The 226,243-nt window shown below is 60.5% G+C and carries 218 protein-coding genes, 2 tRNA genes and 2 pseudogenes (2 of these 222 only partly in view); 93 read left to right on the plus strand and 129 right to left on the minus strand.

Going from position 1 to position 226,243, the window contains the following annotated elements:
* The 4 genes from EV130_RS08390 to EV130_RS08405 all read right to left on the minus strand — a co-directional run.
* Positions 1-647, minus strand: the 5' portion of a protein-coding gene (locus EV130_RS08390; protein WP_132659977.1) for a Fic family protein. It extends 490 nt beyond the left edge of the window; the window shows 647 of its 1,137 coding nt (coding positions 1-647); its start codon is at positions 645-647; its stop codon lies off the left edge, out of view.
* Entirely contained in the window at positions 571-1,230 is a 660-nt protein-coding gene (locus EV130_RS08395) for a hypothetical protein (RefSeq protein WP_132659979.1), read from the minus strand. The genes EV130_RS08390 and EV130_RS08395 overlap by 77 nt, the downstream gene beginning before the upstream one ends.
* A 433-nt stretch (positions 1,231-1,663) precedes the next feature.
* Positions 1,664-1,858 carry a hypothetical protein gene (locus tag EV130_RS08400; RefSeq protein WP_132552787.1) on the minus strand — a complete coding sequence of 65 codons (195 nt, stop codon included), beginning with the start codon at positions 1,856-1,858 and terminating at the stop codon, positions 1,664-1,666.
* 355 nt (positions 1,859-2,213) lie between these two features.
* A tRNA-Gln gene (locus tag EV130_RS08405) sits at positions 2,214-2,288 on the minus strand.
* Positions 2,289-2,451: 163 nt separating this feature from the next.
* Between EV130_RS08405 and EV130_RS08410 the strand changes: the two genes are divergently transcribed.
* Genes EV130_RS08410 through EV130_RS08425 form a run of 4 tightly spaced genes read left to right on the plus strand, consistent with a single transcriptional unit; the run spans position 2,452 to position 5,815 of the window.
* Complete coding sequence (locus EV130_RS08410; RefSeq protein ID WP_132552788.1) at positions 2,452-2,748, plus strand: cupin domain-containing protein; 297 nt, start codon at positions 2,452-2,454, stop codon at positions 2,746-2,748.
* 3 nt (positions 2,749-2,751) lie between these two features.
* Entirely contained in the window at positions 2,752-3,675 is a 924-nt protein-coding gene (locus EV130_RS08415; protein ID WP_132659981.1) for an MBL fold metallo-hydrolase, read from the plus strand.
* On the plus strand, positions 3,672-4,124 hold the full coding sequence (locus EV130_RS08420) for a thiol-disulfide oxidoreductase DCC family protein (protein ID WP_132552790.1): 453 nt from the start codon (positions 3,672-3,674) through the stop codon (positions 4,122-4,124). The genes EV130_RS08415 and EV130_RS08420 overlap by 4 nt, the downstream gene beginning before the upstream one ends.
* Positions 4,121-5,815: a saccharopine dehydrogenase family protein gene (locus tag EV130_RS08425; protein WP_132659983.1), complete on the plus strand. Its 1,695-nt coding sequence runs from the start codon at positions 4,121-4,123 to the stop codon at positions 5,813-5,815. The genes EV130_RS08420 and EV130_RS08425 overlap by 4 nt, the downstream gene beginning before the upstream one ends.
* A gap of 9 nt (positions 5,816-5,824) precedes the next feature.
* On the opposite strand, the gene EV130_RS08430 is transcribed toward EV130_RS08425, so the two are convergent.
* On the minus strand, positions 5,825-6,730 hold the full coding sequence (locus EV130_RS08430; protein ID WP_074060496.1) for a DUF1499 domain-containing protein: 906 nt from the start codon (positions 6,728-6,730) through the stop codon (positions 5,825-5,827).
* Between the two features lie 228 nt (positions 6,731-6,958).
* On the opposite strand from EV130_RS08430, the gene EV130_RS08435 reads away from it, so the two are divergent.
* Together EV130_RS08435 and EV130_RS08440 are read left to right on the plus strand one after the other, a co-directional pair.
* Positions 6,959-7,348, plus strand: a complete 390-nt coding sequence (locus EV130_RS08435) for a hypothetical protein (protein ID WP_132552792.1) — start codon at positions 6,959-6,961, stop codon at positions 7,346-7,348.
* Between the two features lie 86 nt (positions 7,349-7,434).
* On the plus strand, positions 7,435-7,704 hold the full coding sequence (locus EV130_RS08440; RefSeq protein ID WP_074060494.1) for a hypothetical protein: 270 nt from the start codon (positions 7,435-7,437) through the stop codon (positions 7,702-7,704).
* Here EV130_RS08440 and ppdK read toward each other — a convergent pair.
* The 4 genes from ppdK to EV130_RS08460 all read right to left on the minus strand — a co-directional run bounded on the left by ppdK (position 7,692) and on the right by EV130_RS08460 (position 15,767).
* Positions 7,692-10,364, minus strand: a complete 2,673-nt coding sequence (ppdK, locus tag EV130_RS08445) for a pyruvate, phosphate dikinase (protein WP_132659985.1) — start codon at positions 10,362-10,364, stop codon at positions 7,692-7,694. The genes EV130_RS08440 and ppdK overlap by 13 nt on opposite strands.
* A gap of 402 nt (positions 10,365-10,766) precedes the next feature.
* Positions 10,767-14,228, minus strand: a complete 3,462-nt coding sequence (locus tag EV130_RS08450) for a chromosome segregation SMC family protein (RefSeq protein WP_132659987.1) — start codon at positions 14,226-14,228, stop codon at positions 10,767-10,769.
* A 78-nt stretch (positions 14,229-14,306) separates the two neighbouring features.
* Positions 14,307-14,999 (minus strand): DsbA family protein, encoded by a 693-nt coding sequence (locus tag EV130_RS08455; RefSeq protein ID WP_074060491.1) that lies wholly within the window; start codon positions 14,997-14,999, stop codon positions 14,307-14,309.
* 279 nt (positions 15,000-15,278) lie between these two features.
* Positions 15,279-15,767, minus strand: coding sequence for a DUF721 domain-containing protein (locus EV130_RS08460; RefSeq protein ID WP_132552795.1), 489 nt, complete (start codon positions 15,765-15,767; stop codon positions 15,279-15,281).
* Positions 15,768-15,864: 97 nt separating this feature from the next.
* On the opposite strand from EV130_RS08460, the gene mutY reads away from it, so the two are divergent.
* Together mutY and EV130_RS08470 are read left to right on the plus strand one after the other, a co-directional pair.
* Complete coding sequence (gene mutY, locus EV130_RS08465; RefSeq protein WP_132659989.1) at positions 15,865-16,956, plus strand: A/G-specific adenine glycosylase; 1,092 nt, start codon at positions 15,865-15,867, stop codon at positions 16,954-16,956.
* Positions 16,957-16,959: 3 nt separating this feature from the next.
* A complete protein-coding gene (locus EV130_RS08470; protein ID WP_074060490.1) occupies positions 16,960-17,577 on the plus strand; it encodes an HAD family hydrolase in 618 nt (205 codons plus the stop codon).
* Positions 17,578-17,697: 120 nt separating this feature from the next.
* Here EV130_RS08470 and EV130_RS08475 read toward each other — a convergent pair whose 3' ends face one another.
* From EV130_RS08475 to EV130_RS08485, 3 genes are all read right to left on the minus strand, one after another.
* The gene (locus EV130_RS08475; RefSeq protein ID WP_074060489.1) at positions 17,698-18,828 is read right to left on the minus strand and encodes a site-specific DNA-methyltransferase; all 1,131 of its coding nucleotides are present in this window, start codon (positions 18,826-18,828) and stop codon (positions 17,698-17,700) included.
* A gap of 145 nt (positions 18,829-18,973) precedes the next feature.
* Positions 18,974-19,321 (minus strand): antibiotic biosynthesis monooxygenase family protein, encoded by a 348-nt coding sequence (locus tag EV130_RS08480; protein ID WP_074060488.1) that lies wholly within the window; start codon positions 19,319-19,321, stop codon positions 18,974-18,976.
* The gene (locus EV130_RS08485; protein ID WP_074060487.1) at positions 19,318-19,647 is read right to left on the minus strand and encodes an NIPSNAP family protein; all 330 of its coding nucleotides are present in this window, start codon (positions 19,645-19,647) and stop codon (positions 19,318-19,320) included. Before EV130_RS08485 ends, EV130_RS08480 begins: the two co-directional genes overlap by 4 nt.
* A gap of 72 nt (positions 19,648-19,719) precedes the next feature.
* Between EV130_RS08485 and EV130_RS08490 the strand changes: the two genes are divergently transcribed.
* Together EV130_RS08490 and EV130_RS08495 are read left to right on the plus strand one after the other, a co-directional pair.
* A complete protein-coding gene (locus EV130_RS08490; RefSeq protein ID WP_074060486.1) occupies positions 19,720-20,406 on the plus strand; it encodes an ArsR/SmtB family transcription factor in 687 nt (228 codons plus the stop codon).
* A 121-nt stretch (positions 20,407-20,527) separates the two neighbouring features.
* Complete coding sequence (locus tag EV130_RS08495; protein ID WP_132659991.1) at positions 20,528-21,217, plus strand: HAD family hydrolase; 690 nt, start codon at positions 20,528-20,530, stop codon at positions 21,215-21,217.
* Positions 21,218-21,239: 22 nt separating this feature from the next.
* Here the strand turns inward: EV130_RS08495 and EV130_RS08500 are convergent, their stop codons facing one another.
* Entirely contained in the window at positions 21,240-21,890 is a 651-nt protein-coding gene (locus EV130_RS08500; protein WP_196776325.1) for a hypothetical protein, read from the minus strand.
* A gap of 205 nt (positions 21,891-22,095) precedes the next feature.
* Between EV130_RS08500 and thrC the strand changes: the two genes are divergently transcribed.
* Genes thrC through EV130_RS08520 form a run of 4 tightly spaced genes read left to right on the plus strand, consistent with a single transcriptional unit; the run spans position 22,096 to position 28,364 of the window.
* Positions 22,096-23,487 carry a threonine synthase gene (gene thrC / locus EV130_RS08505; RefSeq protein ID WP_420493367.1) on the plus strand — a complete coding sequence of 464 codons (1,392 nt, stop codon included), beginning with the start codon at positions 22,096-22,098 and terminating at the stop codon, positions 23,485-23,487.
* A 25-nt stretch (positions 23,488-23,512) separates the two neighbouring features.
* Complete coding sequence (locus EV130_RS08510; RefSeq protein WP_074060482.1) at positions 23,513-24,811, plus strand: M16 family metallopeptidase; 1,299 nt, start codon at positions 23,513-23,515, stop codon at positions 24,809-24,811.
* A gap of 29 nt (positions 24,812-24,840) precedes the next feature.
* Complete coding sequence (locus EV130_RS08515) at positions 24,841-25,455, plus strand: GNAT family N-acetyltransferase (protein ID WP_074060481.1); 615 nt, start codon at positions 24,841-24,843, stop codon at positions 25,453-25,455.
* A complete protein-coding gene (locus tag EV130_RS08520) occupies positions 25,452-28,364 on the plus strand; it encodes a sensor domain-containing phosphodiesterase (RefSeq protein ID WP_074060480.1) in 2,913 nt (970 codons plus the stop codon). The genes EV130_RS08515 and EV130_RS08520 overlap by 4 nt, the downstream gene beginning before the upstream one ends.
* 157 nt (positions 28,365-28,521) lie before the next feature.
* Here EV130_RS08520 and EV130_RS08525 read toward each other — a convergent pair whose 3' ends face one another.
* Positions 28,522-29,607, minus strand: coding sequence for a zinc-binding metallopeptidase family protein (locus tag EV130_RS08525; RefSeq protein ID WP_132659993.1), 1,086 nt, complete (start codon positions 29,605-29,607; stop codon positions 28,522-28,524).
* A 134-nt stretch (positions 29,608-29,741) separates the two neighbouring features.
* Positions 29,742-30,347, minus strand: coding sequence for a YqgE/AlgH family protein (locus tag EV130_RS08530; protein ID WP_074060478.1), 606 nt, complete (start codon positions 30,345-30,347; stop codon positions 29,742-29,744).
* Positions 30,348-30,488: 141 nt separating this feature from the next.
* Between EV130_RS08530 and EV130_RS08535 the strand changes: the two genes are divergently transcribed.
* The 3 genes from EV130_RS08535 (at position 30,489) to EV130_RS08545 (ending at position 32,607) form a co-directional block, all read left to right on the plus strand.
* Entirely contained in the window at positions 30,489-31,331 is an 843-nt protein-coding gene (locus EV130_RS08535; protein ID WP_207900869.1) for a protein-disulfide reductase DsbD domain-containing protein, read from the plus strand.
* A gap of 69 nt (positions 31,332-31,400) precedes the next feature.
* On the plus strand, positions 31,401-31,886 hold the full coding sequence (locus EV130_RS08540; protein ID WP_132552054.1) for a peroxiredoxin: 486 nt from the start codon (positions 31,401-31,403) through the stop codon (positions 31,884-31,886).
* Between the two features lie 283 nt (positions 31,887-32,169).
* Complete coding sequence (locus EV130_RS08545; protein ID WP_074060476.1) at positions 32,170-32,607, plus strand: winged helix-turn-helix transcriptional regulator; 438 nt, start codon at positions 32,170-32,172, stop codon at positions 32,605-32,607.
* Positions 32,608-32,737: 130 nt separating this feature from the next.
* Here EV130_RS08545 and EV130_RS33850 read toward each other — a convergent pair whose 3' ends face one another.
* A complete protein-coding gene (locus EV130_RS33850) occupies positions 32,738-32,869 on the minus strand; it encodes a hypothetical protein (protein WP_281031870.1) in 132 nt (43 codons plus the stop codon).
* 444 nt (positions 32,870-33,313) lie between these two features.
* Positions 33,314-33,796, minus strand: coding sequence for a cupin domain-containing protein (locus EV130_RS08550; RefSeq protein WP_207900870.1), 483 nt, complete (start codon positions 33,794-33,796; stop codon positions 33,314-33,316).
* 475 nt (positions 33,797-34,271) lie between these two features.
* On the opposite strand from EV130_RS08550, the gene EV130_RS08555 reads away from it, so the two are divergent.
* The 3 genes from EV130_RS08555 to EV130_RS08565 are packed head-to-tail and all read left to right on the plus strand — an operon-like array spanning position 34,272 to position 36,797.
* Complete coding sequence (locus tag EV130_RS08555; RefSeq protein WP_132659995.1) at positions 34,272-35,012, plus strand: metal ABC transporter ATP-binding protein; 741 nt, start codon at positions 34,272-34,274, stop codon at positions 35,010-35,012.
* Entirely contained in the window at positions 35,009-35,881 is an 873-nt protein-coding gene (locus tag EV130_RS08560) for a metal ABC transporter permease (RefSeq protein WP_074060474.1), read from the plus strand. Before EV130_RS08555 ends, EV130_RS08560 begins: the two co-directional genes overlap by 4 nt.
* Before the next feature lie 16 nt (positions 35,882-35,897).
* The gene (locus tag EV130_RS08565; protein WP_132659997.1) at positions 35,898-36,797 is read left to right on the plus strand and encodes a metal ABC transporter substrate-binding protein; all 900 of its coding nucleotides are present in this window, start codon (positions 35,898-35,900) and stop codon (positions 36,795-36,797) included.
* 18 nt (positions 36,798-36,815) lie between these two features.
* Here the strand turns inward: EV130_RS08565 and EV130_RS08570 are convergent, their stop codons facing one another.
* Positions 36,816-37,124: a Dabb family protein gene (locus EV130_RS08570; protein WP_074060472.1), complete on the minus strand. Its 309-nt coding sequence runs from the start codon at positions 37,122-37,124 to the stop codon at positions 36,816-36,818.
* 276 nt (positions 37,125-37,400) lie between these two features.
* Here EV130_RS08570 and EV130_RS08575 point away from each other — a divergent pair, with 276 nt between their 5' ends.
* Positions 37,401-38,600 carry an NAD-dependent formate dehydrogenase gene (locus EV130_RS08575; RefSeq protein WP_074060471.1) on the plus strand — a complete coding sequence of 400 codons (1,200 nt, stop codon included), beginning with the start codon at positions 37,401-37,403 and terminating at the stop codon, positions 38,598-38,600.
* An 86-nt stretch (positions 38,601-38,686) separates the two neighbouring features.
* Here EV130_RS08575 and EV130_RS08580 read toward each other — a convergent pair whose 3' ends face one another.
* Entirely contained in the window at positions 38,687-39,373 is a 687-nt protein-coding gene (locus EV130_RS08580) for a GntR family transcriptional regulator (RefSeq protein ID WP_132659999.1), read from the minus strand.
* Between the two features lie 256 nt (positions 39,374-39,629).
* On the opposite strand from EV130_RS08580, the gene EV130_RS08585 reads away from it, so the two are divergent.
* Positions 39,630-40,409 carry an alpha/beta fold hydrolase gene (locus EV130_RS08585; RefSeq protein WP_132552048.1) on the plus strand — a complete coding sequence of 260 codons (780 nt, stop codon included), beginning with the start codon at positions 39,630-39,632 and terminating at the stop codon, positions 40,407-40,409.
* A gap of 16 nt (positions 40,410-40,425) precedes the next feature.
* On the opposite strand, the gene EV130_RS08590 is transcribed toward EV130_RS08585, so the two are convergent.
* The 11 genes from EV130_RS08590 to EV130_RS08640 form a co-directional block, all read right to left on the minus strand.
* Positions 40,426-41,151, minus strand: coding sequence for an amino acid ABC transporter ATP-binding protein (locus EV130_RS08590; RefSeq protein ID WP_074060468.1), 726 nt, complete (start codon positions 41,149-41,151; stop codon positions 40,426-40,428).
* Positions 41,129-41,788, minus strand: coding sequence for an amino acid ABC transporter permease (locus tag EV130_RS08595; protein WP_132660001.1), 660 nt, complete (start codon positions 41,786-41,788; stop codon positions 41,129-41,131). Before EV130_RS08595 ends, EV130_RS08590 begins: the two co-directional genes overlap by 23 nt.
* A complete protein-coding gene (locus EV130_RS08600) occupies positions 41,788-42,456 on the minus strand; it encodes an amino acid ABC transporter permease (RefSeq protein WP_074060466.1) in 669 nt (222 codons plus the stop codon). The genes EV130_RS08595 and EV130_RS08600 overlap by 1 nt, the downstream gene beginning before the upstream one ends.
* Positions 42,457-42,533: 77 nt before the next feature.
* Positions 42,534-43,319: a transporter substrate-binding domain-containing protein gene (locus EV130_RS08605; protein ID WP_132552046.1), complete on the minus strand. Its 786-nt coding sequence runs from the start codon at positions 43,317-43,319 to the stop codon at positions 42,534-42,536.
* A gap of 4 nt (positions 43,320-43,323) precedes the next feature.
* Positions 43,324-44,070 carry a GntR family transcriptional regulator gene (locus EV130_RS08610; RefSeq protein ID WP_081377031.1) on the minus strand — a complete coding sequence of 249 codons (747 nt, stop codon included), beginning with the start codon at positions 44,068-44,070 and terminating at the stop codon, positions 43,324-43,326.
* Positions 44,071-44,232: 162 nt separating this feature from the next.
* The gene (locus EV130_RS08615; RefSeq protein ID WP_132660003.1) at positions 44,233-45,036 is read right to left on the minus strand and encodes an endonuclease/exonuclease/phosphatase family protein; all 804 of its coding nucleotides are present in this window, start codon (positions 45,034-45,036) and stop codon (positions 44,233-44,235) included.
* A gap of 25 nt (positions 45,037-45,061) precedes the next feature.
* Positions 45,062-45,502 (minus strand): ribonuclease HI, encoded by a 441-nt coding sequence (gene rnhA, locus EV130_RS08620; protein ID WP_132660005.1) that lies wholly within the window; start codon positions 45,500-45,502, stop codon positions 45,062-45,064.
* A complete protein-coding gene (locus EV130_RS08625; RefSeq protein ID WP_074060462.1) occupies positions 45,499-46,464 on the minus strand; it encodes a homoserine kinase in 966 nt (321 codons plus the stop codon). The genes rnhA and EV130_RS08625 overlap by 4 nt, the downstream gene beginning before the upstream one ends.
* 174 nt (positions 46,465-46,638) lie before the next feature.
* A complete protein-coding gene (gene ispH / locus EV130_RS08630) occupies positions 46,639-47,643 on the minus strand; it encodes a 4-hydroxy-3-methylbut-2-enyl diphosphate reductase (protein ID WP_074060461.1) in 1,005 nt (334 codons plus the stop codon).
* Between the two features lie 61 nt (positions 47,644-47,704).
* A complete protein-coding gene (locus tag EV130_RS08635) occupies positions 47,705-48,460 on the minus strand; it encodes an SURF1 family protein (RefSeq protein ID WP_132660007.1) in 756 nt (251 codons plus the stop codon).
* Positions 48,453-48,836 carry a DUF983 domain-containing protein gene (locus EV130_RS08640; RefSeq protein WP_132660009.1) on the minus strand — a complete coding sequence of 128 codons (384 nt, stop codon included), beginning with the start codon at positions 48,834-48,836 and terminating at the stop codon, positions 48,453-48,455. Before EV130_RS08640 ends, EV130_RS08635 begins: the two co-directional genes overlap by 8 nt.
* A 127-nt stretch (positions 48,837-48,963) precedes the next feature.
* Between EV130_RS08640 and EV130_RS08645 the strand changes: the two genes are divergently transcribed.
* Positions 48,964-49,605: a chloramphenicol phosphotransferase CPT family protein gene (locus tag EV130_RS08645; RefSeq protein ID WP_132660011.1), complete on the plus strand. Its 642-nt coding sequence runs from the start codon at positions 48,964-48,966 to the stop codon at positions 49,603-49,605.
* Between the two features lie 55 nt (positions 49,606-49,660).
* Here EV130_RS08645 and EV130_RS08650 read toward each other — a convergent pair whose 3' ends face one another.
* From EV130_RS08650 to coxB, 6 genes are all read right to left on the minus strand, one after another.
* The gene (locus EV130_RS08650; protein ID WP_074063074.1) at positions 49,661-50,539 is read right to left on the minus strand and encodes a cytochrome c oxidase subunit 3; all 879 of its coding nucleotides are present in this window, start codon (positions 50,537-50,539) and stop codon (positions 49,661-49,663) included.
* 60 nt (positions 50,540-50,599) lie between these two features.
* Positions 50,600-51,208, minus strand: a complete 609-nt coding sequence (locus tag EV130_RS08655; RefSeq protein ID WP_132552042.1) for a cytochrome c oxidase assembly protein — start codon at positions 51,206-51,208, stop codon at positions 50,600-50,602.
* A gap of 4 nt (positions 51,209-51,212) precedes the next feature.
* A complete protein-coding gene (locus EV130_RS32510; protein ID WP_165918512.1) occupies positions 51,213-51,350 on the minus strand; it encodes a hypothetical protein in 138 nt (45 codons plus the stop codon).
* A complete protein-coding gene (locus EV130_RS08660; RefSeq protein ID WP_132552041.1) occupies positions 51,350-52,306 on the minus strand; it encodes a heme o synthase in 957 nt (318 codons plus the stop codon). Before EV130_RS08660 ends, EV130_RS32510 begins: the two co-directional genes overlap by 1 nt.
* A gap of 67 nt (positions 52,307-52,373) precedes the next feature.
* Positions 52,374-54,071 (minus strand): cytochrome c oxidase subunit I, encoded by a 1,698-nt coding sequence (ctaD, locus tag EV130_RS08665; protein ID WP_132552040.1) that lies wholly within the window; start codon positions 54,069-54,071, stop codon positions 52,374-52,376.
* Between the two features lie 18 nt (positions 54,072-54,089).
* Positions 54,090-54,980 (minus strand): cytochrome c oxidase subunit II, encoded by an 891-nt coding sequence (gene coxB / locus EV130_RS08670; RefSeq protein WP_074060456.1) that lies wholly within the window; start codon positions 54,978-54,980, stop codon positions 54,090-54,092.
* 340 nt (positions 54,981-55,320) lie between these two features.
* On the opposite strand from coxB, the gene EV130_RS08675 reads away from it, so the two are divergent.
* From EV130_RS08675 to EV130_RS08685, 3 genes are all read left to right on the plus strand, one after another.
* Positions 55,321-55,941 (plus strand): invasion associated locus B family protein, encoded by a 621-nt coding sequence (locus tag EV130_RS08675; RefSeq protein WP_074060455.1) that lies wholly within the window; start codon positions 55,321-55,323, stop codon positions 55,939-55,941.
* A gap of 75 nt (positions 55,942-56,016) precedes the next feature.
* Positions 56,017-57,432: a metalloprotease TldD gene (gene tldD / locus EV130_RS08680; RefSeq protein ID WP_132552039.1), complete on the plus strand. Its 1,416-nt coding sequence runs from the start codon at positions 56,017-56,019 to the stop codon at positions 57,430-57,432.
* A 17-nt stretch (positions 57,433-57,449) separates the two neighbouring features.
* Positions 57,450-57,938, plus strand: coding sequence for a GNAT family N-acetyltransferase (locus EV130_RS08685; protein ID WP_074060453.1), 489 nt, complete (start codon positions 57,450-57,452; stop codon positions 57,936-57,938).
* A gap of 204 nt (positions 57,939-58,142) precedes the next feature.
* On the opposite strand, the pseudogene EV130_RS08690 reads toward EV130_RS08685, so the two are convergent.
* Both EV130_RS08690 and EV130_RS08695 read right to left on the minus strand, forming a co-directional pair.
* Positions 58,143-58,441 (minus strand): annotated as a pseudogene (locus EV130_RS08690) (pyrophosphohydrolase domain-containing protein).
* Positions 58,442-58,514: 73 nt separating this feature from the next.
* Positions 58,515-59,780 (minus strand): D-alanyl-D-alanine carboxypeptidase family protein, encoded by a 1,266-nt coding sequence (locus EV130_RS08695; protein WP_074060451.1) that lies wholly within the window; start codon positions 59,778-59,780, stop codon positions 58,515-58,517.
* 220 nt (positions 59,781-60,000) lie between these two features.
* Here EV130_RS08695 and EV130_RS08700 point away from each other — a divergent pair, with 220 nt between their 5' ends.
* The gene (locus tag EV130_RS08700; RefSeq protein WP_132660013.1) at positions 60,001-61,047 is read left to right on the plus strand and encodes a polysaccharide deacetylase family protein; all 1,047 of its coding nucleotides are present in this window, start codon (positions 60,001-60,003) and stop codon (positions 61,045-61,047) included.
* Between the two features lie 4 nt (positions 61,048-61,051).
* Here EV130_RS08700 and pdxH read toward each other — a convergent pair whose 3' ends face one another.
* Positions 61,052-61,672, minus strand: a complete 621-nt coding sequence (gene pdxH / locus EV130_RS08705) for a pyridoxamine 5'-phosphate oxidase (RefSeq protein WP_132660015.1) — start codon at positions 61,670-61,672, stop codon at positions 61,052-61,054.
* 66 nt (positions 61,673-61,738) lie between these two features.
* Here pdxH and EV130_RS08710 point away from each other — a divergent pair, with 66 nt between their 5' ends.
* From EV130_RS08710 to EV130_RS08725, 4 genes are all read left to right on the plus strand, one after another.
* Positions 61,739-62,197 carry an RT0821/Lpp0805 family surface protein gene (locus EV130_RS08710; protein ID WP_132552035.1) on the plus strand — a complete coding sequence of 153 codons (459 nt, stop codon included), beginning with the start codon at positions 61,739-61,741 and terminating at the stop codon, positions 62,195-62,197.
* 251 nt (positions 62,198-62,448) lie between these two features.
* The gene (locus EV130_RS08715) at positions 62,449-63,600 is read left to right on the plus strand and encodes a DnaJ C-terminal domain-containing protein (RefSeq protein WP_132660017.1); all 1,152 of its coding nucleotides are present in this window, start codon (positions 62,449-62,451) and stop codon (positions 63,598-63,600) included.
* A gap of 122 nt (positions 63,601-63,722) precedes the next feature.
* Complete coding sequence (gene fabI, locus EV130_RS08720; RefSeq protein ID WP_074060446.1) at positions 63,723-64,541, plus strand: enoyl-ACP reductase FabI; 819 nt, start codon at positions 63,723-63,725, stop codon at positions 64,539-64,541.
* A 28-nt stretch (positions 64,542-64,569) separates the two neighbouring features.
* Complete coding sequence (locus tag EV130_RS08725; RefSeq protein ID WP_132552033.1) at positions 64,570-65,160, plus strand: histidine phosphatase family protein; 591 nt, start codon at positions 64,570-64,572, stop codon at positions 65,158-65,160.
* Between the two features lie 7 nt (positions 65,161-65,167).
* Here the strand turns inward: EV130_RS08725 and EV130_RS08730 are convergent, their stop codons facing one another.
* Positions 65,168-65,428, minus strand: coding sequence for a DUF1344 domain-containing protein (locus EV130_RS08730; RefSeq protein WP_022716492.1), 261 nt, complete (start codon positions 65,426-65,428; stop codon positions 65,168-65,170).
* 245 nt (positions 65,429-65,673) lie between these two features.
* On the opposite strand from EV130_RS08730, the gene EV130_RS08735 reads away from it, so the two are divergent.
* The gene (locus EV130_RS08735) at positions 65,674-68,853 is read left to right on the plus strand and encodes a bifunctional diguanylate cyclase/phosphodiesterase (RefSeq protein WP_132660019.1); all 3,180 of its coding nucleotides are present in this window, start codon (positions 65,674-65,676) and stop codon (positions 68,851-68,853) included.
* Between the two features lie 6 nt (positions 68,854-68,859).
* Here EV130_RS08735 and EV130_RS08740 read toward each other — a convergent pair whose 3' ends face one another.
* Complete coding sequence (locus EV130_RS08740) at positions 68,860-69,111, minus strand: hypothetical protein (protein ID WP_132660021.1); 252 nt, start codon at positions 69,109-69,111, stop codon at positions 68,860-68,862.
* Positions 69,112-69,199: 88 nt separating this feature from the next.
* Between EV130_RS08740 and aroC the strand changes: the two genes are divergently transcribed.
* The gene (gene aroC, locus EV130_RS08745; protein WP_074060443.1) at positions 69,200-70,297 is read left to right on the plus strand and encodes a chorismate synthase; all 1,098 of its coding nucleotides are present in this window, start codon (positions 69,200-69,202) and stop codon (positions 70,295-70,297) included.
* Positions 70,298-70,307: 10 nt separating this feature from the next.
* Entirely contained in the window at positions 70,308-71,411 is a 1,104-nt protein-coding gene (gene ribB, locus EV130_RS08750) for a 3,4-dihydroxy-2-butanone-4-phosphate synthase (protein ID WP_132552030.1), read from the plus strand.
* A gap of 92 nt (positions 71,412-71,503) precedes the next feature.
* Here the strand turns inward: ribB and EV130_RS08755 are convergent, their stop codons facing one another.
* Complete coding sequence (locus EV130_RS08755) at positions 71,504-72,694, minus strand: winged helix-turn-helix domain-containing protein (protein ID WP_132660023.1); 1,191 nt, start codon at positions 72,692-72,694, stop codon at positions 71,504-71,506.
* A 98-nt stretch (positions 72,695-72,792) separates the two neighbouring features.
* Between EV130_RS08755 and EV130_RS08760 the strand changes: the two genes are divergently transcribed.
* From EV130_RS08760 to EV130_RS08770, 3 genes are read left to right on the plus strand one after another with little or no spacing between them, the layout of a single operon-like run.
* The gene (locus EV130_RS08760; RefSeq protein ID WP_132552028.1) at positions 72,793-73,467 is read left to right on the plus strand and encodes an energy-coupling factor ABC transporter ATP-binding protein; all 675 of its coding nucleotides are present in this window, start codon (positions 72,793-72,795) and stop codon (positions 73,465-73,467) included.
* Positions 73,467-74,075 carry a CbiQ family ECF transporter T component gene (locus EV130_RS08765; protein ID WP_132660025.1) on the plus strand — a complete coding sequence of 203 codons (609 nt, stop codon included), beginning with the start codon at positions 73,467-73,469 and terminating at the stop codon, positions 74,073-74,075. The genes EV130_RS08760 and EV130_RS08765 overlap by 1 nt, the downstream gene beginning before the upstream one ends.
* A 24-nt stretch (positions 74,076-74,099) precedes the next feature.
* Entirely contained in the window at positions 74,100-74,663 is a 564-nt protein-coding gene (locus EV130_RS08770) for a biotin transporter BioY (protein WP_074060438.1), read from the plus strand.
* A 9-nt stretch (positions 74,664-74,672) separates the two neighbouring features.
* On the opposite strand, the gene EV130_RS08775 is transcribed toward EV130_RS08770, so the two are convergent.
* Positions 74,673-75,074 (minus strand): acyl-CoA thioesterase, encoded by a 402-nt coding sequence (locus EV130_RS08775; RefSeq protein WP_074060437.1) that lies wholly within the window; start codon positions 75,072-75,074, stop codon positions 74,673-74,675.
* A gap of 161 nt (positions 75,075-75,235) precedes the next feature.
* Between EV130_RS08775 and EV130_RS08780 the strand changes: the two genes are divergently transcribed.
* The 5 genes from EV130_RS08780 to dxs all read left to right on the plus strand — a co-directional run bounded on the left by EV130_RS08780 (position 75,236) and on the right by dxs (position 80,282).
* On the plus strand, positions 75,236-76,171 hold the full coding sequence (locus EV130_RS08780; RefSeq protein WP_074063073.1) for a histone deacetylase family protein: 936 nt from the start codon (positions 75,236-75,238) through the stop codon (positions 76,169-76,171).
* A 2-nt stretch (positions 76,172-76,173) separates the two neighbouring features.
* On the plus strand, positions 76,174-76,425 hold the full coding sequence (locus tag EV130_RS08785) for an exodeoxyribonuclease VII small subunit (RefSeq protein WP_022716503.1): 252 nt from the start codon (positions 76,174-76,176) through the stop codon (positions 76,423-76,425).
* 75 nt (positions 76,426-76,500) lie between these two features.
* On the plus strand, positions 76,501-77,268 hold the full coding sequence (locus EV130_RS08790) for an SDR family NAD(P)-dependent oxidoreductase (protein ID WP_132660027.1): 768 nt from the start codon (positions 76,501-76,503) through the stop codon (positions 77,266-77,268).
* Between the two features lie 72 nt (positions 77,269-77,340).
* Positions 77,341-78,264, plus strand: coding sequence for a pirin family protein (locus EV130_RS08795; protein ID WP_074060435.1), 924 nt, complete (start codon positions 77,341-77,343; stop codon positions 78,262-78,264).
* Positions 78,265-78,365: 101 nt separating this feature from the next.
* Complete coding sequence (dxs, locus tag EV130_RS08800) at positions 78,366-80,282, plus strand: 1-deoxy-D-xylulose-5-phosphate synthase (protein WP_074060434.1); 1,917 nt, start codon at positions 78,366-78,368, stop codon at positions 80,280-80,282.
* Positions 80,283-80,609: 327 nt separating this feature from the next.
* Here dxs and EV130_RS08805 read toward each other — a convergent pair whose 3' ends face one another.
* On the minus strand, positions 80,610-82,535 hold the full coding sequence (locus tag EV130_RS08805) for a methyl-accepting chemotaxis protein (protein ID WP_132552070.1): 1,926 nt from the start codon (positions 82,533-82,535) through the stop codon (positions 80,610-80,612).
* A 317-nt stretch (positions 82,536-82,852) separates the two neighbouring features.
* On the opposite strand from EV130_RS08805, the gene EV130_RS08810 reads away from it, so the two are divergent.
* Positions 82,853-83,599 (plus strand): TlyA family RNA methyltransferase, encoded by a 747-nt coding sequence (locus tag EV130_RS08810; RefSeq protein WP_132660029.1) that lies wholly within the window; start codon positions 82,853-82,855, stop codon positions 83,597-83,599.
* Positions 83,596-84,846, plus strand: coding sequence for a class I SAM-dependent RNA methyltransferase (locus EV130_RS08815; RefSeq protein ID WP_132660031.1), 1,251 nt, complete (start codon positions 83,596-83,598; stop codon positions 84,844-84,846). The genes EV130_RS08810 and EV130_RS08815 overlap by 4 nt, the downstream gene beginning before the upstream one ends.
* Before the next feature lie 346 nt (positions 84,847-85,192).
* Here EV130_RS08815 and EV130_RS08820 read toward each other — a convergent pair whose 3' ends face one another.
* Together EV130_RS08820 and EV130_RS08825 are read right to left on the minus strand one after the other, a co-directional pair.
* The gene (locus tag EV130_RS08820; RefSeq protein ID WP_132660033.1) at positions 85,193-85,945 is read right to left on the minus strand and encodes a crotonase/enoyl-CoA hydratase family protein; all 753 of its coding nucleotides are present in this window, start codon (positions 85,943-85,945) and stop codon (positions 85,193-85,195) included.
* Positions 85,946-85,953: 8 nt separating this feature from the next.
* Positions 85,954-87,732, minus strand: coding sequence for an acyl-CoA dehydrogenase family protein (locus EV130_RS08825; RefSeq protein ID WP_132660035.1), 1,779 nt, complete (start codon positions 87,730-87,732; stop codon positions 85,954-85,956).
* 200 nt (positions 87,733-87,932) lie between these two features.
* Here EV130_RS08825 and EV130_RS08830 point away from each other — a divergent pair, with 200 nt between their 5' ends.
* Positions 87,933-88,928: a transporter gene (locus tag EV130_RS08830; protein ID WP_074060427.1), complete on the plus strand. Its 996-nt coding sequence runs from the start codon at positions 87,933-87,935 to the stop codon at positions 88,926-88,928.
* 204 nt (positions 88,929-89,132) lie between these two features.
* On the opposite strand, the gene EV130_RS08835 is transcribed toward EV130_RS08830, so the two are convergent.
* A complete protein-coding gene (locus EV130_RS08835) occupies positions 89,133-89,612 on the minus strand; it encodes a BA14K family protein (protein ID WP_132552022.1) in 480 nt (159 codons plus the stop codon).
* Between the two features lie 154 nt (positions 89,613-89,766).
* On the minus strand, positions 89,767-91,011 hold the full coding sequence (locus EV130_RS08840; RefSeq protein ID WP_074063071.1) for an aromatic ring-hydroxylating oxygenase subunit alpha: 1,245 nt from the start codon (positions 91,009-91,011) through the stop codon (positions 89,767-89,769).
* A gap of 381 nt (positions 91,012-91,392) precedes the next feature.
* Here EV130_RS08840 and EV130_RS08845 point away from each other — a divergent pair, with 381 nt between their 5' ends.
* Genes EV130_RS08845 through EV130_RS08855 form a run of 3 tightly spaced genes read left to right on the plus strand, consistent with a single transcriptional unit; the run spans position 91,393 to position 94,481 of the window.
* Positions 91,393-92,001: a DUF6656 family protein gene (locus EV130_RS08845; RefSeq protein WP_074060425.1), complete on the plus strand. Its 609-nt coding sequence runs from the start codon at positions 91,393-91,395 to the stop codon at positions 91,999-92,001.
* Positions 92,002-92,056: 55 nt separating this feature from the next.
* Complete coding sequence (locus EV130_RS08850; RefSeq protein WP_132660037.1) at positions 92,057-93,031, plus strand: L-threonylcarbamoyladenylate synthase; 975 nt, start codon at positions 92,057-92,059, stop codon at positions 93,029-93,031.
* Between the two features lie 19 nt (positions 93,032-93,050).
* Complete coding sequence (locus EV130_RS08855; protein ID WP_074063069.1) at positions 93,051-94,481, plus strand: FAD-binding oxidoreductase; 1,431 nt, start codon at positions 93,051-93,053, stop codon at positions 94,479-94,481.
* Between the two features lie 12 nt (positions 94,482-94,493).
* Here EV130_RS08855 and EV130_RS08860 read toward each other — a convergent pair whose 3' ends face one another.
* Positions 94,494-96,707 (minus strand): DUF1217 domain-containing protein, encoded by a 2,214-nt coding sequence (locus EV130_RS08860; RefSeq protein ID WP_132552020.1) that lies wholly within the window; start codon positions 96,705-96,707, stop codon positions 94,494-94,496.
* A gap of 311 nt (positions 96,708-97,018) precedes the next feature.
* Here EV130_RS08860 and EV130_RS08865 point away from each other — a divergent pair, with 311 nt between their 5' ends.
* Positions 97,019-97,585, plus strand: coding sequence for a DUF6101 family protein (locus EV130_RS08865; protein ID WP_074063068.1), 567 nt, complete (start codon positions 97,019-97,021; stop codon positions 97,583-97,585).
* Between the two features lie 58 nt (positions 97,586-97,643).
* On the opposite strand, the gene ubiA is transcribed toward EV130_RS08865, so the two are convergent.
* From ubiA to EV130_RS08890, 5 genes are all read right to left on the minus strand, one after another.
* Entirely contained in the window at positions 97,644-98,600 is a 957-nt protein-coding gene (ubiA, locus tag EV130_RS08870) for a 4-hydroxybenzoate octaprenyltransferase (RefSeq protein WP_074060423.1), read from the minus strand.
* A 51-nt stretch (positions 98,601-98,651) separates the two neighbouring features.
* The gene (locus EV130_RS08875) at positions 98,652-99,137 is read right to left on the minus strand and encodes a class I SAM-dependent methyltransferase (RefSeq protein WP_074060422.1); all 486 of its coding nucleotides are present in this window, start codon (positions 99,135-99,137) and stop codon (positions 98,652-98,654) included.
* Between the two features lie 73 nt (positions 99,138-99,210).
* On the minus strand, positions 99,211-99,792 hold the full coding sequence (locus EV130_RS08880; RefSeq protein ID WP_132660039.1) for a histidine phosphatase family protein: 582 nt from the start codon (positions 99,790-99,792) through the stop codon (positions 99,211-99,213).
* A gap of 50 nt (positions 99,793-99,842) precedes the next feature.
* Positions 99,843-101,102, minus strand: coding sequence for a cyclopropane fatty acid synthase (locus EV130_RS08885; RefSeq protein ID WP_132660041.1), 1,260 nt, complete (start codon positions 101,100-101,102; stop codon positions 99,843-99,845).
* Between the two features lie 136 nt (positions 101,103-101,238).
* On the minus strand, positions 101,239-103,548 hold the full coding sequence (locus EV130_RS08890) for a Tex family protein (protein ID WP_074060419.1): 2,310 nt from the start codon (positions 103,546-103,548) through the stop codon (positions 101,239-101,241).
* 336 nt (positions 103,549-103,884) lie between these two features.
* Between EV130_RS08890 and glyS the strand changes: the two genes are divergently transcribed.
* Positions 103,885-106,197: a glycine--tRNA ligase subunit beta gene (gene glyS / locus EV130_RS08895; RefSeq protein WP_074060418.1), complete on the plus strand. Its 2,313-nt coding sequence runs from the start codon at positions 103,885-103,887 to the stop codon at positions 106,195-106,197.
* Positions 106,198-106,401: 204 nt separating this feature from the next.
* Entirely contained in the window at positions 106,402-106,896 is a 495-nt protein-coding gene (locus EV130_RS08900) for a 2-thiouracil desulfurase family protein (protein WP_132660043.1), read from the plus strand.
* Positions 106,897-107,242: 346 nt separating this feature from the next.
* On the opposite strand, the gene EV130_RS08905 is transcribed toward EV130_RS08900, so the two are convergent.
* The 8 genes from EV130_RS08905 to EV130_RS08940 all read right to left on the minus strand — a co-directional run bounded on the left by EV130_RS08905 (position 107,243) and on the right by EV130_RS08940 (position 115,624).
* Positions 107,243-107,704, minus strand: coding sequence for a plant virulence effector HPE1-like domain-containing protein (locus EV130_RS08905; RefSeq protein WP_074060416.1), 462 nt, complete (start codon positions 107,702-107,704; stop codon positions 107,243-107,245).
* Positions 107,705-107,809: 105 nt separating this feature from the next.
* Positions 107,810-109,081, minus strand: coding sequence for a phosphoribosylamine--glycine ligase (gene purD, locus EV130_RS08910; RefSeq protein WP_074060415.1), 1,272 nt, complete (start codon positions 109,079-109,081; stop codon positions 107,810-107,812).
* A gap of 66 nt (positions 109,082-109,147) precedes the next feature.
* The gene (locus EV130_RS08915) at positions 109,148-111,082 is read right to left on the minus strand and encodes a DUF2207 domain-containing protein (RefSeq protein WP_132660045.1); all 1,935 of its coding nucleotides are present in this window, start codon (positions 111,080-111,082) and stop codon (positions 109,148-109,150) included.
* Positions 111,083-111,124: 42 nt separating this feature from the next.
* Positions 111,125-112,387 carry a 3-phosphoshikimate 1-carboxyvinyltransferase gene (gene aroA, locus EV130_RS08920; RefSeq protein WP_132552012.1) on the minus strand — a complete coding sequence of 421 codons (1,263 nt, stop codon included), beginning with the start codon at positions 112,385-112,387 and terminating at the stop codon, positions 111,125-111,127.
* Positions 112,388-112,480: 93 nt separating this feature from the next.
* Positions 112,481-113,032 carry a LemA family protein gene (locus EV130_RS08925; RefSeq protein WP_074060412.1) on the minus strand — a complete coding sequence of 184 codons (552 nt, stop codon included), beginning with the start codon at positions 113,030-113,032 and terminating at the stop codon, positions 112,481-112,483.
* Positions 113,033-113,358: 326 nt separating this feature from the next.
* Positions 113,359-114,318 (minus strand): glycine--tRNA ligase subunit alpha, encoded by a 960-nt coding sequence (locus EV130_RS08930; protein WP_074060411.1) that lies wholly within the window; start codon positions 114,316-114,318, stop codon positions 113,359-113,361.
* A 234-nt stretch (positions 114,319-114,552) separates the two neighbouring features.
* Positions 114,553-114,744 (minus strand): membrane protein, encoded by a 192-nt coding sequence (locus tag EV130_RS08935; protein WP_027507774.1) that lies wholly within the window; start codon positions 114,742-114,744, stop codon positions 114,553-114,555.
* Positions 114,745-114,763: 19 nt separating this feature from the next.
* A complete protein-coding gene (locus EV130_RS08940; RefSeq protein ID WP_132660047.1) occupies positions 114,764-115,624 on the minus strand; it encodes a S49 family peptidase in 861 nt (286 codons plus the stop codon).
* Between the two features lie 164 nt (positions 115,625-115,788).
* Here EV130_RS08940 and EV130_RS08945 point away from each other — a divergent pair, with 164 nt between their 5' ends.
* Positions 115,789-117,129, plus strand: a complete 1,341-nt coding sequence (locus EV130_RS08945) for an Nramp family divalent metal transporter (protein ID WP_074063067.1) — start codon at positions 115,789-115,791, stop codon at positions 117,127-117,129.
* On the opposite strand, the gene EV130_RS08950 is transcribed toward EV130_RS08945, so the two are convergent.
* The gene (locus tag EV130_RS08950; protein WP_132660049.1) at positions 117,107-117,898 is read right to left on the minus strand and encodes a tRNA1(Val) (adenine(37)-N6)-methyltransferase; all 792 of its coding nucleotides are present in this window, start codon (positions 117,896-117,898) and stop codon (positions 117,107-117,109) included. The two genes, EV130_RS08945 and EV130_RS08950, sit on opposite strands and share 23 nt — an antisense overlap.
* A gap of 7 nt (positions 117,899-117,905) precedes the next feature.
* A complete protein-coding gene (locus tag EV130_RS08955; protein ID WP_028739850.1) occupies positions 117,906-118,133 on the minus strand; it encodes a putative signal transducing protein in 228 nt (75 codons plus the stop codon).
* 108 nt (positions 118,134-118,241) lie between these two features.
* Here EV130_RS08955 and EV130_RS08960 point away from each other — a divergent pair, with 108 nt between their 5' ends.
* The 4 genes from EV130_RS08960 (at position 118,242) to moaB (ending at position 122,668) form a co-directional block, all read left to right on the plus strand.
* Positions 118,242-119,258 carry a polyprenyl synthetase family protein gene (locus tag EV130_RS08960; RefSeq protein ID WP_074060408.1) on the plus strand — a complete coding sequence of 339 codons (1,017 nt, stop codon included), beginning with the start codon at positions 118,242-118,244 and terminating at the stop codon, positions 119,256-119,258.
* 132 nt (positions 119,259-119,390) lie between these two features.
* Positions 119,391-121,223: a tetratricopeptide repeat protein gene (locus EV130_RS08965; protein ID WP_074060407.1), complete on the plus strand. Its 1,833-nt coding sequence runs from the start codon at positions 119,391-119,393 to the stop codon at positions 121,221-121,223.
* A 6-nt stretch (positions 121,224-121,229) separates the two neighbouring features.
* A complete protein-coding gene (locus tag EV130_RS08970; RefSeq protein WP_074060406.1) occupies positions 121,230-122,117 on the plus strand; it encodes a 4-(cytidine 5'-diphospho)-2-C-methyl-D-erythritol kinase in 888 nt (295 codons plus the stop codon).
* On the plus strand, positions 122,117-122,668 hold the full coding sequence (gene moaB, locus EV130_RS08975; protein WP_074060405.1) for a molybdenum cofactor biosynthesis protein B: 552 nt from the start codon (positions 122,117-122,119) through the stop codon (positions 122,666-122,668). The genes EV130_RS08970 and moaB overlap by 1 nt, the downstream gene beginning before the upstream one ends.
* Before the next feature lie 42 nt (positions 122,669-122,710).
* Here the strand turns inward: moaB and EV130_RS08980 are convergent, their stop codons facing one another.
* Together EV130_RS08980 and EV130_RS08985 are read right to left on the minus strand one after the other, a co-directional pair.
* On the minus strand, positions 122,711-123,025 hold the full coding sequence (locus tag EV130_RS08980; protein WP_132552007.1) for a hypothetical protein: 315 nt from the start codon (positions 123,023-123,025) through the stop codon (positions 122,711-122,713).
* A gap of 183 nt (positions 123,026-123,208) precedes the next feature.
* Positions 123,209-123,727 (minus strand): glycosyltransferase family 2 protein, encoded by a 519-nt coding sequence (locus tag EV130_RS08985; protein WP_074060403.1) that lies wholly within the window; start codon positions 123,725-123,727, stop codon positions 123,209-123,211.
* A 136-nt stretch (positions 123,728-123,863) separates the two neighbouring features.
* Here EV130_RS08985 and EV130_RS08990 point away from each other — a divergent pair, with 136 nt between their 5' ends.
* Both EV130_RS08990 and EV130_RS08995 read left to right on the plus strand, forming a co-directional pair.
* Entirely contained in the window at positions 123,864-125,021 is a 1,158-nt protein-coding gene (locus tag EV130_RS08990) for a PA0069 family radical SAM protein (protein WP_074060402.1), read from the plus strand.
* A 186-nt stretch (positions 125,022-125,207) separates the two neighbouring features.
* Positions 125,208-125,927, plus strand: a complete 720-nt coding sequence (locus tag EV130_RS08995) for a ribonuclease HII (RefSeq protein ID WP_074060401.1) — start codon at positions 125,208-125,210, stop codon at positions 125,925-125,927.
* Between the two features lie 103 nt (positions 125,928-126,030).
* Here EV130_RS08995 and EV130_RS09000 read toward each other — a convergent pair whose 3' ends face one another.
* From EV130_RS09000 to apbC, 12 genes are all read right to left on the minus strand, one after another.
* On the minus strand, positions 126,031-126,477 hold the full coding sequence (locus EV130_RS09000) for a DUF4168 domain-containing protein (RefSeq protein WP_165918513.1): 447 nt from the start codon (positions 126,475-126,477) through the stop codon (positions 126,031-126,033).
* The gene (locus tag EV130_RS33250) at positions 126,474-126,917 is read right to left on the minus strand and encodes a hypothetical protein (protein ID WP_074060400.1); all 444 of its coding nucleotides are present in this window, start codon (positions 126,915-126,917) and stop codon (positions 126,474-126,476) included. Before EV130_RS33250 ends, EV130_RS09000 begins: the two co-directional genes overlap by 4 nt.
* Positions 126,918-127,019: 102 nt before the next feature.
* Entirely contained in the window at positions 127,020-127,328 is a 309-nt protein-coding gene (locus EV130_RS33260; protein WP_245520040.1) for a hypothetical protein, read from the minus strand.
* 161 nt (positions 127,329-127,489) lie between these two features.
* A complete protein-coding gene (locus EV130_RS09010; RefSeq protein ID WP_132660051.1) occupies positions 127,490-127,975 on the minus strand; it encodes a F0F1 ATP synthase subunit B in 486 nt (161 codons plus the stop codon).
* A 3-nt stretch (positions 127,976-127,978) separates the two neighbouring features.
* Complete coding sequence (locus tag EV130_RS09015; protein ID WP_132660053.1) at positions 127,979-128,620, minus strand: F0F1 ATP synthase subunit B; 642 nt, start codon at positions 128,618-128,620, stop codon at positions 127,979-127,981.
* A gap of 78 nt (positions 128,621-128,698) precedes the next feature.
* On the minus strand, positions 128,699-128,926 hold the full coding sequence (locus tag EV130_RS09020) for a F0F1 ATP synthase subunit C (RefSeq protein ID WP_027507791.1): 228 nt from the start codon (positions 128,924-128,926) through the stop codon (positions 128,699-128,701).
* Between the two features lie 68 nt (positions 128,927-128,994).
* Positions 128,995-129,747: a F0F1 ATP synthase subunit A gene (locus tag EV130_RS09025; protein ID WP_074060397.1), complete on the minus strand. Its 753-nt coding sequence runs from the start codon at positions 129,745-129,747 to the stop codon at positions 128,995-128,997.
* 70 nt (positions 129,748-129,817) lie between these two features.
* The gene (locus EV130_RS09030; RefSeq protein ID WP_074060396.1) at positions 129,818-130,162 is read right to left on the minus strand and encodes an AtpZ/AtpI family protein; all 345 of its coding nucleotides are present in this window, start codon (positions 130,160-130,162) and stop codon (positions 129,818-129,820) included.
* A gap of 283 nt (positions 130,163-130,445) precedes the next feature.
* The gene (locus EV130_RS09035; protein ID WP_074060395.1) at positions 130,446-131,624 is read right to left on the minus strand and encodes a cell wall hydrolase; all 1,179 of its coding nucleotides are present in this window, start codon (positions 131,622-131,624) and stop codon (positions 130,446-130,448) included.
* Between the two features lie 147 nt (positions 131,625-131,771).
* Positions 131,772-133,670, minus strand: coding sequence for a potassium transporter Kup (locus EV130_RS09040; RefSeq protein ID WP_074060394.1), 1,899 nt, complete (start codon positions 133,668-133,670; stop codon positions 131,772-131,774).
* An 18-nt stretch (positions 133,671-133,688) separates the two neighbouring features.
* Positions 133,689-134,666: a magnesium transporter CorA family protein gene (locus tag EV130_RS09045; protein ID WP_074060393.1), complete on the minus strand. Its 978-nt coding sequence runs from the start codon at positions 134,664-134,666 to the stop codon at positions 133,689-133,691.
* Positions 134,667-135,074: 408 nt separating this feature from the next.
* A complete protein-coding gene (gene apbC / locus EV130_RS09055; protein WP_132552002.1) occupies positions 135,075-136,229 on the minus strand; it encodes an iron-sulfur cluster carrier protein ApbC in 1,155 nt (384 codons plus the stop codon).
* 501 nt (positions 136,230-136,730) lie between these two features.
* Here apbC and EV130_RS09065 point away from each other — a divergent pair.
* Positions 136,731-137,705: a small ribosomal subunit Rsm22 family protein gene (locus EV130_RS09065; protein WP_074060390.1), complete on the plus strand. Its 975-nt coding sequence runs from the start codon at positions 136,731-136,733 to the stop codon at positions 137,703-137,705.
* A gap of 63 nt (positions 137,706-137,768) precedes the next feature.
* Here EV130_RS09065 and EV130_RS09070 read toward each other — a convergent pair whose 3' ends face one another.
* Positions 137,769-138,500, minus strand: a complete 732-nt coding sequence (locus EV130_RS09070) for a helix-turn-helix transcriptional regulator (RefSeq protein ID WP_074060389.1) — start codon at positions 138,498-138,500, stop codon at positions 137,769-137,771.
* A gap of 234 nt (positions 138,501-138,734) precedes the next feature.
* On the minus strand, positions 138,735-139,529 hold the full coding sequence (locus EV130_RS09075; protein ID WP_074060388.1) for an IclR family transcriptional regulator: 795 nt from the start codon (positions 139,527-139,529) through the stop codon (positions 138,735-138,737).
* Positions 139,530-139,606: 77 nt separating this feature from the next.
* Here EV130_RS09075 and EV130_RS09080 point away from each other — a divergent pair, with 77 nt between their 5' ends.
* The 5 genes from EV130_RS09080 (at position 139,607) to EV130_RS09100 (ending at position 144,031) form a co-directional block, all read left to right on the plus strand.
* Positions 139,607-140,398 carry an SDR family NAD(P)-dependent oxidoreductase gene (locus EV130_RS09080; RefSeq protein WP_420493366.1) on the plus strand — a complete coding sequence of 264 codons (792 nt, stop codon included), beginning with the start codon at positions 139,607-139,609 and terminating at the stop codon, positions 140,396-140,398.
* Positions 140,398-141,315, plus strand: a complete 918-nt coding sequence (locus tag EV130_RS09085; protein WP_074060387.1) for a 2-dehydro-3-deoxygalactonokinase — start codon at positions 140,398-140,400, stop codon at positions 141,313-141,315. Before EV130_RS09080 ends, EV130_RS09085 begins: the two co-directional genes overlap by 1 nt.
* A gap of 13 nt (positions 141,316-141,328) precedes the next feature.
* Positions 141,329-141,961 carry a 2-dehydro-3-deoxy-6-phosphogalactonate aldolase gene (locus EV130_RS09090; RefSeq protein WP_074063065.1) on the plus strand — a complete coding sequence of 211 codons (633 nt, stop codon included), beginning with the start codon at positions 141,329-141,331 and terminating at the stop codon, positions 141,959-141,961.
* 4 nt (positions 141,962-141,965) lie between these two features.
* Positions 141,966-142,853 carry an SMP-30/gluconolactonase/LRE family protein gene (locus EV130_RS09095; protein ID WP_132660059.1) on the plus strand — a complete coding sequence of 296 codons (888 nt, stop codon included), beginning with the start codon at positions 141,966-141,968 and terminating at the stop codon, positions 142,851-142,853.
* Between the two features lie 578 nt (positions 142,854-143,431).
* Complete coding sequence (locus EV130_RS09100) at positions 143,432-144,031, plus strand: PRC-barrel domain-containing protein (RefSeq protein WP_074060385.1); 600 nt, start codon at positions 143,432-143,434, stop codon at positions 144,029-144,031.
* 200 nt (positions 144,032-144,231) lie between these two features.
* Here EV130_RS09100 and EV130_RS09105 read toward each other — a convergent pair whose 3' ends face one another.
* Positions 144,232-145,596 (minus strand): putative bifunctional diguanylate cyclase/phosphodiesterase, encoded by a 1,365-nt coding sequence (locus tag EV130_RS09105; protein WP_074060384.1) that lies wholly within the window; start codon positions 145,594-145,596, stop codon positions 144,232-144,234.
* A 114-nt stretch (positions 145,597-145,710) separates the two neighbouring features.
* Positions 145,711-147,432 (minus strand): response regulator, encoded by a 1,722-nt coding sequence (locus EV130_RS09110; RefSeq protein ID WP_074060383.1) that lies wholly within the window; start codon positions 147,430-147,432, stop codon positions 145,711-145,713.
* Positions 147,433-147,616: 184 nt separating this feature from the next.
* Here EV130_RS09110 and mutL point away from each other — a divergent pair, with 184 nt between their 5' ends.
* Entirely contained in the window at positions 147,617-149,431 is a 1,815-nt protein-coding gene (mutL, locus tag EV130_RS09115; protein WP_132660061.1) for a DNA mismatch repair endonuclease MutL, read from the plus strand.
* A gap of 64 nt (positions 149,432-149,495) precedes the next feature.
* Positions 149,496-149,726 carry a DUF2093 domain-containing protein gene (locus tag EV130_RS09120; protein ID WP_132660063.1) on the plus strand — a complete coding sequence of 77 codons (231 nt, stop codon included), beginning with the start codon at positions 149,496-149,498 and terminating at the stop codon, positions 149,724-149,726.
* Positions 149,727-150,065: 339 nt separating this feature from the next.
* Here the strand turns inward: EV130_RS09120 and lpxK are convergent, their stop codons facing one another.
* From lpxK to EV130_RS09150, 6 genes are all read right to left on the minus strand, one after another.
* Positions 150,066-151,109, minus strand: coding sequence for a tetraacyldisaccharide 4'-kinase (gene lpxK, locus EV130_RS09125; RefSeq protein WP_074063064.1), 1,044 nt, complete (start codon positions 151,107-151,109; stop codon positions 150,066-150,068).
* Between the two features lie 273 nt (positions 151,110-151,382).
* A complete protein-coding gene (locus EV130_RS09130; RefSeq protein WP_074060381.1) occupies positions 151,383-152,111 on the minus strand; it encodes an HAD family hydrolase in 729 nt (242 codons plus the stop codon).
* Entirely contained in the window at positions 152,111-153,430 is a 1,320-nt protein-coding gene (gene waaA / locus EV130_RS09135) for a lipid IV(A) 3-deoxy-D-manno-octulosonic acid transferase (RefSeq protein ID WP_132551998.1), read from the minus strand. Before waaA ends, EV130_RS09130 begins: the two co-directional genes overlap by 1 nt.
* A 177-nt stretch (positions 153,431-153,607) precedes the next feature.
* A complete protein-coding gene (locus EV130_RS09140; protein ID WP_074060379.1) occupies positions 153,608-153,856 on the minus strand; it encodes a DUF4170 domain-containing protein in 249 nt (82 codons plus the stop codon).
* A 61-nt stretch (positions 153,857-153,917) separates the two neighbouring features.
* Positions 153,918-154,727, minus strand: a complete 810-nt coding sequence (locus EV130_RS09145) for a 3'(2'),5'-bisphosphate nucleotidase CysQ (RefSeq protein WP_074060378.1) — start codon at positions 154,725-154,727, stop codon at positions 153,918-153,920.
* A 33-nt stretch (positions 154,728-154,760) separates the two neighbouring features.
* Complete coding sequence (locus EV130_RS09150; RefSeq protein ID WP_132660065.1) at positions 154,761-156,107, minus strand: TldD/PmbA family protein; 1,347 nt, start codon at positions 156,105-156,107, stop codon at positions 154,761-154,763.
* A 119-nt stretch (positions 156,108-156,226) separates the two neighbouring features.
* On the opposite strand from EV130_RS09150, the gene EV130_RS09155 reads away from it, so the two are divergent.
* Positions 156,227-158,035 (plus strand): monovalent cation:proton antiporter-2 (CPA2) family protein, encoded by a 1,809-nt coding sequence (locus tag EV130_RS09155; protein WP_132660067.1) that lies wholly within the window; start codon positions 156,227-156,229, stop codon positions 158,033-158,035.
* Here EV130_RS09155 and EV130_RS09160 read toward each other — a convergent pair.
* Genes EV130_RS09160 through EV130_RS09170 form a run of 3 tightly spaced genes read right to left on the minus strand, consistent with a single transcriptional unit; the run spans position 158,032 to position 161,383 of the window.
* Entirely contained in the window at positions 158,032-158,883 is an 852-nt protein-coding gene (locus tag EV130_RS09160; RefSeq protein ID WP_420493379.1) for a patatin-like phospholipase family protein, read from the minus strand. The genes EV130_RS09155 and EV130_RS09160 overlap by 4 nt on opposite strands.
* Before the next feature lie 57 nt (positions 158,884-158,940).
* Entirely contained in the window at positions 158,941-159,501 is a 561-nt protein-coding gene (gene rsmD, locus EV130_RS09165; protein WP_074060374.1) for a 16S rRNA (guanine(966)-N(2))-methyltransferase RsmD, read from the minus strand.
* The gene (locus EV130_RS09170; RefSeq protein ID WP_132660069.1) at positions 159,482-161,383 is read right to left on the minus strand and encodes a pseudouridine synthase; all 1,902 of its coding nucleotides are present in this window, start codon (positions 161,381-161,383) and stop codon (positions 159,482-159,484) included. The genes rsmD and EV130_RS09170 overlap by 20 nt, the downstream gene beginning before the upstream one ends.
* A 91-nt stretch (positions 161,384-161,474) precedes the next feature.
* On the opposite strand from EV130_RS09170, the gene EV130_RS09175 reads away from it, so the two are divergent.
* A complete protein-coding gene (locus EV130_RS09175; RefSeq protein ID WP_074060372.1) occupies positions 161,475-161,912 on the plus strand; it encodes a nucleoside deaminase in 438 nt (145 codons plus the stop codon).
* Between the two features lie 309 nt (positions 161,913-162,221).
* Here EV130_RS09175 and EV130_RS09180 read toward each other — a convergent pair whose 3' ends face one another.
* The 4 genes from EV130_RS09180 to EV130_RS09195 form a co-directional block, all read right to left on the minus strand.
* Complete coding sequence (locus EV130_RS09180) at positions 162,222-162,845, minus strand: hypothetical protein (protein WP_074060371.1); 624 nt, start codon at positions 162,843-162,845, stop codon at positions 162,222-162,224.
* 138 nt (positions 162,846-162,983) lie between these two features.
* A complete protein-coding gene (ileS, locus tag EV130_RS09185; protein ID WP_074060370.1) occupies positions 162,984-165,884 on the minus strand; it encodes an isoleucine--tRNA ligase in 2,901 nt (966 codons plus the stop codon).
* 244 nt (positions 165,885-166,128) lie between these two features.
* Positions 166,129-167,112: a bifunctional riboflavin kinase/FAD synthetase gene (locus EV130_RS09190; protein WP_074060369.1), complete on the minus strand. Its 984-nt coding sequence runs from the start codon at positions 167,110-167,112 to the stop codon at positions 166,129-166,131.
* A 14-nt stretch (positions 167,113-167,126) separates the two neighbouring features.
* A complete protein-coding gene (locus EV130_RS09195) occupies positions 167,127-167,975 on the minus strand; it encodes a TIGR01459 family HAD-type hydrolase (RefSeq protein WP_132551995.1) in 849 nt (282 codons plus the stop codon).
* A 356-nt stretch (positions 167,976-168,331) separates the two neighbouring features.
* Here EV130_RS09195 and groES point away from each other — a divergent pair, with 356 nt between their 5' ends.
* From groES to EV130_RS09210, 3 genes are all read left to right on the plus strand, one after another.
* Positions 168,332-168,628: a co-chaperone GroES gene (gene groES, locus EV130_RS09200; protein ID WP_074060367.1), complete on the plus strand. Its 297-nt coding sequence runs from the start codon at positions 168,332-168,334 to the stop codon at positions 168,626-168,628.
* A 57-nt stretch (positions 168,629-168,685) separates the two neighbouring features.
* Positions 168,686-170,326 (plus strand): chaperonin GroEL, encoded by a 1,641-nt coding sequence (gene groL / locus EV130_RS09205; protein WP_074060366.1) that lies wholly within the window; start codon positions 168,686-168,688, stop codon positions 170,324-170,326.
* A 630-nt stretch (positions 170,327-170,956) separates the two neighbouring features.
* Entirely contained in the window at positions 170,957-171,418 is a 462-nt protein-coding gene (locus EV130_RS09210; RefSeq protein WP_132551994.1) for a hypothetical protein, read from the plus strand.
* Positions 171,419-171,777: 359 nt separating this feature from the next.
* On the opposite strand, the gene EV130_RS09215 is transcribed toward EV130_RS09210, so the two are convergent.
* A complete protein-coding gene (locus tag EV130_RS09215) occupies positions 171,778-172,488 on the minus strand; it encodes a glutathione binding-like protein (RefSeq protein WP_132660071.1) in 711 nt (236 codons plus the stop codon).
* A gap of 218 nt (positions 172,489-172,706) precedes the next feature.
* Between EV130_RS09215 and EV130_RS09220 the strand changes: the two genes are divergently transcribed.
* The gene (locus tag EV130_RS09220; RefSeq protein ID WP_132551993.1) at positions 172,707-173,153 is read left to right on the plus strand and encodes a DoxX family protein; all 447 of its coding nucleotides are present in this window, start codon (positions 172,707-172,709) and stop codon (positions 173,151-173,153) included.
* Positions 173,154-173,225: 72 nt separating this feature from the next.
* Here EV130_RS09220 and hisG read toward each other — a convergent pair whose 3' ends face one another.
* The 4 genes from hisG to EV130_RS09240 form a co-directional block, all read right to left on the minus strand.
* Positions 173,226-173,921 (minus strand): ATP phosphoribosyltransferase, encoded by a 696-nt coding sequence (gene hisG / locus EV130_RS09225; RefSeq protein ID WP_074060363.1) that lies wholly within the window; start codon positions 173,919-173,921, stop codon positions 173,226-173,228.
* Positions 173,918-175,039: an ATP phosphoribosyltransferase regulatory subunit gene (locus EV130_RS09230; protein WP_074060362.1), complete on the minus strand. Its 1,122-nt coding sequence runs from the start codon at positions 175,037-175,039 to the stop codon at positions 173,918-173,920. The genes hisG and EV130_RS09230 overlap by 4 nt, the downstream gene beginning before the upstream one ends.
* Before the next feature lie 168 nt (positions 175,040-175,207).
* The gene (hisS, locus tag EV130_RS09235) at positions 175,208-176,800 is read right to left on the minus strand and encodes a histidine--tRNA ligase (RefSeq protein ID WP_074060361.1); all 1,593 of its coding nucleotides are present in this window, start codon (positions 176,798-176,800) and stop codon (positions 175,208-175,210) included.
* Between the two features lie 389 nt (positions 176,801-177,189).
* Positions 177,190-178,239 (minus strand): aldo/keto reductase, encoded by a 1,050-nt coding sequence (locus tag EV130_RS09240; RefSeq protein WP_132551991.1) that lies wholly within the window; start codon positions 178,237-178,239, stop codon positions 177,190-177,192.
* A 238-nt stretch (positions 178,240-178,477) separates the two neighbouring features.
* Between EV130_RS09240 and EV130_RS09245 the strand changes: the two genes are divergently transcribed.
* Positions 178,478-179,182 (plus strand): HAD family hydrolase, encoded by a 705-nt coding sequence (locus tag EV130_RS09245; RefSeq protein ID WP_074060358.1) that lies wholly within the window; start codon positions 178,478-178,480, stop codon positions 179,180-179,182.
* 1 nt (position 179,183) lies between these two features.
* Here EV130_RS09245 and EV130_RS09250 read toward each other — a convergent pair whose 3' ends face one another.
* Together EV130_RS09250 and EV130_RS09255 are read right to left on the minus strand one after the other, a co-directional pair.
* Positions 179,184-179,651, minus strand: coding sequence for a PPC domain-containing protein (locus tag EV130_RS09250; protein WP_132660073.1), 468 nt, complete (start codon positions 179,649-179,651; stop codon positions 179,184-179,186).
* 32 nt (positions 179,652-179,683) lie between these two features.
* Entirely contained in the window at positions 179,684-180,313 is a 630-nt protein-coding gene (locus EV130_RS09255) for a DNA-3-methyladenine glycosylase I (RefSeq protein ID WP_074060356.1), read from the minus strand.
* Positions 180,314-180,523: 210 nt separating this feature from the next.
* Between EV130_RS09255 and EV130_RS09260 the strand changes: the two genes are divergently transcribed.
* A complete protein-coding gene (locus EV130_RS09260; RefSeq protein ID WP_074060355.1) occupies positions 180,524-181,261 on the plus strand; it encodes a L,D-transpeptidase in 738 nt (245 codons plus the stop codon).
* Between the two features lie 115 nt (positions 181,262-181,376).
* On the plus strand, positions 181,377-182,048 hold the full coding sequence (locus EV130_RS09265; RefSeq protein WP_132551990.1) for a L,D-transpeptidase: 672 nt from the start codon (positions 181,377-181,379) through the stop codon (positions 182,046-182,048).
* Positions 182,049-182,133: 85 nt separating this feature from the next.
* Here EV130_RS09265 and EV130_RS09270 read toward each other — a convergent pair whose 3' ends face one another.
* From EV130_RS09270 to EV130_RS09285, 4 genes are all read right to left on the minus strand, one after another.
* The gene (locus tag EV130_RS09270) at positions 182,134-182,565 is read right to left on the minus strand and encodes a hypothetical protein (protein ID WP_074060353.1); all 432 of its coding nucleotides are present in this window, start codon (positions 182,563-182,565) and stop codon (positions 182,134-182,136) included.
* Between the two features lie 38 nt (positions 182,566-182,603).
* A complete protein-coding gene (gene glcF, locus EV130_RS09275) occupies positions 182,604-183,914 on the minus strand; it encodes a glycolate oxidase subunit GlcF (RefSeq protein WP_074060352.1) in 1,311 nt (436 codons plus the stop codon).
* Positions 183,915-184,124: 210 nt separating this feature from the next.
* On the minus strand, positions 184,125-185,324 hold the full coding sequence (gene glcE / locus EV130_RS09280; protein ID WP_132660075.1) for a glycolate oxidase subunit GlcE: 1,200 nt from the start codon (positions 185,322-185,324) through the stop codon (positions 184,125-184,127).
* Complete coding sequence (locus EV130_RS09285; RefSeq protein WP_132660077.1) at positions 185,321-186,760, minus strand: FAD-linked oxidase C-terminal domain-containing protein; 1,440 nt, start codon at positions 186,758-186,760, stop codon at positions 185,321-185,323. Before EV130_RS09285 ends, glcE begins: the two co-directional genes overlap by 4 nt.
* 136 nt (positions 186,761-186,896) lie before the next feature.
* Between EV130_RS09285 and EV130_RS09290 the strand changes: the two genes are divergently transcribed.
* The 6 genes from EV130_RS09290 (at position 186,897) to EV130_RS09315 (ending at position 193,377) form a co-directional block, all read left to right on the plus strand.
* On the plus strand, positions 186,897-187,793 hold the full coding sequence (locus tag EV130_RS09290) for a LysR family transcriptional regulator (RefSeq protein ID WP_074060348.1): 897 nt from the start codon (positions 186,897-186,899) through the stop codon (positions 187,791-187,793).
* A 291-nt stretch (positions 187,794-188,084) separates the two neighbouring features.
* Positions 188,085-188,597: an NUDIX hydrolase gene (locus EV130_RS09295; RefSeq protein ID WP_074060347.1), complete on the plus strand. Its 513-nt coding sequence runs from the start codon at positions 188,085-188,087 to the stop codon at positions 188,595-188,597.
* 64 nt (positions 188,598-188,661) lie between these two features.
* Positions 188,662-190,158, plus strand: a complete 1,497-nt coding sequence (locus EV130_RS09300; protein ID WP_074060346.1) for an inorganic phosphate transporter — start codon at positions 188,662-188,664, stop codon at positions 190,156-190,158.
* 15 nt (positions 190,159-190,173) lie between these two features.
* Positions 190,174-190,911, plus strand: coding sequence for a 16S rRNA (uracil(1498)-N(3))-methyltransferase (locus EV130_RS09305; protein ID WP_132660079.1), 738 nt, complete (start codon positions 190,174-190,176; stop codon positions 190,909-190,911).
* 148 nt (positions 190,912-191,059) lie between these two features.
* Complete coding sequence (locus EV130_RS09310; RefSeq protein ID WP_132660081.1) at positions 191,060-192,433, plus strand: glutamate--cysteine ligase; 1,374 nt, start codon at positions 191,060-191,062, stop codon at positions 192,431-192,433.
* 83 nt (positions 192,434-192,516) lie between these two features.
* Positions 192,517-193,377, plus strand: coding sequence for a DUF937 domain-containing protein (locus tag EV130_RS09315; protein WP_074060343.1), 861 nt, complete (start codon positions 192,517-192,519; stop codon positions 193,375-193,377).
* 88 nt (positions 193,378-193,465) lie between these two features.
* Here EV130_RS09315 and EV130_RS09320 read toward each other — a convergent pair whose 3' ends face one another.
* Positions 193,466-193,765: a DUF1127 domain-containing protein gene (locus EV130_RS09320; RefSeq protein ID WP_074060342.1), complete on the minus strand. Its 300-nt coding sequence runs from the start codon at positions 193,763-193,765 to the stop codon at positions 193,466-193,468.
* A gap of 198 nt (positions 193,766-193,963) precedes the next feature.
* Here EV130_RS09320 and EV130_RS09325 point away from each other — a divergent pair, with 198 nt between their 5' ends.
* Positions 193,964-194,920 (plus strand): LysR substrate-binding domain-containing protein, encoded by a 957-nt coding sequence (locus EV130_RS09325; protein ID WP_022717281.1) that lies wholly within the window; start codon positions 193,964-193,966, stop codon positions 194,918-194,920.
* A gap of 3 nt (positions 194,921-194,923) precedes the next feature.
* On the opposite strand, the gene EV130_RS09330 is transcribed toward EV130_RS09325, so the two are convergent.
* The 5 genes from EV130_RS09330 to guaB all read right to left on the minus strand — a co-directional run bounded on the left by EV130_RS09330 (position 194,924) and on the right by guaB (position 199,313).
* Positions 194,924-195,553, minus strand: a complete 630-nt coding sequence (locus EV130_RS09330; RefSeq protein WP_132660083.1) for a TetR/AcrR family transcriptional regulator — start codon at positions 195,551-195,553, stop codon at positions 194,924-194,926.
* Positions 195,554-195,823: 270 nt separating this feature from the next.
* Positions 195,824-196,696 carry a dienelactone hydrolase family protein gene (locus tag EV130_RS09335; RefSeq protein ID WP_132551985.1) on the minus strand — a complete coding sequence of 291 codons (873 nt, stop codon included), beginning with the start codon at positions 196,694-196,696 and terminating at the stop codon, positions 195,824-195,826.
* A gap of 82 nt (positions 196,697-196,778) precedes the next feature.
* Entirely contained in the window at positions 196,779-197,198 is a 420-nt protein-coding gene (locus EV130_RS09340) for an MAPEG family protein (protein WP_074060339.1), read from the minus strand.
* A 67-nt stretch (positions 197,199-197,265) separates the two neighbouring features.
* Positions 197,266-197,826, minus strand: coding sequence for a hypothetical protein (locus EV130_RS09345; RefSeq protein WP_074060338.1), 561 nt, complete (start codon positions 197,824-197,826; stop codon positions 197,266-197,268).
* A 2-nt stretch (positions 197,827-197,828) separates the two neighbouring features.
* Positions 197,829-199,313, minus strand: coding sequence for an IMP dehydrogenase (gene guaB, locus EV130_RS09350; RefSeq protein WP_132660085.1), 1,485 nt, complete (start codon positions 199,311-199,313; stop codon positions 197,829-197,831).
* A gap of 453 nt (positions 199,314-199,766) precedes the next feature.
* Between guaB and EV130_RS09355 the strand changes: the two genes are divergently transcribed.
* Positions 199,767-201,263, plus strand: coding sequence for a DHA2 family efflux MFS transporter permease subunit (locus EV130_RS09355; protein ID WP_132551984.1), 1,497 nt, complete (start codon positions 199,767-199,769; stop codon positions 201,261-201,263).
* Positions 201,264-201,269: 6 nt separating this feature from the next.
* Here EV130_RS09355 and EV130_RS09360 read toward each other — a convergent pair whose 3' ends face one another.
* From EV130_RS09360 to EV130_RS09370, 3 genes are read right to left on the minus strand one after another with little or no spacing between them, the layout of a single operon-like run.
* Positions 201,270-201,653, minus strand: coding sequence for a VOC family protein (locus tag EV130_RS09360; RefSeq protein WP_132660087.1), 384 nt, complete (start codon positions 201,651-201,653; stop codon positions 201,270-201,272).
* Positions 201,654-201,711: 58 nt separating this feature from the next.
* Positions 201,712-202,431, minus strand: coding sequence for an RlmE family RNA methyltransferase (locus EV130_RS09365; RefSeq protein ID WP_074060334.1), 720 nt, complete (start codon positions 202,429-202,431; stop codon positions 201,712-201,714).
* Positions 202,432-202,438: 7 nt separating this feature from the next.
* Positions 202,439-204,007, minus strand: coding sequence for a Ppx/GppA phosphatase family protein (locus tag EV130_RS09370; protein WP_074060333.1), 1,569 nt, complete (start codon positions 204,005-204,007; stop codon positions 202,439-202,441).
* A gap of 244 nt (positions 204,008-204,251) precedes the next feature.
* Between EV130_RS09370 and EV130_RS09375 the strand changes: the two genes are divergently transcribed.
* Positions 204,252-204,325: transfer RNA gene (locus EV130_RS09375), tRNA-Gln, on the plus strand.
* Between the two features lie 60 nt (positions 204,326-204,385).
* Here EV130_RS09375 and EV130_RS09380 read toward each other — a convergent pair.
* A complete protein-coding gene (locus EV130_RS09380) occupies positions 204,386-204,940 on the minus strand; it encodes an SDR family NAD(P)-dependent oxidoreductase (RefSeq protein WP_081377029.1) in 555 nt (184 codons plus the stop codon).
* Here EV130_RS09380 and EV130_RS09385 point away from each other — a divergent pair.
* The 3 genes and pseudogenes from EV130_RS09385 to EV130_RS09395 all read left to right on the plus strand — a co-directional run.
* Positions 204,846-205,218, plus strand: a pseudogene (locus EV130_RS09385) (EamA/RhaT family transporter); the annotation flags it as partial. The gene EV130_RS09380 and the pseudogene EV130_RS09385 sit on opposite strands and share 95 nt — an antisense overlap.
* A 248-nt stretch (positions 205,219-205,466) precedes the next feature.
* Positions 205,467-206,138: a DUF938 domain-containing protein gene (locus EV130_RS09390; protein ID WP_132660089.1), complete on the plus strand. Its 672-nt coding sequence runs from the start codon at positions 205,467-205,469 to the stop codon at positions 206,136-206,138.
* Positions 206,139-206,320: 182 nt separating this feature from the next.
* On the plus strand, positions 206,321-207,430 hold the full coding sequence (locus tag EV130_RS09395) for a sulfite oxidase (protein ID WP_257788691.1): 1,110 nt from the start codon (positions 206,321-206,323) through the stop codon (positions 207,428-207,430).
* Between the two features lie 832 nt (positions 207,431-208,262).
* Here the strand turns inward: EV130_RS09395 and EV130_RS09400 are convergent.
* The 10 genes from EV130_RS09400 to EV130_RS09445 are packed head-to-tail and all read right to left on the minus strand — an operon-like array spanning position 208,263 to position 215,632.
* On the minus strand, positions 208,263-209,300 hold the full coding sequence (locus EV130_RS09400; protein ID WP_074063062.1) for a Gfo/Idh/MocA family protein: 1,038 nt from the start codon (positions 209,298-209,300) through the stop codon (positions 208,263-208,265).
* A gap of 7 nt (positions 209,301-209,307) precedes the next feature.
* Complete coding sequence (gene aroQ, locus EV130_RS09405; protein ID WP_074060330.1) at positions 209,308-209,757, minus strand: type II 3-dehydroquinate dehydratase; 450 nt, start codon at positions 209,755-209,757, stop codon at positions 209,308-209,310.
* Positions 209,758-209,790: 33 nt separating this feature from the next.
* Positions 209,791-210,159, minus strand: a complete 369-nt coding sequence (locus tag EV130_RS09410) for a 5-carboxymethyl-2-hydroxymuconate Delta-isomerase (protein WP_015886723.1) — start codon at positions 210,157-210,159, stop codon at positions 209,791-209,793.
* Between the two features lie 14 nt (positions 210,160-210,173).
* Positions 210,174-211,034 (minus strand): shikimate dehydrogenase, encoded by an 861-nt coding sequence (locus EV130_RS09415; protein ID WP_165918514.1) that lies wholly within the window; start codon positions 211,032-211,034, stop codon positions 210,174-210,176.
* Between the two features lie 18 nt (positions 211,035-211,052).
* Positions 211,053-211,826, minus strand: coding sequence for an amino acid ABC transporter ATP-binding protein (locus tag EV130_RS09420; protein WP_074060328.1), 774 nt, complete (start codon positions 211,824-211,826; stop codon positions 211,053-211,055).
* 6 nt (positions 211,827-211,832) lie between these two features.
* A complete protein-coding gene (locus EV130_RS09425; protein ID WP_074060327.1) occupies positions 211,833-212,657 on the minus strand; it encodes a transporter substrate-binding domain-containing protein in 825 nt (274 codons plus the stop codon).
* Between the two features lie 41 nt (positions 212,658-212,698).
* Entirely contained in the window at positions 212,699-213,349 is a 651-nt protein-coding gene (locus EV130_RS09430; protein ID WP_074060326.1) for an amino acid ABC transporter permease, read from the minus strand.
* Between the two features lie 9 nt (positions 213,350-213,358).
* Positions 213,359-214,027 (minus strand): amino acid ABC transporter permease, encoded by a 669-nt coding sequence (locus EV130_RS09435; RefSeq protein WP_074060325.1) that lies wholly within the window; start codon positions 214,025-214,027, stop codon positions 213,359-213,361.
* 46 nt (positions 214,028-214,073) lie between these two features.
* Positions 214,074-214,895 carry a sugar phosphate isomerase/epimerase family protein gene (locus tag EV130_RS09440; RefSeq protein WP_132551979.1) on the minus strand — a complete coding sequence of 274 codons (822 nt, stop codon included), beginning with the start codon at positions 214,893-214,895 and terminating at the stop codon, positions 214,074-214,076.
* A complete protein-coding gene (locus EV130_RS09445; RefSeq protein WP_132552068.1) occupies positions 214,895-215,632 on the minus strand; it encodes a GntR family transcriptional regulator in 738 nt (245 codons plus the stop codon). Before EV130_RS09445 ends, EV130_RS09440 begins: the two co-directional genes overlap by 1 nt.
* Positions 215,633-215,884: 252 nt before the next feature.
* Between EV130_RS09445 and EV130_RS09450 the strand changes: the two genes are divergently transcribed.
* The 4 genes from EV130_RS09450 to EV130_RS09465 are packed head-to-tail and all read left to right on the plus strand — an operon-like array spanning position 215,885 to position 219,055.
* A complete protein-coding gene (locus EV130_RS09450) occupies positions 215,885-216,778 on the plus strand; it encodes an intradiol ring-cleavage dioxygenase (protein WP_074060322.1) in 894 nt (297 codons plus the stop codon).
* 24 nt (positions 216,779-216,802) lie between these two features.
* Positions 216,803-217,585: a fumarylacetoacetate hydrolase family protein gene (locus EV130_RS09455; RefSeq protein ID WP_074060321.1), complete on the plus strand. Its 783-nt coding sequence runs from the start codon at positions 216,803-216,805 to the stop codon at positions 217,583-217,585.
* 8 nt (positions 217,586-217,593) lie between these two features.
* The gene (gene hpaI / locus EV130_RS09460) at positions 217,594-218,385 is read left to right on the plus strand and encodes a 4-hydroxy-2-oxoheptanedioate aldolase (RefSeq protein ID WP_074060320.1); all 792 of its coding nucleotides are present in this window, start codon (positions 217,594-217,596) and stop codon (positions 218,383-218,385) included.
* Positions 218,372-219,055, plus strand: a complete 684-nt coding sequence (locus tag EV130_RS09465; protein WP_074060319.1) for a transporter substrate-binding domain-containing protein — start codon at positions 218,372-218,374, stop codon at positions 219,053-219,055. Before hpaI ends, EV130_RS09465 begins: the two co-directional genes overlap by 14 nt.
* 278 nt (positions 219,056-219,333) lie before the next feature.
* Here the strand turns inward: EV130_RS09465 and EV130_RS33855 are convergent, their stop codons facing one another.
* The gene (locus EV130_RS33855; protein WP_342635835.1) at positions 219,334-219,507 is read right to left on the minus strand and encodes a type II toxin-antitoxin system VapB family antitoxin; all 174 of its coding nucleotides are present in this window, start codon (positions 219,505-219,507) and stop codon (positions 219,334-219,336) included.
* A gap of 210 nt (positions 219,508-219,717) precedes the next feature.
* On the opposite strand from EV130_RS33855, the gene EV130_RS09475 reads away from it, so the two are divergent.
* Positions 219,718-221,490: an adenylate/guanylate cyclase domain-containing protein gene (locus tag EV130_RS09475; RefSeq protein WP_074060318.1), complete on the plus strand. Its 1,773-nt coding sequence runs from the start codon at positions 219,718-219,720 to the stop codon at positions 221,488-221,490.
* Positions 221,491-222,526: 1,036 nt separating this feature from the next.
* Positions 222,527-224,284, plus strand: a complete 1,758-nt coding sequence (locus EV130_RS09480; RefSeq protein ID WP_281031893.1) for an adenylate/guanylate cyclase domain-containing protein — start codon at positions 222,527-222,529, stop codon at positions 224,282-224,284.
* A 651-nt stretch (positions 224,285-224,935) separates the two neighbouring features.
* On the opposite strand, the gene EV130_RS09490 is transcribed toward EV130_RS09480, so the two are convergent.
* On the minus strand, positions 224,936-226,006 hold the full coding sequence (locus tag EV130_RS09490) for an adenylate/guanylate cyclase domain-containing protein (protein ID WP_074060317.1): 1,071 nt from the start codon (positions 226,004-226,006) through the stop codon (positions 224,936-224,938).
* Between the two features lie 3 nt (positions 226,007-226,009).
* Positions 226,010-226,243, minus strand: the 3' portion of a protein-coding gene (locus tag EV130_RS09495; protein WP_237358528.1) for a Rab family GTPase. The gene runs 258 nt beyond the window's last position; 234 of the gene's 492 nt are visible here — the last part of the coding sequence; the start codon falls outside the window, past its right edge — the gene reads right to left on this strand; it ends in the stop codon at positions 226,010-226,012.

The following is a 226,243-nucleotide window of genomic DNA, read 5'->3' on the forward strand; positions in this document are numbered from 1 at the left end:
GCGATGATTTCTTCCACCGCTTGCACGAGGCGTTCAGGACCGGAAACCTGGGAAGCAGCTATGGCGACCGCGCCGCTGTCACCCCCACCCATCAACCCCGACCAGAGCGATGTCCCCAATCGCCGTAGCTGACCTGCGAAGCCAACTCCCTGTTTCACCTGATCCATGGATTCAACGCCCTGCCGCTCGCTGGAGGAAGCGCTCTTCTTAGACGATGCCCGCGCACCTCGTTGCGTACGGCTGACGCCACCAGAAGCTCCGCCGCCGGAGCCGTCGCCGCCATCGTTTTCATCATTGTCCGGAGCAAAATCGGCTGCCCTCGGCAAACGCAGACGGATACCGTCGCGGTCTCCCTCTTCGGGACGCATGAAAGCATTGGTTTTCTTAAGGACATCGAGCGACTGATCAAAGTTGGACCAATCGAAGCTGTGAACATATCGCTGACCGAATTCCAACGTTTTAATGAGCGTGTCCGGATTTCCATGATTGGACATCAGGCTCAGGCCTTCCAGGTAGTTCGAGCGATATTTGGTCGGGATAATAATTCGCGACTCGTTCGCTGCCGCAAGCTCAGCATTCATCATGATACGCGCGGATCGGCCATTTCCGTCTGAGAAGGGATGAACCTCCGCAACCATGAACATCATGAGCTCGATCAAATGGGACGTCGAGGCGGCTGTAGATTTCAAACCCCTTATCGAAGGTGCCGAGAACCTCGTCAGGTCTGACAAACGTGGTCCCGCCAGCGCGGTTCGACTTCGACTTGAACTGACCAGGCATCGTTTCTGGCCTGCCACCCATCATCAATGCATGCCTGTGCTTCAAGAGTTCGATAAATTCATCGACAGTCTTCGGCGTCTTTACCATTTCCTCAGGGCTGGAAACGATATCGAAGGTTCCACGTATATCGTGCGCATCCGCAGGTCGGTCATTGGGAATGCGACCCCCGAAGATGATGTCCTCCGCTTCGGCAACCTCGAATTTCAGTGCCTTCGATAAAGTTGGAGAAATATGCTTCGAAGAATGCCGCGTGAAGCAATCCTTGATCTTTCTCCTTCGTGAGACGAGGCGCGGCGGGTGCACGCTCACGTAAAACGTCATGGAGGGCATTAAAGAGATCAACACGCTTACTGTCATATGGCGTTCCAAGTTTATGCGACGTTGCCAGTGGTGACGCCAGCTCAACATCTTTCGTGCCGAGCAATGTTCCAACCATTCCGTCAAGCTCATTTGCGTTGGCTTCCAAACCTAAAGCTTTGCCGACTTCCTTGATCCGGTCCCGAAGGATACCCAAACCGTCCAGACAGTTTCCCTGTCGTTGCGTAGCCGTTGAACGAGAAACCCTTCCACCTCCTGACGTGAAACCGTTCGAGCCACGCCACTCCTCGCCCTGGAAGGCACCATATTCTCCACGAGCATTCGAGCCTGTGATGAGATATAGAGACCAGTCCGCATCGGCTGGTCATCTTCTGGCAAGGGTGTGCCTTTACGCACTTTCAACGTGACGCCTGGTAGTTCTATAGCCGACGGATTTGACAACTTTTGCCACTTAAGAGGACTGAATTGTCAAGATTTGCTGTTTAAGCTCAGAATCCGGCCGTCCCAAGAGCGTCTGATGTAATTTTCCCGACGCGGCATCAGCCCGCTCATCCAGATGGGCATCCTAGATAAGCCGTGAAAGCGTCTCGCGCGTGACGTTCGATGAAACCATATAGCGCTTGGCCTTTGCCTCGCCTGCTTCCGAAAGCTTGAAGGCGGTCCCGATACCGTTGTCGCGCTGCTTGCCATTGTCGGCGGCTGCCATTTGCATGATCGCCGTGAAGACGCGGTCTACATCGTCCAGATTGCCGTGATACACGCCGGTATCGCCCGGGAGAGCGGACCCTTCGAAACGGACGGCCCGAAGCTGTGGTTAACAGACCGGCACGCATGAAGAGGGGCATCTCAGTGGCCCTCTGGCCGGACAGACCGATTCGCGAATCGATAACATTGGAAGCGGTCTGTGAGGAACTCTCCAAAACAGGTAGAAACGCCTCCGGCATTAACCCTCACATTAATGAGCTGTTTACTGCAAAGAGCCTTCTTGGTTAGATCGTCATCAGCCACCAACGACGCGAGTCTTGCGCAAAAACGTCTGCCGAGCAGCCTTTAACGGCCATTTTGCTCAAAGCGAGTGGCGAAAGTTCAAACGTATGTGGCGAGCTGCACATACGTGGCTGGGGCGCCAGGATTCGAACCTGGGAATGCCGGTACCAAAAACCGGTGCCTTACCGCTTGGCGACGCCCCACCAGAGCTTGAAAGCGGAAGCCCGCTTTGCCGGAAGCGAGGCCTGATTAGCAAAGGTCCGGCTGCCTCACAATCACTAACTTGCGTTGCCGGCGTATTTCTGTGTGCTTTTTCCTGTGTCGTGCTACGTCTTGGTTCGCCCGATCAAAGTCTCAGGAGAGATCATGAGCAACTACCGTGCCCGCCCGCCTGCCCTTGCGACGCTTCTTCTCGATGATGCCGCCGTGCGCATCACGCGCTGGGACTTCGAGCCGGGTGCAGATACCGGCGTGCATACTCACGGACTCGGCTATGTCGTCGTGCCGATGACTGATTGCAAATTCCTGCTCGAGGACCGGGACGGCAGTCGGCGCGTCGACGTGGCCATGGGTGCTGCCTACCGGCGCGAGGCGGGAGCGGAGCACAATGTCGTCAATGCCGGAAGCGAGCCGATGTCCTTTATCGAGATAGAATACAAATAAACGATGCCCAGCCCGACATTCGACCTTGCCTTCGACCCTCACTATGGACGCGCGGTGAACGTTGCGCCGGGGGTCCAGCGCATCACGGCCAACAATCCGAGCCCTTTCACCTTCCACGGCACCAACAGCTACATCGTCGGTACCTCGGCCGTCGCAGTCATCGATCCGGGACCTGAGAACGAGGCGCATTTTGAGGCACTGATCAAGGCCTTGATGGGCCGGACTGTCACGCATATCGTCATCACCCATACGCATCGCGACCACTCACCGCTTGCCGAGAAGTTGCAGAAAGAGACAGGCGCCGTTACCGTCGGCGAAGGTAGTCACCGGGTAGCAAGGCCGCTTTACGATGGCGAGGTCAATCCCTTTGCCGAAAGCGCCGATACGCATTTCGTGCCGGATATCGCGCTTGGCGACGGCGAGACCATCAAGGGGTACGGATGGGCGCTGACGGCGGTGCTGACCCCGGGACACGCCGCAAACCACGCGGCTTTCGCGCTTGAAGGAACCGGCATCCTTTTTTCCGGCGACCATGTCATGGCCTGGTCGACCTCCATCGTAGCGCCGCCGGATGGCTCGATGGCCGACTACATGGCCTCGCTCGACAAGCTGATCGCGCGCCGCGATCACCTGCTTTTCCCCGGCCATGGCGGACCGGTGAAACGTCCCGCCTCCTTCGTGCGGGCGCTAAAGACGCACCGGCGCATGCGTGAGCGCGCCATCGTGGAGCGGATCAAGGCGGGCGACCAACTGATCCCCGACATGGTGAAGGTGATCTACCGCGACACAGACCCCAGGCTGCACGGTGCCGCCGCACTCTCCGTCTTCGCGCATATCGAGGATTTGGTGGAACGCGGGATCGTGCAGGCCAATGGACCACCTTCGCTCTTCGGGGCCTATCGACTGTCAGCTGGAGCGGGGCGATGAGACGCAATGACTATAGCTATCGTAGCGATGCTGCTGTTCCGGCCTTTCCAGATGACAAGCCGGTCATCATCTTCGACGGCGAATGCGTCTTCTGCTCCGGCTGGGTGAAATTCGCGCTGAGGCACGACAAGGCCGGGCGGTACCGCTTCCTTGCCGCGCAATCGCCGCTCGGCGCGGCACTCTACCGGCACTACGGCCTGGATGAGCGGGACTACGAGACGAATATCCTGATCGAAGACGGCCGTGCGCATTTCAAATCCGAGGGTTCGATCCGCATGATTGCGCGGCTCGGCTTTCCCTGGTCGCTCGTCAGTATCTTTTATATCCTGCCGCGCCCGCTTGCCGACCGGCTCTATGAGTTCGTCGCCAGGAACCGCCTGAAAATCGCCGGGCGCCGGACAACCTGCTACGTGCCTTCGCCCGAGGAGCGGAGCCGCTTCCTGGCATGAGCGATGCAGCACTTCGCATTCTCATCATAGGCGGCTATGGCACGTTCGGCGCCAGGCTGGCGCAGCTTCTTTGCGACGACGAGCGTTTCTGCCTTCTGATCGCAGGACGTTCGCTTGCCAAGGCGGTTGCTTTCGTGACCAGTCTGGGCGGCAGAGCCGGCAAGGAGCCAGTGGAGTTCGACCGCAACGGCGATGTTTACAAGCAGCTGTCTGCGCTCCGGCCCGCCGTGACCGTAGACGCTTCCGGACCGTTCCAGACGATGGGCGATAGCTTTCGCGTGCCGAGGGCCTGCATATCGCTCGGCATCGATTACGCCGATCTGGCAGACAGCCGCGAATTCGTCCACAAGATCGCAGCGCTTGATGCGGAAGCGCGGGCGGCGCGCGTATTCGTGCTGTCGGGGCTGAGCAGCTTTCGTGCTCTCTCCTTTGCCGCGCTCGACCGTCTGGCACAGGATTTTTCGCGGATCGACCACGTTTCATCGGGTATTGCGCCCTCGCCGCATGCCGACGTCGGTCCCAACGTCGTCCAGGCGATTGCGAGCTATGCAGGAAAGCCCGTGCCGATCCTGCGCAACGGCCGTTCAGCGACTGGCCATGGGCTGATCGACTGGCATCGAGTGACGGTCGCACCGCCCGGATGCATCCCGCTCAAAAGCAGATGTTTCAGACTGGTTGACGCGCCGGATCTCGATCTCTTGCCTCAACGGTTCGAAGGCCTTTGCTCTGTATTCACCGGTGCGGCAACAACTCCACAGATCCTGCAACGGCTGCTGGCCGCAACGGCGCAACTGGTGCGGCTCAAGCTTCTTTCCTCGCTGCTGACGATTGCCCCGTTGATGCATCGGGCAAGCAAGCTCCTCGCCACCGGCGAACACCGGGGCGGCATGTTCGTCCACGTCTCGGGAGCGGATCGGGGCGGCAAGCCGCTTGAAGCGAGCTGGCATCTGGTCGCGGAAGGCGATGACGGGCCGTTCATTCCTGTCGCCGGGCTGGAGGCCCTGATCCGAAAGCTTGCGAATGGCAATCGACCGGCCGATGGTGCGCGTTCGGCGGACGGCGAGTTTCCTCTCCAGGCGTTCGAAAGATGTTTCAAGCGTTTCGCCATCCAAAGCGGCACACGCCAGGTTGGGCCGGCAGATGTGGACCTGCCCCTCTATCGGCGCCTGCTCGGCTCGGCCTGGGAACGGCTACCCCGTGCGATTGCCGCGACGCATGACACAAGCGAAGGCGGACACAAGCTCTCGGGCCGTGCACGCGTGGAGCGTGGTACCGGTTTGCTTGCCTCGATCATCGCTGCCGCCGTGGGCTTTCCGAAAGCGCAGGATGATGTTGCGGTCAGCGTATGTTTCACCACCAAAGGCAGAACAGAGCTGTGGACACGCGATTTCGGCGGTGCTGGGTTTGGCAGCGTGCAACTGGAGGGAAATGGGCGCGATGCGCATCTGCTCGCTGAAGATTTCGGGCCTTTCCGGATTCTGATGGCTGTGGTGCCGGATGGCGCAAAGCTACGTTTCATCGTTCGCGGCTGGCGATTTTTCGGGATCCCCCTGCCTTTGGTGCTGGCGCCTCGCGGGGATACCTACGAGGAGGAGCGCGAAGGCCGGTTCCATTTCCATGTGGAGGTGGGCGGTCCTCTGACCGGGCTGATCGTGAGCTATGCCGGATGGCTGGAAAAAGACGGCGTTTGAGCTTTCTTCTTACCCCGCAATGCCCAGAAGTTCCATGTCGAGGGCTTCGAGATAATGGTCGGCGATTTCGGCGCTGAGGCCGAGGTCGTGCTGGCCGTAGCGGGAGGCGACGCGGAGGTCGACGAAAGTGGTTTCGGCTTCTTCCCGCAGCCGGATGACGACGTCGAAGTGCAGGCCGATGATGAGCGTGCGCGTTTCGCCCTGAAGCGTCACGCCGTTTGCGTCGCGAATGAGCTTTGCGACATCGTCCTCATAGGGCCTCGGCGTGGGAACGGGAACCTGATCGGGCGCTTCGGCGACGGCATCGCCATCCGGCTGCGGCCTTGCCGGCGCATCCTCGAGATCGCGGACCGGTTCGCCTTCGCCAGCACTTGCGGTGATCGTGATGCCATCCAGCTTCGCCACTTTCCTGACCGCTTCGAGGACGCGGTCGATCGCGCCTTCATAACGCCGACCGGTCAGTTCCGGATAGGCGAGGAGCTGCTGGTCGCGCGCCTGCGGCGACCCGTCGGGATTGCGTTTCATCCAGATCTGATCTGCATGTGGCGGCGAAAGCCAGTCTGGCGCTGAAACGACATCCGTCGACACGTCGTAGATGGCCGGCAGCGTGAAATAGCGCTCTGCGATGAATCCGCCGAAACCCAGGGGAAGGATCGCAAAGATCAGCGCTTTCAACGCATCGAGGCCGCCTTCGGCTCCGGACACCCAGAGGCTTCTAAGACCGATGGCCGCAAGCAAGGCGGCAAGCAGCGCAAAGCCGATGGAGACAAGCAAGAGCAGCACGAGATAGGGCGTGGCAAGCCCGCCGAAGCGATGCGCGACCAGCACCGCGACCCAGAGGACCAGTGCAAACGCCCCGAAGCGCCGCGCGAAGCGGGCCGAACTGGAAACGGGGCGGTCAAAGCGGATGGCCATCAAACTTACCGGTTATTCGCAGGCGCAAACCGCCTGCGAAGGCGCAAGAAGCACCCACACTTGTTTATGGCAAGATTCGCCTAAATTGAAACTGTTGTCTCCGCGCAAGGGCTGCAATCCACCAAAAGGCGACGGTGGCTTTAATAAGCAACATCTGATATGTGACATGTGACTTAGAAACACAGCTCCGGCGGATTGCCGCCAACGGGAAGGATCAGGAGAAAATCGATGCTTTCATCGGAAACAACAGAAAGACCACAGGTATCATCGCTTGGGGCAAGCGATCCATCCGAGTCCTTCCTGCCGATGGAGCTTCTCGAGCTCGAGCTTTCGCTCGAAGGCTATAACGGCGGCGAAGAGGGCTTTTGCGAGGCCGTGCGCGCAGCTGCCGCCAATGCAGACGGCGAATTCCTGTTCGATCTTCCGGCAGCCGGGCTGATCGAGGATTGCCGGCGCATCGCCGTTCTGCGCATCCCGTCGGCGAGCACCAAAATGCGCGTCGTGCTTGCCGTTCTCGATAGCAATGGCTCGGAAATCCGCGTGCAGGCGCCGGATGAGGAAACCGCACATCTCGTGCAGTTCGCCGATGCCTTCATCGAGGTGCTGGAACGAATCTGATCTCAGCCGCGTTTTCCGATGTTTGTTGACGTGAGCCGGCAAATCGCCTCTTGTCTGGCGACCGGTTCATGCATCGGAGAATGTGAATGCGTATTTCCGCTCTTTCCCTGTCCCTCGCCGCCATCGCGATCAGCCTGTCGGCCTGCCAGACTCTCACGCCGGAAGAACGGCGGGCTGCCGACGAGCGGCGATGCCTCGGCTACGGCTTCAGGCGCGGCACCGACGCTTTTGCCACCTGCCTGCAGCGCATCGATCTCGACAGGCGCGCTGACGCGCGCGCATTTCGCGCCCAGGCAGACGAAAACTTCGACGACTTCACCCGCCCGATCTACTATCCTCGCTATTACCGCCGCTGACCGTTACTGATGACGGCCTGAGCCGCCGCGAGCCGCGCAATCGGCACGCGGAACGGCGAACAGGAGACGTAATCGAGGCCGATCGTCTCACAGAAATGGATCGAGGCAGGATCGCCGCCGTGCTCGCCGCAAATGCCGAGCTTCATGTCATTGCGTGTGCGCCTGCCGCGTTCTGCAGCGATGCTGATCAGCTCGCCGACACCGTCGAAATCCAGGGAGATGAAAGGATCGTGCTCGATGATCCCCTTGCGCTGGTAAGTCGGGATAAAGGCGGAGGCATCGTCACGCGAAATGCCGAAGGTCGTCTGCGTCAGGTCATTGGTGCCGAAGGAGAAGAACTCGGCTGCCTCGGCGATCTTGTGTGCGCGCAGGGCTGCCCGCGGCAACTCGATCATGGTTCCGACGAGATAGTCGATCTTCATGCCAGCCTCGGCCATCACCTCCCCGGCAACCGCGTCGATCCGTTCCTTCACGTAATCCAACTCTGAACGCAGGCCGACGAGCGGCACCATGATTTCCGGGACGACGGCCGACCCCGTTTCCTGCGCGGCGGCAACGGCCGCCTCGAAAATGGCGCGCGCCTGCATTTCGACGATTTCGGGATAGGAAATGGCAAGCCGGCAGCCGCGGTGGCCGAGCATCGGGTTGAATTCGTGCAGCGCCTCCACACGCTGGCGGAGTGCGGCCGCCTCCATGCCCATGGCAGCGGCGACATCCACGATCTCTTCCTCAATCTTCGGCAGGAATTCGTGGAGCGGCGGATCGAGCAAGCGGATCGTCACCGGCAGGCCGTGCATGACGGTGAAGAGGCCCGTGAAATCCAACCGCTGCATTGGCAGCAGCTTGTCGAGCGCAGCACGTCTGCCCTTCTCGTCTTCGGCGAGGATCATCTCACGCATGACATGGATGCGCTCGCCTTCGAAGAACATATGTTCGGTGCGGCAAAGGCCGATGCCTTCCGCGCCGAAGGCACGCGCAGCGCGCGCGTCGGCGGGCGTATCGGCATTGGTGCGCACCGTCATGCGGCGGAGCCTGTCGGCCCAGCCCATGATGCGGCCGAAATCCCCGGAAAGCTCTGGCTGGATCATCGGAACCTCGCCCTTCAATACCTGCCCGGCCGAGCCGTCGATGGTGATGATGTCGCCCTTTTTCAGCGTCACGCCAACACCAATAAGGCGCTCGTTGCGGAGATCGATGCGCATCGTTCCCGCACCGACCACGCAGGGAACGCCCATGCCGCGGGCAACCACCGCTGCGTGGCTGGTCATACCGCCGCGCGTGGTGAGGATACCTTCTGCGGCATGCATGCCGTGGATGTCCTCCGGGCTCGTTTCGACGCGAAGCAGGATGACCTTGCGGCCCTCCTCTTCCGCCGCGACCGCCTCTTCCGCGGTGAAGACGATCGCACCGGTCGCAGCCCCCGGCGAAGCCGGCAATCCGGTACCGATCACCTGGCGGTCCACGCGAGGATCGATCGTCGGGTGCAGAAGCTGGTCGAGCGTTGACGGCTCGATGCGCAGCACCGCCTGCTCTTCGGTTATAAGCTTCTCATCCACCATATCGACGGCGATCTTCATCGCTGCCTTTGTCGAGCGCTTGCCGGAGCGCGTCTGCAGCATCCATAGCTTGCCGCGCTCGATCGTGAATTCGATGTCCTGCATGTCGCGGTAGTGCGCTTCGAGCTCGGCGCAGATACCGCTGAGTACCTCGAAAGCCTCCGGCATCAGCTTTTCCAGCGACGGGCGGTCGGAACCGGAGTTGATGCGGCCCTCCTCCGTAATGCTTTGGGGCGTGCGGATGCCGGCGACGACGTCTTCGCCTTGCGCATTCACAAGGAATTCGCCGTAGAGCGACCTTTCGCCGGTCGAGGGATTGCGCGTGAAGGCGACACCGGTTGCCGACGCATTGCCGAGATTGCCGAAGACCATGGCCTGGACGTTGACGGCCGTGCCCCAGCCTCCCGGAATGTTGTGGAGCTGGCGATAGGTGACGGCGCGCGCGCTCATCCAGCTTGCGAATACGGCACCGATGGCACCCCACAGTTGCTCTTCGGGATCCTGCGGGAATTCCTCGCCGAGTTCCTCCTCGATCAGCTCCTTATAAAGGGAAACGACATGCTGCCAATCGCCGGCTGTCAACTCGGTTTCGAGCTCATGGCCGAGACGCGCCTTCTGGTCTTCCAGGATCTCCTCAAAAATTTCGTGATCGAGGCCCATGACGACATCAGCATACATCTGGATGAAGCGGCGGTAGCTATCCCAGGCAAAACGGGCGTCGCCCGCATCATGTCCCAACGCCTGCACGGTTTCGTCGTTGAGGCCGAGATTGAGAACCGTGTCCATCATGCCCGGCATGGAAATGCGGGCGCCTGAGCGGACGGACAAGAGCAGCGGCCGATCCTTTGCGCCGAACTGCCGACCAGTCGCCCTCTCGATCGTCTCCAGTCCCCGGCGGACTTCATTTTTCAGGCCCGCATCGATCCGTCTGCCGAGCGTGTAATAAGCGCTGCAGGCATCGGCGACAATGGTAAAGCCTGGCGGCACCGGCAGGCCAAGGCTGCACATCTCGGCCAGATTGGCGCCCTTACCGCCGAGAACGTCATGGTCGCGCGCGCGACCTTCCGCCTGACCGCTGCCGAACGTATAGACCAGTTTGGTCATCTTCCCCCCGATCAAAATCAGGACCAGCTTATTCCCTTGGTCCTGAAATGAAAATCGACAAATACGGCGAAATGTTGCACCGCACAACGGATGCTCGCCGTTTCGAACCGATTGATTGGAATGGGGAAGAAAAAAGCTTTGCGGGACTGCAACAACCTTCCCGCAAAGCCTTGTTTCCGTCCAGCCAGGAAACTGGACGGGGGGTACACTAAACCGGATAAATCCGACTGCCCTTAGTCGGTATGCCACCCGGTCGATCCAACATGCGCATAGACCCGCATCTCAGGTCCGCCATTTAGAAACAACTTCTAATTCAATTCTAAAAAAAGAGCATCACCCAATTGGGTTAAGGGGTCCTTTCAGACGTGACCTTTTTTGGGTATTTATAAAAACGCTTGTTTTTCAGGCCGTTTCGCGAAGGCGTTCAGCGGTTTGCAAGTCGACGGAAACAAGCTGCGATACACCTTGCTCGGCCATCGTTACACCAAAGAGTCGATTCATGCGCGCCATGGTGATCGGATTGTGAGTAATGATCACGAATCGAGTCTCCGTCGAGGCAGCCATTTCGTCCATCAGATTGCAATAGCGCTCGACGTTGTGATCGTCCAGCGGCGCATCCACCTCGTCCAGCACGCAGATCGGCGCAGGATTTGTGAGGAAGACCGCAAAAATCAGGGCCATGGCCGTAAGCGCCTGCTCGCCGCCCGAAAGCAGTGTCATCGTCTGCGGCTTCTTGCCGGGCGGGCGGGCGAGGATTTCCAGGCCCGCCTCCAGAGGATCATCGGATTCGATCAGCTGAAGCTCCGCCGTGCCGCCACCGAAAAGATGGGTGAAGAGGCGCTGGAACTGACCGTTGACGACATCGAAGGCAGCGATCAGACGTTCGCGGCCCTCGCGGTTGAGGCTCTGGATCGCGCCGCGGAGCTTGCGAATGGCGTCGATGACGTCGTCACGCTCCTTGATCAGCGCCTCGAGCTTCTCGGTGAGCTCCTTCTGCTCCTCCTCGGCGCGAAGATTCACGGCACCGAGGCGCTCGCGCTCCATCTTCAGCCGCTCCAGCTCGCGCTCGACATCGCGCAAGTCGGGGACGGACTGCATGGCCTGCAGGCCTGTCAGGCGGTAGGCTTCATGCGGCGCAACATTGAGCATTTCCCGAATTCGGCTTTCGCTCTCCTGCCGCTTCTCGCGCGCAGAGACGAGGCGTTCTTCGGCGCGGGCGCGGCGCTCGCGGCTTTCGGCAAGCTCGGAAAGCGCGGTGGCGGCCTTATGATCGGCTTCGCGCTGCACGAGTTCGGCCGCAGCGAGAAGATCGGCGGCCCCACGGCGGGCGGCTTCTGCTCTTTGCAGTTCGTTCAGCAGCGCCTGGCGCTTGTCTTCGAACTCATCCGGCGCCATTTCGAGTTCGGCCGCTTCCTCGCGGGCCTCCTCCTCGCGATCGCGCAGGGTCGCGATGTGATCCTCGGCGCTTGCGGCGCGCTGGCGCCAGGTCTCGCGCTCCTGGCCGATCGCAATGATGCGGCGCTTTCGGGCTTCGTTCTCGCGGTTCAGGCTTTCGTGGCGGGCGCGCGCTTCGGCCGCAAGACCGCGATCAGTCGCGACTTCTGCCTGTTGAATGCGCAGCCTGCCGTCGAGTGTGGTGAGATCCGGCGCGTCCTCGAGCTCGATGCGCGCGGTCTCTTCCTGAACGGCGAGGTCTTCCTGCTGCGACTGGAGCTGGCTGACGGCTTCTGCAACCACGTCGCGACGGCGGATGAGATCGCCGGAGGCTCGTTCGGCGGCAGCCAGTGCGTCGCGCGCTTCAGCAAGGTGACGGACCGATAGGCGGTTCATGTCACGCGCTTCGCCAAGCCTGCGTTCCTCGCCGCGAATGGCTTCGCCCGCCATGGCAAGCCGTTCCTCCGATTGAGCCAAAACATCGCGTGCAAGCGACACTTCTCTTTCCAGCTCGCCGAGGCGGTTCTTCTGGGCGAGGCGCAAAGCGGCGCCACTCGGGGCATCGGCACCGGTCACATGGCCATCCCAGCGGAAGACGGCGCCATCTTTGGTCACCAGGCGCTGGCCGGGCTTCAAGTCGTTCATCAACCGCATCGCGTCGCCGTCGGCGACCAGGCCAATCTGCTTCAAGCGGCGCGTCAATGCAGCCGGCGCGCCGACATGGTTCAGCAAGGGCACGGCCCCGCTCGGCAGTGCGGGATCGGAAGTGCCATCACCATTTCCCGACCAGTGGGCGGGCGCCTTCGGATCAAGTGGCGATTCCAGATCGTCGCCGAGGGCAGCGCCCAAGGCCGTTTCGAAGCCGCGATCGACGCGGAGCTCATCGGCAACCGGCGAAAATTCCCCTGCCGCCGCACCTGCAGCAAGCATGCGCGAGATCGTCCGGCCCTCGGTTTCCAGCGCATTCAACTTCGAGCGCGCCTGATCGACCGGCGCGCGTGAAAGCGCTTCTTTCTCGCGCGCTGCGGAGAGCGCTTGTTCGACCGCCTGGATGACCGCTTCGGCTTCGGCGACAGCCGTCTCCGCAGTTTCGACAACGGCCCGCTTCTCATCGGGATCGGGCAGCGCAGCAATCTTTTCAGCCACACTGGAGAACTCGCGGTTGGCTTCGTTCATCTGCCGTTCGAGGCGCGTCTTGCGGTCTGCAAGATCGCGGATCGCCCGTTCCAGCTGATGGCGTCCAGCGGCAGCTTCGGCGCGCTCGGCGGTCAGCGCTGCGAAAACGCGCTCGCTGTCGGCAAGCTTTGCCGCAGCCCCTTCGAACGCCTCGCGCAATTCGTCGGCATGGCGGCCAGAATCTGCCAATATCTCCGCAATATCCGTCTCCTCGGCATCGAGCCGCGAAAGGATCGCAGCATTGTCCGACACCAGCCGCTGCTCGCGCTGAATGTCCTCGGCGAGTTGCGCCAGGCGACGCGTCAGTTCGTCGCGACGGCGCAGGATGCGGTTCGCATCGTCCTCGAGCTGGGATTTTGCGATCTGCAGCCGCTGGAGGGCAGCGGCGGCACGCGCCTCGCTCTCGCGAAGCTCCGGAAGCTTCAGGCTGGCCACCCCTTGAGCCTTTGCGGCTTCCATCTGGATCTGGGCCTTTTCGGCAACGACGACGGTCGCCTGATTGAGGGCGCTGTCTGCATCGGCTTCCGCCTCCTTCGCCTGTACCCAGCGGATATGCAGCAGTGTGGCTTCGCGCGCGCGGATTTCGGCAGACAACGTCTTGAAGCGGTTTGCCTGACGCGCCTGGCGCTTCAGGCTCTCGATCTGGCCTTCAAGCTGCGAGGTCACGTCATCAAGACGTTCGAGGTTGCCTTCAGCGGCGCGCAGCCGCAGTTCGGCCTCATGGCGGCGCGAATGCAGGCCAGAAATGCCGGCGGCCTCTTCCAGCAACTGGCGGCGGGCCTGGGGCTTTGCCGAAATCAGCTCGCCGATGCGCCCCTGCCCGACCATCGAAGGCGAGCGGGCGCCCGTAGACGCATCGGCGAAGAGAAGCTGCACGTCCTTGGCACGGCTTTCCTTGCCATTGATTCGATAGATCGAACCCTGTTCGCGCTCGATGCGACGGGTCACCTGAATCTCGTCGCTATCGTTGAAGGCGGCAGGCGCCGTACGCTCGCTGTTGTCGAGATAGAGCCCGACTTCGGCCGTGTTGCGCGCCGGGCGGTTTCCCGAACCGGAGAAGATCACGTCGTCCATGCCGGAGGCGCGCATGTTCTTGTACGAGTTCTCGCCCATCACCCAGCGCAGCGCCTCGACAAGATTGGACTTGCCGCAGCCGTTCGGCCCGACAACGCCGGTCAGACCCCGCTCGATGATGAATTCGGTCGGCTCGACGAAGGATTTGAAGCCGATGAGGCGGAGCTTGTTGAACTTCATGCGGCGCCCTCACGGCGCGCAGAACAAAAAACGGGCGCACGGCTTTCGCCGTCGCCCGTCATCTTGAAACGGTACGGATCAAAGCAGGCTGTCGATGAGGGCCGACATGGTGTCAACCGGCATGTCTCCAGAATAACGCTTCCCGTTGATGAGGAAAGTCGGCGTGGCATCGATGCCGAACTCCTTGGAGCCCCTTTCCCGCGTGGCGTTCACTTCATCCAGAAGCTTCTGGTTCGTCAAGCACTTCGTAAAACTATCCTCACTAAATCCGGCGAGTTTGGCCATCTGGAGAAGTGCAGCACGGCGATCTTCAGCGGCCGCCCAGGTTTCCTGCTGCTTGAAAAGCATGGAAACCATCGGGAAATACTGTTCCGGCGCGCTCAATTCTTCCGGCTTGGAGGCGTTGCAGCGAGCTAGCATGAAGGCTGCTGCTGCCGCCGGATCAAACGGGAATTCGCGGATGATGAAACGCGCCTTGCCGGTGTCCACGTACTTCTTCTTGATCTCGTCGAAGGTCGTGTTGTGGAAGTTGGCGCAATGCGGGCAGGTCATCGACATATATTCGACGATGGTCACGGGCGCATCTTGCTTGCCGAGCGCCATTTCTGGCAGCGGGCCGGGCTTCAGCACCTCCGTCATGTCGACATCGCCAGCCGGCTGCGGAAGTTCGGCTGCTGCATTTGCCGTGCCGGTGATCGCAAGCGTCGCGGTCGCGGCGGCCATGCCGCTCAGAAGCTGGCGTTTCGTCAGTTGCATTTCAGAGATCAGCATGGGTTCCCCTAATCGAGAGTGGCGGCTCAATGTGCGATATAACGGCACGCGGCCGCGAACAAGGCACGCTTCGGCAACTTACTTCAAAGAATTGTGACCTTGGTGGGACGAAAGCTTGCGTTGTGCGTCGCATCTGCAATCAGCTTGGACAAAAAGCGGCAGGCGTATTTCTGCAGGTATCGAACAGCCTCAGTCTTTGAACGCTGCTTTTGTAAAGTCCATGGCGAGGGACCCGTTTGTCGGACACAAGATGTTACGACGACGGTTTTTCAAAGTCCGCTATCTGCGCCCCTTCCCCAGCACCGCAGTTCCCAGCCGCTTCACCGCCTGGCGCAGCTTGTCGTCCTCGATGCCTTCCATCATGTCTTCAAGCTTGCGGGCAGCCTCGCCCTTCAGTGGCGGCGGAGTGCGGGAGCGCTTTGCAGCTTGCGAAACGGGCTTCTGGACGATGCGGATCTGGTGGACGGCAGCAAAGCCGAAGAAGCTGTTGATGCGCTGGATGAGCTCGCCCTGCGCGTGCGTCAAAAACAGAGCGCGGGCGCCTTCGCAGGCGATCGTCAGGACACCGGGCTTATAGGTGCCGCCTTCGTTGCTGCGCGCCCAGGCGATCTTTTCCGGACGTGTGCAGTCGGCGAAATCCGCGCCGGCAATTTCATCCCAGCAACCGAGCAGCGCGGTGTTGATGCCCGCCCGTTTTGCAAGCACCGGGTCGATCAGGCCGTTCGCCAGTTCGGATATCTGCTTTTCAGCTTTACGTGGATAACTCATCGAAACCTTCCGATGCCGCCGCCATTCGGCGCTGCCGCCTTGATCGCGCAGCATTGCTCCGGCAAGTATAGGTCACTTCCCCGTGCCGCGGCAAATGATGACATCAACGACACTCGACGCCCCTTGCGCAACGCACCTTCTCGACTGGTACGACCGGCATCACCGCGACCTGCCCTGGCGCGTGTGCCCGGCGATGGCAGCGCGCGGCGTAAGGGCCGATCCCTATCGCGTCTGGCTTTCGGAAGTCATGCTGCAGCAGACGACCGTGCGGGCCGTGAAGCCCTATTTCGCCAATTTTCTGGCGCGCTGGCCAACGGTTCGCGACCTCGCCGAGGCGCCGAACGACGATGTCATGGCAGCCTGGGCGGGGCTCGGCTACTACGCCCGCGCCCGCAATCTCAAGAAATGCGCTGAAGCGGTCGCCACGCAATATGACGGCATCTTTCCAGATACGGAGGACGGTCTGAAATCGCTGCCGGGCATCGGCGACTATACGGCTGCGGCGGTCGCGGCCATTGCCTTCAATCGGCAGGCTGCCGTCATGGACGGCAATGTCGAGCGTGTGATCTCCCGGCTGTATGCGATCGCGACACCGCTTCCGGCCGGCAAGCCGCTGATGAAGCAGAAGGTGGCGCACCTGACGCCGGCCGACAGACCCGGAGATTTCGCGCAGGCGATGATGGATCTCGGCGCGACGATCTGTACGCCGAAACGGCCGGCCTGTACGCTCTGTCCGTTCAGGGGATCGTGCGAGGCGCTTCGCCTGCATGATCCCGAGCAGTTTCCGGTGAAGGCGGTAAAGAAGCAAAAGCCGGTCCGGCGCGGTGCCGCTTTCGTCGCCGTGACCGCTGACGGCGAAATCCTCCTGGGGCGGCGGATCGCAAGCGGACTGCTCGGCGGCATGACGGAGGTGCCGACGACCGCTTGGACATCGCGCGCGGATGGGGAAACTTCCGCGGATGCAGCGCCCTTTCCGGCACAATGGGAACCATGCGGCAGCGTCATCCATGTCTTCACACATTTCGAACTCCGGCTTTCGATCTACCGCGCCGCGATCCCATCGCGAATTCCGACTGATGACAAATGGTGGGAGCCGGTTACAAATCTTGAAGCGCAGGCGCTGCCGACCATCATGAAAAAAGCGATCGCCACGGCTATTCCGCTTGTGTTTGCAATGCCCAAGGAATGACCCATGACTGCATCAATCCGCCATATCGTTTTTGATATTGGCAAAGTTCTTATCCACTATGATCCGAATATTCCCTACAGCCGCCTCATTCCAGACGCGGCCGAACGCAAGTGGTTTTTCGACAATGTCTGCACGCATGACTGGAACATCGAGCAGGACCGCGGACGCACCTGGCCGGATGCTGAAGCGCTGCTGATTGAAACCCATCCAACGCGTGAAGAGCATATCCGCGCCTTCCGCAAGTACTGGCACGAAATGGTGCCCCATGCCTACGAGGACAGTGTCGCAATCATGGAAGCGCTGATTGCGGAGGGCCGCGATGTGACAATGCTGACGAATTTCGCATCCGATACGTTCCGCGAGGCGCAGAAGCGCTTTGCCTTCCTGAGGAAACCGCGCGGCGTTACCGTTTCTGGCGATGTCGGACTCATCAAGCCGGATATCGCGATCTATGAAACGCATATGAGGAGCTTCAACCTGGAACCGGCGGCGACGATCTTCATCGACGACGCGCCTGCCAATGTCGAGGGCGCAAGGGCGGCAGGGTGGAACGCGGTGCTATTCACCGGTGCCGACAAGCTGCGCAGCGATCTTGCCGACTATGGCGTAAGAACAAGGTGACGAACTGGCGCTGAAAAGAAAAGGCGCCCGGGGTGTTGATCCCGGGCGCCGTAGGCCTTCTTCCGCGACTGGAGGTACTAAAACCGGAAGAAGGTAGTCTCGATCAGGTCAGGCCGCTGCTCATTCCGCCTTCGCCAGATCACTGCGGATCACAGACCGCAAATCGTCGATGGGGCGTAGCGACTGTCCGTCGTCGAAGTGCCAAAATGTCCACCCGTTGCATGCATCAAGCCCCTGCACTTTCGCGCCGAGACGATGAATCGAACCAGCCTCTCCGCCCGAGGCAACCGTGCCGTCGGCGCGGACGATCGCGCTGTAGCGGCGGCGGTTATCGGTCAGCACCTGGCCGGGTTTGATGAGGCCGCTTTCCAACAGCGCATTGAAGGCGACGCGGACCTCCTGCTTCTTGCCGGTCATCACGGTCAGCTCTGCCTTGCCGAGCGGCTCGACGGCGGCAATGCGGGCAGAGGCCGCATCGATATAGTCCTGTTCGCGCTCGATGCCGACGAAGTGGCGGCCGAGGCGCTTGGCGACAGCGCCAGTGGTGCCGGAGCCGAAGAACGGGTCGAGTATGACGTCGCCGGGTTTCGAAGACGCCATGATGACGCGGGCAAGCAGCGCCTCCGGCTTCTGGGTCGGATGAACTTTCTTGCCATCGTCGCCCTTCAGCCGTTCCCCACCGCTGCAGATCGGGAACAACCAGTCGGAGCGCATCTGCACGTCGTCGTTGGCAGCCTTCATCGCGTCGTAGTTGAAGGTATAGCCCTTGGCCTTCGCGTCCGGACTCGCCCAGATCATCGTCTCATGCGCATTCTGGAAGCGCCGGCCCTTGAAATTCGGCATCGGATTGGTCTTGCGCCAGATGATGTCGTTGAGAATCCAGAAGTTCAGATCCTGCAGGGTCGCGCCGACGCGGAAGATGTTGTGATAGGAGCCGATGACCCAGATCGTGCCGGTCGGCTTCAGCACGCGGCGGCAGGCAAGCAGCCAAGCGCGGGTAAAGGCATCATAGGCGTCGAATGATGCGAACTGATCCCACGCGTCATCGACGGCGTCGACAAGAGACTGATCCGGACGGTGAAGCGTGCCGCCCAGCTGGAGATTGTAGGGCGGGTCGGCGAATACGACATCGACGGAATTGGTCGGCAAAGCTTCGAGGGCTGCAACACAATCACCCTTGATGATCGTGTCGATCCAAGAACCCGGGGTCGCAGAGGTCTTGAGATCGGCAAGCGGAAAAACTGACGCCATATGGATACTCGCTTATACACGTTACGCTTTTACTCGCCGTTATGGTTACTCAAGTTGGTTACTAAAGCCTGAACCGGTGGATGATTTCGAGAAACAAAATGCAGAACGCAGAAGTAAACGCTGCATCTTTCATGAATGAACCTGGCTAAGCCGCATGCTCCTGCCGGCTATCGACCGGCGTTTCCTCCCGCTCGAACATGCCGTAGTCTCGAACGACATTGCCGATGCGCAGGCGATAGTCGGCGAAGATGCCCTTGCGGCCTGCCTTTTGCGCGGCGCGGTGGGCGTCGAGATTGCGCCACTGTCTGACCGCCTCCTCGTCACGCCAGAAGGACAAGGACAGCAGCTTGCCGCGCATCGTCAGGCTTTCGAAGCGCTCAACCGAAATGAAGCCGTCGATCTTTTCCAGTTCGGCGCGCAACTCGCCGGCAAGGTCGAGGTATTTGTGGCGTTCGCCCATAACGGGCACGACTTCGAAGATGACGGCGATCATGGCAGCACCGGCGCAGAATGAGGAACGGACACGTTCTTCAGGAAGATGCGGTCTTCCTTCAGGATGAAGCGCTCGCGTTTGGCGAATTCGTAGTTCGCCTTGCCGAGCGGATCGGCTGCAAGGCGGGCGCGATAGGCCTCATAGGCAGCGAGGGTCTCGACATTGTAGACGCCGTAGGCAGTCGTTGCGGACCCCTCGTGCGGGCCGAAATAGCCGATGAGATCGGCACCGTTGCGTGGAATTGCCTGCCCCCAGGCACGCGCATACTCGGTAAAGGCATCCTTTTTGAAGGGGTCGATTTCGTAGCGGATGAAGCAGGTCAGCATCACTTTTCTCCTTTGCTTGTGAAGAAGTTTTCGCACATTGCGCGACCACAATGCTTCGGTTACGATCGAAGTATGAAAGAAGGACCGGATATTGCCCAGATCGGAGCGCTGATCGGCGATCCAGCACGCGCCAACATGCTGGCTGCGCTGTCAAGCGGACGGGCCTTGACGGCAACCGAGCTTGCGGCAGTCGGCGGCATCACCTTGCAGACGGCAAGCACGCATCTCGCCAAGCTCGAAACCGGCGGCCTGCTTACCCAGCGAAAGCAGGGTCGTCACCGCTATTTCAAACTTGCAGACGAAGCAACTGCCCTTTTGATCGAGACCATGATGGGTTTTGCTGCAAGCCGCGGACATCTGCGCCACCAGCCGGGTCCGAAGGAACCGGCGCTGCGCAAGGCACGCATCTGCTACGACCATCTGGCCGGCGATTACGGCGTGCGCATGCTCGACAGTCTCGTGGCTTCGGGTGCGATCGAGGCAATCGGCGAAGGATTGGCGGTCACCCCGAAAGGCGAGAGCCGGCTCCAATGCATCGGCATAGATGTCTCCGGCCTCAGAGCGTCCCGCCGGCCGCTCTGCCGCTCATGTCTCGACTGGAGCGAACGCCGCGCGCATCTGGCCGGCAGTCTCGGCAAGGCGCTGCTTTCGACTTTCTTCGACAGGGGTTGGGCGCGGCGGACGGCGGAAAGCCGCACCGTGAACTTTTCGCCCCAAGGCGAGCAGCAGTTCCTGTCACTCTTTCCGCTGGAAGCCTGAGCTGCCAAAACGTCAGCCGCGAGCTGCCCGCGCGGCGCATTCCAGACATGCCGGCGTACCGGTTGAGCTTTCGACGGCCATCGTGTAAGTCCGCATCATCCCCAACAAGGCTTGAGAGTACATGGACGGCTTCGACCTCATTATCTTCGACTGCGACGGCGTTCTGGTCGATTCCGAAATCATTGCGGCGGATGTGGAGTCCAAGCTTCTGACTGACGCAGGCTATCCGATCAGTGGCGAAGAGATGGCGGAGCGCTTCGCAGGCATGACCTGGAAGAACATTCTTCTGCAGGTGGAACGCGAAGCGAGCATTCCACTTTCCGCCTCGCTGCTCGACAAATCCGAAAAGCTGCTCGACCTGCGCCTCGAACAGGACGTCCAGGCGATTCCAGGCGTCGAGTTCGCCATCTCGCGCCTTGCCTTGAAGCGTTGCGTCTGCTCGAATTCCAGCACGCACCGGCTCGACATGATGCTCGGAAAGGTGGGGCTGAAAAAGCTGTTTGATCCCAACGTCTTTTCCGCAAAAGATCTCGGGCCGGATCGCGTCAAGCCGAAGCCGGACATCTTCTTGCATGGCGCCGAAAAGATGGGCGTCTCGCCGTCGAAGACCGTCGTCGTCGAAGATTCAGTCCATGGCGTCCATGCGGCACGCCATGCCGGCATGCGCGTCATCGGCTTCACCGGCGCATCGCATACCTATTCCTCGCACGCCGACCGCCTGACGGATGCCGGAGCGGAGACGGTCATCTCGCGGATGAAGGACCTGCCGGAAGTCGTTGCCGCTCTTTCGGAATGGGCTGGCGTCTTCTGAAAAAGGGGGCCGGCGCCGGCTCTTAGCTGCTCTTCTTGGTCTTTGCAGCCGGGCCCTGATCGAAACCGACATTGACGCGGACCAGCGCGCCGGAGCCGACGGGCAGCTTGAAGCCGTCCTTGCGGAAGAGGACCTGGGCGGCCGTCTGCCCCGCCGGAATTTCGGCAGTAAACGGAACCACTTCCGTCGTAACCACATCCTGGCCGTCGAAGGCGGTAATCCGGACCGGCAGCGTAATGCGGCCGGGGCCGCCGGCCGGGCCGGCGATCAGGCGGATCTGCGCCACGATCGTCATCGTCAGGTTCTGTTCGTTCAGCGTGCACTGACGCGTGTAGTCGCCGATTGCCGCCTGATGGACGATCTGGCTGTTGTCACCCGTCTTGCCTTTGGCATAGGTGCGGAAGATCGCGTCCTGATCCTTCATGTAGATCTGCGGGCAGGAGCCCTGGACGACCGGCTGCGCAGTACCTTGGACGTTGGTCGCTGTGCCGATCGGCTTGTCGCTGGAAGATGGATTGGCGGGAGCAAGCGGCATGATCTGGGCATTGCCGTTTGGCTGCGCAGGCGCTTCGGCAGACTTGCCTTCACCGCCGACGCCCAGGGAATTGCAGCTGGCAAGAAGAGCGGCGACTGATACGGAAACGATGAGACGCGAGACTTTGCCGAACACGATTATTCCACCCTCTTACAAAGTTTCTGGCAGGCCCGAAGTCTTGCTTGCAGGGCCTTTCGTGACAGTTTGCGATGGTCTATATCAGCGGCGCAAAGAAAAATCGATTGGGTAGAACCGTTTTGACGCACATTTCGATCTGCTGCAATTCAGCCGCCGGGCTCCTCTATCCGGATTTCCTCCGGCCATAACCTCAAGGATGAAGAACGTGGACTATATCTCGACCCGCGGCGAGGCCCCATCTCTCGGCTTTTGCGATGCGTTGCTGACGGGTCTTGCGCGCGATGGCGGCCTTTATGTCCCGCGGCAATGGCCGCATTTCTCCAAGAAGGAGATCCGAGCGCTGCGCGGCAAGAGCTACCAGGAGATCGCCTTTACGATCCTGTCGCCCTTTACGAACGACGAAATTCCCGCCTCCACGTTCCGGGCGATGATCGACGAAGCTTATGGCACTTTCCGCCATCCGGCGATCGCTCCGCTCGTGCAGACGGGACAAAACAGCTTCGTCATGGAGCTTTTCCACGGCACCACGCTCGCCTTCAAGGACGTGGCAATGCAGCTTCTGGCACGCCTGATGGACTATGCGCTGGAAAAGCGCGGCGAGCGGGCTACGATCATCGGCGCAACCTCGGGAGATACGGGTGGTGCGGCCATCGACGCCTTCGCCGGCCGCGAGCGCACCGATATATTCATACTCTTCCCGCACGGCAAGGTCTCGCCGGTGCAGCAGCGGCAGATGACGACGTCAACGGCTCCCAATGTTCACGCGCTGGCGGTCAAGGGCAATTTCGACGACTGCCAGAACCTCGTCAAGGCGATGTTCAACGACGCCGCCTTCCGGCAAAAGGTTCGCCTTTCCGGTGTCAACTCGATCAACTGGGCACGCATCATGGCCCAGATCGTCTATTACTTCACGACGGCGATCGCACTCGGTGGACCGGATCGTAAGGTTTCGTTTACCGTACCGACCGGCAATTTTGGCGACATCTTCGCTGGCTACGCGGCCAAACGCATGGGCCTGCCGATCGGCAAGCTGGTGATCGCGACCAACGAGAACGACATCCTCGCCCGCACGATGAAGACCGGCCGCTACGACATGAAGGAGGTCAAGGCCACGACTTCGCCGTCGATGGACATCCAGATTTCCTCGAATTTCGAGCGCCTGCTTTTCGAAGCCTATGATCGGGACGCTTCCAAGGTGCGCCACGCAATGGACAGCCTGAAGCAGTCGAATGGCTTCGAGATCGCGCCGGAGGCGCTTGCCGCCATCAAGAAGGACTTCCGCGCCGGTCGCGCCAGCGAGAAGCAGGTGGCGCAGACGATCAAGAATACCTACGCCGCCACCGGCTATCTTCTCGATCCGCATTCGGCAATCGGCGCCTTCGTTGCCGCCAAGCACGACAAGCCGAACACGCCGATGGTGACGCTTGCGACCGCGCACCCGGCAAAATTCCCCGCCGCGGTAAAATCCGCCTCCGGTATTGACCCGACGCTTCCGACGTGGCTTGCTGGTCTGATGCTTAAGGAGGAGCGCTTCCAAGTCGTCGATCCGGAACTTAAGGCCGTTGAAGGTTTCATCAGCAAGCACACCCGGACGTGATGCGGCAGGCGCAGAAAGATAGCCAATGACAGTTGAGTGCACCCGGCTCAAATCCGGGCTGACAGTAGTAACCCAGACCATGCCGCATCTTGAAAGCGTCGCTCTGGGTGTCTGGATAAAATCGGGTTCGCGCAACGAAACGGAAGACGAGCATGGTATAGCCCACCTGCTCGAACACATGGCGTTCAAGGGTACCGCTCGTCGCTCGGCCCGCGACATCGCCGAGGAAATCGAGGATGTAGGCGGCGAAGTGAACGCTGCCACCTCGACTGAAACGACGTCCTACTACGCCCGCGTGCTGAAGGATTACGTACCGCTTGCCGTCGATATCCTCGCCGACATTCTGACCGAATCGGCCTTCGAGGAAGACGAGCTCGAACGCGAGAAGCAGGTGATCCTGCAGGAGATCAATGCGGCAAACGATACGCCCGACGACGTGGTCTTCGACAAGTTTTCCGAGATCGCCTATCGCAACCAGACGCTTGGCCGCGCCATCCTCGGCACGCCCGAGACCGTCGTCTCCTTCTCGCCGCAACAGATTCGCAACTATCTCGGCCGCAACTATACGACCGATCGGATGTTCGTCGTTGCCGCCGGCGCAGTCGATCACGACGAATTCGTGCGCATGGTGGAAGAACGCTTCGCGAGCCTGCCGACCGCGCCAAGCGCTCCACCGGTTATCGAGACCGCCCGCTATATCGGAGGCAGCGTGCGCGAGACGCGCGACCTGATGGACGCGCAGATCCTGCTCGGTTTCGAGGGCAAGGCCTATCATGCCCGCGACTTCTACTGTTCGCAGATCCTTGCCAACATCCTCGGCGGCGGCATGTCTTCCCGCCTCTTCCAGGAAGTGCGCGAAATTCGCGGCCTCTGCTATTCGATCTATGCCTTCCACTGGGGCTTTTCCGACACCGGCATCTTCGGCATCCATGCCGCAACCGGCGGCGAAAACCTTCCCGAACTCGTACCGGTGATCATTGACGAGTTGCATAAGTCTGCCGGCTTCATCGAGCAGAAGGAGATCGAGCGCGCCCGCGCGCAGATTCGCGCCCAGCTTCTGATGGGACAGGAAAGCCCTGCGGCCCGCGCCGGCCAGATCGCCCGCCAGATGATGCTCTACGGCGGCCCGATCTCCAATCAGGAAATGATGGAACGGCTGGAGGGCATCACGGTCGAGCGTCTCACCGACCTCGCCGGCCGCCTGTTCTTCGACACTGTGCCGACGCTTTCGGCAATCGGCCCGCTGGAGCAACTGGCACCGACGGAGGCTATCGTCGCCTCGCTGTCCGCTCCCCAGCCGCAGTCGAAAACTGCAAGCCGCTGAGCCCTCGTTCCATCTGCCGGGAGTGATCGATGCCAAAATCGGTTTTTCGATTCCTGTCGCGGCAGCCGGAGGCGGTGGAACTCGAGAACGACCGCTATGCGCTGAGGCTTCCGCGCTATCAGGATTTCAACCAGTGGCACAAGCTGCGCTCGGCCAGCCGCAAGTTCCTGGAGCCCTGGGAACCGACATGGCGTCGCGACGAGCTGACAGAGGGCGCCTATCGCGCCCGCGTCATCCGCGGCAAGCAGGAATACGCGTCGGGCCAGGCGATCCCGCTGTTCCTGTTCCTGAAACCGGACATGGAACTGCTTGGCGGGATCACCATCGGCTATATCCGCCGCGGCGCGGCGCAGAGCTGCATGATCGGCTACTGGATGGGCGAGAAACACGCCGGTCAAGGCCATATGTTCGCCGCACTTCAGTTGGTTATACCCTATATCTTCGCAGGGCTTGAGTTGCACCGTATCGAGGCAGCCTGTATTCCGGAGAACGCACGAAGCATTCGCCTGCTCGAGAAAGCCGGGTTTCACCGGGAAGGCTATCTGCGCGGATACTTGAAAATAAACGGTCAGTGGCATGATCACGTGATGTATTCACTGCTTGCCACCGATACGGATAGAGGCAGGAAAACCGACAGCCGATGACCACGAACCGCATGCTGCCAAAATCACCGTCCGGCCGATTGATCGCGGTGATCGCAGCTCTTTTCCTGTCGATGCTTGCGTTGGCTGCAGGCGTTGCGCAGGCGGCGGAACCCGTGAAGATTTCCCGCGACGACACCGCGCTCGATTTGACCGCGACGACGGAAATCTATGCCAATCAGGGCGAGGCATTCCAGGTCTCGACGGCCGCAGGCGCAGATGGCATCCGCCGGCGCATCGAGGTGCGTGCCAGCTCCGAAAACCACCAGGGCGACTGGGCCGTCTTTGCGCTCGCCAATGTCTCGGAAGAGCAGCTCGAGCGCGTCATCGTCGCTCCGCATTTCCGCCTCGTGAATTCCAAGCTTTTCTGGCCGGACCTCGGCTCGCAGCGGATCATGGCGATTACCCCCAGCGAGGGCTTTGCGCTCGACCGTCAGCCGAGCGACGAAGCCGATGTCTTCCGCATCACTCTGAACCCCGGCGCTGTCATCACCTTCGTCGCCGAGCTTGCGACGCCCGACCTGCCGCAGATCTACCTGTGGGAGCCGGACGCCTACAAGGACACCATCAACGCCTTCACGCTCTACCGCGGCATCGTGCTCGGGATCGCCGGCCTTCTGGCCGTGTTCCTGACGATCCTCTTCGTGGTCAAGGGAACCTCGATGCTGCCGGCAACGGCCGCACTTGCCTGGGCAGTGCTCGGCTACATCTGCGTCGACTTCGGTTTCCTCGGCAAACTCGTCAGCGTCGCCTCGGCGGACCAGCGAATATGGCGCGCCTGCGCGGAAGTGGCGCTGGCGTCGAGTTTCGTGATCTTCCTGTTCACCTATCTGAACCTCAACCGGTGGCACACCCATCTCGGCTATGCGACCCTTGCCTGGGTGCTCGGCCTCGCTTTGCTCTTCGGTGTCGCGATCTATGATCCGTCGATCGCCTCCGGTATTGCTCGGCTTTCCTTCGCGCTGACGGCGACGATGGGCATCGTGCTCATCATCTATCTCGGCTTGAACCGCTACGACCGCGCCATCTTGCTGGTGCCTGCCTGGGCGCTGATCCTGGTGTGGATATTCGGAGCCTGGCTGACCGTGACCGGCCGGCTCGACAACGACATCATTCAGCCGGCGCTCGGCGGCGGCCTCGTCCTCATCGTTCTGCTGATGGGTTTTACGGTGATGCAGCACGCCTTTGCGGGCGGTGCCTTTCAGCAGGGTCTGTTTTCCGATCTCGAACGCCAGTCGCTGGCGCTGACCGGCTCCGGCGACATGGTGTGGGACTGGGACGTGGCGCGCGACCGCGTCGTCACCATTCCGGATGTCTCCATCAAGCTTGGCTTGTCGCCGGGGACCATGCATGGCGCCGCCCGCAACTGGCTGCCGCGGCTTCACCCGGACGACCGCGACCGATTCCGCGCGACGCTGGACGTGCTGCTCGAACACCGTCGCGGACGGTTGAACCACGAGTTCCGCATCCGCGCCGAGGACGGGCATTTCCACTGGCTGCTGATCCGCGCGCGGCCGGTGCTCGGCTCGAACGGCGAAATCATCCGCTGCGTCGGCACGATCGTTGACGTCACCGAGCAGAAGAATTCCGTCGAGCGACTGCTGCACGACGCATTGCACGACAATCTTACTGGCCTGCCGAACCGTCAGCTCTTCATCGACCGCCTGCAATCGGTGCTGGCGCTGGCGCCCGGCGGCGAAACGCTCCGGCCGACGGTGATGGTGATCGATATCGACCGCTACAAGCTGGTGAACGATTCGCTTGGCGTTGCAGCCGGCGATAACATTCTGATTGCGCTGACCCGCCGCCTGCGTCGTCTGCTGAAGCCGCAGGATACGCTGGCGCGCCTTGCGGGCGACCAGTTCGGTCTCATTCTCGTTTCCGAGCGCGATCCGGCGAAGGTCGCCGATTTTGCCGATGCCGTCAGCAAGGCGATCATGGTGCCGATCAACTTCGGCAATCGAGAAATCATCCTGACGGCTTCGATCGGCCTCACCTCCTGGGTAGACCAGCAGGAAAACGCAGCCGGAATGCTGAGCGATGCCGAACTTGCCATGTATCGCGCCAAGCGCGCCGGCGGCAACCGTGTCGAACCCTTCCGCCCCGCCTTCCGCGACTTCGGTGCCGACCGCCTCCAGCTCGAATCCGATCTCCGCCGAGCCATCGAGCGCAAGGAGCTCTCGATGGTCTATCAGCCGATCGCGCGGCTGGAGGATGTCGAGATTGCCGGGTTCGAGGCGCTGATGCGCTGGGAGCATCCGAAGCGCGGCAACATCCCGCCGTCTGAGTTCATCCCGATCGCCGAGGCGTCGGACATCATCGGCCCGCTCGGCATGTTCGCGCTCGAACAGGCGACCAGCGATCTGATGGCCTGGCAGAACCAGACGGGCGAGCTGCCTATCTTCGTCTCGATCAATCTGTCGAGCGTTCAGCTCCTTAACAACGAACTCTATGACGACGTGCGTTCGGTTCTTTCGAAAACCCATTGCCAGCCGTCGCGCCTGAAGCTGGAGCTGACGGAATCGATGGTCATGGAAAATCCGGAACAGGCGCGGCTCGTGCTGCAGAAGCTCAAGGAAGCTGGCCTCGGACTGGCGCTCGACGATTTCGGCACCGGATACTCGTCGCTTGCCTATCTGACCCGCTTCCCCTTCGACACGATCAAGATCGACAAAGCGCTCGTTCGCGATGACAGCGACAAGAAGGCAACCATCCTCAGGTCGGTCATCTCCATGGCACGCGAGCTGGGGATGCAGGTGGTCGCCGAAGGAATCGAATCCAATGAGGATGCCATCGAGCTCGCCAAGATGGGCTGCAGCTACGGGCAAAGCTACCTCTTCGGCCCGCCCATGGGCTCCGATTCGGTGCTGCGCCTGCTGAAGGAACGCTTTCCACTGACGAAACGGGCTTAGGCTTACAATCAGGCCTGGCAACGACCCTACCCCGTCATCTCCCGAGGGGGGCGGGGAAACCGGGATGCCCGCTGCTTTTCGATGGTCCGAGAGCTTTGCAAGCGTCAACCCCATGCACCTTCTGCCTCGGGGAAGGATGCCGGCAGGCGGATGAGGGCTATGCCGCAGCCTTTCGCGACATCGCACTGGCGAGCTGAATGAGCTTGTGCAGATATTCCAGCTTCGCGACGACAGCCTGCGACAGCACGAAAGGATAGGAATCCGGCTGGCCCATGCTGCGCTGAATGGCGTTAATTGCCACACTGAGCGGAACCCAGGCGCTGACGAGCTGTTCGGCGCTTTGCGCCCTGTAGGGATCGAAATCCACTTCCGAGGCCATTTCCTCATGGCCGCGGGGATCGATGGCGATGCCGAAGGCGCGTGCCGTTTCCAGCGTATCAACGATATGGAGGTAGTGCGCGAAGCACTCGGCAAAATCTTCCCACGGATGCGAGGATGCATAAGCGCTGATGAAGCTCTCCTGCCAGCCGAAGGGTGGACCGCTGGCATAATGGTTCTGAAGGGCTGCACCGTAATCCTGTCGTTCGTCGCCGAAGACGGCGCGGAAGGCATCCAAGCCGTTCCTGTCCCGCACTAGCTTGTTCCAGACGAAGTGGCCAGCCTCATGGCGGAAGTGGCCGAGCAGCGTGCGGTAAGGCTCGTTCATCATGGTGCGCGCTTGTTCGCGGGTGGCGTCGTCGGCCTCCGCCGCACGGATGGCGATCAGGCCCTCCTCATGCCCGGTCATCGCGGGAAGGATATTGCCGTCGGTCTGAACCGTATCTTCGAGGAAATCGAAAACGAGGCCGCCGACGGGATCCTCCTGGCGATCCGGATGGGGCAGGTTCCAGCGCAGCAGCGAATAGAACAGATGGCGCTGCGCCTGGCTGATGCGGCGCCAGCGGGCGATGCCGTCCTGTGTTCCGGTATTCGGCACCAGCCTGTTGTGGCGGCAGGCGATGCAGAAATCATTCGCGTCCTCATCGGACAGCAGCCAGTTGCAGATATCAAGACCGGCATTGGCGCAGAAGCGGATCCGGCGCTCCGGACGTGCGACGAGCTGCCACTGCATTTCGTCGCGCGGCTCGAGCGCGTGCACGGAGAGATCGCCAGGCAGGAAGCCGAGGCGATGATTGCAGCGGACGCAATGGCGGTTGTCGAAGTGGACGACCTGGTCGCAATTATCGCAGGCAAAGAGCCTCATGATTTACCTCGACGAATGGTGACGAACCAAAATGCCTGCTGCGCAGCGCGCAACAGGCATTTCGGCCGCGCGCCGTCTGGCACGCTTGCCGGAAGAAAACGTCACGTCAACGAAATCGTTCCTGGATTAAGATATCACGCATGCCCCGCTTCGGCGGAGAGCATGGCGGCCGTGATGCCCATGCCCGCGAGAGCGCGCTCGTACTTGTCATCGAGATTGCGGTCGAAGATCAGCGCCTCGTTGGCAGCGCAGGTCAACCAGCCGTTGCTGGCGACTTCCATTTCCAGCTGGCCCGCACCCCAGGAGGAATATCCGAGCATCATCATGGCCCTCTTCGGCCCGCCGCCCTTGGAAATCGCACGGACGATGTCGAGCGTCGCCGTCAGGCAGATATCGTCGCTGATCGGAATGCTGGATTCGCTTATATAATCATCGGAATGCAGCACGAAGCCGCGGCCGCTTTCCACGGGACCGCCTGTCTGGATCGGGAAATCCCGCGCATGCTCCGGCAGAACAATCGGCTCCTGGTCGTTGACCATTTCGAGATGCAGCAGCACGTCCGTGAAGGTGAGGCTTTGGGGGCGGTTGATGATGAAGCCCATGGCACCAGCATCGGAATGGGCGCAGATATAGATGACCGTGCGAAAGAAGTTGCTATCTTCCATGCCCGGCATCGCAATCAGGAACTGCCCGTCGAAAAAGCCGCGTTCCCGTCTGTTTTTCAGCGTGGATAAGGACATACTTCCTCCTGCTGCCAGACCGCTACCAACAGCCTTATAAGAGAAACATGGGGCAATGCCGCAGATCAATCAACTGAAAATGAAGAATTAGATGGCCGAACTTCTGGCAGCGAAAGGCGTTTTTCGTTAAACCGTTGTTCCATGACGATTATTTTTCGCAGGTTTCGCCAGTTTCTGCACGCCGCCATCTGCGCCGCCGCGCTGGCCGGTTCGCTCGGGCCGGCGCGCGCCGAGATGAGCGGCTGGATCGACAATGTGGGCGGCCGGATGCGGCTGGTCGCGCTGCCGCCCGGCCACGACGGCACGATACACGGTGCGCTGCAGATCGAGCCGAAGCCCGGCTGGATCACCTATTGGCGCGAGCCGGGCAACAGCGGCATACCACCCCAGATCACGGTCGCCCCGGAAAGCGGCATCACGCTGACGGCAATACGCTATCCCGTGCCAAAACATCTCATCGACGGCACGATAGACGACATCGCCTATGACGGGCCCGTTTCGCTGCCGCTGACCTTCTCGGCAAAAGGCGCCTCCCGGCCGCTCGAACTGAAGGCGAGCGCGTTCATCGGCATCTGCAAGGATATCTGCATTCCGTTTCAGGCCGAATTCACACTTCCCATCGGGCCCGCCAATCAGTCGCGGCCCGAAGAGGAGGCAATCTTGAAGAATGCCGAGGCCTCCCTGCCGGAAAAGCCGTCGTCGCAGTTCAAGGTGATTTCTCACAAGTTCTCCGAGGATATGAAAGAGCTCTGGCTGCAGGTTGCCTTGCCTGATGGCGGCGACACCGCGCCGGAGGTGATCCTTACGGGGCCAAACGGATATGCCTTCACCAGGAAGCTGATGAGCAAGCGCGACGGAAGGATTTTTTCAACGTCGATCGCCGTCGACAAGCTGCCGAAGAATCACGAGATCGCCCGCAAAAGCTGGAGCGTTCTGATCATCGACGGCGGCCGCGCCATGGAGACGCTGCTTGCCTTTGACTGACCGGCCCTTATAGTCGGCTGCAACCCCGCGGCTGCCCCCGCCGCAATCATAAACACCGAGGAGAATCCCATGACCATCGCGATCGGCGATAAGCTTCCTGCCGCCACGTTCAAGGAAAAGACGGCCGACGGACCGGTCGAAGTTTCGACGGATCAGCTCTTCAAGGGCAAGCGTGTCGTGCTTTTCGCCGTACCCGGCGCCTTCACGCCGACTTGCTCGCTGAACCACCTGCCGGGCTATCTCGAAAACCGCGATTCCATCCTTGCCAAGGGCGTCGACGATATCGCCGTTCTCTCCGTCAACGACTGGCACGTCATGGGCGCCTGGGCCGAACAGTCCGGTGGCATGGGCAAGATCCACTTCCTCGCCGACTGGGACGCCGGCTTCACCAAGGCGCTCGGCCTGGACGCTGACCTTTCCGCCGGCGGCCTCGGCTTCCGCTCCAAGCGCTATTCGATGCTCGTCGAAGACGGTGTCGTCAAATCCCTGAACGTCGAAGAGAGCCCCGGCCAAGCCACGATCTCAGGGGCGGCCACGATGATAGAGCAGCTCTGAGGCGGCGGCCAGAAGGCGTGGAGAGGCGGCCGGACCCGGCCGCTTCAAAGCGGTAGGCGTTCTATTGGCGCAGGTTCTTGCCGACCCTGCCGGTATTCCCGGTGCCGAACACGCGATAGCCAGGCGCTTTGGCCGTTGCCGGTCCAAATGCCTGATGATGCGCCTGTGGCCGGGGCTCCGCCACGTTGCGTCTTGCACGTATTTCAATTTCCCTGCTACGGGGTGGACTGTCTGCCACCATGATGTTACTATCATTCCGAGAGTAACTCGCTATCGAATTGCCATGAACAATCAGAATCTTCTAGACGAGCCGTGCCCCATCGCGCGCAGCCTGGCATTTATCGGCGACGCGTGGAGCATGTTGATTCTCAGGGATGCGAATGCGGGCCTCACTCGTTTTGACGAGTTCCGCAAAAGTCTCGGCATTGCACCAACGATCCTGACACGTCGTCTCGCGATGCTGACGGAGGAGGGCTTGCTGGAAAAGCGGCGCTACTTGGATCGACCCCCGCGAGAAGAATACGTGCTGACGGCTGCCGGACGCGACTTTCTACCGGTGCTCTTCATGATCGGCGCATGGGGATGCAAGTACCGCGGCGGCGGCAAGCTGACACGGTTTGTGGACGCTGAAGCTGGAACGGAGATTGATCCCATCGCCGTGGATGGCGTTACCGGTGCACGGATCGGGTCTCGGGCGATACGCGTTGTCAAGCCGGAATGATTTCAGGCATGGCTTATCCCGTTCGTACAGGTAAACCCTTCTAATAGTATATTACGTGCGAGTCCGAAACGGTGAGCTGAAAATCCGACTTCGGGCGAGCATGAAAGTTTTGATCGAACTCGAACCCGACTCAGAACGAAAATCGCTTCCCTATCGATAGCGGCACTATCTTCTCATCACCAAAGGCTTTTGCCAAAGCCGTCATGGCACGCCAGCCGGTGCAGTGACCGGCGACGATGTAAGCTGGGTTGAATTCGCGCATCGATTTCCACGGTTTCAGGAAGGTTTTCCTCGTTCGACCCAGCCAAATGCAAGCCACCGACAACGGCGTGAATTGGTACGTCTTGGAACGTCCGTTTTGCATGCTTCAGTACGTTTATTGTTCCAGCGTGCGAGCACGCTGCGAACACGATTAGACCCTTTCCCGCGACATTCACGGCAACAAACCGCTCATCCATGGTAAACTCATCAAGCTCCCAACCGTCACCGTCCAGCTTTTTCCTGTACTGACCAGGGGCCGCGCTCAAATTTGGCTATCAATGGTGGCAATGACTTTAGGGGCAGAGGCGTTGCCGCCACCCCTAACAACTGATCAGATTCTCTACGCCACGTTGCGCCAAGTCGTCAGCCGGGTAGTTGTGTCCACTGGACAATTTCTCGATAATCGGCAGTAACTCCGGCCTTTTCCGGCCCTTGGCGGAATAGGTCAGCTCTGATCCGAGCCTGCCAATCCGAGAGCCAGCGTCATATCATTGATGATCCCTAGACGCGCTTCGATCACTGCGATTTTCTCGGGGGTGTCGGCACAAGAAGCCTCGATGTCGATAAACAATTGCTCGCAACCACCAGGGGTGACGGTCCCGAACATCTGGCCGGGTTCGTCGCTTATATTTCGCCAACCGTGTCGCACGTGTGGTGGCAGAACGACGACAGTTCCTGGAGGTGCGTCGAACTCCTCGTCACCGCATTGGAAACGATATAGTCCACAGACCACGCGAAAGACTTCAGTCTCTCGCGTGTGAGTGTGGGGAGCCGGGCCTTGACCCGGCGGAGTGAAGGTTTCCCACATTCCGACAGTGCCTCCAGTCTCTGCGGCCGTGGCATGAATTACAATCTTTGCACCAAAAGGCGTCTTTGCTATGCGCTCCTTGCCAGGCAAAGAGACAACTGCATTCCGGAAAGGTGACATGGCCAAATCCTCGTCGGTTGCAATCCATATAGCATAGCACTGGAAGGTGGTTAATCCCGGTGAGAGCCGCTTCGTTCGTGGCAAGTGCCCCCGAATTTTGACGTCGCTGCTGATGGCTCGTCATAGATCGGAGGGGCGAAACTCTCGGCGCCCAGGCCCTCGAAGCGCTCCATCCATTGGCCCCTCCTCCCGCGCATTCTGGGAAATAACGAAATCGTCTAGGTGTGGCTTTTGCAGCATGACAGGGCGAGCCCTTTTTCGCGGTGCGTATTTTTCGGCCGGCTCGCCAATGCCGTCAATTTGCCATATTCGTTATAACATAACTGTAACGTTATTACATTCATGAACTGTCCTCTATGAAGAGATTGCCTTTCGTGTCCGGTCTGCTCCTGCCCTCCGCCGTTTCGCGTGTCGCCTGCGTGCTCATCCTCGTCGGTGTGCTCTGGACGGCGATCCATTGGGCTATTGTCCTGCCATGAGCGGCGCGTTGATCACGCTCGACAACCTGACCGTCGCCTATGATCGCCACCCGGCTGTGCATCATGTTTCCGGCTCCATTCTCGCCGGCAGCCTGACGGCGATCGCGGGACCAAACGGCGCAGGTAAATCGACGCTTCTGAAAGCCATCATGGGCGAGCTGCGGCCGGCCGAGGGGCGGATTTCTCATAAGCTGCAGCGCACCGATTTCGGCTACCTGCCGCAAGCGGCTGAAATCAACCGGCGCTTTCCGATCTCGGTCTTCGACGCCGTGCTTCTCGGTGCGTGGCGAAGCAGCGGCGCCTTCGGACGCGTGTTGGCCCATGAGGCCGACAAGGCCCACGAAGCGCTTTGCGCAGTCGGCCTCGAGGGTTTCGAGAAACGCCATATCGGTTCTTTGTCGGCCGGGCAGTTCCAACGCGTGCTCTTTGCCCGGCTGCTGCTGCAGGATGCCAAGCTCATGCTGCTCGACGAGCCGTTCACGGCCATCGACGCCCGCACGACAAAGGACCTGCTCGATATCGTCGCGCGCTGGCACGGCTGCGGGCGGACCGTCGTTGCGGTGCTGCACGATTTCGACCAGGTGCGGGCGCATTTCCCGCAGACGCTGCTGATCGCGCGGACTCTGATCGGCTGGGGGCCGACCGGCCACGTGATGTCGCCCGCCAATCTCCTCAAGGCGCGTGCCATGGCCGAGCGCTGGGACGAGGATGCAAGACCCTGCGAGCCTGCGGCATGACGGCCTACGACATCTTCCTCGCGCCGTTTGCCGATTACGGTTTCATGCGCCGCGCACTCGTCGCCTGCCTCTGCCTTGGTCTCGGCGCCGGCCCGATCGGCGTCTTCCTCATGCTGCGGCGCATGAGCCTGATGGGCGATGCGATGAGTCATGCCGTGCTGCCGGGTGCGGCGATCGGCTACCTGGTTGCGGGATCGCTGTCGCTGACTGCCATGGGCATCGGCGGCCTCATCGCCGGGCTCTCCGTCGCGCTGCTTTCCGGCATCGTCAGCCGAACGACGGCGCTGCAGGAGGATGCCAGCTTCGCAAGCTTCTATCTCGCCTCGCTGGCGCTCGGCGTGCTGATCGTTTCGCTGCGCGGATCGAATATCGACCTGCTGCATGTGCTCTTCGGCACCGTTCTGGCGATCGACGCTCCTTCTCTCCTCCAGATCGGGGCGATCACCTCGGTCACGCTCGTCGTTCTCGCCGCCATATACCGGCCGCTGGTGGCCGAATGCTTCGACCCAGGGTTCCTCAAAGCCGTCGGCGGCCGCGGACCTGTCTATCATGTGCTTTTCCTGCTGCTCGTCGTGCTCAACCTCGTCGCCAGCTTCCAGGCCCTCGGCACGCTGATGGCCGTTGGGCTGATGATGCTGCCAGCGGTAATCGCACAGCTCTGGTCACGCCGCCTGCCATCGATGATGGCGATCGCGGTGATCAGCGCCACCTTCTCCGGCTATCTCGGCCTTGTCGCCTCCTACCATCTCGAGCTCGCCTCCGGTCCGACCATCATCATGACGGCGGCGGCAATCTACGTGCTTTCCATCCTCCTCGCGCCGGCGGGCCTTGCCCGGCGCCTCTTTCCCCGCCCGCGTCTTTCGGGCTGAACCCAAGGAGACTTCGATGATTCCCCGCAGACTGCTTCCTTGCGCGGCCCTTCCCGCGCTAATCGCCTTTTCGTCGGCGCCAGCCTGTGCCGAAACGCTGAAGGTGGTTGCCTCCTTCACCGTGCTTGCCGACGTCGTCAGCCAGATCGGCGGCGAGAATGTGAAAGTCACGAGCCTCGTCGGCCCGAATGGCGACCCCCATGAGTTCGAGCCGTCGCCTGCCGATGCGAAGCATCTGAAGGCCGCGCAGGTGACCTTCGTCAGCGGCGAAGGCCTGGAGGGCTGGATGGACCGGTTGATTTCCGCTTCCGGCTACAAGAAAGCGCCGGTCAACGTTTCCGAGGGCATCAAGACCCGCACCATGGAGGAGGACGGCAGGACCGTCACCGATCCCCACGTCTGGAACAGCCCAGTCAACGTGAAGGTCTGGGTCGCCAGTATTGAGAAGGCGCTGTCGGCCGCCGATCCGGCGGATGCCGGCACATTCAGGGCCAATGCCGAGCGCTACACGAAGACGCTCGACGCGCTTGACGCTTATGCCCATTCCAAGTTCGACACGCTTCCGCACGACCGGCGCAAGGTACTGACGAGCCACGACGCCTTCGGCTATTTCGGCCGCGAGTACAATGTCAGCTTCCTCGCGCCGCTGGGCATGTCAACCGAAACGGAGGCGTCTGCCGCAGAAGTCGCCAAGCTGATCGAGCAGATCAAGGCCGAACACGTGAAGAGCTACTTCTTCGAAAACTCGAACGATCCCCGCCTCGTCAGGCAGGTCGCCACGGCAACGGGTGCGGAACCTGGCGGCGAGCTTTATGTCGAATCGCTTTCGGATCAGAAGGGGCCGGCGCCGACCTTCGAGAAGATGTTCCGCTACAATGTCGACCAGCTGGCCGCGGCGATGGCAAAATCGAGCTGATTGGTGCCGCAGCCTGACTCAGAGATTGAAATCAAAGACCAGGAGGCCGGCAAGGCCTCCGTCCGTCGAGGAGACGATGCGCTCGCCGACGGCCACATGCTCGGGATGCACGAGATAGGCATCTCGCGCCTCGGCATTTTCGAAGGTCACCACGAAGCCGTCGACGAAGCCGCCATGCAGCCCTTCCGGCGAGACGTTTGGACCATATCTGACATCGAGAATGCCCGGGATCACCTCCTTCAGCGCCACGACCGAAGCGAGCAATGCCTGCTTCTCCTCGCCGGTCATCGCAGCCTTCAGCCGCAGCAATACGCAATGCAGGATCATATGGTGGTCTCCAATGGCGTTGCCGGCACAATAGAGGGAACGGACCAGAGGGCAAGGGGATTGCAGCGACTTCCCGCTGCTCTACTTGAAACCGCGTCCGGCTCCTCCACCTTTCCAAATGGTGCCAATCACGAACGCGGGAGCGCTGCGAGCGAACCTGCTGGCCACAACAGATCATTCAACAGAGCACATTGCCCTGCTGTTCGTTTGCATTGACCGGCAGCTTTAAAGAATTCGAGGCCCTCCCTCTTCGTTCTCAAATGAAGGGAGATGGAAATGGCAAAGGTCGTTTGCGTCCTCTATGACGATCCGGTCGATGGATATCCGAGCGCCTATGCGCGGGATGGCCTGCCGAAACTCGAACACTATCCCGGCGGCCAGACGCTTCCTACCCCAAAAGCCGTCGATTTTCAGCCGGGCGCCCTGTTGGGCAGCGTTTCCGGCGAACTTGGCTTGAGGACGTTTCTCGAAAGCCAGGGGCACGATCTGGTCGTGACCTCGGACAAGGACGGTGCCGGCAGCGTCTTCGAACGCGAGCTTGCCGACGCCGAGATCGTCATCTCTCAGCCTTTCTGGCCCGCCTACCTGACCGCCGAGCGGATCGCCAAGGCGACCAAGCTGAAGCTCGCGATCACGGCCGGCATCGGCTCCGACCACGTCGATCTTCAGGCCGCTATGGACCGCGGCATCACCGTGGCGGAGGTGACCTACTGCAACTCAATCAGCGTATCCGAGCATGTGGTCATGATGATCCTCAGTCTCGCGCGAAACTACATCCCCTCCTACCAGTGGGTCGTGAAGGGCGGCTGGAACATAGCCGACTGCGTCGCGCGCTCGTACGATATCGAGGGCATGGAGATCGGCACGGTCGGTGCCGGTCGGATCGGCAGTGCTGTGCTTCGCCGGCTGAAGCCGTTCGATGTCAAGCTGCACTATACCGACCGCCACCGGCTTGCCGATGCAGCCGAAAAAGAACTCGGCGTCACCTTCCACAAGACGCCAGCCGAGATGGTGCCTGTCTGTGATGTCGTCACGATCAACGCGCCACTGCATCCGGAGACGGAAAACCTCTTCGACGAAGCGATGATCGCCAAGATGAAACGCGGCGCCTATCTGGTGAATACGGCGCGCGGCAAGATCTGCAATCGCGATGCCGTCGCGCGGGCGCTCGAGAGCGGCCAGCTTGCCGGTTATGCCGGCGACGTGTGGTTCCCGCAGCCCGCACCGAAGGACCATCCATGGCGGTCGATGCCGCATCACGGCATGACGCCGCATATTTCGGGTTCGTCGCTCTCCGCTCAGGCGCGCTACGCCGCCGGCACGCGGGAAATTCTCGAATGCTGGTTCGAAGGCAAGCCTATTCGCGAGGAATATCTGATCGTCGACGGCGGCAAACTCGCCGGCGCCGGTGCTCATTCCTACAGCGCCGGAGACGCGACGGGCGGATCCGAAGAGGCCGCGCGGTTCAAGAGCTGAAGGCACTGTTGCTCAAAAGGCCCGACCGGCTCTCGTTGCTTGCCGAGAGCCGGATCGGTTGCAGGCATGCGTGATGGTCAGGATTGTTATGCCGACTTGTTCGCTTCGATGAAACGACCGAGCGCTGTGGCAGCGTTCAGCATATGTGCTCGCATGCGCCGAGATGCCATTTCACCGTCGCCTTCCGCGATCGCCTGCATGATGGCATCGTGCTCGTCACGGGATTTACGCATCCGATCGCCTTGCCGAAGTTGCGTGCGCCGAAAGGCATTCAGCCGGGTGCGCACCGCAATCGCTTGTTCGGCAAGAAAACCGTTGTGGGTCGCGCGATAGATCGTCTCATGGAATTCGAGGTTGAACGCATCATAGGCGTCAAAATCACCCTTCTCGACAACCTCCCGGGACAGGTCGTGCAAGCCGATCAGGTGGCTTCGCTCGAGCGGAGTCATGCGGTAGGTCGCAAGCCGCACGCACATGGCCTCGATCTCGGCCGACGTCTCGAACATGTCCATGATGCGTTCGGGGGTCATGCGAGCCACGACGACGCCACGCCGTGCGCGAACTTCGACGAGCCCGCTGACCGCCAATTGACGCAGCGCTTCTCGAACCGGAGTGCGGGAGGCGCCGAAACGGTCGGCAAGCTGCTGTTCGTCCAGCGAAGCACCCGCTGTCAGCATGCCCGCAGCGATCTCATCCGTCAGTGCGTTGCGAATGCGATCAGACAGGAGCTCCCGATCAGCGACATCATCTGCAGCGTCTGATCCCTTGACCATGCATCGTCCTGACTGTTCGGGTTGCTTTGTGGCGCGATGATGCAATACCGGGTAATCGCATACAAGATCGTTATCACGGAACTGTTACGCACTCAATTCTTGAGAATGATCAACTTATGAAATACACAATACTAGTGTATCAGCCATAATGCATACGCAAGCTCAAAATTTTAATGCGGAGTTGAGGCGCTCTCGCAGCCACACTTGGGACCCTTTTGAAGCAAGCTTGAAACTGTTCGACTGAGAAGGAAGCCAGATGATGATGACAAGACGTGCTTTCTCCACCGCAATGGTTGCCGGCGCGGCCACCTCCCTTCTCTCAAATCGAAGCATTGCCGCGCCCGCTGGCGCGGCAAAGGCGCGCAACGTCGTTTTGGCGCATGGGCTTTTTGCTGATGGATCGTGCTGGTCCGAGGTGATTGCCCGACTGCAAGCAGCCGGATTCCATGCCACGGCCGTGCAAAATCCGCTAACGACGCTGCCAGAGGCGGTATCCGCCGTTGAGCGGGTGCTGGCACGGCAGGATGGTCCGACGGTTCTGGTGGGGCATTCCTTCGCGGGGATGATCATAACTGAAGCTGGTATGCATCCGAACGTGTCGGCACTCGTCTATGTCGCAGCCCGGGCACCGGATGCGGACGAGGATTACACCGCACTGGCCAAGACATTTCCCGCGCCGCCGGCCGCCGCAGGCATCGTCTTCGATGATGACGAAGGACAGCTCAGCGAGGCGGCATTCCTGCGTGATTTCGCGGGCGATCTCCCGGAAGCAAGGGCGAAGGTGCTTTATGCAGTCCAGGCGCCCTTCAAAAAGAACCTCCTTACGGGCAAGACCTCCCAGGCGGCCTGGCGTTCAAAGCCAAGCTGGTATGCCGTTTCGACGGAAGATCGCACGATCAATCCTGATCTCGAACGCTTCATGGCCAAGCGCATGGGAGCAAGGACCATCGAACTGAAGGCAAGCCACCTCTCGCTGATTTCCCACCCGGACGAGATCACCCAACTGATCATCGAGGCCGCGGGACGGCGCACGTGATCTGGCCGCAGTCCCTTCAATGCACGCCGAGGAACTGCTTGAGCTCGGCGGTCTTCGGGCTGGCGAAGACATCTTCCGGCCGACCGATTTCGTGGACCCGGCCCTGGTGCATGAAGACGACGCGGCTGCAGACGTCGCGGGCGAATTTCATCTCGTGCGTCACCATCAGCAAGGTCATGCCCTCGGCGGCAAGCTCTCGCACGACGGCGAGAACCTCGGCGACGAGTTCCGGGTCGAGCGCGGACGTGATCTCGTCGCACAGCAGCGCGATCGGCTGCATGGCAAGCGCCCGGGCAATCGCGACACGCTGCTGCTGGCCGCCGGACAGCTCGTCGGGATAGGCATCGAACTTGTGGCCCAGACCGACGCGGTCGAGCATCTTGCGGGCGACCGCTTCCGCCTCTGCCTTCGGCGTCTTTTTGACCACCGACTGCGACAGCATGACATTGCCGCCAGCCGTCAGGTGCGGAAAGAGATTGAACTGCTGGAAGATCATGCCGACCTTCAGCCTGAGCGCCTTCAGATGCAACTCGTCGTCCAGAAGCTGGGCGCCGGCCACCGAGATGGAGCCTTTGGTGATCGTCTCAAGGCCGTTGATACAGCGCAGCAGCGTTGATTTTCCCGAGCCGCTCTTGCCGATGATGGCAATGACCTCGCCCGGCTCCACATCCAGGTTGATGCCCTTCAGCACCTCGTTCGTGCCGTAGCTCTTGCGGACTTCAGTGATTTCGATGAGCGACATTGAGCTTCCTTTCGAGGATCTGGCTGCTCTTCGACAGAGGCCAGCAAAGCGCAAAATAGATAAGGGCGACGAGCCCGTAGACGGTGAAGGGCTGGAAGGTGGCGTTGGTGACGACGGTGCCTGCCTTCGACAGTTCGACGAAGCCAATGATCGATGTGAGCGCCGTCCCCTTGACCACCTGGACGGAGAAGCCGACCGTCGGCGGCACGGCCACCTTCAGCGCCTGCGGCAGGATGACATAGCGCATCTGCTGCAGCCGTCCCATGCCGAGGCTGGCGGAGGCTTCCCATTGACCCTTCCCGACCGCTTCGACGCAGCCGCGCCAGATTTCGGCGAGGAAGGCGGCAGTCCAGAGGATCAACGCCAGGCCGGCGGCAAGCCAGGCCGGCACGTCGATGCCGAAAAGGCCGAGACCGAAAAAGGCAATGAAGAGCTGCATCAAGAGCGGCGTGCCTTGAAAAAGCTCGATGTAATATTTTGAAAGCGCCCGCAGCGAGCTGCGCTTGCTGATACGCAGAAAGAGCAGGCCGAGCCCGACAGCGCCGCCCCCGATGAAGGAAACGAGCGAGAGCAGAACCGTCCAGCGCGCGGCGAGCAGCAGGTTACGCAGGATATCCCAGAGTGTGAACTCGATCATCAGACAAGCCTCCTCGGGAAGATGAACCCACCGGCGACCGCCAAAAGCTGCCGCAGCAGGATCGCCAGCGCCAGATAGATGGCCGTCGAGACGATGTAGGCTTCGAAGGCACGGAATGTTCGCGACTGGATGAAGTTGGCGGCGAAGGTCAGATCTTCGGCGGCGATCTGCGACACGACGGAGGAGCCGAGCATGACGATCACCACCTGCGAGGAGAGTGCCGGCCAGATGCGCTGGAGCGACGGCACCAGAACGACGTGTCTGAAGGTTTCGAAGGGCGTCATGGCGAGGCTTGCGCCCGCCTCGAACTGCCCCTTCGGCGTCGCCTGGATGCCGGCGCGAATGATCTCGCAGCTATAGGCCCCGAGGTTGACGATCATGGCGAGATTGGCGGCCGTCAGCTCAGATAGCTGCAGACCGAGTGACGGCAGGCCGAAGAAGATGAAGAAGAGCTGGATCAGGAACGGGGTATTGCGGATCAGCTCGACATAGGCCGCAACGACCGGCTTCAGCCACGCCGGGCCCAGCGCGCGCACCCAGGCACAGAAGGTGCCGAGTAAAATGCCGAGCACGCCACCGATCGAGATGAGCTCGATGGTGATCACGATGCCCTTGACGATCTGCGGGTAATATTGAAGCAGCCAACTGAATTCGAAATGGTAGCTCAAGACACTGTCCCCTCTTTGAATACCGACGGCGGGTAGTCACCCCGCAGCGGCGGGATGACCATGCTCAACCGGTTTTTTTAGAGGTCTTTCGGAAGGTCTGCGCCGAGCCACTTCTGGGCAATGGCATTCAGCGAACCATCGGTCTTGGCGGCGGCAATGATGCCGTTCACCTTTTCGAGAAGCGCAGGCTGCTCCTTGCTGAGGCCGATGTAGCAGGGCGAGTTCTTGATCAGGAACTTCAGTTCGGGCCGCTTCGGGGGGTTCTTGGCCAGGATGGCGGCGGCAACGACATTGCCGGTTGCAACAGCCTCGACCTGACCGGAGAGGAAAGCGGAAATCGTGCCGTTGTTATCCTCGTAGCGCTTGATCGTGACATCGGCAGACGCGATCTTCGTCAGTTCGAGGTCTTCGACGGCGCCGCGGGTGACGCCGATCGTCTTGCCGGCAAGATCTTCGACCTTGGCCACGGAAAGATCGCCGGGTGCGAACACGCCGTTATAGAAGGGAGCATAGGCCGCCGAGAAATCGATGACCTTTTCACGGTCCGGATTCTTGCCGAGGCTTGAAATAACCAGATCGACCTTGTTCGTCTGCAGATAGGGAATGCGGTTGGCGCTGGTCACCGGCACGAGTTCGGTCTTGACGCCGATTTTTTCGGCAATCAGATTGGCCATGTCGATGTCATAGCCCATCGGCGCCATGTCGGGTCCGACGCTGCCGAAGGGCGGAAAATCCTGCGGGACGGCAACGCGCAACGTGCCGCGCGCGGTGATGTCGGCAAGCGCATCGGCATGGCAAACGGAGCCGAAGCTGGCGGCGGCTGCAAGGGTTGCGATTGCAAAGAATGTTCTTCTTGTCAGCATATGTTCATTTCTCCTTTGAAGTTGCGGTTTTTCGTGTTTCTGCCGGTTGGGAAGACACGGTCCTGGGAGGGAGCGACAGGGAACTGCGCAATTCCGAGAGCGGGTCCGGGCGGGTCGTGAGGTCCAGGCCCGTTTCCACCTCGTCCAGATGTTCGACCGAGAGCTCGGCGGCCTTGACGAAATTGCCTGCGGCCATCGCCTCGAAGATGCGGCAGTGCCCGTCATGAGACTGCACTGCGTGAAATTCCGACTGATAGAGCATCGAAATCAGGATCGTCCTGGCGGTAAGATCGCGCAGGATGTCGACAAGGATCGGGTTTTCGCCGAGTTCGGCAATGCGGATATGAAAGTCACCCATGAGGCAGGTGAGGCGCTGGCGGTCGCCTGCAGCCATCGCAGCCTTTTCCTCCTCGAGGTGGCAGACGAGAACCTTACGGCCCTCGTCCGTCAGGGCGCGCATGCCGCGCAGCAGGCCTGATTCGATGGCGCGCCTTGCCGCATAGACGGTCATCGCCTCTTCGGCTGACGGCTCGACTACGAACCAGCCTCGCCGCGGGCTCACGGTGACGATGCCGCGCGTTTCGAGCCTCATCATCGCCTCACGCACACGGGTGCGCGAAACGCCGAAGACCGACGCAAGCTGGTTTTCGCTCAGCCGTGTGCCGGGCCGGATCCGGGCGGAAAGAATGCCCGAAATGATCGCCTCTTCGATGTTGCTCTGCGTGCTCTCGGATGTATGGCTATCTTGCATACAAGACGGAAAAGCAAGCCATATGCCAATTTTCGCAAATGCTTCATTTACAACGGCTTTCCCGCCTAGGCTGGGAAACAGTCCGTTGCAATGCCCACTCTTTAGGCAGTTTCGTATTCCGGCTAACGGCGAGCGTCGATATCTAAGGCAACCTGCTGACCGCTACCCAATCTCCAGCAAGAGCGGCCGATGGTCGGATACTTCCGGTTCCCGGACGACGTCGAAGCTCACGACGCCGACTTCAGGCGTCACCAGCATATAGTCGGCAAAGCGCCCGTCCTTGGCATAATGCGTTGTTCTCGTATCTGTGAAGCCGCAGGAAGTGACGAGATCGGTGAGGCCTTGTGCGCCGAGCACATCGAACATCACGCTTGCGGGCAGCACGTTGAAGTCGCCGCAGACGACGAGACGCTCGCCCTTGCGCCAGATTTGCCCGATCAGGGCGACCAGCGCATCGGCTTGACCCCGGCGTGCGGGGGTATCACCCTTGCCGGCCATGTCGCGCAGGCCATGCAGATGGGCGATCGTGATGACGTGCCCGGCCTCGTAGTCGAAAAGGCGCATGGCATGGGCGTTGCGGGCGCGCGGATGTTCTCCGTAGCCATTTGCTGAAAATTCGCCATGCACGAAATCCATGGCGTGGCCGATGACGGCAATCGTCCGTCGCACGAAGGTTGCAAGACCGAACTCCGAAGGCACGCTGTTTTCGTCATCAAAAAGCTCGCCTCTCGCCGTCGGCGCAAAGAAGGCGTCATGCTCCGGAAGGACCGTCTTGATCTCGTCGAAGAGGTTGGCGCGCTGCGGCAGGATGTGGCTGCCGTCGCGATATTCAAGCCAGTCGCTCTTGACGGTGACGGAACGGGTGACCTCCTGGAGGCAGAGCACGTCCGCCTCGGCAGCCCTCAGATAGTCCATCAGCGGCAGATGCAGCTTGCCGCCCCAGACATTCAGCGAGATGATGCGCAATATCGCCTCCCCCGGATTTGCCGCCCTACCGCTTCTTGAAGGGCGCCATTCCCATGCGTGCCAGTTCGTCGGCGCGCTCGTTCTGCGGATGGCCGGCATGGCCCTTGATCCAGTGGAGCGTCACTTTGTGCTTGTTGCGAGCCTCCTCGAGCGCCTGCCAGAGCTCGGCATTCTTCACCGGTTTCTTGTCCGCGGTCTTCCAGCCGTTCTTCTTCCAGCCGAAGATCCACTTGGAAATCCCGTCCTTGACGTAGGCGCTGTCGGTATAAAGGTCGACCTCGCAGGGCGTCTTCAGCGCCGAGAGCGCCGAAATCGCCGCCATCAACTCCATGCGGTTATTGGTCGTCTCCGCCTCGCCGCCGGAGAGTTCCTTTTCGATGTCGCCATAGCGCAGGATCGCGCCCCAACCACCAGGACCGGGATTGCCCGAGCACGCACCGTCGGTGAAAATGTCGACGTGCTTCATGCCGAAAGCCCGTATTCGGCCGCCGATGCGACCTGCCGGTGGAAGCGAAGCTTGCGCAGGTATTCGAGCGGGTCCTTCTTGGTGACCATTGCACCTTCCGGCGTCGTCAGCCAGTCGTAGAGCCGGGTCAGGAAGAAACGCAGCGCAGAACCACGCGCGAGCACAGGAAGCGCGGCGAGTTCGGCACTGTCGAGCGGTCGCACACTCCGGTAGCCTTCCAGCATGGCAGTGCCCTTCGTGATGTTGTAGGCGCCGTCCTTTTCAAAGCACCAGGCATTGAGAATGATCGAGACGTCGTAAAAAAGCAGATCGTTGCAGGCGAAATAGAAGTCGATCAGGCCAGACAGCTCATCGCCGAGGAAGAAGACGTTGTCGGGAAAGAGATCGGCATGAATGATGCCGGCCGGAAGGTCCTTCGGCCAGTGGGCAGTGAGGAAATCGATCTCGCCTCGGATTTCGGCGGACAAGCCCGTCTCGACTTCGTCGGCGCGCGCCTCGGACTTATCCCAAAGCAACTTCCAGCCCTCCAGCGACAGCGCGTTCGGCCTCTTCAGTTCGAAACCTTCGCCGGCGATATGCATCTGAGCCAGAGCCCTGCCGACTTCGCGGCAATGTCTGGCTTCGGGCTTGCGAAGCCACATGCCTTCGAGGAAGGAAATGAGCGCCGCCGGACGATCCGAAAGCGTGCCGAGCAGCGCACCGTCCTTGCGCGGCAGCGGCAGAGGGCAGGATACGCCGCGCGCGGCAAGATGCTGCATCAGGCCGAGGAAGAACGGCAGGTCGGCTTTTTCGACGCGCTTTTCATAAAGCGTAAGGATCAGCGGCTTTTTAGTGGTGTGCAACAGGAAGTTGGAATTTTCGACGCCTTCTGCAATCCCCTTGTAGGAAAGCAGCGTGCCGGCGTCGTACTCCGTCAAAAACCACTTCAAATCGTCTTCTGAAATATCGGTATAGACTGCCAAGGCGGGCTCTCACATTCAATACGCTAGAAGGAAGCGATGAAGCGCATGGGGAAACCCCCTCTGTCACTTCGCGACATCTCCCGCACAAGGGAAAGATCGGCACAGGCAGTCTTTTCCCTGGTGGGAGGAGATGCCCGGCACGGCAAGGGAGGATAAGCGGCACGCTCCAAGCCTCTAATCCCCGTTCACAAAAGCCATGTCGGCTGTCGTCAGCTCGATGTTGCGCAGTTCCCGGTTGACCAAGAAATGCTCGTTTTCCTGCACGGTCTCTGCAAGCTCCACCCGGGCGTCGAAACGCGCCCGGAAGGCCTCGATGATCTCGTTGACGATCACTTCCGGCGCGGAGGCACCGGCCGAAAGGCCAAGCGTCGAAATCGGACCGATTTCGTTCCAGTCCAGCTCGGCGGCGCGCTGCACAAGGATCGACTTCTTCGCCCCTGCCCTCAACGCGACTTCGACAAGGCGCTTGGAGTTGGAGGAATTCGGCGCACCGACGATGATGAAGAGATCGCAGCCGGGTGCGGCCTGCTTGACCACTTCCTGGCGGTTGGTCGTGGCATAGCAGATTGAATCGGCAGCGGGTGCCGTCAGCTTGGGGAAACGTTGCTCAAGACGCGCAATCACCCCGGCCGTGTCGTCGACCGAAAGCGTCGTCTGCGTCACGTAGCCCAGATTGTCGGGATCGGCAGGCTGATAGGCATCGGCGTCTTCAACCGTCTCGATCAGCGAGACCGAGCCCTCGGGAAGCTGACCCATCGTGCCGATGACTTCCGGATGACCGGCATGGCCGATCAGCACGACATGGCGGCCGAGGCGATTATGTCGCATCGCCTGCTTGTGAACCTTCGAAACCAGCGGACAGGTGGCATCGAGATAGAAGAGATTGCGGGCGTTCGCATCAGCCGGAACGGACTTCGGGACGCCGTGCGCGGAAAAGACGACGGGCTGGGCACGGTGTTCGGCCGGAATTTCATCGAGTTCTTCGACGAAGACCGCACCCTTGGCCTCCAGCCCCTCGACGACGTAGCGGTTATGCACAATTTCGTGGCGGACATAGACGGGGGCGCCGTAGGACTTCAGCGCCAGCACGACGATCTGGATGGCGCGGTCGACGCCGGCGCAGAAGCCCCGCGGTCCGCAAAGCCTGATCGTCAATGGAGGTTTCGCCGCTATGTTCATGTCATGTCCGGTAATCTGGTAGGGGCTGTCTAGCCCAATATGAGAATAAATTGAAGCGATACTATTGCGAAGCCGGCTTGCCTCGCCCGCGGAACCAGGAGATCGCAACGATCACGACCAGCACCGCCGCCAGGCCATACCAGGTAAGGGCATATTGCAGGTGGTTGTTCGGCAGGTCGACGTCGGTGACGCCGCCGATCGGCAGCCCCTTGGGGTTGGGGGTCGAATCGGCATCGACGAAGAAGGGCAAGACGCTCGCCTTGTCGAGGCCAGTGCTTGCGGCCATCAAATCGAGGTCTTTCCAGTAGAAGATGTTGTTGGCGACATCGTTGTCCGGTACGAGCCAGGAAGGCTTTCCGGGCAGCTTGTTGCGCGTCAGGCCGGTGACCGTCTGCTCGCCGGTCAGTTGGCCCTGAATGCGCATTTTTGGCTCCTTGTTCTCAAAAGGAACGAAGCCGCGATTGACGAAGAGATGGCGCCCGCCGGCAAGCTCAAGCGGGGTGTAGATGTAATAGCCCGTCTGGCCGCGCCAGGTGGCGAAGAAGTGTCGCTCCTTGTCGTTCACATAGCGGCCGGTTGTCGTGACGGGCCGGTACTCGATGTCGCCGCCCGAAGCGAGCAGCCGCTCGATATCGGCAAGCCGCACCGGCCTCGAGGCGCGGCGCTCCGCGATATCGGCGATCAGCCCTTGCTTCCAATGCAGGCGCTCCACCTGCCAGGTGCCGAGCGAGACGAGGATGGAAAGGGCAATCAGCACGGCAATGCCGGTCAAGACCGGCAGCCTTCGCCGGGCAGCCACGGCCTGGATATCAGTCACTGGAAATGCGTCCTTCGCGGGCATTGTGGCGGTATTGCATGGCGATCAGGATGCCCTTGCACCAGCGCAATGCCGCCAGCGAAAGTGCGATCGTCAGCGGAGCGAACAGCAAAATGTGCAGCCAGATCGGCGGCGAGTAGTTCACCTCCAGCCAGAGCACGGAACCGATGACGATGAAGCCGACGATGAGAATGACGAAGACGGCGGGACCATCACCCGAATCGGCAAAGGAATAATCGAGGCCGCAGGCGGCACAGCGTGGCTTCACCGAGAGCAGGCCATCGAACAATTTGCCCTGTCCGCAGCGCGGGCAGCAGCCGCTTATCCCGGTCTTTAACGGATCCACAGGGGGAAAATGCGCACGGTCTTCGCTCATCGTCTTCCTTTCGGCCGGAGTTCGTTTTCAGCCGCGCCTTAACTCTCCCATAAAGTATCTGCAGGACGAAAGGAAATAGCTGCGCGATCTCGCCCAGGCGATTCGCGCCAAACAGAAGAAGATGCTGATGAGCAAAGAAAATCCTGCAGGCCAGATCGTGATCCTGAACGGGGCGCCGCGAAGCGGCAAGACGACGATCGCAAGAGCCATTCAGCAGCAGTTCGAAGGACCGTGGATGAACCTCGGCGTCGACACCTACAATGCCGCGACGCCAGCGCGCTACCTGCCGGGCATCGGCCTTCGCCCGGGCGGCGAACGCCCCGATCTTGAGGAACTGGTGCCGTTCTTCTATGCGGCACTTTACGAATCCATCGCAATCCATGCCGGGCTCGGGCTGAATGTCGTCGCCGACCTCGGTCATCACGACGCCTATTCGCGGCCGCTCGGGATTCTCACCGATTGCGCTCGGCGGCTTGAAGGTTTCCCGGTTCTCTTCGTCGGCGTGCTCTGCCCGCTCGACGTCATCATGAAGCGCCGCGACATCGACGAGCCCGGCCGCGAGAACCTTTACGATAGAGCGACTGGCGAGGTCCCTGTACCAGAGGCCGTGCGGCGCTGGCAGGAGGAGGTGCACCGGCCGGGAATCTACGATCTCGAGCTCGATACCTCGGTGCTGACGCCAGATGAATGCGCCCAGGCGATCCGCCGCCAACTCGATCTCGGGATTGCCGAACCATCCGCCTTCGAGCGAATCGCCGCTTCAAGATAGCGATAAAAAAAGGCGGGCGCCGATGGTCCCGCCTTCTTGGTTTTCTTTCGGCCGATCAGCCCGCCGCGACAGGAGCACCCCAGCCGCCCCAGACGTAGATGCAGAAGAACAGGAAGAGCCAGACGACGTCGACGAAATGCCAGTACCAGGCGGCGGCTTCGAAACCGAAGTGCTGCTTTGGCGTGAAGTCGCCGCGCAGTGCGCGCAGCAGGCAGACCAGCAGGAAGATCGTTCCGATCTGCACGTGGAAACCGTGGAAGCCGGTCGCCATGAAGAAGGTGGCGCCGTAGATCGAGTTCTTGAACGCGAAGGGCGCGTGCATGTATTCGTAAGCCTGGACGCCGGAGAACAGGATGCCGAGCAGGACGGTGAGCGTCAGGCCCTGAATGAGGCCCCTGCGGTCATTGTGCAGCAGAGCGTGATGCGCCCAGGTGACCGTCGTGCCGGACAAGAGCAGGATCACGGTATTGTAGATCGGCAGGTGCCAGGGATCGAGAACCTCGATGCCCTTCGGCGGCCACTGGCCGCCGGTATATGCCAGGCGCGACGCCTGGATCGCTTCGTTCGCAAAGAGGCTGGCGTCGAAATAGGCCCAGAACCAGGCGACGAAGAACATCACTTCCGAGGCGATGAACATGATCATGCCGTAGCGCAGATGCAGCGAGACGACGCGGGTATGGGCACCCTCATGGGCCTCCTTCACCGTATCTGCCCACCAGCCGTACATGACATAGAGGATCAGTACGAGGCCGATGTAAAACAGCCAGGGCTGGGCCCATTCGACACCGAAGAGGTGCAGAGATCCGCCGTTGAGGTAGCGCATATAGCCGACGCCGCCGAACGTTACGATGAAGGCGCCAAGCGACGCCAGAATCGGCCACGGGCTCGGGTCGATGATGTGGTAGTCGTGATTTTTCTGATGCGCATCGGCCATGTCAGATCCCCGGATGTCTTCCTTCGCTTCGCCTCCGGCATAGCCGGAAACGATCCTCAATCAAAGTTTGTTTTCAATCTTTTGCGCTCCACCTTCGTTCGAAGCCACCGGCTTCGGTCCCTCTTTCGGGTAGAACGTATACGACAGCGTAATCGTGTGGATGTCTTTCGACTCGACGGCCTTGGTAATATCCGGATCGATATAGAAGACCACCGGCATTTCAAGCTTCTCGCCCGGCTTCAGATCCGTCTCGGTGAAGCAGAAGCACTGGATCTTGTTGAAATAGACGCCCGCCTCGCCCGGCGTCACGTTGAAGACTGCCCGGCCGCGCTGCGTCTCGTTCGACTTGTTCTCCGCCACGAAATTGACCTGGATGGTCTCGCCGATCAGCGGATTGACCTCGCGCTGCACCGGCTTGAAGTCCCAGTAAAGCCCCGGCGCCACATTGGCGTCGAAGGTCACGCGCATCTTGCGGTCGAGGATGACGCTCGAGGCCTGATCGACGCGCTGGGTCGTGCCGTTGTAACCCGTCATCTGGCAGAAGATGCGGTAGAGCGGAACCGCGGCATAACTCATCGCCGTCATACCGACGACGAAGCTCAGGCACATGAAGACGACGGCACCGTTGCTGCGGCCCTGCTTCTTCCGTGCGCTTGCGTTATCGCTCATCGGTTCAGCCTCCGTGCCCGGTGAACTTCACGATGGTGATGGCGTAGAAAAGAACGCAAAGGCCAGCAAGCGCAAGGCCGAGAGCGATGTTCCGGTTGCGTCGCGACTTGCGCTGGGCTTGCGTGAGCTTGACCGTTTCCATCACAGCACACCTCCTGCATGGGAAACCAGCATGGAAGCGAGCCGGTCGATCATCAGGGCAGAAAAGATGGCGAAGAGATAAAAGATCGAGAAAGCAAAAAGCTTCTTCGCCGGGATCATCTTCGGATCGCCATCGGGCATGCGCCAGACGGCGATGGAACAGCATATGAAGACCGCACCGAGCGATGCAGCAGCAAGACCGTATCCGGCGCTCGCAAAGCCGAGGAAGGTCGGAACTACGCCGCACACGGCCGTCGACACGGCATAGGCGACGATCTGGTGTTTGGTGGCACGCTCGCCAGATACGTTCGGCAGCATCGGCACGCCGACGGCCTCGTAATCGCGCATCTTGAACAGAGCGAGCGCCCAGAAATGGGCCGGCGTCCAGAGGAAGATGATGAGAAACAGGACGGTGCTTTCGATCGTCACCGAATTCGTCACGCAGGCCCAGCCGATCATCGGCGGGAAGGCGCCGGCGGCACCGCCGATGACGATGTTTTGCGGCGTCGAACGCTTCAGCCACATCGTGTAGACGACGACGTAGAAGAAGATCGTGAAGGCAAGGATCGATGCTGAGAGCCAATTGACGGCCAGGCCGAGGATCACGACCGAAAAGCAGGAAAGAATCAGGCCGAAGGCCAGTGCTTCCTTCGGCGTGATGCGACCTGCCGGAATCGGCCGACGTGCAGTGCGGGTCATGATGGCGTCAATATCGGCATCGTACCACATGTTGAGCGCACCCGAGGCGCCTGCGCCGATGGCAATGCAGAGAATAGAAATCAGGCCAAGCACGGCATTGATGTGGCCGGGCGCGAGCATGAGGCCGGCAAAGGCCGTGAAGACCACGAGCGACATGACGCGCGGCTTTAAAAGCTCGAAGTAATCGCGCGCACTGGCTTCCGACAGGAGATGTTCGCCGTCGTTCACAAGTACCTCGTGATTGTTTATGACCCTCATTCTCTCGTCCTGCATTCTTCAAGGCCGGACGCCGCATTTGCATGCGGCGCCCACAAAGTCGGCATCCTTACTTGATGCGCGGGAGCTGCTCCCACTGGTGATACGGCGGCGGCGAAGGCAGCTGCCATTCGAGCGTCGTGGCACCCTCGCCCCATGGATTGTCGCCGGCGACACGCTTCCTGGCGAAGGCCTCGAAAACGCCGAAGAGGAAGATCAGCACGCCGAAGGCCGAGATGTAGGAGCCGATCGAGGATACGTAGTTCCAGCCGGCAAATGCATCCGGATAGTCGATGTAACGGCGCGGCATTCCGGCAAGGCCGAGGAAATGCTGCGGGAAGAACACCAGGTTGACGCCGACGAACATGACCCAGAAGTGCAGCTTGCCGACGAACTCGTTGTACATGAAGCCGGTCATCTTCGGGAACCAGTAGTACCATCCTGCGAAGATGGCGAAGACGGCGCCGAGCGACAGAACGTAGTGGAAATGAGCCACGACGTAATAAGTGTCATGCAGCGAGCGGTCGAGACCGGCGTTAGCGAGCTGAACGCCCGTCACGCCGCCGACCGTGAACAGGAAGATGAAGCCGATCGCCCAGATCATCGGCGTGCGGAAGGTGATCGAGCCGCCCCACATCGTTGCGATCCACGAAAAGATCTTCACGCCCGTTGGGACGGCGATGACCATCGTTGCGAAGACGAAATAGCGCTGCGCATCGAGCGACAGGCCGACCGTATACATGTGGTGGGCCCAGACGACGAAGCCGACGGCACCAATCGCAACCATCGCATATGCCATGCCAAGGTAGCCGAACACCGGCTTGCGCGAGAAGGTCGAGATGATGTGGCTGACCATGCCGAAGCCCGGCAGGATCAGGATGTAGACTTCCGGATGACCGAAGAACCAGAACAAGTGCTGGTAAAGAATAGGATCGCCGCCGCCTTCCGGCGCGAAGAACGACGTACCGAAGTTGCGATCGGTGAGCAGCATGGTGATGCCGCCTGCCAGAACCGGCAGCGAGAGCAGAAGCAGGAAGGCGGTGATCAGGACGGCCCAGGCGAAAAGCGGCATCTTGTGCAGCGTCATGCCCGGAGCGCGCATGTTCAGGATCGTGGTGATGAAGTTGATCGCACCCAGGATCGAGGAGGCTCCCGCGACATGCAGCGCAAAGATCGCAAGATCGACCGCCGGACCCGGCATACCGGATGTGGCAAGCGGCGGGTAGAGCGTCCAGCCGCCGCCGGCACCATAAGCCCCCGCCGGACCTTCGACGAACATCGAAAGCACGAGCAAAAGGAAGGCGGGAACGATCAGCCAGAAGGAGATGTTGTTCAAACGCGGGAATGCCATGTCCGGCGCACCGATCATGATCGGCACCATCCAGTTGGCAAAACCGCCGATCATCGCGGGCATGACCATGAAGAAGATCATGATCAGCGCGTGCGCAGTCGTGAACATGTTGAACATCTGCTTGGCGCCGTCGATGGCAGCGTCGCCTTCGTAGCCATAGACCATCGAGGCCAGGCCGTGGAAGATCTGGATGCCGGGCTCCTGGAGCTCCATGCGCATGGCAACAGACAGAGCACCGCCGACGATGCCGGCAATGATGGCGAAGATCAGGTAGAGCGTGCCGATGTCCTTGTGGTTCGTCGAAAAGAACCAGCGGTTGACGAAGCTCGGCTTGTGCGAGTGGTCGTGATGATCGTCATGCGCATGGGCGCCATGCGAGTGATCATGAGAATGATCGTGAGCGGAAGGTCCAGCCATTGTCCCGAGCCCCTTCTATTACTGAACGTTGTCGGCGACGTCGACGGTCTTTGCAGGACCGTCGGTGGCAGCCATGAGAGCCTTGTAGGCTCCGGGAAGATCAGAAGCGGCAGCCGTCAGCCACTGCTGGTACTTGTCTTCGGAGACGACGCGGATCGCGATCGGCATGTATGCGTGGTCCTTGCCGCAGAGCTCGGAACACTGGCCGTAGAACAGGCCTTCGCGCTCCGTCTTGAACCAGGTTTCATTCAACCGGCCGGGAACGGCGTCGATCTTGATGCCGAAGGACGGCATGGCGAAGGCGTGAATGACGTCGGTCGGAGCGGCAGTCACCAGAACGCGGACCGTCTTGTTGACCGGCAGAACGACTTCGTTGTCGACGGCGAGCAGACGCGGATAGGTGGCAAGGTCGGACTTGCCGGCAGCTGCGCGATCCGGATCCTTGAGCAGGTAGGAATCAAAGGTGAGCGGCGTCTCGCCGGTCCCTGAGTATTCGTAATTCCACTGCCACTGGGTGGCCGTCGCTTTCAGCGTGACATCCGGGTTTTCCGGCAAGGTGAGCTGCGCCGTCAAAAGGTTGAACGACGGAACGGCAAGGAGAAGAAGAACAAGAACCGGCCCAACGGTCCAGATGACTTCGATCAGCGTGTTGTGGCTCGTCTTCGAAGGCACCGGATTGGCGCTGGCGCGGAACTTGAAACAGACGACGACCAGCAGCACGAGAACGAAAAGCGTGATCGGAACGATGAACCACAGCGTATATTGTTCGAACCAGCGGATTTCCCGCATGATCGGCGTTGCCGCCGGCTGAAGCGTTGCCTGCCACGGCAGCGGCTGATCGGCAAAACTGCCGGAAGCAAAAAGCAGACAGACCAGCGCGGCCAGTGCTGCATAAGCCTTCTTAATCACCTTAGTATCTCCCTCGAGCGCTTGATCTGCCACAAATCGAACGCAGAATCCTTGCCATCTTCAGCGCTTCAAACCACAGTTTGCCATCTACCGCAACAGGCCAGAGCGATTGTCTATGCGGCATTTTTGCCTAAAGTCAAATTCCGCAGCCAGGGCAAAACATTGCTGAAGATTTTCATGGTCATATGAAAAAGACCGCTGCAACCGATCAGCCCTCCCGACAATATCGGCGAAAAGTCCTATTTCTGCCGTAGTCCCCCGGTTTTGACGGGGCGGGGCTTTTCATTTCCGATGGCGGCCTTCAACAATAGCGGCACTGATTCGAATTCCAGAGGTTTCCATGGGTTTCCGTTCCCTCGCGCGGTCGCTTATTCTGACCACCAGCATCGCAGCCGCGGCGACAACCCCCGTACTTGCCCAGCAACAGCCTGCGCCGAAGCCGCCAGCCCAGCAACCGGCGCCGACACAGCCGGCACCAGCCCAACCGGATCGCCCGCAGCAGGCAACACCCGGGCAAAGCCAGCCGCAGGCCCCCGGAACCGTGAAGTCCAATCACGGCGCCTGGTCCGTCGTCTGCGACAAGCCGGCCGGCGCTTCGGCCGAGCAATGCGCGCTGATGCAGAACGTCATCGCCGAAGACCGGCCGGAGGTCGGCCTCTCGGTCGTCGTGCTGAAGACCGCCGACCGCAAGTCGAAGATCCTCCGTGTTCTGGCACCGCTCGGTGTCCTGCTGCCGAACGGCCTCGGCCTCAATGTCGACGGCAAGGATATCGGCCGCGCCTATTTCGTGCGCTGCTTTGCCGACGGCTGCTACGCCGAAGTCGTGCTCGAGGACGAGCTGCTGAAGACGTTCCGCAGCGGCACCAGCGCCACTTTCATCGTCTTCCAGACGCCCGAAGAAGGCATCGGCATTCCGGTCGATCTCAAGGGCTTTGCAGAAGGCTACGACGCCCTGCCCTGATAGGGCTTGCTCGAACAGCTCTGCGGACCTACATCGGCCTGGAAGCGTTTCTGCTTCGAAGCGGAGAATACGACCATGAATACCGACCTGCTGACGCTGTTCGACGCCGACGAAACGACGATGCGCAAACACGTTGCCGACGCACTTTCCGGCTCCGATGACGGCGAGCTCTTCATTGAGCATGCGCAGGCGGAATCGCTGATGTTCGACAATGGCCGCCTCAAGGGCGGAAGCTTCAATACCGAGCAGGGTTTCGGCCTTCGCGCCGTCGCCGGCGAAGCGGTCGGCTACGCGCATGCGGGTGATCTTTCGGTTGCAGCGCTGAAGCGCGCAGCAGAGGCCGTCGGAGCGGTCACGAAGGGCTATAGCGGCAGCTACGCCGCAGCGCCCCAGCGCACCAACAAGAAATTCTACGGAGACGAGAACCCCATCGGCTCGCCGACCTTCGAAGAGAAGGTTAAAGTCCTGACCGATATCGATGCATATCTGCGCGGCAAGGACGACAAGGTGCGCCAGGTGACGGCGTCGGTCGCCGCAAGCTGGCAGGTTGTCGATATCTTGCGCGCCGATGGTCATCGCGTTCGCGATATCCGCCCGATGACACGCATCAACATCTCCGTCATCGTGGGCGAAGGCGATCGGCAGGAAAGCGGCTCCTATGGCAGCGGCGGGCGCATCGGCTTCGGCGATTTTATTGCTGAGGGAAATTGGCAGTACGGTGCCGACGAGGCGCTTCGTCAGGCACTCGTCAATCTCGAAGCGATCGAAGCACCGGCCGGCACGATGGATGTCGTCCTCGGCTCCGGCTGGCCGGGCGTCATGCTGCACGAAGCGGTCGGCCATGGCCTCGAAGGCGATTTCAATCGCAAGAAGACCTCGGCCTTCGCCGGCCTGCTTGGCCAGATGGTGGCTGCACCGGGCGTCACCGTGGTCGATGACGGCACGATCGACAGCCGGCGCGGCTCGATCACCATCGACGACGAGGGTACGCCCTCAGGCTACAACGTGCTCATCGAAAACGGGAAGCTCGTGGGCTACATGCAGGACCGGCAGAACGCCCGGCTGATGGGCATGCAGCCGACCGGCAACGGCCGTCGCCAGGGGTATGCCCATGTGCCGATGCCGCGCATGACCAACACCTATATGCTTGGCGGCGACAAGACGCCGGAAGAGATCATCGCTTCCGTGAGGAAGGGCGTCTATGCCGTCTCCTTCGGCGGCGGCCAGGTGGATATTACCTCCGGCAAGTTCGTCTTCGGCTGCACCGAGGCCTACCTCATCGACAACGGCAAGATCGGCGCTCCGATCAAGGGCGCGATGCTGATCGGCAACGGCCCGGATGCGATGAAGCGCGTCTCGATGATCGGCAACGACATGAAGCTCGACACCGGAATCGGCAATTGCGGCAAGGCCGGGCAGTGGGTTCCCGTCGGCGTCGGACAGCCGCATCTGCGCATGGACCAGGTGACCGTCGGCGGTACGAAAGCCTGAGGATTTTGGAGGCGGCGATGAGCGAGATTGCGATCAGACCCTTCGCCGCCCCTGACATCGATGGCGTCTTTTCGGTCATCCTGCCGATCCAGCGCGACGAATTCGGCTTCGCGATCACAGCCGACGACCAACCGGATCTGCAGGTCATCCCGGATTTCTACCAGTCCGGCAAAGGACAGTTCTGGATCGCGGAGCTTGAGGGCGTCATCGTCGGCACGATCGGCCTCAAGGATATCGGCAACAACCGGGCAGCGCTGCGCAAGATGTTCGTCGCCGCACCCGTGCGCGGCCCCCGGCACGGCGTTGCTGCCAAGCTGCTCGACACGCTCATTACCCATGCCAAAGCAAATGGCATTCAGGAGATCTTCCTCGGCACGACCGACAGATTCCTCGCCGCCCATCGCTTTTACGAGAAGAACGGCTTTACCGAGATCAAGCGCAGCGACCTCCCCCGCTCCTTCCCGTTGATGGCCGTGGACAACAAGTTCTACCGGCGGACGGTCTAGCGATCCTCAACCGAATTCTTATGCCTTCCTCTTTTCCTTGCCGGGCGAGGAATGACGGTTTTATGCCCACACCGCGCTGATGAACGAGCCGGGCCGCGGGACCGATCACCGTCCAGGCTGTTGCTCGGATGCACTAACATCGGCGCGAGTGGTGGATCGCAAAGAGTTGCGGCTGGAAGGCGACTTTTTTGAAGCGCACCTGGCTTAGGGCCTAAACAGCCACTTGCGCTCGATGGCCGGTGCGAGGTCGATGCCGTTTTGGCGGGCAAAGAGCAGGATGTGGCCGAGCATGTCGGCCGTCTCGTCGGCGAGGTCCTGCTTCAGTTCGTCCGGCGTCTTGCCTTTCGGGCGCCCTCTGCCGCTCATGCGGTTCCAGGCCTGGGTGAGTTCGCCCATTTCTTCCTGCAGCTTCAGGAGATACCAGTCCGGATCCCGTTCGATGCCATTCACCTCAGCTAACGGCGGGAAGAGGATTCGAACCTTTCTGCGAGATCGGCCAGCATCGGCGCCCTCCTTCGGATCCAAAACAGGAGAATGTCGATTCGTCCGGATTGTCCAGCAAAGGATGTCCGCAGCTTAGCCTTGATTGGCCAGCAGAACGCAGTCGTAGGAGCGCTTCTTGAGGGCTTCGCAGGCGGCGGTGGCGGCCTGCTCACTGTCGAAGCCGACGAAGCTGGCGCGGTAAATGGCGTTGGCGCCGGTGCCGAAGGCTTCCGTATAGGGCGTTGCGGATTTCAATGCCGTGCCGCCTTCCGACTTCGCCTGGGCAAGTAGTGCACGGGCGGCATCGGCGCTTGGAGCGGCGGAAATCTGGATCTGCCAGCCGCGGGTCGACGGCTGCGGCCTGCCAGCATTGGCCATCTCCTCAAGGGCTGCCGGACGCTCCAGGGGAACGGCTGCCGTGTCGGAGTAACCGAGTGCGAAAGGAACCTTGCCGCTTTCGCCTTCGCCTCGTGGCGCGGCGGCTGCAAGAGGCGCATCCCCATCAGCGGCGGAGGCGACTTCGACCGGCAGCTTGGCGCCGACGCTTGCAATCAGCTTGCCGCCGCTGGAAGCGCGGCCGAGATACTTGTCGAGCAGTGCGGCCATCTGGGCATCGCGGCTGCGGGCCGTGCGGCCGCCGAGAACAACGCCGACGACGCGGCGGTTGCCGTCGCGCACGGCGCTCACGAGATTGAAACCGGAGGCGTTCGTGTAACCCGTTTTGATGCCGTCCATACCCTGGTAGCGAACCATCAGGTTGTTATGGCCGCGGATGGTCTTGCCGCGGAAGGTGAACGCCGTCATCGAGAAGAGGCGGTATTCCCTCGGATAGTGCTTGAGCAGCGCGACGCCGAGGGTGGACATGTCGCGGGCCGTCGTCACCTGCCGCTTATCGGGCAGGCCGGACGCGTTATAAAAGGCGGTACGGCTCATGCCGAGCTGCCGGGCCTTCTGCGTCATTACGCGTGCGAAGTTGCTTTCGGAGCCCGCGAGCATCTCGCCCATAGCGGCCGCGGCATCATTGGCAGATTTAACGATCATCCCATAGACGGCCTCGCGCACGGTGATCGTCCCGCCCGCCTTCACGCCGAGCTTTGTCGGAGGGCGGCTGGCGGCGTATTTCGACATGACGATCTGCGTGTCCCAGGTGATCCTGCCGCGGTTCAGCGCCTCGAAGGTGAGGTAGAGCGTCATCATCTTGGTGAGCGACGCCGGGTGGTTCAGCACATCGCCGTTCTCGGACGCGAGAACCTTGCCGGTCCGGGCGTCCAGGATGAGGGAGGCGCTGCCGGCCATGGCCGCGATCGGTGCCGAAACGGCAAGCGTCACAGCTAGAAATGCGGCCAACAACCTTTTCATGAAGTCCCCTCAATATAAGTGCCGTCTGCGGCGAAGCCTAAACATGTCCCGTTCTGCGACAGACGCCGCTAATCTGGCGCGACTTTGACGCAACGGACACCGATTTTTTGAGTTTTCTTTGCTCTTGGTGAACGGAACGTAAAGATTTCACCCGAAAATGCAACGTTCAACAACGCTTAACACCATAATTGATAGGCTCGCCCGTCTTCAGGGAGGCGTAATGCACAGGCTGTGGAAAAGTCGCGCGAAACGGATCGCCATTACCGGCGGGCTCGAAGCTGCCCATCTCGTTGCCGCTCTCGGGCTCATGCGCCACGCGCGCGGGCGCGGTGCGATCTTCACCCTGCATCATGTCAGGCCGCACGAGCCGCATGCTTTCGAGCCGAATGCGCACCTCGAAATCACGCCGGCATTTCTCGATGCGGCACTGACGCGGCTTGCCCATGACGGGTACCGTTTCGTCGCGCTGGACGAGATTCCGGCATTGCTTTGCGCACCGGCCAGCGACCAGCCTTTTGCAGCCTTTACCCTGGACGACGGCTACCGCAACAATCTCGTTCACGCCTATCCGGTCTTCGAGAAGCACGGGGCACCCTTTACCGTGTTCGTGGCAAAGGGCCTGACGGAGCGCACGCACACGATCTGGTGGGAGACGCTTGCCGCTGTCCTGCGCAAGGCCGAAAAGGTCCACTTCGATTTCGGCGGCGGCGAAGAGAGCATTGCGCTTTTCACATTGGCCGATCAGCATGCGGCATTTTCGCGGTTCGCAGCCCATGTCCACGGCACCGACGAAGCCTCGGCGGTTGCGAAGATCGATGCGCTGGCCCGTCACCATGAGATCGATCCTGCCGAACTCGTCGACGATCTCGTGATGGGCGCGGCGGAACTCAACCTTCTCGACGCTAGCCCGCTGGCCTCCATCGGCGCCCACACGGTCAGCCACCGCGCGCTCGCTCGGCTTGCGGAGGCAGAAGTACGCAAGGAAATGACGCTTTCTGCCGACCACGTAGAGATGATTACCGGCAAACGGCCGGAAACCTTCGCATTCCCATATGGCACGCCCGAAGCGGCAACCCGTCGCGAGGCGGCAATCGCAGCCGAGCTCAGGTTCAAGGTCACGGTGACGACCAGGCCCGGCGTCATGCGGCCGGACCTTTTCGGCAGCACCACCTATCTGCCGCGGCTCTCTCTCAATGGCTATTACCAGAAACCGCGCTATGTCTCGGCGCTCGTCTCAGGCATCCCCCTGAAGTTGATGGGCCGTTAGCCGATCAGGGATACATCCTGACCTTTTCCCAATCGCCTTCCGGGGCCCGGCGGCGGAATTCGATCCGGTCATGGAGGCGGAAGTTCTGGTCCTTCCAGAATTCGATCGAAACCGGCTTTATGCGGAAACCGGACCAGTAGGGTGGTCGCGGGATTTCACCGATGGCATAGCGCGCCGTATATTCGGCTACGGCTTTTTCCAGCGCAAAGCGACTTTCCAGCGGTCGGGACTGCTTGGATGCCCAGGCGCCGATGCGGCTGCCGCGGGCGCGCGTCTGGAAATAAGCGTCGGCTTCCTCGTCGGTCACGATTTCCACAGGACCGCGCAGGCGCACTTGCCGTCGCAGCGTTTTCCAGTGAAAACACATGGCCGCTTTTTTCTGTCCCAGGATTTCACGGCCTTTCTGACTCTCGAAATTGGTGTAGAAGACGAATCCATCGCTATCGAATCCCTTCAGGAGAACCATGCGGACATTGGGAAGGCCATCTTCATCGACCGTCGCAAGCGCTACCGCATTCGGATCGTTTATCTCGGAACCCTCGGCATCTTTCAGCCATTCCGCGAAAAGCTTGAAGGGCTCGTCGCGCTCGGTGAAGTCACCGCTTATTAACTCATTTGCCGACATATTAGCTCAAATGCCCCGGGTTTATCGGTTTAATGCCCAGCTACTCACGACTGGACAGGACGCAGGGTGGAAGTCATAGCAAAGTCGAATCGTCATACAAAGGGCCTGCTGTGCCGTTGTGCCACGTTGTTCGCCATCGGTGCGACGATGCTGCCGCTTTCCGGCTGCATGACGGGCGGTTTTGACTTTTTGAGCGATTCGAAAGTGGACCGTTCGGTCGCCACCGGAACCGTGCCGCAGACACCGCCGAGCACCGATACGCTTTCCGACGAAATGACGGTTCGCAACGCGGTCACATCTGCCGACATCCAGAGGATGGCCGGCCAGCCGCTGCCCTGGGCGAATTCCTCGACCGGCAGCGCCGGCGTCATCGACACGATCGTCGAAAACAACGACCAGGGCCAGGTCTGCCGCCAGTTCCGCACCACGCGGCACTCCTATGCGGGCATTGCCAAATTCTACGGCAAGACCTGCCTCGTGGGCGGCGGCAATTGGCAACTGCTGAGCTTCCAGCCGGAAGGCTGACCAGCTTGAAGACATGATTAATCGCAGCCCGACCGCAGCCGCAATGCTTAGCAAAAAGCTAACCATTTGCGGCGAAAGCCGCATTCCTCTCCCCAAAAATAAGGACTGATTAGTAACTCTGACGCACGATTGGCTCATGGAGGCGTGTTCCGGTTGCATGAAAAGGACTGGAACAGGCGGAGAGTTGTCATGGGCTTCGGGGTGCTGGGCAAGGACAGGCACGCCGCATCGGAACACCGGCGGTTTAACAAATGCGCGATCCTTACAAGATTTTGGGCGTTCCTCAGGACGCAGGGACTGACGAGATCAAGGCTGCCTGGCGCAACATGGCCAAGGCCGTTCATCCAGACCACAACCAGGGCGATCCGACGGCAACGGCTCGTTTCGCCGAGATCGGTCGTGCCTATGAGACATTGAGGGATCCCAAGAAGCGCAGCCTGTTCGATACCGCCGCACGGATGGCGGAGGCGCGAACGAACGGCGAGACGATCATGCAGCAGCGCCAGGCAGCCCGAGAGGCGGCAATCCGGGCGCAGACTGCACAGGCGAATGCAGAACGCGTGATGGAAGAACTCGCCCGCGCCAACGCGCAGAAGGCGGCAAAGGCCGCCTCCGAGGCGGCAAGACAGCAGCACGCCAGCCCCGAATCCGCAGAAGACATGGTCGAGCGCATTTTCGGCGCGCAAGCCAAGACGGCAAGCACCGCGGCGACCGCGCATCCACAGGCAAATGCCGGCAAGCGGGCAGAGGCGGAGGCCGGCAAGCTCGAAGCGGAAGCAGTAAAGCCCGAGGAAGAAAGCACGGAGGCGGTTGCGGCCGCTGGCGGCATACTTCAACCCTTGAGCATCCTGACATCGCTCGTGCGCCGCTTTACCGGCAGCACGCCCGCACCGGAAAAGGCCCCGGATCAATTCGCGCAGGTAACGGTCACGTTCGAGGACATATTGAAGGGCAGCTGGACCACGGTAGAGCTGGGCGAGGGCCGCGAGGCAAGCTTCGCATTGTCGGCCGGGACACGGGAGGGCCATCAGGTCCGGCTAAAGGGCCAAGGCTACAGGCTGCCGAACATGCAGCGAGGCGACGCGGTCGTCAGCATCCACATCGCACCCGATGCGCGTTTCAGCGTCGATGGATTCGATCTGCGTACCGTGCTGCCGGTGACGATCGAAAATGCCGTCCTTGGCACCGAAGCGCGCATCGAAGGACCGAACGGGCCGGTCAACCTGACCGTTCCCCCCTGGTCAGGATCCGACAAGACGATCCGAATCTCCGGCCAGGGCCTGCCCGATGACATAGGCGGAAAGGGCGACCTGATCGTCGAGCTGCGCATTATGTTGTGGGAAAAGCCGGACGATAAGGTCACCGATCTCATGAGAAGCATGCGCGAAGGGCTGTTTTTATGAAATTTTCGTGACAAGCGCACCCTTTGTTACGATCCCTAACAGTTGATGATGGCTCGCAATCTTGAACCGATTAACGGCCTATGCCATAGGCAATTTCCAATTGGTTCATTAGGGGGCAAAATATGGCTCAAGCAACAGGCCTCATGTCAGGCAAGCGTGGCCTCATCATGGGCGTCGCCAACAATCGTTCGATTGCGTGGGGTATTGCCAAAGCCATTCATGCGCAGGGCGCCGAAATTGCCTTTACATATCAGGGTGATGCCCTGAGAAAACGCGTCGAGCCTCTGGCTGGCGAGCTTGGGGGCGTACTCGCCGGCCACTGTGACGTCAGTGATGAAGCGAGCATCGATGCGGTTTTCGAGAACCTCGAAAAGATGTGGGGCAAGATCGATTTCCTCGTTCACGCGATCGGTTTTTCGGACAAGGATGAGCTGACTGGCCGATACATCGATACTTCGCCGGACAACTTTTGCAAGACGATGCAGATTTCCGTCTACTCGTTCACTTCCGTCGCACGCCGCGCCGAGAAGCTGATGACGGAGGGCGGCTCGCTGCTGACCCTCACCTATTACGGTGCCGAGAAAGTCATGCCGAACTATAATGTCATGGGCGTCGCAAAGGCTGCGCTCGAGGCGAGCGTCAAATACCTCGCCGTCGATCTCGGACCGAAAAACATCCGCGTCAATGCGATTTCGGCGGGTCCGATCAAGACACTGGCAGCGTCCGGCATCGGCGATTTCCGCTATATCCTGAAGTGGAACGAGTATAATGCACCGCTACGGCGCACCGTCACCATCGAAGACGTCGGCGATGTCGGTCTTTACATGCTCTCTGACCTCTCGCGTTCGGTCACCGGTGAAGTACACCACGCCGACAGCGGTTATCATGTGATCGGCATGAAGGCGGTAGACGCGCCGGATATTTCAGTTATCAAGGACTGATCGAAATCCAATCAAAACGGAACCTGCCTTGCTCATCTATGTGGTCCGACATGGTCAGACCGACTGGAACGCCGAACGCCGTCTGCAAGGCCAGAAGGATATTCCGCTGAATGTCGTCGGCCGCGAACAGGCGCGGCTGAACGGCATCGATATGGCCGAGATCCTCAGGGTCGAAGGCATTGTTTTCGATTTCGTCGCAAGCCCGCTCCGGCGCACGCGCGAGACGATGGAGATCATGCGCACGGCAATGGGCCTGCCGCCCAAGGACTACCGCAGCGACGACCGGCTGGTCGAAGTTTCCTTCGGCGACTGGGAAGGCTTCACCATTCGGGAATTGAAGGCGACCCAGCGCGATCGCATCATCGAGCGCAATATCAACAAATGGGATTTCATCCCGCCGGGCGACCATGCCGAAAGCTACGAAATCATGTCGTGGCGCATTCGTTCATGGCTGAACTCCATCGAGCGCCCGACCGTTTGCGTCACGCATGGCGGCGTCATCCGTAGCCTTTTCAAGATGATCGCCGATCTGCCGAAGCATGAGGCTGCCGAGGGAGAAATTCCGCAGGACCGAATCTTGAAAATCGACACCGCGAAAAGACTGATCGGCTGGATATAGTCTCCACTTACTGCACGATATCGAGGTCGTTGATCACCCGCTTGCCGTCGACTTCCGTGTAGAAGATCACCACTTTCACACCGGCCTTCAGCCCATCGAAGTTGAACTCCTCGGGCGCCTGATAGGTCTTGCCGTCGTCGAGCGTCAGGCTGAGGCTGCTCATGTCGACTTTCTTGATGGTCGCTTCGACGTCGGCGCTTTCGGCAAAGCTGCTGATGGGCGACAGGAAACTTGCTGTGGCCAGCAGCGTGGCAACAAAAAAACGCATCGCGGCAACCCTCTTGAAACTCGACGCAGAAAATCCGGTGAGACACAGATAAGCTTCCGAATATGGCGAAAATTGCCCGGAAGAATGGCTTTCCGCGCCTCATTGATGAATGGCATTTTAACAACAATCCTGAGCAGCCGCTAACCATTTGAGTGCTCTTGATTGCAAGCCGCAAAGATGAACCATCAGGAAATCGTAAATTAACCGATTCCTCCTAGAGTTCCGCCGAACAGGGGGACATTTTTTTGCTTTTCCGGCTGGGCGCCAATATTCGATTGCGGCGTGTACTCAAGAACACCTGGGTTTCACTGCTGGTTTCGACCCTCGTCGCATTTATGGTCGTTGCGGTCGGCTTCACGCTCGACCGTGCAAATACTGCGGCCTATCTGCGAGAGTTGCAGATCCGCACAGAAAACGAAACGAACCTCATTCGCGCCCGCATGGCGGCACAGATCAATATGGACGTCACCGTCGTTCGCGATCTGTCCAACATGATTTCCGTGAGCGCGAACGAAAGCGTTGAAGAAATGGAGCGCCAGATCAATTGGCTGCTCATCCAGAACCCCCACTTCGTCAACATCGCCGTCGCACCGGATTTCGTAGTCGACAATGTCTTCCCGCCCCAGTCCGGCAGGAACCGCATCGGCAGGGACGTGCGTGAAATGCTGATGCTGCGCCAGTCTGTCGGGCGCAATACGGGAGACCAACAGGCCCGTTTCTACGGCCCGGTCGAGATCGGCAGCGGAAGGAATGCCTTCGCGATCTTCTTCCCGATCTTCATCAAGGAGAACGGGCAGCGCAAGATCTGGGGCGCGGTCGAAGTCACGATCGACCAGGACATGTTCTATGAGAACACTGGCCTCAAACCCGCGCGAAATAGCGAAAACCAGGAGCGTTACCCGCATCTCGACCATCTTTCGATCGCGGTGCGCGACCTGGGAACTGTGTCCGAGCAACGCGCCCTTCCCTTCTTCGGCAGCGCCGATGTGCTCGACAAGCAGCCGCTCCGCCGCAAGATCAACTTTGCAGGCGGGCGCTGGGAACTTTCGGCCGTTCCGACGACGGGATGGGACGAAGCTCCGCCGAACCAGCTTCAGCTTCGCTTGATCATCATCGCCGCCGGTTGCGTCATCATCGTGCCGATCTTCCTCGCTACCCTGCTTCTTGGCGAGCGCACGCGCAATGTCAACGAACTCGTAGCACGCGAAAAGAAGCTGCTCGAACTTTCGCAGCGGCTGAACCTGGCGCTTGATTCTTCCAACATCGGCATCTGGGAACTGCAGGATCACGGGCACAGTCTCTACTGGGACACACGCGCCTCGGGCCTTCACGGCCAGCCTTCCGGCGAGGGCAGCCATCCGCTTGAAAACTGGCTCGAGGCAATCGTGGCGGCAGACCGGCCAATCGCCGAAACGCACTTTTTCAACTGCAGCCTGGCAGGCACATCCTGCACGGCGCAGTACCGTATCAGGCTTTCGAACGGTCGCATCCGCTATCTGCGCTCGGTTGGTTCCTTCTACACGGATGCGGGCGGAACTGGCAGGACGATCGGTATCGTCGCGGACGTGACTGCAGACGCGGAGGCAGCTGACATGCTGCGCAAAGCAAAAGAAAACAGCGATATCAAGAATGCCGAGCTCGAACTGGCACTGGAGGAGCTCTCGCGCCGCGAGACTGAGCTTGCCGAGCTTTCAACCCGCCTCGATCTGGCGCTCGATTCCTACCAGTGCGGCATCTGGGAAACGACGCTCGGCACTGCAGGCTCAGTCTGGGACGAACGCATGCACGAGCTCTACGGGCTGGAACCACGGCAGGGCTTCATGTCCCAGGATATGTGGATTTCCTGCATTCACCCGGAAGACCGCGCTCTGGCGCTGGAAAGCGCACGGCATTTCAAGCAGCTCGGCGACAAGCACACGCTCATTTGCCGCGTGCCAGCCGAAGACGGCAGCATTCGCTACGTCCGCTCGACCGGCAAGGTGCACCTTACGCCAAAAGGTCAGATGAAGCTCATTGGCGTAGCCCTCGACGTCACTGAAGATGCGCTGCTGACGGCCGAGCTGAAGGCGGCGAAGGACGAAGCGGATGCCAAGAATATCGAGCTCGAACTTGCCAAAAATCGCATCGAGCACAACTCGCTGCACGATCCGCTGACGGCGCTGGCCAACCGCCGCAAGCTCGACATCGCGCTCGAAAATTTGACGGCCGGCAGCCGTTCGCAGCGGCAGAAATTCGCAATCCTCCACATCGACCTCGACCGCTTCAAGCAGATCAACGACACGCTCGGCCACGCAGCCGGGGACGCGATGCTGGTGCATGCGTCGAAGGTTCTTTCGAAGAATGTCGGCGGCAGCGATGTCGTTGCGCGCATCGGCGGTGACGAGTTCGTCATCCTCGCACTCGATGTCAGCGACGAGGATATGGCCGCGCTGGCCGGCCGGATCATCGAAGAAATGCGCCAGCCCGTCAATTTCCAGGGCTTTCCTTGCCGTTGCGGCGTTTCGATCGGCATCGCGCTTGCCAACGGTGTTCATGTCGACGCGCGCAAGGTGCTGATCAACGCCGATATCGCCCTCTACCGGGCAAAGAGCCTTGGCCGAAACCGCTTTGAATTCTTCAACCAGAACCTCCAGGCCGACATCATCAACAGCAAGCGCATCGCCGACGAGATCCTAGCCGGCATCGAGAATGGCGAATTCACCGCCTGGTACCAGCCGCAATTTTGCGCCCGGACGATGCGGCTCACCGGTGTCGAAGCGCTGGTGCGCTGGAACCACCCCACCCGCGGACTGCTGACGCCAGACAAGTTCCTGCGCATCGCCGACGAGATCAACGTGGTCCAGGCGCTGGACCGCATCGTTCTTGAAACCGCACTGAAGGACAAGATGCGCTGGGCAGCACTCGGCGTTTCAGTTCCGCAGGTCTCCGTCAATGTTTCAGCCCGGCGCCTGCATGACGGTAGCCTCTTTGAATCGCTGAGCGACCTTCAGATACGCCCGGGCGAGCTTTCGTTCGAACTGGTGGAATCGATCTTTCTTGACGAGAGCGAGGATGTGGCGGCGCACAACCTCGACCGCATCAAGGCGCTCGGCATCGACATCGAAATCGACGATTTCGGCACCGGCCATACATCGATCGTCAGCCTGCTGAAGCTGAAACCCAAACGGCTCAAGATCGACCGCCAGCTTGTGCAGCCGATCCTCAATTCTCCGCAGGAGCGCGCGCTGGTAAGCTCGATCATCGACATCGCCCGCTCTCTCGGCGTCGAAACGGTGGCGGAAGGGATCGAGACCATCGCGCATGCCGATATGCTGCGCGATCTTGGCTGCGACCTGCTGCAGGGCTACGCTTTCTCCCGTCCCCTGTCTTTCGACGACTTCACGGCTGCCGCAGCCGATGGTGCGGCATGGCGGCTGGCTTCATGAGCGGCTTTAAATAGCTGTTTGCGATTCTGCTGCCGCTCTTTTTGGTTTACCCCTCCTTGAACGGGTGAGGGAACCTGCCATCCCCACCGCCGAGATTTCAGCAGAATACGGCATGTCCCCTCCTACCCGCAGAACGGGCAAAGGTGCTGGCAGGCGGATGAAGCGCTGCGGCATTTCCCAATGCCGATGGCGTCCAAAAGCCGCATCTGGCACAAATTGCGCAAACAGCATTTCTTCCTCACATGCATTTTCACGCAAAGAAAGGCTTTTGCCCCAACCTCATTTTGGCCTATGAGTGTCGCGCATTTTGGAGAATGGCGCGGGTTGCCGCGCGCGGTCGGAACACATGTCGCACAATACATTCGGTCATCTCTTTCGCGTAACAACCTGGGGCGAGAGCCACGGCCCGGCCCTCGGCTGCGTCGTCGACGGCTGCCCTCCCGGCCTGCGCTTCAAGCTCGAAGACATTCAGGGCTGGCTCGACAGGCGAAAGCCCGGCCAGTCGCGTTTCGTCACGCAGCGCCGCGAGGCGGACCTCGTGAAGGTGCTGTCCGGCGTGATGCTGGATGCCGACGGCGAGACCATGACCACGACCGGAACGCCGATCGCGATGATGATCGAGAATACGGACCAGCGCTCCAAGGATTACGGCGAGATTGCCCGACAATACCGTCCCGGCCATGCCGACTATACCTATGACGTCAAATACGGCATCCGCGACTATCGCGGCGGCGGCCGCTCCTCCGCCCGCGAAACCGCGGCACGTGTGGCGGCCGGCGGGATTGCCCGTCTCGTCGTGCCGAACATGAAAGTTCACGGAGCTCTCGTGCAGATCGGCAAGCACAAGATCAACCGCCATAACTGGGATTGGGATCAGGTCAACCAAAATCCCTTCTTCTCGCCCGATGCTGAAATCGTGCCCGTATGGGAGGAGTATCTTGACGGCATCCGCAAGAACGGCTCCTCGATCGGCGCCGTCGTCGAAGTCGTGGCTGAAAATGTTCCGGCCGGGCTCGGTGCGCCCATCTATGCCAAGCTCGACCAGGACATCGCCTCGCTGCTGATGTCGATCAATGCCGTGAAGGGCGTCGAGATCGGCAATGGGTTCGGCGCTGCAGAGATCACCGGCGAAGAAAACGCCGACGAGATGCGCATGGGCAATGACGGCAAGCCGCTGTTTCTTTCCAACCACGCCGGCGGGATCTTAGGCGGCATATCGACCGGCCAGCCGGTGATCGCGCGCTTTGCGATCAAGCCGACTTCCTCCATTCTCACCGAGCGGCGCTCGATTGATGCCGATGGCAATAATGTCGATATCCGCACCAAGGGCCGGCACGACCCCTGCGTCGGCATCAGGGCCGTGCCGATCGGCGAAGCCATGGTCGCCTGCGCCATTGCCGACCACTACCTCCGCGACCGCGGCCAGACCGGCCGTCTGAAATAGGAACCGTCTCATGCCTTATGACCAGAAGCGTGTCGTCGATGCCATCCGAGCCTTCGAAGCCGGCGAAATCGTCGTCGTCATGGATGACGACGACCGGGAGAACGAAGGTGACCTGATTGTTGCCGCGGTCCATTGCACACCGGAAAAGATGGCCTTCATCGTTCGCCATACATCCGGCATCGTCTGCACGCCCATGCCGAAAGAAGAGGCGAAGCGCCTGAACCTCAACGCCATGGTGGCGGAAAACGACTCCGCCCACACCACGGCCTTCACCGTCTCCGTCGATTTCAAGCACGGCACGACGACCGGCATTTCCGCCGACGACCGGACGCTCACGGTGCGCAATCTCGCCAATCCGAATGTCGGTGCGAGCGATTTCGTCCGGCCCGGCCACATTTTTCCACTTGTTGCCCGCGAAGGCGGCGTTTTGATGCGTTCTGGCCATACGGAAGCGGCCGTCGATCTGTGCAGGCTCGCTGGACTGCCGCTGATCGGCGTCATCAGCGAGCTCGTCAACGACGACGGAACGGTGACGCGGGGACCGCAGGTCATCGACTTTGCACAAAAGCATGGCCTGAAGCTCGTCTCGGTCGCAGACCTGATCGCCTATCGGCAGCGCAAGGAAACACTGATCGAACTCGGCGCCAGCTTCGAAATCGAAACCCCGTTCGGCAAGGCCAAGGCGCACACCTATTCGCTCCCTTGGGATCCGATGCAGCACCTCGCCGTCGTCTTCGGCGATATACGCGACGGCATCGACATCCCGGTGCGCCTTCACCCGGAAAATGTCGCCGAGGACCTCTTCGGAAAGAAGAGCCCGGTCGACCACTACATGCAGAAGATCGCCGAGGAAGGCCGCGGAATCATCGTCTACCTCCGTGAAGGCTCCGTGGGCGTCGGCCACTACGACAACGGCCGCAAGGCCCGCAGCCAGGGCCGCGAAGCCCACGCGCAGGCCAAGAGCCGCGAAAGCGAATGGCTGGAAATCGGATTGGGCGCACAGATCCTGAAAGACCTCGGCGTCAGTTCGATCAGGCTGCTCACCAGCCGCGAGCGACACTATGTCGGCCTGGAGGGGTTTGGAATCAAGATTTCAAAGACGGAGATTTGGTGAGAGGTTTCCGTCTGGCCAGGGGAAAGGCCGCTTGCGGGGCCGGATGCGTGGCTGGGTGAGCTCAGGCACTTGCGGGCAGAAGAGCCACGCGGCTAACCCCTCCATGCCTCGACAAACACAACCTTCTCCACCCCCGCAAACTTCGCCACGCGCTCCAGTTCTGCCCGCAGTCTCTCCATCCGTCCGGCAGAAGCCTTCACGCCGGGTTCCAGCCATAGCCGCTTCACATCCAGCGTGCCCTTCTTGCGGTCGGCCTTCATGTCGATGCGGCCGATGAGCTTGTCACCTTCGAGCAGTGGAAAGACGTAATAGCCGTATTCGCGCTTCGGCTCGGGTACGAAAACTTCGATGCGGTAGAAGAAGCCGAACAGGCGTTCGGTGCGGTTGCGGTCGCGGATCGCCGGATCGAAGGGGCTCAAGACGCGAACGCGCGCTGGAGCCTCGCAATAGTCATCCACTGTCGAAAGGAAATCCGCGAAGGCCCAGGACGGGCGCGGCTTGCCACTAAGCGCCGGCTCGATCAGGATTTCGGTCAATTCGTCACGATGGGTTGTAACCCAGGTCTTCGCCTCGTCCGGCGACAGCAGATCCCAAAAGGCGGCGATTTCGCCGTGTGTCGCAAAACCGAGCCGTTCCAACGCGCTTCGGCACGCCCAATCGACAAACTCCTCGCGGCTTACTTCCGGATCGCGGAAGTGGGCGGGAATGACACGCTCGACCAGATCGTAGATCTTCTGGAAATTGGAGCGGCCGGCGATGGCGAACTTGCCGGTGTGCCAGAAATATTCGAGCGCGGTCTTGTTGGGATGCCAGTTCCACCAGCCGCCGGAGGTGTGTCCGTCGGCCTTGATCTCGCGGGCCATGATCGCGCCGTCGCGAACGACGCGCTCGTAGGTCTCGTCGAAGGCATGCTCGAAGCCCTCGCCGCGCCATTTGCGCCAGCGTTCGACGAGCACCTCTTCCTGATGCCTGAATTTGTGCTTCCAGTATTTGAAGAAGGCGCTCGGCAGGATCGAGGCGTCGTGCGTCCAATGCTCGAACAGCGCGCCGTCCTTTTCCAGGAGCGCGGTCAGGTGTTCGCGTCTATATGTCTGGTTGCGGGAAAAGAGGATCTGGTGATGCGCCCGCTCCACGGTCTGGATGCTGTCCACCTGCACGAAACCGATGTCATGGATCAGCTGCAGCAGCCCGGCCTTCGTCAGGGCGCGGTTTGGCGCAGAGCTGAGGCCCTGTTTGGCGAGGAAAACCCGGCGGGCATCGCTGTTCGAAAAGAGATTCGTCATCGGTCCATCATATTCGGGAAGATGTTCCTAGCCACCCGGTTTTGCACTTTTGACGCTGCGGCTATAGAAGCAGCATCGGATTGTGACGGGGGAATGATTTGGAAATCCGCTTCGAAGGGGCTGCAGTCACGTATGGCGCGCGGGAAGCGCTTTTGCCGCTGACCCTTACTCTCACGGAAAACCGCATCGGCGTGATCGGCCTCAACGGCTCGGGAAAGACCACTTTCGCGCGGCTGATCAACGGTCTGACGAAGCCGACGGCCGGACGCGTGATCGTCAATGGCCAGGACACGGCCGCCTCCCATTCGGCCCTTCCTGATGTCGGCTTCATCTTCCAGCAGCCGCAGAACCAGATCATCCTGCCGATCGTGCGCGACGACATTGCCTTCGGATTGAAGGGTCGCGGCTTTTCGAAAGCCGAGATCGAAGCGAAGGTTGAAGCGGCACTTGCCCGCTTCGGTGCCACCCATCTAGCAGCGCGCCGGGCGCACGAGCTTTCTGGCGGCGAGTTGCAGATCGCCGCCCTCGCTGCGGTTTTGGTGACAGGCCCCGATATCCTGATCCTCGACGAGCCGACGAACCAGCTCGATCTCAAGAATCGCGCACTGGTGCAGAAGATCATCGAGGGCCTGCCCGAAAATGCCATCGTGATCAGCCATGATCTGGAACTGGTCGCCGATTTCGGCCGTGTCCTGCTCTTCGACGAGGGCAGGCTTGCCGCCGATGCGCCGGCGGCCGAGGCAATCGCGCGCTACCGGGAGATTACCGCCTGATGCAATCGCTTTATGTCGAGGGAACCAGCATCATGCACCGGCTTCCGGCGCGCTCGAAGCTGCTTGTTCTCGCAATCCTCGGCGTCATTCTCTTCACGACCCGCAACATTGCGCTGCTTTCGCTCGGCGTGCTGATCACAGGGGCGGTCTATTCCAGCGTCGGCCTGTCTTCCGGGCAGGCGATTGCGCGGCTGAAGCCAGTGCTGCTGACGATCCTCGTCGTGGCACTTTTCAGCCTCGCCTTCAATCCCTGGCATGGTGCGGTCGTGGCGCTGCTGCGGCTGACGGCGCTGATGCTCTTTGCGGCGGCGGTGACGGCAACAACGACGATCAGCGAATTCATCGACGAGGTCACGCTGCTTGCCCGCCCATTGGAGCGGGCCGGCCTGGTGGCTGCCAACGATGTGGGACTTGCAGTCGGCCTCGTCGTCCGTTTCGTGCCCGAAATCCTTGGCCGCTACCAGGCGATCAAGGAGGCGCATACAGCCCGCGGCATCAAGGTGCGGCCCGTCACGGTGCTTGCGCCGTTGATCATCCTCACGATCAGAGATGCGGATAATATTGCCGCAGCGATTGACGCGCGCGGCGTTCGGCGGCATGTCAGTTAACATTCTGTAAACACGGAGCCCATGATGAGCACCCGCGACCTCGTTCTCTCAGCCCTCTTTGCTGCAATCATCGTGGCGCTCGGCATTCTACCGCCGATCACCCTCGGCTTCATTCCGGTGCCGATCACCGCCCAGTCGCTCGGCGTCATGATGGCAGGCGTCGTGCTCGGCGCGCGCCGCGGTGCAATCGCCGTGCTGATCGTGCTGGTTCTTGTTGCAATCGGCCTTCCGGTGCTTTCAGGCGGCCGCGGCGGCCTTGCGGCATTTGCCGCACCGACGACCGGCTTCCTCATCGGCTGGCTCTTTGCCGCTTTCGTCACCGGCTATGTCGCCGAGCGCCTGGTGAAGTCCGAGCAGTCCGGCCTCGTGCAGACGGTCGGCTTCTTCCTCGCATCCGCGATTGGCGGCATCGTCGTCCTCTATGCTTTGGGGATCGCCTATCTCTGGGTTGCTGCCGGCGTCGGCCTGCAACAGGCGTTCGTCGGTTCGATGGCCTTCGTGCCCGGCGATGTCATCAAGGCCTTCGTCGCAGCACTCGCCGGCCGCGCCGTTATGGTCGGCTATCCGCTTCTGCCTGCGCGTGCCTAGGATCGGAGCCTAATCGACGAAGGTGTAAAGCCAGTCGCGCGTTTCCTCAGGGAGCGCGGCCGGCGACAGGTCTTCGCGATTGCGCGCTTGCCAGATGATCTCCACCTCGGCGGCGCGTTCGCCTTCCGCCTCAACGGCAATCAGAAAGCCGACGGAGCGAACGCCGATTTTGTCGACCGCGGTGGTGAACTCCACCAGTTCGTCGTAGTGCAAGGGCCGGTGCAGGATGCAGGAAATCTTGCTTGCAGTATAAATTGGCTCGCCTTCCACTTCCGGACGCGTCAGCCAGAAATTTGCAAGTACGGATTCCGCATAGGAAATATAGGACGAGATGAACATCTCACCATGCATGTCGACGTCCCGGAACGGCACACGTATTTCCGCTACGTTCGAGCGCGCCGATTTTGTCATCGCCTGCCTATCCTCACATCCCTGCTTGAAGACTAATGGCGACACAGGCCGAAGTAAACGGTGGAGGTGACATGCGCACGAAGGAGCGCCTATGTTGAAATTGCCGACATTTGCGCCATCTGGTGTGGATCATGACTGGGGCAAGCGATAAGAGTATGCGCATGAGCACCCGCCTTTACGAACACCCGATCTTTCTCGAACATGTCACCCCCGCGGGCCATCCCGAGCGGCCGGACCGGATGCGGGCAATCAACGTCGCACTTGGCCATCCAAATTTTGAAAGGCTGGAGCGCAAGGAAGCGCCGCTGGCCAATGAGGAGGCCGTGCTGCTTGCCCATCCCGAGGAACATCTGCGCTCCGTCATGCGCCAGATTCCGGAAGGAGACGGTGAGATCAACCAGATCGAGGCTGACACCTATGCGAGCCCGAAGAGCCTGCAGGCGGCGCTGACGGGCGTCGGTGCGGCGATGGCTGCGGTGGATGACGTCTTCACCGGCAAGGCCGACAATGTCTTCGTCGCCGCCCGCCCGCCGGGCCATCACGCGGAGAAGACGACGGCAATGGGCTTTTGCTTCTTCAACAACGCGGCGATCGCCGCGCGCCATGCCCAGAAGCGCTATGGTGCCGAGCGAGTGGCGATCGTCGACTGGGACGTGCACCACGGCAACGGCACTCAGGACATCTTCTGGGACGACGCCTCCGTGCTTTTCTGCTCGACGCATCAGATGCCGCTTTATCCGGGATCGGGAGCGAAGGAGGAAAGCGGCAAGCACGGCACGATCATCAATGCGCCGCTTTCGCCAAATGTCGGCAGCGATCATTTCCGCGAGGCTTTCAAATCGCGCGTGCTGCCAGCCCTTGTCGGTTTCCGGCCGGACCTCATCATCATCTCTGCCGGCTTCGACGCGCATCATCGAGATCCCCTGGCGCAGATCAATCTCGTCGGCGAGGATTTCGACTGGGCGACCGGAAGATTGCTGGAGATAGCCGACAAAAGCGCCTCCAACCGGGTCGTCAGCTTGTTGGAAGGCGGCTATGATCTGGAAGGGCTTGCCGAATCGGCAGGCCTGCATGTGCTTCGATTGATGAAGGGTTGAGCATGACTGACAGCGCCAAGCCGGAGGTTTCCGGTCTTTCCTTCGAAAAGGCAGTTGCCGAACTCGAAAGCATCGTTGCCCGTCTGGAACGCGGCGACGTGGCGCTCGATGAATCCATCGAGATCTACGAGCGCGGTGAAGCGCTGAAGAAGCATTGCGAGACGCTGCTTTCGGCTGCAGAAAACCGCATCGAGAAGATCCGGCTCGACCGCGCCGGCAAACCGCAGGGCACGGAGCCACTGGACGGGGCCTGATATCTCCCAAGACTTCTGGCCGGAAGAAATTCGTCAGTCTAACATCCCCACCAACAGCACAGGGAAGAGTTCAGAATGACGGACAGGCTGAAGAGCAAGGTTGCCATCGTCTCGGGCGGTGCGACCGGCATGGGCGGCGCAGCGTCGAAGCTGTTTGCGGCCGAAGGCGCTCGTGTCGCGATCATAGACCGCAATGGCGAGGCGGCGGCGCAGACCGTCATGGCCATTAGGAATTCAGGCGGTGAAGCGGATTACTGGATTGCCGACGTTTCCGACGAGAAAGCGGTGAACACGGCCGCTGCCGGTGTCGAGGAGCGCTTTGGCGCCGTTACGGTGCTCTTCAATCATGCCGGCACCATCGTCATCAAGCCATTTCTGGAAACGACGACTGAGGAATGGGTTTGGCTGCATGCCGTCAACGTGCGCTCGATGTTCCTGATGACAAAGGCCGTATTGCCGAAGATGATCGCGGCAGGCGGAGGATCGATCGTCTGTACCTCCTCCATCTCCGCCGTTGCCGCGACGCCGATGGAAGTGCTCTATGACACGACCAAGGGTGCAGTGCATATGTTTGCTCGAGCGATTGCGGTGGAATTCCGCGACCGCAACATCCGCTGCAATGCTGTCTGCCCCGGGTTCATCCGTACGCCGCACGGGCTTCGTGAGGTTGCCGACTTACAAGCGCTTGGCGTCGATGTTTCCGACGCCGCCATTGCTGCTCAGCAGGGCAGGATCGGTGAACCGGAAGATGTGGCCAGGGCGGCGCTCTACTTGGCGAGCGACGAATCCAGCTTCGTCAACGGAGCCCATCTTTTTGTCGATAACGGCTTCACAGCCATCTGACGAACATGAACCCTTTCGCGGCGGCCCGCCAGGCGCTATTGCTGGTCGCGCCCTCTTGCTCGGAGAACCGCCATGTCCTTCTTCCCCGGTAAAGACCCGCTGCCCGGTGATGCCTTCGCCTGCGACGCCATCGAGAATCTGATCATTCCGCGCACCAGCGATATCGGCGGTTTTCAGGTGCGGCGGGCGCTTCCGACGCGGCAGCGGCGGCTGGTGGGACCGTTCATCTTCTTCGACCGGATGGGACCTGCGATTCTGAAGCCTGGCGAGGCGCTGGACGTGAAACCGCATCCGCATATCGGCTTGTCGACCGTCACCTACCTTTTCGATGGCGAAATCCGGCATATGGACAGTCTTGGCACCGAAAAGGTGATACGGCCTGGCGACATCAACCTGATGACGGCCGGGCGCGGCATCGTGCATTCGGAGCGCACGCCCGACAATCTGCGTGGTCACCCGCTGCTGATGTCGGGCCTGCAGACCTGGCTCGCGCTACCGGACGACAAGGAAGAAATCGACCCCTCCTTTGCCCATACGGAAAAAAGCGAGATGCCGCTGATCGATGAACGTGGCGTGAGAGGGCGCGTCGTCATCGGCTCCTTCGAAGGCATGACATCGCCGGTCAGCGTATTTTCGGACACGCTCTATGCCGACGTCGATATCGAACCCGGTGCCAGGTTCCCCTTCGGCGCGGCCCATGAAGAGCGCGCCGCCTATGTGCTTTCGGGCGAAGTCATCATCGCCGGCGACCGCTTTGCCGCCGATCAGCTGCTCGTCTTCCGGCAAGGCGATGCGATCACCCTTGAGGCAGGTCCTGCGGGCTGTCATCTGATGCTCTTTGGGGGCGCGGCACTGAATTCGAAGCGGTACATCTGGTGGAACTTCGTTTCCTCCTCCAAGGAGCGGATCGAGAAGGCGAAGGAGGAGTGGCGCACCGGCCGCTTCGACATCGTTCCGGGGGACGAAGAGGAATTCGTGCCTTTGCCCGAAGGATGAACTCCTTTAGGATTATGGGGTTGCGGTTCTTGAAAAGCACTTGTTTTGCCGCAATCTAATCGAATAAGCAAAGCAAGAACCATAAGAAAGAGCTCCTGCCCGTGACACATCAGCCGAAAACCCCGCTGCTCGATCAGGTCAAATATCCCGCCGACCTGCGCAAGCTCGAGGATCGCGACCTGCCGCAACTTGCGCGCGAAGTCCGAGACGAAATGATCGATGCGGTCTCGCGCACCGGCGGACATCTGGGCGCGGGTCTTGGCGTCGTCGAACTGACGATCGCCATCCACAGTGTCTTCGACACGCCCGAGGACCGGTTGATCTTCGACGTCGGCCACCAGTGTTACCCGCACAAGATCCTTACCGGGCGCCGCGAGCGGATCCGCACGCTGCGTCAAGAAGGCGGCCTTTCCGGGTTCACGCGGCGCGCCGAGAGCGAATATGATCCCTTTGGGGCGGCGCACTCATCGACTTCGATTTCCGCCGGTCTCGGCATGGCGGTCGCCGCGGAACTCAGCAAGACAGACCGGCGCGTGATTGCCGTCATCGGCGACGGCGCCATGTCGGCCGGCATGGCTTACGAGGCTCTGAACAACGCCGGCGCGCTCGACGCACGGCTCATCGTCATCCTCAACGACAACGACATGTCTATTGCTCCGCCGACGGGTGCCATGAGCGCCTATCTCGCCCGCCTCGCCTCCGGCCGAACCTATATGGGTTTTCGCGATTTCGGCAAAAAGCTGACAGCCTATCTCGGCAAGAAAGTCGACCGGGCGCTGACCCGCGCTGTCGAGCATGCGCGAGGCTACGTGACCGGTGGCACCATGTTCGAGGAAATGGGCTTTTATCATATCGGTCCGATCGATGGTCATTCCTTCGAACATCTGCTCCCGGTACTGCGCAATGTGCGCGACAACGCCGAAGGCCCGGTGCTGATCCACGTCGTCACGCAGAAGGGCAAGGGTTATCCGCCTGCCGAAGCCGCCGCCGACAAGTACCACGGCGTCAACAAATTCGACGTCATCACCGGCGCGCAGGCCAAAGTGAAGCCGAATGCGCCGAGCTATACGAGCGTCTTCGCCGAGGCGCTGGTGCAGGAGGCAACGCTTGACGACAAGATCGTCGGCATCACGGCGGCCATGCCGAATGGCACCGGCCTGGACAAGCTTGCCGAAATCTTCCCTGCCCGCTGTTTCGATGTCGGCATCGCCGAACAGCATGCCGTAACCTTCGCGGCAGGTCTCGCCACCGAGGGTTACAAGCCGTTTGCGGCGCTCTATTCCACCTTCTTGCAGCGCGCCTACGACCAGGTGGTCCACGATGTCGCAATCCAGGGCCTGCCGGTCCGTTTCCCGATCGACCGCGCTGGTTTCGTCGGCGCCGACGGCCCCACGCATGCAGGTTCGTTCGACACGACATTTCTTGCGACGCTTCCCGGCTTTGTCGTCATGGCTGCGGCCGACGAGGCGGAACTGAAGCATATGGTGCGCACGGCGGCGGCTTATGACACCGGCCCGATTTCATTCCGCTATCCGCGCGGCGAAGGTGTCGGTGTCGAAATGCCAACGCGCGGCGAAATCCTGCAGATCGGCAAGGGCCGCATCGTCAAGGAAGGCACCAAGGTCGCGCTGCTCTCCTTCGGGTCGCGGCTTTCCGACTGCCTGCTTGCGGCCGAAGATCTTGAGGCTGCCGGCCTTTCGACCACAGTTGCCGATGCGCGCTTCGCCAAGCCGCTGGACCACGGCCTGATCCGCCAGCTCGCCCGCCACCACGAAATGCTGATCACCGTCGAAGAAGGCGCCATCGGCGGCTTCGGCAGTCATGTGCTGCATTTCCTCGCGATGGAAGGCCTGCTCGAAAGTGGCCTCAAGGTCCGCTCGCTCACGATGCCCGATATCTGGATGGAGCAGGCAAAACCAGAGGTGATGAACGCCCATGCGGGCCTCGACCGCGCTGGGATCGTTTCCACCGTCTTCCGGACACTCGGTCACGGCGCGGCCGTGGGAGTTGCGGGCTGACGCCATCCGGTAGGGGCCGCACCGAGGCGGCAGGGTGTGGTTGCGTTTTGCTGCAGCAGATTGCCGCCAATGGTGAAAGCCGGCTGAAGCAGATCGGCGGCGCAATCGATTGTCACGCAGGAGGCGAAACGCCTCACAGTCGTCGAAGGCATGGCGGCGGGGAAACGGATGGCGCCGTCCCAGTCGGCCGTGACCATACCCGGTTCGACCACGTTTCACCAAAACGCAACGGCAAGCGGATGGGCGGCTTCAACCGCATCTCGCAGGTACAAACGAGAAGGGCGGCAAAACCGGCCGCCCTTCTCTATTTCAGATCGATCAGCGATCTCAAAATTCCGTCCAATCGTCTTGGACGGCTGCGGCGGTTGCCGCCTTGCCGCCGAAGGCGCTGGCGAGCTTGTTCGTCAGCGCTCGGGCGGGCGATGCAACAGGGCGGGCGCCGGACTGCGCGGCCTTCGCACGGGGCACGGCCGCCGGTGCGGTCTGGCCGAGCTTGAACTGTTGCAGCAGGGCGTCCAGCGCGTTGGCTTCCTGGGCCAGCGCGTGGCTTGCTGCCGTTTGCTCTTCGACCATGGCCGCATTCTGCTGCGTTCCCTGGTCCATATTGTTGACCGCGGTGTTGATCTCCTGCAGGCCGATCGACTGTTCGCGCGTCGCGGTGACGATCGCACCGATATGGCGGTTGATCTCCTGGACCTCGCTGACGATCTCGGCAAGCGCCTCGCCGGTTTCACCGACAAGCGAGACGCCGGTGTTGACATGGTCGCCGGAGGTCGTGATCAGCGCCTTGATCTCCTTGGCGGCATTGGCGGAGCGCTGAGCCAGTTCACGCACCTCCTGGGCGACGACGGCAAATCCCTTGCCTGCATCACCTGCGCGGGCAGCCTCGACGCCCGCGTTCAAGGCAAGCAGATTCGTCTGGAAGGCGATGTCGTCGATAACGCCGATGATGTTGCTGATCTCGCCCGAGGATTTTTCGATCTGCTGCATGGCGGTAACGGCCTTGCGGACAACATCGCCGGAGCGCTCGGCACCGATACGCGCACGCTCGACCAGATGACCGACATCTTCGGCGCGCTTGGCGCTGTCGCGGACGGTAGTCGTGACCTCTTCGAGAGCTGCGGCGGTTTGCTCGACGGCGGCGGCCTGCTGTTCGGTGCGACGTGCGAGGTCGTCGGCGGCGGAGCGGATTTCGCCGGCGCCGGCGTTGATCGCCGAGGCATTGCGGCCAACCGCCTGGAGTGCCGACTGAAGCTTTTCAGCGGCATGGTTGAAGTCGTTCCGCAGGCTGTCGAAGTGAGCGGAAAAGGGCGTTGCGATCCGGCTTGCGACATCGCCGTTGGCGAGGTTCGAAAGACCGCCCGCCAGACTGTCGATCGCAAAGCGGATCTCGGCTGCCTCGCGGGCCTTTTCCTCGTCGGAGAGCTGGCGCTGGCGCTCGGCCTCGTCGCGCATTCGGTCAGTCTCGCCGGAAAGGCGCTGCTTTTCGATTGCGGCCTCCTTGAAGACCAGCACCGATTTCGCCATCAGGCCGACTTCGTCGCCGCGCTCGAGCGCCGGCACGTCGATATCGTTGTGGCCAGCTGCCAAGCGGCCCATGGCGAGGGTCATGCCGACGATCGGCTGCGCGATAGTGCGCGATAGAAGCCAGGCGAGCACGGCTGCGGCAAGCGATGCCGCAATGCCACCGGCGATCAGCGTGAAGGTCAGATCTTCGTTGGCGTCGAGCTGGGTTGCGGCAAATGTCGCCGACTTTTCGCGTGCGACGGCCTTGATCTTGGCGGACGCCTGACGGAAGCCGTCGAGTTGTCCTTTGGTGGCGTTCACACCGATCTTGACGACGTCTGCAATCGGCGTCTCGGTTTCCTTGCGCGCCTTGGCCTGCGGTTCGGCAAGCTCGTGGAAATAGAGATCGGCCGCCTTCTGCATGCCGTCGATCATCCCGATCAGCTCCGCCTCGCCTGCAGCTGTCTGCTTGGCGGCAGCAATCGCCTTCAGCATGCGTTCGCGATTGGCGAAGATATCGCCATAGGTGCTGTCGCTGCGGAAAAGGATGAAGCCGCGCAGGTTGACGGCCTGCTCCAGCATTGCCTGCAGCGCGTCATCGATGTGATTGACCAGGAGCTCCGATTTCTCCTGTTCGGCGGCAGCAGCAGCCGAGGCGTTCGCCTTGCTGTGCACATAGGCTGAGACGGAAATGAAGATGAGAATCAGCGCGGCAAAAGTTGCGGCAAGCTTTCCCTTCAACGACATGTTGGCGAACACCGGTCAACTCTCCTGACAAAAACGGCGAAACAAGCCGCGCGAGACGCAGCGGCAGAGCGAATGAAACTGAAACATGATCTGCAGGTGGAGGTTATGATGCCATCATGGCAGTGAACGGCCCGGGCGGACCGCTGCAATCACCGCGAAGCTACGGGCGCCGGCTTTAAATTTGCTTAATCTGTCCTGCTCAAAATTGGGGAGGAACCGTTTCCACGGGCTCTGCACTTCCTCCAAAGACCTCACTCATCTGCAGCGACCGCAACAAAAGGCTTGCAAGCAGCGGCTTTGCCGGTCATGGACTGCCGATGTCCGATCAGAATACCCAGCGCCTCGACCTGCTTCTCGTGAGCCTCGGCCTTTTTTCCAGCCGCTCGCGGGCACGCGATGCGGTAAGCCGTGGCACAGTCAAGGTCGGCGGAGCTGTCGTGACAAAGCCGGGGGCCCTCTTTTGCGAGGACGCCCTGATCGAGGTCGATGATCCGGCGCAGGATTACGTCTCCCGTGCGGCGCTCAAGCTCATTGCGGCGCTCGATCATTTCCATCTCGATCCCTCGGGCCACCACTGTCTCGACGTCGGCGCTTCGACGGGCGGCTTCACGGAAGTGCTGCTGGAGCGCGGCGCGGCACATGTGACCGCCATCGATGTCGGTCACGGGCAGATGCATCCGCGCATCACAAACGATGCGAGAGTCACCAATATCGAGGGGCTGAACGCTCGCCACTTGACGGCAGACGATATCGGCCGGCCAACCACCTTCGTCGTGTCGGATGTTTCGTTCATTTCACTGAAACTGGCGTTGGCGCCTGCGTTGCAAATCGCCGAGCCTGGCGCCATTGCAGCACTTTTGGTAAAGCCGCAATTCGAAGCCGGGCGCGAAGCAATCGGCAAGGGCGGACTGTTGAAGGATCCCTCCTCCGCACCTGCGGTCGCGGCCGAGCTTGAGCGCTGGTTCGTCGAAGACATGGGCTGGACGAGCCTCGGGCTCATCGCTTCGCCGATCGCCGGCGGCGACGGCAATCAGGAATTTCTACTCGCAGGAACGAAGCCGTGAGCACCGAAACAGTCACGATCCAGAAACTCGGCGGTCAGGGCGACGGCGTTGCCGAGGGCGCCGATGGCCCGATTTACGTGCCTTTTTCGCTGCCCGGCGAAAGCGTGGCGATCGCGCGCGTCAAGAACCACGGCACGATCATGTCGATTGCCAAGCCTTCGGCCGATCGGCAGGAGCCGCCCTGCCGCCATTTCGGCCCGGACGGCGTCAACGGAACTTGCGGCGGCTGCACGCTGCAGCACATGGCTGATCAGCCCTACCGGGCCTTCAAGCGGCGGCTGGTGATCGACGCACTGAAATCGAAGGGCATATCGGCTGAGGTCGGCCCACTCGTCCCCGCACATCCCGGCGAGCGGCGGCGCGTCGTCTTCGCGGCGCGCAAGACAGAGAAGGATATGCTGATCGGCTTCAACCAGGCCGAAAGCCACCATATCGTTGCGATCGACGAGTGTCCCATCTCGTCGGCAGCGATCCTTGCACGACTGCCGGCGATCAAGGCCATTGGCGCAGCGCTTGCGACCAGCGCCGAGGCCTTTCGCATATCGGTTCTCGAAACACTTTCCGGGCTCGATCTCGCCGTCGACGGGATCAAGAAAATGCCAGACCCGCAGCGGCGCAAGGCGATTGAAACCGTGCTTGGCCTTCGCGGCATCGCGCGCGTTTCGCTGAATGGCGAAATCCTGGTAGAGCCATCAAAGCCGATCATCGATTTCGGCGGTGTGCAGGTCTCGCCGCCGGCCGGCAGCTTCACGCAGGCGACGAAGCCAGCCGAAGAGGCGATGGCCGAGCTGGTACTTGCTCATGTCGGCAATTCAAAGCGCATTGCCGATCTCTTTGCGGGCGCCGGCACTTTCTCTCTTCGACTTGCCCGGATCGGACGCGTGCATGCCGTCGAAGGCGAGGAAAAGGCGCTCGCCGCGCTCGACCAGGCGGCGCGCAAGACACAGGGCCTGAAGCCAGTCAGCGTCGAGAAGCGCGATCTTTTCCGCCGCCCGCTGATGACGTCCGAACTGAAAGTCTACGACGCGGTGGTCTTTGATCCGCCTCGGGCCGGAGCGGAGTTTCAGTGCCGCGAGCTCGCCCGTTCGACGGTTAGGAAGATCGCCGCTGTCAGCTGCAATCCGCTGACACTGGCGCGCGATCTCACCATTCTCATCGAGGGCGGCTACCGAATCACCGGCGTCACGCCGATCGACCAGTTTCTCTGGACCTCGCATGTCGAGGTGGTGGCGACGCTGGCAAAATAGGCGCGCGGCTCACGCTGAGCAGCCATTGCGCTCCAGCAAGACCGTCGCGCTTGACCGGAACGGCAGCGCTGATGATGCCACTCGAGGCGTCGGTGTAGGCTCGGTGAGGACGGGCGCTCCTGCCTTGGCTGCGTCCCGATACCAGGGGCGCTTGGGCGGATCGTAGTCTGCCGAAAGCGGCAATGACGAACTGCTTCGTCAGGACATCTGAAGAAGGTGATCACGCCGGCTGCGCAAGGCGCCTCATGCACCTGGACGACCGACCGAACGAAATCAGCTCGTCAGCCGCTGATTAGGGGTTTGCTTGAGACAGGCTTAAAATCTGGCAAGAAGCCCTTGTCCGACATCAGCGGCGCATGAAGGCCTCGAAGGCCGCGCGGGCTTCTGCGCTCTTCAACTGTGCGGCAAAATGCCGGGCCTCGTCATCGATGCGCGCAGTAATCTCGGCACGGTCGCCGCGGATGAGATCACGAGCAATCTTCAGGGCCTCCGGCGGTTTGAGGGCGAGTTTTGCGGCGGCCGCAAGGGTTAGCGATTCAACGTCCGGCGCGGAGCAAACCTTCCAGACCAGCCCGGCATCCTTTGCCTCCTTCGCGGAGAATGCTTCACCTGCAGCGAGCAGGGCGAAGGCGCGCTGATGACCCATGATGCGCGGCGCAAGCAAGCTGGAGGCAGCTTCGGGCACCAGCGCCAGATCGACGAAGGGTGTGCGAAACTGGCTGCGGTCGGAGGCGACTGTCAAATCGCAATGCATGTGCATCGTCGTGCCGATGCCGATCGCCAGCCCATCGACGCCGGAAACCAAAGGCTTTTCGGCATTGACGAGCGCATTGAGGAAATCGAGAAGCTCCCGGCCAAGGGACCCTCCCGTTGCAGCCGCAAGGAAGTCACCAATGTCGTTACCCGCGCAAAAAGCGCCTTCCGTTCCGAGGAATACCGTCGCCCGGATGGTGATGTCCTCGTTCGCGTTCTTCAGCGCTTCGGTCATCCGCACGTACATGGCACGGGTGATCGCATTTTTCTTTTCCGGGCGGTTGAAGCGAATGATCTGCACGCCGGGATGGGCAGTGGATTGTTCAATGATGATGTGGTCGGACATGATGATCCTCAGGCAAGAGCGATGCGGGCAGCCGCGAGACTGTCTGCGCCGTTGATGACGCGATCCTTCAAGCCTGCGGATTCCGACAGAAGATTTTCGGCGGCAAAACGGCAAAGCGCAATGCGGCTTTCGTCCGCACCGTCAGATACCCTGGCAAGCCCGCCTTTGGCGAGGTAGGAGCCGGTCAGGACGAGCCCGAAGAGGCGCTGATAGGGCGTCGCCCCCGAAAGCGCCTCGGCCATCCTGCCATCTGCCTGCACCTTCAAAAGCCAGCCGGTTGCCTGTTCCAGATCGGCGATGGCCGAGCCGAGCCGCGCTGCCGTTTTGCCGAAGCCATCGAGATTTGAGCTACCCACCTGATCGGCGATATCGCGAAGTTCGGCCAGCAAGCCCTTCACGTGATCGCCGTTCGAAAGCTGTAGCTTGCGGGTGACGAGATCGATCGCCTGGATACCGTTGGTGCCTTCGTAGATCGGCGCGATCCGAGCGTCGCGCAGCAAGCGGGCAGCGCCCGTCTCCTCGATGAAGCCCATGCCACCATGGACCTGAACGCCGAGCGAGGCGACGTCGACGCCGGCATCGGTGGCGAACGACTTGGCGATCGGCGTCAGAAGCGCAGCGCGTTCCTGCCAATGCTGCCGGTCTTTGCCCACGCGATGCGACATGTCGATCGCGTGGGCGCAGGCATAGGAGATGGCGCGGGAGCCCTGCGTCAGCGCCTTCATCGTCAGCAGCATTCGGGCAACGTCGGGATGTTCGATGATCGGGCTCATGCCGTTGCCTCTCCAGCCGGGCGCCCTGCCCTGCTTGCGCTCCATGGCATAGGCGATCGCCTTTTGCGTCGCGGCTTCAGCGATCGCCACCCCCTGCATGCCGACCGTCAGGCGGGCATTGTTCATCATCGTGAACATGCAGTTGAGACCCTTGTTCTCTTCGCCCACGAGCCAGCCGACCGCCCCCTTCTCGCCGCCGAACCTGCCGTCTCCATAGATCATCGTGCAGGTGGGCGATCCGTGGATGCCCATCTTGTGTTCCAGCGAATGGCAGAAGACGTCGTTGCGGCGAGCGAGCGAGCCATCGTCGTTGACAAGGAACTTCGGCACGAGGAACAGCGAAATGCCGCGCGTGCCGGCCGGTGCATCAGGCAGACGGGCGAGGACGAGATGGATGATGTTGTCCGTAGCGTCGTGCTCGCCCCAGGTGATGAATATCTTCTGGCCGAACAGGCGATAGGTGCCGTCCTCGCGCCGATCGGCCCGGCTCGTCAGCGCACCAACGTCCGACCCGGCATGCGGCTCGGTGAGGTTCATGGTGGCAGTCCACTCGCCGGAGATGAGCTTCGCCAGGTATTTTTGCCGAAGTTCCGGGCTACCGTGGGTGCTCAGTGCCTCGACCGCGCCCATCGTCAGCGTCGGGCAGAGCGCGAAGGCGGTCGCGCCGGAATTCCACATTTCAAGAGCGGCGACGTTCAGCATGTTGGGTAGCCCCTGGCCACCATATTCTTCGGAGCCTGTCAGTCCGTTCCAGCCGCCTGCGGTCCAATCCTTATAGAGTTTCGTCCATCCATCCGGGGTCTTCACTTCGCCGTCGACCAGACGAGCACCCTGCCTGTCGCCGATCTCGGCCAGCGGGGCGATTTCTTCGGTCGCGAAACGACCGGCTTCGCCCAAAATTGCATCGACGAGATCCTCGCTGAGGTCACCGAGCAGGCCTTTTTCGATCGCCTCGCTCAACCCTGCGACGTGTCTCAGAGTAAACGCGATGTCCTCGACGGGCGCCTTGTACATGTCATCTCCTCGCATTTCGAACGGAACCGTGATTCCAAGCCTCCGGTGGAAGAGCTAATTGATTTTTACGTAAACGTCAATTTCGAATTCGACCTGTCAGAATTGACGACATCTTGCCGCTCGCAGATCTTCACACTTGCACAAACAACGGTCATGGAGAATCTCTAAACAGACTGATCGCATCGAAAGGATCGCGACCGATGGATACGTTGCCTGCCAATATACCCGGCCTCGTCTGGGCCTACAGTTTCCCGGCAGCAGGCGGCAAGGCACTTCGCCTGCACAACAGCGCGTTTCCGGCAGAACTGGTGTCCGTCAACGGCTTTTACTGGCTGCATCTCAACCTCGCCGATGCGCGGGTCCCTGCCCTGCTCGAAACGCTGGAGGGCCTTTCCGAAGATGCCAGAACAGCTCTCACAACGCGGGATACGCATGCAGCGCTCACCGTGGACGAACAGATGCTCTTCGGTACGCTCATCGATTGCCAGCGTGAATTCGATCAGGACACCAACGATCTCGGCTGGCTGCATTTCGCCATCTCCGACCGCTTCATCATCACCACACGCCTGCAGCCGCTGCGCAGTGTCGAGCGGGCGCGTGCGATGATCGAGAAGAATCCGGCCAAATTCTCCCGGCCGGTGGACCTCTTCGAACTGCTGGTGATCGAGTTTCAGCGCACGCTGATATCCGTTGTCATGGAGCTTACCGAAGAGCTGAACCTCATCGAAGACTTCGTCTACGACAATGTTTCGCGCGATGAGCGGCGGCGGCTGGCGCCGGTACGGCGCACCATCGTGCGCCTCCACCGGCACCTCAGAAACCTGTTGACGCTCATGCGGCGTGCCTCGGCCTCCGACGAGGACGAGATGCCGTTCGGCTTCGAGGATATCGCCGGCCGGCTAACGAACAGGCTGGAATCAGTCGACCACGATATCTATGCATTGCAGGAACGCGCCCGCTTGCTGCACGAGGAAATCGATTCCAAGCAGTCCTCCGAGACCAACCGTCACCTCTACATCCTTTCGATCATGACCGCCTTCCTTCTGCCGCCAACTCTGGTGACTGGCTTCTTCGGCATGAATACGGCAAATCTACCCTTCGCCGAAGGACCTGGCGGGACGGAGTACGCGGTGGCGCTCCTTGTCGCTTCAGTGCTGCTTGCCTGGTGGCTGCTGAAGCGGGTCAATATACTTTGACAAGAAAATTTGCTGTTTGCGAACTGCTGTCATGGCCGCATATCGAAATAGTGCAAAGTGACTGCTGTGGATGGGCGCTTTGCGTGCCGGATCGCACTTCGTCGGACAAGGTCACAAAGCTACGTGCACTCGATCGTCTTGACGCGCGCTAAAAGCCCGGCGGTTCTGCCGCCGGGCCGCTGGGTTTAAAAATCGGATCACGCCTTAGCTATAAGGCGAATAGCATTGCTGACGCGGGCCGTTGTAGGGCTGGAACGTATTGTCGTAAGCACGGTATGAACGGTAGCGGTTTGCGCACCAGGCGACGTGTCCGCCGCCGCCACTATAGGCCGGCGGGGCTACGTAGCGCGGCTGCGAGGCGATCGCCCCGCCGATGATGGCGCCGGCACCGAAAGCAGCCAGCGGATACCAGTAGCCGTTATAGTGACGATAGCCAGGGCGCGAATAGCGATAGCCGCGATAGCCGCCGTAGTAACCATCGCGATATGCGGGCCGGTAACCGGGATAGTAGCCGGGACGATAGCCCGGGCGATAGTAACGGCGGTACTGAACGTTCTGTACGTCCGAGGATTTTTCCACCTGCGGTGCTGCCGGCATCTGAATGGCCTGCGACGGCACGAAGCTCGTCAGGACAACAGCGGCGGAAAAGACGGCACTCGCAATTCTCTTACTGAACACGTTCATTGTATTCTCCAATCCCCAAGGCGCGAATCTGGCTTCGCCGGTAACGTATGGGTTTCTTCCCCACACGAGCGGTTCGGCACGGGCTGACCTTCTACCGCAAGGCAAATGAACCGGGGATTAACCGGTTCATTTTCCGCAATTGGAACGGGAAACATCAGGCGACGTCGGAAAGCTTCGACCGGTCACCCTGGAGGCGGTTCACCATGAAGGTCGAATACCACTCGAGGAACTGCATCACGCCCCCTTCATGAAGCATCGAGTACGGACCGGGCTCATAGGCCGGCGAGTGGATGCCGAAGGCATTCTCTTCGACGATGCGGCGGTCCTGATCGTTGGTTTCCGTCCAGACGTGCGTGAGTTCCTCGATATTGTAGTCCACGCCTTCGACGGCGTCCTTGTGCACGATCCACTTCGTCGTGACGGCTGTCTCGTTGGCACTGAGCGGCAAGACGCGGAACGAGATCGCGTGGTCGCCGAGCAAATGATTCCAGGTCGTCGGATAGTGGAAAAGCAGCATGGTACCGATGCGGTCGATCTTCACATCCTCCGAAAGCGGACGCTTGACGGCACTCTTGCCGGACATGGTGTAGCTTTCGGCATCTTCGATCAGCGGCATGCGGGCGGCGCGGAACTGGCCGTCCGGCGAGATCTGGAACCTGCTCGGAAGGCCGGCCGCCTCGCAGCGCGCCCAGTGACCGGCGATCTCCGGGTCGTCGGCGCCACCGTCCGTGCCGGTGACGCTCGGGGCTTCCGGATAGGTGCGGCAGAGTTCCGGATGGTTGGCGGCACAATGGTAGCACTCGCGGTTGTTTTCCCAAACGAGCTTCCAGTTGCCCTTCTCGATAATGGTGCTCTGGAAGGCGATCTTGCCTTCGCTCAGACGGTGGGGGAGCAGATAGGGGCTGACCACGTCGCGAATCGGCTGGAAGTCCGGTGCCTTTTCTGCCAGGCAGATGAAGATGTAGCCCGCAAAGCTCTCGCAGTGCACGGGCTTCAGGCTGTAGCCGCTCTTGTCGAAATCGTCGCCCATGTGGCGGGCGAAGGCAAGCTTGCCGTCGAGGTCGTAAGCCCATTGGTGATAGGGACAGACAAGGCGCACCGACGAGCCGTGCTCCTTCGTGCAGACACGCGAGCCGCGGTGGCGGCAACTGTTGTGGAAGGCGCGGATGACGTTGTCGCGGCCGCGTACGATCACTACGGGATACTGGCCGATCTGAACCGTGAAATAGGCGCCGGGCTTGGGCAATTCGCAATCATGGCCCATGAACAGCCAGTCCCGATAATAGATCATCTCCATATCGAGCTTGAAATAATCTTCGTCGATATAAAAGGGCTGCTCAAGGCTGAAGCCTGCGCGCCGGTTCTTGAGTTGCCGCAAAACGTTGTTGCGAATATCCATCTGTTTATCCTCGTGCCATAGGCTGCCGCCGCGAAGGCGGGATGGAAGCGCCCGCTTCTTCTCCATGCGGGAGAACTATCATGGCGTCATTTAAACACCGGCCATGACTGCCGCTTGGTTGTAATGCGACATCGGCTTCGAAATTGACGACAGCGTGGCGAGGCAACGCGATTTTCCCCTTTCGCCACAGAACCTTCAAATGCGACATCCGACAAACTCAAACCTGACCGCACAATCCACCCGCATTCCCCGTCATTGTCGCATCTGCGACGCCCTTTCGCCACATGCTCCCGACATCATGCACAAGACGCGCGCTTTAACAGGCCATTAAGCATAAACTTCTATGTTTCCCTTATTGAACAAGCAGATGGAATGCGAACCATGGCGAAACTTCGCTATTTCGACGCCAAGGGAGATGCCAGGCCGCAGGACAAGAAACCTGCAGCGCCGCATTCCGAATTTCTCCGCACCGGCAAGATCACCCGCGATCGTGCCCATTGGCTCGCCGAAGAACGCCGCTACCTGAGCTACCATGAAGTAAGCGAGAAAACCGGCCGGAAACTGCAAACGGCAGGCATCAGGGCGCATCAGCAGATCAATGGCTTCCACCGCACGATCCAGTTCCCCAAGATGGTGTTCCACCGGACGCTCGCCGACAGCCCGCATCTCGGCTATTGCCATGTCACGGCAGCCCGGACGAAATTCGCGCGCTACGAAGAGGTCAGCTGGGCCTTCTATATCGCCAATTTCTACGCGGACATCGGCGACAACGACAATTTCTTCCATCATATCGATATCAAATATTCACGCATGTATTTCGCCGTCGCAATCAAGCCCGGCGAGCATACGCCGGAGAAGATGACGATCGACCGCTCCGTTCGCGGCAACGGCGTGCTCTTCAGAACCGACGATCCGCAGGTAGCCATCCGGAATGTGCTTCTGCTTGGCGCCCGCAACGAACAGCTTCGCGAAATCATCCGCCAGCTCTGATATTGATCGCAGGCTTTCAAAGGCCTATGGGACTGCCTGGAACAACGGGCGGTACATGGCACGCATAATCGACATCGCACAACATCGACACGAGGCGCTGCAAACGGCGTCGAGCGTGCTCTCGGAAGGCTTTCCGGTCGCCATCCCGACTGAGACCGTCTACGGCCTTGCTGCCGACGCCACCAATGCGGCGGCGATAACCCGTATCTACGAGACCAAGGGCCGCCCCCGCTTCAATCCGCTGATCTGCCATATGAGCGACCTGGCGATGGCGGAAGACTATGCGCAGTTCGATCCGCTCTCGCGCGCACTGGCCGAAGCCTTCTGGCCGGGCCCGCTGACGCTCGTCCTGCCCCTGAAGGCCAAGAGCCGGATCCATCCGCTTGCAACGGCCGGCCTGGACACGGTCGGGATCCGCGTGCCCAAGGGGTTTGCAGGCGATCTGATCCGCGCCTTCGGCAAACCGCTCGCCGCACCGAGCGCCAACACATCGGGCAGGATCAGCGCCACCAGCGCAGACCATGTCGACGCCGATCTCGGCGAAAAGATCCGGCTCATCGTCGATGCAGGCGCCAGCACGGTCGGTGTCGAATCCACCATCGTCAAGGTCGAGGACGGCGAGCTGAAACTGCTGCGGCCGGGTGGGCTGCCGGCTTCCGAGATCGAGCGCGTTGCCGGCAAGCGGCTGCAGCGTGCCGCCAAGGCATCGGCGGCAATCGAGGCTCCCGGCATGCTCGCCTCGCATTATGCGCCCGGTGCCAATGTCCGTCTCGATGCCGCGGCTGTCAAAACCGACGAGGCCCTGATTGCCTTCGGCGCGGTCGATGTCGCGGGCGCAAGCGATGCGGCCCTCGTGCTCAACCTCAGCCCCTGTGGCGATCTGGCGGAGGCGGCTGCCAATCTTTTCGACTACATGAAGAAAGCCGATGCCAGCGGCGCAGCGACGATCGCCTTTTCGCCAATACCGGACGAGGGTCTTGGCGAAGCGATCAACGACCGCTTGCGGCGTGCTGCCGCGCCGCGCGAATAACAAGGAAGGAATGAGCTCGATGAGCGCCAGCGTCTCCCCCGAAGTTCTCGACCGCTTTGCTGCAATCGTCGGCGAGAAATACGCGCTGCGCAGCGAGGCCGAGCTTGCCCCGCACCTTATTGAGAACCGAGGCCTCTATCACGGTTCCTCTCCTCTCCTGCTCAGGCCCGCGAATGTCGAGGAGGTTTCGGCCATCCTGAAGCTTGCGACGCAAACCGGAACTGCGGTCGTGCCGCAGACGGGCAATACCGGCCTGGTCGGCGGCCAGACGCCGCGCGAGGGCAAATCGGACATCATTGTCTCGCTCGAGCGGATGAACAGGATCCGCGACGTCGATCCGGTGGCGAACGTGCTGGTTGCCGACGGCGGCGCAATCCTCGCCGAGGTGCAGAAGGCAGCCGAGGCGCATGGCAGACTTTTCCCGCTCTCGCTCGGCGCCGAAGGCTCCTGCCGCATCGGCGGCAACCTGTCGACGAACGCCGGCGGAACTGCGGTGCTGGCCTATGGAAACGTGCGCCAGCTTTGCCTTGGCCTCGAAGTCGTGCTGCCGACCGGCGAAATCTGGGATGGCCTTCGTCGCCTGAAGAAGGACAATACGGGCTACGACCTTCGCGATCTCTTCATCGGGGCCGAAGGCACGCTCGGCATCATTACCGGCGCCGTCCTCAAGCTTTACCCGCAGCCGCTCGGCCATCAGGTCGCCTTTGCAGGACTGAACTCCGTGGAGGAGGCGCTTGCCCTTTTCAATCTGGCGGGCAGCCTTTGCGGCACCTCGCTGACCGGCTTCGAGCTGATGCCGCGGTTCGGTGTCGAGATCACCGCCAAACATATCGAGGGCGTGCGCGATCCGCTGGAAGCGGCGTACCCGTGGTATGTGCTGATCGACATCTCGACCTCGGATTCGGCCGAAACCGCCGAGCGGATGATGAATGCGCTACTCGAACAAGGGTTTGAGGCGGGGCTGGTGCAGGACGCGGCGATTGCCTCGTCCGTCGCGCAGCAGAAGGCGCTGTGGCATATGCGCGAGAGCATGTCGGAAGCTCAAAAGCCCGAAGGCGGTTCGATCAAGCACGACGTGTCCGTTCCGGTTTCGAAGATCCCGCATTTCATGCACGAGGCCGGCGACGCCGTCATGGCAGCCATGCCCGGCGCCCGCATATGCGCCTTCGGCCACATGGGCGACGGCAATATCCATTATAACATCTCCCAACCGGTCGGCGCCGACAAGGACGCCTTCATCGGCCGGTGGCATGAGATGAACAAGATTGTGCACGGCATCGTTCTGGCACACAGCGGCTCGATCTCGGCAGAGCACGGCATTGGCCAGCTCAAGCGCGACGAGCTCGCCGCGATCCGCCCTGCCATCGAGATCGACCTGATGCGTCGCATCAAGCGTGCCTTTGATCCGGCAAACATCATGAACCCAGGGAAAGTGGTCAGCGTTGAGTAAGAACGTGGCGGTTTAACCGCCACCCGTCAGAATCTGCAGCGCCGGCGATTGGGTCGTCACGTTCTGGATGTCGTACATCGCCGTGAACCGCTTCACCAGCTTGTCGACTTTCTTCGAGTCGCCGAGATCCTTGAGGTCAACGAACTTTTCGAGAAGCGCAACCTGCTTGTCGACATCCATGCTGGAGATCTGGCTCGGCAGGTTGTAGGCGGTGGTGACGACCTGGAAGAGCGCCTTGTCGCCTAGGATGGAATAGAGCGAGGTGATATCGGGTGCCTTGCGGGCGAAGTAAAGCGCCAAGCGGGTGCCATCGTTCGTCTCGCCTTCCTGCGTCTCGAGCGTCTGCTGCAGATAGGCATCCTGCGTGCGATCGAGCGCACCCCGATCCTGGACGATGCCCAGCTTGGCGCGCGTGAGATTGCCGGCCGTGTCGAAGTTAAAGTCGGCGACGATATTCTTGAATTTCGAGTCCGCCTTGGTGTTCAGATAGCTGTTTGCATCGTCGGGATCGGATGTGAAAATCTTCCGCAGCGTCTCTTCGTCGTAGTCCTTCGGATCGAGACCGACAGACTTGAGAATGAGACCGGTCAAGCGGTCGTCCTCCAGGAAATCATCGAGAGACTGCACCGATTCCATGGTCTTTGCGAAATAGTCGACTTCCTCGGTCGCATCTTTGGATGCCTTGTCCTTCAGGGGACCGTCCTTCATCAGCATGGTGACATGTGACTTGTAGTTCGTCGCATATTTGGCCATCGCGGCGGGCGATAATGCCTGCAGCTGGATCGATGCGTTACCTTCGCCATCGAAATTGAAGGCTCTCGCCAATTGCGTGACCCGATCGTCCTTGAAGGATGCGACATAGCCCGCGGGGTCGTAAGGATCGCTTGCCAGCAGCTTGCGCATCACCGATTTCGACACTTCTTCCTGCGTCAAGCCGTAAGCCTGAAGCGCAACCTGATAGAGATCGGGCAGATCGTCGTTCGTCTTGTCCAGATCGCCGGTCTTGTTGGTCTTTAGAAAATCGTTGATGCTGTCGATGTCGGAGAAATTGTCCATTGTCCTGGTATCGGACATGCGCGTCTTGTAATTGGCGACGATCTCCTCGATGGCGGCTTTCGCCTCGTCATCGTAACGGGCCATGTAGTTTACCGACGTTGCCTGGATCAGCGAATCCGACTGGGGGCCGTCAGGCCCGAGGACGCTTCCATCAGCCTCAAAGCTGAAGGCCTGATGGACAGCCGTGGCGTCCATCATATTGGCATAGGCCGGATCGACAAGGATTTGCTTCAAGGCCGTGTCGCTCAAGTCGGTGCCGAAGCTGCTCGGCCCAAGACTGTAAGCAGCCTTGATGTAGTCCGTCAGGCGCTCGTCGGCGATGAGGCTGTCAACGTTGGTGATCGTCTTGATTTTGGATTCGTAATAGGTCTTGTTGTAGTCGGCAGCGGCCTTCGTCGTATAGACGATATCGGGAAATATCTCGTTGTCGATGATGACGGTCGATGAATTCAGATTGTACTGCTCCATGACCGTGTTTTTCTGTGTCGCGGTCTGGGCCGAGCCATTCACCGTCCCGTCTGCATTGAAACTGAACTGCAAAGCGAGCGCCTGGTACTTCTCACCGCCCTGAAGGTTCACCACGCTGTTCGGATCGTTGAGATCGCTGGTCAGCACATCGCGCAGAAACTCTTTGGACGCGTAGGTCGCATCGATGCCGAATGTCTTCAGCACATAGGTGCGCAGCCGCGTATCATTGACGAGATCATCGACTGTCTGGACCTCAGCGATCGCCGCGCTGTAGTAGTCGGTGTCCTTGATCGCCTGCTTTTCCTGATCGGTGAAGGATGCGTTATACCTGTCGATCAGGTCGTCTTCCTGCGCATCCGTCTGTGCATCGGGCTTCGGCGCATTGAAATTGAAAGCCGCCGCGAACTGCTTGTAGCGCTGGTCCGAAAGCTTGTTGGCGAAACTGTCGGGGTCGGTAAGGTCGCTTTCCAGCACCTTTTTCATGAAGGCCCTGGCATAGGTCATGTCGTCGAGGCCATAGGCCTTCATCGCGTAGCTGTAGAGCTTGTAGTTGCCGAGGAAGTCGTCGACGTCCTTCACCTTGTTGATATTCTCGGCGTAGTAGTCGGCGTCCCGTTTGACCGTCGCCTGCGAGGCAATGCGATCGAGACTCGTCTTCGGGTCACGACTTATGATCGCGTAGGCAACGGAGGCGGAAATCATGAATGCGCCCTTAAACAGCAAAACCTAAAAGAATAATGCAGGATCCTGCGTGCATTCTGCCATGCAAAGCTTACTCGAGACTTACCCGACGCTGTTCCGCTTTGGCGCAGCCATCCTTTCCGGTCCGTTCATGGTCCGGAAACCCTGCCACATTGGTTTTTGATAACCATCGGGGAAGGCAAAGTTTTCTTAACCGCAAATTTTAAGTGGTCCGGAAGGGGGCCCGCCTATTGTCGGGGCGTAGAGGGCGAAAAAGCCCCGAGGAGAAGACCGGAAACCGGCTCTCAGGTAAGACAAGGGTAGAAATGAAAATGAACAACACCGTTATGAAGCCCGCTTGGGCTGGAACGACACTGCGTCTCGATCCGTCGCGCTTTCCCCAGCAGGTCAGCTACGCCATCCACGACTCCACAAGTGACGTCAGCATAACGATCGATGAACGCGGCGCCGTCCTCCGCAAGACCCTTCCCTCCAGCGGCCTGCCGCTTTCCGTTGCCCTGCCGAAGCGTGCCTTCAAAGGCGTTGCAGCCCGGGCGATCGACCACGGCAACGGGGAAGTGACCGTAACGCTTGAATTGCACCACGAAGATCCTGATCTCTGCGTTCCGCTGCTTGTCGCCCACGATCTCTGCGATATCGCGGCCGACTGGCGGGGCTGGTCGGAGGCATTCCGCATTCCGATGCTGATGGTGGAGGCCGACGGCATTGCACGCCCGCTCGAGGAGCACCTCGGTGATTTGCGTACCAGTCACATGAAACCGCGCCGGCGCCATTCCTATTTCGCCAACCGCCGTCCGCGCTTCCTCGTGCGCCGCACGACCGGCAAGCTCGGCGTGACAATGAAGATCGAAGGCAAGGAAATTATCGCCCGCAATTAAGAATTCGGCGAATGACCCAATCTGAAACCCGGCCCAATGCCGGGTTTTTTCGTTTCAATCAGGCAAGGCGGAAGAAAAGCGAGACGATCAGTCCCGTAAAGATAATCAGCCCGACACGGTTGTTCGACTTGAAAAGCGCCAGGCATTGCGTCGCATCGGTGATGTCGAGCCTGGCGATCTGCCAGGCGAACATGCCGGTGGCAGTCAACAGCCCGAGATAGGCCGCGAAACCGACGCCGGCCAAAACAAAGGCGAGCATCATCAGGACCAGTGTTGCGCCATAAAGGCCGATCAGCCACTGTCGCGTCCGATCGCCGAAAAGCCGCGCAGTGGAACGCACGCCAATCAATTCGTCGTCTTCCTTGTCCTGATGCGCATAAATCGTGTCGTAGCCGATCGTCCAGGCAACGGAAGAAAGGTAGAGCGCAATCGCAGCGAAAGACAGGCCGGCGAATATGCCAGCCCAGCCCATCAGCGCACCCCAGGAAAAGGCAAGCCCCAGAAAAAATTGCGGCCAGTCCGTGAAGCGCTTGGCAAATGGATAGAGCGCGACGATGGCGATCGACAGCACGCCAAGAATGACTGCAAACCAGTTGAACTGCAGAAGCACCAGAAGACCGGCAAGCGCCTGAAGCACCATGAAGATCTTTGCCTGGGTGCGCGTGACGCGTCCCGAAGGCAGGGGCCGCGAGCGGGTGCGTGCGACCTCCATGTCGATCCTGTGATCGACAAGATCGTTGTAGGTACAGCCGGCCCCGCGCATGGCGACGGCGCCGATGAAGTAGAGAAACAGGTGAACCAGCGTCTGCGAGCCGGAAAACAGGCCTTGTTTTGCGGCCACATTTGCGGCAAGCGCCACCGACCAGAAGCAGGGCCACATCAGGAGCTGCCAGCCGATCGGCCTGTCCCAGCGCGCAAGCTGCGCATACGGCCAGACCCACGGAGGCAAAATCCGGTAAACCCAATTGTCCGAGGGCGCATCGGCAACGCGCCCGTTAAAGCCAATCTGTTGCATGGGGCCATCTAGCGACCGGCAAAGGCGCGGGTCAATAGCGTCATGGCCTGTTCACCTTCGCCGATAGAGAAAATAGCGGCCGCTCTCCACGGACGCCGGCAGCGGCATTTCCTCCAGTTCGGGATGCTTCAGTTCCAGGCCGCTTGCTGCAAACCCGTCATGGGCCAGCACCGCGACCACGCGCGACGGCAGCCACTCGCGGATGATTGCATCCTGCTCTCGATAGCCGGTTCCGATATCGGCATGAACGACGGCTGCCCTGGTGCCAGTATAACTCAGGCAAGTCTCGGCGATGTCGCCGATGACGACATCGTCGTCGTCGGGCCGGCAGCTTCCATGCGCGCCGTTTTCGCGATCGAACGCGATGATGTGCCGACCCGGGAAGCGCACCCGCAAATGGCTGTAAGTCCTGCCATTGCCAAGGCCGATTTCCAGTATTGGTCCATCGGGCAGGCTCGCCTGCCCTGCCGCGATGTGATCGAGAATATCCCTCTGTGCGGAAATCCTGCTGATGAAATCGTCGAGACGTGTTCGCATAGGCAGCTCCGGAGCTTGAACTCGAAACAAGCGTTAAATCCAACGTCACACCGCTCCAGAACGCAACAGTCCCTTACTGCTGGTTCCAGCGCCGGATGACCGGCTCCGTCAGATCGTGCTCGTAGCCTAAGATGCTGATGCTCGCAGTATCGAACACGAAAAGCGAGCCGTCTTGCGGTGGCAGGCCGAGCCAGCGGGCGGCGAGAACGCGCAGAAAGTGGGAGCTGGAGAAAATCAGGACCGGCGCGCCGGCTTGGCGAAGCTCGCGGATGATCCGGTCGGCCCTTGCTCCGACATCTGCGGCCATTTCTCCGTCCGGGCAGCCGTCGCGGAAGAGCTGCCAGCCGGGGCGGGCCGCGAGGATTTCCTTCGTCGTGACGCCCTCATAGGCACCATAATCCCATTCGGCAAGATCGGGCTTGATCACGGCATCTGCGCCGAAACCGGCAAGGGCGCAGGTGTTCGCCGCCCTTCGAGAAGGGCCCGACCAGACGGCAGAGACAATCAGTCCCTTCAGGCGATCGGCGAGTTTGCGGGCGGCCGTCTCGCCGTTCAGGGTCAGCGGGATGTCAGTTCTGCCGGTATGTTTGCCGGAGAGGCTCCATTCTGTTTCGCCGTGGCGGACAAGATGGATTTGGGGAAATGCACTGCTCATCTGCACGCCTCTTTTCGTCGACAAAGCGCAGCCGAAGCCGCGCCGCGATATCAGAAGACAACCTTTTCCAGGGCAGGCCGCGTGGCCTCGAATTCCTTCAGCTTCGCCTCGTTCTCGGCAATGTAATTGCGGTTGTCGGGTGTCGAATACTGGTTCTTGGAAACCTGGATCTGCATGACGAAGAGTTCGTCCCAGCGGAAGCCTATTTCGGAGCCGGCAAGATAGAACTCCCACATCCGGAAGAAGCGCTCGTCGTAAAGGGCGACGGCCTCGGCCTTGCGCGCCGTGAAGCGCTCGCGCCAATGGCGGAGCGTATAGGCATAGTGCAGCGGCAGGACCTCGATATCGCGAATTAACAACCCGGCCTTCTCGATTGCAGGAACCGTCTCGCCGATCGACGGGATGTAGCCTTGCGGGAAGATGTATTTCTCGATGAACGCATTTGTCGCAAAGCTCGGCTTCGGCCGCGCGATGGAGTGAAGGAGCATGACGCCGTCGTCGGCGAGAAGTTCATGCACCTTGCGGAAGTACTTGTTGAAATTGCCGATGCCGACATGCTCGAACATGCCAACCGAGACGATGCGGTCGAACTTCATGCCCGTCATCGTGCGGTAATCTTGCAATTCGAAGCGGACGCGATCGGCGAGACCGCGCTTTTGGGCGCGCTCGCGCGAGATCTTCAGCTGCTCTTCGCTGAGCGTGATGCCGGTTACGTCGACGCCCTGCGTCGATTCCGCCAGATACATCCCCATGCCGCCCCAGCCGGAGCCGATTTCCAGAATGCGCTGGTTGGGCTGCAGCAGGAGCTTGGCTGCGATATGCCGCTTCTTGGCGACTTGTGCTTCCTCCAGGCTGATGCCCGGCGGATCGAAATAGGCGCAGGAATATTGCCAATCCTCATCAAGAAAGAGCTCGAAAAGCTTTTCCGAGAGGTCGTAATGATGCGCGACATTGCGCTTGTTGTGATTGACCGGCAGCCGGCTCTTCAGCTGCTGCAGTGCGATGCGTCCGACCAGCAGTGCAGCCATCGGAATATCGAAGATTTCGTTGGTGGTGTTCTGCTTCACCATCGAAAGGAAGTCGTAGATGTTGCCCTGTTCAAGAATGAACCGGCCGTCCATGTACATTTCGCCGAGCTTGAGGGTGGGGTCGCGGCGGATAAGCTTCTCCGCCTCCTCGTCGGCAACGCGCACGACGACCAGATGCCCGCTGCCATCGCCAATCGCATATGTCTCGCCATTGGCCAGCGTGAGCTTCAGATTACCCTTGCGGATGATTTTTTTGACAATTGATAAAAATCCCGACGCCATGAAAGGCCTCGCATATGTGACAAGATGATACGCGTTAAACTTAGTCGCTCTCTTCCGCCACACAAGCGCCGTATTTGGCAGTTCGGCAACAAGGTCGCCAAACTGTGACATTTTTGCAATGCCTGCCGTTAAGCCGTTATTTTCGCTTCATGGCCTCTGCAAGAGCAGCACCGAAGGCGCCCTGGTTTTCCTGTTTCGGGACAGCCGGACGCCGGTCGTTTTGCGGCCGCGCGCCCTGATTTCCACGGTACTCGCCGCGTGGGGCTGCAGCCGAGGAGCCATCGTCCTTGCGCATTGAAAGACCGATGCGCTTGCGTTTTGCATCGACCTCGACGACCCGCACCTTGACGACATCGCCGGCCTTCACAACTTCGTGAGGATCTTTGACGAAGCGGTCGGCAAGCTGCGAGACATGCACAAGGCCGTCCTGGTGCACGCCGATATCGACGAAGGCGCCGAAGGCCGCAACGTTGGTCACCGTGCCTTCCAGCACCATGCCGGGCTTGAGATCGGCGATTTCGTTGACGCCTTCGGCGAAGGTTGCCGTCTTGAAGCTCGGGCGCGGATCGCGGCCGGGCTTTTCCAGTTCGGCGAGGATATCCTTGACCGTCGGCAGGCCGAATTTCTCGTCGATGAACTGGCGCGGATCGATCGATTTCAGCGCCGCACTGTCGCCCATCAGCGACCGCAGGTCGCGGCCGCAGGCGGCAACGATCTTCTTTGCTACGCCATAGGCTTCCGGGTGAACCGATGATGCATCGAGAGGCTCCTTGCCGTTCGGGATGCGCAGGAAGCCAGCCGCCTGCTCGAAGGTGCGGTTTCCCAGACGCGCAACCTTGAGCAGGTCGCGGCGGCTTTCAAACGGACCGTTCTGGTCGCGGTGGACGACGATGGCTTCGGCAATCGACGGGCCGAGTCCGGAAACGCGTGACAGCAGCGGTGCCGAAGCCGTGTTGAGATCGACGCCGACGGCATTCACCGCGTCTTCGACGACTGCGTCAAGCGAGCGCGACAGCTTCTGTTGGTCGACGTCATGCTGGTACTGGCCGACGCCGATCGATTTCGGCTCGATCTTGACAAGCTCGGCCAGCGGATCCTGCAGGCGGCGGGCGATGGAAACGGCGCCACGCAGCGACACGTCGAGATCCGGAAACTCAGCCGCGGCGGTCGCGGAGGCGGAATAGACCGACGCGCCGGCTTCAGAAACGATGACCTTGGTGGGCTTTGCACCCGCAAGACCGGCCAGCATTTCGGCTACCAGTTTTTCCGTTTCGCGGCTTCCCGTACCGTTACCGATCGAGATCAGTTCGACATTGTGCTTGAGGATCAGGGCGGTGAGTTCTGCCTGAGAGCCACGCACGTCGTTGCGCGGCTGGAAGGGATAGACCGTGGAGGTCGCAACGACCTTGCCGGTACCGTCGACCACAGCGACCTTGACGCCAGTGCGAATACCCGGATCGAGGCCCATCGTGGCGCGCGATCCGGCCGGCGCCGCCAGCAGCAGATCCTTCAGGTTTCGCGCAAAGACATGGATCGCCTCCTCTTCGGCGCGTTCACGCAGTTCGCGCATCAGGTCGAGAGACAGCGACATGGAAAGTTTGACGCGCCAGGTCCAGCTTGCGACATCCATCAGCCAGCGGTCGCCGGGGCGGCTCGCGCCGATTTCATAGGCAGCAGCGATCATCCGCTCGACAGGTTTGTTGGGAGAGGCGGTCTCGGCGTCAGCCTCGATCGTCAGCGTCAGCATTTCCTCGTTCCAGCCGCGCAGCATGGCGAGTGCGCGATGGCCGGGTGCGGTCGCCCAGCGCTCCGAATGGTCAAAATAGTCGGCGAACTTCTCGCCGGCCGCCTGCTTGCCATCCACGACCTTGGCCTTCAAAAACGCGGCGCTGCGCATATGGGCACGCAGCTTGCCAAGCAAATCGGCATTTTCCGCAATGCCTTCGGCGATGATATCGCGTGCGCCTTCGAGTGCCGTCTTCGCATCCGGCACATCGGCAGTGATATAGCTCTCCGCCAGCACCGCCGGTCCCTTCGAGCGATCGGCGAGAATCGCCTCGGCCAGCGGTCCAAGGCCGCGCTCGCGGGCGATCTCGGCACGGGTACGGCGCTTCGGCTTGTAGGGCAGGTAGAGATCTTCGAGCTCCGCCTTCGTGGCGGCGCGGGCGATCTTCTCCATCAATTCGTCGGTCATCTTGCCCTGACCGGCGATCGATTCGACGATCGTGTCGCGGCGGGCTTCCAGTTCGCGCAGATAGACGAGGCGTTCGGCCAGATTGCGCAGCTGCGTATCGTCCAGGCCGCCCGTCACTTCCTTGCGGTAGCGTGCGATGAAGGGAACGGTCGCGCCCTCGTCGAGCAGCTCGATCGCAGCTTTGGCCTGGTCCGGCCGGGCATTGATTTCGGAGGCGATGACTGCGGCAAGCGAGCGGAGGTCTGCGGCCATGGGATTCCCTGAATTGACGAAGGTAGCGGGACCATAGCGGCGAAAAGCGGCAAGGCAATGCCCCGCAGAGCTTTCCACAGCAGACTGACGCGCATCATTGAGGGTTCGTGCTCGATCCGGTCCTTCGGGCCGACCTTTCCCCGCCGGAAAGAAGGGACGGCAAAGCGCAGCCGCGAGGTGGATGCGCGGCGCGTTGCCACCGCAAGGGTGATTGCCTCCTCGCGTGGCTCGCGCGTCCGCATTTCCCGTTTTTGCGGTTGTGCAGATGCGGCATTCTTTGGTAGCAGAGGCGACCGTTTTGGACCGTCCTCCCTTAAGGAGGCAAGGAAAAGTGACATGCCCGATCTGCTTATAGAACTTCGATCCGAGGAAATTCCGGCCCGCATGCAGCGCAAGGCTGCCGGCGACCTGAAGAAGCTCGTCACCGATGCGCTGGTGGAGGCAGGACTTTCCTATGAGGGCGCCCGCGAATACTGGACGCCGCGCCGCCTAACACTTGATATCCGCGGGCTGACCGGGCGGTCCGCCGATGTGCGCGAAGAGCGCAAGGGCCCGCGCACCGATGCCAACGAAAAGGCGATCGAGGGCTTTTTGCGCGGCTCCGGCCTTTCCTCGGTTTCCGAGGCGCAGGTAAGCAGCGACCCGAAAAAGGGCGATTTCTACATTGCCGTGATTTCCAAGCCCGGGCGCGCTGCCGAAGAAATCATCGGCGACGTGATGCCCGGCATCATCCGCGATTTCCCCTGGCCGAAATCCATGCGCTGGGGAAAGGCCTCCTCCAAACCTGGCTCGCTGCGCTGGGTGCGCCCGCTGCAATCGATCGTCTGCACTTTCGGCACCGAGCATGAAGAAACATCCGTCATCCCCTTCGAGATCGACGGCATCGTCGCCTCCAACGTGACCTACGGCCACCGCTTCCATGCGCCAGGCGCCATCGCCGTCAAGCGTTTCGACGACTATGCCGCGAGCCTCGAAAAAGCGAAGGTCATCCTCGATGCCGAGCGGCGCAAGAACATCATCCTGCATGACGCCCGCGACATCGCCTTTGCGGGCGGACTGGAACTGGTCGAGGACGAAGGTCTGCTGGAGGAAGTCTCCGGGCTCGTCGAATGGCCGCAAGTGCTGATGGGCAGCTTCGAGGAGGACTACCTCTCAATCCCCTCCGAAATCATCAGGCTGACGATCAAGACGAACCAGAAATGTTTCGTAACGCGTAAACAGGGCGAAGAGACGCTTTCGAACCAGTTCATCCTCGTCTCCAACATTGAGGCCAACGACGGCGGCAAGGAAATCGTCCACGGCAATGGCAAGGTCGTCCGCGCCCGCCTTTCCGACGCGCTGCATTTCTGGAAGCGCGACCAGGGGAACTTGCCCGACCTCGAAACCCTGGAAGCGTCGGCGAAGAAATTCGGGCTTGATCTGAGGAAACCGCTCGATCAGCGGATGGCGAAGCTCGATGCGCTGCATGTGACGTTCCACGCGAAGATTGGAACGCAGGGCGAGCGAGTAACACGCATTCGCACCCTGGCCGGCGAAATCGGTAAAATCGTCGATGCAGACCCTCTGAAGGTTAGCCGAGCCGCAGCCTTGGCAAAGGCGGACCTTCGAACTGAGGTGGTGGGCGAATTCCCCGAACTGCAAGGTGCAATGGGAAAGAAATATGCGCTGCTGCAAGGTGAAGATGAACCAGTGGCGGCGGCACTGGAGGACCATTATAAGCCTCAAGGTCCTACCGACCGAGTGCCTACCGACAACGTTGCCATAACCATAGCGCTTGCTGACAAGATCGATACACTTGTGTGGTTTTGGCGAATAAACGAAAGGCCTACCGGTTCAAAGGATCCGTTCGCGCTGAGAAGAGCAGCGCTGGGATCGATACGGCTGCTGTTGGAACGGGAAATCAGAGCACCTCTCATCCCGCTGTTTCGCTCTGCATTTCGGAGCGAATGGGCTGTGGCGATCGCTAGCCACGAAGCTTCGATCAGACTCTTCGAGCTTAAAATCCTAGAGGACAACGAAAGGTTCGACCACGAGAGGCTCGTGCAAGAACAGCGCGCAGCAATCAAATATTGCAAGAATTATCTTGCTGAAGGCCATCCAAAGACAATCGAAGAAGAATATGAACTGGCAATCAACCTCCTTGCCTTCTTCCACGACCGCCTCAAGGTCTATCTCCGCGACCAGGGTGCGCGCTACGACCTGATCGATGCCGTCGTCACACCCGAGGCCGACGACCTCGTCATGATCGCCCGCCGTGTCGAGGCGCTGACGGCTTTCATTACCTCGGAAGACGGCAAGAACCTGTTGGTCGGCACCAAGCGCGCCACGCAGATTCTGGCCGCCGAGGAGAAGAAGGGCACCGTCATCGCCGACGGCGTTTCGGAAAAACTCTTCCGGCTCGATGCCGAAAGGGAGCTTTTTGCCGCCATCGCCAAAGCCTCGGCCGAGGCTTCCGCCGCAATCGCCAGGGAAGACTTCCGCTCGGCGATGGAGGCGCTTTCGAAGCTCCGCACCCCGGTCGACCGCTTCTTCGACGACGTGCTCGTCAATGACGAGGACGCGGCAATTCGCGCCAACCGCCTGGCCCTGCTGCGGCTGATCCGCGAGGCTACGGGCACGGTTGCGGACTTTTCGAAGATCGCAGGGTAACGGTTTCCGACTGGCAGCGGCCTGGCGCCAACCTCTTCGCCTCGTTCCTGTCCTTGTGACAGGGACGCATTGCGCCGAATGAACGGTTCCAGGTCCCCGCCCGGTGGACATGGCGCTGATTGATCCCTCTGACAGGTACAGGCAGGAGGTGGAGGAAAGCGCACCGCACTGGTCATTCACCAGAACTCGCGCTATCAGACAATCATGACCTACAAAATCCTCGTCAGCGCCTGCCTCATGGGCCATGCCGTCCGTTATGACGGCCGGGCGAAGCCGCTCGCGCATCCGGCGCTCGAGCGGTGGCGGGCAGAGGGAAGGCTCGTGATGATCTGTCCGGAGATCTCGGCAGGCATGCCGGTGCCGCGGCCGCCGGCGGAAATCGAGCGCGGCGCGAGCGGCGAGGACGTCCTGTCGGCAACTGCACGGGTGTTGGAGATCACCGGAGGCGATGTGACGGCTGCATTCCGAAAGGCAGCGCAGAATGCGCTCAGGCTGGCTCAGGAGACGGGCTGCACCCACGCGCTGCTCATCGACGGCAGCCCCTCCTGCGGTTCTGGTTTCATCTATGATGGATCTTTCAGAAGAGCGCGGCGCCACGGCAATGGTGTTACAGCTGCCCTGCTGAAGCGCGCGGGAATCCAGGTGTTCTCGGACCGGGAGATCGACCGGCTTGAGGAAAGCCTCGCGACGCCCCTCTGATCCGAAGGCACGTGCTTGGGGCCAGCGCCTTCACCACCTTTGCCAACCATTTTTCGAGCCGCACGCCGGCCCGGGTGGGATCCACCTCGCCCGTGTCTTGCTCAAAATCGCTTTCTGCGATCTTGCCGACGATTGCGTTTTAAGCCTTGCCTAATGCGAAATTCGCATAAGCGATTCGCCGGCCGTCGCCCATTGCGGCCGCCGTAATCCATCTATGGAGTAGCTCAAAGCCAAATAAAAAATAAAGAATGCGCTCCTGCTTCTCTTCAGGAGCGCATTCAATCCGCCATGCGGCGGACCCCGTACGACCAAAACTTTGGCCGGGTCAGGGGCAGGGAACTAAAAATCACATTCTAAGCTCAAAGTCGGAAACGTCGAGCGGCACCGTTTGTTCCGCAGGGGCGGACATGCCTGCAACAACTGGCTTGGCATCACCGCCGATGAGGGAGGTCGTCGCCGTCGGGTCGATGCCTTCGTCGGGGACCGTCACCTTGAAGTCGGCCAGGACTTCGGGGGTCGCCTTGGTCACGAAAACCACGGGCGATCCGCCCATCCAGCCTTCGGTGCGGTAGAGCTTCTGCTCACCGGCCACATTACGCAGCGCGCTGGCCTGGATGGCGCCGGGCGGCAAAGCCGGCACCGTGTAGTCCTTCTTGCGCTCGGTCGATTGCAACGGTGGGCAGGTCGTGCAGGTCTCGGTCACAATGCTGCCGCCGCCGGCGCGCGACGAGCCGATCACCTCGATCGAGGAGGCCATCGCCGAACCAGATGCCAGAAGAATTGACGCACCGAGAATGAATTGACGCATGGAACCTGCTCCGACCTCTATGGGAACATGATAGCGAGCCTTTATTTCCATCCCGTCAGGGGAATGGTTAGAAATTTACGGATCTGACCCGATTTCGGGCCAGGCTCAAGCTTTTTCGCGCTCGATCGCCCGCCAGCCGATATCGCGGCGGCAGAAACCATTTTCCCATTCCACCTTGTCCAGCAGCGCATAGGCGCGGCTTTGAGCCTCGCCGACTGTTCTGCCGGTGGCGGTCACGTTCAGCACTCGGCCGCCGGTCGCGACCAGCTCGCCGTCCTTCAAAGACGTGCCGGCATGGAACACTTTCGCGCCCTCGCCTGCCTCCGGCAGCGAGAGGATCGGCGTGTTCTTCTCATAAGGGCCCGGATAACCCTTGGAGGCCATCACGACGGTCAGCGCCGGATCGTCGCTCCATTCGGCTGTGGCCTTGTCGAGCGTGCCTTCGGCCGCTGCCAGCAGAAGCGGCAGCAGATCGCTCTTCAGGCGCATCATCAGTACCTGGCATTCGGGATCGCCGAAGCGCACATTGTATTCAATGAGTTCGGGGCCCTTTGCCGTAATCATCAAGCCGGCGAAGAAAACACCGCAGAAAGGATAGCCGCTTTCGGCCATGCCGCAGATCGTCGGCTCGATAATTTCCTTCATCGTCCGCTCGATCATCTCGGGCGTCATTACCGGAGCCGGCGAATAGGCGCCCATGCCGCCGGTATTGACGCCGGTATCACCCTCGCCGACACGCTTGTGATCCTGTGCGGTCGCCAGCGGCAGGGCGTTCTTGCCGTCGCAGAGGCAGAAGAAGCTTGCCTCTTCGCCATCGAGATAAGCCTCGATGACGACCTCGGCGCCGGCTGCGCCGAACGCACCCTCGAAGCAATCGTCGACTGCGCCAAGCGCCTCCCCCACGCTCATCGCCACCGTCACGCCCTTGCCGGCGGCAAGGCCATCCGCCTTGACGACGATGGGGGCGCCTTGTTCGCGGATATAGGCCTTTGCCTTCGGGGCGTTGTTGAAGCGCTGGTAGGCGCCGGTCGGGATGTTGTAGCGGGCGCAGATATCCTTGGTAAAACCCTTGGAACCTTCGAGCTGGGCTGCTGCAGCGGACGGACCGAAGACCTTCAGCCCATCGGCTCGCAGGCGGTCGGCAAGGCCGGCGACCAGAGGCGCCTCGGGACCGACAACGACAAAATCGATGGCCTTTTGCACGCAGAAGGCCGCGACTGCCTCGTGATCTTCAACGTTCAGGCTGACGAGCCTTGCATGCTCCGCAATGCCCGGATTGCCCGGCGCGGCATAGAATTCGGTCATCAGCGGCGATTTTGCCAGCTTCCAGGCAAGCGCATGCTCGCGTCCGCCCGAGCCGATCAACAGAACCTTCATGCCTGATCCTTTCCGTTTTCTGTCTGGCGGTTAAGGGGCGTGAAGCCAAAGGTCAAGCGGGAAAGCTCACCAGCCGCCACCGCCGCCGCCGCCACCGCCACCGCCCGAAGAACCTCCGCCGCCGGAAAAACCGGAAGACGAACTTGAGGGCGGGGGCGAGGGAATGGTCGAGGCAATGGTGGACGCCATCGACGACGAGAAGCCGCCGATGCGATCGGAAAAGCTGCCGCTTTTGAAGTTGCCGGAATACCAGGACGGTGCATAAGCCGCAGCCGCCGAGGCAGAGGCCGCCGCAAGCCAGGTTTCGAAGGTGCGCGTCCAGGGCTTCTCGACACCAAGCGCAACCGCATAGGGCAGCAGCTTCTCGAAATGTTGGGGCGACATTTCCGGCGCACCGGCCATGTTCATCCGGTCCTTCTCGGCAAGCGTCAGATACTGACGAAGGCCGTCGATGCCATCCATGATCTTCGAGCCAAGCGGCGTTGGCGCACCCATGATGAAAACATAGAGCAGGTTGAGCAGCACGATGCCGCCGACGGCAAAGAGCATCGGCGTCTCGTGGAATTCCAAAAGCGTGGAGAAAAGTGCCAGAGCCAGCGATGAAATGATGCTGAAGCCGACAAAAACGATGACGGCGATCGCGATCACGGCGGCGATCTTGCCTCCAAGGGACTGGCCGGGGCGGAAGGACCGTGCAAAGCCGGCCACGAAGACGGCGACGAAGACAGAAACGACGATCGGAATGATCATCAGGACGATCGCATCGGTTTCCAGCGTGCCGAAAACGAAGAGCGCGACAAGTGCGGCAGCGCTGAGCGCGATGCCACCAGCCGTATAGCCGCTATTGGAATTGTAGTATTTGCCGCGATGTTCCCGCTCGATCGCCGACCGAAAGCTTTGTCCGACCGACTTCACGCGTTCGCCGTTTGCCTTGTCGATCGTCAGCGATCCCTTGTTGCCGACGGCGCTCAGGAGGCTGGTTTCGGCGGCTTCCAGCTTCTCCTTACCCACCGGCTTTTCCGTTCGCCTGACGATGATCGATTGCTTGAGGTCTTCAAGAACGACATAGCCGCGAACCGCCAGGTCCAGTGCCGTTGCCGAAAGCGCCGTCCAGCCCCCGCCTGAAATGCCCTTGTTGTCGATATAGTTGACGAGCGCTGGAGAGATGCCGTCGGGAGGATCCCAGCGCGGCACGAGGACGCCGCGGGAAGGGTCTCGCCCGACCTTGAGCCAGGAGCGGGTGTAGTAGAGGAACACAAGCAGGAGGCCGCCGAAACCGATGAAATAGTCGCGGTTGTCCTTCAGCCACCAGATGTTCTGATCCGATCTGCTCGGCGGATCGATCGCGCCTTTGGCAAGCTTGACGGCAATCGTCAGACCTTCGTTGGCATCGAGCGGTATGGTCGTCGAGAAGACCGGCCGGGCATTGCTGCCTGACACGCGGGCATTCTTGTCCTTTGCGCCAAGCGCACCGGTGAACACATTCGTATCGGTTGCGGTGACGCCATCTGGCAGGTTCACCGTCGCGGTCGCGGCCATGATCGGGAAGATCCAGCCGTTACCGGTCACATTCCAATAGAGTTCGTCGTAATCGGCGAAATAGCGGATCTGGCGATCGGTGGTGTAGGTGAAGGCATATTCATGGCGGCCCGGCGCAAGCATGACGTCTTCTGACCCAGCATAGATACGGATGCCGCCCGAGACGGATTCCGTCTTCCAAGGCTCGTCCTTGCCGTCGCGTCTGACCGATATAACGTCGAAGTCGACGCTGCGGCGGCGACCCCCTTCATCGACGAAAGTCAGCGGAAAATCGCGGAAGATGCCTCGCCGGATCCGGTTGCCCTCGGCATTGACGGTGATTGTCTCCGTCACCGTCATGGCGCCGCTCTTTTCGAGCCTTATATCCGATGCGAAGGAGTTGATCACCTCCGCAGCACTTGCCCCATATGCTGCAAGCGCCATAAACAGAATGACGCAAAGGCCGAAAAGCCGCCGGATCATATACCTCTCCCCGCCGGCGGCGCGCTGCCGCCTCAGATAATGTCAGCCCTCGTTCCCATATTCGACGCCCAGTCCTGCCAGCGTCCGCCAGTAGGCAGGGAACGTCTTGCCGACGCAATCCGGATCGAGGATCGTGATGCCGTCTATCTTCAGTCCGGCGAGCGCGAAGCTCATGGCGATGCGGTGGTCGGCGAAAGTGTCAATCTCGGCAGGCAGACGTTTTCCGGCAAGCGACGGATCGGACTGGACGATGAGATCGTCGCCTTCCTCGCGTGCCAGATCCGGGCGAATCTGCGTCAGGCCGGTCGACAGCGCGCGGATGCGATCGCATTCCTTGACGCGCAGATTGGCAATGCCGACGAAATGGACGGGCGTTTCGTTGAAAGCGGCAAGGACTGCGAGCGTCGGAACCGCGTCCTGCATCTGCGAACCGTCGATTTCAGCCGGCAGGTGCGGGAACTTGGCGATGATGTCGTAGGCGCGCGCATCCGGCTGCGTGAACGCGCCGTTGGGCACGCCGAGATCGATGGAGCCACCGGTGAGGACTTCGGCCGCCCAGAGGTAAGTTGCCGCCGATGCATCAGGCTCGATGACGAAATCGGCTGCCGTGTAGCCGGTCGGCTCGACGCGCCAGGTGAGCGCGCTCGTCTTCTTGACCTTGGCGCCGAAGGCTTGCATCGCCGCGGTCGTGAGATCGATGTAGCCGAGGGCACCGATGTCCTGGCCGAGGAGTTCAATATCCACCGGGCGGTCGCCTCCGGCCGCCATCATCAGCAGCGCGGACACATACTGGCTGGAGAGACCGCCATCGATGCCGATACGGCTCGCTTCGAAGCGGCCCGCGCCCTTCACGGTTACAGGCGGGCAGCCGGTCTGGGCCGTCGCATCGATTCCGAGAGAGCGCAACGCATCAACGAGCGGACCGATCGGGCGCTTGCGCATGTGCTGATCGCCGTCGACGACGACGGTGCCATCAACGAGTGCGGCAGCGGCAGTCAGAAACCGTGTTGCGGTGCCGGCATTGCCGAGGAAGAGCGGCGCTTTCGGCGGCAGCAGCTTGCCGCTTCCGGTGACGACGAAGCTTGTATCGTCCGGTTCGTCGATGACGACGCCCATAGCGCGCAGCGCTTCGGCCATGTAGAGCGTGTCGTCGCTCTTCAGCGCGCCGGTCAGGCGGCTGACCCCCTTGGCAAGGCCAGCCAGGAGGAGTGCGCGGTTGGTGATCGACTTCGAGCCCGGCGGCACGGCGCGCCCCACGAGCGGAGCCTTAGCGGGAATGATGGTGAGTTTCTTGTCCTTGCTCATGACGCTTGTCTGTTCCGTCCATTGCGCTGGCCGCCCTGCGGCCACTGACCGGCCCTGCTCATAGCAGCTTTTGCGCAAAGGCAAACGCCCATGTCAGAATTTGACGGCCGGGACGGCGCGGTCGGCCTCGTTGGTGATCTCGAAATATTCCCGCTTCTGGAAGCCGAACTGCCCAGCGACCAGATTGGAGGGGAAGCTTTCCACCTTGACGTTGAGATCACGGGCAGCGCCGTTGTAGTACCGGCGCGCCATCTGGATTTCACTCTCCATCGTTTCGAGCGAGGCCTGAAGCTCTGAGAAGTTCTCGTTCGCCTTCAGGTCCGGATAGGCTTCGGCCAGCGCCAGCACACGGCCGAGCGCCTGGCCAAGAAGGCCCTCCGCCTGCGCCCTGCCCGCAACATCGCCGGAAGGCACCGCCTGCGCCTTGTTGCGCAGCTCCACGACCTCTTCCAACGTGCTCTTTTCGTGAGTGGCGTAGCCCTTGACGGTCTCGATGAGGTTTGGGATCAGATCGGCGCGACGCTTCAGCTGCACGTCGATGCCGGACCAGGCCTCTTCGGCCATCTGTCGGGCGCGGACGAGACCGTTATAGATAAAGACAAGATAAAGCGCGATCAGAACGATCACACCGAGAAGGATATACATCGCGAATCCCCCGCAACGACGCAAAGTTTGGACGGAGACTATGCGGCTTGCGCTGGATTGTCATCCCGCATTTCCAGGCCGCGATTCCCGTCAACGACTAGCGAAATATCACGATACCGCACCTATGAAGGCGGCTGTATCTTGCTAACTGTGCCGGCTGGTTACGGTGCACTCGCAACTCATGACGAGGAAATGATCAGACCATGAGCGCAGCATTCTTTCTATTGAGCCTGGCGGCGATCGCATCTCTCGTCGATTTCCGAAAGGGCGCAGGCCCGGCACCCCGGCGCGTCGTCGTACGGTCCGACCACCGCCGCTAAGCATTCTCAGGCGGCGGCCCTGGCGACATTCATGCCGCCGGCATCCGTCAACAGGAACGCTTCGCCGCAAGCCTTGGCGAGCGTGCGCACCCGCAGGATATAGCTCTGACGCTCGGTGACCGAGATCACCCCGCGTGCATCCAACAGGTTGAAGACGTGGCTTGCCTTGATGCACTGGTCATAGGCCGGAAAGACGCATTTGTGCAGCAGCTGATTGGCATTGTCGCTCGGCGCACCGGCGGCGAGGAGCGCCTGGCACTCCTTCTCCGCATCGATGAAATGGCGATGCAGCATCTCGGTATTTGCGAATTCGAAGTTGTGGCGTGAGTATTCCTGTTCGGCCTGCAGGAAGACTTCGCCGTAGCTGATCTTTTCGTCGCCTTCGCGGCCGTTGAAGTTCAGGTCGTAGACGTTGTCGACGCCCTGCACATACATCGCCAGACGCTCCAGGCCATAGGTCAGTTCGCCGGCAACCGGCGCGCATTCGATGCCGCAGACCTGCTGAAAGTAAGTGAACTGCGAGACTTCCATGCCGTCGCACCAACACTCCCAGCCAAGGCCCCAGGCGCCGAGGGTCGGGCTTTCCCAGTCGTCCTCGACGAACCGGATGTCGTGCAGCAGCGGATCGAGGCCAATCGCCGCCAGCGAGCCGAGGTAAAGCTCCTGCAGGTTCGGCGGGTTCGGCTTCAGGATGACCTGGTACTGGTAATAATGCTGCAGACGGTTCGGGTTTTCACCGTAGCGACCGTCCGACGGACGGCGCGACGGCTGAACATAGGCAGCCTTCCACGGCTTCGGGCCGAGCGCGCGCAGCGTGGTGGCCGGATGGAACGTACCGGCGCCGACCTCCATGTCATAGGGCTGCAGAACCGCACAACCCTTGTCCGCCCAGTAGTTATGAAGGGTCAGGATCAGCGCCTGGAACGAACGCTTCGGGTTCATATGGTCGGGGATCGATGCAGACATAAGGACAAGCCACCGGTTGCGTATTTTGCCGGACAGGTGCCATGGGAGAGGGCAAGGGTCAATACATAACCTATGATGGGACCATGTTTTGGAAGGAGTTCGGTGACGACCGTCAAGACGGCCGCCACCCCGAGACGAGCTTTTAGGCTTTCGCAAGAGCTCGTCGACATCTGGCCTTAGCCGAACACACGCGATGCAATCGAAGCGGGAAAAAGCGTTCTTCAGCGGTCACCGTCATTCATCCTCCCGCTTCACGCGGTATTCGCCGGTCGCCGGATCCTTGACAAGCGTGCCGACGGCGCCGGTCTGGCGCTCCTTCTCGGCGCGGCGGGATTTTTCCTGCAGGCGCTTGGCATCGGAGATGAAGCGGCGGTAGAGCCACCAGGCGGCGCCGACCAGGATTATGATTGTGATAAGCTGCGCCATCTCCCTTTTTCTTCTCCTCTCACAGTCCGTAGCGGCTCCACAATGCCTTTTCTTCCGCCGCTTCGACAAGTCCCGTCGCGAGACCTGATGCAAAGCCATCCATCGAGACGGGCGAGACACCGGGAATTCGCCGGCCGAAGAGGCTGCGCGCAGCGGTGACGAGCTGCAGCCTGGTCTTCGGCCCGTAGCGCCTTTTCAGTTCCTGGCGCATGTCGCCAAGGCTGTCGACGAGGCCGAGTTCGAGCCCGCGCGTGCCGCTCCAGAATAGCCCGGAAAAGACGGTTTCGTCATCCTTCAGCCTGCCGGCGCGGCGTTCGCGCACCATGGCGATGAAGATCTCGTGGATCTCGAGCTGAAGGGTCTTCAGATATTCAATGTCCTTTTCCTTTTCAGGCTGGAAGGGATCGAGGATGACCTTGTTTTCACCGGCCGTATAGACGCGACGCTCGACGCCGATCTTCTTGAGGAGTTCGGGGAAGCCGAAGCCGCCGGAAACGACTCCGATCGAACCGACGATAGACGTCGGGTCGGCAATGATTTCATCGCCAGCAAGCGCGATCATGTAGCCGCCGGAGGCCGCCACATCCTCGACGAAGACCAGCACTTTCTTCTGCTTCTCACGGGCAAGCTCGCGGATTCGCGTGAAGATGAGCCGCGACTGAACGGGCGAACCGCCCGGCGAATTGACGACAATGGCGACAGCGGGAGCTTCCTTGTCAGAGAAGGCCTTTTCCAGCACCGGTGCGACATTGGCGAGATTGAGTATCGGGCGGAACTGACCGCCGCCGCTCATGATCGCGCCCTGAAGCCTGACGACCGGGATGATCACCCCTTCCTTTCGGAAGCGCTTCGGTACCAGTTTTCTCAAAAATCCGGCCATTTCAAATCCTTCTCGCTCTCGGCAACGCAATCCATGTATGCAATGGAGCAGCAAACGCAATGGCCACCTTTCCAACATGCATCCGATTTTTCCTATTGCGAATGACTTGCATTATCATTCTGATCGGGCATAGTGCGGGCATTGGTCCCAAAAGCGGTAATGATATGGATGTCTTAAATCGTACTCCAAAAAGCGGCTGGCGACACGATCGCCAGGAAGCCTCGCTTTCAGACGTTTATCGCACGATCGGCACGGGCCGCCCTGGGTCGAAACTCCGGCGGATTGCCGCCTTTGCCGGCCCTGGCTACATGGTCGCGGTCGGCTATATGGATCCCGGAAACTGGGCGACCTCGCTCGCCGGCGGCTCGAAATTCGGCTACGCGCTGTTGACCGTGGCGCTGCTTTCCAACCTCATGGCGATCGTGCTGCAATCGCTTTGCGCCCGGCTTGCCATTGCTTCTGGCCGCGATCTGGCGCAGGCCTGCCGGGACGCCTTCCCGAAATTCGTCTCCGTACCGCTCTGGGCCTTTGCGGAAATCGCCATCATCGCGACGGATATTGCCGAGGTGATCGGCACGGCAATCGGCCTCAACCTGGTCTTCGGCGTTCCGCTGGAACTCGGCGTGCTGATTACGGCGCTCGACGTTTTCCTCATCTTGTATCTGCAAAAGCTCGGCTTCCGCTGGATCGAAGCGTTCATCATCACGTTGCTCGGCGTCATTGCGTTGTGCTTCGGCATACAGATCTTCCTTGCCGACCCGCAGTGGGGCGCCGTCATCACCGGCTTCTTCCCGACAACGGAAATCGTCAGCAACCCGGAAATGCTCTATCTGGCGCTCGGCATCCTCGGAGCGACCGTCATGCCACATAATCTCTATCTGCATTCCGGCATCGTCCAGACCCGCGCCTTTGGCCACACAGTACCGGAAAAGCGGGAAGCGCTGGCCTATGCGACGCTCGACTCGACCTTTGCGCTCTGCTTTGCGCTGCTGATCAACGCCTCGATCCTGATCCTGGCCGCAGCCGCATTCAACGCCAACGGACGCACCGACGTCGTCGAACTCGGCGAGGCACACTCACTGCTGTCACCGCTGCTCGGGCTTGCAATCGCACCAACGCTTTTCGGCATCGCCCTGCTCTGTTGCGGCCTGAATTCGACCGTGACGGCGACGCTTGCCGGCCAGATCGTCATGGAAGGCTTTCTGAAGATCAGGCTTCAACCATGGGTGCGCCGTCTGATCACACGCGCCATCGCAATCGTGCCGGCAGCGATCGTAACGATCTGGTACGGCAACCAGGGCACGGCACAATTGCTGATCCTGACTCAGGTCGTGCTCAGCCTGCAGCTTTCCTTCGCCGTCTTCCCGCTGGTGATGTTCACCGCCAGCAAGGCGAAGATGGGCGAGCTCGTCGCACCGCGCTGGCTGAGCACCGTTGCCTATGTGATCGCAATCGTGATCGCCGGATTGAATATCAAGCTGCTTATCGATTTCGTGACCGGCTAAGCCTCGAATAGGCCGCGCGGCCATTGTTCAGATCATCGACGAAGGGGGAGAATTTATGCGTTCCGTCTTCGTGCATGATAAGGGGTGCGCGCAATGAAATCCGCGCCCGCGACCCCTTGATCGCCGTCACCAGGATGCGGACGGCATTCTCGCCTTTGCGCGGATGGATGGCAGTTATCTCGATGCCGCCGAAGCGCCTGCCGCAACCGGTGATGATGTCGGCGATCGATTCGGGCCGCGCAATCAGCGACAATTGTCCGCCGGGGACCATGATCGCGCCGGCGGTACGAATCCACCTGTCGAAAAGACCATCGGTCATTGCATGGGCTTCAGCCTTCAGCGCATCCGGCGTTCGCCGGTCAGCGGCGTCGTTGAAAGGCGGGTTCATGATGACATGATGGAAGACCTCGTCGGCAAGGCCCGCGTCGTTGCGGGCCTTTGCCGTGAGCGTCACATCCGCCTCCACGACCGTAACGCGGCCCGCCACATGGGCATTTTCCGGCAAGGCAATGCTGCGGCGGGCATAATCGGCCATCTCCACGGAGCGTTCGAAAAGCACGGCCTGCGCCTTCTGTAGCCGGGAGACCACGGCCAGTCCGGCTGCACCGGCACCGGCGCCAAGATCGGCAACCTTGATAGCACGGTCATCGGCAACGAGTGCCGCAAGCAGCATGGCATCCATGCCCGAACGGTGCCCCCTGCCCTTCGGCTGGACGATGTGGAAGCGGCCGCGATGGAAGGCATCGATCGTGTCGGAAGCGTCCGCCATGGCTACGTCATTTCGCGATGCGCAATTCGCCGGCGAGACCGGCATCCGTCAGGATGCGGCGGGCCTGATCGGCTCGCTCCTCCTCGACGAGCAGACGGCGCGGCAGCATGCCGAGCGAGCCCTCGAGAATGCTCATATCCTGATCTGCGACAAAGCAGTGAATCCCCGCATCCTTCAGAAGACTCTGCGCATAGGACAATAGAACAGGGTCATTGGCGCGGATAAGTTCATGCATTTGCGATCAATTCCCTTTCAATTCTGTGTTGCGCGACAATTCACCCCTTGCCGCGTCAATCTGCCCTTTCTATTGTCAATCCCAAAGAATGAACAGGAGTCCGGGTCGTTGGGCGTGGTCATACCGCTTGAAGAAAGCAAAAACAAACTGGCATCCGTCAAGCCGCTGGTCGATCTGACACGGGCGGACATGGAGCGGGTCAACCAGCTTATCCTTTCGAAGGCCGGTTCCGACGTGCAGATGATTCCGGAGGTCGCAAACCACCTGATCTCTTCCGGCGGCAAGCGCCTGCGCCCGATGCTCACGCTGGCATCTGCCTGTCTCTTCGACTATAGAGGCGAAAACCATGTCAAGCTCGCGACCAGCGTCGAGTTCATGCACACGGCAACGCTGCTGCATGACGACGTCGTCGACGAAAGCAATCTGCGCCGAGGCAAATCAACGGCGCGCACGATCTGGGGCAACCAGGCGAGTGTTCTTGTTGGCGACTTCCTGCTCGGCCAGGCCTTCCGCATGATGGTGGATGTCGGCTCACTCGATGCGCTCGATGTCCTTTCGTCCGCCGCCTGCGTCATTGCCGAAGGGGAAGTGCTGCAGCTTTCGGTCGCCAAGAACATGGAGACGACGGAGGACGACTATCTTTCCGTCATCCGGGCCAAGACGGCAGCGCTCTTTGCCGCTGCTTGCGAAGTCGGCCCGATCGTCGCAGACGCCGGAAAATCAGGCCGAAATGCGCTGAAATCCTACGGTATGAATCTCGGTCTCGCCTTCCAGCTCGTCGATGACGCGCTGGATTACGGCGGCAAGGCTGCCGATCTCGGCAAGAATGTCGGCGACGACTTCCGCGAAGGCAAGATCACGCTTCCCGTCATCCTGGCCTATCGCCGCGGAACACAGGCCGAGCGCGCCTTCTGGCGCGATGCCATCGAAGGCGGCAACAGCACCGATGCGAACCTGGAAAAAGCCCTCGGCCTGATCACCAAATACGGCACGCTGAACGACACGATCTCGCGGGCCGTTCATTACGGCACGATCGCCCGCGACGCACTGGCGCCGCTGCCCGAAACGGCCTGGAAATCGGCGCTTATGGAAGTGATCGATTTCTGCATCGAGCGGGTCAACTGATCAAAGCTCCTTGATCGTGGGCTGATTTTCTTGCAGGGCCGCTTCAAAAAAGCCATCCTATTGTGAATCAGTCTTTTCAACTGATCTCGCAGCCGGCCGGATGAACCGGCTGCCCTGATGAAAGGTTTTCTAATGCGGCAGAGAAATGCCATCCGTCTTCTTTCAAGCGCAGCCCTTGCAGCGGTCCTTTCGCTCGGCGCGCTTGGCGGCGTGAATGCCGAAGAAGCGGCCAAGTCGGACGATGGCAGCAAGAACGTGATCTTCGACCCGGATACGGTCAGTACTTTTGCAGGCGCATTTCTCGCTGCCCGCACGGCCGATGTCGATCATGACTACAAGACCGCAATCGAGCTCTACAAGAAAGCCCTCCAGATCGAGCCGGGTAACCCGGAGATCCGCCAGCGCCTGATGATCTCGCTGCTTTTGAACGGCAATATCGAAGATGGCGTGAAATATGCCAACGACCTGAAGAAGGATCCTTCCGTCGAGCGCATCACCACCGTCGTGCGCAGCATGGACGCGATGCGCCGCGGCGAGTTCAAGACCGCCGAAGCTATTTTGAAATATGACGGCCCGAACGACCTCGACCGCATGATGAACGACCTTTTGCTTGCCTGGGCGCGCGCTGGCGCCGGCCGCAACAAGGAAGCTCTTTCGATGGTCGAGAAGATGAAAGGCCCCGAATGGTTCGGGATTTTCCAGAACTATCATGCAGGCGCAATTGCGATCGTAACCGGCAACGTGGCGGCCGCGCGCAAGCATCTGAACGATGCGGTTCTGGACAAGGATGGCGGCGCCACGGCACCCGACACCTTCATGCGCTCTGTCATGGCGCTTGCCCGCCTGGAAGCATCCCAGGGCAACAGGCAGAAGGCGCTCGACGCAATCTCGGTCGGTGACAACATGCTGCCCAACTATGCGCCGCTGAATGCGCTGCGTCAGAGCATCGAGAAGGGCGAAAAGCCGGAACAGCAGGTGCGTAACGCAGCCCAGGGCGCTGCCGCCGTGCTTTTCTCCATCGGCAGCGCGTTGAACCGCGACGGGGCCGAAGACATCGTCTCGCTCTATCTGCAGACGGCAAATGCGCTTGACCCGAACAGCGCCGATACGCTGGTCCTTCTCGGCGGCATTGCTGAAAAACAGGAACAGACGGACCGTGCCATCGAATTCTACAGGCGCGTGCCGGAAAACTCGCCGATGCGACGCATTTCGGAGCTTCAGCTCGGTCTTGCCCTGGCACAGGGCGGCAAGACCGACGAGGCACGCAAACACCTCAAGGCGCTGATCGTTTCCGACCCGAAGGACATCCGCTCTTATCTTGCCTATGGCAGCGTGCTTTCCGACGCCAAGGACTATGCGGAAATGGCGGAGAACTACGACAAGGCGGTGGAGGTGATTGGCCCGCTGCCGCGCCGCGCCGACTGGACGGTCTTCTTCCAGCGCGGTATCGCCTATGAGCGCCTGAAGAAGTGGGACAAGGCCGAGCCGAACTTCCGCAAGGCGCTCGATCTCAATCCGGATCAGCCGCAGGTTCTGAACTATCTCGGCTATTCGTGGATCGACATGAACCGCAACCTCGACGAAGGCCTGACGATGATCAAGAAGGCCGTCGACCTGCGTCCGGACGACGGCTACATCATCGATTCGCTCGGCTGGGCCTATTACCGCCTGAACCGTTACGACGACGCCGTTGCCGAACTGGAAAAGGCCGCCGAGATCAAGGCCGGTGATGCGACGATCAATGACCACCTGGGCGACGCCTACTGGCGCGTCGGACGCAAGCTCGAGGCTGTTTATCAGTGGAACCGGGCGCTGAGTTCGGCACCGGAAGAGACCGAAATTCCGAGAATCAAGGACAAGATTGCCAACGGCCTGACGACGGACAACGACGACGCCAAGGCGGCCGACAAGAAGCAGCCGGATCCGGTGCCTGTTACGCCGCCGCCGGCCGACAAGAAGTCCTGACAATCCATGCCGGATGCGGGCATGAGCGGCAGCTTTGCGGTTACCGAGAATGCTCCTGCTAAGATCAATCTGGCCCTGCACGTGACGGGCCAGAAAGCCGACGGCTATCATCTGCTGGACATGCTGGTGACCTTTGCCGGCCACGGCGACAGGCTGGGCTTTGAAGCTTCGCCATCGGATCAATTCACGATCAGCGGACGATTCGGCGCCGCTCTCGACATCGATTCCCGCGGCAATCTGGTGCTCAAGGCGCGCGACATGCTTCGGCAGGCGGCGGTGGCGCAGGGCCACCATGCACCGCCGGTCCATATTCATCTCGAAAAGAACCTTCCGATCGCCTCCGGTATCGGCGGCGGTTCGGCGGATGCGGCAGCCGCCCTGCGCGGTCTCATTCGGCTTTGGAGCCTCCGCCTGCCCGGCGGCAGGCTGTCAACGATCGCTCTCAGGCTTGGCGCCGACGTACCCATGTGCCTTGCGAACCGGCCGCTGATTGCGCGCGGGATTGGCGAACAGATCGAGCCCGTTGCCTTGCCCTCTTTTGCAATCGTGCTCGCCAATCCGCTGAAGGCGGTCTCGACGCCCGAGATCTTCCGGCTGCTGACGGCCAAGAACAACCCGCCGCTTGCCTTGCGGGGCAGCGATTGGCTGGCGGCGATCAGGGCCAACCGGAACGATCTCGAGCCGCCTGCCCGCAGGCTTGTTCCCGAGATCGAAGATGTGTCGGCTGCGTTGAAGAACGCAGGCGCAAGCCTTGTCCGCATGTCCGGCTCCGGCGCAACCTGTTTCGGCATCTTCGATTCGATCGAAACAGCCCGAGCGGCCGCGGCAAAGCTTCACAGCGACCGGCCCGACTGGTATTTCCAGGCAACGGAAACGCTCTGTGGAGGCAGGTAATGGCAGGTATCGATGAACGGCGGCCGTTCATTCCCGTCGGCATCGCCGTGCTGACGGTTTCGGACACGCGCACGCTGGAGAACGACAAGTCCGGCGACACGCTCGTGGCGCGGATCGCCGAGGCCGGCCACAAGCTGATGGACCGCGCGATCGTGCGCGACGACAAGGCGGCCATCGCAGCAAAGGTCAACGCCTGGACGGAGGCCGACGGCATCGACGTCGTGATCACCACCGGCGGCACCGGCCTGACCGGCCGCGACGTCACGCCTGAGGCGCTGGAGCCGCTTTTCGAAAAGCGCATGGATGGCTTTTCGGCTGTCTTCCACCGCCTCTCCTACGACAAGATCGGCACATCCACGATCCAATCACGGGCAACGGCAGGGGTTGCCAAGGCTACCTTCGTCTTTGTGCTCCCAGGCTCGCCCGGTGCCTGCAAGGACGCCTGGGACGGCATCTTGAAGGCGCAGCTCGACTACCGCCACATGCCCTGCAATTTCGTGGAGATCATGCCGCGGCTCGACGAGCACATGAAGCGCGGCCTGGGCAAGTAGACTGCTGCCCCGGCGCGAGATGGCGGCGGCCGCCTGATTGCGCTATGTATCGAGGCCCGGCGGAACGGGTATCGTTTCCCAGCTGTCACCCGACAGAAGAAAGCAGCTGACGCCATGCACATCCGTGACGATGAGTGTCCAGGTGCCGCTCTTGGCGGCATAGACCTCAAGAATGGCATTCTGGTTGATCAGACCGACCGCGGTGAGCTTTTCGGCAAAGTTCTTGTCCAGAAACTTGACGACCTCGGATCGGTCTGCGCAACTGCGCATCATCTGCGATGCTGCCGAGTGCGGATGCGCGAACACCAATGTCGCCAATATGACGGCCAAAAGGCCGCGGATCATATTGCGTTTCATGACGCACCTCCTTCGCCGGAAACCCGGCAGAAGAGGAGACTTCCGCTGTGACCTGTTCTGCCGTCTATCGGCATTCCATGGACCGCCAGGAGGCGAGGCGCGCTCGGGCGGGGCCATGACTGAATTATAGCGCGAAATCGTATCGGGCGCCATCTTTAGAACGAATGCCGAACAATTTGTGCGCTATCGTGCGGAGCGGGCGACCCAGGAGGGAATCAGTTCGCTGGAAAGCTTGCGCAGTTTCTGCCCCTTGGCAAATTCCGAGAGGCGCATTCCGCTTCTTGCGGCGGCAATCGCGTGTTTTTTCGGCAGGAGAAGGCCGAGCTCCAACGGCGGCAGCGACCGTCCTACCCGCTGGAAAAACGGGCGCCTGTATCCGCGCGAGGCGGTGAAACGCGCCGGAACTTTGTTAAGGGCGACATATTCGGCGATTTCGTCTATCCAACCAGCCTGCGGCCGGGCGCCGGGTTCGACGAAAAGCAGCCACTCGCCCCGGGCCGAGCGCAATACATCCTTGATGTCCCATTGCGAATGGAAGCGGCACCCGGCCGCATCGGCCACCTTCGACGTACCATCGCGCGAGCCGTGATCGAGCACGACTACATCGCTCACAAGCCCTTCGACTGCACCCGCCACCAGCACCGACAAAGTCTGCGCCAGTTCAGGCTCCTGATCCTGGCACTCCAAAACAACCGTCAACATTGTTTATTTATAAAGCGCCGCACAAAAATTGCCAGTGTGACTTTCCTCATTTTGTTCTTGCATTGTTCTCTTTTTGCCGATAGGAATTTAATCATCAAGACGGGCGAATGCAAACGCGTCGTCGCGGGAGAATCCGATGAACAAACAGTCCCTTGCGGGGCAGGCTGCGTTTGCGCCTGCCAATACGGCGGATATTGCCGAAGCGATGATCGCCTCTTCAGGCCTTCGCATCGAGGCCGACCGGCGCCGCGGCCGCGCTGCCGGACTGAATCCTGGAGGGCGCTTCGAGCCGATACACCGCGAGGCCTTCGACGACGGCTGGCAGACGCTGGAAGAACTGCCGCCCTTCAAGACCGAAGTGCAGATCGAAAAGCCGCGCACGGCGATCACTCGCAACGAATCGCCCGACGTTCCATTCGACCGTTCGATCAATCCCTATCGCGGCTGCGAACACGGCTGCATCTACTGCTTCGCCCGGCCGACGCACGCCTATATGGGGCTTTCGGCAGGCCTCGATTTCGAAGCCAGGCTGTTTGCCAAGCCGGATGCAGCCAAACTTTTGGAGCGCGAGCTTGCCAGGCCCGGCTACAAGCCGCGGGTCATCGCCATCGGAACCAATACCGATCCCTACCAGCCGATCGAGAAGGAATGGCGCATCATGCGGCAGATCCTCGAAGTGCTGAACAAGGCAAACCATCCGGTCTCGATCGTCACCAAGTCGGCACTGATTCTGCGCGATATCGATATCCTGCAGGAGATGGCCGCCAAAGGCCTTGTGCGTACCGCGCTTTCGGTAACCACGCTCGACCGCAAGCTTGCCCGTGTGATGGAACCGCGCGCCGCCACGCCGCCACGCCGGCTGGAGGCGATCCAGGCCCTGGCAGAGGCAGGCATTCCAACTTCGGTAATGGCTGCCCCGATGATCCCCGCGCTGAACGACCACGAGCTGGAACGCATACTCGAGGCGGCAAAGGTTGCCGGTGCGCTGGAGGCGGGCTACGTGATCCTGCGCCTGCCGCTGGAAGTCTCTCCGCTCTTCCGCGACTGGCTGCTTCAGAACTACCCGGATCGCTACCGGCACGTCATGTCGCTGGTGCGCTCGATGCGTGGCGGCAAGGATTACGATGCCGAATTCGGCAAGCGCATGAAAGGCGCCGGCCCATATGCATGGCAGCTCGCCCGCCGATTCGAGATGGCGACGAAACGACTCGGCATGACGAGGCGCAGCATACCGCTTCGTGACGATATTTTCGTGCCGCCGGATGGCAGCGGCGTGCAGCTTAAGCTGCTTTAGGCCGAACACAGGCATTCCCTGGGGGCCGCCCCAGGATGCCACAACGAGTTATCCCGCAGGAGGCCGCCGCCCTGGCCTCTTGCGCCGCGGACGGCTCCCCTATCCGTTCCGCGGCCTGAGCCCCCGGTGCGCCGCCCTGATCCGGGGGCTTGCAGGAAATCGGGTTGGCGTGCGAGGTTCAGCCGCATGAAACCTCGCACGTCACCCGATTCTCCTCTGCTTTTTGAAGAGGTGCCGCTCGTTCCGGACTTCAAGCTGGAACTGAAAGCACGCAAGGCCGGTCACTGGCCGGTCGCTGGCGCCGATGAGGCAGGGCGCGGCCCTCTGGCCGGGCCTGTCGTCGCCGCAGCCGTCATTCTCGATCCCAGGCGTATCCCGGACGGGCTGAACGATTCCAAGCAGCTCTCGGCGCAACGGCGCGAACAACTATTCGACCAAATCCTCGCAACAGCGACGGTTTCCATCGCATCGTCGAGTTCCACACACATCGACCTCACGGATATCCGCAAGGCAAGCCTTGATGCCATGCGCCGGGCAATCTGCGGCCTTGCTATCCCTGCACGTTACGTGCTGACCGACGGCCTCGACGTACCGCCGGGGCTGGAGTGCCCGGGCCAAGCGGTCGTCAAGGGCGACGCGCGCTCGGTCTCAATCGCCGCCGCTTCCATCGTTGCCAAGGTGACTCGCGACCGGATGATGGCGCGTGCAGATGCCGTCTTCCCCGATTACGGATTTGCCGCGCATGTGGGTTACGGCACGGCGCAGCACCGCGCCGGCATCGAGCAGCATGGCCCCTGCTCGCTTCACCGCATGAGCTTCCGGCCGTTGAAGAAGAACGGCACCGAAGGCGACGCAATGGACGAAATTCTGGAGGAACAGCTTATGCTGCTGCAAAGGCGTCCGTGAGCAGAAGCAGCATTTCCGTTCGCAGGTGATGATTGAAGCGGTCATTCAAACCGCTTCAACGGAACCAGAACAGCACCACCACAGTGCAGTCCCGGCGCACAGCTTACTGCTCAGTGGCGGGCGGGCGCTGGGCGGGGGCAGATTCCTGGAGCTTTTCCTGAACTCTCTTGACGAGCGCCGGATCGTTCTGCGCGGCGGTCAGGATTGAGTTATACTCATCGAGCGAGATTCCTGGAGAGGCTTCCACGGCCTGAACCATTTGCTTACTGGCTTCGGTCTGCAGCTGTTGCTTCGCTGCCGTGTCCTTTGTTGCTCCGATCTTGGCCGAGTATTCCTGCCTGAGCTGGTCAACCTGGAGATAGGCGACCGCAAAGGCCTCGATTTTCTGATCGCTGACGGTTGCGGCCGCGCCTTTGCTTTCTGGTTGCCCTTGAACCGGTTGCTGCGCTGGAGCTGACTGCTGAGCAGAGGCAGCGTTGGTGAGAAACATCAAGCTGAGAGCTGCAGCGGTCAACGATGCAACAGGGGTGTAACGAGTGATCATATTCATTCCTCTGTGATGGCGTGGACGGCGACATACTGCCTTGGCCGTCGGCTAGGGTTGAGGAACGATCCGGCGACAATGTGACTCTCAGACGATTTCGCTGCGGCAATAGGAAGGCGATCTGCCGACCATCGGGCGGCGGCTTTGTGGCAGGATCGACCTTTCGGCTTGCAACCGGTTGACCAAGTGGCCATGACCCCGGCCGCGATTCGGCGCCGATGAACACGGATGTAGCCGATGTCAGCGGCAAAAAGCCGATGATGTCCCTCGTCGATATCCTTGAGGTACCTTTCCGATCCCTGCGCCGCTTCCTTCTCCATGAAGGCGACGAGCGCCTTCAAGCGCTCGAGGACAAGATCGGGAAAAGCGGCGCGTTGATCGGCCGACACGCCGTAAGCGTCGAGGAAGTCCCTCGCCCGGACGATTTGATCTTCCTGTCGCGACAATGCTGCCTCCCGCGATATGTCTCGACAGCGGCGCCCATCGATAGACAGCATAGGCAATATCCCAGTCTCGGCCGGGATGAGCCGGTTCGAAATCGATGATGCCTATCGCCTTGCCGTTGCAGGTGACGACGTTGTACGGCGCAAAATCGCCATGAAGGCTTCAAGCGGCGGTCTCGGGTTGAGCTGCCAGGCGCCTTCAGCGGACTTCGGAAAGGATGCCGAGCAATCGTGGCAGATGCGCAGCAATCGCGCCGCAGAAGTCAGTACCGTGTCGTAGTGCGTTTGGACATTATCGAGGTCGCCGCAATCGCCCTCGATAAATGTCACACGCTCGAAATACACATCATAGCCTGCCGATCGTGGTGCTGAAGCAAAGCCGCACCCCACGAGGTGCCCAAGAAGAGAATGCACATCCGCACTCCGCGGGCGCGTGGCGCGCCATAAAAGCCCGTCACGCAAGATCGGTCCGGAACCTGCTATCCTTCAACACCAGGACTCCCGGCAAGTCGCATTGCCGCCAATAGAAAAAGCCCCGTTGCCGGGGCCTTTCCAGATCCGCATGAAAGGAACGGTCAGTTCAAGCGCGTCTTCACTTCGCCGACGGCGCCCTTGAAGAGGTCGGCCTGTATCTTGCCGTCGGCCCTCTTGGCGAGAACCGTTTCAGCCGCGGCGATCGCCAGATCGACGGCAGCCGAGCGGACGGCTTTCATCGCATCTGCTTCCGCCTGCTTGATCTTCTGTTCCGAAAGGGCCGTGCGGTTGGCGACGAACTCTTCCGTCTTCTTCTTCGCGTCGGCAGTCAGCATCTCGGCTTCCCGCTCGGCGGCAGCGACGATATGCGCAGCCTCCGCTTCCGCTTCCTTGCGCTTGCGCTGGTATTCGGCCAGCAGATGCTGAGCCTCTTCGCGCAGGCGCTTGGCTTCGGCCAGCTCGTTGCGGATCTGATCGGCGCGGTCGTCGAGCGACTTTGCCATCATCCCCGGAACCTTCAGATAGACGACGAGGGCCAGGAACAGGACGAGGCCGACAAGGGCGAAGAAAGTTGCATCAAGTACCATCGATCAAGCCTCCTTCTTGGCGGCTGCGACAGCAGCGGCAACGTCTGTCTTGGCGGCCGTGCCGCCGATCAGCTGTTCGATGACGGCAGAGGCCGTCTCCTCGGCGATCGTTCCGACGTCTGCAAATGCCTTCGCCTTGATGTCGGCGATGCGGCCCTCGGCAGCTTTCAGCTTCTCCGAGAGGCTGGCTTCGACGGCGCGGCGCTCCTCTTCAGCCCTGGCCTTGGCGGCGTCGCGCGCGGCAGAGCCGATCGAGTTCGACTTGGCGCGGGCCGCAGCGAGTTCAGCTTCATAGGCTGCAACGTCGGCATCGGCTTCCGCCTTCAGACGGCTTGCCTCGTCGAGATCCTGCGAGATGCGCTTATGGCGCTGCTCGAGGATACCGCCGATGCGCGGCGTAATGACCTTTTGCATGAGCAAGAAGAAAATGGCGAAGGTGATCGCCAGCCAAAGTAGCTGGGATGCGTAAGTCGACGAATCGAAAGGCGGGAAAACACCGCCGCCATGCTCGCCACCGGGAACGCCGGTCTCGGTATGGACCTCGCCCGGCGCCGGGGCGGCATGCGGGTCCGTGGCGGGCGCTGCACCCGGTTCTGCCGTTCCCGCCGGAGCTTCTTGAGCATAGGCCGGGGTCACAAAAAACATGCTCACCTCCAGGTGTACTGCAAATACAAAGGATCACGGCTTGCTGGTCGCAGGCCGTGATCCTTCAATTCACCGATATTAGACGGCGAAAAGCAGAAGGAGAGCGACGAGCAGCGAGAAGATGCCCAGAGCTTCCGTAACGGCGAAGCCGAAGACCAGACGGCCGAACTGGCTGTCGGCAGCAGACGGGTTGCGCAGCGCGCCGGCGAGGTAGTTGCCGAAGATGTTGCCGAGGCCGAGAGCCGTACCGGCCATACCAAAGCAAGCCAGACCTGCACCGATGAACTTTGCTGCTTCCGCTTCCATGTTGAACTCCTTTGAAATGGTTGTTGCGGCGAATTGACTGACGCCCGTTGACGTCAATGTCGGTATCCTTAGTGGCCACCCGGATGAACTGCGTCGTTGAGGTACATGCATGTCAGCACCGCAAAGACGTAAGCCTGGAGGAAGGCGACGAGGAACTCGAGACCGGTCAGGGCGACCGTCATGATGAGGGGAAGAACGGCACCGCCGACACCGAGTGCACCGAGGGCTCCAAGCGAGGCGACGAAGCCTGCGAACACCTTCAGCGTGATGTGACCGGCGAGCATGTTGGCGAAAAGACGAACGGAAAGTGAAATGGGGCGGGACAGGAAGGAGATGATTTCGATCGTCACCACCAGCGGCAGAAGAATGCCCGGCACGCCCGAGGGCACGAAGACATTCAGGAAATGGAAGCCGTGCTTATAGAAGCCGTAGACGAGAACCGTGCCGATGACGAGCAGCGCCAAGGCGAAGGTGACGATGATCTGGCTCGTCACCGTGAAGAAATACGGGAACATGCCAAGCAGGTTTGCCGTCAGTACGAACATGAAGAGCGAAAAGACCAGCGGGAAGAACTTCATCCCCTTGGTTCCTGCGCCTTCCTTCAGCATTCCTGCGATGAATTCGTAAGACATTTCCGCGACCGACTGCGAGCGGCCAGGAACAATCGCGCGATTCGACGTCGAGAAATAAAGGAAGCCTGCAGCAACGGCAGCAGATGCCGCCATGAAGAGAGAAGCGTTGGTAAACGAGAAATCAATCCCGCCGATTTCGATCGGCACAATCTTCTGGATCAGGAACTGATGGGTCGGATCGTTAGACACCGCTTGTTCTCTCTTCTTTGGCCCGCGACTGCGGGATCATCACACTGGACAAAGCGCCTGGCACCCTGCCCTATTTCTTGCCGTTTTCGGCCTCTCCAGGCTCTGGTTTTGCAACCTTGCCTGCAGCACGAAGAACGTTCAAAACACCGGCACAGAATCCGAGAAGCAGAAGAACAATCAACCCCCAAGGCGCCGTGCCGACAAAACGGTCCAAAAGATAGCCAAGAAGGGCACCGACGATGATGGCGGAAATGAACTCGCTCGAAAGCTTCATCGCCTCAGCATAACCTTTGCGGCTTACCTCGGCGCGGGCTTCGTTCGCCTCGTCCTCTCCCGCATCTATGCGCTTGGCTTTGAGCTTGGCTCCCAGCTGCGCACGGCGCTTTTCTAGACTTTCCTCGCGGTCATCCGCCATGGCTTCCTCCTCGTCTTCCGCTGTCCGCGATCCCCGCTACCCCGGTTTTCAGGACAACGGACACAAGGTCTGAAAAACCTTTCGGCCCGTTCTGAAGTCGCGCGCAACATAGTTTTAGGGGAAACCATAGTCAAGGCGTAGGAAGCTTATGTCCAGCCATAAAATTAGCGTTCCGAATCAATAGCTTGATCCGGGTTTCAAACCGCCTTCAAAATTCGAGCGAAAGAATCCGCTTTCGAAGCCGATCATCGGCGGGGAAATCCGCTGCCGGATCGCCTTTTCCTCAGCTCCAGCCGCCGCCATAGGTGCGATAGAAGACGTGCAGGCCGATACGGCCGACCTTTTCCATGGTCCTTGCCCATTTCGGCCGGACATAGACGGCATGATAATGCGTAGCGGAGCCGACTTGCGGAAGCCAGATCTTGCCGGCCGTGACTGCCATGGCGACGTCGCGGGCAACGTGCCAGTGATTTTCGGAGTTGACGCGATCGCGGATGTTGTCGCAGGCAAAGGAAAACTGGCAGCGGTTGCGCCAGTCTTCGTTCTGGTAGACGACGCCGCAGATGGTTTTCGGATAGGCCGGGTTCCTGACGCGGTTGAGAATGACCTGAGCGACTGCGGCCTGCCCCTTTACCGATTCGCCGCGAGCTTCGAAATAGATGCCGGATGCAAGGCACTGCTGCTCGCGCGCCGAAAAAACGCTGGCAGGCAGGATGCTCGCCGCCCATGGGTGATCGCCCGCGCCGATCTGCGGCACGAAGCGGCCGTCATCAGCCCGATCGCCGAGGATCGAATCGAAGGGCGATTGCCGGGCATAGTCCGGGGCCGGCGGCGCATAGGCGGTCGCCAGCACATCGGCCTTGTTGCTTGTGACAAGGCCTGCAAGCATTGCCGGGACGCCGGGCTCCGGCATGACCGGCTGCTTCCTGTAGAAATTGGTGGCGATCTCGATCTCCTTGCCCATGATCTTCGGTTTTGCGAAGGCGGATTTGTCCTTGATGTCGAAGCTCGGCTGGAAAAGCAGTTGCGTGCGCTGGAGAATGGAGCCGGCGGAGAAATCCTTCGGCGGCTGCATCTTCTCGACGGCAACGATGCGGCCCTTCTTGGTTGCCCGGTTGACGCGTTCTTCGTCGGGCGTCTCCTCGTGACCCTTGGCCTTCGCGACAAAGGCAAGCTTGCGGCCATCCGCAAGAACCATGCCCGCGCCGGCCGCAATCGTTCCCGTCACGATCGGATCCGCGAACGCGAGTTCGGCCTGATGAATGGAGCCAGCCGGAGAATTCGTCATGACCATGCGCCAGTTGTCGCGGCTTTGATCAAGCCCGGCGAGCATGGCGGCGAGATCGGCATGCGATGCGATGGTGGGGAATGCGAGCCACCCGCAGATGCCGAAGATGGCGGGTGAAATCCAGCGGTGAGGAAGGGAACGCAGCTTGCTGCGGACAACGCGATATCGACGCAACGCCTGACTCCGGACACGGGACGCTTCAACAGTCAGACGAAAATCGCCCATTAACCTTGATGCTTGGTTAATGAAGTGTCCCAGAATTCATCCGCGCGCGGTTTTGCGTCTCCTCCCCGGCGGAAAGGAGAATGGTTGGGAAGCGTGTCAGATGATGACGTGCGAGCCGAGTTCGACTACGCGGTTGGCCGGAAGGCGGAAGTAGTCGGAAGGGTTCGCTGCTGCGTTGGCGAGCGCGATATAGAGTCGATCCTGCCAGTAAGGCATTCCAGATTTCGCGTCCGGCACCAGCTTGCGCCGGCCGAGATAGAAGGAAGTCGTCATGATGTCGAACTTCAACCCGGTCTTTCTGAGTGCCGCGAGCGCCTGGGAGACGTTCTGCGTTTCCATGAAGCCGAAGAGCAGTTCGACACGCGAGAAGCGCTCGGAAACCTGCTCGACCTTGTAGCGTTCTGAGTTTGCAACGCGCGGCTTGTTGACCGTGCGGATCGTCAAAATGACGTTGCGGTCATGCAGGACATGGTTGTGCTTCAGATTGTGGAGCAGGGCTGCAGGCGCCGATTCCGGATCGCTGGTGAGGAAAATCGCTGTGCCCGGCACTTGTGCAGGCGAGTGATCGCTCTTGCGCTCGATCGAACTGACAAAGGAAGGCAGCGGGATGTCCGTATGGCGGGTCTTTTCCATGAGGAGCGCCGTGCCGCGGCGCCAGGTCCACATGACCACGATGAAGGCGGTGGCGATCAGGATCGGGATATAGCCGCCGTCGTGGATCTTGAGCAGGTTGGCACCGAGGAAGATCAGTTCCAGCAAGAGCAGCGGCAACAGAACGACCGTTGCCGTCGGAATCGACCAGTTCCAGCGCGTGCGCACGAATTCGAAGGCCATGATTGTGGTGACGACCATCGCGCCGGTGACCGAGATACCGTAAGCCGTTGCAAGAGCCTCGGACGTCTGGAAGGTGATGACCAGGAACATGACGCCCAGGAAGAGCACGGTATTGACGGTGGGCAGGAAAATCTGCCCGGTATTGGTCTCCGATGTGAACAGGATCTCCATGCGCGGCAGGAAGCCGAGGTTGATCCCCTGGCGTACGAGCGAAAAGGCGCCGGTGATGACAGCCTGGCTGGCGATGATCGTTGCAGCCATCGCAAGAATGACGGCGAAAGGCAGCGCCCACTTGGGGAACATGAGATAGAAGGGGTCGGACATCGCCTCCGGATTGCCGAGCACGAGTGCGCCCTGGCCGAGATAGTTCAGCGCGAGCGCAGGATAGACCAGCGCGAACCAGGCCCATTGGATCGGGCGGCGGCCAAAATGCCCAAGGTCGGCGTAAAGCGCTTCGGCGCCGGTGACCGTCAGGAAGACCGCACCCAGAACAACGATACCGAAGAATCCCTCTTCGAACAGGAAACTGACGGCATAATACGGATTGAAGGCTGCCAGGATGCCGTAGTCGTCGGAGATATGCGAAATGCCGGCAATGGCCATGACGATGAACCAGAGCGCGGTGATCGGTCCGAAAAAACGGGCCATGGCGCCGGTGCCGTGCGACTGGAAAACGAACAGCATGACAAGAATGCCCGCCGAAATCGGCACGATGTAGGCCGACAGGCTCGGGGCCATCAGCTTAACGCCTTCCACGGCAGACAGAACTGACAGCGCCGGCGTGATCATCGCGTCGCCCAGAAACAGAGCCGCACCTGCCATGCCGAGTGTAAGCAGCAATGCGGAGTGCCCGTTCGCCGTCTTCATCAACAGGGCAAGCAGGGAGAGTGTGCCGCCTTCGCCTTCGTTATCGGCGCGCAGCAGCAGCAGGACGTACTTGACGGTGACGATGATCGTCAGTGCCCAGAGCATCAGCGAGATGAGGCTGATGATCTCGAAACGGGTGATGCCATCGTGCGCGACCGGCTTCAGCGCTTCGCGGAACGCATAAAGCGGGCTGGTACCGATATCTCCATAGACGACGCCGACGGAGCCGAGCGTAAGATAGAAGAGCTTGCGCGGCGTCATGTGGCGATCGTGTGAATGGCTTTCGTCGGACATGAAGTGACAACAGGCTCCTTAGAGCCAGCCTTTCCATCGGAAAAAGAAAAACGGAATGATGGCGGACATCACCATCAGGCCCAGCGAGGAGGGATAGCCTGCGACCCAGTGCAGTTCCGGCATGAATTCGAAATTCATGCCGTAAATGGACGCGACAAGGGTGGGCGGCAAGAAGACGACGGATGCGATCGAGAAGATCTTGATGATCGAGTTCTGCTCGATGTTGATGAGGCCGAGCGAAGCGTCGAGGAGGAAGGTGATGTTTCCGGCGATGTAGGAAGCATGCTCCGTCAGCGACTGGATATCTCGCGAGACGGTGCGCGACAGTTCCTTCGTCGCCTGGTCCTTCTGAACTGCGGGGATGGTGTAGAAGAAGGTCATCAGACGTGAGAGCGAGGCCAGGCTATCACGCACCTTGCTGACAAGGCGGTGGTGGCCGGCAATATCGCGAAGCTTTTCTTCGAGATAGTTCGAGGGCTTGCGAACCTTTCTGGCGCGGTCGCCGAAAACGTGCGTCGAAAGGATGTCGATGCGGGCGACCGAGAGTTCTAAAATTTCTGCAGTCCTGTCGGCGATCGTCTCGAGCAGCTTGGCAAGGAGCGCGGCACCGCTCCGCCACTCTTCCGGCACGCGATGGAGGGCGGCGATGAACAGGGCAAAGGATTTCGGATGAGCGTAGCGGATGGTGATCAACCGGTTTCCAACGAGGATGAAGGCGACATCCGTCAGCGTCGGCGCCTCTGTCTCAGCTTTCCAGACGAGCGAAGCCGTCATGTAGACCGCATCATTCTCGGTATACAGGCGTGCGGACGGCTCGATATCCTTCAAATCGTCGCGGGTCGGAACCTCGATGCCAATGATCTTTTCGACATAGAGTTCCTCCTCACGGGATGGCTCCAGCATGTCGATCCATACCACATCGTCCGGAAACTCGGCGGCGTGCGACAGGTCACGTATTTCGACCGATTTGCAATTTGAACAATAGGCAGTGATCACCGGTCGTTGCTCCAGCCGCCGGCAGGTCCTGCAATGCCTGCGCTTGTCATCGAGAGCCTTTCATTGGAATGGCGCTCGTCACGGCGCCGCCAAGGCCAATAGTCTTCGATCTTGCCGAAGGCGAAAGAAGGTTCATGAAACTCCAGCTGCATCCGGTCATAACCCGGCCATGCATTCTGCTCAACCGCATCGCAGTCAATCCTTCGATCGACAAGACAACTCCGAACATGCAGGCTGACCGAAACTTTTCAAGCAAGGGCGGCCATCATCGAGCATCCGCAGAAGCCGCCATCATGGCGACGGCGGGCCATATGACGGAAAGCTGTGAAATAATCAAGTCATCTTAGGTGAACTGGGCGATATCACCACATTTCCCCCACAATTCGGGATATGCGGCGCACCGAACAGCTATTCGAAAATGATCGCCGGCGCGGGGCGCTGCGGCTGGCCGTGGAGTTGTTCCCAGACCTTCGCAGCAATATCGCGAAAGATGCCCGCAACGATGCCGTTCGGTTCGGACGCGACGAGCGGCGTGCCGGCATCCGAGGTTTCACGGATACTCACCGTGAGCGGAACCTCGCCGAGGAAGCTCACGCCAATGCGCTCGGCCTCCCTGCGCGCGCCGCCATGGCCGAAGATGTCGTAGCGGGTGCCAGTATCGGGGGCGATGAAATAGCTCATGTTCTCGACGATGCCGAGAACCGGTACCTCCACCTTGCGGAACATGTTGAGCCCCTTGCGGGCATCGATCAATGCCAGGTCCTGCGGCGTGGAAACGATGACGGCGCCGGCCAGCGGCACCTGCTGGGCCATCGTCAGCTGCGCATCGCCGGTACCGGGAGGCATGTCGACGACAAGCACGTCCAGCTCGCCCCAGGCGACTTCGCGCAGCATTTGCAGCAGCGCCGATTGCACCATCGGGCCGCGCCAGATCATCGCAGTTTCCTCGTCGACGAGGAAGCCCATCGACATGACCTTGAGGCCGTAGTTCTCCATCGGATTGATGATGCGGCCGTCGATCTGCGTCGGCCGGCCGGAAATCTTCAAAAGGCGCGGCATGGAGGGACCGTAGATGTCGGCGTCGAGAATGCCGACACGCAGACCATTGGCCTGCAGGCCGAGCGCGAGATTGACCGCCGTGGTCGACTTGCCGACGCCGCCCTTGCCGGAGGCAACCGCGATAATCGACTTGATGCCGGGAACGCCGATCTTGCCTGCGCGTGGCGGCTGCTGTGGCGCGTGCGCATGGCCTTCGTGGCCGTGCCCGGCATGGGCAGCAGGACTAGCGGCAGGTGCGGAGGCAGGGGCCGCTTTCTTGTCGGCGGTCAGCGCCACGAGCGCACCCTTGACGCCGGGCAGTTCCTTGATGACGCGTTCGGCCGCCAGACGCAGCGGTTCAAGCTCCTTGGCGCGCTCGGCCGGAACGGTGATCGAGAAATAGACCTTGCCGTCCGAAATGAAGACGTCGGAAACCATGCCGAGCTCGACGATATTATGTTCGAGGTCGGGTCCGCGCACGGTCTTCAGCGTTTCGAGAACTTGTTCCTTGGTGACGTCCGTCATTCCACCCTCACGCATAGTCTTTGAAGAGACGTAGATAGTGGAGGGCTCCGGCTTAGCCAAATGAAATCGGCATCAAGGGCAACGGAAATCGCGCGCTATCGAAACCGTTGCGGCCATCTGGTCCGCCGGGCTTTCGCCCCGATGGCCGCAACGGTCTGCCCGATACCCGGCGCAATGCAGGCCGAAGTAGAACAATGTGCGGAAATGACCAGAGGAAAAATCACCCAAGACCATGGGGTTGGAGCGACATCACGAAAGGGTCGTTACAAAAAGGCAACAACCGCCGCCGGCCACGGATGCAGGAGAGATGCATCAACGCTGGCCGACGGCGGGTTGCCGATGGCGCCGTTTGTTAGTGGCGCTCTTCCAAAGTCCCCTCTGGACCTCTGCGAAACAAGAAGCAAGGCCCGTGCCAGATGACGCTCAAGCAGGCGCTTCATATGCGGCTTGGCATGGGGCGCCCCCGGCTGTATGGCGTGATGATCAATGCGGGCGACAGCGATGGAATTGCCAAGGGACTTGCGGGAACAGGTGGAGGAGATGCTGGAGGGCCAGCCGCTCGATGGGCTGAAGCGGGCTGCAGCCCGCCTTTCCAGCCGCTATCGCCAGGAACTGCGCGACGGCAGTTTCCACATCAACGATAGCCTCGCAGCCAAGGCTTATCTCGCCGCCAGGCTGCCCGCCACATATGCCGCAATCCGCGCCGCCTACGAAATGATTTCGCAAGCCCGGCCCGATTTCGCCCCTGAGAATTTCGTCGATATCGGTGCTGGGCCAGGCTCGGCACTTTGGGCGGCCACGGACTGCTGGCCAAAGATCAAAAGCGCCGTGATGGTGGAAGCAAGCGACGCGATCCGCAACGTCGGAAGACATCTGTCGGGCCGGCTCGCCCTTCCGACGGAATGGATCGATGGCAATCTTATCAAGGTGTTGCCGAAAATCGCGCCCGCCAGTCTCGTCACTATCGCCTATGTGCTCGACGAGATAGAGCCGCATCAGATCGATGCGTCGATCGACAAGCTCTGGGCGCTGACGCTCGACACGATCGTCGTCATCGAACCTGGAACGCCGGCAGGTTGGAACCGCATCCTTGCCGCGCGTGACCGACTGCTCTCAAATGGGGCGCATCTGATCGCGCCCTGCCCGCATGCATCGGACTGTCCTCTCGCACGGCCAGATTGGTGTCATTTTTCGCGCCGGGTCGCCCGCTCAAAAATGCACCGCCTGGTCAAGGATGCGGACGTGCCGTGGGAGGATGAGAAATATATCTTCGTCGCCGCAAGCCGTTTTGCCGGCGAGGTCCCCCAGGCCCGCATCATCGCACCGCCCCACGGCTCGGGCGGGGTGATCAGGCTGAAGCTCTGCCAAAGCGACGGGACGGCAGGCGAGCCCACCTTCTCCAAACGCGACGGCGCCACCTTCAAATGGGCGCGACGGGCAAATTGGGGCGATGGGCAGGAACGCGACGGACAATAGCAGCGGACGAAAGACGCGGCCGTGCCCATCTTTTGAGCCAAACTGCCAATATTTTCAGCAGTTCTACTTGATGATGCCGATGCGCAGCGCCTTGGCGACCGCCTGCGTCCGGTTGACCGTGTCGAGTTTCTTCGTTGCGCGGTTCAGGTAGTGGTTGACGGTATGTTCCGACAGGTTGAGGATATCGGCAATTTCGGCACTGGTCTTTCCCGCCGCCGTCCAGTTCAAGCAATCGACTTCGCGGTCCGTCAGCGCATCCGTCATGCGCGTATCGAGACTGCGGATTTCGGCAAGCCTGTCGAAGACATGGATCGAGATATAGGAAAGATCGCGCATCTCTTCCGGCGCGAATTGCTCGCGATCGCCGGCAAACGAGACTGCGCCGCGCATGCCGGATGGCTCGTGCGTCGGGAAAAAGGCACAGCGCATCATCTTGAAACGCTCGAAAAGAGCCACGGCCATCGCCGTCTTGCCGTCATCCCTCCTATGGCCCTTGGTCACATCGACGAAAAACGGGACCGATGACGTACGAAGCCGGCGTATGACGGGACTGCTCACCAGCAGGTTTTCCTGATCATAAAGCGCCAGCAGCTCGGCCGGCCAACTGGTGATCACAGTCGCGCCTTGCAGTTCGAACGACGTGACCGGCGGCAGGTTGAGGACCATGAACGCGCGGCTTCGGCAAGCTTCCGTCAGGCGCTTCATGAGGCGGAAGATATCGAACTGGGTCTTCAGGCTTGCGATTTCCTGAATATATCCATCCGCATCGAAGGATGCCCGTGACAGTGCTGTCATCTACTTTTTCGTCTTCTCAAGAGCGGCGGCGCCGTTTCAGATCAATGTGTGCCTGCAAGTCAACACACGCCCGCATGAAATCAAAAACAACCTGGCCGAATACAATGGCCGAAGAGACTATACGTTTTAACAAGCTACCGCAGTTGTCGTGATTCGCAGCCAAATCTCAATATCGAACGCATCATAAGTCTGCTCTGCGGAAGCGTCCAGTCGATTGCCTGGCCGCATAGGCTGCTACCGGCGCGGGCCGAGACGGACCCGCATCGCATCCGCGATGCATTCCGCTGTCTCCTTCAAGGGTGCTGCCCATTCTTGCAGACGCTCAAGCGTCAGCCTGTAAGCCGGACCGGTAATCGAAACGCCACCTGTAAAGCTTCCATCCTCCATGCGGATTGGCGCCGCGATGCAGCAGATCCCTGGCTCATGCTCCTCACGGTCGAAGGCGAAGCCGGCTTTGCGGATTGCCGCCACCTCGCTCAGCAATGCCTCGGCCGAGACCAGCGTCTGCGGCGTGAAGCTATGGAAGGAGAGTCTTTGCACCAGCGCCTCCAGCGCATCGTCCGGCAGAATCGAAAGTGCAACCTTGCCGACGCCGGTGCAATAGACGGGCGAGGCATTGCCGATCTGGGAATACATGCGAACAGACTGCTGACCTTCGATCTTGTCGAGGTAGATAATGGAGGTTTCGCGCAGGACGCCGAGATGGACGGTCTCGCCGCTCATCTGCTGCAGGTGCCTCAGATGCGGTTCGGCTATCAGCCGGAACTCATTCTTCGCCCAGCTTCGCGACGCCAGGTCGAGAAGCCGCAACCCCGGCGCATAGCGGCCGTCTGTGTCGAGTTCCAGAAGCCCTTCCTCGACAAGATGACTAAGCTGGCGGTGCAGCGTGCCGCGCGGCTGGCCTGCAAGCGCTAAAATATCGGTAAAGCGCATCGGACGCTCGCAATGCGTCACGAGATCGAGCAGCGCGATCGCCTTACCCAATGTCCCCGTTTCACTTTCTCTCGATATAACTTTTCGCGGAGCCATCGATCGCCTACCGTCGGCCTTGACACGAATGGCAGCGTAATCAGATAATTCCAAATAGTCAAATTGAGTTCCGAATAATGGAACATCGGGAGGATACGGTGAGGAGCGTAGGCGCGCAGTTTCCGGAATTCAGGGATCGTTGCGTACTCGTGACAGGCGGCGGGTCCGGCATCGGTGCCGCGATCGTCGAGGGCTTCGCCCGGCAGGGCGCGAAGGTTTCCTTTATCGACATAGCCGAAGCGGAAAGCGTTGAACTTGCCATGCGGCTTTCCCGCGATTCGGAACATCCGGTGCATTTCTTCAAGGCCGATCTTCGCAATGTCGGCGTGATCCGGCAGACGGTCGACGCGGTGGTCGCGCAATCAGGGCCGATCAACGTTCTCGTCAACAACGCTGCCTGGGACGACCGGCATGATTTCGATACGGTGACCGAAGAATACTGGGACAACAACCAGGCAACAAACCTCCGCCATGTCTTCTTTACCGCCCAGGCAGTAGCGCCTTCCATGCGTGCGGCAGGCGGCGGCGCGATCATAAACATGTCGTCGATCGCATTTCTCCTGAACATGCCGGACTTTCCGGCCTATTCCACGGCCAAGGCAGCCGCAATCGGTCTCACCAAGAGCCTTGCTGGCAAGCTCGGTCCCGACAATATCCGCGTCAACTGCATCTTACCGGGAATGATCGTGACGGAACGTCAGATGAAGCTCTGGCTAACCGAAGAAGGCATTGCCCAGACCATCAAGCGACAATGCCTGAAGAAGGTCCTGCATGCCGACGCGATCGTCGGCCCTTGTCTGTTTCTCGCATCCGACTGCGCAGCCGCGGTGACGGCGCAGTCCTTGATTGTCGACGGAGGCATTTTCTGATGGCACATCCCGTTTATGTCGCGGTGGATTGGGGTACGAGCAGTTTCAGGCTCTGGCTGATCGGCAAGGACGGCAGCATTCTCGGCGAACGCCGCAGCGGCGAAGGAATGACGACGGCGGCCAAGACCGGCTTTGCCGATGTCCTGGCCTCGCATCTTGCCGCACTTTCGGTCCCACAGAACGTTCCGGTCATCGCCTGCGGCATGGTCGGCGCAAAGCAGGGCTGGGTCGAGGCGGGATATGTTGACGTTCCCGCGTCGATTTCCTCGATCCTCACCGGCGCGGTTTCCGTTCCAGGCCAAAGCCGGGATGTCCGTATCCTCCCCGGCCTTGCCCAGCGCGACAAGGCATCGCCCGACGTCATGCGCGGAGAGGAAACACAGCTGCTTGGCGCCCTTGGCCCGGACAGCAAAGGATTGCAGGCCGTGTGCATGCCAGGCACGCACTCCAAATGGGTTCATGTTCAGGACGGCGAAGTGATCGGATTTTCGACCTTCATGACTGGTGAACTCTTCGACGCGGTCAGCAAGCATACCATCCTTTCGCATGCCGTTGCGAACGCCGAAGAGGCTCAAGCAGACCATTCCGCCTTCAGGGCGGCAGTCTCGGCCGCTTTCAGGCAGCCTGCCATGGCGTCGAACCTTCTCTTTACCGCACGCTCGGGCCAGCTTCTTCACAAATTGACGGCCGCCGGCGCGCAGGCAAGGATTTCCGGCACGCTGATCGGGCTTGAAATCGCCGGCGCGCTTTCCGACGCACCCAACGACACGCCTGTCACGCTCGTCGCTTCGGGCCGCCTTCGGGGCCTTTATGAAACGGCCTTCAAGTTCCTATCTCTGAAATATACCGTCATCGATGCCGATATCGCCGTGCGCCGTGGGCTTTCGGCCGCCGCCGAAGCCATCTGGCCGAATTGAGGAAATACTCATGATCAACCGCATTCCCTTTCCCTCCATGAAGCGTCCGCTCATCGCCATTCTCCGCGGCATCAAGCCGGAGGAGACCGAAAGCGTCGTCGGAGCGCTGATCGAGAACGGCCTCGGCGCCATCGAAATCCCGCTGAACTCGCCAGAGCCCTTCAAATCCATCGAGATCGCTTCCAAAATGGCGCCGCCGGAATGCCTGATAGGCGCAGGCACCGTGTTGACGGTCGATGCAGTCGACAGCCTTCACAATGCAGGCGGCAAGCTGCTCGTCACACCGAATGTCGAGCCAGACGTCATCATTCGTGCGCGCAGCTACGGCATGGTCTCGATGCCGGGCGTCTTCACGCCGACAGAGGCGCTTTCTGCGGCCCGCGCCGGGGCAACCGGCCTGAAGTTTTTCCCCGCAAGCGTACTCGGGCCCTCGGGCATCACCGCCATCCGCGCCATTCTGCCGCCCGACCTGGTGATCGCGGCGGTCGGCGGCGTCTCCGACAAAAATTTCGCCGATTACACAAACGCGGGCATCCTTGCCTTCGGCCTCGGCACCAGCATTTACAAGCCCGGAATGACGGCCGCAGAGGTTGCCGAGCGCGCCAAGGCCACCATTTACGCCTATGACGCAGCGGTAGGAGCGTAGGCAGATGACCGAGATTTACGAGTTCGAGGGCAAGACGCTTTGCAATACCAATTCGGTACTTGGCGAAGGCCCGACCTACGATCCGGATACCGACACCGTCTGGTGGTTCAATATCCTCGGCAAGGAACTGCACGAACTGAACCTCAGCACCGAGGAAAAGAAGGTGCATCCGCTTCCGATGATGGCGAGCGTGCTTGCACGCATCGACGCCAGCCGCCAGCTGCTTGCGACCGAGGAAGGACTTTTCGTCCGCGATACTGGCAGCGGCAATCTGACCTTCTATGCCGCGTTGGAAAACGACAACCCGGAAAACCGCTCGAACGACGGCCGCACGCACCCATCCGGCTCACTTTGGATCAGCACGATGAGCAAACGGGCAGAACCCCAGGCAGGCGCGATCTATCACGTCGCCGGTGGCAGGGTGACGAAGATCTTCAGCGGTATCAGCATTCCCAATTCGATCTGCTTTTCGCCCGACGGCACGATCGGCTATTACACGGACACCCGCATCAGCCGTCTCATGCGCGTCATGGTCGATCCGCAGAGCGGGCTTCCGACGGGCGAGCCGATCGTCATGGTCGACAGTATGGATGATCCCGGCGGCGTAGACGGTTCCGTCTGCGATTCGGATGGCTATATCTGGAACGCCCGCTGGGGTGCAGGCGTCGTCGACCGGTACAGCCCGGACGGCCTGCGCATCGCCCGTTACAAGGTTCCTGCCGCACAACCCTCCTGCCCAGCCTTTATCGGCGTCAATGCGGACAGGCTGGCGGTGACGACCGCCTGGGAAGGGCTCGACGACACCGCACGCTCGTCGCAACCGCAAGCCGGAGCGCTGCTGGAGCTTGGTGTGACGGTAAAGGGCGTTTTCGACCCAGTCTATGTGCTGTGAACGACCAAACGCAGACGTTTCAGGCAAGCTCGTGGGATATGCCTTAAGTCATACTTCATTCCGCCAGGAAAAACGATTGCGATCGGCGGTTTCGTCTACGACCGATCTTGGCGGGATCGGCCGCCGACGGATTGCTCCAGGTGCGGCAGCTTCGCTATAGGATGATCCGCCATGCAAAGGGGCCATTGGACAGAGCCTGGTCGATGGCCTTTTTTTACTGAGGTTGGCACAATTCTAAAGGACAAGAGGGATGCTTTCACGACGGCGATGACTGCCGCACCGCTCTTGCCCCCAGCGGGATTTTAGCTGGTCTAGAACCGGCATCGGCTGCTATGTGGCCCGCCGCACAGAGAGCCTCTCCTGATCGATATCCGAAGAGCGGCGCAATTGTTGTAACAGTCAAAATCACACGCATTTCGATTAAATTTTGGCAAAATCATCGAACTTTCCATGTCCGTTTCCGGAACCAAAAGCCTGTCCAGCCATTTTCCTTGTGAACCGGCACGGAAAAAGACGCCAAAGAATAATACCGGCGGCCGCGCTTAAGACCAATCGAGGAACACAAAGGTAGGTTCGAAATGACTCGCAAACTTCTGACGACCGTTGCCGCTGGCGCCTTGTTTGCCACGGCTTTCGCGCCGGCGGCATTCTCGCAGACTGCACCGCAGCCGGCAACACCCGATGCAACCCAGACGGCTCCGGCCGATCCGGCCGCACCAAAGCCTGATGCAACCGCTCCGGCAGGTGACGCTAAGGCTCCGGCGCCGGCTCCATCGACCGACATGGCCGCTTCAGGCGCATACCTGACAGAACAGGGTGCGGACCAGATCAGCGCCAATTCCTACATTGGCCAGTCTGTCTATACCGGTCAGAACGAAAGCATCGGTGAGGTCAACGACCTGATCATGAAGAAGGATGGTGGCCTGGTTGCTGCTGTGATCGGTGTCGGCGGCTTCATTGGTATCGGTGAAAAGAACGTTGCAGTACCGATGGACAAGATCACCGTTACACAGAATACCCAGGACGGCAGCCTCAAGCTGACGACCACGGAAACGGCTGAATCTCTGAAGGCCGCTCCGGAATTCAAGACCCTGCAGGCCCTGGCCGCTGAAAAGGCTCCGGCGCCTTCGGGCACGATGCCGTCAGACCCGACAGCTACGGGTTCGACCAATAAGTAATCCCAGCGCGGTGCGTATGTTCTAGGCGGCGGCGTCCCAACCGGGCGCCGCCTTTTTTCTACGGCAAGATCAGACAAACGCAGGGCAGCGATTGCCGCATCGCGCCAGCGTCAGGTGCCTGAACAAAGGGATCAGGGCAGGCCCAGACGCGACACCATCGCGGCCAGCGCCAGCACAGCCTCGTGCGGCCTTTGAACGGCTCAGGCCGAAACGCGATCGATAGCGGCCGAATCGTAGTAGTTTTCGTGGAGGAAACGCAATGTGGCGATGCCATCGGCCGGCTTGCCGAAATGGTAGCCCTGCCCCATGCCGCAGCCGAGAGATCGCAGCTTCACGGCTTCGGAATAATCTTCGATGCCCTCGGCAACCACTTCGAGATCGAGACCGTCGCACATCGTCAGGATCGCCTTGATGATATGCTCGGAGGCACGGTCTGAATTGATGCGCGAGACGAAGGCGCGGTCGATCTTGACCTTGTCGAAGATGAAGTCGCGAAGGCGACCGAGACTCGATTGTCCGGTGCCGAAATCGTCGAGCGAGATGCGCACGCCTGCCTGGCGCAGATCGGAAAGGATGCGATGGGCGGTATCGGTGGAACTCATGACTGCCGTTTCGGTGATTTCCAACTCCAAGCGGTGCGGATCGAAGCCCACGCGTCCGAGGATGGAAAGCACGTTGCTGCTCGTGCCTGGATCCATGAGCTGGGCGGAGGACAGGTTGAACGACAGGAACAGTTCGCGCGGCCAGGAGAGCGCGGCTTCGGTAGCCTTTCGAAGCAAGGTTTCCGACAGCGCGTCGATGAAGCCGCGCTCTTCGGCAAGCGGCACGAAGACGCCCGGCGAAACAAAGCCGAGGTCGGGATCGTTCCAGCGCGCCAGCGCTTCGAAGCCGACCACCTGATTGTTCGACAGTGACACGATCGGCTGGAAATGTACGTCGATGGCGTCCGAGATGATGGCGTTTCGAAGTGCCTGCTCGAGCTGCGTTGCGCGCTTCATCTCCTGCGCGATCTCGCGCGAATAGACGGTGATCTGGCTGCGGCCGCGGCGCTTGGAGCGATAGAGAGCGGTTTCAGCGCTTTTCAAGAGCTCATCGAACTCCGCACCGGCGAAAGGATAGATGGCAAAGCCGAAGGAGGCGGAAAGGCGCACGTTGCGGTCGCCGAGATCATAGGGAGCAGACAGCACCTCGCGGATCATCTGGCCGAATTTTTCAGCGCTTGCGCGCTCGAAGATCAGCGGCAGCACGAAAGCGAACTCGTCGCCGTCGTGGCGGGTCACCAGCGCGCCATCCGGAATACATGCCTTCAGGCGGTGGGCGACCTGACATAGAATTTCGTCGCCGGCAGCAGAACCGAAAAGATCGTTGATGGGCTTGAATGAATCGAGATTGGCGATGCCGATGGTGAAAGGAGCCGGATCGCTTGCGCGTTCCGTGGAGATCTGACTGACCCTATCGCGCATGCGATGGCGGTTGCCGAGCCCGGTCAGCGGATCGGTGTATGCCATGACCTGAAGCTCATTCTGGCTCACAGGCAAGAAGGGTGTGTCCGCCGGCTTCATTATTCAACCTGAGATTTCGTCGCTCCCTCCCGGAAGAATGGCGGGCAAGTCTTAACAAACCGATAGTAAACCGGCCCCGTCCGGCTCAGTTGATACCCCAGATTTGAGGAGTTGCGCTCACACGCGCGCCCGCAGCGGCTCTGCAGCAAGATGCTTCTGGAACAGCGTTTCCAGTATGTCCGGACTGACCGGCTTCATGATGACGTCATCCATTCCGGCCTTCGCACATTCGGCGCGATCCCGTTCGAATGCCTGCGTCAGGACGCCGACGATCGGCGTCTTGTGCGCGTGGTTGTCTTCCATCTGACGGATCATGCGGGCCGCCTCAAAACCATTCAATCCTGGCAGTGAGATGTCCATCAGCACGATTTGCGGCCGGTATTCCGCCCAAAGTCGCACAGCTTCGTCGCCGCTGGCTGCGATCAGGTAGCGGTAACCCAGTCCTTCCAGTATCTGGGAAAAGACAATCTGGTTGATGTCGTTGTCTTCCGCCACGAGCACCTCGAGGAAATCCACCTCGGAGGATGTGTTGATTTCCCAGTCGGCCTCGCCTTGGGCGGCGGCGCTGTTGTTGCGGTTGAAGTGGCGGGCGATCTGGAAAGTGAGCTCGTTGGCAAGCTGGAAACCATCCATGACCAGCGCCGGGATGCCATATTGTCCGGCAAGCTCCAGGCAGCGCATGCCCATCTGGTTGTCGACGACCAGAAGATCCAGCGCGATGCCGGACGAGGTTGCGATCTCGAGGAAGCGCTCTTCCTCGTCCTCGCCGCGAACCGAGCAGGCCTCGAAGCCGTATTTCGCAAGCGTACGGAGGGCGGCGGTTTCGGCAGCGAGGTCGCCGGTGACGACCAGGATCTTGCGGCCGGAGAAATTCTCCGGAACGATCGTTTCCATCGCGGCCGGCGGCCGTCGCTCGTAATCGCCATTCAGCGGCACATAGGCGCGGCGATAGGATCGACTGCTAGATGTGGTGACGGACGTTGCCTGGTCGAATTCGTCGAGATCGGCGCCGTCGCGTGGCAGATCCTGCATCGTGGATACGATGAAATAGCGTCCCGGCTTGCCGATACGGTGCTTGCGGCTGACGATGTCGCGCTCCGAACCGTCGCGGGCGACCTGCCGCTGCCGCACGACGGACATCTCGCCGGTTTCCAGTACATGTCGGTCGCTCTCCTCGAAGCGCTTGGCGACTTCGGGGGAAAAGAGATCCCCGCTCTTGCGGCCGAGCACCTCCTCGACAGTCGTCTGGTACTTTTCGCAGAAAGCAATGTTGACGGCGACATAGGTGAGGTTGCGATCCTTGACGAAGAGCGGGAACGGCAGATTGTCGAGTATATCCTCGGTCAGTTGCACACGCTCGAGATCGGCGCGCCACTGCTCCTCACGCTTCTTTTCCTCGGAAATATTGGAAATAATCGATACACAATAGCCGCTCGGCAGACGACGCTTGACCAGGCGGATCCAGCGGTCGCTGCCATGGCGCTCCACGATTTCGAAGCGCTCGCGCCAATGCGAGGCAATCTTCTGGGACAACCAGTCCTCGCGACCAAGCGGGACGCCCGGCTGCCTGGCTACATATTGCTGACGCACGCCTGTGTCATAGACGGCGCCGAGAAAATCGCGAAGCCTGGTTCCAGGCTTCAGCATCACGGATGAAATCGGGAAGAAATCGAGCACCTGGCGGCTCGCGAAAATCATCTGGTCGTTCTTGTCGTAGATAATGAGGGCGGCCGAAATACCGTCCGAAAAGGCATCGAAGAGCGCAGCCTGCAGGTCGATTTCGGCCGGCATTTCACCGCTCACGGATGATGCGTCCGCCTTTTCGAAGCCGGCACTCATTCCTTCACGTCCCACATCTATCCGATTTCATAGCACTGTCTGGTTGTGTGCGATCAAAATGCCAGCTTTCTCCTAACGGCGGCTTAACGGTAGGCGGAAGCAAGGTTCACGGGGAAATCACATGGCTCGCAGGCGCAACGTTTTTCGCCCTTCCCTCGGACACGCGAATCCACGAAAATGGCGCATGGCCATCAGACAGCTCTCCGAAACGCTCATCAACCAGATCGCCGCCGGCGAAGTCATCGAACGCCCGGCGAGCGCGGCGAAGGAGCTCATCGAAAATGCGCTGGATGCCGGCGCGACCCGTATCGAGATCGCCACGTCCGGCGGCGGCAAAGGCTTGCTGCGGGTCAGCGACAACGGCTCCGGCATGGATGCGGCCGATCTCGAGCTTGCCGTGAAGCGGCATTGTACTTCCAAGATCTCCACGACGCTCGACAACATCCGCACGCTCGGCTTTCGTGGCGAAGCGCTGCCTTCCATCGGTTCTGTGGCGAAACTCAGTATTTCCAGTCGCCGCAAGGAAAGTGCGGGCGGCAACGAGATCGCCGTCGCTGGCGGCAAAATCCTGCATCTGAGACCCTCGGCCTCCAATGCGGGCACGATCGTCGAAGTGCGCGATCTCTTTTTCGCAACACCTGCGCGATTGAAGTTCCTGAAGACAGAGAAGGCAGAAGCGGCGGCCATCACGGAAGTCGTCAAGCGCATGGCGATCGCCTTTCCCGGCGTGCGCTTCGTCCTTTCCGGCACCGATCGCAGCACGCTCGAGTTTCCGGCAACCGGAGAGGACCATTTGGCGCGCATGGCGCAGGTGCTCGGGAGGGAATTCCGCGATAACGCAATCGAACTCAACGCCGAGCGCGAAGGTATTGCGCTTACCGGTTTTGCCGGCGTACCGACCTTCAACCGCGGCAACTCGGCCCATCAATATGCCTTCGTCAACGGCCGGCCGGTCCAGGACAAGCTGATCCTTTCGGCGATCCGCGGCGCCTATGCCGAGACGATCCCGGCCGGGCGCTATCCGGTGGCCGTCCTGTCGCTGTCGCTCGATCCGGCGCTCGTGGATGTCAACGTCCATCCGGCCAAGTCGGACGTGCGCTTTCGCGATCCGGGCCTCGTGCGCGGGTTGATCGTCGGTGCGGTGCGCGAGGCGCTGGCGCGCGACGGAAGCCGGGCGGCAACGACTGGCGCAGACGGTATGCTGCGCTCCTTCAGGTCGGGTTTCCAGCCGGGCTACCAGCGGCCAGCGCAAGCCGCATGGTCGGCCGGGAGCTCCCCATCGCGTCCGTTTTCTGCAAACGGCGGTTTTGGCGAAAGGCCGCAGGCCTCCTTCGACGGACTGAGTACGCCGGCTGCGCGCGCCGAACCGCAGGCGCAGGCATGGCAGCAGCCCCGACCAGGCGAAGAACCGTCGCCCCGTTACCCGCTCGGCGCTGCGCGCGCGCAGATCCACGAGAACTACATCGTCGCGCAGACGGATGACGGGCTTGTCATCGTCGACCAGCACGCCGCACATGAGCGGCTGGTGTTCGAGGCAATGCGAAAGGCGCTGCAATCTAAACAGCTGCCGTCACAGGTGCTGCTGATCCCGGACATCGTCGACCTGCCGGAAGAGGATTGCGACCGGCTGATGGCGCATGCCGAAGGCTTCAAAGAGCTTGGGCTTGCAATCGAACGCTTCGGGCCGGGGGCGATTGCAGTGCGCGAAACGCCGGCCATGCTCGGCGAGGTCGATGCGCAGGGCCTCATCCGCCAGCTTGCCGACGAGATTTCCGAATGGGACACAGCCGGTGGCCTTTCGGCCAAGCTCGAATACGTCGCCGCGACCATGGCCTGTCACGGCTCGGTGCGCTCCGGCCGCAGGCTCCGGCCGGAGGAAATGAATGCGCTGCTCCGGCAAATGGAAGTGACGCCGGGCTCCGGCCAGTGCAATCACGGGCGGCCGACCTATATCGAACTGAAGCTGTCGGATATCGAGCGGCTGTTCGGACGCAACTGAAAACGCTGGCAATAACGCCCGCCCCGCGATATTGGCAGTCGAAGGCAACAGGGAACGGAGCAGGATGAACTTGTTTGAAGGAAACGGGAACCGCGAGGCGAAGATCCGCTATCTCGATGCAGATTTCCAGATCCTGTCGCCGGGTTCCTACGTCATCTGCGCCATGACCGGCAAGCGTATCCCGCTCGACGAGCTACGCTACTGGAGCGTTGCCCGCCAGGAACCCTATGCCGACGTCGTTTCTTCGCTCGAAGCCGACAAGCGGGCCGGCGTGCTGCCGAACCAGAAGCGCTGATCAAGGAAACGCCATTGAAAGAGCGCTCGCTCGGCCGCCCGATCATTGATGCGGCGAGACGCTACCCGCAGCGCAATGGTCACGAAGGCCTGAAGGTTATCTTGAGTCTTTCAGGAGGCACTTGTCGAAGTGCTGTCCAGCCCGCAGAAAACGACCATCGTCGTTTGAGTATCTGCTGTTAATAGCCTCGTTTCCGGCTTCCGGAATTTCGTTCCTTCGTCGCGTTGCTTCATTGCGACATCTATGCCGAGGGATATTCGATTGAAATTGGACAGCGCCTGTTTTGGCCGCGGTTTGCAAAGTGAGTTTTTCCGAGATCCGCGGCAGGCGCCCGTAAACTCAGCCGGGCTTCCGGCTTTTTCTCAGTCGCCGCTCTCGGCAGGCCTCAATGGCACGATCGATGATGAGGCCGGGTGCCTGCGGATCTTCGAACGCCATTTCGACTTCGATGACGCGGCATCTGGCGGCGAGTTCCTCCGCTTTGCCATGGTGGCCGGCAAGCCGCACGAAATCCTTCGAGGTCGTGACGATCAGGAGATCGTCGCGCTCGGCAATTGACAGCAGGTCCGCCATCTCATCGTCACTCAGGTGTTCGTGATCACCGAAAGACCTGCCGGTCGCGATTTCGGCGCCGAGTGATTCCACCGTCCGGAAGAACTTGCCCGGATCGGCAATGCCAGCAAAGGCCAGCACCTTCCGGCCGGCGAGGTCGTTTTCGCCGCAAACCTTCAACGATGCGGTGAAATACGGTTTGGCGGCGCGGGCAGCCATGCGGACGATTGCATCGGCGGCATTGCCCTTTCCCACTTTCAAAAGTGCGCTGGCATAGCGCATCTGCACGGAGATCGGTGCGCGCACGGGACCGCCCGGCACGGTATGCCCATTGCCCAGGCCGCGCGTCGTGTCGATGACGAGCAGGGCATAGTCGATCGCCAGGCGGGCGCTCTGGAAACCATCGTCCATGATGATGAGGTCGGCCCCTTCCTTGACCAGCCGCTCGGCGCCTTCGACGCGGCGGCGCGAAACGACCGTCATCGCCTCGCGGGCAAGCAGCAGCGGCTCGTCGCCGACGGCAACGGCGCGATGATGAGCGGGATCGACAACCACGGTGACGTCCAGAGAACCGCCATAGCCCCGACTGAGGAAGCCGGGCCTCAACCCCTTGGCCTTGGCCGCACGAGCGATCGTCAGAGCTGTCGGGGTCTTGCCGGCGCCGCCTACGGTAAAATTGCCGATGCAGATGACGGGAACGAGGACGGAAGCGCGGCGTGCATGCGTCATGCGATAGCCAGCGATCCGTCCATACAGGAAGGAAAACGGCCAGAGCGCCCATGCCCGCCAATCAGCTTTCGTCCACCAAAACGGCGGCGCTTCGGATACCATCACTGCCGCCCTATGCTCCTCCGGTGCCTTGCCGGCCACCGGCCATCCCCTCGACTGGCGGGAAAGAAAGGGCAAAATTGCAGAAAAAGCAAGCTTTTGCTCCCGAGAGTCCTCATTGCCGTGCTCGTCAAAGGAAGCCACGGTGCGCCTGCGCTGCAAATGAAACAAGGATATAAAAAAGTCTGCCGCGCCATGGACATGGCGCGGCTTGACGAGCACAGAGATCGGGAGAGCACCTCGCGGCAAGTATGACTGGGCCCGCACGGTCGGCAATCATGCCAGTTGCAGGTTCGGCAACAGTCCCTCGAGTTCGGTGATATCGTTGAGGCAATAGTCGGATGCGGCAGCCAACGATTCCCGCGAGCCGGTGCCCGTCAGCACGGCGATCTTCAGGCCCGCCTCGGCATTGTGGCCCATGTGCAGGTCGTGATTGTTGTCGCCGACGACCGCCACTTGCGCCGGCTCTAGCCCGGTCGCCTTGCAGAAGCCGAGGACCATTCCAGCGTCCGGCTTGCTTCCGAAGCCGCTGTCATAACCGGCGATGTAGTGCACGAACTCGGCGAAACCGAAACGCTGTGCCGTCTGGCGGATGGAGCGTTCGTTGTCGCTGGAGGCGATGCCAAGCTTGAAGCCGCGGCGGTGCAGGCGGCCGAAGTAGGCGGCAAGATCGGTGACCGGTACGGAAAAGTCGGCAGCATGGGAAAAGAGAGCGTCGAGCTTGATCGTCAGTTCGACGACATCGATCCTGGAGCCCGCCGCCACCAGCCCCTCGGCGATCTGCCGGGTATTGCCGGCAGCCAAGAGACTGTCGGGCACGATATGGCCGGTCGCCGGGTCCATTCCGGTTGCCAGCAGCAGATGGTCGGCGAGCACCGGATCGTCTTGCGAGGCGATGCGGGCCAATTCACGGTTCACCGGCAGCCAGCTCTCATCATAATCGAGCAAGGTGCCGTCCTTGTCGAAGAGGATGCCCTTGATTTGCGTAGCCGTCATCTTTTCCATCAGCCTTCCGCCATCGACCTCGGCAGCAGTCTTGCCTTCACCGTCAGTGGATTGATGTAAGGCTCGAGCGATTTTACTGTCGCCGTCAGCGCGCCGCGCATTTCCTGCACGGCCGCGACGCCGGCCTCGATCATACTGCGGCGTGCCTCGCCATTGATGAGTAGATAATGCACCCCCTTGGCCAGCATCTCGGTATCGCGCACCATGCGGGCGCTGCCGCGGCGGGCAAGCTTCTGGTAGGCGTCGCGGAAATTCTGGACGTTGCTGCCGGAAAGTACAGCGCAGCCCAGCATCGCGGGTTCAAGCGGGTTCTGCCCGCCTTCGGCAAAGAGCGAACGGCCGACGAAGGCAACTTCCGTCATCCGCAGGTAAAGGCCCATTTCGCCGATGGTATCGCCGAGGAAGATATCGACATCCGGCGAGAGTACGTCGTCGCGCGTGCGGCGAGCAACCTTGAGACCCTGCTTGACGAGCATTTCTTCGATTTCATCGGAACGCTCAGGGTGGCGCGGCACGATGATCGTCAGCTGGCCGTTTCGCTCCTTCAGCGTGCGATGAACGACCGCCGCGGCATTCTCCTCACCTTCGAAAGTGGAGATCGCAGCCCATGTCTTGCGATCGCCGATCTGCTTCTTGTAGCGGGCGAGGACGGATGTGTCATAAGGCGGTGCGTCGGTATCAACCTTGAGATTGCCGGAGGTCGTCACGTGCCTTGCCCCGAGATCGCGAAAACGCTCGGCATCGATATCCGACTGGGCGATCACAAGCGCGAGGTTCTCGAACAGCGCCTCGGCGATGGCCGTGCGGCGCTGCCAGCGCGCGAAGGAGCGATCCGACATGCGCGCATTGACGAGGATCTGCGGAATGCGGCGGCGGCCGAGTTCCATGACGGTCGCCGGCCAGATTTCCGACTCTGCAATGATGGCGCAATCCGGCTGCCAGTATTCGAGGAAGCGGCTGACGGCAGGCTTCAGGTCGAGTGGCACATATTGATGGATGGCCTCATTGCCGATGCGCTCGGCTGCGAGCCTTGCCGAGGTGATCGTGCCCGTCGTCAGGATCACATGAATGTCACGGCGGCGGATTTCGCGGATAAGGGGAATGACGGCGTTGGTCTCACCGACGCTCGCCGCGTGGAACCAGACGAGCGGTCCCTGCGGCCGGTTTGCACTGGCATAACCAAAGCGCTCCGTGCGACGCGCACGCTCTTCCTTGCCCTTCGCGGTCCGGTAGGCGAGATAGGCGCCGACGATCGGAGAGGCGATGACCCCTGCCGTTCGATAGAGGCCCAGCGCGAACCGCGCTCTTGGCGAACTCATCTAAAATGCCTCCGATCAGCGATGATCGACATCAAACCCATTCCCATCAATTATTGTTGCGGCCGGAATGACCGAGTAATTTGTTCAGAATGCGTCAATCGCCTGTGGCGCCCATCCAACAATGCGCAAGGGCGGCCCTGCCGAATGGGGCGGTATCGGGCGCGTGCGAGGCTGAAATCAGTTATTTCCAGCCTTGTTCTGCGGATCGAGCAAGCGATGCATATGGACGATGAAGTAACGCATATGTGCGTTGTCCACGGTCGACTGCGCCTTGGCCTTCCAGGCCGTTAGCGCCGAGGCGTAATCAGGAAAAATACCGACAATATCGAGATCATTCAGATCGCGGAACTGAACTTCGGTCAGGCTTTCCAGTTCGCCGCCAAATACGAGATGCAAGAGCTGCTTTTTGTCGCCAGATTCCGTCATTTTCTTCTCTTTCTTTTCTCGTCTCCTCCGCGCTTTCATCTGCGGGATTTTGACGAAAACGTCAACTGCTTCGTATTTTAGCAAGCCCTTCGAGGAACTCCGCAACGCGAGGGCCGGCGGCGCCGCAAAGCTCGCCATGACTGACTTCAGAACGGTTGTAGACAATCGAGCGTCCTTCGAGATCGGTCAGCCGGCCGCCGGCGCGTTCGAGGATGAGATCGGCTGCCGCAAGATCCCAGTCATGCGAATTGCGCTTGACGAAGGTACCCTCAAGACGTCCATCGGCGACCATCGCGATGCGGTAGGCGAGCGAGGGCACGTGCTTCACCCTTTCGATCTTCCGCCGGAAGGGATCGGGGAACGCCTTCAGGATGTCCTCACCGATTGCAAATCGACTGACGGTATCGGGCCCACTGGCCGATACGGCGATAGGCTTGCCATTCTTCATCGCCGCACCGCCTTCGACCGCCTCGAAAAGCTCGTCGAGGGCAGGAGCATACAGTACTCCGGCAACCGGCCTGCCGCGATGGACGACGGCGACGCTAACGCACCACAGATTAAGGCCGCCGAGGAAGGCGCGCGTGCCGTCGATCGGATCGATGACGAAAAGCGTCTCGGCCGACAGACGGGCCGCGCTATCCTCGGTCTCTTCTGAAAGCCAGCCATAATCCGGCCTGGCGCGGCGCAGGATGGATTCCAGCGTTTCGTTGGCGGCGAAATCGGCAGCGCTGACGGGCGAGCGGCCTCCATTCTTCCACCAGACCTCGGGCGACTGATTGAAAAAACCGAGAGCAACATCACCCGCCTTTTTCGCGGCACCCGCGATCAATTCGAGATCGCTTTGCCAGCGGGCCGTCCGAACGTCACACATTACATCAATCCAATTCCAACAGGTCGGGGCGCTCTAGCGTCCCGCAAGCGTCATTCCCTCGATCGCCAGTGTCGGAGCTGCTACGCCATACTTGCGATCGATGTCGTTTGCGGGCGTTACGCGCATGAACATCTCCTTGAGGTTCGAGGCGATCGTCACTTCGGAGACGGGGAATGTCAGCTCGCCGTTTTCGATCCAGAAGCCGGTCGCGCCGCGGCTATATTCGCCTGTGAGCATATTCACACCCTGGCCGATAAGTTCAGTCACGTAGAAGCCGTTCCCGACGCTCCGGATCAACTCTTCCGGCGAGATATCGCCCGGTTCGAGCGCGAGGTTCGTCGAAGCGGGCGTCACCGAATTGCCGCTGCGCACGCCGCGGCCATTGGTTTCCATGCCGATTTCACGGGCCGTCGAAGTCGAAAGGAACCAATGCTTGAGGACACCGTCCTCGATCATCACCAGCCGCTCGCCGGAAATGCCTTCGCCATCGAACGGACGCGAGGACGGGCCGCGGACAATCAGCGGATCGTCGGTGATCGAAAGGCCGGATTTCAGCACCTGCTGGCCCATCTTGTCGCGCAGGAAGCTGGATTTGCGCGCGACGGACGCGCCATTGATGGCGCCGGCGATGTGACCGACAAAACCGCGAGCAATGCGCGGATCGAAGACGACAGTGATCCCCTTGCCGGTATCGACCTGACGCGGATTGAGGCGCTTGACCGCACGCTCGCCGGCGCGGCGGCCGATTTCGGCGGCCTCGTCGAGTTCGGCGTAATAAAGGCGACTGTCGTAATCGTAATCGCGCTCCATGTTTGTGCCTTCGCCGGCAATGACGCTGACTGAACGGCCGAAGCGCGAACCCATATAGCTGCCTTGGAAGCCGTGCGAGGTGACGAGCACCAGCCCCCCGAATCCAGCGGAGGCTCCGCCGCCGGACGAGTTGGTGACACCCTTGACCTCAAGCGCGGCGGCCTCAGTCGCAAGCGCTGCCTCGCGCAACATGTCGGTGGAAACTTCCGTCGGGTCGAAAAGCTCAAGATCGGGATAGGATTTCGCAAGCTTCTGCTCGTCGGCCAGGCAGGCGAAGGGGTCTTCAGGCGAGACCTTTGCCATCGCGACAGCGCGTTCGGCCAGCGCCTTGAGGTCGAAGCCGGGATTGGCCGAAACGCTCGCGACCTTCCGGCCAACGAAGACGCGCAGCGAGAAATCGTCGCTCTCAGACGATTCAGTGCCTTCGACCTTGCCGAGGCGGATGGCGACGGATTGCGAACGCGAGCGCACGACAACAGCATCGGCGGCATCGGCGCCGGCCGCCCTGGCAAGATCGATCAACTGGCTTGCACGGGAAAGAAGTGTCGAGGAATCTATTTCTGCGGACATGATTTGGCCTTTCCTTGGGCTTCCATTTATTGTGCACTTCCGAAAGCATCAAGGCCGCCGCCGCCGATTCTTTTTCGCGCGGCTTGCGCGCTTCCCCTCATTGAAAGAAACGCCGCGACATGTCCGCCTCCAATGCCCTCTTTTCCGAAACGATCCTGCTGCTCGGCGGCGCGGTCGTTGCCGCCCCAATCTTCAAGAAGCTCGGGCTCGGCACGGTGCTCGGCTATCTTGCCGCGGGCGTCGTTATCGGTCCGATATTCCATGGCATCACAGACGGCGAGCAGGTTTTGGGCGTTGCCGAGCTCGGCGTCGTATTTTTGCTCTTCATCATCGGCCTCGAGCTCAAGCCGCAGCGGCTCTGGCAGATGCGACGCGACATCTTCGGGCTCGGCATCGGGCAGGTGATGCTGACGGGACTGGCGCTGACGGCGCTTGCCTATTTCTCCGGCGTGCTCGACTGGCGCGGAAGCGTCGTTGCGGGCTTTGGGCTGGCGCTTTCTTCCACTGCCTTTGCGATGCAGATCCTCGATGATGCTGGCGAGGTGAACACCAGATACGGGCAGCGGTCCTTTTCGATGCTGCTCTTCCAGGACCTGGCAATCGTGCCGCTCTTGGCGCTGATTACCGTTCTCGACGGACGAACCGGCAGTAATACGCCGCTTCTGGACTTTGCGATCGCGATCGGTGCCGTCGGTGCGATGATCGTCATGGGGCGCTATCTGCTGACGCCGCTCTTCCAGGTGATCGCGAGGACCGGGGCACGCGAGGCGATGATCGTCGCGGCACTTTTCGTGGTCATGGGATCGGCAAGCCTGATGCAGTTTGCCGGGCTTTCCATGGCGATGGGAGCGTTCCTGTCCGGCGTCATGCTCGCCGAATCCTCCTACCGGCATGAGCTTGAGGCCGACATCGAACCTTTCCGCGGCGTGCTTCTCGCCATCTTCTTCATGGCGGTCGGCCTGTCTCTGGAACTGGATGTTTTGATCGACAACGCGCTCTTCATCGTCGTCGCGGTGCCGATCGTGATGGCCGTCAAGGCTGTGATCATCTATGGCCTGTGCCGGGTGAGCGGTTCTTCGCAAGACGATGCCATCCGCATCGCTTTCCTGCTGCCGCAGGGCGGCGAATTCGGCTTCGTGTTGTTCACGACTGCCGGTGCGGTGGGGCTGATGCCCTCGAGCACGGCATCGCTCCTGGTCGCCATCGTCACACTCTCGATGGCGCTGACTCCGCTCGGGGCCGCACTTTCAAGACGTATGCTGAAAGGCGAGGATCAGGAGGAGCTCGATGAAGACTTCAAGGGTGCGGGCGCCGATGTTCTGATGGTCGGCTTCTCGCGTTTCGGCCAGATCGCCGCGCAGATCCTGCTCGCGGGCGGGCGCGACGTGACGGTCATCGATTTCTCCGCCGACCGTATCCGACAGGCGTCCTCCTTCGGCTTCCGTATCTATTTCGGCGACGGAACACGCAAGGACGTGCTGCGCTCGGCCGGCATCGACAAGGCGAAGATCGTCGTCGTCTGCACGCACAAGCGGGAAATCACCGATAAGGTGGTAGACCTGGTGCAGGCTGAATATCCGCATGCAAGGCTTTTCGTACGTTCCTACGACCGTGTCCATTCAATCGCGCTCAGGAATCGCAACGTCGACTACGAATTGCGCGAAACGCTGGAATCGGGCCTGCTTTTCGGCCGCCGCACGCTAGAGGCGCTGGGAGTCGACGAGGCGGACGCCTTGGAGATCGGCGAGGATATCCGCAAGCGCGACGAGGAGCGCCTGGCGCTTCAGGTAACCGGTGGGCTACAGGCGGGCCGCGACATGCTCTTTTCCCAGCCGGTCCGGCCAGAACCGCTGGTGAAGCCCAAGCGAACGATGGATTTTGACGAAGATCCGCTAGCGGGAACGGCCGACGTCACGGCGGATGCCTAAGCTCTGAGGCGGGCTTCGAATTCCTGATCAAGCGCGCGCTTCAGTTCATCCTTGACGCCCGCAGACATGGCCAATACCTCGCGCGCCTTTAGAAAATCCATCACGCCGGTGCGGCCGACGGCCGGGCGCAAGAAGATGTGCGGCGGCTGGAGCTTGAGTTTCAGCGTGATTGCCGTCTGCATCATCAGTTGGCCGGAACCGAAGATGCTTTCCATGCGGTTGGGGATATGTGTGCCGTCGCCTTCCGGCGCACCGACGACATCGACACCGATGACGATGTCGGCAATATCCATCAGGCACTCGTAGGGGACTGGATTGCTGATGCCGCCATCGATCATCACCCGGCCGTGCAGACGAACGGGCATGAAGACTGCAGGAATGGAAGACGATGCGGCAAGCGCCGGAAACAGCGCTCCTTCGCCTATGATGACTTCGCTCTGACCGTAGTAATCGGTCGTGATGACGTTCATCGGGATATTCAGATCTTCGAAGCGATCCGGCAGGCCGGGCGGCAGGAAGGCCTTGAGGATGCGCTCGAGATTGAACTGGCCGATACGGATTCCCTTTGCGACGGCATCGCGGACCGTCTGCGGCCGGAGACCCCAGATGCGGCTGACGACAGCCGTCTTGTTACCGACCGTCATCAGCGCGTGCTCGCGGATCGCCTCGCCACTCATGCCGGCCGCCATGCCTGCACCCATGATGGCGCCGATCGAGGCGCCGGAAATCGCAACGGGTCGGATGCCGAGCTCGTCCAGGGCTTCGATCACGTGGATATGGGCGAGCCCACGGGCGCCGCCGCCGCCGAAGGCAATGGCAACCGTCGGCATGCGGCTCGCAACAGGCATCTCGTTATTTGCAATAACCGCCTGCCGCACAACCCAACTCCGGATAACCCGCCGCCCCTATTCAGGCTGGTAGCGGAAGAAATGAACCCTTGTATCGCCAAAGATGCGATCTTCGAGAAAGAGATAGGAAGGATCAACCGAAACGGCAACATCCGACCGCTCTTCGAGAACGGCAATCGCGCCCGGAACGAGCCAGCCGCCCCTGGCGGCCGCTGCCATTGCCTTTTCACCCAGGCCCTTGCCATAGGGTGGATCGGCGAAAAGCATGCTGAAAGGCTCGAGATTGCCGACAGAACCCAGGTCCGTGGCGTCACGCCGCAGAATACGGGTGCGGCCGTGGAGGCCGAGCGCATCGATATTCTCCCACAGAAGCCCCCTTCCCTCGACACTGTTTTCGACAAAGAGCGCATGACGGCAGCCGCGCGAGATGGCTTCAAGCCCGACGGCGCCGGTGCCGGCGAAAAGATCCAGGATCCGGGTGCCGTCGAGGCATTCCGAATAGGCGTGGCTCAGGATATTGAACAGGCTCTCACGCGTCCGGTCGGCAGTCGGCCGGATGTCGTTCGATTTCGGCACGGCGAGCGGCCGTCCGCGAAACTCACCTCCGACGATCCGCACCGCGCGTCGTTCCCTTTCCTTTCGGTCCACCGCGCGAGGGCGCGCCCGAAGGCTTTCCGCCACCGCCCGGCCGATCGCCCTTAGGCTTGCTTGAGAATTTCTTGGAGCCGCCCGGCTTGCCGAAGCTCTTGCCACCGGGCTTGTCGCCTAAAGGCCTTTCGCCGCGCGGATGTTCAATGCGGCCCTCGCCGGCAGCGCTGCGGGCAGTGCGCGCACGATCGCCGAAGGACCGGTGGCGCTCGTCACCTTCTTCGCGTGGTCTGCGCTCGCCACGGGGCTTGTCGGCAAAAGGCCGGTCCCCGCGCGAAGGCCGCTCGCCGGTCGCACGCTCGCCACGCGCCGGACGGTCACTGAAAGAGCGGGGACGCTCATCACCCTCAGCACGTGGCCTGCGCTCGCCGCGAGGCTTGTCGCCAAAAGGCCGGTCCCCGCGCGAAGGCCGGTCGCCGGACGGGCGCTCGCCACGCGCCGGACGGTCGCCAAGACCACGATCGGGGCGTGCTGGACGATCGCCGAACGAGCGCTTGCGGCCAAAACCCTCGCCGTCATCCCTGGACTTCGGCGAAACTTCGCTGGATCGGATCCACTCGCCTTCTTCGTCGCGGGCGCGGTTGATCTGCACGCGTGGCCGGTCGTCGCCATGGCCCGAGGGCTGCGGCTTACTGCTGCCCGGCTTTTCGCCACGCTTGCGGGCGGTCGGGGCATTCTTCGCAGCCTTGGCTGCCGCCTTTTCACCGAGCGGGCGGGCGCCGGGCGCCATCCAGACGTTGGCGTTTCTGCGGCTGCCCAGTGCCGGACGCTTGGGCCGGTCGTCTTCCTTGCGGCCAACATCGCGGTCGCCTTCGCGCCTGCCATTCCGGCGGTCATCGCGGCGATCGTCACGCTTGGTGTCGAGGCGGCTCAAGGCCCGCTCGCGCTTGTCCCCAGGCTTCCGGGAGCGCTCGCGCTTCTCCGGCCTCGTTTCCACCTCTTCTTCGGCAGCAAGGGCAGGCGCGTTGTAGATCGGGGCATCGAAGTTCGCCTTGGCATCCTCGATCAGGCGCGGGCCAAGCTGATCGCGCAGCGTGCGTCCGCGCACTTCAACGACATGGCCTTCCGGCAGATCGCCGAGTTGGAACGGACCATAGGAAACGCGGATGAGACGGTTGACATCGAGGCCGAGCGCGCCGAGCACGTTCTTGATTTCACGGTTCTTGCCTTCGCGAAGACCCATGGTGATCCAGACGTTGGAACCCTGTGTGCGGTCAAGCGTCGCTTCGATGGAGCCGTAGAGCACGCCGTCGACGGCCATGCCGTCCTTCAGCTTGTCGAGCGCTTCCTGATCGATCTCGCCATGGGCGCGCACGCGGTAGCGGCGGAGCCAGCCGGTGGTCGGCAGCTCGAGCGCCCGGGCAAGACCACCGTCATTGGTCAGCAGCAGCAAGCCTTCGGTATTGATGTCGAGCCGGCCGATGGACATGACGCGCGGCAGCTCTTCTGGCAGGTTGTCGAACACCGTCGGGCGGCCTTCCGGGTCGGAATTGGTGGTCACCAGACCGGCCGGCTTGTGATAGAGCCAGAGGCGCGTGCGCTCGATGCCACGGATCGGCACGCCGTCGACCTCGATCTTGTCGGTAAGCGTCACGTTGACCACCGGAGTATCGAGCGTCTTGCCGTTCAGCGTCACTCGGCCCTCCATGATCATGCGCTCGATGTCGCGGCGCGAGGCAACGCCTGCGCGCGCCATGACCTTGGAGATGCGTTCCGCCTTGGTTTCGCCTTCGGTCTCGGCAACTGCTACCTTGGGGGGCAAGCTTCTTGCCGGTTTGCCTTCGGTTTTCGGCCGCCCATCGTGCGCGGAGGGCCTGCCGCCCGGCCGTTTTGACTTGTCTTTGAATGTCATTTGTTGTTTGCCTGCCTTTTGGGGCCTGTCTATCAGGTCGCGCCCTTGCGGTTAAGTGGGAAATTGCCGGATCGTGAAGACAAATCGGTTTATGGAGATGGCCCTTGACGAAGCGCGAGCAGCAGGCGCGCGTGGCGAAGTGCCGATTGGCGCCGTGGTGGTGCTCGATGGCGCCGTCGTTGCGCGCGCCGGCAACCGGACGCGGGAGCTCTACGACGTCACGGCCCATGCCGAAGTGGCTGCGATCCGCATGGCTTGCGAAGTCCTGGGGCAGGAGCGCCTGGTTGGCGCCGACCTCTACGTGTCGCTGGAGCCCTGCACCATGTGTGCCGCAGCTATTTCGTTCGCGCGCATTCGCAGGCTCTACTACGGTGCCGAAGACCCCAAAGGCGGGGCAGTCGACAATGGTGTGCGGTTTTACGCCCAGCCGACCTGCCATCACGCTCCGGAGGTCTATTCCGGTTTGAACGAAACGGAATCGGCGGACATCCTCAGAACGTTCTTTGCCGAAAAGAGAGAGCTTCCATGACCCGAGCATTGTTGTTCTCGCCGCCTCGCTTGCAGGGGGCGCCCGGCGCTGAGAAGATACCGTGCAAAGGTCTATGCGGACCCCTATGCGGGGCTAGGCGGGACAAGGTGAAGTGGTCGGCGAGCCGGCTCACGGCCTTCTCTTCGTGCCGGCACTTGACGACGCCATCTTCATCCTGATGATCGCGCACGGCAGGCACCCCGGAACGAGCGCGCTTTCACCGGCTGCATTCTTTTCAAATGTCAGATTTTGCACATCGCGCTCGTTCGCCGTTGGTTTGCGGCGCGGCAAGCCTCATATGGCCTTAACTTACTGCAGGAAGTTCCACCACTTCTTGCCGGTGCCGGCAACTGCGGCATCCTTCCTGCGCTGCTTTGCCTTCTTGAGCTCGGGCTCGCCAAGATCTTCGAGCTTGGCGGGATCGTCGACCTGGCGATAGGTGGTGGGCGGATCGGAAATGTAGCGGCGCTGATCGAGATAGGCTCCCTTCTGCAGGGCACGGGCTTCGCGGTAGGCCTTGGTCTGCGCTTCGGTCGTCTGGCGACCGCCTTCGACGCCGTTCTTGGCGAGCGGCGAGACATAGGTATATTTGTCTTCGTTGTCGTCGGCTTCCTTGACGAGGCGAGCACGGGTTTCTTCCGGCGACTCGACCCACTGCGGATTTTCCTTGCTGGCGATCGTCTGCTGCGGCTCGACCAGCGCTTCCTTGGAAGCCTGGGCAGGCAAGACCAGCGTCGGGCGCGGCGTGTACTTGACGCCCTTGTTCTTCGGCTCACGGGGAGCCAGGGACACGGACTGGCCGAGATCGTCCCCAAGCTGCGCCATCGCCGACGTGCCTGTACCGTAGGTCGGGCTGCAGCCGGAAGCTATCGAACCCGCTGTCACAACAACAGTCAGGCAAGCGCCTACACGGAACCAACGCGTCGCTAACATGAAAACCCTTCCAGCCATGCCGGTGCAATCATCGCCCTACCGGATGACGTCCCCCTGACGTAAAAATCCGGCCATTTTCAGGCAGCTTCTACCGGATGAACTGCAAAAGAGCAATTCATCCGGCATTTTTCTTCAGTATTACAACCCGAGTTCACGCAATGCAGCGGCATCGCGCGCCGATACATCCGGATACTGCGGATCGGAGCCGACATCCTTGGTGATGCGCCAGGACCGGGCGCATTTGGTTCCCTCGGCAAGTGCCGGCTCGACGCTGACGCCGGGAACTTCCGGCAGCCGGAAAGCGTCGGCAGGCCCCTCGGTGACATCGACGGCAATTCCGGAGGTGATGCAGATTTCCGAGAAATCCAGCCCGTCAAGAGCCGCGCGAAGCACGCTGTCGGTGACATGCACGACGGGCGCTGCTTCCAGCGACGAGCCGATCCGCTTGTCCTTGCGCTCGATCTCCAAAGCGCCGGTCACGACCGAACGGATCGCACGGACCTTCTTCCACTTGCCGGCCAGCGCTTCGTTCTTCCATTCAGCCGGGATCGCCGGGAACTGCTCGAGATGAACCGAGACCGCCTTTGGATCGCGCGACAGCCACGCCTCTTCCATCGTGAAGGGCAGCATCGGCGCCATCCAGGTGACCATGCAATCGAAGATATTGCGGATGACATGGAGAGCCGCACGGCGTCGCAGGCTCGACGGAGCATCGCAGTAAAGCGCGTCCTTGCGGATGTCGAAATAGAAGGCCGAGAGCTCGACATTGGCAAAGTCGATCAGCGCGCGCGCAATCTTCTTGAAGTCGAAGCCATCGTAGTTCTCGCGCACGAGCTCGTCGAGCTCGGCCAGGCGGTGGAGCATCAGCCGTTCCAGCTCCGGCAGATCGGCGAGCGCGATCACTTCGCCCTTGTCGTGGGAAAGCGTGCCAAGCATCCAGCGGACCGTGTTGCGAAGCTTCCGGTAGGCATCGACATTCGTCTGAATGATCGTCTTGCCGACGCGAAGGTCGTCCGCGTAGTCGGAGGTCATGACCCAGAGGCGGAGGATATCCGCACCGGCATCCTTCATCACTTCCTGCGGCGCGGTGACATTGCCCTTGGACTTCGACATCTTCTCGCCCTTCTCGTCCATGGTGAAGCCATGGGTGAGGACTGCGTCGTAAGGCGCGCGGCCGAGGGTAGCAGCCGATTCGAGCAGTGAGGAATGGAACCAGCCGCGATGCTGATCCGAGCCTTCGAGATAAAGATCGGCCGGCCATTTAAGATCCGGGCGGTCTTGAAGCGTGAAGGTGTGCGTCGAGCCTGAGTCGAACCAGACGTCGAGGATATCCATGACCTGCTTCCACGGCTCGTTCGCCTTGTTGGCGAGGAAACGCTCCCGCGCACCTTCGGCGAACCAGGCGTCGGCGCCTTCGCTTTCGAAGGCTTCGAGAATGCGGGTATTGACCTCGTCGTCCTGCAGGATCTGTCCTTGCTCGTCGACGAAGACGCAGATCGGCACGCCCCAGGCGCGCTGGCGCGAAAGCACCCAATCCGGGCGCTGTTCGATCATCGCACGCAGGCGGTTCTGGCCGGCAGCCGGTACGAAGCGGGTTGCATCGATCGCGTTCAGCGCACGCGAGCGCAGCGTCGTTCCGTCGCCGAGCTCCTTGTCCATATAGACGAACCACTGCGGCGTGTTGCGGAAGATGACCGGCTTCTTCGAGCGCCAGGAATGCGGATACGAGTGCTTCAGGCGGCCCCGTGCGAAGAGCGCGTGACGGGCGATCAACGCCTTGATGACACGCTCGTTGGCATCACCCTTCTTGCCGCTGTCGTCGATAACACGCGCCGCGCCGCCTTCCGCATCCGGCCCGAAGCCGGGCGCATCGACGGTGAAGAAGCCGGCATCGTCGACCGGGAACGGGATCGTCGACGAAATGCCGCGCGCTTCAAGCTCCCGCATGTTGTCCATCCAGGCATCGAAGTCCTCGCGACCGTGGCTGGGGGCGGTATGGACGAAACCGGTTCCGGCGTCATCGGTCACATGCTCGCCATCAAGCAGCGGAACCTGGAAATCATACCCACCGCCGAGGCCGTGCAGCGGGTGGGCGCAGGTGACGGCGGCAAGTTCATCCGCTTTGATATCGCGAACGAAATTGAAGGTCACTTTCGCCTTGGCAGCGGATTCCTCAGCCAAGCGCTTGGCAAAGATCAGCTTCTCGCCCGGCTGCGGCCCGAAGTCGTTCTCGGCGGTCGCAACTTCGAACAGACCATAGGAGTAGCGCGAGGAGAAGGCGATCGCGCGGTTGCCCGGGATCGTCCATGGTGTGGTCGTCCAGATGACCACGAAGGCGCCTGCCAGTGCAGCGGGGCCCTCGGCGACGGGGAACTTCACCCAGATCATGTCGCTTTCGACATCGGCGTATTCGACTTCGGCTTCCGCCAGCGCAGTGCGCTCGACGACCGACCACATGACCGGCTTTGAGCCGCGGTAGAGCTGGCCGCTTCTTGCGATCTTCAAAAGCTCGCCGGCAATGCGCGATTCCGCGTGGAAGTTCATCGTCGTATAGGGATTATCGAAGTCGCCCTCGATGCCGAGGCGCTTGAACTCCTCGGACTGAACCTTGATCCAGCCTGCGGCGAAGTCGCGGCATTCCTTGCGGAACTCGTTGATCGGAACTTCGTCCTTGTTCTTTCCTTTCTCGCGGTACTTCTCCTCGATCTTCCATTCGATCGGAAGACCGTGGCAGTCCCAGCCGGGAACGTAGTTGGCGTCAAAGCCGCGCATCTGGAACGAGCGGTTGATGACGTCCTTGAGGATCTTGTTCAGCGCATGGCCGATATGGATGTTGCCGTTCGCATAGGGAGGGCCGTCGTGGAGGACGAACTTCTCGCGTCCGGCGGCGGATGCGCGCAGCTTCCTGTAGAGGCCCATCTGCTGCCAGCGTGCAACGATTTCCGGCTCCTTCTGCGGCAGGCCGGCGCGCATCGGGAAGTCGGTTTCGGGCAGGTAGAGGGTCTTCGAGTAGTCGAACTTTTCGGCTGTGTCGGTCATGTTTCAGCAATCGTTTCTGGGCGCCTTCAAGGCGCGACGGCTTCAAAAATGTTTGATGACGGAAGCGCTCGTTTGCCCAAGCGCCCAAAACCCGGACCTTCCGGCCGCTCAGCGCGCGCGGAAGGCCGGGCCGATAATTCGCATCGCACTCGACAGCCGGACTTTATTCATAGCGGCGGTTCATAGGCGTTTTTGCCGGGAAAAGGAAGAGGGATTTGAGGCCGCGCCAGCCGGCATCGCGGCATCAGACGAAACAAAGCTTAAGGTCGAGATCGCCGAGCGGCCGGACACCCGCAAGCAGCGCCCTCGCCTCCTGCTCGTCACGCTTGATCTGTTCGACGAGCGCGTCCAGGCCGTCGAACTTCAGTTCGGGCCGAAGGTGGCCGAAGAAGGAGACGGAACAGGTCCGGCCGTAGAGGTCGCCGCTGAAATCGAAGAGATAGGTCTCCAGCAATGGTGCACCGTTTTCGATCACCGTCGGGCGACGGCCGTAGCTCGCAACTGCATCGTAGAGCTTTGCGTCGTCCAGACGGAAGCGAACGGCGTAGACACCGGCTGCAAGGTCGGCCTCCGGTGGAAGCTGCATATTTGCGGTTGGAAAACCGAGCTCGCGGCCGAGCTTTTCGCCGCCGATCACCTCTGCCTCGACTGTATAGCGGTAGCCGAGCAGCGCGGCCGCCTGGCCGACATCGCCTTCCTTCAACAACTCGCGGATGCGGCTCGATGAGACGACCTCGGCATTCTCGTCGCGAAATGCGTCGATCAGAGTGACGCCGAAACCGTATTTATGGCCGGCATCCATCAGGAAGGCCGGGCCGCCCTCGCGATTCTTGCCGAAATGGAAATCGAAGCCGGTGACAACTTCGGAGGCACCCAGCCAGTCCTTCAGGATGCCGTGAATGAAGTCGTCCGGCGAGCGCTGCGAGAACTCGCGGTCGAAGGGATATTCGATGACGGCGTTGAAGCCGATCGCCTCCAGGATGCGGGCCTTCAAAGGTGCAGGCGTGATGCGGAAGACCGGTGTTTCCGGCCTGAAGACCGTGCGGGGATGCGGTTCGAAAGTCAGCACCAGTGCCGGGATCTCCCGCTCCTTCGAGATTTCCAGCGCGCGGTTCAGGACCGATTGATGGCCGCGATGGACGCCGTCGAAATTGCCGATGGCAATTACCCCGCCTTTCAAGTGGTCAGGCAGGGGTTCGCGGGTTTCATTGCGGTGAAAAACGGTCATCGGCGGGCTTCTTCTTATGCGAGGCGCGGCATCCACCACTTGGGCGCGGCCTTCTCGCGTTCGAGATAGGCATGCAGGATCGCCTCGTCGGTCTCGCCGTTCAGCGTGTATTCCTTCGCGTGGATGCCGCCGCTGATATAGAGGAGATCGAGGCCGTAATCGAGAGCGCCGTGCACATCCGTCGGCATGCCGTCGCCGATGGCAAGAATGCGACTTTTCGGGAAATCGCCGCGAAGCTCGTGCGCAGTTGCCAGCACGGCGTCGTAGATCGGCGCGTGCGGCTTTCCGGCGATGCGGATCTCGCCGCCCAACTGGTGGTAATAGGCAGCCATGGCTCCGGCGCAGGGGATGATGCGGTGCCCACGTTCAACGACAAGGTCCGGATTGGCGCAGACCATCGGCACGTTGCGCGCCTGAAAATCCTCCAGCATATCGGTGTAGTCTTCCGGCTTTTCCGTCTCGTCGTCGAAGAAACCGGTGCAGACCACGGTTTCGGCGTCCTTCGCATCGACGCGTTCGACGCCGAGACCTTCGATGATGGCCAGATCGCGATCCGGGCCGAGCAGGAACACCTTCTTCGGGCCTTGGGCGATCAGGCCGCGGGTGACGTCGCCGGAGGTGACGATCCGGTCATAGGCGCCGTCCTGGATGCCGATCTGGCGAAGCTGGGCGACGACCTGCGGCGCGATTCGCGGTGAATTGGTGATGAGGATGACGGCAAGCCCCTCGTCGCGCGCCGCTTCCAGAGCAGCAGCGGCAGTGGGGAAAGGATCGACGCCATTGTGAAGCACGCCCCAGACATCGCAGAAAATCGCATCATACTGGCTGGTGATCTCCGCAAAACTTCCAATCCGCTTGGCCATCCGATTTCCCGATTTGCTTTCAGTCAGGCGTGACATTGCAAAGGCATGCCGCGATGGCAAGGGGTTTTGGGCGTTCTTCAGCAAAAACCATCGTACATTGCACCAGAGTCACGCCACGCCGTCGACAGCCTGCGCGCCTCCGAAGCTCCGGCAACCGACACGGGTTGAACCGGGCGATGATTCAACAATTCCCGGCCTCTTCACAATTCCGGCGCAAAATTCCGTGATGGGTCTTCTTGACTCCTTCCGGAGCCATCCCTAAATGCTCGGCGCTAGCACTCCTCTACGGAGAGTGCTAACACTTATCCATGTGGGCCGCCCGGCCTGCGAATGTCATTTGATCGAGGGATTAGACAATGGCAAGCACCAATTTCCGCCCCCTTCACGACCGCGTCGTCGTTCGCCGCGTTGAGTCCGAAGAAAAGACCAAAGGCGGCATCATCATTCCCGATACCGCTAAGGAAAAGCCGCAGGAAGGCGAAATCGTCGCCGTCGGTTCCGGCGCTCGTGACGAAGCCGGCAAGGTCGTCGCTCTCGACGTCAAGGCTGGCGACCGCGTTCTGTTCGGCAAGTGGTCCGGCACAGAAGTCAAGATCAACGGCGAAGACCTTCTGATCATGAAGGAAGCCGACATCATGGGCATTATCGGCTGATCCAGCCGGTCGCTTTTTACTCGAAATCGCTGACAACCCTTCTCAGGAGTTTTCAAAATGGCAGCTAAAGAAATTAAGTTCGGCCGCACCGCGCGCGAAAAGATGCTGCGCGGCGTCGATATCCTCGCTGACGCAGTCAAGGTAACGCTCGGCCCGAAAGGCCGCAACGTCATCATCGACAAGTCCTTCGGCGCGCCGCGCATCACCAAGGACGGCGTGTCGGTCGCCAAGGAAATCGAACTGGACGACAAGTTCGAAAACATGGGCGCCCAGATGGTCCGCGAAGTCGCTTCGAAGACCAACGACATCGCCGGTGACGGCACCACGACCGCAACAGTTCTCGCACAGGCCATCGTTCGCGAAGGCAACAAGGCCGTTGCAGCGGGCATGAACCCGATGGACCTGAAGCGTGGCATCGATCTCGCCGTTAGCGAAGTCGTCAAGGATCTCCAGGCCAAGGCCAAGAAGATCTCCACTTCGGAAGAAGTAGCTCAGGTCGGCACGATCTCCGCAAACGGCGACAGCCAGGTCGGCCGTGACATTGCTGAGGCCATGCAGAAGGTCGGCAACGAAGGCGTCATCACCGTCGAAGAAGCCAAGACCGCCGAAACCGAACTCGAAGTCGTCGAAGGCATGCAGTTCGACCGTGGCTACCTGTCGCCGTACTTCGTCACCAACCCGGAAAAGATGGTTGCTGACCTCGAAGACGCCTACATCCTGCTGCACGAGAAGAAGCTCTCGAACCTGCAGTCGATGCTTCCGGTTCTCGAAGCTGTCGTCCAGACCGGCAAGCCGCTGCTCATCATCGCTGAAGACGTCGAAGGCGAAGCACTTGCAACGCTCGTCGTCAACAAGCTGCGCGGCGGGCTGAAGATTGCTGCCGTCAAGGCTCCGGGCTTCGGCGACCGCCGCAAGGCCATGCTCGAGGACATCGCGATCCTCACCGGCGGCACGGTCATCTCCGAAGACCTCGGCATCAAGCTCGAGTCCGTCACGCTCGACATGCTCGGCCGCACCAAGAAGGTTTCGATCTCCAAGGAAAACACCACGATCGTCGACGGCGCCGGCGCCAAGTCCGACATCGAAGGCCGCGTTGCACAGATCAAGGCGCAGATCGAAGAAACCACCTCCGACTACGACCGCGAGAAGCTGCAGGAACGCCTTGCCAAGCTCGCCGGCGGCGTTGCCGTCATCCGCGTCGGCGGCTCGACGGAAGTCGAAGTGAAGGAAAAGAAGGACCGTATCGACGACGCTCTCAATGCGACGCGCGCTGCTGTTCAGGAAGGTATCGTCCCGGGCGGCGGCGTTGCCCTGCTCCGCTCCTCCGTCAAGATCACCTCCAAGGGTGTGAACGACGACCAGGAAGCCGGCATCAACATCGTTCGCAAGGCGCTGCAGTCGCTGGTTCGCCAGATCGCCGACAACGCTGGTGACGAAGCTTCGATCGTCGTCGGAAAGATCCTCGACAAGAATGACGACAACTACGGCTACAACGCCCAGACGAGCGAGTATGGCGACATGATCGCCATGGGTATCGTCGATCCGGTCAAGGTCGTCCGTACGGCTCTGCAGAATGCAGCTTCAGTTGCTTCGCTGCTGATCACCACGGAAGCCATGATCGCCGAGCTGCCCAAGAAGGAAGCTCCGGCAATGCCGGGCGGCGGCATGGGCGGAATGGGCGGAATGGACATGATGTGAGACTGAGGTCTCGCATCTGAGCCATCCGGTTCAGTTCAGGAAGGGCGGTCTCTGACCGCCCTTTTTTTGAGCGCGAATTCGCAGCTGCGCAGCACCCGGCAAAGGCATCGACCTGGCGAAACGTCTAGACATTGCCTGTCTTCTTGACGCCACCAGCCGGAGCTTTCGCGAAGCTTGCGCCGCCAGATTTTCAGTAAATGTTCGAATTTTCGCTTGGACCGGTATCCGGCGGGCAAAAAAAGTTGCGTCGCGACCTGAAACCGCGTGAAAACGATCACAGACTGGTTTTTGTACTTCTCTTGCGACGCTTTCCAGCCAAATTGCCTGATGAGGCCGTATTGAGCGGACTGGGATCAGCCCCGAAAAAGCCGTTGCCGTTTGGCGAAAAGCTCCTATAAATCCGCTGCAATCGATCTGCGTTCGAGGATCGTTCTCACCCGCCAGTGAGACCGGACCGCCATCGTAACCCGCGTGAACATTCGCCGACGGATGTTTCCGCGACAAGCAAGAGCGAGCCTCGTTGCCCCGGCGATCGAGGTTTTAGACCGCAGGCAGGATGCCTGGCGCCGTATGACCCTGTTTCGCTCTGACCGCAGCGCAGCCGAGACTGCGCCTGAACCGGGGAACCTCTTGTTTAAGATCGCCAATGCAGCTCTTGCCGCCCCCCTGATGCCTGGATCGCTGGATCTGAGCCATCGCCACCAGGAAATGCTTGCTCAATTTTCGGTCTTTGAGGCCTGGCAGGGCGACTTTTCGAGCGGAATGATCCGCCTCGGCGACTGGAGTAGCATGCTGCATGGCCTTTCGGCACATGAATGCGGCCTTCTGAGCCTGCTGCGCTGCTATGATCCGAAAGATCGCGGGCATATCATCGCGCTTCTCGAGCAAGCTACAACTGTTTCATCGTCCTTCTGCTTTTCCACCACGATCATGATGCCGAACGGCCTGTGTCAGCCGGTTTTCTGCATGGGTCAGTCGAGCGGTGTGGAGAAAAAGTTCAGTGGTAGCATGGCGGGGGTCTTCATCTTTCCGCGCTTCACACAGGAAGGATCAAACCAGACGGCAAGCCGGGATCAGGCGCAAGCATCTTGAGGACAGCAGATCCTGCGACCCCCCATAGCGAGACAGCGGGCTCTTGACGACAACCGAAATCGGGCGCGAGCGTCAGGCAGACTGGGAGGAATCTCGTGATCGACCGCGACCATGGTCGGATTTTCGGCCAATCTGGTCAATGTGCGCGAAGAGCGCCGGGTCAGCCGGCCAGAAGGTGGCTCGATCATGGCGCGGGCGCCCTTTCGCCTTCGGCTCGCACGGATTACACCATGATCGTTGGATCCAGTAGATCCACGAAAGCTTCGATGAAGCGGACCGGATTGTCCGGTCCGACGCAGTCGTCCCAGCGACGCTTCGGGCACGCCGCTTCCTGTGACCCGCCCTTCCTTTGGGCCGGATCACTCCGGCTTTACGGGAATGTTCAAACCCTTGGCGCTTGCCGGTCGCGCGATGCAGCGTTCGAGCCAGGCCATGACGGAGGGGAACTTTGCATAGTCCAGGACTTCCCGGCCGCCGTAGAAGATGTTGGCGCCGCGGATCCATGGGAATGTGGTGATGTCCGCAATGGTATAGGCCTCGCCCATGATCCACTGCCGTCCCTCAAGGCGGCCTTCCAGCACGCCCAGCAGCCGCTTGGCTTCGTCGCGGTAACGCTCCATCGGATAGGAATTATTGGCGATCTTTTCAGCCGCGAATTTGAAGAAATGGCCAAACTGGCCGAACATCGGGCCGATGCCCGCCATCTGGAAGAACACCCACTGGATGGTCTCGTAGCGTCCCACAGCATCCGGCGGGAGGAGCTGGCCGGTTTTTTCCGCGAGATAAAGGAGAATCGCGCCTGACTCGAAAAGGCCGATCGGCTTCCCGCCCGGCCCGTTCGGATCCATGATCGCCGGTATGCGGCCATTCGGATTGAGCGAGAGGAATTCGGCAGACTTCTGATTGTTGGTTGCAAACGAGATGTAATGCGCCTCGTAAGGCAGACCGAGCTCTTCCAGGGCGATCGCAATCTTCGCACCGTTCGGCGTTTGCAACGAATAAAGCTGGATAATATTCGGATTCTGCGCCGGCCAGCGCTTGGTAATCGGAAATGCGGAAAGGTCTGCCATGCTTTTGTCTCCTGGGAGGTTGGGGGGCGAACATAGAAGACCGGCGGCGAAAAAGACAAGCCGCTCAGCGGGGAGACTGTTTCAGATTAGTGAACAAAGCATCCTCTTTTGTTTATCTTTTCATCGCAGCCGAAAAAGGCGACAACACCGGGCAATCGAGGTTCAGACGGTGCCGGGGCACGGGGACCTCCAGATCAATTCAAACGGAGATCGCGTCCATGTCGAATACCAACAGCATCGTCCTTCTTGTTGCCCGCATCCTGCTTTCGTTTATGTTCATCATGTCCGGCTTCGGTAAGCTCACCGATCCGGCCGGCACAGCCGGGATGATCAGCGGGGCCGGCCTTCCTGCCGCAACGCTTCTGGCCTATGGCGCTGGCCTTTTTGAGCTTGTTGCGGGGCTTGCCGTCCTCGTGGGCTTCCAGACCCGTATCGTCGGCTGGGCGCTCGCCCTTTTCTGCGCCTTCACCGGCCTCGTCTTCCACAGCGGCACGATCAATGTTCCGGATTTCCCGGCTGCAGCCAATGGCTGGATCAACGTGCTCAACCAGATCATGCTGATGAAGAACCTTACCCTTGCCGGCGCCTATATCCTCCTCGCCACCTTCGGCCCGGGCGCCTATTCGCTCGACGCACGCCGCGGCGCATATGCGCTCACCGCCTAAGCGCAAAAATCCTCCCAAGCATAAGCCACCCGCCGTCGAAAGACGGCGGGTTTTTCGTTCGGATTTTTGAAATCAAAGGGCGCTGCGCACCGCCTCTATGACCCTTGCCACCGACGGCTCGCCCGCGTGGCTCTCCTTGCGGGCGCGCACGAGGCAGGCTTGCGAGCGCAAGATCACACCGTCGTTCAACACCCGCAGATGGTTCGCCCGCAAGGTGGAGCCCGTCGACGTGATGTCGACGATGATATCGGCCGAGCCGGAGGCCGGGGCCCCTTCCGTCGCGCCAAGGCTTTCGACGATGCGATAGAGCTGGATGCCATGCTGGCTGGAGAAGAACTGCTGCGTCAGCCGCCAATACTTGGTCGCGATGGTCAAACGGCGGCCATGGCGGGCACGGAAGTCCGCCGCGACATCACCGAGATCGGCCATGGTGTCGACATCGAGCCAGATCTCAGGAACGGCAACCACCACGTCGGCGCGGCCGAAACCGAGGCGGGCGCTGAATTCGACGCGCTTGTCGGCTTCCGCCAACCCTTCGCGCACCAGGTCTTCCCCGGTCACGCCGAAATCGATGGTGCCGCTGCCAAGTTCGCGGGATATTTCTGTGGCCGACAGGAAGGCGATCTCGACGTCGTCCCAACCTTCGACACGGCCGCGATAGGAGCGGTCGTTGCCGACGGCGATGATCCTCATGCCGGCGCGCTCGAAAAGTGCGGAGGCATCGTCCTTCATCCGGCCCTTGGAGGGCAGCGCGATGGTGATGGTCATGGGGCCGCCCTTTCCGTTTCGATGCGGTCGAGCCAGAGCGAGAATCCAACGGCCGGAATACGATCCTTGGCGCCCAGCAGCGTCAACAGCCTGTCGAAGCGTCCGCCGCCTGCGAGCACGGCGGACGAACCCTGGATGCCCACCTCGAAGACAAGGCCGGTGTAATAATCGAGCGGGCGACCGAAGGCTGCGCGATAATCGATGGAGCCGAGGTCGATCCCGGCATTGCCGAGGGCGGCTACCCTGCCATCGAAGCGAGACAGCGCATTGCCGAGCTTCAATCCGGCCGCATCGGCAAAACCGGCCAGAGCAGCCGACGCATTGATGAGCGGCACCCTCAGCGACAGGAACTCTTCGAGCACGCGGAAGGCCGCATCATCGAGGCGCGTTTCGGAAAGGACCAGCTTCTCCTTCAGCCGACGGGCGATTTCAGCCGGGGAGCGGCTGGCATTCGAGGAATAGCCTGTTCTGTTCATCGTCGCGTCGATGTGGGCGATCAGCGCCGCCTCGTCGCCGGCGGTAATCAGCCGTGCGACATCGTCATCGAGGTCGGTCACGAATTGGGGACTGACGAGGCTCGCAAGAAGCGCTTCAAGCTGGCCCATACTGCCAAAGGCGTGGATCAGCCGCTTTTGCCATCCGAGCGGCAGGCCGAGCGCCTGGACCACAGCTTCGAAGACAGCCTGATCGCCCAGCGTGACCGTGATGCGTTTGCCAGGAAGAAGCCGCGCCAGGATGCCGGTCGCATCGCCGACCGCGCGGGCGTCGGCGCTGGCGATATTGATGTCGCCAAGGTCTTCGATGCCTGCCTGATAGAATTCGTTTCCACCCTCGCGGCGCTGGCGAAAGACTTCGCCGAGATAGGAATAGCGTTTCGGCGTGCCGGTTGCCGTCTCGATGTGGCGGATGCAGACGGGAATGGTAAATTCCGGCCGCAGGCAGAGGCTGGCGCCGGTTTCGCTTTCCGTCATGAAGATGCGGCGGCGCAGGTCTTCGCCGGCAATGTCGAGGAAGGGCTCGGCCGGCTGGATGACCGGCGTGTCGATCCGCTCCGCCTTGCGGGCGGCAAATTCGTCCAGGAGGTCGTTGGCGAAATCGGGGAGGTTGATCAGGGCCATGGGCTGGCTCCCAGATAAAGATCCCTCCCCAACCCCTCCCCACAAGGGGAAAGGACCAGGCCGCAGCGATTGCCGAACGAGGAAAACGGCCAAGTCGACCAAGCGAAGGCTGCGTTGGGAAGGACAGCAGGGCTCAAAGCCAATGGCCCTTGCGGTGAGAGGAAAAAATCACCCATTGCCGCCCGCCCTTGCGCGATCCTCCGCCTGAGCCGCCAGTATTTCCCTCACCTTGGCCACAAGATCGGCCTCGGCGACGGTCTCCTGCGCCACCCGCGCCTCGCGCCAGCTGGCATTGTCCTCGATCTCGCCGGACAGGCGCTTGCCTTCGATCAGGTCCTTGATCTGCGCGACGCCTTGCGCACGCTCGTCGCCGCCCTGGATGATGGCGATCGGGCAGCCGCGGCGGTCGGCATATTTCAGCTGGTTGCCGAACTTCTTCCAGTTGCCCTGGAACATTTCGGCGCGGATGCCGGCAGCGCGCAGCTCTTGCGTCATGCGCTGGTAGCGGCCCAAGGCATCCATGTCCTGGCCATCCATGACTGTGACGAGCACCGGCTCGATGACCTCCCTCTGGCCAAGCTTGCCGAGGTTCTTCAGCGCCGTCATCAGGCGCGAAACGCCGATCGAAAAGCCGGTTGCTGGAACCGGCTGGCCCATGAAGCGGGAGACGAGACCGTCATAACGGCCACCGCCACCGACCGAGCCAAAGACGACCTTTTCACCCTTTTCGTTGGTCACGTCGAAGAGCAGTTCGGCTTCGTAGACCGGGCCGGTGTAGTATTCTAGGCCGCGCACGACGGAGGGGTCGATCTTGATGCGATCCGGACCGTAGTCCGCTGCTTCAACCAATTGCCAAATCTGCTTTAGCTCAAGAACCCCCTCAATGCCTTTAGGAGAATCTTTGAAGTTGTTGTGAAGCGTGTCAAAAATAGCCCCTACGTCAACCTGGTCACCGGCCACTGGGTTTTGCACCAACGGGTGAGAACCGAGCGCCGTTTCTGCCGTTTGCAAGATACTGATGAAGTCAAGTAATCGATCAATCTGCTGCGGCGTCAGCCCCGCACCCTTGGTGAAGTCACCAGATTCATCCTTTCGGCCTTCGCCGAGCAGCAGCCGCACACCCTCGGGACCGAACTTGTCGAGCTTATCGATGGCGCGCAGCACGTTGAGGCGCTGTCCTGCCTTGTCCTCGTCGCCGAGGCCGATCGCCTCCAGCACTCCATCCAGAACCTTGCGGTTGTTCACCCGGATCACATAATCCCCGCGCTTGATTCCGAGGGCTTCCAGCGTATCGGCCATCATCATGCACATTTCGGCATCGGCCTGCACGCCTGGCGCGCCGACGGTGTCGGCATCGAACTGCATGAATTGGCGGAAGCGGCCGGGACCCGGCTTTTCATTGCGGAACACGTAGCCGGCGCGATAGGTGCGGTAAGGTAGCTGGATCTCGTTGAAATTCTCTGCGACGTGGCGGGCAAGCGGCGCCGTCAGGTCGTAGCGCAGGCTCATCCACTGGTCGTCATCGTCCTGCAGCGAGAAGACACCCTCGTTCGGGCGGTCGCTGTCGGGCAGGAACTTGCCGAGCGCGTCGGTATATTCGAAGAGCGGCGTTTCGACCGGATCGAAACCATAATGCTCATAGACCTCGCGTATCCTTGCGATCATCTCGTTGACTGCGCGGATATCGGCGGCCGAACGGTCGACGAAGCCGCGCGGCAAGCGAGCCTTGAGCTTTTGTGGTTTCTTCTGCTTCTCGTTCATTTCCAACGCATTCCGCTCAATCGTGACAGTGGCGGTTTCCTAGCGGATTGGAAGGATAGCGGCAAGGGCTCAGGGACTTGAAGCGCAAGGCAGAATCGAAGATCGAAGGGCAGCCCACCTAATGGGCGGGAACGACCTTAACATCTTAGCCCGCTTGAAAGCGGAGGATTTTCCGAGCGGGCGCCAAGCTTTGCCCAAAGTATCCCTTCAACGCAGAGCCGCTGCCCTTCCTCCACGATCCGGGCGCGTCCACGGTTCCCCCGGCGCGGCGCGGCAAGTCTCAGGAAGCGGAGATCGCAGACATGAATGCCTGGCTGAAAGCCCGCGGCAATGAGCGTCATCAGCAAAAACGCCGGCGCTTCCCGCACCGGCGTTTCAGTTCGCCGTTCTTAGGCGTTCGGCTCAAACGGTTCCGGCCGGCGGGCCGCACCCTGGCGCGACAGCATCCAGCCTGGATATTCCGGTGCCAACGCACTGACCCTATCGAGGTTCTCCATGTCGCCAGCATCGAGCTTCAGCCTGACGGCGGCAAGGTTTTGGTCGAGCTGATCGATGCGCTTGGCGCCGATGATGACGCTGGTCACGAATGGTTTTGCAAGGACATAAGCGAGCGCAACGGTTGCGACGTTGCTGCCGTGCTTCTCGGCAATTTCGCGCATGACGGCCACACAGGCCCAGGCCTTTTCCCTGTCCACTGGCGGAAAGTCGAAATTGGCGCGGCGGCCTTCGCCGTTGCCTGGCGCGCCGGGGCCAAACTTGCCGGAGAGTAAACCGCCTGCGAGCGGCGACCAGACCATCAGGCCGATCTTCTCCTCATTCATCAGCGGCACGATTTCCCGCTCCAGATCGCGACCGGCGATGGAGTAGTAGGCCTGGACGGTTTCGAAACGGGCCAAGCCGCGGCGCTCGGAAATGCCGAGCGCCTTGGCGATCCGCCACGCCTGCCAGTTGGAAACGCCGATATAGCGCACGAGGCCACGCGAGATGAGATCGTCGAAAGCGCGCAGTGTCTCGTCGATCGGGGTGACGGGATCGGTTGCGTGGATCTGGTAGAGATCGATATGGTCCGTCTGCAACCGCTTCAGACTGGCCTCGACAGAATCCATGATGTGACCGCGCGATGCGCCGCGATCGTTCGGCTTGTCGCCCATCACGCCGTAAACCTTGGTGGCGATGACGACGTCCTTGCGCGGAACATCGAGGTTCTTTAGCGCCTGGCCGAGCAGCCTTTCTGATTCACCGGAGGAATAGACATCTGCGGTGTCGATGAAATTGACGCCGGCAGCGAGCGAGCGCTCAACGATCTGGTCTGCCGCCTTCTGGTCCACATCGGCAATGGAACCCCACATGGTGCCGCTGACCGCCTCGCCGAAAGTCATGGTGCCGAGGCAGATTTCCGAGACAAAAAGTCCCGTATTTCCGAGTTGATTGTATCGCATGGAGAAATTTCCTTGTGTCGGCCGCAAGCGGCCGCTTGCGGACTGCTGAACCGATTTTTTTGATTGTTGGCCCGCACATGTCAGGCACAGCCGGGGGCTGGCTGCAGGTGGGCGATAGTTACCTAATGCCGATCATCTGCTTTTCAACGCCAATGCACGGTGCTGCGACGAAAAAGCAAAAGCCCTTGTCTCGACGCAGCCGCTCAATAGATTGCTTCATGGATTGCAGGAGCTTGAGATGAGCACACATGCGCTGACGACTATCGGCTTCGATGCCGATGATACGCTCTGGCAGAACGAACAATATTACCGGCTGACCGAAGCGCAATTTAGGGAAATGCTCGCCGATTTCGCCGAGGGTCCGAAAATTTCGGAGCGTCTACTGGAGGCAGAGAAGCGCAATCTCAGTCACTATGGCTTCGGCATAAAGGGCTTCACGCTGTCGATGATCGAGACAGCAATCGAAATCACCGAAGGCAAGGTGCCAACGAGCGTCATTGCCCAAATTCTCGATACGGGCCGCGATCTTCTGTCCCATCCGGTCGAGACAATGCCGCATGTGCGCGAGACGCTGGAAGAGCTGTCTGGAAATTACCTGCTCGTGCTGATCACCAAGGGCGACCTGTTCGACCAGGAACGCAAGCTCGCGCAGTCCGGCCTCGGCGATTTCTTCGATGCAGTCGAGATCGTCTCGGAGAAGTCCGCGGTCACCTATCGCCGGATTTTCTCGAAGGTCGGAGATGGTCCGGAGCGGGCGATGATGGTCGGCAACTCACTGAAATCCGACATCGTGCCGGCGATTGCCGCCGGAAGCTACGGCGTCTTCGTGCCGCATGAACTGACTTGGGTTCTGGAGCACGTCGACGAACCCAAGGATGCGCCACGCTTTCGCAAGATCGCCCACCTTGGCGAGCTTGGCAGCTTGCTCGGCGAACTGTCTTGACCTATTCGTCGGTGCCGGATTTCGAGGGTGCAGGCCGAAAGAGTGAAGGGCGCTCCGGCTCTTGCGGTGTGGCGGGCTGCGGCTCGCCGACTGGCTGCGGCTCGATCAGCAGCGTATACGGGGCTCCCAGACCACGGCGTGGCGAGACCTTGGAATAATAGGGCCGCAAAAACCACGTGGTGTTATCCTTTACGATCACATCAAGCGTCGTGCCGTCCTCGTCCGTCCCGAAGAAAGCTTCGTCATCCGTCTTCGAAAGATCGAAAATCGCAAGAAACGCGAACTGGCTCTTGGTCGTGAAGCTGATCTTCACACGCTGACCGGCCCGCACTGGCAGAGTATAGACATCGCTGTTGCCGAACTTGGTCCAGCCTTTGATCTGCATTGTAACGGCCGGGAACTGCAGCTTCTCGAGCTTTTCGCCAGGGTCGAGTTGCGGCGCCTGAGCAAGTGCCGCCGTGGTAAACATCAGGACTGCCGCAACGGTTCGGACCCACACTTTCACGGGCGTACCAATGCCGCGCGCATCGCCTCCACTTCGACACGACAGAAGCAGCCTTCGATATGATCGTTGACGAGACCCATTGCCTGCATGAAGGCATAAACTGTGGTCGGACCGACAAAGGTCCAGCCGCGCTTCTTCAAATCCTTCGATATCCTTACCGATACCGGCGTCGTCGGATTGGCGGCAACATGCTGGCGGTCGACGAGGGCCGGACGTTCGTGCAGTTGCGGCTCATAGCTCCAGAAATAATGCGCGAGCGAACCGAATTCTGACCTCAAAGCAATCGCGTGCCGTGCATTGTTGATCGTCGAGACGATCTTGCCGCGATGGCGCACGATGCCGGGATCGTTCAGGCAGCGCTCGATATCCCGCTCGTCGAAGAGCGCAATCTTTTCGAAATCGAAGCCCGCAAAGGCAGCGCGGAAATTCTCGCGCTTGCGCAGGATCGTCAGCCAGGAGAGGCCAGACTGAAAACCCTCGAGGCAGATTTTCTCGAAGAGGCGGATATCGTCGGTGACCGGCCGGCCCCATTCCTCGTCGTGATAGCGCATGTAGTCGGGGAGATTTGCGTGCCAATGGCAGCGGCTCTTGCCGTCGTTGCCGGTGATGATACCCGATTCGCTCATTCTTCTTCGCCGCTCCTGCGCTCAGAATCCGGCTTTACCATTTAGAAACCTTGTTTCCAAACCGAAGAGTAACCCTGACGAAAACTTTATCGCGAAGGCCGGCTTTTACTGAATCGATCTTTACCATTCGCTGGCTGGATGATGGCAGCATTCTGTCAGGCAGAAATGCCGCCCTCATGCATTCTCGGTCATTTGTAGAGAGTCCGTCCGATGATGAAATCCGTCTTGATTGCCGCCGGCCTGATCGGCCTTCTTGTCTCGCCGGCGCTCGGCGACGATCGATATGCGAGCCGCCCGCCGGTTGTTCTCAGCCCCGATCTCACTGCGCCGTGGCTCAACCAGCTCGGTGGCGGCAGCGTTCGTCCCGTCGTCTACCAGCGCCCGGCCGTGCAGCAGCGCGGCTTCTTCCAGCGCCGGTTCTTCCGCCGGGCGCCGGCCGTGCAGCAGGTTGCGGCCGTTCGTCCCGGACTACCGGTGATCCGCCATCAGATCGAGCCGCAATATCTGCCGCAGATGGTCGATTACGAAACCAAGGAAAAGCCGGGCACGATCGTCATCGACACCAACAACCGCTTTCTCTATCTCGTGATGGCAAACGGCAAGGCCCGGCGATATGGCGTCGGCGTCGGCAAGCCGGGCTTCGAGTGGGCCGGCGCGCACAAGATTACCCGCAAGTCGGAATGGCCGGCCTGGACGCCGCCTTCCGACATGATCAGTCGCGAAGCCGCGAAGGGCCATTACCTGCCTGCGCGCATGGATGGCGGCCCAGAGAACCCGCTTGGCGCGCGCGCCATGTATCTCGGCTCGACGCTCTACCGTATCCACGGCACCAACGCGCCCTGGACGATCGGCAGCGCCGTCTCGTCCGGGTGCATCCGGCTGCGCAACGAAGACGTGGTCGACCTCTACGAACGCGTCAACGTCGGTACGCGGGTTATTGTCATCTAACGCCGGGATTCAGCCGGCCCCACACTCGAAAAGTGCAATGCAGGGGCAACCGATCTTGAATCGGGCTGAAGTTCAGGTAGCTTCAGCCCGATCTTGCTTTTGAGGGGAATCGATCATGCTGAAAGTCGCCTCCGGCCTTGTGGCCGCCGGCATTGCCTTTTCCATCGCCATAACGCCCGCCATTGCCCGACCCGCCCACGATGCCGCGCCGGTCGTTCACGTTGCGCAGTCGAAGTTCGTCAAGCCGCAGTATAAGCGCAAACTCGTGCGGCTTGTGACCGACGAGGCACCGGGGACGATCATCGTCGATACCAACAACAAGTATCTCTACTTCGTCGAGTCGAAGAACCGCGCCACCCGCTACGGCATCGGTGTCGGCCGTGATGGATTCGGCTGGTCGGGCGTCGTCAGGGTTGGCCGCAAGGCCGAGTGGCCGAGCTGGACGCCTCCGGCCGAGATGCGCATCCGCGAAGCCCGCAAGGGTCATATCATTCCCGCCTTTCAGGAGGGCGGCGAGGACAATCCGCTCGGCGCGCGCGCCATGTATCTCTACAAGGGCGGACGCGACACGATTTTCCGAATCCACGGCACCAATCAGCCCTGGACGATCGGACTCAACATGTCTTCCGGCTGCATCCGAATGATGAATAACGACGTCATCCACCTTTATTCGCGCGCGCCGGTCGGCACGAAGGTGATCGTCATCGGCCCCGGCAACAAGCAAGGCAACGTCGCTTTCCAGGACAGGGGCATCGACGTGCTGCGCACCATCTTCGGTGGTGGCTGATAACTGATATGACGGGCGGCCTTGTGCCGCCCTTTTCATATTGACATCAGGCAAGATTGTTGCGGCCTGTTCAAGCCGTGACGCCTCACTTGGATCCGCAGCTGACCTTGCCGCTGGCGGTGAACGGCTTTCCGTCGCCACTGACCATCAGCCCGTAGGTGCCCGAAAAGGTCTTCCCGCGGCCCTCGGCCAGGATGACGAGGCTGAGTGACTGGTCCTTGGCATCTTCGCTGCCATCATCGAAAATCTCGAGGCGAAGTTCACCGTCATGCGACCAGCGGTTCGTGAGTTTGCTGGAATCGAATACGCGTTTCCTGAAGACCTCGGGAACCGATTCGTTCTTGACGATCAGCGCGCCACGGAAATGATTGAGTCTGTGGCCAGCCTCATCCTGAAAGCCACTTTCGATCGTGAACCGCGCGCTACTATCGTCCGTGGAGCAAAAAAACCGGCTGTCGGCGTGAGCGGCCCCTGCCGCGCCGAGCAGACCTGCAAGCGATATGATTGTACGCCGCATAGCGCCGAACTCCGTGACCGGCCGAAAACCGGCCCGACTCACGATAGCGGAAAACCTCTTAATTTTTGCGGTATATCGCCGCCATATGCCCAATCAAGCAGTTCAACGGTATGCAGTATCGGGATCGCCGTACCGGTCGCGATCTGCGTGATGCAGCCGATATTGCCGGTCGCAATCACATCCGGCTTCGTCGCCTCGAGATTCTTCACCTTGCGCACCTTCAGTGCCGCGGAGATATCCGGCTGCATGATGTTGTAGGTTCCAGCCGAACCGCAACAGAGATGGCCTTCGGCCGGATCGCGCACCGTGAAGCCGGCCGCCTTCAGAAGCTGTTTCGGCGCCATGGTGATCCTTTGGCCATGCTGCATGGAGCAGGCAGAGTGGTAGGTGACCGTCAGGCCCTTCGGCGCATTGGCAGGCAGGTCGAGCGATGCCAGGAACTCCGTGATGTCCTTGGCCAATGCCGCCACGCCTGCTGCCTTTTGTGCATAGGCGGGATCAAGCCGGAGCATGTGACCGTAGTCCTTGATCGTAGTGCCGCAGCCGGAGGCGGTGATGATGATCGCGTCCAGGCCACCCTTCTCGATCTCGCGCGTCCAGACGTCGACATTTGCCCGTGCGCTTGCAAGCGCCTGCCCCTCGCGGCCCATGTGATGCACCAGCGAGCCGCAGCAGACCTCGCCGGCGGGCGCTACGACCTCGATGCCGAGGCGCGTCAAAAGCCTGATCGCCGCCTCGTTGATCGCGGGATCGAGAACCGGCTGAGCGCAACCCGTCAAAATAGCGACCCTGCCCCGCTTTTGCGCCCTCGCAGCATAAGTTCCCGGCATCGAGAAGGGCGATGGCGCCGGAATCTGTTTCGGTGCAAGTGCCAGCATCGCGGCAAAGGGCTTCAAGGCCGGCGCACGCATCAGCCCCTGGAGCGGCCTGGCGAGCTTCGCAAGCTTCAACGCCAGGCGGAAGCGGCCCGGATAGGGCAGCACCGCCGCCAGGATGGCGCGCGTGAACCGGTTCATGAAAGGACGCTTATAGGTCTTTTCGATATGGGCCCGGGCGTGATCGACCAGATGCATGTAGTCGACGCCGGAGGGACAGGTCGTCACGCATGCCAGGCAGGAGAGACAGCGGTCGATATGTGTAACCAATCTGGCATCCGCGGACCGGCCGTTTTCCAGCATGTCCTTGATGAGATAAATGCGGCCGCGCGGGCTATCGAGCTCGTTGCCGAGCGTCACATAGGTGGGACAGGTCGCGGTACAGAAACCGCAATGGACGCATTTGCGCAGAATCTTCTCGGATGCGGCGACGTGCGGATCGCTTAGCTGCTCGGCGGTGAAATTGGTCTGCATCAGGCAGCTCCCGGCATTGGGCAGAAATACCCGCCTTTGTCCTTCCCGACGTTTCGCGCACAAGGAGGATCGGATGGGACGGCCCTGCCGTCGAAGTTGGACCAGAGTGGAAAGAGCGCACGCGATGCATTGCCAGTCTCCTGCCTTCTGGGGGAGATGTCCCCTCGGAGCAGGCGGGGCTGCTGCCACAAGCGGATAACGGCCATCATATCACCCCATCTTTCCCTGATTGAGTATTCCTGCCGGATCGAACTTCTCTTTCACCCGCGCCGACAGCTGCGCGACGGCTTCGGGTTGCGGCTGGAACGCCGAAATGGCAGCGCGCGCCGGCTCGGTTGCCCGGATCAGCGTGGCGTGGCCGCCGCCCAGCGCCTTGATGAAACGGCGGATGAGCTGCGCTTCCGCATCAGCCTCCATCCGCATCCAGACCAGACCGCCTTGCCAATCGTAGAAGGCGTCGACGCCGGCTTCGAGGCGGAGGGCGGCGACGAGCTGGTGACCGATGGTCGGAGCGACGGAGATGCGCCAGACCGGGCGCATTGTTTCATCGGCATAAGGAAGCACGTCGCGTATCTCGTGCCAGAGCTGGCGGCTTTCGGGATCGGCCAATCTTGCGACCGTGCCGAAGCCCGACATCGCCGACGCCAGCTTTTCAGCACGCGCTTCAACGGAGGCAGGCAGACCTTCGATCCTCAGAGCGGTCGCCCCGCCTTCGGCAAGCTTGCCGCCCAAAAATTTAAAGGTGACGGTCAAAGGAAGGTGGGCCGCACCTGTAACCTCGACCGGCTGCGCCATCGCCGAAGCCATCGCAGCGGCTGCTTCCGCATCGTTGAGGCCTGAGATGACCATTGTCTCTTCCGTTTTCGGGCGCGGCGGCACGCGGAAGGTGACCTCCGTCAGCAAGCCGAGCGTGCCGTGCGAACCGGCCAGCAGCTTGACGAGATCGAGGCCTGTGACATTCTTCATCACCCGCCCGCCCGCCTTGACGATCTCGCCCCTGCCGTTGACGAAGCGGATGCCGAGCAGGCTGTCGCGTGCCGCCCCTGCTACGAAGCGGCGAGGACCGGAGACGTTAGCGGCAAAGACGCCGCCGATGGTCGGCTCACCGGACGTGCCCATGACCGGGCGGTGGTCCATCGGCTCGAAAGCCAGCATCTGTCCATTTTCCGCGAGCGCCGCCTCGACCTCTGCAAGCGGTGTACCGGCGCGCGCGGTCATGACCATCTCGCCGGGATTATACGAGACGATGCCCGTCAGACCGGTCGAACGCAGCCGGTCCTTCGTCGGAACAGAATTTCCTAACCCCGAGCGGGTGTTGCCGCCGCATATGGCAAGCGCCCTACCGGCGGCCGCGTGTTCACGAATGATCGAGGCTGCGGCCTCTTCCGTCTTAGGTAGAAAATCGTTCATAAGGCCACGCGCCCATCAAGCGGGAAGACCTTGGACGGATTGAGCAGCCAGCCCGGATCGAAGGCGGCGCGCACGGCCATCTGCTGAGCGAGATCCACGTCGGAAAACTGATGCCGCATCAGGTCGCGCTTTTCGATGCCGACGCCGTGTTCGCCGGTGAGACAGCCCCCGGCATCGACGCAAAGCTTCAGGATGTCGTTTCCGGCGGCCTCGGCTCGCGCTGCGTCCTGCGGGTCGTTGGCATTGAAAAGGATCAACGGGTGCATGTTGCCATCGCCCGCGTGAAAGACGTTTGCGACGCGCAGTCCGTAGCGATCAACGATCTCCGAGGTCTTCTTCAACACATGGGAAAGCTGGCTGAGCGGCACCGTCCCGTCCATGCAGATATAGTCGGCAATCCGCCCCGTCGCCCCGAAAGCGGATTTGCGACCTTTCCATATCTGTGCCGCCTCCGTCGCCGACTGGCTCTCGCGAATGGATGTCACGCCATGACGGCGGGCGATCTCGACGATGTTCTTCAAAATGCCGTCCATCTCCGTCTCGGAGCCTTCGACCTCGACGATCAGCAGCGCACCGGCATCGAGGGGGTATCCCGCATGGGCGAAGGCCTCGCATATCTCGATTGCCGGCTTATCCATGAACTCGATCGCCACTGGAATGATGCCCGCCGCGATGATATCGGCAACGCAGGAACCGGCTTCCTCGGAACTTTCGAAGCCGAAGAGCACCGGCCGCGCACCCTCGGGCTTCGCGATCAGGCGAACCGTCGCTTCGGTGACGATGCCGAGCTGTCCCTCATGGCCGCAAACCAGGCCCAGCAGGTCGTAACCTCCCGCATCAAGCGCCTTGCCGCCGAGCTCGATCACCGTTCCATCCGCCAGCACCATCTTCACGCCGAGCAGGTTGTTGGTCGTGACGCCGTATTTCAGGCAGTGCGCACCGCCGGAATTCATACCGATGTTGCCGCCGATCGTGCAGGCCAGCTGCGAGCTGGGATCGGGCGCGTAGAAGAAACCATCCGCGGAGACGGATTCGGAGATATTCAGGTTCGTGACGCCCGCCTGGACGACGGCTGCCCGGTTTTGATAATCGATTTCCAGAATGCGGTTCATCTTGGAAAGCCCGATCACGACCGCATCCTCCTGCGGGATGGCCCCGCCTGAGAGCGACGTGCCCGCCCCGCGCGGCACGATCGGAATGCCGTAGCGATGGCAGTATTTCATCACGGCTGCGACTTCGACGGTGGTGCATGGCAATGCGACGGCAAGTGGCACCCGGCGATAGGCAACGAAGGCATCTGTTTCGAAGGGCACGAGTTCTCGCGCCTCGTGAACGAGACATTCGGGCGGCAGCAGGTCGACGAGATCATCAACGATCTGGCGGCGGCGGGCCAGCACATCGGCGCGCGGAGCGAGAAAACTGATGGCCTCGGACATGGCGCGCTTCCTTCAAACGAATGGCGGCGAAAACCGGCGCGTCCTCCACGACAACCGGCTCTTTGGCTTAGCACTTTCCCGAAACTGGCGCAAATGCTAGGCATTTATGCCAAAAGGGAAAAAGTCTAGAACCGCTATGACAAATCTGGGTGATCTCGAGATATTTGCCAAGGTCGTTTCGACCGGCAGCATGTCGCTTGCCGGACGGCTGCTCGGCTTCTCGCCGGCCGTCGTTTCCAAGCGCATCAAACGGCTGGAAGACAGGCTTGGCACACGTCTCTTGCAACGCACGACCCGCCAGATTTCGTTGACCGAGGCCGGCCAGGGTTTCTACGATCGCGTGCTCGGCATTCTCGCCGGGCTGGAGGAAGCCGAATATTACATCTCCGGCCGCTCGGCGATGATGCACGGCACGCTAAAGATATCGGCACCCACGTCGTTCGGCCGCATGCATATCGCGCCGCATCTCAAGGCGTTCATGGATGAACACCCACAGCTTGCGATCAACCTCGTGCTGACGGATGAACTAAGCGATATCGTCGGCGGCGGCTTCGACCTGGCTATCCGCATTGCCGAACTCACCGATTCCAGCCTCGTCGCTCGAAGACTCGCGCCGGTCCGGCGCCTGCTTTGTGCCGCCCCTTCCTACCTCAACATGCATGGGACGCCCCAAGCCATCGACGACCTGAAGAACCATCGCTGTCTGCCGGCGCACAACAATGACGTATGGCGGCTTGAAGGACCGGGCGGCGCGATGAGCCTTCGGCCAGAGGGCATGCTCGTTACCAATTCCAGCGAGGTAATCCGCGAGACGGTGATCGCAGGGCTCGGCATCGCGCTGCGTTCCACCTGGGATATCGGCGATGAACTCAAGAGCGGCAACCTCGTGCAGGTGCTGCCAGACTATGAGGGTTCCCGCAATCTGGCGCTCTCGGCAGTTTACCCCAGTCGCCAGTTTTTACCGGCCAAGGTCCGCCTTTTCATCGACTATCTCGCCGACCTCTACGGTCCGGTTCCGTACTGGGAACTTTAGGCGAGGCACGAGAGTTGAGCAGCAGAAGACATAGCCGCCATATTTGGGAGAATTCGGAGGATAAGATTTCCCGGCATTGAATGAGACGTCCGCCGGCGTCATATTGAACAGCTGTGCAAGGACGGAATCAGAACACGATCTGACGGAATTTCGAAGCGGAACGGCAACGAATTTCCTTATTCGAAGTATAGATCGTGTCCCTTACCGTCAAACGGCGCATGGACCGTGCAAGCTTTCCGTGCGAAGCTTACATTAGTGATTCCTGAGGCAGACTTAAAGGTGACCCGACAATTGACGATTCTAGCCCGACTGGCTTCTGATGTGCAGCTAATGTTCCGTCGTCCGCCGCGACTGCAATATGCTGCGCTCTGCTACCGGGTGAAGAAGAAGACCGGTGAGGTCGAGGTTCTCTTGATGACGAGCCGCGATACGGGACGCTGGGTCATCCCAAAGGGCTGGCCGATGAACGGCAAGCGCTCCTATGAGGTAGCGGCCCGTGAGGCCCTTGAGGAAGCGGGCGCGCGCGGCGCCGTCGAACACGAGCCACTCGGCTCCTATACCTATCCGAAGATGCTGAAGGACGGGTTGAAAGTAACCTGCAAGGTCCAGGTCTACGTGCTTGAGGTCACCGATGTCGTCAAGAACTTCAAGGAAAAGGGCGAACGTGTGATCGAGTGGGTATCCTGCGACGAGGCGGTCAAGCGTGTCAACGAGCCCGAGCTTCGCGATCTCTTCCTACTCTTCAAACGAAGGATGGGCGAGCGGCCTCAGGCAAGCTTGCCCAGGCAGATTCCAGCGGAATGATTCCTGCCTTCTTGCGCTGCTAGGATAATGGGGCGCCAAAGCAGGATTTGACCCAAGGAACAGCATGCCCAGCCGAACTCCCGTTCTTACCAAACGAACGCTCGACAAGGACCTCGACAAAATCACCCATGCCGAGGATGCGGCGAAGTTCGTCGCGCGCAAGCTGGTCGCGCCGGGCCTCGGCCTGATCTTTCTCGGCCTGGCGATGCTTTTTGCAGGCGTCTACGTCTTCGACCGGCAGGGCGCCGTTCTCGTCATCGCCGCTGCCGCGCTTGCTGCCTACATGGCCATGAACATTGGCGCGAACGACGTGACGAACAATGTCGGCGCTGCCGTCGGTGCGCGTGCCATGACGATGGCACAGGCGCTCTTTATCGCGGCGGCCTTCGAGGTTTTTGGAGCAACGGTCGCCGGCGGAGCGGTGGTCAGAACGATCTCTTCGAGTATCATCGATACCGTACAGCTTCCCAAGGACCTGCTTGCCTGGATCATGATGGCCGCGCTGATGGCCGCAGCGCTCTGGATCAATCTTGCCACCTGGCTGAACGCGCCGGTCTCGACGACACATGCGATTGTCGGCGCGGTGATCGGAGCCGGAATTGCCGCTGTCGGACCAGACCCCGTCAACTGGCGCGTCATGGTGGAGATTACCTCAAGCTGGATGACATCGCCGCTGATCGGCGGTGTGATCGCCGCTGGTCTGCTCTACCTCGTCAAGACCTTGATCATCTACCGTGTCGACAAGATCGCGGCAGCACGGCGCTGGGTTCCGGCCCTGATTGGCCTGATGACCGGCGGTTTTGCAGCTTATATGATCTTGCAGCTTACCCCCGCCGGGCGATATTCGTCACCGACGATCCTTGCATTCGGATTGTCGACCGGCCTCGTTGCCTGGGCAGTGTCAATGCCGATCGTCGCACGGCAATCGCAAGGCCTCGAAAACCGCAACAGTTCGCTGCGCATTCTCTTCAAGTTCCCGCTGATCGGCTCTGCAGCGCTGCTTTCATTCGCACACGGCGCCAACGACGTTTCGAACGCAATCGGACCGCTTTCGGCGATCGTGCGTTCGACCTCGAGTCTTGCATCTGGCGGTGATGCGCCGCCGCTCTGGGTGATGCTGATCGGTGCCCTCGGTATATCCGTCGGACTGCTGCTGTTCGGCCCGCGGCTCATCAGCCTTGTCGGCGATCAGATCACCAAACTCAATCCGATGCGGGCCTACTGCGTCGCACTATCGACGGCCTTTACCGTCATCGTCGCGTCCTGGTTCGGACTGCCTGTCAGCACGACGCACATCGCCGTTGGCGCCGTCTTCGGCGTCGGTTTCTTTCGCGAATGGTACACGCGCAATTCCAAGCGCCGCGTCGAATATATGCGCAGCAAGGCCGAGGCCTGGGCGATCGAAGAACCGGAAGATCCCAACGTGCATGAGGCGCGCCGCCGCTATCTTGTGCGGCGCTCGCATTTCATGACCATCATCGCCGCCTGGATCATTACCGTGCCTGTGTCGGCGGCGCTTGCGGCATTGCTCTATTTGGTTATGTTCGCCCTCTTCGTTTGATCGGGATTGTTCGAGATGCGCGCCAATTTCCGCATGCAACGGCTTTTCGTCGATTCTTCCTTGTCGCCGGGCGCCGCGGTGGAGGCAAGTTCCGACCAGTACAATTATCTCGCCAATGTGCTGCGTATGACGGAAGGCGCCGAAATCCTGGTATTCAACGGCCGAGACGGAGAGTGGAAGGCGAACCTTTCCTTTCCGACCCGCAAGCGCATCCTGCTGACGCCAACCGAGCAGACCCGGAAGCAGCCGGCCCCATCCGACCTGCACTATCTTTTTGCGCCGCTAAAGGTCGGCCGGCTGGACTACCTCGTGCAAAAGGCGGTGGAGATGGGCGCCGGCGTGCTGCAGCCGGTGATGACGCAACACGTACAGGGCAAGATCACCAATCTCGATAAACTGCGGGCCAATGCTGTCGAGGCGGCAGAGCAATGCGGCATCCTCGCCATCCCGAAAATTGCCGAGCCGGTGAAACTCTTCGATTTGCTCGACAGCTGGCCGCAAGATCGGCGGATCATTTTTTGCGACGAGGGCGATGCGGGGCAAAACCCGCTGCCACTGCTGAAGAAGATCGAAGATAAGCAGCTTGCGCTTCTCGTCGGGCCGGAAGGCGGCTTTTCGGAGGAGGAGCGCGCGCGGCTGAGCGGCCTCGATTTCGTCACCGCTATTCCGCTCGGGCCCCGTATCCTGCGCGCCGATACGGCTGCGGTTGCGGCCATGGCGGTGATCCAGGCGGCTGTCGGCGACTGGAATTGACCTTCAAATCAGGCTCTGTTGAAACAGCCCGCTATTTTTTTGATGCATCGTTGAAAGAATTTCACTTGCAACATACGTGAGACCGGCACTAATCACGCTTCCAATTGTCCGGGCTACCGGGCGTTCCCCAGAATACAGGTTACGTTGAATGGCTCGCGATACTACCGACCAGACACCGATATCTTCGGTGCAGGAGCTGACCGATTACATTGCTGCGGGGAACAAGCCGAAAGAGCAATTCCGCATCGGCACCGAGCATGAGAAGTTCGCCTTCTTCCGTGCGGGCAACACCCCCGTTCCCTATGCCGGCACGGCCAGCATCTCGGCCCTTCTGAAGGGCCTGCAGGCAAAGAACGGCTGGGATCCGATCATGGACGGCGAAAACATCATCGGTCTTGCCGAGCAACAGGGTATGGGCGCGATCTCGATCGAACCCGGCGGCCAATTCGAGCTTTCGGGTGCTCCGCTGGAAACGATCCACGAGACCTGCAGGGAATCCAATTCGCATCTCGCCACACTGCGCGAAATCGCCGAGCCGATGGGCATTCGCTTCCTCGGCATCGGCGGCAGCCCGAAGTGGACGCTCGCCGAGACGCCGCGCATGCCGAAATCTCGCTACGACATCATGACCCGCTACATGCCGAAGGTCGGCACCAAGGGCCTCGACATGATGTACCGCACCTGCACGATCCAGGTGAACCTTGACTTCTCCTCCGAAGCCGACATGCAGAAGAAGATGCGCGTGTCGATGAAGCTTCAGTCGCTGGCAACTGCGCTCTTCGCTTCATCGCCCTTCACAGAAGGTCAGCCGAACGGCATGTTTTCCTGGCGCGGCGACATCTGGCGCGACACGGACAACCGGCGCTCCGGCCTGCTCGATTTCACCTTCCGCGACGACTTCGGCTTCCAGCACTATATGGAATGGGCGCTCGACGTGCCGATGTACTTCATCGTCCGCGACGGCCACTACCATGACTGTACCCACGTCACCTTCCGCCAGTTCATGAACGGCGCGCTGAAGGGCGAGGTCGCCGCGTGGGAGCCGACGATGGGCGATTGGACGAATCATCTTTCGACGCTCTTCCCCGACGTTCGCCTGAAGCGTTTCCTCGAGATGCGCGGAGCCGACGGCGGCCCGTGGCGCCGCATCTGTGCCCTGCCCGCCTTCTGGGTGGGCCTTCTATATGACGACGCCGCGCTCGATGCGGCCGATCAGATGACGAAGAACTGGACATTTGCCGAAGTCAGCGCGCTGCGCGATGCCGTCCCCACGGCCGGCCTGAAGGCCGAGTTCCGCGGCCAGGCCCTTTACGAAACCGCCCGCGAGGTCATCGGTATTTCGAAGGCGGGTCTGAGGTCGCGCAACCGGCTGAACAAGGAAGGCCAGGATGAGAGCATCTTCTTGTCGCCGCTCGACGAGGTGATGGCGAAAAAAGCGACGCTGGCCGAGGACCTGCTGGCGCGTTACAACGGCCGCTGGCAGCACTCCGTCGAGCCGGTCTTCGAGGAATATCAGTACTGAAGTAGTCGGCAAAAAGCCGTTTGCGCATTCCGATTTCCGTTTATAGTGACGATTCACAAGCACGAGAACGGGGGAGGAATGTCATGTTGCCACTCTTCGACATGATGATGCAGGCACAAAATGGCGCAGCGATGGAGGCCATCTCCAAGCAGTTCAACCTTGCCCAGGAACAGGCGACCAAGGCAATGGCGGCGCTAATGCCCGCCTTTTCCGCCGGGCTGAAGCGCAGCACGAGCAATCCCTATGACTTCATGGGCCTGATGCAGGCGGTGGCGTCCGGCAACTATACCAAATACTTCGAGGATATGACGAAGGCCTTCACCCCGGAGGGCATCTCGGACGGTAACAGTATTCTCGGCCAACTTTTCGGCTCCAAGGAGGTTTCGCGCGCCGTCGCAGCACAAGCCGCCCAGATGACCGGCATTGGCCAGGAGATCTACAAGCAGATGCTGCCGGTGATGGCCGATACATTGATGGGCGGACTCTTCAAGCAAGCGACCGGACAGATGGCCTCGCCCGTCAACCCCTTCGTCAATACCCAGATGGGCGAAACGATTCAGAAATGGCTGGAAAGTACCGGTTTTGCGCCAAAGCCGAAAACGGCATCCGAGCCGAACATCTTCGACAATCCGTTCACGCAGGCGATGCAGCTGATGTTCAGCACGCCCCAGCCAGCATCCAAGAGCGCACCAGCCAATCCGTATCTCGACAATCCCTTCGTCAAGGCATTTCAGGACATGATGGGGACCCTCAATCAGCCGGCGGCGCAAAGGGCGCCAGAGCCTGCGAAGGAAGAGGCAAAGGACCAGGCGGAAAATTATCTGAAGGTGCTCAACACCATGTTCGACAGCGGGCTTGAGGTGCAGAGGGGCTACCAGAAAAGCATGGAATCAATCTTCGAGACATATCTGCCTAACAAGGGCCAGGCTTCCTCGAAGACGTGAAAAAAACCCGGAGACGGCTTGGGAAAGCCGGTCACCGGGTCAAGCGGCAGGGCTATTGGCTATCACCCTGCGGGGAAACTGGCCGCTCCTAATCGACGCAGGAGCGGAATATCGCAAGGCGCCAGCGACGGCGCGCCGAGTTCGTCAGATGTGCCGACGGATCCTCGAAGAAGGTCGACGTCAACAGGGCGGCGGTTACATCGGCCCGCGTCAGGCCGATATCCCGCAACTGATTGTCGTCGAGGTCATTCAGGCCATTGATCGCTCTGCGATTGCGGAATGCGCGAAAGAGAGCCGTCAGCGGCGCGAGGGTTCCTCCGAGACGCTGGGAAAACGTCGCGGCCTGCTTGGCACAGTCGAGTTCTACAGTCTGGTCAATCATGCGCATTGAACTCTCCTTTCTTTCGGGCGCAACAGCCCACCCCTCCCGCGAGGTCGAGCGGGAGGGAGGGCTGAAACCTAGGCAGGACAGCAGGTGTCTGTCCGTCACTTTGCTTGATTTGCATCCCGAAGATGCCAAAGACCTATTGATCAGTCCAACGAATGTTTCTAATGGTTATTATCAGCAATCGTTATAGGTGATCCCATGTCCGCGCCTCTTGATATCGACCAGTTGCAGACTTTCATCGCCATCATAGATTCCGGCAGCTTCACCAAGGCGGCCGATCGCGTCTACAAGACGCAATCGGCTGTCTCGATGCAGATGCGTCGCCTCGAGGAGCGGATCGGCAAGCAGCTCTTCATCAAGGACGGCCGCGGCAACCGCTTGACGGTCGAGGGCGAAAAACTTCTGAATTACGCTCGCCGCATCATCCGCCTCAATAACGAGGCAATCGCCGCTTTCGACGACAACCGTCTCGAAGGCATGCTGCGCATCGGCACGCCGGACGACTACGCCGACCGCTACATGCCGGAGATCATCGGTCGTTTCGCCAAGACCCATCCGAATGTGGAGCTATACATCGTGTGCGAACCTTCGGTGGATCTGGCAGAGCGTATGCACAAAGGCGAACTCGACATCGCGCTGGTGACACATAATCCGCGGGAACGCATGTCCGACGTCGTCAGGACCGAACCGCTCTGCTGGGTCGGCTCCGCCAACCACCCTATCCGTGACGACGCTCCTGTGCCGCTTGCTGTCGGACGCCGCGATTGCCAGTGGCGGCAACTTGCCTGTTCGGCGCTCGATGCCGTGGGTCGCGAGCATCAGATCCTCTTCACAAGCTGGTCATGCACGGTGGTTGCCGCTGCCGTGCTCGCCGGCATGGCGGTTTCAGTGATGCCTGAATCGGCATTGCGGACGGGCATGAAGGTTCTGAGCCAGGCTGACGGCTTTCCTGCCCTGCCGCCGGTGCAGATCGGCATCATGAAGCGCCCGGGGGTTTCAATCTCGCTGATGAATGCGATCACGGCGCATATCACCGCCTGCCTCGACAACATCACGCCTGCGGTAGTCGACGACAATCTGGAACCGGATGTGAAAACGGCCTATGCGCGGCAGTATCCGCGCCTGAAGGCCGCCAACATGGTACCGAGCTGGTAGGATTCAGGCCGCCTCGGCGAAAAGCGAAGCGCGGATGACGTGCTTCCATTCGTCCAGCATCCTTTTTGCCAGCTTTTCGTCGCTCTTGACCGCAAGGCGGATCGAGGCGCCGATCAGGTGGCTGAAAAGGTAAGTGCGCGCTTGCATATCGACTTCCGGCATCTCCGGAGCGATCCGCTTTATTGCCTCGAGGAAAATTTCGGCTACGCTATTGCTGTGCTGGATGTTGAGCTGCAGGAGATCCTGGTCGGTCTCCGTTCCCATCCAGACGCCGAGATAAGTGGCGTCGTTGCGGTACTCGTTATAGTACCAGTCGATCATCACCGAGATCAGGTCCAATGCTTCATCGAGGGACTGGACGTTGGAAAACATGACGGCCGTTTTCGCCTGCACTGCAGTCGCATGCCGGTCGAAGAGCGCTTTAACAATCGCCGCCTTCTCGGGGAAATATTGATAAACCGAGCCGATCGGCACCTTGGCTGCGGCGGCGAGCTCGGTCATGCGCATGGCGCTGACGCCCTTTTGTGCGATCAGCTCTGCGGCAGCGGTGAGGATCAAATCAAGTCTCTGGATGCTGCGTTCCTGCTTCGGCTTCCGGCGAAGGCCGATACGATCCATACCCTGCGCGCTCATATCGTTCCCATGAATTATCGTTGAGCGACGGAAAATGGCTCAAACCGGCGCATCCGAGCGATATGGCACGCAGGTATTCATGCGCCGTAAATCGAATAGCTTGCATTTTAACAGACGCCAGAAGCATATGAAAATCGGGGCGACAAGCCCCGATTTTGTCACTCAAAGCTGCGGATCAATCGTTCGGCAGCGGCCGGCTGTGCACGGACCGTATCGAGCCTTTCGCCCGTGCTGTTTCCAGAGCAGCACGAAACGACCGTTGCATCATGATCAGGCCAGGTTCTTCTTCAAGAACTCTATGGTGCGGCTCCAGGCAAGATCGGCTGCCTTCTTGTCGTAGCGCGCCGCGGACGTGTCGTTGTTGAAGGCATGGTTTACGCCGTCGTATACGAAGATCTGGAAGCTCTTGCCGTTTGCCTCCAGTTCCTTTTTGTAGGCATCGATGCCGGCATTGATGCGCTCGTCGAGACCGGCATAGTGCAACATAAGCGCCGCCTTGATGTTCGCCACGCCAGCCTTGGGCTGCGCACCATAATAGGCAACGCCTGCCTTCAGCTCCGGCGATTGCGTCGCCAAATTGTTGACGACCCCGCCACCCCAGCAAAAGCCGATAGCGCCGACATTGCCATTGGCGGAAGGAAGCGTCTTCAGGTACTTGAGACTTGCTTCGGCATTCGCGACGGTTGCGGCAGGCTCAAGCTTGCCGAACATTTCCCGCGCCTGATCCTCGTTTTCAGGCGTGCCGCCAAGCGGCGACAGGAAATCCGGCGCCAGCGCCACGAAGCCTTCCAGCGCTGTGCGGCGGGCGACGTCGCGGATATGCGGATTAAGGCCGCGATTTTCGTGAATGACAATAACGCTGCCGAGCTTTCCCGATGCCTCCTTCGGTTCGACCAGATAACCCTTCATCTCGCCACTGCCGCCGGGATAAGAGACATCCTGCGCCTTCAGCCGCTCGTCGTTTGCCGGGACTATTTCCGCGCTCGCCTTGCTTGCCGCCAGCATCGGCGCGATCACGGCGGCAGCACCCGCCGATCCTGCAAGCTTCGTAAGCTTGTCCATGAAACTGCGCCGGTCCAGCGTCAGATGCGTATATTCGTCATAGGCGTTGATCATAGCCTGCGTGATTTCCGGCTTGTCCATGTAAACCTCCTCATTTCTCGCTGAGCCAAAGCCCGATGAGAGAAGATAGGTCAGCCTCCGATAACGCAGGAACAAAACTGCGTTACCCGCTGAAGGCCACCCAGCCGGCGAGCCACGCCCACATGGCACCAAGCACCACGTAGCCAGCTGCAAAGAGCGGACTGCGGAAACGCATGCGGTTGCTCGTGACATGCACGAAAGCGTGGGCATACCGCAACGCCACGAAAATCCAGGCGAGCACGAGGGCGGCGATATTGTCGGCCTCGGTGATGTAGAGCAGGATGCAGCAGACATAAAAGAGAACCGGCAGCTCGAACTGATTGGCGATGCTGTTCTTGACGAAGAGGCTTTCCGGCGGCTCGCTACGGTTTTCGCGAAAATCCGAAAGATTCACATTGCCGACTTCCACCGCTTTCCGGCGGCGGAGGCTGAGCAGCATGTAGAGGCCATAGACCAGCGCGACATGGGCAATAATGGGCCAGAAGATTTCGGTGCCGGTCATAGTGTCTCCTCTGCTCCTTCTCTCATATTTTTCAAAGCAGTAGAAGAAAATGCCGGCACTTTCCAGCCTATCGATCGTCGATATCTCCAGGCGTCAGACGGATCAGGACGAAACGAAGGATGACGATTGCCGAGACAACGAGTGCTGCAAATTTCAGCTTTGTCATCCAAGGCAACAACGCAGCGGCGGATGATGCAGCGCTGCCGCCACCGAAAGCAATCAAGCTGGAGAGATTCTCCGCATAATCGGCAAAACCGTAGATGAACGGCAGGCCGTAAATCGCCTTGATGAAAGCTGGATGCATCGGTTTGCCGAAATAGCTACCGCCCGGCTGGAGCTTCAGGACAATCGTGAAGAGAAGCATCGTCATCAGCGCAGGCAGGACGAGCTCCGGACCAAGATACATGCTTCGCAGCAGCGCACGCGCGACATCGTTTTCGCCCAGCACCTTCTGCATGGCGCTAACAGCGGGGTGATCATAGCCGGTGAAATAGGCGTCAAGCACCGTTTTTCCGGTTTCATGCCGAAACGGCAGGACGAAGCCGAAGGTCGTCCATGCCAATACTGCGAGGCAGACAATAGCAAGCAGCCCGATCATCCAAGGCGGTATCCGGCTGCCCGCAGTCACGATCAGGCGCCCACACCCGGATAGTTCGGGCTCTCGCGGGTGATCGTCACGTCATGGGCGTGGCTTTCGCGAAGGCCGGCACCGGAGATGCGCACGAAAGTGGCGCGTTCCTGGAACTCCTTGATATCCTTACCGCCGACATAACCCATTGCTGCCCTCAGGCCGCCTGTGAGCTGGTGCAGGACGCCGGAAACCGGCCCTTTATAAGGAACCTGGCCTTCGATGCCTTCCGGCACGAGCTTCAGCGTGTCGCGGACTTCCGCCTGGAAGTAGCGGTCTGCCGAGCCGCGCGCCATGGCGCCGACCGATCCCATGCCGCGATAGGCTTTGAAGGAGCGTCCCTGATAGAGATAGACTTCACCCGGGCTTTCATCGGTACCGGCGAGCAGGGAGCCGATCATGACGGCAGAAGCGCCGCAGGCCATCGCCTTGGCAAGGTCGCCCGAGAACTTGATGCCGCCGTCGGCGATGACCGGAATATCCTGAGCGCGCGCGGCTTCGACAGCCGACATGATGGCGGCGAGTTGCGGTACACCGACACCGGCGACAATGCGCGTCGTGCAGATCGAGCCCGGGCCGATGCCGACTTTGACGGCATCCGCACCGGCATCGATCAGTGCCTTCGTGCCGTCCGAGGTCGCGACGTTGCCGGCCATGATGCGAACCGAATTGGATAGCTTCTTTACGCGGGCGACAGCGTCGAGAACGCGCTGGGAATGGCCGTGGGCGGTATCGACGACGAGCAGGTCGACGCCGGCTTCGATCAGGCGCTCGGCACGGTCGAAGCCATCATCGCCGACGCTGATGGCGGCGGCAGCGCGAAGGCGGCCTTGCGCATCCTTGGAAGCGTTCGGGTTCAGCTGCGACTTTTCGATATCCTTGACGGTGATGAGGCCAACGCAGCGGCCTTCCGGATCGACGACCAGCAGCTTTTCGATGCGGTGCGAATGCAGCAGGCGCTTGGCCTCCTGCTGATCAACATTCTCCTTGACCGTAACGAGATTATCCCGCGTCATCAGCTCGTGGACCTTCTGGGCCGGATCGGACGCAAAGCGGACATCGCGATTGGTCAGGATGCCAACGAGGCGCCCCGACTTCTCAACGACTGGAATGCCGGAAATGCCGTGCGTCTTCATCAGAGACAGCGCTTCGGCAAGCGTCGCATCCGGACCAATCGTCACCGGATTTATCACCATGCCGCTTTCGAACTTCTTGACTTGCCGAACCTGCTCGGCCTGCTCGATGGGGGTCAGGTTGCGATGAATGACGCCGAGGCCGCCGGCCTGCGCCATGGCGATCGCCAATCGGCTTTCGGTGACGGTATCCATTGCGGAGGAGAGGATCGGGATGTTCAAGTCGAAATCGGTCGCAATGCGCGTTGCGATGTTCGTCTGACCGGGCATGACCTCAGAGTGACCGGGCTGCAAGAGCACGTCGTCAAAGGTGAGCGCGTCCGCTCCGGTTGCGGTTTCTATGATGCGAGCCATGGCCAATTTCCTTCAATCAAGAAAAATGCGACCCACCCGGAACGAATCGTCCGCACCGGCGGTGTGCAAGGGTTGCTTTGGAAGTTGGCGAGGGCTCGTAACACGTCTATGACAGGAAGGGAATAGTAAAATGCCAGGCGTCTGCACCGGGCGCATAATAACCGCCATGCGCCTGGATCAGATGACGAACTGGTCGATCTTCGGCACGAAACGGTAGGCCGTTCTTGAACTTGGCCGGCCGAAATGCATGTAGCAAAAAGCCTGGCCGCTTCAATGCGAGAAAAATCATACCTTCGAACAAGGCCGCTGGCAGCGCTGCACGCCCCCCCTCCCCTTCGTGCGGGATCTCTGCTTGCCCGGCCGAACATATGTCGATTTTGAACGGAAAAGTTGCCGCGGACAGCCATCTCACGCACACGTGATGCAAACCCGTAACTCCCGCAGTTTCAGGGATTGGCAGAGGAGGCAACAGGGACTACACAGCTCGGGCTTCCGCGCCCTCCCCAAGAGTCGCCAAGGCTTTTGCCTATGAACCGCATTGTACCGCTGATCCTCGCCGTCGCGCTCTTCATGGAGCAGATGGATTCCACCGTCATTTCGACCGCCCTGCCCGCAATCGCCAGCGACCTGCATGTCGGGCCGATTACGCTGAAGCTGGCGCTGACCTCCTACATGGTGTCGCTTGCGGTTTTCATTCCAGTCAGTGGCTGGATGGCAGACAGGTTCGGCGCCAAGCGCATCTTCCGGCTTGCAATCTGCGTCTTCGTCATCGGCTCGATCTTCTGTGCGGTCTCTTCCAACCTGGTCGAGTTTGTCTTCGCCCGCTTCCTGCAAGGCATGGGCGGCGCGATGATGACGCCGGTCGGCCGCCTCGTTCTCCTGCGCACGACCCAGCGGAGCGAACTGGTTTCCGCCATGGCGCTGCTGACGATCCCTGCCCTTGTCGGTCCGCTCGCCGGTCCGCCGCTCGGCGGCTTCATCACGACCTATTTCAGCTGGCACTGGATCTTCCTGATCAACGTACCGGTCGGCATCATCGGCGTCTGGCTTGCAACAATCTTTCTTCCGGAGATTGAAGCAACCATGCCGCCGAAACTGGACTTCACCGGGTTCATGCTGACTTCGCTTTCCGCCGCGGGTGTCGTTTTCGGCCTCTCGGTCGTAAGCCTTCCGGCGCTGCCGCCGGCGATCGGTGTCACATCCACCTTGACCGGCTTTCTTTGCGGCTATCTTTACGTGCGTCACGCCAAGCGCCACCCAGCCCCGATCCTGAACCTGAACCTCTTCCGCAACCCGACTTTCCGTGCTGCGACGACGGGCGGCAATCTGTTCCGCGTTTGCGTCGGTGCCATGCCCTTCCTGACGCCGCTGATGCTGCAGCTCGGCTTTGGTCTGACACCGTTCCAGTCTGGCCTCATCACTTTTTCCGGAGCAATCGGCGCGATCACTACCAAATTCATGGCGCGGCGCGTTTTCGCCGCCACCGGCTTCCGCACGACGCTTCTTTCGGCAGCCTCGGTCACAACGATCGTAACAATCGTAACCGGCTTCTTCACGCCCGCAACGCCGCATCTCGTCATCATCACGGTATTGCTCATCGGCGGCTTCTCGCGTTCGTTCATGTTCACCGGCGTGAACGCACTGGCCTTTGCCGATATTGAGGATCGAGAAGCAAGCCAGGCCACATCGATGAGCTCGGTAATGCAGCAGATCAGCCTCGCGCTCGGCGTTGCAGTGGCGGGAGCAATCCTTGAGACATCCATCTATTTTCGCGGCGAGGCACTGCAGGTCGCCGACTTCCAGCTCGCCTTCTACGTCATCGCAGGACTGACGGTCGTGGCGACGATCCCCTTCATTCGCATGGACAGAAATGCAGGGGCGCTGGTTTCTGGCCATCGCGTCAAGCGGATCGGCCCAGCCATAGAGACCGAGCAACAAGCGGTGAAGTAAGCCCTTCTATTCCGGCTTTTCGCAAACGGCAGCAAGCTTGTTGCCGTCGGGATCGCGGATATAGGCGGCGTAGAAATTTGCATGATAGGAGCGCAAGCCGGGCTTGCCGTCATCAGTACCGCCCGCAGCGAGTGCCGCCGCATAGAACGCATCGACATCGGCGCGCGTTTCGGCGCTGAGCGCGATCATCGAGCCGTTGCCGGCGGTGGCACGGCGGCGGTTGAACGGCGTGACGATCCAGAGGCGTGAGCGCGTGTCGCCATCGGCGGAATAGCCGATCTCCTCGTCAGAAAGACGCTGAAGCTTGTAACCCAGCGCGGGCAGAACGGCGTCATAGAAGCGCCGGGCGCGCTCGATGTCATTGGTTCCGAGAGTGACGTAAAGTAGCATCAGATAGTGGCATTCCAATCCTGCAAGCCGCCATCATCGCCACAGACGATGCCAAAGATCAAGCTTTCGCAGCGTCCGTGACTGGCTTCCGGCCCTTGAAGCCCTTCGCCAGCAGGAACATCTCAACCGATTCGGCACGCGAGGAAGCCGGCTTTACGTGCACTACCTGACGGAAATGCTGCTTCAGCATGTTGAGCAATTCGCGCTCCGTTCCCCCCTGAAAGGTCTTGGCGAGGAAATGGCCGCCTTCGCCCAGAACGTCGACGGCAAAATGCGCGGCAACTTCGCAAAGATGCATCGTTCGCAGATGGTCCGTGCGGTGGTGACCGGTCGTGGGGGCCGCCATGTCCGAAATCACCAAATCCGGCGTACCGCCGACAGCTTCCATCAGTTTCGTCGGCGCGTCGGGATCGAGAAAGTCGAGCTGCAGGATCTTCACGCCGGGAAGTGGCGCCATTTCGAGAAAGTCGATGGCCGCGACGCGGATATCCTCGTCGGTCGAGCCCGTCACCTTGGCGGCGATCTGCGACCAACTGCCCGGTGCGGCGCCAAGGTCGATGATGCGGCGCGCGCCTTTCAGGATATTGTGCTTCTCATCGATCTCCAGCAGCTTGAAGGCGGCCCGCGCCCGGTAGCCCTCGAGCTGCGCGCGCTGCACGTAGGGGTCGTTGATATGGCGCTGTAGCCATTGCCGCGAGGAGGCCTTGAGCTTCTTCTTCTTGACGCGCTGGCCGAGCTTGCGGCCGGTGCGGTTGCCCGCGATCGGTGCCTTGGTCATTCTTTCCCTACCTTGCGCGCTGGCCGCGGCGGTTTCGATGGCGCCGCCAGACGCCGTCGTCCGCCATCATGTCGGTCAGGAGGCCCTCTCTCAACCCGCGGTCGGCGACGCGCATGCGCGGGCTCGGCCAGCGGCGGCGGATTGCCTCCAGAATGGCACAGCCGGCAAGTACCAGGTCAGCGCGGTCCGGCCCGATGCAGGGATTGGCGGCGCGGCTCTCGAAATCCCACGAGAGAAGCTTCGCCTGCATGGCCGAAACCTCGTCATCCGAAAGCCAGATGCCATCCACCTTGCGGCGGTCGTAGCGCGGCAGGTCGAGGTGGACGCCTGCCAGCGTCGTCACCGTGCCGGACGTGCCGATCAGGTGAAAATCGCCAGAATGTGCGACCTCGATTTCCGGGCAGTCGAACCGGGCAAGCATGCCCCCCACCTCCGATACCATGGTCTCGAAGCTTTCCGGTGTTACATGCTGGCCACCGTGGCGCTCGGAAAGGGTGACGACGCCGACCGGCAGCGAGGTCCAGTGAGTGATGTGATTGGCAAGGCGGCTGAACCGGTTCTCGCCGATGCGGATGACTGCTATTTCCGAGGAGCCGCCGCCGATATCGAAAAGCACGACGGAACGCGTTTCGCGTCCGACCAGTGACGAGCAGCCGGATACGGCAAGGCGGGCCTCCGTTTCGCGGTCGATGATCTCGAGTTCAAGGCCTGTTTCGGCAACGACGCGATCAAGGAAAATTGCCCCGTTTGCGGCCTGGCGGCAGGCTTCAGTGGCGATCAGCCGCATGCGGCGGATTTCGCGGCTTTTCAGCTTCCCGGCGCATACGCGCAGCGCATCGACAGCGCGGTCCATTGCCTCGTTGGAAAGGCGGCCGCTTGCGCCCAGCCCCTCGCCGAGGCGCACAATGCGCGAAAAGGCGTCGACGACGCGGAACTGTCCCGGTCGGGTGGGTTGGGCAATCAGCAGACGGCAATTGTTGGTTCCAAGGTCGAGCGCAGCATAAAGTTCGTCCGGCCAGGGATGCTCGGCGTGATCGCGGCGCTCGCGTTCAGGCGGCCGGCCGCCCCGATTGAGGCCATCGTTTCGAGGCTCGGAATGTCCATTGGCCTTTGCTATCGTCGGGGCTCTCGCAATGACGGGATCGCTGGCAATGGCGGCAGGCTGGGCAGCGATGCCCGGCTGGCCGATGGATTTGCCAGGCGCCAGCGGACGACCCTGCAGGCCGCGTTTTCCACGGTGCTTGCGCCGGTTGCGGCGGCTGGATGAAGCTCCGCCATCCGCTTGCGCGGCCAAAGCCGGCTTCTCATGATGCTGGACCGCTGGGCCATCATGCCGCTGGCCGCTGTTACCGCGGCGCCGGCGTTTGCGCTTGCGAGCCGGGTTCCCGGCTGCAGCTTCCATCGGGCGCGCTGCCTCTCCGGATGTCTCGGAGGAGGCCTGCGAAGCGGCATGAGGCGCGTTGCGGGACTGACCGCCCCGTTTGCCTTTCCGGCGCCGGGATTTTTTGCCATCCCTGCGCGCTGCCGCTGACGCCCCGTCAAATTGCGGCCTTGCGCCGCCTTCGGGGTCTTCCACGTTTGTTTTCCACGCGCCGCGCAAGTCCATGACGGTATGCAGCAGGCGCTCGTTAGTTTTTGCGTTGCCGCGAGAATACCAGCGCGAAGCAAAATCGCCAAATTCTTTTTGGATTCAAATCCGGGACCTGCTCGGCCCCACCCGATTGGGTTCGGAAATTTTTCCAAACAGGTATTTGCATTCTTCCGGCTTTTGTTTATAAGCGCCGCACACCAGCGGAGCCGCCATGCCGGCCGCACTCTGCTGGGGAATAGTTCAATGGTAGAACAGCGGACTCTGACTCCGTCGATCTTGGTTCGAATCCAGGTTCCCCAGCCAATTCTCCCTAAAATCCCTTGATTCCTTGATTTTCAAGTCGTGCCGGATCCCGTTTTGGCATCAATGGCGAGCTGATGCCCAGAACTGATGCCCAAAGGTGATGCCCAGGCGAAAGGACGACCTGCACGTGGACATTGCTGCCTTCAAGCTCCTGCCGGAGGCCTGGCTGAAGGCCTTAGACCAGCCGTAGACGCCGTTCAGTCTTTCGGGCGTGATCGCCACGAACGATGCGATGTTGACGATCGTTCCCCGGGTGCGTTCGACGAAGCCGGGGACGGTCGCGTAGGTGAGCCGCGTCAGCGCCTCGACATTGAGGGCGATCATCGCGCTCATCGCTTTGACGTCGGACTGCAGCAGTGGTGCGGTCGCTCCCACGCCAGCGTTGTTGATCAGCATGGTGATCCCGGCATTGTCGGCGATCAGGCTGGCGACGCGGTTCACGTCATCGGCCGATGTCAGGTCGGCGGTGACGGTCTCGATGGTGTGGCCTGTCTGCTCGCGGATCGAACGAGCGATCCGGTCGCTGGTCGGGCTTTGCATTCTGCTTTCGCAGAAGGGCATCATGCTCCATCTGACGCTTCGCAACTGTTTGCAGGCAATTTGGCTCGCTTTCATAGGATATGTCGGCTACTTCCTGACGGTGACGGGAGCGGCGGTCTTTGCCGGCCCCGTCATCGCTCCGGCCTTTCTCGGCCTGGTGCCGATCGTCTTGATGGTCATTGGGAACCAGCGCCAGGGGTCATTGCCATGGCGATCGCTTATGAGGCCGTTGGCGCTGGTGATGGTCGGCCTTGCTCTGGTCAATGTTCACGGCCGAGGGATTGAACTCGGTTCGATCATTGTGGATCGGCGTGCCGCTGGCGCTCGCGGCGGTGGGACTTTGGTGCTGGTTCGATACCTGATCGCGGGCGTCATTCTGTCAGTGCGGATTTTCTATGATCGTTAATTCGCATCGGCAAAGGCAGTACTGGCGCATGAGTGACGTGCTGTGGCCGGACCAATGACAGACACTGAGTCGGAGATGCAGTCACGGCCGAACGCACGCGCCGGCGACCCCTTCGTAAGTCCGAAATCCTCGGTTCCAGTCCCATCATTTCAGCTATAAGGTGGGAGACATCGCCCAAAGGGGATTTCGAGGCCAATGCCCCCAGAGAAGAAGGACCGTTCGCCTGTTGCGCTGGAACAGCGCGACGTAAGCGCCGACCAGCGCATGTTCTCACCTTCCGTTGCGCGAAATTCGGCGCCGATCCTCGCGGTCCTAAAACGTGTCCTTCCCACACGTGGCGCCGTGCTGGAGATTGGATGCGGGACCGGCGAGCACGCCGTGTGTTTTGCGGGAGCAATGCCCAACCTCACCTGGCAGCCGAGCGATCCGGATGCCGACGCCCGCACCAGCACGTCTAGCTGGATCAAATTCGCAGGGCTGAAGAATGTGCTGGCACCGCGGGATATTGATGTGTGCTCAGGCCAATGGGGCGTCGAACAAACGGGGCATTTTGACGCCGTCGTGTCGATCAATATGATCCATATCGCGCCATGGGCGGCAAGCTTAGGATTGTTCGCAGGAGCTTGCCGTTTGCTTCACGCTGGTGGGCTTCTTCTTCTCTACGGCCCATTCATGCGCGACGGGGCACACAACGCACCCTCGAACGCTGCTTTCGACGCGGCTCTAAAGGAGCGCAACCCATCCTGGGGTGTGCGTGATATCGCTGATCTTGAACACGTGGGTGAGGCCGCTGGACTTAATCTCCGCGAGACGATCGAGATGCCTACCAACAATATGTTGCTGGTCTTCTCCAGCGGTAGTGCCTGAACGACAAGCGGGCGCGAAAGAGACATGGGCCAAATCGAGGTCGATCCGAGGAACGTGCGGTATCTGCTAGAATGCGGCCGAAGGCGGAACGCGACAGACGCATTGCGAGGGCCGGTGTGATCGAACCGGAATTCGCGCGACCGAGTGCCAACGTTGTGCTCTTGGAAGGGGAGACGAGGACTATGCCGACACCAGAGCAACCCAGTCTAATAGTTCGACAGAAATCCCCACAGAACACCGAGTTTCCGTTTGCGTCGCTCTCCGATTGGCTGATCCCAACCGAGCTGTTCTTCGTGCGAAACCATTTCCCGTCGCCGGACCTCGATGCGCGAGACTGGAGATTGCGCGTTGGCGGGGCGGTGGAGAGGCCGATCGAACTTGACCTCGACAGCATCAAGGCGATGCGGAGCACGACTTTCACCGCCGTCGTCGAGTGTGCAGGGAACGGCCGCGTCTACTATGTGCCTCCGAAGGAGGGGTTGCAGTGGCAGAACGGAGCCGTCGGGAATGCCGCGTGGACAGGTGTTCTTCTGCGCGATATTTTGGAAATGGCGGGCGTTAAGCGAACCGCACGTGAGGTTCTGCTCGTAGGCGCCGACAGCGGCGTCGTCGACACGAACAAGAAAACGGCTTCTCCCGGCCCCATCGCTTTTGCGCGCAGTTTACCACTTGAGAAGGCCATCGCTGACAGCACGATCCTTGCCTATTCGATGAACGAGGAACCGTTGACGCGCGATCACGGCTACCCGCTACGCGCGGTCGTGGGTGGCTGGTTCGGCATGGCTTGGGTCAAGTGGATCACGCATATCACGGTTGTGGAACAACCGTTCCTTGGCTACTGGCAGGCGCGCGACTATTTCCGTTGGGAGCGCAGCCTCGGGGAACCCAGGCTGGTCCCTCTTGCGGAGATGGAGGTCAAAGCGCAGATCGCGCGTCCCGTACAGGGGGCGCGTCTCATCGCCGGCCAACCGTACCGGATTTTCGGAGCCGCCTGGAGCGGAGAGGCCGTTATCCGGCAGGTGCACGTCTGCACGGGAGATGGCAGGGGCTGGCGCGAGGGACGGCTCCTCGAAACAGAACGTCCCTTTGCATGGCGCTTGTGGGAGTACATGTGGACCCCTGAAGAAGTGGGGCGATATATACTGCGATGTCGCGCGATCGATGGGGCGGGGTGCGTGCAGCCCGACCTCCAGCGTTCCGACTGCGAGAGCTACGCGGCCAATTGGATCGTTCCGGTGGAGGTTACGGTCGTTCCCGAGCCACAGACGTACGAGGAGGAATTCGTGATCTAATCACCCGCATGGGGCGGAATGGCGGCTTTTGGCGGAACTGCCACCCGCGTTGTCGCGGCGTCATAGCCGCTTTGCAGCAACGGCGGCCGGTGGCTCGATGACCACTATGCGGGCGCGAAGCCGCCGTGCCGCGGTGGTCGCCAGTTCGGTAGCGGCGCTCAGCGCGGAAATTATTTCCGCTTACGCCGCCGGTTGACTGATGCCCAAAGCCAGGGCACAAAGGTGGCATCCAATGGTCGCTCGCGGCAGGAAAATATAGGGAAATCAAAGGCGATTTGGCTAAGTCATCGAAATTATGTGCGAATCCTTCTAGGTAAGCACAATTAGCCTGTAGCGCCTCATTGTGATCTGACGATCATAGCCAAAAATTCTGCAGATTTTACAGCTACATGCTAGTTTCTCCAGCGCCGGCACCCGCCGGTTCGCGCTACGCCGATGTCGCAATCTACGATCGCACGAAAACTAGCTGGGGACCCAATTTGTCAGGGGGCAAATTCTTCCGCTGTGCACTAAAAGCTGTCATCAGCAGGCCAGTCGGCGCATGGCTCGATTCGACCCGTTGCGGTCATCCGGCTCCAAGTACCGAAAGACAAAAAGGCACGTCAAGGCAGACGTTGATTTCTGCCTAAGTCGGCTTCAACCAGTCACCCCAGAAATTGGATGAAGCGTTGCGTCGTTGCCAGAGCAGGCGCGTTTCGATGGCGGCGAAGACGGAGCGGCGACGATTTCCTCCGCCAGAAGCGCGATGCCTAACGTCGGTGTTGAGCCGGCGTTCTCGTTACATCGGATGCAGGAGACGCGAAGGGTGAAAGGCGGTCAAATTACTCAGGCGTCAGTTCAACTCGATACGTTCTCCCGTTGCCGCCGAGCGTTTTACCGCATCGACTACCCTCAAGGTTTCGAGCCCCTCACGCCCGCTGACAAGCGGCGGTTCGTCTCCCCGGATCACCTTGCAAAATTGCCTGATCTGCAGACCGAGCGGGTCCTCGTCGTCGACCTCGATACGCGTTTGGTCAAATGGTTCCCACCAACTCCGTTTACCAGGATTGCGCCAGACCTCGAGCGACGGAACAGCCAGCGACCCGTGCGTTCCACCAATCATGTAACAGGATTGCTCGGTTTTGGGGTAAGCCGGATTCTCTCCGGTTGTCATCTCCCAGCTCCACGGTGCGACCACCGCGTCCGAGACTGTCGCAGTTCCCAAAACTCCATTCTTGAACTCGATCAGGATCACGGCCGTTTCCTCAACTGCGTTGCCGCGCACCGCGTTGGACTCGCGTGCTTGAACCGCAGCCACATCGCCGAAGAGGTAGCGCAGATTATCGACATCGTGGATGAGATTGAGGAAAACCGGCCCCGCACCGCGCTCACGACGCCACGAGATGTCGAAGTAGTCATCGGGCTTGAATAGCCAGAACATCGCATTGACAACAAGAACGCGGCCGAGCTTCCCGCTTTCGATGATTTCCTTTGCCTTATGCATCACCGGATTGTGTCGGCGGTGATGGCCGGTCAAAAGAGGAACACCTTTTGCCTCAGCCGCTGCGATCAGCTTTTCCCCGGATTTAATGTCGTCGGCGATAGGCTTCTCGATGAGTGCGGGAATGCCGGCTTCGACGGCTTCCAACCCGTTCTGGACGTGAGCCGGGTTGGGCGTAGCCACGATGATCCCATCAGGTCGGTCTGCGACAATCATGTCCGCGAAGCTTGGAAACCACTTCACGCTGGCTTCCTTGGCAATGGTCTCGCCAACCGGCGTGGGATCGACCACGGCACTGAGTTGCGCCGAGGGCTCGGCCAGTACGTGCTGAATATGGCGCTTACCGATGAGGCCTGCCCCAACTACGGCCAGCTTAACCCGTTTGGTCATGGTCACCTCAGCCATTGCCCGCCGCCTTGATCATTGTCGCCGCGCGCCGGATGCCAAGCTGGTATCCTTCTGTTCCAAGGCCGCAAAGCACGCCGTCCGCGCGGTGCGAAACGAACGAATGGTATCGGAAGCTTTCGCGCTTGTGCACATTGGAGATGTGGATCTCGATCACAGGCCCCTCAAATGTGTTCAGAGCGTCAAGGATGGCGAGTGAGGTATGGGTGAAGGCCGCCGGATTGATGACGATGCCCGCACCGTCCTCGCGCGCCTCATGAATCCAATCGATGATCTCGTATTCCCGGTTGCTCTGATGAAAGCGGATTTCATGGCCGAGTTCGGCTGCCAGTTTGCGGCAGTCCGCCTCTACGTCTGCGAGCGTTTCATGCCCGTAGATGTGCGGCTGGCGTTTGCCAAGCAGGTTGAGGTTTGGTCCATTGAGAACGTAGATCAGGCTCATAGCATAGTGTCCTTCTTGAGCACGTCGTCCTGGTCAGACGAACGCGATTGCTTGAACAGCAAAATCAGGGTCCGACTCGTAGAGATCTGCGCGCAAGCCGAGCCTTCCCGCTTCGAGAGCAGGCGCGGCGATCGCCCGCGCGGCGTCGAGAACGGCAGTGAGAAGCTTCTGCTTGGTCTCTGCAGTACGACCCGGTGCCATCCGCACGATGATTTGGATGAAATGATTATCGACATGCTCATCGCCCACGCAGGAGTATGTCGCCTCCCGCGCAAGCGTGCGCACGGCGGAAGGTTTCACAAGGCCGCCATCTCGAACGCAGCGATGCACGGTCAGCGTGAGCCGGTCCATGGCTACATGCTCGCCTGCGCCCCGGCTATAATCGATAATGATATGCGGCATTTGGGATCTCCCCATCAAGCCGACAGGCGGCACAAGTCCATAAAGTGACGGGACATCCGCTCTGCGTCGGGTGCAATCCCGGTGAACAATTCGAAAGCCGCTGCTGCCTGGTAGACGGTCATGCCGCCGCCACGAAGGGTCCGGCAGCCTTTTCTTTCGGCGAGAGAAAGCAGCTCTGTGACGAGCGGCATGTAGACAATGTCGGCGACCCAATGCCGTGGCAGAAGCCATTCCGGGTCGATCGGCAAACCAGGATGGCTCTTCATACCCGTCGGCGTCGCGTGGATAAGGCCGTCCGCTGAGCGCAGGGTGCTGCCGACATCCGTCGTGGCACGAGCGCAATCCCTTGAGAACCGATCGTTCAACTGCCCAGCCAAGGTTTCTGCCCGTTTCGAATCCTGGTCAAAGATCGATAATCTCTCGATCCCGAGCTTGATTGCGGCATGCGCCAAGGCGACACCGGCGCCGCCGGCGCCAAGCAGGACGGCATGCGACTTCGCGACGTCCGGAAGGCCGCGCTGGAAATTCTCGTAGAAACCGTACCAATCAGTGTTGTGGCCGATCCTCTCGCCGTCACGAAAGACCACGGTATTGACCGCACCGAGCATCTCCGCATCCTCGGAAAGTCGATTGAGGTGGGCGATCACCGTCTGCTTGCAAGGATGTGTAATGTTGCTCCCGGAAAAACCGCGCCGCTCTTCCTCGTCTAGGAGGTCCGGCAGCGCCGAGGCGGGAAGGCCTCGTTCGGCGAAGTCGAGAAGCTCGTAGCGGTAATCGAGGCCCTGATGTCGCGCTTCCGTTTCGTGGAGAGTCGGGGACTTCGACATTTGAATGTCGGCCCCGATCAGTCCCACGAGGAATTTCTTGTCGTGCATTGGTATCCCTTTCGAACGTCAGTGGTGGGCTAGGATTTCGCCGAGGAAGGTCTTTGTGCGTTCGTGCTTGGGAGACTTGAAGAAGATCTCCGGTTCGGCCTCTTCGACGATTTCTCCGGAGGCCATGAAGATGACGCGATCAGCGACCTGTCGGGCAAACCCCATTTCATGCGTGACACAGATCATCGTCATGCCGTCACGGGCGAGCCCGATCATGGTGTCGAGCACTTCCTTCACCATTTCAGGATCGAGCGCAGAGGTTGGTTCGTCGAAGAGCATGACCTTCGGCTCCATGCAGAGCGCGCGAGCGATGGCAACGCGTTGTTGTTGCCCGCCGGATAGCTGCGCAGGATACTTTTCGGCCTGGTCAAGGATTCGAACGCGCTCGAGATATCTTCGAGCCAGTCGCTCTGCGTCAGCGTGGCTTGTGCCTCGAACACGCATCGGGGCGAGTGTACAATTCTGAAGTACGGTCATGTGCGGGAAGAGATTGAAGCTCTGGAAGACCATTCCCACTTCGCGCCGTATCGCATCGACGGATTTGGTGCTTCCGTCCAGTACCTGACCCTCGACGACGATCTTCCCGTCCTCGATCGTTTCGAGGGCATTGATGCAACGAATTAACGTTGATTTCCCGGAGCCTGACGGCCCGCAGAGGACGATTTTTTCGCCTTTGCGGACCGACAGACTGATGGATTTCAAGGCATGGAAAGCGCCGTACCACTTCTGCACGTCCTCAAGGGAAATCAGCGTCGGTTGATCGTTTGCGGAATTGAGCACGGAACTCTCCATTTGGGCTTAATTGACGGTGAAGGGGATGTTCGGAATGGATTCCGGGAACTGCGGCAGATCGATCGCCATCCACTTCTTCGTGATGGCGGCCAGCTCACCATTGGCCTTGATCTTGTCGATGAAGGCGTTGACGGCTTCGTTCCAGTCCTTCTCGCCGAGACGGGTCCCGACGCCGTTGTAGGTCGTCAGAAAGTTAATCTTGCGCTCATAGGTGCCGGCACTCGCCGCATCCAGTCGCTGACCATAGAACTGGTTGCCGCCAACCGCCTTTACCTGACCGGAGATGAGAGCCTGGATGGTTGCGGCGTCGTCATCAAAGCGGCGAACTGTTGCGGTGGATCCGACGGCGTCCGTTACTGCCTTATCCTGCGAACTGGACTTCGGAACGCCGATCTCCCATCCCGCAACGTCGTCAGGCTTCGTAACCGTGTCGGACTTCGCGGCATAAAGCGAAATCGTGTTAGCGGCATAGGGCTTGCTGTATTGAATTGATTTCGCACGTTCTTCCGTCATCGCCATCGTTGCGAACAGGATATCGACTTTGCCGGTCGTAAGCGCCGGAATTCGGTTGGCAACGGCGAGCGGCTGGAATTGAACCTTCACGCCCAATTCCTTAGCAAAAAGGTTGGCGACGTCAGCGTCGAAGCCGTCCTGCACGCCGCTTGAGTTGACGAACCCCCATGGCGCATTGTCACCCTGGATGCCGACCACAAGCGCCCCCTTTGCCTTGATTTCCTCTATAGTTGCCGCAGAGGCGGCGGCAGCGCCAACGGCTGCGAGTGCAACGGTTGCGAGTGCAAGCCCGAGAAAATTCCTACGATTGTTATGCATGCTTAATCTCCTCCTCAAGAGTTTTGCTTCGAGCGAAGCGGTTAGCGGGCAGCTTTCGCCATCCGTTTTTCGAGGCCACTTCCGGCATGGGAGAGCGGCCAGCAAATGATGAAGTAGATTGCTCCCACGATCCCGAATACGAGCAGCGGTCGATAGGTCTGGTTTGAAATGATCTGGCCGGCGCGAGTGAGTTCAATGAAGCCGACGATTGCTGCGAGCGACGTGCCCTTGATGAGCTGGACGAGGAAGCCGATCGTGGCCGGCATCGAGATTTTCAGGGCCTGCGGGAGGATGACGTCTTTCATCCGCGAGACATAATGCAGACCGAGGGCGTTGGCGGCTTCCGTCTGGCCCTTCGGCACAGCCTCGATGGAGCCGCGCCAGATCTCTCCCAGGAAAGCACTGGCATGGAGCGTGAAGGCGATTGCGACCGCGATCCACGCGTTGACCTCGATGCCCAACAGCGCCACGCCGTAATAGACAACGAAGAGCTGCATCAGAAGGGGCGTGCCCTGGAAGATGCCGATATATCCTGCGGTGATCGTCCGGGCGGGCTTTTTCTGCGAGGTGCGCAGCAGCGCGATCAGGAGTCCGAATATCCCCCCACCGATGAAGCCCACGATCGCGAGCAGCACGGTCCACTTCAAACCCTGCATCAAAAAGAAGAATTCATTTTCGCCGATGGGACCCATGGCTGCCTCCTATCGTGTCGGGTAGTTGAAGTAGCGGCGGGAAACGAGGGCAAAGAGGCCCATCATCAGCGTCGAAATAACCAGGTAGATAGCGGTCACCGTGAAATAGACTTCGAAGCTGCGGAAGGTGTCTGACTCGATTCGCTGAGCTGCCGAGGTCAGCTCGTAGGCGGCGATTGACGTGCAGACAGACGTTGTCAGTGTCAGCATGATGAACTGGCTTGTGAGCGAGGGATAAATCGCCCGCAGCGCCGGCTTGAGCACGACGAGCCGGAAGACGTCCGCCTTGTGCAGTCCGAGGGCGAAGCCAGCCTCGATCTGGCCACGCGACACGCTCTCGACCCCACCTCGGATGATTTCGATCGCGTACGCGCCACCGTTGATGCCGAGAGCAATTATGGCCGTGACGGTCGGATTGAGGCGGATGCCCATGAGAGGAAGGGCAAAATAGATGAAGAAGATCTGCACCAGGAATGGCGTATTACGCACGACCTCGACGAACACGATAACGAGAGTGCGCGTGATGTCGCTCTTTGAAGTCCTGGCAACGACACCCAAGATTCCGATGACGAGTGCGAGAAGCATCCCGGCCAGCGAAAGGCCGAGCGTCCCAAACGAAGCCCATAGCAATTCCGGGGCGCGGTCGAGGACCGCACCGAAATCAAACGTATAAGTCATGTATGACTTCCTCCTCCCGATCGGCTCGCGCCGCGTCGGCGCCGGATCAATGATCCGGTTTCAAAATCCCCAGTGCGCTGTCATGCAGATGTTTCAGATGTGCCTGCGGGTCCACCGGCCCGGCGATCGGCACTTCAACCGAGATAGCGGCGCTATGCTTGGCTGCGGTCCAAAGCTCCATCAACGGCAGTTCGCCTTCGCCGGGAGCGAGCCTGCCACTTCTCGCCTCGGCGATCATTGCGTCCGATGTTTTGGGAGCAGGCCCGCGGACGTCGCAAAGCTGGACGTGTTTTACCTTCCCTAAATTTGCGCGGAACTCGTCGATCGAGGCGCCGTTTCGGAAGAAGTGAATCCCGTCAACGAGGGCACCAGCGTTCTCTGCTCCACAGGAATTCACGACCGCAACACTGTCGCCAAAGGTTCTTACCGTCCGCCAGCCCATGTTTTCGATGTCGACTGACATGCCATATCGCGCCGCGAGGGCGCAAAACTCAGAGAGGTTTGTGGCAAGACGGCCGCCGTCTCGATCATCACCGCAAACACTCAGCCGGCGCGCCCCTATGTTCGCAGCGGCTGCCACGGTCGCCTCATGGGAGGCCGCAACAAAGTTGTCGTCGATCACGAAGAACTCGATATCGAACACCTTGATGCCTTCGCTATCGGCAACTGTCTTGAACTCCTGGACCCTCTGGCTGCCCACCGGCAACTCGTAGAAAGGGGCTCCGGGAAAGGCAGGGTGCAGACGCAGACCTATCGACGCAAAACCCGCCCGAGCAGCCATCACGGCGAATTCCTTGGGCGGCAGCGCGATGGATGAAAAATGCGCCACGCCCAGTTCAAGGCTCGGTCCTGGCGTCGCGATGGTCATCACGAGATCCCCTTTGTCGCGAGGTGATCGCGCAGATTGGTTCCCGTGCGGTGGATATGCTGACACAACATATCGCACGAGTAGTCCATATCCCGCGCGACGGCTCCCTGAGCAATCTCACTGTGCTCCTGGCTGACGTTGCGGTCACCCGACGTGCGGGTCAGAAACACCCGGCGATAACGGTCGTTGAGATTAAGAAGCAATCTGCAGAAATGGAGCAGGATCGGCTTCCCGCAGCCAGATATAAGTGTCAGATGAAATTCGCGGTGGAGCTCTTCCCAGCGCTCCAGTGTCTCTGGCCGAGCCGCGTCGCGCTCGGTGCGGTTAAGGCGATGCAGCGCGCGCATGACGTTACCCTCCCACTCCACATCGCCGAGCCGCATGGACTCGCGAAGCGCAAAGACTTCAAACTCTTCGCGCAGGGTGGTGATCTCTTCCAGATTGGCCAAGGAAATTGGTGAAACGCGATAGCCGCGATTGTCCTCGAACTCCACCAGGCCGTCCGATATCAGCCGCGCCAACCCTTCACGCAGCGGACTGAGGCTTACGTTGAACGTCTTGCGCGCCTTGTCGAGATTGATCTTGCTGCCGGCCTGAAGCTCGCCGGAGATGATCGCCTCACGAAGGCGGGATGCAAGCTGGCTCCCGATCGTGTTTTTGCCGTCGTCAAGAAAGCCAGAAGACGATGGAGCATCTTCTGTCGTCGGAGCAAATGCGCCGTCGTCATCCGCTATCATTGTTCGTCCTAAGGCTCCCCGTGCTAATTGTCGATGATCGATACAATAACCGATTATTCGTGTCAACTTGAGAGCACTGAAATCTGCGAATAAGTGGAGCATAGCCCTTTTTCGACTAATTAAATTTAACAAAATCAATTGATTGTACGCAGAGAGCCTGTTTCATTTGGCTAACTGACGCCGCGATGATGCACCGTGGCCTTGACAAATAATCGATTATTTTGATAGTCGGGAAACCGGGAGGTGATCCACATGGTGATCAAAACTGAAAGCGATCTGACGCCAGCCGTCCTCGCTGTGATGAATCGCACTGAAGACCCTCGCCTGCGAGAAATCCTCGTGGCCATGGTCAAGCATCTTCATGCCTTCGTGCGCGAGGTTCGACTGACGGAGGTCGAGTTTCGGGAGGCGACAGCCATACTGAATGAGATCGGGAAGCTGCATGCTGATCACCACAACGAGTTTGTGCTGATGGCCGGTTCTCTTGGCGTATCTTCACTTGTCTGCCTGCTGAACAATGGCGACAAGGGACAGACTGAGACCTCCCAGTCGTTGTTGGGCCCATTCTGGCGCCTCAACTCTCCGCGAGTCGAAAATGGCGAGTCGATCATCCGATCCGAGACGCCGGGCACTCCCTTGTTCGTGCATGCCAAGGTCGTTGACCGCGACGGTAGGCCAATTGCCGGCGCCGAAGTGGATGTGTGGCATGCATCTCCCGTCGGTCTTTATGAAAACCAGGACCCGGACCAGGCCGAGATGAACTTGCGCGGCAAATTCATGACCGACAAGCAAGGTCGGTTCTGGTTCAGGACCGTCAAGATGGTCGGCTATCCGATACCGGTCGATGGCGTCGTCGGACGCCTGCTGAAAGCTCAGGGACGCCATCCGTACCGACCAGCGCACCTGCACGCACTGATCTTCAAGCACGGATACAAGACGCTGATTTCCCAGGTCTTCGATCCCAGCGACCCGAACATCGACTCCGATGTTCAGTTCGGTGTCACGGCAGCGCTGACCGGCAACTTCATTCGTCATGAGGAGCCCCATCCGACCGAAGCGGATATTCCTGGTCCGTGGTTCTCGCTCGACTACACCTATGTCATGGAGCCCGGCGAAGCCGTTTTGCCGCGTCCCCCGATCAAATAAATCACGATCAGCAGAGCAAACGATATGATCACCGAAGAAGAACGCCGGGCCGCGGCAGACGCGCTGCTCAAAGCTGAAATCGAGCGCAAGCCGATCATACAGCCTAGCGAGACCTACCCGAACCTCGAACTCGAGGACGCCTACCGAATTCAGGCTTTGTGGGCGGAGGCGAGGGTCGCCAAGGGCGCACGGATCGTCGGGCATAAGATTGGCCTGACGTCACGTGCAATGCAGATGGCTTCAAAGATGACGGAGCCGGACTACGGCTGCATTCTTGACGATGCGCTTTACAACGACGGAGCGCAGATCAGGGCTGACTTGTTTATCAAGCCGCGCCTGGAGGTCGAGCTGGCCTTTGTTATGGGGGAGGATCTCGTCGGGCCCGGCACCAGGATCTATGACGTCCTGCGTGCGACCGAGTTCGTTGTCCCGGCGCTCGAGATTATCGACTACCGGACCGAAGTCCCCCGAGCTATCACCGACACCATTGCGGACAACGCGGCTTTCGGCGCCATCGTCGTTGGCGGCCGTATATTTCGCCCGATGGACATTGACATCCGCTGGGTCGGAGCGACTCTTTCCAAGAACGGCATCATCGAGGAGTCGGGCGTGTCGGCGGCGATCATGGGACATCCGGCCGCCGGCATCGCGTGGCTGGTCAACAAACTTCATGCTGTGGGCGGTGGCCTGAAGAAGGGACAAATAGTCCTGGCCGGATCCTTCACGCGTCCTGTCGATATCGCGAAAGGTGATGTCATTCAGGCCGACTACGGCCCTGTTGGCGCCCTCGGCGTGTCGTTCGTGTGAGGTGCTGGATGGAACATCCTATCAATCGTTTCAAGCGGAAGCTTCTTGCTGGTCAAAGTCAGATCGGCCTGTGGTGTGGCTTGCCGGGGAGCTACGCCGCGGAAATCGTCGCACCTTCAGGTTTCGATTGGCTCCTGTTCGACACGGAACATTCTCCGGGTGACGTTCTGACCGTCCTGCCGCAATTGCAAGCGGTCGCACCATACGACGTTTCCCCAGTCGTCCGCCCGGCCATCAATGACCCCGTTCTCATCAAGCGTTTCCTGGATATCGGCGTTCAGACACTGCTCATTCCCTACGTTCAGAACGCGGACGAGGCGAAAGCCGCAGTCGCGGCGGTGCGATATCCTCCGGATGGAATTCGTGGTGTTTCTGCCCTGACGCGCGCCACTCGTTTCGGCCGAGTTGCGAACTATGCACAAAATGCGGAACGGGAAGTTTGCCTGTTGCTGCAAGTTGAGACGCGGGAAGCGCTTGGCAACCTCGAGTCGATTTCCTCGGTAGAGGGAGTGGATGGGGTATTCATAGGACCGGCAGACCTGGCAGCGAGTTTCGGACACAGGGGCCAACCGAGCCACCCGGAGGTGGTCGATGCAATTGTCGACGCGATTGAACGCCTGAAAGCGTTGGGCAAGCCTGCGGGCATTCTTACCCCGGATGAGACTTTCGCGGCACGGTGCATCTCGCTCGGAACACTATTTACTGCCGTTGGTGTCGATGTCGCTGTTCTGGCAAGGGGATCGGAAGCACTCGCGGCGCGATTTGCGTCGCACGGAGCGTACCGCGATGCCGGAACGTGATGAACTCCTCACTGAAATCGCACCGACGGGAGTCATCAGAGCGGCGGTCAACATGTCGAATGCCGCACTTGTCCAACTCGATCCAGTGACAGGCGTTCTAACAGGGCCGAGCGCGCAGATCGCGATCGCACTTGCGGCAGAACTCGACTGCAGTTTGTCGCTGGTTCGATACGGATCGGCCGCTGACATTCTTGCGGCTGCCGAAGACAAAGAGTGGGACGTTGCATTCATTGCGTCCGATCCCTCACGTGCCGACAGGTTCTCCTTCTCGCCACCCTATACCACGGTGACCGCCAGCTTTCTGGTGCCAGACAGTAGCCCGCTAGGCAACGTCGAGCATGTCGACGTCAAAGGGGTACGCATTGCCGCCGCCAGAACCGCTGCGTATACAAAGCAGCTTGAGCGACAGGTTAGAAATGCAATCCTACTCCATACCGAAAATCCCGCCTCCGCCCTGGACATGCTTGTATCCTCGCAGTGCGATGCGGCTGCGGGCTTGACCGAGTCCCTGTCACGTTTCTGCGAAGAGAATCCAGGTTTCCGCGTTGTTGAGGGGACATTCTCGAAAGTGCCTCAAGCGATCGCTGTGCATCGGAGGTGCGTTCACGCTTCAACCTTTCTGTCGGACTTCATCCAACAGCATTGCAGTGCGGGTAAGTCGGGCAATTGAAGCAGTTGGCGGGACATGCGAGGGAGCCAGGTCGAGGGGACGCGACACGTTAACCCCCGAATAGCCAATTGGAATCCTCTTCTCTCTCAAGCGTTCCGACTCGGAAGTTCATGTTCGTTGAGCTTCTGGGTACGATGTCGAGCAACTCTTATTCATAATCATGACATGGGCGAAGACTGGACAGTGGAAACGGGGCGAGACGCCATGGCGCTTGTGCGGATGCTCAAATCGGTGCTCATGGAACATGGCGTAGAGCATTCCGGACAGATCGAGCAGTATCACCTCTCTTCGACAGAGGCCCTGCCTCTCTGTTTTTCAATCTGCGCACACCGCTCACGTAGAGCGTCGGTCACGACACGGGTCATACTCTGCCCAGTCGAATGGGCGATCGCCTGGGCGAGGCGATGGGCTGCGGATCTTCGAAGAGCGGACATGCGGGTGGGCGCGGACATCGTCGTGACCTGATCCTGAGTGGGCTTTCGGAACGACCGCGTCGAACGGCTGGGAGCCTGACAGAGCAGTCATTGCGTGGAGCTACACCTCGGCTGCGTCCACATGAGCCGCGGCCAACTCGATCTCAACTAAGATCGCTCTGAGCAGCGGCTCAAAGTTCTTTCTTGCCTTCTGTCTCCCTGCTATCGTGGAAGTGAGGAGACGGCGCCATGAGCGAGACCCGAAAGCTGGCTGCAATCCTGGCCGCGGACGTGGTTGGGTACAGCCGGCTTGCCGGCGCCGACGAGGACCGCATCCTGGCGAGGTTGCGGGCACTGCGCAGCGACCTCATCGATCCGACGATCGCCGTGCACCATGGCCGGGTGGTGAAGCGAACCGGCGATGGTGCGCTGGTCGAGTTCCGCAGCGTGGTGGACGCCGTGCGCTGCGCCATTGAGGTGCAGAACGGTATGGTGGAGCGCAATGACGGCGTGCCGCAGGACCGTCGCATCGAATTCCGGATCGGTATCCATTTGGGCGACGTCGTCGAGGAAAGCGACGGCGATCTGATGGGCGACGGCGTCAACATCGCCTCGCGATTGGAGGGCGTCGCCGCGGCGGGCGCGATCTGCCTGTCCGAGGATGCCTATCGCCAAGTCAAGGCGAGGCTCGACCTCTCGGTCAGCGATCTCGGCAACACGCAACTCAAGAACATCGCCGAGCCGATCCGGGTCTATTCACTGCAAGTCGGCAGCGCCGGGACCAAAGCAGCCGGGAGCTCGGAAACGCCGACGAGCCAACCGGCGACGGCGGTGTCACCGAAGCTGTCGATCGCCGTCCTGCCGTTCGCCAACATGAGCGGTGACGCTGAACAGGACTACTTTGCCGACGGCATCTCGGAAGACATCATTACGGCGCTATCGAAGCTGTCGCAGCTCTTCGTCATCGCCCGCAATTCGTCGTTCACTTTCAAGGGCAAGAACGTCCATGTGCAGGAGGTGGGCACGAAGCTCGGCGTGCGGCATGTACTTGAGGGCAGCGTACGCAAATCGGGCAACAGGGTACGCATCACCGCGCAGCTCATCGACGCGACCACCGGCGGGCATCTATGGGCGGAGCGGTTTGATCGCGAGCTCACCGACATATTCGCGGTTCAGGACGATGTCACACAGCAGATTGTCGACGCACTGGCGGTCAACCTGACAGAGGGCGATCGGAAAAGACTGGCGCCGGGGCAGACCCGGCACCCCGAGGCGTATGACTGCTTCTTGCGCGGCCGGGAGCTGTGGCACCGGCTGACGAAGCAAACGAACAGCGACGCTCGCGACCTTTTGCAACGTGCCGTCGAACTGGACCCGAACTTCGCCTCAGCGCACGCCTTCCTCGCCCTTACCCACGGGCTCGACTACCTGAACCGGTGGAGCGCGTCGCCGCAGCGCTCTATCGAGCAAGCCGAAGAGGCTGCGACGCTGGCGGTAGCGCGGGATGATAGCGATCCCGTTGCACACTGGGCACTGAGTGTGGTCAAGCTTTACTCGCGACAGCACGATAGAGCCATCAGCGAGGCCGAGCGTGCGATAGTCCTCAATCCGAACTTCGCCGAAGGGCAGGTTAGCCTCGGCGAGGCACTAATCTATTCAGGCAGATCCGAGGAGGCACTCGCCTATTTCGATCGGGCGAGGGTCCTGAACCCGTACTTTCCGGATGTCGTTCTCCACTTTCAGGCTTTGGCCTTGTTTCAACTGCGAAGGTACGAAGAGGCCGTCGAACTGTTGCTGCAGCGCGTGAGCCGCAACCGCTTCACCGATGTCTCGCGCGCGCTTCTGGCCGCCTGCTACGGCCACCTCGGCCGTTTCGAAGAGGCTCGCGCGACGTGGCAAGAGGTGCTGCGCGTCAATCCCGACTATTCATTGGAATACCGTCGCAAAGTCCTGCCCTTCAAGAACCCCGCCGATTTCGAGCTCGTCTTGGAGGGACTACGCAATGCCGGGGTCGTACAATGACGGGTGAATATGTCCGATCTTGAACCTGTTGCCGCCGTTTGCACAGAGGATGAGCAATAGCCAGTGCGGGCGTGATCGACAGCAAGGTCTGCTTTCAGGAAGCTGCGAAGCCGCCCTCTACGGCCGACATGCGGGCGCTTCCCGGCCGAAGCTCGTTGGCCCGGTGAAAGGCAGCTTTCGCGGCGTAGCCGCCCGAAACCTGCCATTCCGTTTCCCACCCCGAACTGGCCGATCCGCAACCGCCCACATCTCGACATTCAAGGACCTATGCCGTTTGCCGGAAGCTGCCGTTCGAGCAGCGAGCGAGTGCGACAGGCCGGTACCTGCCTTCGGGGTTCGGGACGAAGCAGCAACAAGCGGACACTTCGCTGACGGACCGGAGCGGAAGTTCCTCTGCGATTCTTTACGAACTGGCGCCCCTAGCGAATTCGGGCGCAGTGTCGGTCAGGCGGCGGGATGGCCGCCACGTTGACCAATACGACCGTAGCCTGGGCTTGTTCTGGTAGACGGCAGGTCCGCCGGCCGTATCGCTGTCGCCGAAGGCCTAGCAAGACCGCGATCGAAGCGGGGGTCGTGGTGTATTTGATCGGCGCTGACAAATAGAAAGAGGTGAAATATTGGAATACATTGCCCTTTACAGCAGGTGGGGACGAAATATGACTGTAGGCTTCGATCGCGCGATTCAGCGAGATTCGACCGCCCTGACAAGACGATGACTGGGGGATGGCTGTGCGGGACAGATTTCGCGAGGCCGTCGAGTGTGCGCTAAAGGATGGCTTTGCCGCAATGCCATTCAGATCAGAGGCAGGCAGCTCCGCCAACGCGGTCATTGCGACCTGTTTGCCATGCGCGCGATGCGCGAAATGAACGTGACCAAGCAGGATTAGCTGCCTTCACACCTTAGTCGAAAAGCAAGAGAGGGGCTGGATGGCGACGCACCGGCCTTCTTCCAAGGACTTTCGAAATTGAGCCGAGCGCCCCATGGGGGGCTCGTGCTATAGTGCGTGCCTTAAAACTGGAAGAAAGGTACGAGTCCGTGGGCCAGCCCCAGGTGGAACGCAGACTGGCAGCTATTCTGGCTGCCGACGTCGTGGGCTTCAGTCGGCTGATGGGAGTCGATGAAGCCGGAACGGCGCGTGCGCTGCGGGGCCACCGCGAAGCCATCTCGCCGATTATCACAGACCACGGCGGTCGGATTGTAAAGACCATAGGCGACGGCGTGCTACTGGAGTTCCCCTCGGTCGTCGCGGCCGTCGCGTGCGCAGCGGCCATCCAGAAGTTAATGGCGGAGCGAAATGCGGTGGCACCCGCCGATCAACGGATGCTGTTCCGCATCGGAATCAATCTCGGCGACGTCCTGATCGAGGGCGATGACATTCTGGGAGACGGTGTCAACGTGGCGACCCGGCTTGAGGAGATTTCCGAGGCCGGCGGAATCTGCATCTCCGAAGACGTATACCGACAGATCGATGGCAAGGTCGATATTAGTTTTGCCGATATGGGCTTGCACCACCTTAAGAATATCGCGCGCCCGCTGAGGACCTTCCGAGCGCACCTCGAGCAGATCATCCCGTTGCGGGCGCCTGAACCCGCGTTACCGGACCGGCCATCGATCGCAGTACTGCCGTTTGGGAACATGAGCAGCGATCCAGCACAGGACTATTTTGGCGACGGCATCGTCGAAGAGGTTATCATCGGGCTGTCGCGCATTCGCTGGCTCTTCGTTATCGCCCGCAATTCCAGCTTCACGTACAAGGGGCGCGCTGTCGACGTGAAGCAGGTCGGGCGCGAATTAGGCGTGCGCTACGTGCTGGAAGGCAGCGTGCGCAGGGCGGCCAATCGAGTGCGCATATCTGCCGAGCTTGTTGAGGCCACGACGGGCGTACATATTTGGGCGGATCGCTTTGAAGGGGAACTGGAAGACATTTTCGAACTGCAGGACCGAGTAACCTCGAGCGTGGTCGGCGCCATCGGACCGAAGCTCGAGCAGGCTGAGATCAAGCGGGCCAAGCACAAGCCTACCGAGAACCTCGACGCTTACGATTACTTCCTGCGGGGCTTGGCAGCCTTGCATTGCTGGAGCCGAGAAACCAACAATGAGGCTCTGCGGCTCTTTTACCGCGCCATCGAACTCGATCCGGAATTTGCTGCGGCTTACGGCATGGCGGCGCGCTGCTATTCTCAGCGGAAGGCAAGTGGTTGGATGGTCGATCACGTGCAGGAGGCTGCCGAAACCGAGCGGCTGGCCCGGCATGCAGCGGCCCTGGGCAAGGATGATGCGGTGGCGCTCTGCACCGCTGGAATCGCCTTCGCGTATGTTCTTGGCGCACACGATTATGGCGCAGACTTATTGCAACGTGCTCTTGGGCTCAATCCCAATTTGGCCTCAGCATGGCTGTTCAGCGGGTGGGCCAGGATTTGGCTTGGCGAACCGGAGGGGGCAATCGATCATCTCACGCGGGCCATGCGGCTGAACCCACAAGACCCCCAGATTTGTAATGCGCAAGCCGCAATGGCCGCCGCCTACTTCTTTGCTGGCCAATACGCGGATGCGTCATCATGGGCGCACGCGGCCATTCGTGAGCAGCCGGTCCACTTCATCGCAACCTGCGTCGCTGCAGCAAGCCACGCACTGGCTGGACAAGCTCCAGAGGCTACGGAGGCGATGACACGATTGCGTCAGCTTGATCCCGATTTCCGCCTCTCCAGCCTCAACGATTTCTTCCCGATCCGGCGACCGGAAGACGCCGCACGATGGGCCGATGGTTTGCGAAACGCAGGCCTGCCACCGTGACGACTCATTTCGCTATGCGAGAAACCTGACCGTAATTCGACGATGTCGCGGTCATGCCGGCGGGTAGGGCTGTGAGGAGTGTCGCTTTGTTTTTAAATGTAAGACTCGTTGGCCAATGATTTCAATTGATTGCCGTGCCACTTAATTTGGGATTTAGCAGTTAATGTGAGATTTTGACTTGGCTTTTGGGAGATTCAGGCGATCGAGATAATCGATGGTGCCTTGGCAAATTGACGCATTTCCTGATGAAGTCGATGAAGCGCTTTGAGATGAAGCGTGCAAACGCGCAGACGGCATTCGGGAATTCCTGAAGCATCGAACTGGTCCGATGACCGCCGCAGACGTGAAACAACTTACAACTGAGCTCGACGTCAGCCGATCAACGGGTTTACCGCCTTATCAAACTGTTTCGATCAGCTGGGACGATCACCTCTCTAGTCGACCGTAAACGCGACCGGCCTGATCATCCGCGTTACCCTTAGCAAATACTACCTGACGCGAAACCGTCCGACAGTTTCGCAATTGATCCGGGATGTGCGGACGAATTGCATATCAGCCGGGCATCTAAATCGGCAACGACGAAATCGCATCGTTCGATCCCCGTCGCGCAACCTAGTTCACTCGGGACGTCGGCGGCGGCCAAGCGGCAAATCAAGCCGAGAGCCGCCACATTCGCACACGACCTGTACCACGCAATTCCGTTTCCTCGAGTAGGTCGCAAGCAAATTTTGGTCCAAGCAGGTGGTGAGTTGCATCCGAAATACGGATCTCATCGGGCTCCGCGGACGTTTGAATGCGTGAGGCGAGATTAACGGTCTCGCCCCACAGGTCATAGGCGAAGCGCCTTTTGCCTATGACGCCAGCGACGATTGGTCCCGAGTGAATTCCAATTCTGAGTCTCAGCGGTTCTCCTGCGAAGCGTACGCGCTTAACCGCCTTCCGCAGTTCAAGTGCATAGTGCGCGAGGGCTTCTGCATGATCGGATCGCGCGGTGGGCAGGCCAGCGACCACCATCACACAATCGCCGATTGTCTTGATCTTTTCGCAGCCGTATCGTTCCGAGAGCCGATCCGCCGCCTTGAAGAAGTAATTTAAGATAGCGAGCGTCGTCACGGCTCCGACGCTCCGCGTTCTTTCCGTAAAACCGACGATGTCGGCAAAAAGCACACTCACCTCTGCGTGGTTGTCTGCAATTTTTTTGTGCGCTTTTAACCGCTCCGCGATCGACGCCGGAAGAATGTTGAGGAGTAGGGATTCGGCGCGCTGGTATTCACGCGACAATCCCTCCTGGCTCTTCCTCAACGCCTCGTTCGTCGATTGTAATTTCTCGTTGAGTTGCCGCTCCCTCTCTTGCAGGAGCGTCATTTCATAGGCCTTCTGTTGAAGCCGCTGCTTGTTGTCGCGTTCGGCAGTGGCGTCAAGAAACAGCAGCCACACGCAGGCATTGCCGGCAAAAAGATGAAGGTCCGCAACACGCCCGCTGGGCAGTTCGACCATGGCCATATGATATGGAAGCTCCGGGCAAGGCAGCAAACCTTCCATAAATTCAAGCTGATCGGCAACAGGCTTGCCAATGCGAAGCGATGAGAGCCCGTAGTGTTTAACGTTACCGCCCTTCGCAGCTATGCAAAGCTGGGCGTCAATTTTCAGATATGCGACAGAGTGCTCATTGTAGAAGAAATCGTAAATCCAGCTTCCGACTTCTTTTGGCAATCTATGCATGGTCTATTTGGTAACCATCGAAGCAAGCTGACGAAACGCATCATCAACATGTTCACCCGAAAGCGCGCTTGTTCGATAGATTTGCCATCCAAGTTGCCTGAGTTCGTTAATCTCACTATCCGATATTGCCCACCGATCGGCCAGGTCGGATTTGTTGAACAGCAATACAAACGGCATAGCGCCGAATTCGGCCTCGGCCCGCTCGCGCAGAGTGAGCGCCACGGCAAGAGTAGCGGC

The sequence above is a fragment of the Rhizobium azibense genome (assembly GCF_004342325.1).
Classification (GTDB): Bacteria; Pseudomonadota; Alphaproteobacteria; order Rhizobiales; family Rhizobiaceae; genus Rhizobium; species Rhizobium etli_B.

Coding starts and splice junctions, on each gene's coding strand:
- EV130_RS08545 (WP_074060476.1), top strand. CDS start 32,170: ATGAACAATCAGAATCTTCTAGACGAGCCGTGCCCCATCGCGCGCAGC.
- EV130_RS09310 (WP_132660081.1), top strand. CDS start 191,060: ATGGCTCGCGATACTACCGACCAGACACCGATATCTTCGGTGCAGGAG.
- EV130_RS09250 (WP_132660073.1), bottom strand. CDS start 179,651: ATGTTTACCACGGCGGCACTTGCTCAGGCGCCGCAACTCGACCCTGGC.
- EV130_RS08900 (WP_132660043.1), top strand. CDS start 106,402: ATGACCTACAAAATCCTCGTCAGCGCCTGCCTCATGGGCCATGCCGTC.
- EV130_RS09000 (WP_165918513.1), bottom strand. CDS start 126,477: ATGAATATGATCACTCGTTACACCCCTGTTGCATCGTTGACCGCTGCA.
- EV130_RS08645 (WP_132660011.1), top strand. CDS start 48,964: ATGAGCAAAGAAAATCCTGCAGGCCAGATCGTGATCCTGAACGGGGCG.
- waaA (WP_132551998.1), bottom strand. CDS start 153,430: ATGAGTTCGCCAAGAGCGCGGTTCGCGCTGGGCCTCTATCGAACGGCA.
- EV130_RS09320 (WP_074060342.1), bottom strand. CDS start 193,765: ATGCGCATGATTGACCAGACTGTAGAACTCGACTGTGCCAAGCAGGCC.
- EV130_RS09070 (WP_074060389.1), bottom strand. CDS start 138,500: ATGACAGCACTGTCACGGGCATCCTTCGATGCGGATGGATATATTCAG.
- EV130_RS08850 (WP_132660037.1), top strand. CDS start 92,057: ATGGCACGCATAATCGACATCGCACAACATCGACACGAGGCGCTGCAA.
- EV130_RS09465 (WP_074060319.1), top strand. CDS start 218,372: ATGCCGGAACGTGATGAACTCCTCACTGAAATCGCACCGACGGGAGTC.
- purD (WP_074060415.1), bottom strand. CDS start 109,081: ATGAAGGTTCTGTTGATCGGCTCGGGCGGACGCGAGCATGCGCTTGCC.
- ribB (WP_132552030.1), top strand. CDS start 70,308: ATGCCTTATGACCAGAAGCGTGTCGTCGATGCCATCCGAGCCTTCGAA.
- EV130_RS08395 (WP_132659979.1), bottom strand. CDS start 1,230: ATGAGCTTGACGGAATGGTTGGAACATTGCTCGGCACGAAAGATGTTG.
- EV130_RS08995 (WP_074060401.1), top strand. CDS start 125,208: ATGAAACCTCGCACGTCACCCGATTCTCCTCTGCTTTTTGAAGAGGTG.
- EV130_RS08435 (WP_132552792.1), top strand. CDS start 6,959: ATGCTTTCATCGGAAACAACAGAAAGACCACAGGTATCATCGCTTGGG.
- EV130_RS08970 (WP_074060406.1), top strand. CDS start 121,230: ATGCCGGATGCGGGCATGAGCGGCAGCTTTGCGGTTACCGAGAATGCT.
- EV130_RS08890 (WP_074060419.1), bottom strand. CDS start 103,548: ATGGCCGCAGACCTCCGCTCGCTTGCCGCAGTCATCGCCTCCGAAATC.
- EV130_RS09440 (WP_132551979.1), bottom strand. CDS start 214,895: ATGACCATCGCGACGCCAGGACCGAGCCTTGAACTGGGCGTGGCGCAT.
- EV130_RS08555 (WP_132659995.1), top strand. CDS start 34,272: ATGAGCGGCGCGTTGATCACGCTCGACAACCTGACCGTCGCCTATGAT.
- EV130_RS08985 (WP_074060403.1), bottom strand. CDS start 123,727: ATGTTGACGGTTGTTTTGGAGTGCCAGGATCAGGAGCCTGAACTGGCG.
- EV130_RS09080 (WP_420493366.1), top strand. CDS start 139,607: ATGGAACATCGGGAGGATACGGTGAGGAGCGTAGGCGCGCAGTTTCCG.
- EV130_RS08575 (WP_074060471.1), top strand. CDS start 37,401: ATGGCAAAGGTCGTTTGCGTCCTCTATGACGATCCGGTCGATGGATAT.
- EV130_RS08915 (WP_132660045.1), bottom strand. CDS start 111,082: ATGATCCGGCGGCTTTTCGGCCTTTGCGTCATTCTGTTTATGGCGCTT.
- EV130_RS09285 (WP_132660077.1), bottom strand. CDS start 186,760: ATGTCCGAGGCCATCAGTTTTCTCGCTCCGCGCGCCGATGTGCTGGCC.
- EV130_RS08820 (WP_132660033.1), bottom strand. CDS start 85,945: ATGTCCGACCACATCATCATTGAACAATCCACTGCCCATCCCGGCGTG.
- pdxH (WP_132660015.1), bottom strand. CDS start 61,672: ATGTCGGCAAATGAGTTAATAAGCGGTGACTTCACCGAGCGCGACGAG.
- EV130_RS09305 (WP_132660079.1), top strand. CDS start 190,174: ATGCGCGCCAATTTCCGCATGCAACGGCTTTTCGTCGATTCTTCCTTG.
- EV130_RS09150 (WP_132660065.1), bottom strand. CDS start 156,107: ATGTCCGCAGAAATAGATTCCTCGACACTTCTTTCCCGTGCAAGCCAG.
- EV130_RS08930 (WP_074060411.1), bottom strand. CDS start 114,318: ATGTCTGCATCGATCCCCGACCATATGAACCCGAAGCGTTCGTTCCAG.
- EV130_RS08925 (WP_074060412.1), bottom strand. CDS start 113,032: ATGTATATCCTTCTCGGTGTGATCGTTCTGATCGCGCTTTATCTTGTC.
- ileS (WP_074060370.1), bottom strand. CDS start 165,884: ATGACCGACACAGCCGAAAAGTTCGACTACTCGAAGACCCTCTACCTG.
- EV130_RS09015 (WP_132660053.1), bottom strand. CDS start 128,620: ATGTTTTTTGTGACCCCGGCCTATGCTCAAGAAGCTCCGGCGGGAACG.
- EV130_RS09085 (WP_074060387.1), top strand. CDS start 140,398: ATGGCACATCCCGTTTATGTCGCGGTGGATTGGGGTACGAGCAGTTTC.
- EV130_RS08755 (WP_132660023.1), bottom strand. CDS start 72,694: ATGACGAATCTCTTTTCGAACAGCGATGCCCGCCGGGTTTTCCTCGCC.
- guaB (WP_132660085.1), bottom strand. CDS start 199,313: ATGGCTCGCATCATAGAAACCGCAACCGGAGCGGACGCGCTCACCTTT.
- EV130_RS09410 (WP_015886723.1), bottom strand. CDS start 210,159: ATGCCGCATATCATTATCGATTATAGCCGGGGCGCAGGCGAGCATGTA.
- EV130_RS08585 (WP_132552048.1), top strand. CDS start 39,630: ATGATGATGACAAGACGTGCTTTCTCCACCGCAATGGTTGCCGGCGCG.
- groL (WP_074060366.1), top strand. CDS start 168,686: ATGGCAGCTAAAGAAATTAAGTTCGGCCGCACCGCGCGCGAAAAGATG.
- EV130_RS08785 (WP_022716503.1), top strand. CDS start 76,174: ATGACTGACAGCGCCAAGCCGGAGGTTTCCGGTCTTTCCTTCGAAAAG.
- EV130_RS09040 (WP_074060394.1), bottom strand. CDS start 133,670: ATGTCCGACGAAAGCCATTCACACGATCGCCACATGACGCCGCGCAAG.
- EV130_RS08955 (WP_028739850.1), bottom strand. CDS start 118,133: ATGCATGAACTTATCCGCGCCAATGACCCTGTTCTATTGTCCTATGCG.
- EV130_RS09215 (WP_132660071.1), bottom strand. CDS start 172,488: ATGGCAGACCTTTCCGCATTTCCGATTACCAAGCGCTGGCCGGCGCAG.
- tldD (WP_132552039.1), top strand. CDS start 56,017: ATGAATACCGACCTGCTGACGCTGTTCGACGCCGACGAAACGACGATG.
- EV130_RS08840 (WP_074063071.1), bottom strand. CDS start 91,011: ATGGATATTCGCAACAACGTTTTGCGGCAACTCAAGAACCGGCGCGCA.
- EV130_RS09255 (WP_074060356.1), bottom strand. CDS start 180,313: ATGAGCGAATCGGGTATCATCACCGGCAACGACGGCAAGAGCCGCTGC.
- EV130_RS08520 (WP_074060480.1), top strand. CDS start 25,452: ATGACCACGAACCGCATGCTGCCAAAATCACCGTCCGGCCGATTGATC.
- EV130_RS09435 (WP_074060325.1), bottom strand. CDS start 214,027: ATGACTTATACGTTTGATTTCGGTGCGGTCCTCGACCGCGCCCCGGAA.
- EV130_RS08470 (WP_074060490.1), top strand. CDS start 16,960: ATGACTGCATCAATCCGCCATATCGTTTTTGATATTGGCAAAGTTCTT.
- EV130_RS08790 (WP_132660027.1), top strand. CDS start 76,501: ATGACGGACAGGCTGAAGAGCAAGGTTGCCATCGTCTCGGGCGGTGCG.
- EV130_RS08885 (WP_132660041.1), bottom strand. CDS start 101,102: ATGGCGTCGGGATTTTTATCAATTGTCAAAAAAATCATCCGCAAGGGT.
- EV130_RS33855 (WP_342635835.1), bottom strand. CDS start 219,507: ATGTCCGCGCCCACCCGCATGTCCGCTCTTCGAAGATCCGCAGCCCAT.
- EV130_RS08935 (WP_027507774.1), bottom strand. CDS start 114,744: ATGGCGCAGCTTATCACAATCATAATCCTGGTCGGCGCCGCCTGGTGG.
- EV130_RS08550 (WP_207900870.1), bottom strand. CDS start 33,796: ATGTCACCTTTCCGGAATGCAGTTGTCTCTTTGCCTGGCAAGGAGCGC.
- EV130_RS09220 (WP_132551993.1), top strand. CDS start 172,707: ATGTCGAATACCAACAGCATCGTCCTTCTTGTTGCCCGCATCCTGCTT.
- EV130_RS09380 (WP_081377029.1), bottom strand. CDS start 204,940: ATGAAAGCGAGCCAAATTGCCTGCAAACAGTTGCGAAGCGTCAGATGG.
- EV130_RS08540 (WP_132552054.1), top strand. CDS start 31,401: ATGACCATCGCGATCGGCGATAAGCTTCCTGCCGCCACGTTCAAGGAA.
- EV130_RS09075 (WP_074060388.1), bottom strand. CDS start 139,529: ATGGCTCCGCGAAAAGTTATATCGAGAGAAAGTGAAACGGGGACATTG.
- mutY (WP_132659989.1), top strand. CDS start 15,865: ATGACATCAACGACACTCGACGCCCCTTGCGCAACGCACCTTCTCGAC.
- EV130_RS08655 (WP_132552042.1), bottom strand. CDS start 51,208: ATGAGCGATAACGCAAGCGCACGGAAGAAGCAGGGCCGCAGCAACGGT.
- EV130_RS09265 (WP_132551990.1), top strand. CDS start 181,377: ATGCTGAAAGTCGCCTCCGGCCTTGTGGCCGCCGGCATTGCCTTTTCC.
- apbC (WP_132552002.1), bottom strand. CDS start 136,229: ATGACGGACGTCACCAAGGAACAAGTTCTCGAAACGCTGAAGACCGTG.
- EV130_RS08770 (WP_074060438.1), top strand. CDS start 74,100: ATGAGCACCCGCGACCTCGTTCTCTCAGCCCTCTTTGCTGCAATCATC.
- glcF (WP_074060352.1), bottom strand. CDS start 183,914: ATGCAGACCAATTTCACCGCCGAGCAGCTAAGCGATCCGCACGTCGCC.
- EV130_RS09010 (WP_132660051.1), bottom strand. CDS start 127,975: ATGGTACTTGATGCAACTTTCTTCGCCCTTGTCGGCCTCGTCCTGTTC.
- EV130_RS08860 (WP_132552020.1), bottom strand. CDS start 96,707: ATGATTTCCGCCTCCGTTGCCTACGCGATCATAAGTCGTGACCCGAAG.
- EV130_RS08945 (WP_074063067.1), top strand. CDS start 115,789: ATGGATGTCTTAAATCGTACTCCAAAAAGCGGCTGGCGACACGATCGC.
- EV130_RS08590 (WP_074060468.1), bottom strand. CDS start 41,151: ATGTCGCTCATCGAAATCACTGAAGTCCGCAAGAGCTACGGCACGAAC.
- EV130_RS08695 (WP_074060451.1), bottom strand. CDS start 59,780: ATGAAAAGGTTGTTGGCCGCATTTCTAGCTGTGACGCTTGCCGTTTCG.
- EV130_RS08905 (WP_074060416.1), bottom strand. CDS start 107,704: ATGCGTCAATTCATTCTCGGTGCGTCAATTCTTCTGGCATCTGGTTCG.
- EV130_RS09490 (WP_074060317.1), bottom strand. CDS start 226,006: ATGCATAGATTGCCAAAAGAAGTCGGAAGCTGGATTTACGATTTCTTC.
- rnhA (WP_132660005.1), bottom strand. CDS start 45,502: ATGAAGCACGTCGACATTTTCACCGACGGTGCGTGCTCGGGCAATCCC.
- EV130_RS08560 (WP_074060474.1), top strand. CDS start 35,009: ATGACGGCCTACGACATCTTCCTCGCGCCGTTTGCCGATTACGGTTTC.
- glcE (WP_132660075.1), bottom strand. CDS start 185,324: ATGAACGATTTTCTACCTAAGACGGAAGAGGCCGCAGCCTCGATCATT.
- EV130_RS09455 (WP_074060321.1), top strand. CDS start 216,803: ATGATCACCGAAGAAGAACGCCGGGCCGCGGCAGACGCGCTGCTCAAA.
- EV130_RS32510 (WP_165918512.1), bottom strand. CDS start 51,350: ATGGAAACGGTCAAGCTCACGCAAGCCCAGCGCAAGTCGCGACGCAAC.
- EV130_RS08595 (WP_132660001.1), bottom strand. CDS start 41,788: ATGATCGAGTTCACACTCTGGGATATCCTGCGTAACCTGCTGCTCGCC.
- EV130_RS08450 (WP_132659987.1), bottom strand. CDS start 14,228: ATGAAGTTCAACAAGCTCCGCCTCATCGGCTTCAAATCCTTCGTCGAG.
- EV130_RS09415 (WP_165918514.1), bottom strand. CDS start 211,034: ATGCACGACAAGAAATTCCTCGTGGGACTGATCGGGGCCGACATTCAA.
- EV130_RS08880 (WP_132660039.1), bottom strand. CDS start 99,792: ATGAGCAGTGCATTTCCCCAAATCCATCTTGTCCGCCACGGCGAAACA.
- EV130_RS09450 (WP_074060322.1), top strand. CDS start 215,885: ATGGTGATCAAAACTGAAAGCGATCTGACGCCAGCCGTCCTCGCTGTG.
- EV130_RS09390 (WP_132660089.1), top strand. CDS start 205,467: ATGCCCCCAGAGAAGAAGGACCGTTCGCCTGTTGCGCTGGAACAGCGC.
- EV130_RS08805 (WP_132552070.1), bottom strand. CDS start 82,535: ATGTCGTTGAAGGGAAAGCTTGCCGCAACTTTTGCCGCGCTGATTCTC.
- EV130_RS09145 (WP_074060378.1), bottom strand. CDS start 154,727: ATGTGTGACGTTCGGACGGCCCGCTGGCAAAGCGATCTCGAATTGATC.
- EV130_RS08830 (WP_074060427.1), top strand. CDS start 87,933: ATGGATACGTTGCCTGCCAATATACCCGGCCTCGTCTGGGCCTACAGT.
- EV130_RS09325 (WP_022717281.1), top strand. CDS start 193,964: ATGTCCGCGCCTCTTGATATCGACCAGTTGCAGACTTTCATCGCCATC.
- EV130_RS08530 (WP_074060478.1), bottom strand. CDS start 30,347: ATGTCCTTATCCACGCTGAAAAACAGACGGGAACGCGGCTTTTTCGAC.
- ctaD (WP_132552040.1), bottom strand. CDS start 54,071: ATGGCTGGACCTTCCGCTCACGATCATTCTCATGATCACTCGCATGGC.
- EV130_RS08715 (WP_132660017.1), top strand. CDS start 62,449: ATGCGCGATCCTTACAAGATTTTGGGCGTTCCTCAGGACGCAGGGACT.
- EV130_RS09395 (WP_257788691.1), top strand. CDS start 206,321: ATGCCGACACCAGAGCAACCCAGTCTAATAGTTCGACAGAAATCCCCA.
- EV130_RS08455 (WP_074060491.1), bottom strand. CDS start 14,999: ATGCTGATCTCTGAAATGCAACTGACGAAACGCCAGCTTCTGAGCGGC.
- EV130_RS09425 (WP_074060327.1), bottom strand. CDS start 212,657: ATGCATAACAATCGTAGGAATTTTCTCGGGCTTGCACTCGCAACCGTT.
- EV130_RS08415 (WP_132659981.1), top strand. CDS start 2,752: ATGCCCAGCCCGACATTCGACCTTGCCTTCGACCCTCACTATGGACGC.
- ubiA (WP_074060423.1), bottom strand. CDS start 98,600: ATGCAACAGATTGGCTTTAACGGGCGCGTTGCCGATGCGCCCTCGGAC.
- EV130_RS09065 (WP_074060390.1), top strand. CDS start 136,731: ATGGAATTGCCAAGGGACTTGCGGGAACAGGTGGAGGAGATGCTGGAG.
- EV130_RS09240 (WP_132551991.1), bottom strand. CDS start 178,239: ATGCGATACAATCAACTCGGAAATACGGGACTTTTTGTCTCGGAAATC.
- hisS (WP_074060361.1), bottom strand. CDS start 176,800: ATGAACGAGAAGCAGAAGAAACCACAAAAGCTCAAGGCTCGCTTGCCG.
- EV130_RS08580 (WP_132659999.1), bottom strand. CDS start 39,373: ATGGTCAAGGGATCAGACGCTGCAGATGATGTCGCTGATCGGGAGCTC.
- EV130_RS08675 (WP_074060455.1), top strand. CDS start 55,321: ATGGGTTTCCGTTCCCTCGCGCGGTCGCTTATTCTGACCACCAGCATC.
- EV130_RS08795 (WP_074060435.1), top strand. CDS start 77,341: ATGTCCTTCTTCCCCGGTAAAGACCCGCTGCCCGGTGATGCCTTCGCC.
- EV130_RS09030 (WP_074060396.1), bottom strand. CDS start 130,162: ATGGCGGATGACCGCGAGGAAAGTCTAGAAAAGCGCCGTGCGCAGCTG.
- EV130_RS08865 (WP_074063068.1), top strand. CDS start 97,019: ATGAACAACACCGTTATGAAGCCCGCTTGGGCTGGAACGACACTGCGT.
- mutL (WP_132660061.1), top strand. CDS start 147,617: ATGGCCATCAGACAGCTCTCCGAAACGCTCATCAACCAGATCGCCGCC.
- EV130_RS09315 (WP_074060343.1), top strand. CDS start 192,517: ATGTTGCCACTCTTCGACATGATGATGCAGGCACAAAATGGCGCAGCG.
- EV130_RS08990 (WP_074060402.1), top strand. CDS start 123,864: ATGAACAAACAGTCCCTTGCGGGGCAGGCTGCGTTTGCGCCTGCCAAT.
- EV130_RS08515 (WP_074060481.1), top strand. CDS start 24,841: ATGCCAAAATCGGTTTTTCGATTCCTGTCGCGGCAGCCGGAGGCGGTG.
- EV130_RS08605 (WP_132552046.1), bottom strand. CDS start 43,319: ATGCTGACAAGAAGAACATTCTTTGCAATCGCAACCCTTGCAGCCGCC.
- EV130_RS09170 (WP_132660069.1), bottom strand. CDS start 161,383: ATGACATTCAAAGACAAGTCAAAACGGCCGGGCGGCAGGCCCTCCGCG.
- EV130_RS08610 (WP_081377031.1), bottom strand. CDS start 44,070: ATGCAAGATAGCCATACATCCGAGAGCACGCAGAGCAACATCGAAGAG.
- EV130_RS08490 (WP_074060486.1), top strand. CDS start 19,720: ATGAAAGAAGGACCGGATATTGCCCAGATCGGAGCGCTGATCGGCGAT.
- EV130_RS09340 (WP_074060339.1), bottom strand. CDS start 197,198: ATGACCGGCACCGAAATCTTCTGGCCCATTATTGCCCATGTCGCGCTG.
- EV130_RS08410 (WP_132552788.1), top strand. CDS start 2,452: ATGAGCAACTACCGTGCCCGCCCGCCTGCCCTTGCGACGCTTCTTCTC.
- EV130_RS09020 (WP_027507791.1), bottom strand. CDS start 128,926: ATGGAAGCGGAAGCAGCAAAGTTCATCGGTGCAGGTCTGGCTTGCTTT.
- EV130_RS08425 (WP_132659983.1), top strand. CDS start 4,121: ATGAGCGATGCAGCACTTCGCATTCTCATCATAGGCGGCTATGGCACG.
- ispH (WP_074060461.1), bottom strand. CDS start 47,643: ATGAACATAGCGGCGAAACCTCCATTGACGATCAGGCTTTGCGGACCG.
- EV130_RS09195 (WP_132551995.1), bottom strand. CDS start 167,975: ATGGCCAAGCGGATTGGAAGTTTTGCGGAGATCACCAGCCAGTATGAT.
- EV130_RS09260 (WP_074060355.1), top strand. CDS start 180,524: ATGATGAAATCCGTCTTGATTGCCGCCGGCCTGATCGGCCTTCTTGTC.
- EV130_RS08420 (WP_132552790.1), top strand. CDS start 3,672: ATGAGACGCAATGACTATAGCTATCGTAGCGATGCTGCTGTTCCGGCC.
- EV130_RS08765 (WP_132660025.1), top strand. CDS start 73,467: ATGCAATCGCTTTATGTCGAGGGAACCAGCATCATGCACCGGCTTCCG.
- fabI (WP_074060446.1), top strand. CDS start 63,723: ATGGCTCAAGCAACAGGCCTCATGTCAGGCAAGCGTGGCCTCATCATG.
- EV130_RS09140 (WP_074060379.1), bottom strand. CDS start 153,856: ATGACGGAATCTGGCGACAAAAAGCAGCTCTTGCATCTCGTATTTGGC.
- EV130_RS08460 (WP_132552795.1), bottom strand. CDS start 15,767: ATGAGTTATCCACGTAAAGCTGAAAAGCAGATATCCGAACTGGCGAAC.
- EV130_RS08825 (WP_132660035.1), bottom strand. CDS start 87,732: ATGTACAAGGCGCCCGTCGAGGACATCGCGTTTACTCTGAGACACGTC.
- ppdK (WP_132659985.1), bottom strand. CDS start 10,364: ATGACCAAACTGGTCTATACGTTCGGCAGCGGTCAGGCGGAAGGTCGC.
- hisG (WP_074060363.1), bottom strand. CDS start 173,921: ATGACCATCACCATCGCGCTGCCCTCCAAGGGCCGGATGAAGGACGAT.
- moaB (WP_074060405.1), top strand. CDS start 122,117: ATGGCAGGTATCGATGAACGGCGGCCGTTCATTCCCGTCGGCATCGCC.
- EV130_RS09365 (WP_074060334.1), bottom strand. CDS start 202,431: ATGACCAAGGCACCGATCGCGGGCAACCGCACCGGCCGCAAGCTCGGC.
- EV130_RS09420 (WP_074060328.1), bottom strand. CDS start 211,826: ATGGAGAGTTCCGTGCTCAATTCCGCAAACGATCAACCGACGCTGATT.
- EV130_RS08980 (WP_132552007.1), bottom strand. CDS start 123,025: ATGAAACGCAATATGATCCGCGGCCTTTTGGCCGTCATATTGGCGACA.
- EV130_RS09360 (WP_132660087.1), bottom strand. CDS start 201,653: ATGCTACTTTACGTCACTCTCGGAACCAATGACATCGAGCGCGCCCGG.
- hpaI (WP_074060320.1), top strand. CDS start 217,594: ATGGAACATCCTATCAATCGTTTCAAGCGGAAGCTTCTTGCTGGTCAA.
- aroA (WP_132552012.1), bottom strand. CDS start 112,387: ATGAGCAAGGACAAGAAACTCACCATCATTCCCGCTAAGGCTCCGCTC.
- EV130_RS09095 (WP_132660059.1), top strand. CDS start 141,966: ATGACCGAGATTTACGAGTTCGAGGGCAAGACGCTTTGCAATACCAAT.
- EV130_RS09155 (WP_132660067.1), top strand. CDS start 156,227: ATGTCCGCCTCCAATGCCCTCTTTTCCGAAACGATCCTGCTGCTCGGC.
- EV130_RS08440 (WP_074060494.1), top strand. CDS start 7,435: ATGCGTATTTCCGCTCTTTCCCTGTCCCTCGCCGCCATCGCGATCAGC.
- EV130_RS08640 (WP_132660009.1), bottom strand. CDS start 48,836: ATGAGCGAAGACCGTGCGCATTTTCCCCCTGTGGATCCGTTAAAGACC.
- EV130_RS09190 (WP_074060369.1), bottom strand. CDS start 167,112: ATGACCGTTTTTCACCGCAATGAAACCCGCGAACCCCTGCCTGACCAC.
- EV130_RS08965 (WP_074060407.1), top strand. CDS start 119,391: ATGCGGCAGAGAAATGCCATCCGTCTTCTTTCAAGCGCAGCCCTTGCA.
- EV130_RS09475 (WP_074060318.1), top strand. CDS start 219,718: ATGAGCGAGACCCGAAAGCTGGCTGCAATCCTGGCCGCGGACGTGGTT.
- EV130_RS09100 (WP_074060385.1), top strand. CDS start 143,432: ATGACTCGCAAACTTCTGACGACCGTTGCCGCTGGCGCCTTGTTTGCC.
- EV130_RS08775 (WP_074060437.1), bottom strand. CDS start 75,074: ATGACAAAATCGGCGCGCTCGAACGTAGCGGAAATACGTGTGCCGTTC.
- EV130_RS09335 (WP_132551985.1), bottom strand. CDS start 196,696: ATGGACAAGCCGGAAATCACGCAGGCTATGATCAACGCCTATGACGAA.
- EV130_RS09175 (WP_074060372.1), top strand. CDS start 161,475: ATGGAGATGGCCCTTGACGAAGCGCGAGCAGCAGGCGCGCGTGGCGAA.
- EV130_RS08855 (WP_074063069.1), top strand. CDS start 93,051: ATGAGCGCCAGCGTCTCCCCCGAAGTTCTCGACCGCTTTGCTGCAATC.
- EV130_RS08685 (WP_074060453.1), top strand. CDS start 57,450: ATGAGCGAGATTGCGATCAGACCCTTCGCCGCCCCTGACATCGATGGC.
- EV130_RS08940 (WP_132660047.1), bottom strand. CDS start 115,624: ATGGCCGGATTTTTGAGAAAACTGGTACCGAAGCGCTTCCGAAAGGAA.
- EV130_RS09160 (WP_420493379.1), bottom strand. CDS start 158,883: ATGCCTGTTGCGAGCCGCATGCCGACGGTTGCCATTGCCTTCGGCGGC.
- EV130_RS08430 (WP_074060496.1), bottom strand. CDS start 6,730: ATGGCCATCCGCTTTGACCGCCCCGTTTCCAGTTCGGCCCGCTTCGCG.
- EV130_RS08835 (WP_132552022.1), bottom strand. CDS start 89,612: ATGAACGTGTTCAGTAAGAGAATTGCGAGTGCCGTCTTTTCCGCCGCT.
- EV130_RS08700 (WP_132660013.1), top strand. CDS start 60,001: ATGCACAGGCTGTGGAAAAGTCGCGCGAAACGGATCGCCATTACCGGC.
- EV130_RS09130 (WP_074060381.1), bottom strand. CDS start 152,111: ATGGAAAAGATGACGGCTACGCAAATCAAGGGCATCCTCTTCGACAAG.
- EV130_RS08845 (WP_074060425.1), top strand. CDS start 91,393: ATGGCGAAACTTCGCTATTTCGACGCCAAGGGAGATGCCAGGCCGCAG.
- EV130_RS09330 (WP_132660083.1), bottom strand. CDS start 195,553: ATGAGCGCGCAGGGTATGGATCGTATCGGCCTTCGCCGGAAGCCGAAG.
- EV130_RS08475 (WP_074060489.1), bottom strand. CDS start 18,828: ATGGCGTCAGTTTTTCCGCTTGCCGATCTCAAGACCTCTGCGACCCCG.
- EV130_RS09430 (WP_074060326.1), bottom strand. CDS start 213,349: ATGGGTCCCATCGGCGAAAATGAATTCTTCTTTTTGATGCAGGGTTTG.
- EV130_RS08570 (WP_074060472.1), bottom strand. CDS start 37,124: ATGATCCTGCATTGCGTATTGCTGCGGCTGAAGGCTGCGATGACCGGC.
- EV130_RS33850 (WP_281031870.1), bottom strand. CDS start 32,869: ATGCGCGAATTCAACCCAGCTTACATCGTCGCCGGTCACTGCACCGGC.
- EV130_RS08730 (WP_022716492.1), bottom strand. CDS start 65,428: ATGCGTTTTTTTGTTGCCACGCTGCTGGCCACAGCAAGTTTCCTGTCG.
- EV130_RS08780 (WP_074063073.1), top strand. CDS start 75,236: ATGAGCACCCGCCTTTACGAACACCCGATCTTTCTCGAACATGTCACC.
- EV130_RS09300 (WP_074060346.1), top strand. CDS start 188,662: ATGCCCAGCCGAACTCCCGTTCTTACCAAACGAACGCTCGACAAGGAC.
- EV130_RS08950 (WP_132660049.1), bottom strand. CDS start 117,898: ATGGCGGACGCTTCCGACACGATCGATGCCTTCCATCGCGGCCGCTTC.
- EV130_RS08660 (WP_132552041.1), bottom strand. CDS start 52,306: ATGAGGGTCATAAACAATCACGAGGTACTTGTGAACGACGGCGAACAT.
- EV130_RS09110 (WP_074060383.1), bottom strand. CDS start 147,432: ATGAGTGCCGGCTTCGAAAAGGCGGACGCATCATCCGTGAGCGGTGAA.
- EV130_RS08650 (WP_074063074.1), bottom strand. CDS start 50,539: ATGGCCGATGCGCATCAGAAAAATCACGACTACCACATCATCGACCCG.
- aroQ (WP_074060330.1), bottom strand. CDS start 209,757: ATGAGCCTGATCTACGTTCTCAATGGACCAAACCTCAACCTGCTTGGC.
- EV130_RS09245 (WP_074060358.1), top strand. CDS start 178,478: ATGAGCACACATGCGCTGACGACTATCGGCTTCGATGCCGATGATACG.
- EV130_RS09120 (WP_132660063.1), top strand. CDS start 149,496: ATGAACTTGTTTGAAGGAAACGGGAACCGCGAGGCGAAGATCCGCTAT.
- EV130_RS09400 (WP_074063062.1), bottom strand. CDS start 209,300: ATGACCAAACGGGTTAAGCTGGCCGTAGTTGGGGCAGGCCTCATCGGT.
- EV130_RS08535 (WP_207900869.1), top strand. CDS start 30,489: ATGACGATTATTTTTCGCAGGTTTCGCCAGTTTCTGCACGCCGCCATC.
- groES (WP_074060367.1), top strand. CDS start 168,332: ATGGCAAGCACCAATTTCCGCCCCCTTCACGACCGCGTCGTCGTTCGC.
- EV130_RS09445 (WP_132552068.1), bottom strand. CDS start 215,632: ATGATAGCGGATGACGACGGCGCATTTGCTCCGACGACAGAAGATGCT.
- aroC (WP_074060443.1), top strand. CDS start 69,200: ATGTCGCACAATACATTCGGTCATCTCTTTCGCGTAACAACCTGGGGC.
- lpxK (WP_074063064.1), bottom strand. CDS start 151,109: ATGGTATCCGAAGCGCCGCCGTTTTGGTGGACGAAAGCTGATTGGCGG.
- EV130_RS09270 (WP_074060353.1), bottom strand. CDS start 182,565: ATGCGGCGTACAATCATATCGCTTGCAGGTCTGCTCGGCGCGGCAGGG.
- EV130_RS08510 (WP_074060482.1), top strand. CDS start 23,513: ATGACAGTTGAGTGCACCCGGCTCAAATCCGGGCTGACAGTAGTAACC.
- EV130_RS08875 (WP_074060422.1), bottom strand. CDS start 99,137: ATGCGAACACGTCTCGACGATTTCATCAGCAGGATTTCCGCACAGAGG.
- EV130_RS08495 (WP_132659991.1), top strand. CDS start 20,528: ATGGACGGCTTCGACCTCATTATCTTCGACTGCGACGGCGTTCTGGTC.
- EV130_RS08480 (WP_074060488.1), bottom strand. CDS start 19,321: ATGATCGCCGTCATCTTCGAAGTCGTGCCCGTTATGGGCGAACGCCAC.
- glyS (WP_074060418.1), top strand. CDS start 103,885: ATGCCCGATCTGCTTATAGAACTTCGATCCGAGGAAATTCCGGCCCGC.
- EV130_RS08525 (WP_132659993.1), bottom strand. CDS start 29,607: ATGAGGCTCTTTGCCTGCGATAATTGCGACCAGGTCGTCCACTTCGAC.
- EV130_RS08485 (WP_074060487.1), bottom strand. CDS start 19,647: ATGCTGACCTGCTTCATCCGCTACGAAATCGACCCCTTCAAAAAGGAT.
- EV130_RS08565 (WP_132659997.1), top strand. CDS start 35,898: ATGATTCCCCGCAGACTGCTTCCTTGCGCGGCCCTTCCCGCGCTAATC.
- EV130_RS08810 (WP_132660029.1), top strand. CDS start 82,853: ATGTCCGATCAGAATACCCAGCGCCTCGACCTGCTTCTCGTGAGCCTC.
- EV130_RS09230 (WP_074060362.1), bottom strand. CDS start 175,039: ATGGCCCTGATCAACCTCCCCGATTTCGCCAACGACCTCCTGGACGAA.
- EV130_RS09180 (WP_074060371.1), bottom strand. CDS start 162,845: ATGTTAGCGACGCGTTGGTTCCGTGTAGGCGCTTGCCTGACTGTTGTT.
- EV130_RS09290 (WP_074060348.1), top strand. CDS start 186,897: ATGACAAATCTGGGTGATCTCGAGATATTTGCCAAGGTCGTTTCGACC.